Source organism: Pseudomonas sp. p106, from assembly GCF_003936645.1.
Lineage (GTDB): Bacteria > Pseudomonadota > Gammaproteobacteria > Pseudomonadales > Pseudomonadaceae > Aquipseudomonas > Aquipseudomonas putida_E.
Window position 1 is genome coordinate 1 of record NZ_RHQR01000007.1, and the last position, 222,826, is coordinate 222,826.

Genomic DNA, 222,826 nt, shown 5'->3' on the forward strand with positions numbered 1-222,826 from the left:
GAACTCAGTAGTGAAACGATGCATCGCCGATGGTAGTGTGGGGTTTCCCCATGTGAGAGTAGGTCATCGTCAAGATTCATTTCGCAAAACCCCTATCTGCGCAAGCAGGTAGGGGTTTTGTCTTTTCTGGCTGTTACAGATCCCGGACTCGGCGGCTAGCCGTGATATCGTTCCCCATCAGCCCGAACTGCCTTCCAGAGAACCATCAATGGCCAGCCCGACTTCACTCCATCCCGGCTTCATGATCGTGCACGGCAATCGCCTGGACGACTTGCGCAGCCTGGTGGTGAGCTGGATGCGGCGCTATCCGCTGGCCCCCCTGGAAAACGAAATCGCCCTGGTACAAAGCAATGGCATCGCCCAGTGGCTCAAGCTGGCCTTGGCCGAGGACCCGCTCGAAGATGACCAGGGTGGTTGTGGGATCGCTGCTGCCATCGAAGTGCAGTTGCCGGGCAGCTTCATGTGGCAGCTGTACAGAAAAGTCCTCGGGCGTGACGAGATTCCAGAGGTTTCCTTGCTCGACAAGGCCCCGCTGACCTGGCGACTCATGCGTTTGCTGCCAGCGCTGATCGAGCGCACGCATTTCGAACCGTTGCGACGCTTCCTCACCGACGACGGTGATCTACGCAAACGCTATCAGCTGGCAGAGCGCCTGGCTGACCTGTTCGACCAGTATCAGGTCTATCGTGCCGACTGGCTCAAGGACTGGGCTGCCGGCCAGCACGTCCTCAATACGGCCCGTGGCGAACGCAAACCCCTGGCACCTGGCAACCGCTGGCAGGCCGAGCTGTGGCGGGCCTTGCTCGAGGATGTAGGTGAACAAGGCATGGCCCAGAGCCGTGCAGGGGTGCACCAGCGATTCATCGAACGGATCAACAGCCTTGAGCAACCCCCTGCGGGTCTGCCTTCACGGGTAATCGTATTCGGTATCTCATCGCTGCCTGCCCAAGCGTTGGAGGCACTGGCAGGCCTTGCGCGTTTCAGCCAGGTATTGCTGTGTGTGCACAACCCTTGTCGCCATCACTGGGCGGACATCGTCGCCGACAAGGACCTGCTGCGCCACCAGTACAAGCGCCAGCAGCGCAAGCAGGGCATGCCCGTGCAGTTGGATGACGAGTCCTTGCACCAGCACGCCCACCCCTTGCTGGCCGCCTGGGGCAAACAGGGCCGCGACTACATCAACCTGCTCGACAGTTATGATGACCCAGGCAGCTACCAGGGCGCATTCAGCGATGGACGCATCGACCTGTTCAGCGAAAGCGAGCCGGCAACACTGCTCAAGCAGCTGCAGGACGATATCCTCGAACTGCGCCCGCTTGCCGAAACCCGTGAGCTGTGGCCTGAGGTCGATCTGGCGCAAGACCGCTCCGTGCGCTTCCACATCGCCCACAGCCCACAACGCGAAGTAGAGATCCTGCACGACCAATTGTTGGCCCGCTTCAGTGCCGACCCCACCCTGCGCCCACGTGACGTCATCGTGATGCTCCCGGCAATCGACAACTATGCACCGCATATCCGTGCCGTTTTCGGCCAGCTACAGCGCAACGACCCGCGTTACATACCCTTCACCCTGACCGATCAGGGCCAGCGCGGGCGTGATCCATTGTTGATTGCCCTGGAGCATCTGCTCAAGCTGCCAGACAGCCGTTTCGCCGTTAGCGAAGTGCTCGATCTGCTGGACGTACCGGCTGTACGAGCGCGTTTCGGGATCCGCGAAAGCGACCTGCCCACGCTGCACCGCTGGATCGAGGGCGCCGGTGTCCGTTGGGGGCTCAATGCCGAGCAGCGAGCGTCCCTGGGCCTGCCCGAAGGGCTGGAGCAGAACAGCTGGCGGTTCGGCCTGCGGCGTATGCTGTTGGGTTATGCCGTCGGTATGGGGGAGGGCTGTGACGGTATCGAACCTTACGACGAAATCGGCGGCTTGGATGCTGCGCTGATCGGCCCGTTGGTGGCCTTGCTCGACGCCCTCGATGTGGCCAACCATGCCCTCTCTCAGCCAGCCACTGCGGCCCAGTGGGGCGAGCGACTGAACGCGCTGTTGCAAGTGTTTTTCCTGGCAGAAGGCGAGCACGACGAATTCCTGCTCATGCAACTGCAGGAGCTGCGCGATAGCTGGCTACAGGTGTGCGAGACCGTAGGCTTGCAGGACTTGTTGCCCCTCACGGTCATACGCGAGGCGTGGTTGTCGGGCCTGGATCAGGGCAAGCTGTCCCAGCGTTTTCTTGCCGGTTCGGTAAACTTCTGCACCCTCATGCCGATGCGTGCCATCCCGTTTAGAGTGGTCTGCCTGCTTGGCATGAACGATGGCGATTACCCGCGCGCCCAGCAGCCGCTGGACTTCGACCTGATGGCCAGTGACTACCGCCCCGGCGATCGCTCGCGCCGCGAGGATGACCGTTACCTGCTGCTCGAAGCGTTGTTGTCCGCGCGCGATCAGCTGTACATCAGCTGGGTCGGCCGGAGCATCCGCGATAATAGCGAGCGCCCGGCATCCGTGCTCATAGGCCAACTGCGCGATCACCTGGCGGCAGGTTGGCGGCTGGCCGGTGGCAGCGACAGCCAGCAAGCGGGCGAGCAGTTGTTGCATGCGTTGACTCAAGAGCACCCGCTGCAGCCCTTCAGCCCGCGTTATTTCCAGAAAGGCAGCGCGTTGTTCAGTTATGCCCATGAATGGCAGCTGCTGCACCAAGTCTGCGATGAGGCTAAACAGGCGGATGTTGGCCTGCCGGCTTACAGCAGCGATGAAGCCCTGACCCTTACGCAACTGCAGGACTTTCTGCGTCATCCGGTGCGTCACTTCTTCAGCCAGCGCCTGAAAGTGTTCTTCGAGGCGCTGGAGGCGCCGACGCCGGATGAGGAGCCGTTTGTCCTCGATGCCTTGCAGCGCTATAGCGCCAGTGAAAGCCTGCTCGGCGCGGCGCTGGCCGAGCCGGAAAACGCCGAGCAGGCGCTGCAAGCCCAGGCGCGCCGGCTGCAGGCGTGCGGCATGCTGCCGTTGGCCGGGTTCGGCGAGCTTCTGCAGGCAGAGCTGATCCAGCCGCTGCCCGATCTGCTGCAACGCCATCGCCAATTGTTGCAGCGCTGGCCCAACGTGGTCGAGGGCGCACTGCCGATCCATTTCGAGCATGGCAGCCATCACCTGGAGGGTTGGCTTGGCCGGGTGTATCAGGCCGATGACCAAAGCCTGTTGAGCATCACCACGGTGCCCAACACCATCAGCGCCGGGCGTAACAGCCTCAAGTGGCACCGGCTGATCGCCAGTTGGGTCATGCACCTGGCGGCGTGCGCCGAAGGCTATCCGCTGCATAGCGCCCTGTTGGCCAGCGACATCACCCTGCTGCTCGCGCCACTGCCACAACACGAAGCTGCCGAGCAGCTCGGCCATCTGCTGGTGTCACGCCAGGCCGCAATGAATGCGCCGCTGCCGGTTGCCGCCAAGACAGCGTTCGCCTGGCTGGCCCAGGACGATCCTGACAAAGCCCTCGCCGCAGCTGCCCGTGCTTACGAAGGTGATGGCCGCACCAGTTTCGGTGAGCGCAGCGAAAGCCTGGCCCTGGCCCGACAGTTCCGTGACTTCGCCGCACTCAGTGCCGACGAAACTTTTGAAGGCTGGTGCGAAACCCTGTACCGCCCGTTATTCAGCGCAGCCTGGCAGACGCTGGGCAACCCGGAGAGTGGCGCATGACCCAGGTCCGTCCCCTGGCACTGAGTTTCCCCCTGCACGGCAGCCAACTGATCGAAGCCAGTGCCGGTACCGGCAAGACGTTCACGATTTCGGCGCTTTATCTGCGGCTGATCCTCGGCCATGGCGGCGAGTGCGCTTTTGGCCGCGAGTTGTTGCCACCGCAGATCCTCGTGGTGACCTTCACCGATGCGGCCACCAAGGAACTGCGCGAGCGTATTCGCGCGCGCCTGGCCGAAGCTGCACGCTTCTTTCGCGGCGAGTTGCAGGAAGCCGACCCGCTGCTGCACCAGCTACGTGACGATTACCCACCCGAGCACTGGCCGCGCTGCGCCAACCGCCTGGAGATCGCCGTGCAGTGGATGGACGAAGCGGCAGTCTCGACCATTCATGGCTGGTGCCAGCGCATGCTTCGCGAGCATGCCTTCGACAGCGGCAGCCTGTTCACCCAGAGCCTGGAAACCGACCACAGCGACCTGCTTGGCCAGGTCATGCGCGACTACTGGCGGCGGTTCTGCTACGGCATGCACGGCGAGGCCCTGGGCTGGGTGCGTAGCCATTGGGGCAGCCCCGATGCACTGTTGCCCAGGATCCGCCCCCTGTTTGGTCGCGTGCGTGCGCAGCAGGATGAGCAAGAACCGCAAGCGCTGATTGATGCAGCGCTGCTGCAGCGCGCCGATCAGTTGCACCAGCTTAAAGCCCCATGGGCGCAATGGGTCGAGCAGTTGCAACAGATCTGCCGGGACGCCGTCGCCGCCAAGCAGGCCGATGGCCGCAAGCTGCAGGCGCGCTTCTTCGAACCCTGGTTCGACAAGTTACGCGCCTGGGCTGCTGATGAGCAGATAGTGGAACTTGACCTTGGGACTGGCTTTACGCGCCTGACTCCAGCAGGCATGGCCGAAGCCTGGAAGGTCGGTGAGCCTCCAGATCACCCAGCGCTGCACGCCATGCAAGACCTGCCACAACAGCTGCAGGCTCTGGCAAGCCCCGATGCACGCCTGCTCGAACACGCCGCTGCCTGGGTTTCGGCGCGCTTCGAGGTGGAAAAGCGCCGCCGCGCCGAAATGGGCTTCGATGACATGCTGCTGCGCCTGCAACATGCGTTGGCCAGTGAAGCCGGCGAGAGATTGGCAGGCCTGATTCGCGAACAGTTCCCGGTAGCCCTGATCGACGAATTCCAGGATACCGACCCGGTTCAATACGGCATCTTCGAGCGCATCTACCGCATCAGCGAAAATCGTGAGGAAACCGGCCTGTTCATGATCGGCGACCCCAAGCAGGCCATCTATGCCTTCCGGGGCGCCGACATTTACACCTACCTGTCCGCGCGGCGCGCCACCGCCGGGCGGCTGCACAGCCTGGACACCAACTACCGTTCCAGCGAGGCCATGGTGGCCGCTGTCAACCGGGTGTTCCTGCAGGCTGAAGCCCGTGAGCAAGGGTGGGGCGCCTTCCTGTTCCGAGAAGACGATGACAACCCGTTGCCGTTCATCGAGGTGCGCGCCAAGGGGCGCAGCGAACGCCTGCTGATCGACGGCCAAGCCATCGCGGCCCTGCAGTGCTGGCAACTGGAAAGCGACGACCCCGTCTCCAGCACACTGTACCGGCAGCAACTGGCGGCCAGTTGCGCCAGCCACATCGTCGCCCTGCTCAACGGTGCCCAGCGCGGCCAGAGCGGTTTCAGCAAGGCTGACGGTGAGCTGCGCCCGTGCCTGCCCTCTGACATCGCCATCCTTGTACGCGACGGCCATGAAGCGCAGCTGGTGCGAGCCGAGCTTGCCGCCCGTGACGTTCGCAGCGTGTACCTGTCCGACAAGGACTCGGTCTTCGCCGCCCAGGAGGCGCATGACTTGCTGGCCTGGCTCAAGGCCTGCGCCGAGCCGGACTCCGAACGCCTGCTCAAGGCTGCCTTGGCCAGCCTGACCCTGGAGCTGTCGCTGGCCGAACTGGACCAGCTGAACCAGGACGAGCGGGTCTGGGAAGACTGGGTAATGCGTTTTCGCCGCTACCGCGACACCTGGCAGCGCCAGGGCGTACTGCCGATGTTGCGGCACCTGCTGCACGACTTCCAGTTGCCGCGTACGCTCATTGCCCGCAGCGATGGCGAGCGGGTGTTGACCAACCTGCTGCACTTGGCCGAGCTGCTGCAGCAAGCGGCGGGCGAACTGGACGGCGAACAAGCGCTGATCCGCCATCTGGCCGAGCACCTGGCCAATGCCGGGCAGGCCGGTGAGGACCAGATCCTTCGCCTGGAGAGTGATGAACAACTGGTCAAGGTCGTGACCATCCACAAGTCCAAGGGCCTGGAATACCCCTTGGTCTACCTGCCGTTCATCTGCACCAGCAAACCGGTCGACGGTAGCCGCCTGCCGCTGGCCTGGCACGACAGCCAGGGCAATGCGCAGATGACCCTGACCCCCGACCCGGTACAGATTGCCCTGGCCGATGATGAACGTCTCGCTGAAGACCTGCGCCTGCTCTACGTGGCCCTCACACGTGCCCAGCACGCATGCTGGCTGGGCGTCGCCGACCTCAAGCGCGGTAACCAGAAAAGCTCGCAGCTGCACCGTTCCGCGCTCGGCTATCTGCTTGGCGGCGGAGTGCCACTGCGGGGCTCGGAACAACTGGCGGACTGGCTGCAGAGCTTGCAGGCAGGCTGCCCGTACATTGCCTGCCCCGGCCTGCCGGAGGCTGACGAAGTGCGCTACTGCTCGCCCCATGCCGAACGCGAGCTGCTGCCTGCACGCAAGCCTCGTCGCGCAGCGGCGGAGCATTGGTGGATCGCGTCGTACAGCGCCTTGCGGGTGGGTGAACAGACACTGGGGGGCGACAGTTCCCAGGCCCAGCAGTTGCTCGACGATGAGGGGATCGATGCTCAACTGCCCCGAGAGGTGCCCGCCGACAGCGGCGACATTCACCGCTTCCCGCGCGGGCCGAACCCCGGCACCTTCCTCCATGGTTTGCTTGAGTGGGCCGGGCGCGAAGGCTTCGCCGAGGTCGCTGCCAACCCCAAACTGATCGAGCGCACCGTCGGCCAGCGCTGCAACCGGCGCGACTGGACCGGCTGGATCCCGACGCTCAGCCAATGGTTGCAGCAACTGCTGAACGAGCCACTGCCGGCCCGTGACATGAGCCTGACGTTGGCGCAGTTGCAGCACTATCAGATAGAAATGGAATTCTGGTTCGCCAGTCATCAGGTCGATGCCGAGCAACTGGACCGGTTGGTCGCCCGCCACACCCATCCAGGCGCAGCGCGCCCCGCTGCTCAGCCGACACTGCTCAACGGCATGTTCAAAGGCTTTATCGACCTGGCGTTCGAGCTCGATGGCCGCTACTACGTGGCCGATTACAAGTCCAACTGGCTTGGCCCGGATATCCAGGCCTATGACACGCTGGCCATGGAAAAGGCGATCCTTGAGCACCGCTACGACTTGCAATACGTGCTTTATCTGCTGGCCCTGCATCGCCAGCTGCGTGCACGGCTGCCCGATTACGATTACGACCGGCATGTGGGCGGTGCGCTGTTCATCTTCTTGCGCGGGGCCAGCAGCAGCGGCCACGGCGTGTACTTCGTCAAGCCGCCACGTGAGTTGATCGAGGCGCTCGATGCGCTGTTCCGTGGCGTTCACGCGCCTCAACAACAGGACCTGTTCGCCGGAGCTGCGCCATGAGCCGCACCCTTGATGACCTCTTGCCTACCCCATTGAACGCAGAGCACCTGCTGACGCTGGCGCCACAACGTAACAGCGCAGACCTGCTGCAACTGCTCGACCGCTGGGTTGAGCGCGGCTGGTTGCGGGCTTTGGACCGGGCATTCGTGTCCTTCCTGGAAGAGCGCGCACCCGGCAGCGATCCGCTGTTGCTGCTGGCCGCTGCGTTGGCCAGCCATCAACTGGGCCACGGGCATGTCTGCCTGGACCTGCAGCAAACCCTTGCCGAGCCGGATTTCGCCCTGTCGCTGCCGCCGGAGGGCGATGCTTTGGCAGGCCCGCTGCTGCTACCGTCGCAATTGCTCGCCAACCTCGACCTGAACACCTGGCGCGAGCGCATTGCCGCCAGCCCCCTGGTTGCAACTGGCAATACCCCTGGTCATAACGCCCGGCCATTGGTGATCAGCGGCGAGCGCCTCTACCTGCGCCGCTACTGGAGTTATGAGCGGCAGATAGACGAAACCCTGCGCCAGCGCCTGAGCCAGGACGAGGCCACGCCCGCGGACCTGCCTGCACGCCTGGCGCAGTTGTTCGACGAAGGCGCTCTGGCAGGCCAGGTCGATTGGCAGAAACTGGCCTGTGCCCTGGCCACCCGCGCCGGCTTCAGCATCATCACCGGGGGGCCCGGCACCGGCAAGACCACCACGGTTGTGCGCCTGCTGGCCTTGCTGCAGGCACCTGCGGTCGAGCAGGGCAGGCCTCTGCGCATTCGCCTCGCAGCGCCCACCGGCAAGGCTGCAGCACGCCTGACCGAATCCATTGGTCAGCAGGTCGAGCGCTTGCAGGTGAGTGCCGATGTCCGCGGGCAGATTCCTACCGATGTCAGCACCGTGCACCGGCTGCTCGGCAGCCGTCCGGGGTCGCGGCACTTCCGCCACCATGCAGGCAACCCGCTGCCGCTGGATGTGCTGGTGGTGGATGAAGCGTCGATGATCGACCTCGAAATGATGGCCAACCTGCTCAATGCCTTGCCCCCCAAAGCCCGGTTGATCCTGTTGGGGGACAAGGACCAGTTGGCCTCGGTCGAGGCGGGCGCGGTGCTGGGCGACCTGTGCCGGGATGCCGAAGAGGGCTGCTACTCACCCGCTACCCAGGCATGGCTGGAGCAGATTGGCGGTCAGTCGCTGGCCGACAGTGGCCTGAAGGCCGGCGACGCGCAACGCAACCCATTGGCCCAGCAGGTGGTGATGCTGCGTTTTTCCCGGCGCTTTGGCGAAGGCAGCGGCATCGGCCAGCTGGCGCGCCTGGTGAACCGCCAGCAAGCCCAGGCGGCCCGCGACCTGTTGACCATGCCCCCGACCGATGTATTCGGCCTGGCCCTGCGCGGCGAGCACGACCGCGCCTTTGATCGGCTGATACTGGACGGTCTGAACCGCGGCGCTGAGGGACCACAAGGCTATCGTAGCTATCTGCGCACCATTGGCCGCCATCGTCCAGCGCCTGGTAGTGCTTTCGACGACCCGCACTGGGAGCAGTGGGCTGGCAAGGTGCTGCGCAGCTTTGAGGACTTCCAGTTGTTGTGCGCGGTGCGCAAGGGTGCCTGGGGGGTTGAAGGCCTTAACGAGCGGGTGGCGCGGGTGCTGCACAGCGCCGGGCTGATCGACAGCCAGCAGCCTTGGTACGAAGGGCGCCCGGTACTGGTGACGCGCAACGACTACGGCCTGGGCCTGATGAACGGTGACATCGGCATCGCCCTGCGCTTGCCGGACGAGCAGGGCGAGCCTTTGCTGCGCGTGGCCTTCCCACGCAATGACGGCAGTGGCGGGGTGCGTTTCGTGCTGCCCAGCCGGCTCAACGAGGTGGAAACGGTGTTCGCCATGACCGTTCACAAGTCCCAGGGCTCTGAGTTCAGCCACACCGCGCTGGTAATGCCCGATGCGCTCAACCCCGTGCTGACCAAGGAGCTGGTATACACCGGTATAACCCGGGCCAAGCATTGCTTCAGCCTGGTCGAGCCACGCCAGGGCATCTTCGAAGAAGCGGTGGCACGCAAGGTACGGCGTATCTCCGGGCTGATGCTCGAACAGGTGTGATGCACTGCTGTAGGAACTGCCGTGTGCCGCGAAAGGGCGCTCTCACCGCAATGATGGCGTTGCGCTATCGTTGAGCCGCGGCCAACGAGGCCTTTGAGCTGATTGCCAGAACCTCAGAGCAGCGGGCGCAAAGTGTGGCCAAGGTGTGCTTCCACAACTACATCGAAGGCAGTGGAAAGCGTGGGGCCGGCTTGCCGGCGATGGGCTGCACAGCAGCCCCATCACTCCTGAGCGAAACGCATCTCACGCGTTTGCCCCATCAACAACGGCGCATTCGCCTCCGTCACCCCACGAATGTACTCCCACAGCAAGGTAATGCGCTTCAACTTGCGCAGATCCTCCCGGCAATACATCCAGAATTGCCGCGTCACCTCGATCTGCTCAGGCAGCACCGTGACCAATCGCGCATCCTGCGCCGCCAGGAAACACGGCAAGATCGCCAACCCTCGCCCCTGCAACGCCGCCGTGTACTGTGCAATCACGCTGGTACTGCGAAGGTGCGCGCTGGCGTTGGGAATCAGGTTGGCCAGGTACAGCAGCTCTGAGCTGAACGCCAGGTCATCCACATAGCTGATGAACGGATGGCCAACCAGGTCGCTGACCTGGTTGATCGGCGCATGGTTGTCCAGGTAATCCTGGGTCGCATACAGCCGCAGGCGATAGTCGCACAGCTTGCAGCACACATAAGGCCCATGCTCGGGCCGCTCCAGGGCGATGACGATGTCCGCCTCGCGTTTGGAGAGGCTTATGAAGTGCGGCAGCGGCAGGATATCCACCGATATCGCCGGGTAGGCATCGACGAAATGGCTCAGCTGCGGGGTAACGAAAAAGCTGCCGAAGCCTTCGGTACAGCCCATGCGCACATGGCCCGACAACGCCACACCTGAACCGGACACCTGCTCGCACGCCATGTGCAGCGTGCTTTCGATCGACTCCGCGTAGCCCAGCAAGCGTTGCCCCTCGGCGGTCAGGACAAAGCCGTTGGTCCGCGACTTTTCGAACAGCAACGTGCCCAGCGCCCCCTCCAGCGAGCTGATGCGCCGCGACACCGTGGTGTAGTCCACGCTCAGGCGTTTGGCGGCGCTGCTAGCCTTGCGGGTGCGGGCCACTTCGAGGAAAAACTTCAGGTCGTCCCAGTTGAGCGCGCTCAGGGAGGTGAGATCTTTTTGCATGTTGATCCGGTTTTTTTGTGCGTTCTTGTTGGATGTTTGCACATCTATACTCGAAAAAAGCCCCATGACGCCACCTCGCGTTTGCACGGCGCTGGCGATCTCGTCCTGACAATAATTCCAAGGAGAACGCAGATGAACGCACCCCAATCCCCCGACCAGACAAAGGTCGAGCAGGTTAAGCTGCTGATCGACGGCCAGTGGGTCGAGTCGAAAACCACCGAATGGCGCGACATCGTCAACCCGGCCACCCAGCAGGTGCTGGCGCGAGTGCCGTTCGCCACCGTCGAAGAAGTGGATGCCGCCGTGGCCGCTGCCGAGCGCGCCTTCAAGACCTGGCGCGACACCCCGATCGGCGCACGCATGCGCATCATGCTCAAGCTGCAGGCGTTGATCCGCGAACACAGCAAGCGCATCGCCCAGACCCTGAGCGCCGAGCAGGGCAAGACCATTGCCGATGCCGAAGGTGATATTTTCCGCGGCCTGGAAGTGGTCGAGCACGCCGCGTCCATCGGCACCTTGCAGATGGGCGAGTTCGCCGAAAACGTCGCCGGCGGTGTCGACACCTACACTCTGCGCCAACCCATCGGCGTGTGCGCCGGCATCACTCCGTTCAACTTCCCGGCGATGATCCCTCTGTGGATGTTCCCGATGGCCATCGTCTGCGGTAACACCTTCGTGCTCAAGCCGTCCGAGCAGGACCCGCTGTCGACCATGATGCTGGTGGAGCTGGCGCTGGAAGCCGGCGTGCCGGCCGGCGTGCTGAACGTGGTGCACGGCGGCAAGCAGGTAGTGGATGCGATCTGCACCCACAAGGACATCAAGGCGATTTCCTTCGTCGGTTCCACCGAAGTCGGCACACATGTGTATAACCTGGGCAGCCAGCACGGCAAGCGCGTGCAGTCGATGATGGGCGCGAAGAACCACGCTGTGGTCCTGCCCGATGCCAACCGCACCCAGACCATCAACGCCCTGGTCGGTGCCGCCTTCGGCGCCGCGGGTCAGCGCTGCATGGCCACCTCGGTGGCGGTGCTGGTGGGCAAGGCGCGTGAATGGCTGCCGGACATCAAGGACGCGGCCAGCAAGCTCAAGGTCAACGCCGGTAGTGAGCCGGGCACCGATGTCGGCCCGGTGGTCTCCAAGCGCGCCAAGGAGCGCGTGCTGGGCCTGATCGAGAGCGGTATCAAGGAGGGGGCCAAGCTCGAACTCGACGGCCGCGACGTGAAAGTGCCGGGCTACGAGCAAGGCAACTTTGTCGGCCCGACGCTGTTCTCCGGGGTGAAGACCGACATGCAGGTTTACACCCAGGAAATTTTCGGCCCGGTACTGGTGACCCTGGAAGTCGACACCCTCGACGAGGCCATCGCCCTGGTCAATGCCAACCCGTTCGGCAACGGTACCGGCCTGTTCACCCAGAGCGGCGCGGCGGCGCGCAAGTTCCAGAGCGAAATCGACATCGGTCAGGTCGGCATCAATATCCCGATCCCGGTACCGGTGCCGTTCTTCAGCTTCACCGGTTCGCGTGGCTCCAAGCTCGGTGACCTTGGCCCGTACGGCAAGCAGGTGGTGCAGTTCTACACTCAGACCAAGACCGTTACCGCCCGCTGGTTCGATGACGACAGCGTCAATGACGGTGTGAACACCACCATCAGCCTGCGCTAAGGAGATCGCCATGCGTATCGCATTCATCGGCCTGGGCAACATGGGCGCCCCCATGGCCCGCAACCTGATCAAGGCCGGGCACCAGCTGAACCTGTTCGACCTGAACAAGACCGTACTGGCCGAGCTCGCCGAACTGGGCGGGCAGGTCAGCGCCTCGCCCAAGGAAGCGGCAGCCAACAGCGAACTGGTGATCACCATGCTGCCGGCCGCAGCCCATGTGCGCAGTGTCTACCTGAACGACGACGGCGTGCTGGCGGGCGTGCGCCCGGGCACACCGACCGTGGACTGCAGCACCATCGATCCGCAGACTGCGCGCGAGGTGTCCAAGGCCGCTGCGGCCAAAGGCGTGGACATGGGCGATGCGCCGGTTTCTGGCGGCACCGGCGGCGCGGCGGCCGGCACACTGACCTTCATGGTCGGCGCCAGCACTGAACTGTTCGCCACGCTCAAGCCGGTGCTGGAACAGATGGGCCGCAACATCGTGCACTGTGGTGAGGTCGGCACCGGGCAGATCGCCAAGATCTGCAACAACCTGCTGCTGGGCATCTCGATGATCGGCGTGTCCGAGGCCATGGCGCTAGGCAATGCGCTGGGCATCGATACCAAGGTGCTGGCGGGCATCATCAACAGCTCGACAGGGCGTTGCTGGAGTTCCGACACCTACAACCCGTGGCCGGGCATCATCGAAACCGCCCCGGCATCACGCGGCTATACCGGCGGGTTTGGCGCCGAGTTGATGCTCAAGGACCTAGGGCTGGCTACCGAGGCTGCGCGCCAGGCGCATCAGCCAGTGATTCTCGGTGCTGTGGCCCAGCAGCTCTATCAGGCAATGAGCCTGCGGGGTGAGGGTGGCAAAGATTTCTCGGCGATTGTCGAGGGGTACCGCAAGAAGAATTAACGAGCGAGGTGGACTTCATCGCGGGCCGGGCGGCCTTCCCTTTGTAACTGCGCACCAGAGGGAAGGGCACTTGCTCCGCGATTTTTTTGTCTGTTGAGGCCCTTCGCCGGGGACAACAAACAACACGTTGGATCAGGCGAAAACGAAATACTTGCGTACCGTCTCAACCACTTCCCAAGTCCCTTTCATCCCCGGTTCGATCACGAACACATCACCCGCCTTCAGGTGCTTGGGCTCCTCACCTTCCGGAGTGATGATGCAATAGCCATCGAGGAAGTGGCAGAACTCCCACTTCTCGTAGTTGACCTCGAATTTGCCCGGTGTGCAGATCCAGGTGCCCATGATCTTGCTGCCGTCGGCCGACAGGTAGGCATTGAGGTTGACGGTGTGTGGATCGCCGCCGATGCGCTTCCACTTGGTGGCGTCCACGACCGGCGTCGGGCAGGTTTCGCGCAGGACGGTAATGAAATCGGACATGGCACAACTCCTGTGACTGGCTGAATGACTCGACACCATAGGGCCATTGGCCGAGCCGCAGTTGCCTGGGCTCGACGCTCAGGTGCCTGACTGCGCTATGCGCATGCGTGTGGGGATGAGCGTTCAGGCCTTTGCCAGCCGTTCGACCAACCCGGCCGCATAGCCCGGCAACGCCGCAAAATCCCGTGCGCACAGCCGCAAGCGGCGATTCGCCCAATCCTCGCGCAGCGCCACCCAGTGCAGCGGCAACAGGCCTTCCCAGCGCTTCACTGCCGCCAGCGGCACCACGCCAACCCCGGCGCCACCCGCAACCATGCGGATCACCCCGTCAAAGCCTTCGGCGCGCACCCGTACGCGCATGCGCCTACCTTCGCGCAGGGCCTGTTCCTCCAGATACAACGCCAGGGCGCTGTTCGCACCGAGCCCGACATGCCCGTGGGCAAGGCTGTCGATGAAGCTTGGGGCAGGCTCCGAGCTGAGGGGGTGAGCCCGCGGTGTGATCAGCGCTAGCGGGTCGTCTCGAAACGGTCGGGTTTGCAGGTGCGTGCTGGGCGCAGCGGTGGAGATGATGCCCAGGTCGGCCATGCCTTGGGTGATCGACTGCACGATCCTCAGGCTCGGCATTTCCTGCACGTCGACGCTCACGCCAGGGTTGTCGGCCAGATACCCGGCCAGCAGCTCCGGCAGGTATTCGGTCAGCGCCGCCGTGTTGCACAGCAGGCGTACCTGGCCCTGCTGCCCCTGAGCGTACTGGCCCAGGTCGAACTGCAGGCGTTCGACCTGCTGGCTGATCAACCGCGCATGCTGAAGCAGCGCCTGGCCAGCCGGGGTCGGTTGCACACCGCGGCGGTTGCGTTCCAGCAACGCAGTACCGAGTGAGGCTTCCATGGCGCGGATTCGCGCACTGGCAGCAGGCAGCGACAGGTGGCTGCTGCGGGCCCCGGCCGTGATGTTGCCGCACTCCAGGGTGTGCCGGAACAGCGTGAGATCAATCAGGTCGAAATGCATCAGCCTCTGTCCTGGCGAGAGTCAGGGTGAGTATATGGCAGATTTTCAGCCACTGCGGTGCACGCCATGATGGTGGTCATGAATAACCTGATCGCTTTCTATCAACATATCGGGCCGGCCTTGTCCCTGCTGGTAATCGTGACTTTCGTGCTGGCTGGCGCGGTAAAAGGCGTGATCGGCCTGGGCCTGCCGACCATTGCGATGGGGCTTTTGGGCCTGGCTATGCCTCCGGCGCAGGCTGCCGCCTTGCTGATCGTGCCATCGACCATCACCAATCTCTGGCAACTGGCGGCGGGCGGCCATCTGTCGGCGTTGCTGCGGCGTCTTGGGCCGATGCTCGCCATGATTTTCATCGGCACGCTGGTCGGCAGTGCCTGGTTGGGGATCAACAGTGGCCCATGGGCGGCACACGCGTTGGGCGCGGCGCTGCTGGTGTATGCGGTGTATGGCTTGATCGGGCCTGGCCTGCGGCTGGCGCCGGGCAGGGAAGGGTGGCTGGGACCAGTGTGCGGGGTGGTGACCGGCATCGTGACTGCCGCCACGGGTGTGTTCGTGATGCCCGCAGTGCCCTACCTGCAGAGCCTTGGCCTGAGCCGCGACGAAATGATCCAGGCATTGGGCCTGTCGTTCACCGTCTCGACCGTGGCGCTGGCCTTGGGGCTGGCCGGGCAAGACGCCCTGGGCAGCCAGGCACTGGGCGCTTCATTACTGATGCTGGCGCCCGCGCTGCTGGGCATGCTGGCTGGCCAGTGGCTGCGGCAGCGCATCAGCGCCGAGCTGTTCAAACGGTGCTTCTTCGTCGGCCTGGCCGCGCTGGGCGGCCATCTGCTGATCAACGGCTAGCGGAGGACGCACTGAGCATTTCGATCAGCTGGATATCGAAGTCGCGCTCCAGGTAATCCATACGTTTTTCGAAGAACTCGACCATATGCGGCAGGGCCGAATGCACGTCCAACGCTGCTTTGTTGGCCCACACCTCAAAGAATACGAACAGGCTCGGGTCTTCCTTGTCGCGCAGCATGTGGTATTCGATGCAGCCAGTCTCATTGCGGCTCGGTTCAACGTAAGCACGGAACAGGGTATCGAAGGCGTCGGCCATTTCCGGACGGGTCTTTGCCTTGAGAATGAAGGCGTATTGCTCGCTCATTGATCACAACTCGTTGGTGAAGGGTGAAGCGATTCTAAGGCAATAATAAGCTTCGTATTCGTGACTTATGATCAATTGTATTTTGCCCCGCTCACCCTGTATCCCGTGACCCTGAATCGCTAATCTGCCGGCCATTGATTCTTGACTTGAGGTCAGCATGAAAAAGATTCTCCTGCTCAATGGCGGTAAACAATTCGCCCATTCCGAAGGTCGCCTTAACCAGACTTTGCACGACGCCGCCCTCGCTCATCTCGACCGAGCCGGTTTCGACGTGCAGCAAACCTTCATCGACGCGGGCTACGACGTGCAGGCAGAGGTGGCGAAGTTCCTCTGGGCCGATGTGGTGATCTACCAGATGCCGGGCTGGTGGATGGGCGCACCCTGGACGGTGAAGAAATACATCGACGAAGTCTTCACAGCAGGCCACGGCAGCCTCTACGCCAACGACGGCCGGACTCGCTCGGATGCTTCGCAGAAGTACGGCAGCGGCGGTCTGGTGCAGGGCAAGCAGTACATGCTGTCGCTGACCTGGAACGCACCGCAGCAGGCCTTCGACGACCCGAGCGATTTCTTTGAGGGCAAAGGGGTGGATGCGGTGTACTTCCCGTTCCACAAGGCCAATGAGTTTCTTGGCATGACCGGCCTGCCGACCTATCTGGCAGTTGATGTGATGAAGCGCCCGGATGTGCCGGCTGCATTGGCAGCTTATGAGGCGCATCTGAATAAAGTGTTCGGCATGGCTCAGTAAGTGCCTTTCAATAGGGCCGCTTCGCGCCCCCTTGCATAGAGGCCGATCAGCCGCTATCAATCACGGCATATCATTGTCAGGCCAATCCTGTGAAAACCCGATCCGAAGAACTCCAGGTATTCGTCGCCGTTATCGACTGCGGTTCGATTTCCGCTGCCGCCGAGCAACTGGGGCAGACCCCTTCGGCGGTCAGCCGCACATTGTCGCGCCTGGAGGCAAAGCTGGGCACTACGCTGGTCAATCGCACCACCCGGCGCATGGATCTGACCGAAGAAGGGCGCTTCTTCCTGGAACGCTCACGGTTGGTGCTCGAGCAGATGAATGACATGGAAGAGCGCCTGTCGATGAACCGCCAGACGCCTTCCGGGCGCCTGCGCATCAACGCCGCAGCGCCGTTCATGCTGCACGCGATCTTGCCGTGGATCGGTGAATTTCGCAGCCAGTACCCCGACATCGAGTTGGAACTGAACACCGATGACCTGATCATCGACCTGCTGGAGCAGAGCACCGACGTGGCGATCCGCATCGGTGAGCTGGCCGACTCCAGCCTGCACGCGCGTTCGCTGGGCTGCAGCCCGGTGCAGGTACTGGCAAGTCCGGCGTACCTTGAGCGGCACGGTACACCGCAGCATGTAGAAGACCTGAACCATCACTGCCTGCTCGGTTTCAGCCAGCCCGAGTCACTCAACCAGTGGCCGCTGCGCCATGCCCAAGGGGACCGCTGGGCGATCCGCCCGGCGCTGATCGCCTCCAGCGGCGAGACCCTGCGCCAGTTGGCGCTGGCCGGGGAGGGTATCGTCAGCCTGTCGCACTTCATGACCCACGAGGACATCCGCACCGGCCGCCTGCAGGTCATTCTGAGCGAGGCCAACAACGGCTACCGCCAGCCGATCCACGCTGTTTACTACCGCAACACGCAACTGGCCCTGCGCATCCAGTGCTTTCTCGACTTCATCCAGCGCAAACTGGCGATGTACGCCTGCTGAGTTGCCTGAACGCGACAAATCCTGTCCAAGGGCGGCGAAACTTCCTACATGTGATTGCGCAGTCGAGACGCTTCGGCCTTACTGAGTGATCAACAAAAACAACACCAAGGAAGTGTCATGCGTATTGTCCTGTTCCAGTCCATGGCCCTCGGCGCCGCGATCTTGAGCTGTTCATCGGCCTATGCGGTAACCCTGGAGGGTGGCGCGGTGGCCGCGCCCGATCAATATGGCGCACAGGTAGCCGCCGACATCCTGAAAAAAGGTGGCAACGCGGTGGATGCAGCAGTGGCCACCGCCTTCACTCTGGCGGTGACCTACCCTGAGGCCGGCAACATCGGTGGCGGCGGTTTCATGACCCTGTTCGTCGACGGCAAGCCGTATTTCCTCGACTACCGGGAAGTGGCGCCCAAGGCCGCGACCCGCAACATGTACCTGGACGAAAAAGGCGAGGTGATCGAGAACCTCAGCCTGGTCGGCGTGCGCGCAGCCGGCGTGCCCGGCACGGTGATGGGCCTGTGGGAAGCGCACGAGAAATTCGGCAAGCTGCCCTGGAGCGAGCTGCTGACCCCCGCCATCGGCTATGCGAAAAACGGCTTCAAGGTTGCCGAAAAGCAGTACCAGTACCGCAATGACGCGCAGGGCCTGTTCAAGACCGCGACCAACTTCAACGACTATTTCGGCACCATGAAGGTGGGCGAGCTGTTCAAGCAGCCAGAGATGGCCCAGACCCTCGAACGTATTGCCGACAAGGGCGTGAGCGAGTTCTACCAGGGCAAGACCGCCGACCTGCTGGTGGCGCAGATGCAGGCTGACAAAGGCCTGATCACCAAAGAAGACCTCAAGGACTACAAGGCCGTCTGGCGTGAGCCCATGGCCCTGAGCTGGCGCGGCAACGTGGTCTACACCGCGCCACCGCCAAGCTCGGGCGGCGTTGCACTGGCCCAGTTGCTGGGCATCAAGGAAGACCGTGCGGCCGACTTCAAAGGCGTGGCGCACAATTCGGCGCAATACATTCACCTGCTGGCCGAGATCGAGAAGCGCGTGTTCGCCGACCGCGCCGACTACCTGGGCGACCCGGCCTTCACCAAGGTGCCGGTCGACCAGCTGATCGCCAAGGATTACCTGGCCAAGCGCGCCGCGCAGGTCAACCCGAAGGCCATTTCCGCGACCGACGATGTCAAACCGGGCCTGGAGCCGCACCAGACCACGCACTTCTCGATCGTCGACAAACAGGGTAACGCGGTCAGCAATACCTACACCCTCAACCTCGACTACGGCAGTGGTGTGGTGGTCAAGGGCGCGGGCTTTTTGCTCAACGACGAAATGGACGACTTCAGTGCCAAGCCGGGCGCAGCCAATGCCTTTGGTGTAGTGGGCGGTGATGCCAACGCCATCGAACCGGGCAAGCGCATGCTGTCGTCCATGAGCCCGAGCCTGATGACCCGCGATGGCAAGGTTGCACTGGTGATCGGTACGCCCGGCGGCTCGCGGATCTTCACTTCGATCTTCCAGGTAATGAACAACCTGTACGACTACGGCATGCCCCTGGACAAGGCCGTGGCGGCGCAGCGTGTGCACCACCAGTTGTTGCCCAAGGACACCATCTACTTCGACAGCTACGCACCGCTGAGCGGGCCGGTAGCCGACGACCTGAAGAAGATGGGTTACGTGCTGGAGGATCAGGGCTGGGAGATGGGGGATATCCAGGCGATCCGGGTGAACGGGGCGAAGCTTGAGACGGCTTCGGATCCGCGTGGGCGCGGGGTGGGGATGGTCGTTAAATAATCGGCTGTCAGCTCTACCATCATCACCGGCAAGCCGGCTCCTACTGGTATCGCGCAGCCTCGAGCCTTGCGTATCCCTGATGGAGCCGGCTTGCCGACAATGGGCCGCAAAGCGGCCCTAAAGCACGAGGTCAGACGCGGAACTGGCTGACCAGCGTCTGCAGGTGCCCACCCAGGCGCGCCAGCTCGACACTGGACGCCGCGGTCTCATCACTGGCCGCTGCGGTCTGCTCCGACACATCGCGCACATTCAGGATGCTGCGGCTGATCTCCTCAGCCACCGCGCTCTGCTGCTCGGCTGCCGCGGCAATCTGCTGGTTCATCGACTGGATGCTCGACACCGTGCTGGTGATGTTTTCCAGCGAAGTGCCGGCTTTGCGCGCCAGTTCGACACTGCTGTCGGTCAGGGTGCGGCTGCCTTGCATGGCGTTGGCCACTTGCTGGGTGCCATGTTGCAGGCCAGCCACCAATTCTTCGATCTCTTCGGTGGATTTCTGCGTACGCTGGGCCAAACCACGTACCTCGTCGGCGACCACGGCAAAGCCACGGCCAGCCTCACCGGCACGGGCGGCTTCGATGGCAGCGTTGAGCGCCAGCAGGTTGGTCTGTTCGGCTACCGACTTGATCACATCCATGACACTGCCGATTTTCTGGCTTTCTTGCTGCAGCAGGTTCATGGCTTCGGTGGAGCGGTGCACTTCCTCGGCCAGGCGTTCGATCTGGCTGATCGCTTCACCGACCACGCGATCACCCGCGCGTGCTTCGTCATCGGCGCCGGTCGCTGCGTGCGAAGCCTGCTCGGCATTGCGCGCCACTTCCTGAACGGTCGCGGCCATTTCGTGCATGGCGGTAGCGACCTGGTCGGTTTCGACCTTCTGGCTGTTTGCGCCAGCGCTGGTCTGCTCGGTGACCGCCGACAGTTCCTCAGCGGCGCTGGCGATCTGCGTGACACCGTCGCGGATGCCGGTGATGAGCTCGCGCAGGGTGGTGCCCATGCGGGCGATGCCCTGTTGCAGCACGCCGATTTCATCGCGACGGGTAACCCGCAGGTCGTGGGTGAGGTCGCCACCAGCGATGCGCTCCACCGCTTGCAGCGTGTCATGCAGCGGGCGGGTGATCTGGCGGGTGATCAGCACCGCCGCCAGTACACCGACCAGCAGGGCCAGCAACGTGGCGATGGTCTGCAGGCTGCGCGCCTGGGCGCTCTCGGCGTCGCGGCGGTCGATCTGGATCTTGTACAGCGCGTCGCTGCGCTTGACGATATCGCCGCCCTGCACGGTCATCTCTGCACGGGCGGTGGTGATGTCGGCGACTGCATCGCGGAACTGGCGCACGGCCTCGCGGTAGGCCTGTATCGATTGCTCCAACTGCTGCACGCGCGTGGCTTCGGCAGGCAGCTGACTCTTCAGGTTGTCGATCTCGGCAAGTGCCGACTCCAGCTGGCGCAGGGCGGCCTGTTCGTTGGCCGCAGAGTTGTCGGCAATATAACCGCGCACATCCACTCGCACTTGCAGCAGTTGCTGGCGCGCCTTGCTGATCAGTTGGTATTGCGCCAGGCGCACGCTATCGGCTTCGGGGCGGCCCATGACGTCCTGGCCAAGAACTTCCATGGCCTCGTCGGCTTTGGCGGCCGATACATTCATCGCGTCACGTGCAGCCAGCGAGCCTTTGTAGCCGGCACGCATCTTGTTCAGCGAGACTTCGTACTCGCTGATGGTCTGGCCCAGCTCTTTGAGCAGCTTGACGTTTTCCGGGCTCTTGAAAGTACTGACCAGGTATTGCTGCTGCTTGCTGAAGGCATCCAGCTTGGCCTGGGTGTTGGCTGCGGCAGCATCGTCGCCATTGGCGATCATGTATTGCAGGCGCGCCACGCGCAGGTCGGTCAGGTCTTTGTTGAGCTTGCCGATGTCGCCCATCCAGTTGCTGCGGTCGATGAGGCTGCCCAGGCTGTTCCAGCCGGTCAGGGCCAGCAGGCCGGTGAGGACCAGCACCAGGCCGAAGCCCAGGCCGAGTTTGAGGTTGACGCTGATGTTGGCAAACCAGCTGTTCATGCACGCTCTCCAGAAATGATTTCGCTCACTTGATCAATCGTCGATCGCGAGGCGTTGTTGTTCTGGATGCCCGCTGAATCGTGCAGGGGTTATCGGCAAATGGCGGGGAAGCTGAAACGCTTTTTCAGCTCAATTGCAACACCACGCGCGGCAGCAGGCTTGCCGCGCGCAGGGACCCCTTGAAATTTCAAAGGCTTCGCGCACTGAACGTGTCGCAGCTGTTCACATCGCCCTGGGCAAACCCGGCCTTGAACCAACGCACCCGCTGCGCCGAGGTGCCATGGGTAAAGGAGTCAGGTACCACGCGCCCCTGGCCCTTTTGCTGCAGTCGGTCATCACCGATGGCATTGGCAGCATTGAGCGCTTCCTCGACATCCCCTGGCTCCAGCCAGTTCAGGCGTTGCTGCGCCTGGTAAGCCCATACCCCGGCCAGGCAGTCGGCCTGCAATTCCTGGCGCACCAGCAAGCCATTGTCACCCTCCAGGCGCTGGCCTGCACGGCGCGCGGCATCGACCTTGGCCGACACGCCAAGCAAGGTTTGCACGTGGTGGCCGATCTCGTGGGCGATCACGTAGGCCTGGGCGAAGTCGCCTGCGGCGGCGAAGCGGGTTTCCATTTCACGGAAGAACGACATGTCCAGGTACACCCGCTGGTCGGCCGGGCAGTAGAACGGCCCCACCGCCGCTGAAGCGAAGCCGCAGGCGGAATTCACCTGGCCGCTGAACAGCACCAGCTTAGGGTCGCGATACTGCTTGCCAGCCTGCGAGAACAGAGCCTTCCAGGTGTCTTCGGTGTCGCCCAGGATCGAGGCGACGAACTGGGCCTGCTCGTCGTTGGCCGCTGGGGCCTTGTTGCCCGCACCGCTTGGGGCTTGCTGCTGCTCCATCTGGCCAGTGAGCTGGCCGAGGATCTGCAGCGGGTCCTGGCCAGTGAGCCAACCGATGCCGACGATCAGCAGGATGGCCCCGAGCCCCAGGCCCTTGCCGCCGCCAAAGCGCATGCCACCACCGCCGCCGCCTTGGCCACGGGCATCGACCACATTGTCGCTACGACGGCCTTTTCGCCATTCCATGAAGTGCACTCCAGAGCCTGAAACATGAAGACAAAGGTTAGTTCACGCCAGCCAAAGGTACTAATGCATAACCATTTGGTTAAGTAACGGTCGGCGGAATTCAATATTCATCTGGGGCGACCTATCCGAAACTGCAAGTCCGCCTGCGAACCACAGGCGCTTTGATAACTCCAAGAGAGGAAAACGGCATGCCCGCCCAGGACAACAGCCGCTTCGTGATCCGTGATCGCAACTGGCACCCCAAGGCCCTGACCCCCGACTACAAGACTTCCATTGCCCGCTCGCCGCGCCAGGCATTGGTCAGCATCCCGCAGTCGATCAGCGAAACCACCGGCCCGGACTTCACCCACCTGGGCTTCGGCGCCCACGACCATGACCTGCTGCTGAACTTCAACAACGGCGGCCTGCCGATTGGTGAGCGCATCATCGTTGCCGGCCGTGTCGTCGACCAGTACGGCAAGCCAGTGCCCAATACCTTGGTAGAGATCTGGCAGGCCAACGCCGGCGGCCGTTACCGCCACAAGAACGACCGTTATCTGGCGCCGCTGGACCCGAATTTCGGTGGTGTCGGCCGCTGCCTGACCGACAGTGAAGGCTACTACAGCTTCCGCACCATCAAGCCCGGCCCATACCCATGGCGCAACGGCCCGAACGACTGGCGCCCGGCGCACATCCACGTCGCCGTCAGCGGCCCGTCGATCGCCACCAAGCTGATCACCCAGCTGTACTTCGAGGGCGACCCGCTGATCCCGATGTGCCCGATCGTCAAGTCGATCGCCAACCCAGAAGCGGTGCAGCAACTGATCGCCAAGCTCGACATGAGCAACGCCAACCCCATGGATTGCCTGGCGTACCGCTTCGACATCGTGCTGCGCGGCCAGCGCAAAACCCACTTCGAAAACTGCTGAGGACCCCGCCATGCCAATCGAACTGCTGCCGGAAACCCCCTCGCAGACCGCCGGCCCCTACGTGCACATCGGCCTGGCCCTGGAAGCGGCCGGTAACCCTACCCGTGATCAGGAAATCTGGAACCGTCTGGCTAAGCCGCAGGCACCGGGCGAACACATCCTGCTGATCGGCCAGGTGTATGACGGCAACGGCCACCTGGTGCGCGATTCATTCCTGGAACTCTGGCAAGCCGATGCCAATGGCCAGTACCAGGATGACTACAACCTGGAAAACGCCTTCAACAGCTTCGGTCGTACTGCCACCACCTTCGATGCCGGTGAGTGGACCGTGCAGACCGTCAAGCCCGGTGTGGTGAACAACGCTGCCGGTGTACCGATGGCCCCGCACATCAACATCAGCCTGTTTGCTCGCGGCATCAATATCCACTTGCATACGCGGCTGTATTTCGATGATGAGGCCGAAGCGAACGCCAAGTGCCCGGTGCTCAACCTGATCGAGCAGCCGCAGCGCCGTGAAACCTTGATTGCCAAGCGTTGCGAGGTGGATGGCAAGACGGCGTATCGTTTCGATATCCGTGTTCAGGGGGAAGGGGAGACGGTCTTCTTCGACTTCTGAGTGTATTGGGGCCGCAACGCGGCCCCAATTTCCGTCAATCAGCGCCGAACCAGCAATACCCCACTTTCCATGTGGTGGGTATACGGGAACTGGTCAAACAACGCACAGCGCTCGATGCGGTGCGTGTCCTGCAACTGCTCGATGTTGGCCGCCAGCGTTTCTGGATTGCACGAGATATACAGAATCCGTTCAAAACGCCGTGTCAGCTCGCAAGTATCCGGGTCCATCCCCGCACGTGGTGGGTCGACGAACACGGTCCCGAACGCATAACTCTTCAGGTCGATCCCTTCCAGCCGTCGGAACGGACGAACCTCGTTCAGCGCCTGGGTCAGCTCTTCCGCTGACAGGCGCACCAAGCGCACGTTATCCACCGCGTTCTCTTCGAGGTTGCTCAGGGCGGCGTTGACCGAGGTCTTGCTGATCTCGGTGGCCAGCACTTGGCGTACGCGGGTGGCCAGCGGTAGGGTGAAATTGCCGTTGCCGCAGTACAGTTCCAGCAGGTCGTCATCGCGCTCGCCGATGGCGTCATACGCCCAGCTCAGCATCTTCTGGTTCACCGCGCCATTGGGCTGGGTGAATGCGCCTTCCGGCTGGCGATAGCTGAACACCCGGCCAGCCACGTCAAGTTTTTCCACGGCGTAATCACGGCCGATGACCAGCCGCTTGCCCTTGGAGCGGCCGATCAGGCTCACGCCCAGCTCTTCGGCCAACTGCCGTGCTGCCACTTCCCAGGCCTCGTCCAGCGGGCGGTGGTAGCACATCGTGACCATCGCATCGCCGGCAAGGGTGGTGAGGAACTCCACCTGGAACAGCCGATTGCTCAGTTCTTCACTGGCCTGCCAGGCAGCCTTGAGGCGCGGCATCAATGCGTTGATGCGCTCGCTGGCGATGGGGAAATCGTCGATCAGGATGGCCTTGTGCTTCTCGCCCGGAGCGAACATCGCATAGTGGCGCTGGCCATCCTCGCGCCACAGGCGGAACTCGGCACGCAAGCGGTAATGCTCGCGCGGTGAGTCGAACACAGCGGGCTGCGGCGCGCCGAAGGGGGCCAGCAGCTCGCGCAGGCGGGTAACCTTGGCCTGCAGTTGCGCGTCGTAGGCGCTAGGGTCGAAGGCAGCACTCATGCGTTGAACCAGCCCAGCTTGATGACGAACAGGATGGAAAGGATCACCAGTGCCGGGTTCAGGTCGCGGCGGCGGCCGGAAATCAGCTTGACGGCGGTCCAGCAGATGAAGCCGAAGGCGATGCCGTTGGCGATCGAGTAGGTCAGCGGCATGGCCAGGGCGGTGACCACCACCGGTGCGGCCTCGGTCACGTCGTCCCAGTTTATTTCCGCCAGGCCCGAAGCCATCAGCACGGCGACGAACAGCAGCGCCGGTGCGGTGGCAAAGGCCGGTACGCTACCGGCCAGCGGGGCGAAGAACAGCGCCAGCAGGAACAGCACGGCCACCACGATGGCGGTCAGGCCGGTGCGGCCACCGGCGCTCACGCCTGCCGCCGACTCGATGTAGCTGGTGGTGGTCGAGGTGCCCAGCAGCGAACCGGCCATGGCCGCAGTGCTGTCGGCGATCAGGGCACGGCCCATCTTCGGCATGTGGCCGTCCTTGCCCATCAGGCCGGCGCGCTTGGCCACGGCGATCAGGGTGCCGGAGTTGTCGAACAGGTCGACGAACAGGAAAGCGAAGATCACGCTGACCAGGCCTACGTCGAGTGCCCCGGCGATGTCCAGCTGCAGGAAGGTCGGTGCCAGCGAAGGGGGCATCGACACGATACCGCCGAACGGCGTGACGCCCATGGCGATCGCAGCGACCGTCACGGCGAGAATGCCGATCAGCACCGCGCCGCGCACCTTGAGCGCTTCAAGGCCCACGATCAGGAAGAAGCCCAGCGTGGCAAGGATCACCGACGGCTGCTTGAGGTCGCCCATGCCCACCAGGGTGGCCGGGTTATCGACGACGATGCCGGCGTTATGCAGGGCGATGAGCGCCAGAAACAGGCCAATGCCCGCGGCAATGGCCGAGCGCAGCGGCAGCGGGATGCTGTTTACGATCCACTCGCGGATGCGGAAGATCGACAGCAGGAAGAACATCACCGCCGAGAGGAACACCGCGCCCAACGCGACCTGCCAGGTGTGGCCCATGTGCAGGACCACGGTGTAGGTGAAGAACGCGTTCAAGCCCATGCCCGGCGCCAAGGCGATGGGGTAGTTGGCGATCAGGCCCATGGTCGCCGAGCCGATGGCGGCAGCCAGGCAGGTGGCGACGAAGATCGCGCCCTTGTCCATGCCGGTTTCGCCGAGAATGCTCGGGTTGACGAACAGGATGTAGGCCATGGCCAGGAAGGTGGTGACGCCCGCAAGAATCTCGGTGCGCACGTTGGTGTTGTGTGCTCTTAGTTGAAACAGCCTTTCCAGCATGCCCGCTCCCCGAGGCGCCCCCGGCGCCGTGAATGTATCGACCCCATCAGCAAAGCACAGACCGTAACGGCTGCCGTGGTTTTGCGTGGGGAGGAAAAAAGCCGCGCATCATACCAGCATGGCTGGCAGGGGCCTATGGCCGTTCAGGCCCCCGTCAACCATTGTGCAACCGATCCCGCGTGGCCAGTGTCGGGAACAACTTTATCCACACTCCGGTCACCACCAAGGTGCCGACGCCACCCAGCACCACCGCCGGCACCGTGCCGAACCAGTGCGCCGTGACCCCCGATTCGAATTCACCGAGCTGATTGGAGGCACCGATGAACAGGCCGTTGACCGCGCTTACCCGGCCACGCATCTCATCCGGTGTCTCCAGTTGCACGAACGCACCGCGTATCACCATGCTGATCATGTCTGCTGCACCCAGCACCACCAGTACCGCCAGCGAGAACCAGAATGAGGTCGACAGGCCAAAGGCGATGGTTGCCACGCCGAACACCCCGACTGCGGTGAACATGGTGCGGCCGACCTTGCGCTCCACCGGGAAGCGCGCCAGCCAGAACGACATCAACAGCGCGCCCACCGCTGGCGCCGACCGCAACAGGCCCAGGCCCCACGGGCCTGTGAGCAGGATGTCCTTGGCGAACACTGGCAGCAGCGCGGTGGCGCCTCCCAACAGCACGGCGAACAGGTCGAGGGAAATCGCCCCGAGAATGTCTGGCCGGCTACGGATGAAACGCACGCCTGCCAGTAGCGACTCCAGGCTGGCGCGACCGCGTTGCGGCACTTGCTGGCGCGAATCCAGGGTCAGCATAAGCAGGCAGGCAATGGCATACAGGGCCACGGTCGGGCCATACACCCAGGTACTGCCGAAGGCATACAGGAGCCCGCCCACGGCCGGGGCGACGATGGTCGCCGCCTGGGTGGCCGAGGCTGAGGCCGCTACGGCCCGAGGAAACAGCCCGGGCGGCACCACATTGGGCAGCAGCGCCTGGGTGGCGGGCATTTCGAACGAGCGGGTGGCTCCGAGCAGGAAGGCGAGGGCGAAGATCAGTTCGCGGCTGACGTTGTCGGTGGCGCTGCCCAAAGCCAGCACCAGGGCGATCAACCCCTGCAGCGTCTGGCACAGGGCCGCGACCTTGCGCCGGTCATAGCGGTCGGCGACGTGGCCGGTGTGCAGCATGAACAGCACCCGCGGCGCGAATTCGACGAGGCCTACCAGGCCCAGGTCGAGCACATTGCCGGTCAGTTGGTAGAGGTGCCAGCCAATGGCAACGGTAAGCATCTGAAAACCGCTGGCGGTGAACACCCGGGCCAGCCAGAAGGCAATGAAAGGGCGGTGATGGCGCAACAACTGCGGTGCGGAATCGGACATCGGAAACCTGTGGCCTCGGCGCAGTAGAGGGGGGCGGCAGATTATCATCTGTTTGTAACAAACGGTTACTGTTTGCCGTTGTCGACACGGTTTCTTCGGCTCTGGAAGGGGGTGGGGCAACCGGTCACGCGGCAAACAACCGCACCGCCTGCCGGGCCATTCGGGACTATGCTTGCTATCAATCGTTGATCTGGATCAATCGTTCCAGAAACAACGATTTGGCCAGTGGGCCGAAATCCCTGCGATCGAACAGAACAATTCCAACGTGCCGCACTCGACACTAACGCGGGGGCAGTGGGCGACGGGCCACGAGCCCGGAAGCCGGATTACCTGAAGAGGAAGCACCATGTTCGGAATAGAAGCCCTCGAGCTCGCCCGAATTCAGTTTGCCTTTACCGTGTCGTTCCACATCCTGTTCCCGGCCATCACCATTGGCCTTGCGAGTTACCTGGCGGTTCTCGAAGGCCTTTGGCTGAGGACCCATGAGCAGGTCTACCGTGACCTTTACCATTTCTGGTCGAAGATCTTCGCCGTCAACTTCGGTATGGGGGTGGTTTCCGGCCTGGTCATGGCCTACCAGTTCGGTACCAACTGGAGTCGTTTTTCCGACTTCGCCGGCGCTGTCACGGGCCCCCTGCTCACTTATGAGGTGCTGACCGCGTTCTTCCTCGAGGCGGGCTTCCTCGGCGTCATGCTGTTTGGCTGGAACCGCGTGGGCCGCGGCCTGCATTTCTTCTCCACCGTGATGGTGGCATTGGGTACGCTGGTGTCGACCTTCTGGATCCTGGCGTCCAACAGCTGGATGCAGACCCCGCAAGGCCACGAGATCATCGACGGTCGGGTCGTCCCGGTGGACTGGCTGGCGATCATCTTCAACCCGTCGTTCCCCTACCGCCTGATGCACATGGCCACCGCCGCGTTCGTTGCCACAGCCTTCTTCGTTGGTGCCTCGGCGGCCTGGCACCTGCTGCGCGGGCGCGATAACCCGGCAGTGCGCAAGATGCTGTCGATGGCCATGTGGATGGCGCTGATCGTCGCCCCCATCCAGGCTGTGATCGGTGATTTCCACGGGCTTAACACCCTCAAGCATCAGCCGGTGAAGATTGCCGCAATCGAAGGCCACTGGGAGAACGTTCCTGGCGAGCCGACCCCGCTGATCCTGTTCGGCATCCCGGACATGGAAGCCGAAACCACCCGCTTCAAGGTCGAAATCCCGGCGCTCGGTAGCCTGATCCTTACCCACAGCCTGGATAAGCAAGTGCCTGCGATGAAGGAGTTCCCGCCCGAGGACCGTCCCAATTCGACCATTGTCTTCTGGTCGTTCCGGGTCATGGTCGGGCTTGGCTTCCTGATGATCTTCGTTGGCCTGTGGAGCCTCTGGCTGCGCAAACGCGGCACCCTCTACACTTCACGCCCGTTCCTGTACCTGACACTGTGGATGGGCCCATCGGGCCTGATCGCCATTCTTGCCGGCTGGTTCACCACCGAGATCGGCCGCCAGCCGTGGGTGGTGTACGGCCTGATGCGTACCTCGGAGGGTGTCTCCAACCATAGCTACGCCCAGCTGGGCTTTACCCTGATTGCATTCGTGGTGGTGTACTTCGCGCTGTTCGGCACTGGCCTGGGCTACATGATGCGCCTTGTGCGCAAAGGGCCGAAAACGGGCGAGGGCGACGAGCACACCCCTGGCGGTCCCGGCCAGAAACGCACGCCGGCACGGCCGCTTTCCGCCGCCGATGAAGGCCGCAAGGCCACTGCCCCCAGCCTGAGCAAGGAGAACTGAGCCATGGGTATCGACCTTCCGCTGATCTGGGCCGTGATCATCATCTTCGGTGTCATGATGTACGTGGTGATGGACGGGTTCGATCTGGGCATCGGCATGCTCTTCCCCTTCGTCAAGGCTGAGCAGGACCGGGATGTGATGATGAACACCGTCGCCCCCGTATGGGACGGTAACGAAACCTGGCTGGTCCTGGGCGGCGCCGGTTTGTTCGGGGCCTTCCCGATGGCCTATTCGGTGGTGCTCGAAGCGCTTTATCTGCCGCTGATCCTCATGCTGATCGGCCTGATCTTCCGCGGAGTGGCCTTCGAGTTCCGTTTCAAGGCCAAGGACGACAAGCGCCACATCTGGGACAAGGCGTTCATCGGCGGTTCACTGGTGGCGACCTTCTTCCAAGGGGTCGCGCTGGGGGCATTCATCGAGGGCTTCAAGGTAGTGGACCGGCATTACGCCGGCGGCACGCTCGACTGGCTGACCCCGTTCAGCCTGTTCAGTGGCCTGGGCCTGATCGTCGCGTACACTTTGCTCGGGTGCACCTGGCTGATCATGAAGACCGAGGGGCCTCTGCAAGCGCAGATGCACAAGCTCGGCCGCCCGCTGGCCCTGGTGTTGCTGGTGGTGATCGGCATCGTCAGCCTGTGGACGCCGATCGCTTACCCACAGATTGCCGATCGCTGGTTCAGCATGCCCAACCTGATCTGGTTCATGCCGGTACCGCTTCTCGTGCTGGTAACGTTCTACGGTTTGTTCAAGGCAGTGGCGCGCAGTGCCAACTACACCCCGTTCCTGCTGACGTTGGTGCTGATCTTCCTTGGCTACAGCGGCCTGGGCATCAGCCTCTGGCCGTATATCATCCCGCCGTCGATCTCGATCTGGGATGCAGCTGCGCCGCCACAGAGCCAGGGCTTCATGCTGGTCGGCACATTGTTCATCCTGCCATTCATCCTGGGGTATACCTTCTGGAGCTATTACGTGTTCCGCGGCAAGGTCACCCACGAAGACGGCTATCACTAGGAGGGCCCATCATGGCTGGCAAACATGGCCTTGAAGAGAAGAAACCCCTGTGGCAACGCCTGGGCTGGTTGTTGCTGATCTGGGCTTTGAGCGTGGCCGCCCTGGGCGTGGCGGCCTATGTGATGCGGCTGTTCATGAGCGCGGCGGGGCTGACCACGCATTGAGGGCCGTGGGGCTGCACTGAGCAGCCCCCGCTTCACTTGCGGGCTTTGAGGATCACGAACTTCGGTGTCGCGGCCACCTGTTCAACTCCCCGGAACAGGCGCGCCAGCTTGCTGTGATAGCCCAAGTGGCGATTACCGACGATATACAACGCACCGCCGACCACCAATGCCTCACGCGCCTGCTGGAACATGCGCCAGGCAAGGAAGTCGCCCACCACCTGCTGTTGATGGAACGGCGGGTTGCACAGCACCACATCCAGCGATTGCTTTTCCACCCCCGCCAGGCCATCGCCTGCCACTACCGTCACCGCGCGATCGCCCAGCGCAGCCTGCCAGTTTTCCTGCGCCGACTGCACCGCCATGTACGATTCATCCACCAGTGTGTAGTGCGCCTGGGGGTTGGCCAGCGCGCTGGCGATGGCCAGCACGCCGTTGCCGCAACCCAGGTCGGCGACACGTGCATTGCCCAAGTCGTGTGGCAGGTGTGGGAGGAAGGCCCGCGTGCCGATGTCCAGGCCGTCGCGGCAGAATACGTTGGCATGGTTGAGCAGTTCGAGCGCAGGTGAGTCGAGGCGGTAGCGGGTCGGGTACGGGGAGCTGGCGGCAGGGCGCTGGGCGAAGGTGGCCGTCAGCAGGCGCGCTTTTTTTTGCGCCAGCGAAGCCTGTACCGGGCCGATGTACTTCTCCAGCAGATCACCCGCAGCCCGTGGCAAGTGTTTGATCATGGCCGCAGCGATGACCTGTGCGCCGGGCGCCAGGTGGCCTTGCAACCTGATCAGTTGCTCTTCGAGCAGTGCAAGTGTTTTCGGCACGCGCACCAGTACGCGATCGAAGTGCCCCTGCCAATGCTCGCTGGCGGGCACGAAAGGTACGCTGTCGAATGCCTTGCCGTTACGCGCGAGGTTTTTTTCCAGGGCCATGTGGGCCAGGTGCGAGTCACCGCTGCTGACCACCGGCACGTGGTCGACCAGGCTGGCGGCCAGCGCGCCGAAGCTGTCATTGAGTACCAGCACCCTGCTCCCGGCCGCCAGTTGCTGAGCGTGCAACTGCTCGAGCAGGTATTCATCGGCGGCGTCAAAGGCCTGCAACGGGTCGTTGGCCTGGTCCGGCTGGCGGATCAGGTCGAGTTCGGCGTAGGGTGTGATCAACAGGGGCATGGCATCAGGCTCGGGCACGGGTCGCCCGTCACAGATCGTCACGGGCTTCGGTACGCGATTCTACAGGGCTTTGCCTCTGGTCGCAGGCCGGGTTATTGATCGATCAGGCCTCGCATCACGGCAATGGCGACGGCGCCTGCCTTGTTGGAAGCATTGGTCTTGGTAATCACGCTGCGGATATGGAAGTTCACTGTGCTTTGCGACAGTGACAGAATGCAGGCGACGTCGGCGGCGGTCTTGCCGGCGGCCGACCATTTCAGCACCTCGAGTTCCCGATCGCTCATCTTCAGCGGCGAACTCAACTTGGCCAGGTGATGCTCACAAATGGTGTCGTGCAGCGTATGGCACAGCCATTGTACTTGGCCGGCCTTGTCGTACAGCTCGTGGGTGTCGATCTTGCCACAGGGCCGTGCCACGCTGACTTGGGTCTCGTTGTGCCTGAGGTCATGCAGCGATTGTGTCCAGCCGTGGCGCAGGCCATGTTTGCAGGCCTGCTCACGAAAATCCGGCGCTTCGCGATACAACTCATCGGTCCACAGTACCGGCCCGGTCGACGTGTGACTCAATGCTGCTGCCGAGTCCTGCTTGTAGAACTCGTCGCGTTGATAACGCTCGATCCAGGCAAGCGGGTAGTTACTGTACAGGTAGAGCCTGGGTGCCTGGGCTGCAAGCTGAATGCGAAGCTTGAGCCCCATGAACTCCATGCCCAGGTCCTGTGCCAGGTGAACCGCGAGGTCGAACACCTTTTGCGGGGTACTTTCGTTGACCAAGCGGTCTAAATGCTCGTGATTCCAGTGAGGCATCAACCCTCTCCCTTGCGTCCAGAGGACCCAATCCGTTTGCATACCGGTGGGATTGTAGGAAAAGACCGAGCGTTTTGTTGGGATTTTTTTGTTAAGAATGTCTCATCATTCCAGGACAGCAGCCAGGCCGTGGCCTGTGACCCTACAATCGAACGGTTTTTATCCTGGCCGCTTTGCGCGACACTGTGCGCACGCTATTCACGGAGCCCGTCATGACCGCCAGTGCCGAAAAGTTTACCCGCCAGACCTTGCTGGACGTCCAGCCACTGACGCCTGGCCTGTTCAGCCTGCGGGTGACTCGCGATCCGGGGTTTCGCTTTCGGGCCGGGCAATTCGCCCGGCTTGGCGTGACCAAGGCCGATGGCAGCGTGGTCTGGCGTGCTTACTCGATGGTCAGTGCGCCGCATGACGAGTATTTAGACTTCTTCTCCATCGTGGTCCCGGGCGGGGAGTTCACCAGCGAGCTCAGCCGCCTTGGCGAGGGTGATTCACTGCTGATCGACCGCCAGGCATTTGGCTACCTGACCCTTGATCGCTTCGTCGGTGGCCGTGACCTGTGGCTGTTGGCGACCGGTACCGGCATTGCGCCGTTCATGTCGATCCTGCAGGACTTCGAGGCCTGGGAGCGTTTCGACAACATCAAACTGGTGTATTCGGTACGCGAGGCCAAGGAGCTGGCCTATGTGGATGACATTGCCGGGCTTGAACAGCGTGATTACCTGGCAGAATTTGCAGGCAAGCTGCAATTCATTCCAGTGGTTACCCGTGAGCAGTATCCGGGTGCGCTGAATGCACGTATCACCACGCTGATCGAGAATGGCGAGCTGGAAAAGGCGGCGGGGCTGGAACTGTCGCCTGAGCACTCACGGATCATGCTTTGCGGCAACCCGCAAATGATCGATGAGACCCGCAAGGTGCTCAAGGCGCGTGACCTGCAGTTGAGCTTGAGCAAGCGGCCTGGGCAGGTGGCGGTGGAGAACTACTGGTAGCTGCAAGCTGCAAGCTACAAGTGCTGCCCTTGAGCGGCCTTACGCTTGCAGCTTGCCACTTTTCAAGGCAGGCGATTCTGGTTCTGCGACTTGAGCAGGTCACGAATCTCGGTCAGCAGCGTTTCCTGAGGGGTCGGGGTCGGCGGGGCGCTTGGCGCAACGGCCTCTTCGCGTTTCAGGCGGTTGATCGCCTTGACACCCATGAAGATGGCGAAGGCCACGATCACGAAGTCGATCACGGTCTGGATGAACTTGCCGTAGGCCAGCACCACGGCCGGTATATCGCCCTCAGCCGCCTTCAAGGTAATGGCCAGGTCACTGAAGTCCACGCCTCCGATCAATATCCCCAGTGGCGGCATGATGATATCGCCGACGAATGAGGAGACTATCTTGCCGAATGCAGCGCCGATAATGATACCGACTGCCATGTCGACGACATTGCCCTTGACCGCGAAGGCCTTGAACTCACTGATCATTCCCATGTTCGATTCCCTTGTGACAAATGGTGATGTTTACGCAGTGTAAGCCACTGCATCGCTTCATGCGTGCCGTTCACGGGTAGTGACTGCGCTTGGAACGAATAGTTTTGTCGCATGCCGACGCGCTCGAGACACGTCTGCGTCGGCTATCATGGCGATTTTTTCCAGGAGACCCTGCCCATGGCCAAGGCCAAGCGCTTGTATGGCTGCACCGAGTGCGGCGCTACCTTTCCCAAATGGGCCGGCCAGTGTGGCGAATGCGGGGCGTGGAACACCCTGGTCGAAACCATGATCGAGAGCGGCGGTGCGGCGGCACCCAGCGGTCGCGCCGGCTGGACCGGGCAACAGGCGCAGATCAAGACCCTGGGCGAAGTCAGCGTCGAGGAGATTCCGCGGTTCACCACCAGCAGCACCGAACTCGATCGTGTGCTGGGCGGCGGCCTGGTCGACGGTTCGGTGGTGTTGATCGGCGGTGACCCGGGCATCGGCAAATCGACCATTCTGCTGCAGACCTTGTGCAATATCGCCGTGGGCATGCCGGCGCTGTATGTCACCGGCGAAGAGTCGCAGCAGCAGGTGGCCATGCGCTCACGCCGCCTGGGGCTGCCCCAGGACCAGCTCAAAGTGATGACCGAGACCTGTATCGAAACGATCATTGCCACCGCGCGCCAGGAAAAGCCCCGGGTCATGGTCATCGATTCGATCCAGACCATCTTCACCGAGCAATTGCAATCAGCGCCCGGCGGTGTCGCCCAGGTGCGCGAAAGTGCGGCATTGCTGGTGCGCTATGCCAAGCAGAGTGGCACGGCGATCTTCCTGGTCGGCCATGTCACCAAGGAAGGCTCGCTGGCAGGCCCGCGGGTGCTGGAGCACATGGTCGACACCGTGTTGTATTTCGAGGGAGAGTCCGATGGCCGCTTGCGCTTGCTGCGCGCGGTGAAGAACCGCTTCGGTGCGGTCAATGAACTGGGGGTCTTCGGTATGACCGACCGTGGGCTCAAAGAGGTTTCCAACCCATCGGCGATCTTCCTCAACCGGGCTCAGGAAGAAGTACCGGGCAGCGTGGTCATGGCCACGTGGGAAGGTACCCGGCCGATGCTGGTAGAGGTACAGGCACTGGTCGATGACAGCCACCTGGCCAACCCGCGGCGTGTCACCCTGGGCCTGGACCAGAACCGGCTGGCCATGTTGCTGGCGGTGCTGCACCGCCATGGTGGTATTCCCACCCATGACCAGGACGTGTTTCTCAATGTCGTCGGCGGGGTGAAGGTCCTTGAAACCGCGTCGGACCTGGCCTTGTTGGCTGCGGTGATGTCCAGCCTGCGCAACCGGCCATTGGCCCACGGGCTGCTGGTATTTGGCGAGATTGGTTTGTCGGGCGAGGTGCGGCCAGTTCCCAGTGGCCAGGAGCGCCTCAAAGAAGCGGCAAAACATGGCTTCAAGCGGGCCATCGTGCCCAAGGGCAACGCACCGAAGGAATCACCGGCGGGGTTGCAGGTGATCGCCGTAACCCGGCTGGAACAGGCTCTGGACGCCTTGTTCGAATAAGCCGCTGGTTGTGCAGGCAATCGGCCGGTGCAGGCAAACAAAAAAGGGAGCCGACGATGCGCATCGGCTCCCTCTGGGTCACCGCTCAGTCAGCGGTCAGTGCTCGGCTACCGGCGTTCGCCTGGGCGCCGCATTGCCATGCTCGTCCAGCTCCAGCACCGGCACCTCATTGCCCTCTGCGTCGAACAGCTTGCCTTCCTTGAAGTAATCGCCATCACGCAGTGCAGAGATGTCCGAGTACTGGATGGTGCGCTCGTAGCCTGCCGCGAACACTGACTGCTGGTCCGAATTGCCTGCCGTGAAATGGTTGAAGATCAGGTTCAACACGATGGCCATGATCGCTGCCGAGCTGATGCCGGAGTGGAAGATGGTCTCGAACCAGTTCGGGAAGTGGTGGTAGAAGTTCGGCGCGGCAATCGGGATCATGCCAAAGCCCAGCGAGGCGGCGACGATGATCAGGTTGACGTTGTTCTTGTAGTTGACCTTGGACAGGGTGCGGATACCGCTGGCAGCCACAGTGCCGAACAGCACGATGCCTGCGCCGCCCAGTACCGGGGTTGGCACTGCTGCAATCACCCGGCCCATCACCGGCAGCAGGCCCAGCACTACCAGGATCACACCACCGGTGGCCACCACGTAGCGGCTCTTGACCCCGGTCACGGCCACCAGGCCTACGTTCTGCGCAAAGGCGCTCTGGGTGAAAGAGCCGAATACCGGTGCCAGGATGCTCGAAGCCATGTCGGCGCGCAGGCCATTGCCCAGGCGCTTGGAATCGACCTTGGTATCGATGATCTCACCCACGGCCAGTATGTCGGCCGAGGTTTCCACCAGGGTCACCATGATCACGATGCACATCGACAGGATCGCCGCGATGTGGAAGGTCGGCATACCGAAGTGGAACGGGGTGGGGAAGGCGAACATCGGGCCTTCGGCCACCTTGCTGAAGTCGGTCATGCCCAGCGCCCAGGCGATCAGGGTGCCGAAGACCATGGCCAGCAGGATCGACAGGCGCGAAATGGTCGCGCTGCCCAGTTTGCTCAGCAGCAGCACGATGGCGAACGTCAGCGCTGCCAGGCCGATGTTGGCCATGCTGCCGAATTCCGGCGAAGCACTGTTGCCGCCCATCACCCAGCGTGCGGCCACCGGCATCAAGGTCAGGCCGATGGTGGTGATGACGATACCGGTGACCAGTGGCGGGAAGAACTTGGTGATGCGCGAGAACACCGGGGTGATCAGAAAGCCGATCAGCGATGCCGCCATGACTGCGCCCAGCACGCCTGGCAAGCCGCCACCGTCCTGGCTGCTGAGAATCGCCCCCATGGTTGCCACGCCTGCGAACGACACGCCCTGCACCAACGGCAACTGGCATCCGAAGAAGGGCAGGCCGAGCGTTTGCAGCAGCGTGGCCAGGCCACCGGCAAACAGCGAGGCCGCGATCAGCATGCCGATCTCGGCACCATTGAGGCCCGCAGCCTGCCCCAGGATCAGGGGTACTGCGACGATCCCTCCATACATGGTCAGCACATGCTGAAGGCCATAGGCCAAGTTGGCTCCAAGGCCGAGGTTTTCGTCCTCGGGGCGCTTGGCGGGAGACGTGCTAGGGGACGTAGTCATTGAGCAGGCTCACTGTTTATTGTTGTGCCGCTACTGTAGACACTTCCTACAAATGATTGCTACAAGAATTGTATACAATATTTTGATTGGAGCGCGAACAAGCAGGCTTGCAGGGTGTGCAAGAACGCAATGCAGATCGCGTACCAACTCATTGAATACGGTGTTAGAGGGGTGTGTACAACGTTGCGATACCCAGGTTGAAAGCTGTCTGGGTAGACAAGAAACACAAGTTGGGAAAGCTATTAGCTAGCTAAGAGATCCCATTATTCGATGAGTTGTCGCAGCTCGCGCATCATTTCGGTGCTGTCGGCCACGTTCAACTCCACAAGACGGTGCAAATGGCTCATCGAATCGATGTCGATGTAGAGGCAGATGAACCCCAGCCGCTTCGCCTCTTCATGGCGTAGTTCCACCTGCATCTGCACATGGGTGTGCGGGTCCAGTTGGATGATCGCATCGAAATCCTGAGTGAGGTCGGCGTTCCACGGCTCAGGGCGCTCGATCAGCAGGCCCTTGAGCGACAGATCCAGGAGTTTGACCGGCCAGCGGCGATCGCCCTGGCGCAGTTCGGTGGGGGCGTCGAAGTCAATGCGCTGGAAGCGCCGGCGATCGTCGGAAGGAGTGGTCATGGCGGGCCCTCGTCAGTAGCACTGACTATAGACCAGCCACGGGCACTCCTGCCGGATGACAGGTGACACGGGGGACATATGGCCGAGTCACCCGGCGCCACCGTTAGCTGGTGACGAAATCGAGGTCGACCACCTGATAGAAGGCCTTGTCGGTCTCGGCTATTTCCCATACGCCCAGCAGTACGTGATAGCCCTGGCGTTCAGGTAGCTCCAAGGTATGCGTGGTGGGTTGTGCCGGCCACATCTGCTCGTCGGTGAAGCCCCAGTAAGGCTGAAGTTCATTGAGGAATGTGGCGAACGGCTGCGGTTCGAACTGGGCACGGGTCAGCGGCTCCCCGGCTTTCCAGTCGGCTTTGGTGATGAAGTAGTTGAAACGGCGATATTTGTGGCGCGCACTGAAGCTCCAGACAAAATCAAGGGATGCGCCGCTGGCAACGTCATGCTTGTCCCAGTCGACATCCGTTTTGTCCAGGTAGGCCGCGCCGGGCCGTTCGCCGCTGGCAATCTTGCCATCGGCCGGTGGTGCAATATTTTTAACGTCGTCCTTGGCGTAGGGGTCGGTCAGGCCACCGGTCGTCTCGGGGAAGAACTTGCCGCTTTCGATCCCGTTGTGAAGATTGCCTTCGATAAGGCCTTTTTCTTCAGCGAACGTGGCGCGGGACTTTGGGCTCGCAATCGAACCATGGGTGGGTGCGATGGGGGCTGAGCGTTGAGGGGTGCCGGCTTTTTCCGTGGTCATGATCGTTTCCTTTCTGCTGGCTTTTCAGATGATCGACGCACGATTTCAGCGTGTGCAGATTCGCCAATCGCGTGTCGTCCAAGGGCAATCGGATTGCCTGATCATTGAAAGCGCGTGCCCCTTTCATGCACAACTGGCAAAAATGACAGGCCCGCCAGGGCGCGTGTTGCTTCCCAGGCATGAGGTTGTACGGGTAGCGGCGTTCTAGAGCCTGTGCTCGCCACCGGCTGTATGCCAATTCGGGATGGTAAACCCTTCAAGCAAGCCCTAGACTCAAGGGGCTGTCTATTCCAACCACTTAGCTGGAAGCATGCCATGAACAACAATAACAGCCTGCTACGCCACATCCCGTGGCTGGCGCTGGCGGTCATAGGGGCTTGTGCGCTGGGTGTGGTCGCCCTGCGTCGAGGCGAGGCGATCAATGCCTTGTGGATCGTGGTCGCGGCAGTGGCCATCTACCTGGTCGCCTACCGTTACTACAGCCTGTTCATCGCCACCAAGGTGATGCAACTCGACCCTCGCCGAGCCACCCCTGCGGTGCTCAACAACGATGGCCTGGACTACGTCCCGACCAACAAACACATTCTTTTCGGTCACCACTTCGCCGCCATCGCTGGCGCCGGCCCCCTGGTCGGTCCCGTGCTTGCGGCGCAAATGGGCTACCTGCCTGGCACGCTCTGGCTGATCGCCGGCGTGGTGCTGGCCGGCGCGGTCCAGGACTTCATGGTCCTGTTCCTGTCTACCCGCCGCAACGGCCGCTCGCTGGGCGACATGGTGCGCGAGGAGATGGGGCGCATCCCTGGCACCATCGCCCTGTTCGGCTGCTTCCTGATCATGATCATCATCCTGGCGGTGCTGGCGCTGATCGTGGTCAAGGCCCTGGCTGAAAGCCCATGGGGCATGTTCACGGTGATGGCGACCATCCCGATCGCGATGTTCATGGGCATCTACATGCGCTACATCCGCCCGGGCCGTATCGGCGAGATCTCGGTCGTCGGCGTGGTACTGCTGCTGGCGTCGATCTGGCTGGGGGGCCAGATTGCCGCGGATCCGGTCTGGGGCCCGGCGTTCACCTTCACCGGCGTGCAGATCACCTGGATGCTGGTGGGTTATGGCTTCGTCGCTGCCGTGCTGCCAGTGTGGCTGGTGCTGGCGCCGCGTGACTACCTGTCGACCTTCCTCAAGATCGGCACCATCGTCGGCCTTGCCATCGGTATCCTGATCATCGCGCCAGAGCTGAAAATGCCTGCGCTGACCCAGTTCACCGACGGTACAGGCCCGGTGTGGAAGGGCACACTGTTCCCGTTCCTGTTCATCACCATCGCCTGTGGTGCGGTGTCCGGCTTCCACGCGCTGATTTCCTCGGGGACCACGCCGAAGCTGCTGGACAACGAAACCAACGCCCGCTACATCGGCTACGGCGGCATGCTGATGGAATCGTTCGTCGCCATCATGGCCATGGTCGCCGCCTCGGTCATCGAGCCAGGCGTTTATTTCGCCATGAACAGCCCGCCCGCAGTGGTCGGTGCCGACGTCGTGTCGGTGGCGCAGACGGTCAGCAGTTGGGGCTTCCTGATCACCCCCGAACAGCTTGAGGCCGTGGCCCGCGACATCGGCGAGCACACCATCCTGGCCCGTGCCGGTGGTGCGCCGACGCTGGCGGTGGGTATTGCGCAGATCCTGCACCAGGTACTGCCGGGTGAAAACACCATGGCCTTCTGGTACCACTTCGCGATCCTGTTCGAAGCGCTGTTCATCCTGACCGCAGTGGACGCCGGTACCCGTGCCGGCCGCTTCATGCTGCAGGACCTGCTGGGCAGCTTCGTGCCGGCGCTCAAGCGTACCGAGTCGTGGACGGCCAACCTGATCGGCACGGCCGGCTGCGTGGCCCTTTGGGGTTACCTGCTGTATCAGGGCGTGATCGACCCGCTGGGTGGCATCAACACCCTGTGGCCGCTGTTCGGCATCTCCAACCAGATGCTGGCCGGTATCGCCCTGATGCTGGGCACGGTGGTATTGATCAAGATGAAGCGCCAGCGCTACATGTGGGTCACCTTGCTGCCAGCGGTGTGGCTGCTGATTTGCACCACCACTGCCGGGCTGATCAAACTGTTCGACCCGAACCCTGCGGTTGGCTTCCTGGCCCTGGCCGAGAAGTACAGCACCGCCCTGGACGCCGGCCAGGTGCTGGCCCCGGCCAAGGATATCGGGCAGATGCAGCACGTGATCTACAACGCCTACACCAACGCCGGGCTCACCGTGTTGTTCCTGATTGTGGTGTTCAGCGTGTTGTTCTTTGCCGTCAAGGTCGGCTACGCCGCCCTCGGCCGCAAGGAACGCACCGACAAGGAAACCCCGTTCCAGGCACTGCCTGACGCTTGAGAGGAATGCTGCGATGTTCAACGACCTGGGTCGGCTGGGTAAATACCTGGGGCAGGCAGCCCGCCTGATGGTCGGCATGCCCGACTACGACAACTATGTCGAGCACATGCAGACCAAGCACCCGGACAAGCCGGTGATGAGCTACGAGGCGTTCTTCCGGGAACGCCAGGAAGCCCGCTACGGTGGCAAGTCCGGCCCCAAGTGCTGCTGATTCGGCACACTGCGTGAACCTGTGGGAGCCTGTGGGCTCCCACAGTCATTTTCAGCTTCAGGAGATTTCTGCGTGCAGACGCCAATTCCCGTAACCGTGCTCACCGGTTTTCTCGGTGCCGGCAAAACCACGTTGCTCAAGCACATGCTAAAAGCCGAGCACGGCCTGAAAATTGCCGTGATCGAGAACGAGTTCAGTGAGGCAGGCATCGACAGCCAGCTGTTGGGCGACGAGCCGGTGCAGGTCATGACCCTGGCCAACGGCTGTGTATGCTGCAGCATTCATGGCGACCTGACCCGTGCCCTGTTCCTGCTGCTCGAGCGCCTGGACGCCGGGGAGATCGCTTTCGATCGCCTGGTGATCGAATGCACCGGCCTGGCCGACCCCGCGCCGGTGGCGCAGACCTTCTTCGTCGAAGAGCAATTGCGCGACCGCTATATCCTCGATGGCATCATTACCCTGGTCGATGCGGCCCATGCCGAGCTGCATCTGGCCCAAACCATCGCGCAGGCCCAGGTGGGCTTTGCCGACCGCCTGTTGCTGAGCAAGACCGACCTGGTCGAGCCGGCGGCGGTGGACGCCTTGCGCGAGCGCCTGGCGCGTATCAATGGCCGTGCGGCGTTGCGCGTGGTCGAGCACGGCCGTATCGACCTGGCCGAACTGCTCGACGTGCGCGGGTTCAACCTCAACCCGGATCTGGGCGCCAACCTCAAGCCAACCCTGCGCCCGGCGTTCAAACCCGCCACACCTGATCGTATCTCGACCCTGGTGTTGCGTACCGAGGTCCCCCTGGACATCGACCGCCTCAGCGGCTTCATGAACGAATTGCTCGAGACTCACGGCAAGCAACTGCTGCGCTATAAAGGTGTGCTCAACATTGCCGGAGAAGACCGTCGCCTGGTGTTCCAGGGCGTGCTCAAGCTCTATGGTTTCGATTGGGACGCCGAGTGGGCCGAAGGCGAAACGCGCGAAAGCGTGATGGTGTTCATTGCCGATGAACTGCCTGAGGCGAAGATTCGGGCGGGTTTCGAAGCGTTGGCTGAGGGCTGAACCGGGCAGGCGTCTGCACGGCGAACCACTGCGGCCATGAACTGCGGTGACGCGTTTGTACCTCGATGCAGGGGATCAGCCGTTCGGTGAGCACGGCGGTCTGTTGCACGGCTTTGGCGGTGCGGTATTTGACGCTGTGGATGCACTCGCGGTCGCCGAACTCACAGCGGTTCAGCGCAGTACCGCCACAGGGGCCGTTGGCCAGGCCCTTGGGGCAGGTTTCGGGGCAGATGTACAAGGTGTCTTCCAGGCGGCACCGGCCACAGGTGTCGCAGCCCAGCAGCGGGCGCTTCACGCTGCGCTCCAGCCCGTGCAGCCAGCGGGCGCCGCTGTCGCTGGCCCACAGCGGCTGGCGCACGGCCCAGCCAAAGGTCTTGCTCAGCCAGTTGTTACGGCTGAACAACAGGGCGTGAAACCCATGCAGCAGGTGATAACGCAGTTTCTCCCTGGCGGTTGCGCTGACCCTCGACTGGCCTTGGCGCCAGTCTGCTTGTGGTGGGTGAAAGGTCACCGCCGGCAGGCCTGGCATCTGCCAGCTGCCGGCCCAGGCCGTTGTCCACTGTTCCTGTGAATGGACACGTGCTTGCCAGTCCTCGATGCGCGCCTCCAGGGCGAGCAGTTGCTTGAGTTCGTGAACACCTGAAAGGTGCACCCCGGCATACCCCATCAACTTTACGCCAATGATCTGCAGGGCCAGGCGATCAAGGCTGCGTGCCTGGGCATAGGCTTTGGATACGCCCGCTTCGGCCTCAAGCATGTCGCGCATCGACGGCGATACGGTAACGCCGGCGACATGCTCGAGCATCGCTGCACGGCCATGGCTCAGGCTCATCAGGCAGGCCAGTAGCGGCTTGGGTTCGGCCTGACGCCCCATCCACTGTATGGCCTCCTGATGCTTGCTGGCATCGAAGCCTAATTGCAGGGTGAGGAAATCGGCGCCCGCAGCGAGCTTCTTCTCTGCCTTGAAATACTGCGCACCGCCTTCTTCCTCGCGGTATTTGAATGGGTTGAGTGCAGCCCCCAGCAGCCAGTGGGGGCAGGCCTTGCGAGCAAGTTGCAGTGCGGCGACCGATTCCAGATAGCGCACCGGGCGCTCGCCTGGCTGGTGGCCTGGCAGGCGATCGCCGGTCAGTAGCAGCAATTGGTCGAGGCCGGCGGCGTCCATTCTTTTCAGCTGCGCGAGCAGATCATGGCGTTCACGGTCCTTGCCGGAAAAGTGGGGCAGGGCAGGGACGGGTTTACTGAAGCTGGACAGGGCGTCCAATGGTGAGAGGTCCAGCGGGCTGCCGACACGGTCGCCGATGGCTACGGTCATTGGCCAGCCGCACAAGTGCCCACGGGCCATGATCGCCTCCATCGCAGCGAAGCGTTCGGCCGACGGCTTGGGCACGAACTCCATGACGCAGACGAAGGTTTTTTCGCGCAGCGCCGATTTCAGCAGGCTCATGGCAATGGGGCACCTGGATTGTTCAGTGAGGCATTGTGCGACGCGTCTTGGGCGCAGGCTTGTCTGCGAGCGTACCAGGCTGCTCTGAACAAGACGTGCCCGGCCTATTCATCATGAAAGAATCTTGACTTCATCTCAAATTAAATGAGTTTGTCTCATCGTGCGGCGGGCCGGAAAATCCCCCTCATTATTTTTTTGCATTCTGAGGGACAAGAGATGGCACTGGCACATAACCTGGGTTTTCCGCGTATCGGCCGCGACCGCGAACTGAAAAAAGCCCAGGAGGCCTTCTGGAAAGGTGAGTTGGACGAAGCCGGCCTGCGCAAGGTTGGCCGCGACTTGCGCGCGGCGCACTGGCAAGCCCAGAAGGATGCAGGCATCGAGCTGTTGCCCGTCGGCGATTTTGCCTGGTACGACCAAGTACTGACGCACTCGCTGACCTTCGGCGTCATCCCCGAGCGTTTCCGAGGCCATGACGGTGCCAAGCCCACCCTGCAAACCCTGTTCGCCATGGCCCGTGGCGTGGCGACCGAGCGCAGTGCCAACTGCTGCGGCGGTGCCCACGCGCAGGAAATGACCAAGTGGTTCGACACCAACTACCACTACCTGGTACCTGAGTTTACCGTCGATCAGCATTTCGCCCTGAGCTGGGAGCAGTTGTTCGAGGAAGTTGACGAAGCCAAGGCCTTGGGGCATGCCGCCAAACCGGTGGTGATCGGCCCGCTGACCTACCTGTGGCTGGGCAAAACCAAAGGTGGCGATTTCGACAAGCTGGAGCTGCTCGACCGCTTGCTGCCGGTGTACGACGAAATCCTCAATCGCCTGGCTGGTCAGGGTGTGGAGTGGGTGCAGATCGACGAGCCGATCCTGGTACTCGATCTGCCGCAGGAATGGAAAAACGCCTATGAGCGTGTCTACAACATCCTCCAGCGCGCCCCTTTGAAAAAACTGGTGGCCACCTATTTCGGCGGCCTGGAAGAAAACCTCGGCCTTGCCGCCAACCTGCCCGTCGACGGCCTGCATATCGACCTGGTGCGGGCGCCGGAGCAGTACCCGACCATCCTCGACCGCCTGCCGGCCTACAAGATACTGTCGCTGGGCCTGGTCAACGGCCGCAATGTCTGGGCCTGCGACCTGGAAAAAGCCGTTGATGTACTGCGTCACGCTGCCGAGCGTCTGGGTGACCGCCTGTGGGTCGCACCATCCTGTTCGCTGTTGCACAGCCCGGTGGACCTGAGCCGTGAAGACCAGCTCGACACCGAGCTGAAAAGCTGGCTGGCCTTCGCCGTGCAGAAATGCCAGGAAGTCGCCGTGCTGGCCAAGACCGTCAATCAGCCGGACGCTGCCGAAGTTGCCGCCGCACTGGCGCGTAGCCGTGCCATCCAGGCTGGCCGCGCCAGCTCGCCGCGTATCCACAAGCCTGCCGTACAGGCGCGTGTCGACGCGATAAAGCCTGGCGACAGCCAGCGCCTGTCGGCGTTCGGCCAGCGCATTGCCAAGCAGCGAGCCGGGCTGAACCTGCCTGCCTATCCGACCACCACCATCGGCTCTTTCCCACAGACCCCTGCCGTACGCCTGGCACGCCAGGCGTTTAAACAGGGCAAGTTGACCGAAGCCGATTACGTCGAAGCCATGCACAGTGAAATCCGCCATGCCGTACAGATCCAGGAAAACCTGGGCCTGGACGTACTGGTGCACGGCGAGGCCGAGCGCAACGACATGGTGGAATACTTTGCCGAGCAACTCGACGGTTACTTGTTCACCCGTTTTGGCTGGGTACAGAGCTATGGTTCGCGGTGCGTGAAGCCGGCGGTGATCTACGGTGACCTGAGCCGGCCTGAGGCGATGACCGTGGCCTGGACCCGCTATGCACAAGGGCTGACCGGCAAAGTGATGAAGGGCATGCTGACCGGCCCGGTGACCATGCTGATGTGGTCGTTCCCGCGTGAGGATGTCAGCCGCGAAGCCCAGGCCCGTCAACTGGCGCTGGCGATTCGCGATGAAGTGCTCGACCTGGAGGCAGCTGATATCAAGATCGTGCAGATCGACGAGGCCGCCTTCCGCGAAGGCCTGCCGCTGCGCCGCAGTGCCTGGCCGGCTTACCTCGAGTGGGCCACCGAAGCCTTCCGCCTGTGCGCTTCGGGCGTTCGTGACGAAACACAGATCCACACCCACATGTGCTACAGCGAATTCAATGATGTGATCGAGTCGATCGCTGCGATGGACGCCGACGTCATCACCATCGAGACATCGCGTTCGGACATGGAATTGCTGGAGGCGTTCGAGAAGTTCGACTACCCCAACGAGATCGGCCCAGGTGTGTATGACATTCACTCGCCACGGGTACCGACCAGAGAGGAGATGGTCAAGTTGCTGCGCAAGGCGGCTTTGCGTATTCCGGCCGAGCGTCTGTGGGTCAACCCGGATTGCGGATTGAAAACCCGTGCCTGGCCTGAGACCGAGGCGGCGTTGGTGAACATGGTGGCGGCGGCTCGTGAGTTGCGCGCCACAGCCTGAGCATTTGCTGCTTGTACCGCCCTCATCGCCGGCTTGCCGGCGATGAGGGCGGTGCTGTCTGCCTTAAACCAGGATCAACGCTCGATCGCCAAAGCGACACCCTGGCCCCCGCCGATGCACAGCGTGGCCAACCCCTTCTTGGCGTCGCGCTTGATCATTTCGTGCAGCAAGGTCACCAGCACCCGGCACCCCGAAGCACCGATCGGGTGCCCAAGGGCAATTGCCCCGCCGTTGACGTTGACCCGCGCGGCATCCCACTCCAGCGCCTTGCCCACCGCCAGCGCCTGTGCGGCAAAGGCCTCGTTGGCCTCGATCAGGTCAAGCTCGGCCAATTGCCAGCCAGCCTTGTCCAGGCAACGCTGGGTGGCCGACACCGGGCCAATGCCCATGACTGCCGGGTCCACCCCCGCACTGGCGTAGCCGGCAATTTTGGCCAGTACCGGCAGGCCAAGGGCCTTGGCCTTGCCCGCACTCATCAGCAGCACCGCAGCGGCGCCGTCGTTGAGGCTGGAGGCGTTGCCAGCGGTGACGCTGCCGTCTTTCTTGAAGGCCGGGCGCAGCTTGGCCAAGGAATCAGCGGTGGTGTCCGGGCGTGGCTGCTCGTCACGGTCAAAGACCTTGGGGTCACCTTTTTTCTGCGGCATCACAATGGGCGTGATCTCGTCCTTGAAGCGGCCGGCATCGATGGCGGTCACGGCCTTGCGTTGCGATTGGGCAGCGAACGCATCCTGCTGTTCACGGCTGATGCTGTACTTCTCCACCAGGTTCTCGGCCGTAATGCCCATGTGGTAGTCGTTGAAGGCATCCCACAGGCCGTCGGTGATCATGCTGTCGACCAACTGGCCGTGGCCCATGCGCTGCCCGGTTCGCGCCGAAGGCATCACGTAGGGGGCCAGGCTCATGTTCTCCTGGCCTCCGGCGATCACCACCTCGGCATCACCGCAACGGATGGCCTGGGCCGCCAGGTGCAGGGCCTTGAGGCCAGAACCGCAGACTTTGTTCAGGGTCAGCGCCGGCACACTGTAGGGCAGGCCGGCCTTGATCGCGGCCTGGCGGGCAGGGTTCTGCCCGGCGCCGGCGGTGAGTACCTGGCCGAGAATCACCTCATCGACCTGTGCCGGGTCCAGCCCGGTCTGCTCCAGCAGGCGCTTGATCACGGCAGCGCCCAGGTCTACCGCAGGCACGTTGGCCAGGGCACCCTGGAAGCTGCCGATGGCGGTGCGGGTTGCGGCGACGATGACCACATCGTTCATCTTGTTGTTCTCCGTGTGCAGGTGGGCGCCCAGCGGGCGCAGTGCCACCAGCTTCGGCGGGTTTGGCTCATTTGTTAAGTTTGTTTTTCTTTGCCATTGATGTGAAAAACCAATCAATGGCTCCTGGGCTGGTGTCCGGTCTTTGCTCTTAACCACCGGATCTTGCCGGCGACAGAGTGTTCATCGGGGGGCGCATCGTTTTGCATCCCTTTGATCACCCCGTAATATGTGTCGGATAACCTGTGGGGGTAGTCTCACCCTCTGATCAATCGGAATCGCCCAAGGCGGCGCTTCCCTGCATAAACCTGACGAGGTACAGACATTGGCCATCATTCATCCTAAGGTTCGCGGTTTCATCTGCACCACGACTCACCCCAAGGGCTGCGAGCTGAACGTCCGTGACCAGATCGAAGCCACCCGCAAGCTGGGCGTGCGCGAGGATGGCCCGAAGAAGGTCCTGGTCATTGGTGCATCCAGCGGCTACGGCCTGGCGGCACGCATTACCGCAGCCTTCGGCTTCAAGGCCGATACCCTGGGCGTGTTCTTCGAAAAGCCAGGCACCGAGACCAAGGCTGGCACTGCCGGCTGGTACAACGCTGCTGCCTTCGACAAGTTCGCCAAGGCCGAGGGCCTGTACAGCAAGTCGATCAACGGTGACGCTTTCTCCGATGAAGCCCGTGCCAAGGTCATCGAGCTGATCAAGAACGAAATGGGCGGTCAGGTCGACCTGGTCATCTACTCCCTGGCCTCGCCGGTGCGCAAGCTGCCGCAGACCGGTGAAGTGATCCGTTCCGCGCTCAAGCCGATCGGCCAGCCGTACAAGTCGACCGCCATCGACACCAACAAGGACACCATCATCGAGGCCAGCATCGAGCCGGCCACCGAGCAGGAAATCGCTGACACCGTCACCGTCATGGGCGGCCAGGACTGGGAACTGTGGATCGACGCCCTGAACGCCGCTGGCGTGCTCGCGCCACAGGCTCGCACCGTGGCCTTCAGCTATATCGGTAGCGACATCACCTGGCCGATCTACTGGCACGGCGCCCTGGGCAAGGCCAAGCAGGACCTGGACGAAACCGCCCAGCGCCTGGCCGGCAAGGTCGGTGGCAGCGCCAACGTGGCCGTGCTCAAGTCGGTGGTCACCCAGGCCAGTTCGGCCATTCCGGTGATGCCGCTTTACCTGTCGATGGTCTTCAAGATCATGCAGGAGAAGGGCGTTCACGAAGGTACCCAGGACCAGCTGGACCGCATGTTCCGTGACCGCATGTACCGTGCTGACGGCGCCCCGGCGGAGCTGGACGAAAAGGGCCGCCTGCGCCTGGACGACTGGGAGCTGCGCGACGACGTGCAGGGCGCCTGCAAGGCCCTGTGGCCGCAAGTGACCACCGAGAACCTGTTCGAACTGACCGACTACAAAGGTTACAAGAAGCAGTTCCTCAACCTGTTCGGCTTCGAGCGCGCTGACGTCAACTACGACGAAGATGTGGCGACCGATGTGAAGTTCGACTGCGTCGAGCTGTAAGCCCTCTGGCTGTACCGGCCCCGCGAAAGGGCCGGTACAGCCCTCGCGTTTTTTGCTAGCGTTGGCGCACAACAACAGGAAGCGCGCCATGAGCAGCCTCACCCGACCGGCCACGCCTTTTCGCCAGACCACAGCCGACGGCTACAGCCTTGGTGGTTTCTACTGGCGCCACGCCCTGGCCAATCCCCAGCGCCCGCTGGTGATCATCAATGCCGCCACGTCCGTGCGCTGCCGTTACTACACCCGCTTTGCCGATTACCTGTTCGCCCAAGGCTGCGACGTGTTGACCTATGACTACCGCGGCATCGGCGAATCCCGGCCGCCTTCCTTGCGCGGTTTCCAGGCCTCCTGGAGCGACTGGGGCAGGCTGGATTTCGAAGCCATGCTGGCGTACGCGGCCCAGGCATTTCCCTGCCAGCCGGTGGATGTCGTTGGGCACAGCTTCGGCGGTTGCGCCGTAGGGCTGGCGCCGTCTGCCGAGCGGATCAGGCGGGTGGTGATGGTGGGTGCGCAGTTCGCCTACTGGCGTGACTACGCGGCCGATCAGCGTTGGCGACTGTTCGGTAAATGGCATGTGGCGATGCCGTTGCTGACCCGTGTGTTCGGTTACTTCCCCGGCAAGCGCCTGGGCTGGATGGAAGACACGCCTGCCGGTGTGGTGCAGGACTGGACTACCCGTACTGCGCGCTACGAGCAAAGGCCCAGCGGGCGCCAGTTGCAGTACTTGCCGTTTGCTCAGGTGCGGGCGGCAACGTTGGCGATCAGCCTGGCCGATGACCCGTTTGGCACGGTTGCCGCTACAGAGCGATTGCTAGGTTATCTGGAAGGCGCCGAGCGTCGGCATCTGCGGATCGCACCTGTGGATATCGCGGTCGAGGACATTGGCCACTTCGCGTTTTTCCATGACCGATTCCGCGAGAGCCTGTGGCCGATTGCGCTGGCGTGGTTGCAGCGCGGCGGGTTGCCGGCCGACGGGCCGGGGCAGATCATCAGCTGATGGGGCCTGCCCGGCCCGGCAGTATCAGGCGTTGCGCGAAAGCGGCTGGGCGGTGAACTTCACGCCTGCCAGGCCATGCGCGATCAGCGCACGGATGTTGCCATGGTCAGTGCCCTCGGGCGTGGCCATCACGTCGCGGTAGTGTTCACCGAAGGCCAGCAGCGCCTCCTGGTCGCTCAGGCCTTCCAGCAGGGCCAGGCCCAGCGTCTTGCACGAGCCTTCGTTCTGCCCGGCGGCGTTTTCCACGCCACCGTTGGTGAAGGCCTGTGGTTGGTAGCTGTAGTGGGCGGCGATGAACGCCAGGGTGTCGGCAAAGGCGTGTTCGCCACTGGCCAGGCTGGCGCGCAGGGTGTTCAGATCAGTCACGAGGTTTTCCTTTTTCAAACGCCGCTTGCTGGTCGGCGCTGGCTTCTTTCTGGTACTGGGTTTTCCATTCTGCGTAGGGCATGCCATACACCGCTTCGCGGGCGTCATCCAGGCTGATGTCGACCTGGCGTTCGTCGGCCGCGGCCTTGTACCACTTGGACAGGCAGTTACGGCAGAAGCCGGAGAGGTTCATCAGGTCGATGTTCTGCACATCGGTGCGGTTCTGCAGGTGTGCGACCAGGCGCCGGAAGGCGGCGGCCTCGAGTTCGAGTTGTTCTTGCGCAGTCATGGGCTTCTCTCAGGTCATGCGATTCTTCAGGTGGCGGCCACCGTTGATGACCACCTGGCTGCCGGTGCTGTATTGGCTGTCGAGCAGGTATTTGACCGTCTCGATCAGCGGGCCGGCGCCGGGTTCGAATTCCAGCAGGGCCTTTTTCAGGGTCTGCTGGCGATAGGCTTCGTCGCCCCCTTCCTTGAGGATCAGCAGCCCGGGCAGGATACCGTTGACGTGTACCTTGGGCGCATATTTTTCGGCGAACGACAGCACCATGTTCTGCAGCGCTGCCTTGGTGGCGGCATAGCCGATATGGCTCTTGCTGCCACGCGAGGAGGTTTCGTCGCAGATATGGATGATATCGGCCTTGTCGACCTTGTTCAGCAAATCACCCAGCGCCAGGTTCAGGTGGTAGGGCGCCTCGACGTGGAGGCGGAACATGGTCTGCAGGTTGTCCAGGCCATCGTCGAGCCACAAAGAGGCATTGTGGATGATCGCGCGCAGCCCATCGTAGTGCTGCTGCAGGTGGTCGATCAGCGCCTGGCGGTCGGCCGCCAGGCAAAGGTCGGCCTGGAACTGCACGATGTTGGGGTGCGCAGGCTGGGGCTGGACGCTGCGGCTGGCACTGACCACGGTATGGCCGGCCTCTGCCAGCTCAAGGGCCAAGGCCAGCCCGACGCGCTGGCTGGCTCCGGTAACGAGAATTGGGCTGTTCATGTGCGGGCGGTCAACTTGTCTTTCCTGTCGTTGCCGCCCAGCATACCCGAACTGTTTCCCTCGTGTATGGCCTGGCCTCAGCGGCTGCGCAGTGCGGCGCCTGAGGGCGGCGAGGCATGAAGCCAGCCGGCCAGCAGGCGGGTGGAGAGGGGAATGAACAGGTACACCATCAGCGGCGTCAGGGCCAGGGTGCTGAGCATCACGCGCGGCACCAGTTCAAATTCGGTCAGCCAGTGGCCGAACAGCACGTTGAACAGCAGCGAGACGGGGAAAAATGCCAGCCAGATCGCGATTGCCTGTTTCCAGCGCGGTGGTTTTTGCACTGTGTTGGTGCCGAACCAGTCATCAATGCCACTGACGCGCCTTTCTTTGGGGCGCTCGAACAGGCCGTTGCCGCGTTGCAGCCAGGCCCGGCGCGACGCGGAATGCTCCCAGGCGTGCAGGGTGGGTTCATCGCTGAAGCGGAAAATGATCTGGAATTCATCGCTGTCGCGGGGCGGTGCGAGGATGCCTGAACCGAGATAGCCGGGGAAGTCGGTAGCCAGCTGCTCGCCTTCGTGCAGCCAGGCCAGCAGGTCCTGGTAGCGGCCATGGGCGGCGCGGCGCGACACCATCAGGGTGACGGGTGGGGTAGACATCGTGTATCTCCTGGCGACGGGGCTGGCGGGTAGCCGGCCCCTTGGCTGCGTGGCCCGGGGTGGTGGGCGACGCAGGCTTGCATGCAAGAATCGGGCGCGGATTATCGCTTATTGGACTTCGTTGGCAACTGCTCCGCTGCAAAAGGGAGGCTAACGTGAGACGTTCCCGGTCGTAGTAGACTGTACCTCCAATTTTTTGCGCACAGGTCACTTAGTGCAGATGGACAAACAGGGACTTATCGCGCAAGTCGAAGCAGGCCTGCAGCATTCGGAGCTGTACCCGATTCGTGAAGTTTCCCGGCTCACCGGGGTCAATGCCGTGACCTTGCGTGCCTGGGAGCGGCGCTATGGGCTGATCCAGCCAACACGCACCGACAGTGGCCATAGGCTCTATTCGCTGGCAGACATCGACGAAATCCGGCGCATCCTCGGGTGGCTCGAACGCGGTGTGGCGGTCAGCAAGGTCGGCAGTATCCTGGCGCGTGATCAGGCGAACGTGCATGACGCGTTTGCAGCCGATTCCGCCATCCGCTGGCAGGCGCAATTGCGCGAGGCCGTGCAACGCTTTGATGCCGCGAGCCTTGACCGCTTGTTCGACCAGGTGTTTGCCTGCATCAGTCAGGACCAGGTTTTCGCTGATGTGTTCATGCCTGTCTGGCACGACCTGGCGGCGGGGCAGGGTGCGTTCGGCCAGGCCAGCGAGTGGCTGTTCCTCGATCAGTTCTTGCGTGCCCGGGTGTTCTCGCGCCTGCAGCTCACGCGTCGGCAGCGCAGCCGCTGCGTGCTACTGGCACCGTTGCCAGGGCAGTGCCTGGAACTGGAGCTGCTGGTCACCGGCCTGTTGTTGTGCAGCGATGATGTCGGGGTGACGGTGTTGACGCCTGGGCAGCCGCTGGATGAATTGGCGGTCGTCTCTGGAAAGCTCCGGCCCGATGCTTTGGTGCTGTTCTCCAACCACGCGCCGACCGCTGAGCTGAGCAAGCGCTTGAGCCGTCTGGCTGCCGGGCTTGAGTGCCCATTGCTACTGGCGGGGGAGGCTGCCGAAATGGCCCAGGAAAGCCTGGCCGGCAGCCCGGTGGCGTGCCTGGGTGCAGAGGTAAGCCTGATGCGGCGGCGCCTGCGGCAATACCTGGCCGGTCAGCTCGACAGCTGAGCGTGCAGCTCCGGGTGGGCCTGAAGGTGAGCCTGCAGAATGTATTCACGCAAGCGCTCGGTTTCTTGCGCCGGGCTGCGGCTGAGGTCGTAGGCAGCGAGATCCGAGCCAATACGCCGGCGTAGCCTGCCGTGCAGTGTGATGGCCGGGATGCCCCCTGGCGCGAAGCGCAGGTCGAAGCGCGAAGGCGCTTCGGGCAGGCCGCGAATTTCCAGCAGCGCCCCTTTGAACGAAATCTCGCGCACGAAGAGCCCGCTAACCTTCCCGTGCGCATCCAGCAGCGCAGTGGGCTGGTCCATCGACAGGCGCCAAGGGCGCAGCATCGGGCCGTCTTCGTAGATTTCCGGCGAGCCGATCTGCAAGTGCACGGCGTGGAACTCGTCTTCCACCAGGTGCAGGGGGAAGTTGATCTGCTGGTTGTTGAACTGTGCCTGCAGGGTGACTTGCTCGTTGGCCACCAGCCGAGCCAGCAACGACTGAATACGACGGTCGCCATTGACCAGCAGGCTCGACATCGGGTCGGTCTGGTTCAATTGCGGGGAATGCTGCATGTCCTGGATGAAATCCAGCTCGTCCTGGGTCAAAAGCGCATTGGCGTGCATGATCGAACTCGGAGTTGACGGCTTCTTCAACGGGATTGACTCTGCCTTAAGCGCTTGGTTCCTGGCGCTTGTCGAAATTCCGACGAACGTTCATCTCAGCCAGTTCACGTTCCAGCTCGACCTGGCGGCTGACATCCTTCTGGATGCCGATGAAATACGTGCGATGATCGGCATCGCATTTCACCGGCGTGATCGACAACTCGTTCCAGAAGGCGCTGCCGTCCTTGCGGTAGTTGCGCAGTACTTCGCGGCAGGGACGGCCTTCGGCCAGCGCCTTGCGAATGCGCGCTCGGGCAAGCTGGTCCCGGTCATCGCCCTGCAGGAAACGGCAATCCTGGTAAAGGATCTCGTCGCGGCTGTAGCCGGTCAGGCGCTCGAACGCCGGGTTGACGTAGATCAGAATGGTGTCATCGCCTTCCTGTTCGGCGACCACGATGCCGTCGTTGGACGCATCGACCATCGATTGCAGCAGTTGTGCGTTGATCATGTCCTGGCCAGTAGACAAAGGGGGCATAGGGATGGGCGGCCTTTTGCCACCGCCGGATGCTAGTATCCTACGTTTTCACTCAGTTTCGGAATCCATCTCTCGATGAAAATCGCCATTATTTCCGGCTCCGTGTACGGTACTGCCGAAGAAGTTGCCCGTCATGCCGAGTCGCTGCTCAAGGCTGCAGGCCATGATGCCTGGCACGCTGCCCGCGCCACCCAACAGGATCTCGAAGGTTTTGCGCCAGAAGCGTTGCTGGCAGTGACCTCCACCACCGGCATGGGTGAACTGCCGGACAACCTCATGGCGCTGTACAGCAGCATCCGTGACACCCTGCCCGCCGCCTGGCGTGGCTTGCCGGGGGCGGTCATTGCGTTGGGCGACTCCAGTTATGGCGATACTTACTGCGGCGGTGGCGAGCAGTTGCGTGAACTGTTTGCCGAATTGGGTGTGCGTGAACTGCAGCCGATGCTCAAGCTCGATGCCAGCGAGACAGTAACCCCGGAGACTGACGCCGAACCGTGGTTGGCAGCATTTGCCCAGGCCCTGACGGCCTGAGGTTGTAGTGGCGACCCGCGTGCGCAGTGACCGTTCGTGCCACTGACTCGCTCGGTCATCAAGCTGGCTGTCAACGCAAGTTTCACCGAGTGGGCGGCTGACTAGACTCAGCCTCGACATAGAGAGCACATGTATGTGCCGAGGTGAAATGCAATGACCGCAGCCTTGCCCTATAACCACAACCTTTGCATACCGGGACGAATCTGATGCCTTTGGCCGAGATACCATTGTGCGTCTGGCGTACCCGGAGTCAGAGTTTTTCATTCCGGGGCCAGAGCATCCGCTACTGGACCGCAGGGCAAGGAGAGCCCCTGCTGCTGTTGCATGGATTCCCGACGGCAAGTTGGGATTGGCATTACCTCTGGACGCCGCTGGCCCAGCGCTTTCGCCTCATCGCCTGCGACATGCTCGGCTTTGGCGATTCGGCCAAGCCGCTCAACCATGGCTACAGCCTGATCGAGCAAGCCGACCTGCAGCAGGCCTTGCTCGCCCACCTCAAGGTCGACCAGCCTGTGCACCTGCTGGCACACGATTACGGCGGCAGTGTGGCCCAGGAGTTGCTGGCGCGACACCATGAACAGCGTGCCGACATCGCCAGTTGCGTGTTCCTCAACAGCGGTCTGTTCCCTGAAAGCTGCCGGGTACTGTTGATACAGAAGCTGCTGCTCAGCCGCCTGGGTTGGCTGGTGGCGCGTTCGTTCGGGCGCGACGACCTGGTGCGCAACGTCAGCCAGGTCTATGGGCCGTGCACTCACCCCAGTGAAAGCGCGCTGGATGACTTCTGGAGCCTGATCGCTTCCAACGGCGGCACTCGCATCCTGCACAAGCTGGTCGGTTTCGTGACCGAGCGCAGGCTGCATCGCGAGCGCTGGGTGGGTGCGCTGCAGCGTGAGGGCGTGCCGCTGCGTTTTATCAACGGCGTGGTCGATCCGCTTAGCGGAGCGCAGATGGTCGAGCGTTACCAGCAACTGGTGCCCAACCCGGACATCGTGCAATTGCAAGGCATTGGCCATTACCCGCACACCGAAGCCCCTGCGCAGGTATTGCGTCACTATCTGGCCTTTCGCGAACAGCCGCTGAGCTACTTCCCGCAAAAAGTGGCCTGGTCCTGAGCCACTGACATCGTTGCGCGTTATCGCCTGGCATTCAGGCTGAGTGAGCTTGATTGTCCGCTGGCAGAGGCTGGTGGACACTCGAGGCCTTCAACCTGTCTGGAGCCAAGAGCATGAGCGAGCCGGTAAGTCTGCAAGACCGTGTGGTGATCGTCACGGGGGCCGGTGGTGGCCTGGGCCGCGCCCATGCACTGTTGTTCGCCGCACGTGGCGCCAAGGTGGTGGTCAACGATCTTGGGGGTTCCACCCATGGGGAAGGCGCCAGCGCTTCGGCGGCCGATCGGGTTGTCGAGCAGATCCGCGCCGCAGGTGGTACGGCTGTGGCCAACCACGACTCCGTCAGTGACGGCGCACGCATCGTCGAACAGGCGCTGGACAGCTTTGGTCGGGTCGATGTACTGGTCAACAATGCCGGCATCCTGCGTGACAAGACGTTCCACAAGATGGACGACAGTGATTGGGATCAGGTTTACCGGGTCCATGTCGAGGGCGCCTACAAGGTTACCCGCGCTGCCTGGCCCCATTTACGCGAGCAGAACTGGGGGCGGGTGATCTTCACTGCTTCGACCTCCGGTATCTATGGCAACTTCGGCCAGGCCAATTACGGCATGGCCAAGCTTGGGTTATATGGCTTGACCCGTACCCTGGCCATCGAAGGGCGCAAACACGGCGTACTGGTCAATGCCATCGCGCCCACCGGTGGCACGCGCATGACCGAAGGGCTGATCCCGGCACAGGTGTTCGAACGCCTCAAGCCTGAACTGGTCAGCCCCCTGGTGGTTTACCTGGGCAGCGAGCAGTGCCAGAGCAGCGGTGAGCTGTTCGAGGTGGGCGGGGGCTGGATTGGCAAGGTGCGCTGGGAGCGTAGCCTGGGTGTCGGCTTCGACCCGAGGGAAGGTTTTAGCCCTGAGCAGGTGGCTGACAGCTGGGCGCAGATTGGTGATTTCGCTGATGCGGTGCACCCGCAGGACAGCTTGCAGGCGTTGCAGCAGATGATGACGAACCTGCAGCAGTATCCGCTGCAGCGTCCTTGAAAACGAGCACCATCGCGGTCGCCGCTCGGTCTTCTGGCCGCCAGAGCACACCTCAAAAAAAAGGCCGCTGCAAGCGCAGCGGCCAATCGAGACGTCAGATCAAGGAGCTTCAAAATCAACGTCGGTGAACCTCGCAGGCCTGAAAGGCGGGGGGAGTGCCCTTCATGCCGGCCAGTGATTCAAGAATAAGCGCTTGATCCGGCAGGAAAAATAGCCGCTTGCGACATTCACCTTTACGTTTCAGGCAATAGTGCCACGGCCCTTCTCAGGCCTTCGGCGAGTGACCCATGCGCCAACTGGTATCGCGCGCTGCTGCCAGCAGGCGCTGCGCCGCCGGCCCATGTTCATCGGCGTGGAATATCGAGGTCGGCCCTACCACCGTCATCACCGCAGCGATCTGCCCCATGGCATTGAACACGGGGGCCGAGAGCGCATCCACGCCCGGCATCAGCAAGCCGTGCACATGGTGCAGCCCCCGTTCACGAATGCCTGCCAGCAGCCGGTCGTAATCGCTCGCGCTCTGCTGCAGCACGGCCAGTTCCTTGTCGCGCAGCTCCAGGGTTTCGCGCTCAGGCAAGTACGCGGCAAACACCAGCCCGGTAGAGGAACTGAGCAGCGGCAACACCGAGCCGATCTGGGTCACCACCGTGACTGCCCGTACAGCAGGCTCGATGCTGACCACCGTTGCTCCCTGATTGCCCCACACGGCGATGAAGCAGCTTTCGTTGAGCTCGTCGCGAAGCTGCGACAAGGGCAGCGCCGCCAGCTTCAGCACATCGATACTGCCCAGCGCTGCCAGCCCCACGCGCAATGCTTCTCGGCCCAGCCCGTAGTGGTTGGTGGCCGCATCCTGCTCGGCAAAGCCACTGGCAATGAGTGCTTGCAGGTAACGGTGCACTTTGCTCGCGGGCATCTGCACGTGCTCGGCCAACCGCGACAGGGAGGTGGACGGGGAGAGCTCGGCGAGGGCCTTGAGGATGTCGGTGCCGACTTCCGCCGAGCGGACCTTCTGCTTGCCGTTGTCGGTGGGGGAGCTGGCTTTGGCCATGGGTTGGGTTTTCCGGATTCGTCGAGTCGCGCCTTTATAGCTTGACGGGTTGCACGGAGCAAATTACGTTATTCGTAATCTGATTACGATAAAAACAAAATCCGGAGGCATCGATGAACCGCGACACGTCACCCGACCTTCAGTACCTGAGCGGCTTCGGCAATGAGTTCGCCAGTGAAGCCCTGCCCGGGGCCCTGCCCGTCGGGCAAAATTCTCCGCAGAAGGCCCCCTACGGCCTGTATGCCGAGCTACTGTCGGGTACGGCGTTCACCATGGCGCGCAGCGAACTGCGCCGGACCTGGCTGTATCGCATCCGCCCGTCCGCCTTGCACCCACGCTTTGAGCGGCTGGCGCGTCAGCCACTGAACGGGCCGCTGGGCGCCGTCACCCCCAATCGCCTGCGTTGGAACCCTCAACCGCTCCCCGCTGAACCAACTGACTTCATCGAAGGCTGGCTGCCAATGGTGGCCAATTCCGCTGCGGACAAACCGGCGGGGGTGAGTGTCTATATCTACTGCGCCAACCGCTCGATGGAACGGGTGTTCTTCAACGCTGACGGTGAACTGCTGATAGTGCCGCAGCAGGGCCGCCTGCGCATCGCCACTGAGTTGGGGCTGCTGGAGGTCGAGCCGCAGGAAATCGCAGTGGTCCCGCGCGGCATGAAGTTTCGCGTCGAACTGCCTGATGGCCAGGCCCGGGGCTACATTGCCGAGAACCACGGCGCGCCGTTGCGCCTGCCGGACCTGGGCCCGATCGGCAGCAATGGCCTGGCCAACCCCCGAGACTTCCTGGCCCCGGTAGCGCGCTACGAGGAGGCTGAAGGCCCGGTGCAGCTGGTGCAGAAGTTCCTGGGCGAACACTGGGCCTGTGAGCTGCAGCACTCACCACTGGATGTGGTCGCCTGGCACGGCAGCAACGTGCCCTACAAGTATGACCTGCGTCGTTTCAACACCCTCGGCACGGTCAGCTTCGATCACCCCGATCCGTCGATCTTCACCGTGTTGACGTCACCGACCAGCGTGCATGGTCTGGCCAACATGGACTTCGTGATCTTCCCGCCGCGCTGGATGGTGGCCGAGAACACCTTCCGTCCCCCGTGGTTCCACCGCAACCTGATGAACGAGTTCATGGGCCTGATCAGCGGTGCCTACGATGCCAAGGCCGAAGGTTTCCTGCCCGGTGGCGCTTCGCTGCACGGGGTGATGAGCGCCCACGGGCCCGATGCCGAAACCTGCGAAAAAGCCATTGCCGCCGACCTTGCGCCGCACAAGATCGACAACACCATGGCCTTCATGTTCGAGACCAGCCAAGTGCTGCGCCCGAGCCTGCAGGCGCTCGAGTGCCCGCAGTTGCAGGCCGACTACGATAGTTGCTGGGCCACCTTGCCGAGCACCTTCAACCCGAACCGGAGATAACCCATGAACCAGTCCGCCATTGCCCGTAGTTGGGTCGAGCACGCCAACGGGCACAGCGACTTCCCGCTGCAGAACCTGCCGCTGGGCATCTTCAGCCGCCCAGGTGAAACGCTGCGCTGCGGCGTTGCCATCGGTGATGCGATTCTTGACCTGGAGGCCGTGCTGGCTGCCGGGCTGTTCGAAGGCCAGGCCAAGGCCGCCGTGGAGGCTACCCGCGGTGGTGCGCTGAACGCCTTCTTCGCCTTGGGCCGAGAGGCCCGCGTGGCGTTGCGCGAGCGGTTGCTGGCGCTGTTGGGCGAACACAGCGAGCATCAGGCTGTGCTCAAGGGCGCGCTGCATCCTGCCGGCGATTGCCAGTTGCACCTGCCAGCCAAAGTCGGCGACTACACCGATTTCTACGTAGGCATCCAGCACGCTACCAACGTCGGCAAGCTGTTCCGCCCCGATAACCCACTGCTGCCCAACTACAAGTACGTGCCGATCGGCTACCACGGCCGCGCCTCGACGCTGCGCCCGTCAGGCACCGATGTACGCCGCCCCAAGGGCCAGACGCTGCCCGCCGGGCACACCGAACCGAGCTTCGGCCCGTGTGCGCGCCTGGATTACGAACTTGAGCTGGGTATCTGGATTGCCCGGGGTAACGAGATGGGGCAGGCGATTCCGATCGCTGAAGCCGATCAGCACCTGGCAGGCCTGTGCCTGCTCAACGATTGGTCGGCGCGTGATATCCAGGCCTGGGAATACCAGCCGCTGGGGCCGTTCCTGTCCAAGAGCTTCATCACCACGCTGTCGCCCTGGGTGGTCACCGCCGAGGCTCTGGAGCCTTTCCGCTGCGCCCAACCGGCGCGTGCGCAAGGTGATCCACAACCGTTGCCCTACCTGCTTGACCCGCGTGACCAGGCCAATGGCGCCTTCGACATCGAGCTGGAAGTGCTGCTGATCACCGAGCGCATGCGTGAGCAGGGCTTGCCGGCCCACCGCCTGGCGCTGAGCAACACCCTGAACATGTACTGGACCGTGGCACAGCTGATTGCCCATCACAGTGTCAACGGCTGCCAGTTGCAGCCAGGCGACCTGTTCGGTTCGGGCACGCTGTCCGGCGCTTCGCCCGACGCCTACGGCAGCCTGCTGGAGACCACCTTGGGTGGCAAGCAGCCGGTGGAGCTGGCCAGTGGCGAGCAGCGCAAGTTCCTCGAGGATGGCGATGAGATCATCCTGCGTGCCCGTTGCAAGCGTGATGGCGTGGCCAGCATCGGCTTTGGTGAGTGCCGCGGCAAGATCATCGCCGCCAACTGAGGGAGCAGGGCAATGGAGCTGTACACCTACTACCGTTCCACCTCTTCCTACCGGGTGCGCATTGCCCTGGCGCTCAAGGGCCTGGATTACCAGGCCCTGCCGGTCAATCTGCTCAAGGGCGAGCAGCGCGGTACCGAGTATGTAGCGGTGAATCCGCAGGGCCGGGTACCGGCTCTGCGCACCGACGATGCCCAGCTGCTGGTGCAGTCGCCGGCGATCATCGAGTACCTGGAAGAGGTTTATCCACAGCCTGCGCTGTTGCCCCGTGGCGCTGCAGCACGGGCCAGGGTGCGCGGTGTGGCGGCCATCATCGGTTGCGATATCCATCCGTTGCACAACGTCAGTGTGCTCAACCAGTTGCGCCAGTTGGGCCATGACGAGGCCCAGGTCAACCAGTGGATTGCCCACTGGATTGGCCAAGGCCTGGCGGCTGTAGAGCAGCTGATCGGCGATGATGGCTACTGCTTTGGTGAGGCGCCGGGGCTGGCAGACGTCTATCTGGTCCCGCAACTGTATGCCGCCGAGCGATTCAACATCGACCTTGGCAGCTATCCGCGTATCCGCCGGGTTGCGGCATTGGCCGCCAGGCATGCTGCATTCGCCAAGGCGCACCCGTCCTGCCAGCCGGATACACCGCCTCAGTGAATCGAACGGTTCGCCAGCGGTAGCTGGCCGATGCGTTCGGACAGCTTCAGGCGCTGGACCGGATCCTCGGTGAGCAGCAAGGCATGCTCCAGGTCGAAGCGTTCGGCCTGCGGGCAGTCGAGGTGTTGGTAGAGCGAGGCGCGGGTCATATAGTCGCTGACTTGCACCGGGCCCAGTTGCATGACCCGTTCGGCGTCGACCAGCGCGGCCAGGTGGTTGTCATTGCTGATATGCAGCTGGCGCAAATTACGCGAAAGGCGCTGCAGCATCTGGGCCGGGCTGGCCGTGCGCAAGTGCTCGGCTGTCAGCGGCACATGCGGGCCAAACTGGCGGGCCAGCAACTCGCGGCAATCATTGGGGTACAGGCGCCGGCCACCGCAAGGGTCGAGCAGGTGATCGGCACCGGGTACCCGCAGCAGAAAGTGCCCTGGGAATGCCACACCCTCCAGCGCTATGGACAGGCGCCGGGCCAGCTCCAGGGTAATGATGGCCAGCGCCAGCGGTTGGCCCCGGCGGCGCAGCAAAACCTTGTCCATCAGTGCTGCCTGCGGGCGCAGTGGGTGGAATTCATCCTGCTGGAAGCCCAGCGCATTGAGTTGGCGCAGCAGTGGCTGAGCCAGCTCGCACACCGGCAGCATCGGCAGGCTGGCGCTGATTTCGGCTTGCAGGTGGTGCAGGCTGGCAAGGCTGGCTGCGGGCTCGACCTTGCGATCGTGCTCGGCGGCAATCCACAAGGCAGCTTCCAGCAAGGCGACCGGTTCGCGTTCCAGGCAGGCCAGGCAGGCTTGGCGTGGGTTCATGGGGGCATCTCCGCATACCCTTGAGTAATAGCGCTGGCGTCGTGATTCGTCCAGTGGTCCGGTCGCAGCTTGGCGTGCATGTGGATGCCTATACTGCTAGGAGCACCTCCCAGGGGAGCCCGCCGATGTTCGCGCTGATGCAAAGCACCCGCACTCAGTCACTGCACCTGTTCACCGACCCGAAAACCGGCCTCAAGGCTGTGGTGGCCATTCATAACGAGATTAGAGGCCCGGCGCTGGGAGGTTGCCGCTACCTGCCCTACGCCGACGACGAGAGCGCCATGGCCGATGCCATCCGCCTGGCGCAAGGCATGAGCTACAAGGCGGCGCTGGCCGGGCTGGCGTTGGGGGGTGGCAAGGCGGTGGTCATGCGCAACCCGCACGTGGAAAACCGCGCGGCGCTGTTCGAGGCGCTGGGGCACTTCGTCGATACCCTGCAGGGGCGTTTCATCATCGCTGTGGACAGCGGCACCTCCACGCTGGACATGGATTGCATCGCCCAGAGTACGCCCCATGTGACCAGCACAACGGCCTCGGGTGATCCCTCGCCACATGCGGCCATGGGGGTATTCGCCGGTATCCGTGCAACCTGCCTGGCCCGCCTGGGCAGCAGCGACCTCAAAGGCTTGCGCATTGCGGTGCAAGGCCTGGGCAATGTGGGTTACGCATTGGCCGAGCAATTGTACGCAGCAGGTGCCGAGTTGCTGGTGAGTGACCTGGACCCCGGTCGGGTGCGGCTGGCGGTGGAGCAGTTCAACGCCCATCCGGTGACCAACGATGCCTTGATCAGTACGCCCTGCGATATTTTTGCGCCGTGTGGCGTGGGCCCGGTGCTCAATGGCCAGACGGTGATGCAATTACGCTGTGCTGCGGTGGCAGGGGCGGCGAACAACCAGCTGACCACTTTGCAGGTGGCTGACCAACTGGAGGCTCGCGGGATTCTTTATGCTCCGGACTACGTGATCAATGCCGGTGGTTTGATCTACGTGGCAATGAAGCACCGCGGCGAGGAGCTGGGCACCATCACCGCGCACCTGGCACGGATCCCGACGCGCCTGACCGAGGTGTTCGCTCACGCTCAGGCCGAGAAGCGTTCGCCCGCCCGTGTGGCGCAAATGCTGGCGGAGCGGTTGCTATACGGCTGAAGCCGCACGGCGGCCCGGCCGTCGACATCATTCTGCAGCGTCACCTTGCAACAACTCACCCAACGCGTCCGGCTGGCTCTTGAATGCCCGCGCGAACACGTCGCGGTTCTTCGCCATGTAAATGCCGGCTTCCTCGACCTGCTGCTCGGTCAGCGACGGCACCGCCTTGTGCAGCACCTCGGCCAGGCGCTCGGCCAGTTCGAGCATCTTGTCGTGACGATCTGCTTCGGCCTTATCCATGATTTATCTGACCTCAAAGTGCCTAGATAGCGGGGGGATGAGAGCTCCGCAGCCCCGCGTCCCGTCAGACCTGCGACGTAAGGTCTTGATTAGTCCAGTCAACTGGTTTACGTTAAAAATGTGCCAATGTAGCACCGTAGGTTGTTAGATAGTTGGCAGACGACGGAGTTATCCGCGGCCCAGCATCTGTACCTTTAAGACATAAACTAATGTCAAGGTGCGGATATATGGGCGGCAAAAATATATTTATACGTTTTTTGTTTGAAATTCTCACCGGTTATCAATTGCTGTCCGTGCTAGTTGATTATAAGTCAACTAGCTGTCTTAAGTTAAGATCAAACTACTCGATTGGGGATGGCTTATTAAAGTCGCTTTGGTCGCAGGCTGATAAAATTCATTCGAAGACAACTTCTGCAACTGATGCTGAAGGAGATGTCTCATGCCTGGACTAACTAGAAGAACTAAATCAGTTAGGACTGTAGGGTTAGAGTACAAGGTTCTTAAGTTTTCACATCAACACGTAGCTAGGTACCAGTTGGTGGCAGTAGAAACGTTTGTACCTTGTCTTAGCGCTAGTCTGTACGAAGTAGCGTATTCAATGGGTAATCGTCGCTATAAGGCGAGTATTCGTACAGTGCTCTACCACGTTGCCTTTTTATTCACATGGGGAAACATAACTGGGCTCGATATCGAGCGCATGCTGCTTGAGGGGAAAGGACTAGATTTTAGATGTGTAAGAAAATTTGCCAATTGGCTTGAGAAGATTATATCGCCGCCGGTTGATGGGACCCAGATAAACAAATATGTTTGTAAGATCTTACAAAGCTGCAGCACTTTCTCAATTTGGTTTGTTGAGAACTATACACCTTTGTTTGCTACCGGTATTGACGTCAATGTTAGCTATATTCGTTTAATTGAAAGCCATAAGAAAGTTTGGTCTAGTGTAATGGTGAGCGGCAGAAAAGAGCTAATCGCGCATGACCTGACGGACGATGAATTGAAAAAAATAGAGGGGTTTTTAGTAGGGCAGCTTTCAAGTGCGAACGTGACTCGCGGCTTGAATCTAAGAAACTACATCATGTGGCGCTTAGTTAGAAGGTTTGGATTAAGGCTAGGCGAGTTGTTAGCATTACGCCTAGTGGATATTGATCTGACTGGTTTATATCCTTTTTTGGAAATTATCCGCATAGAGGATAGAGGGGCAGATTATTCTGATCCGCGAGCTCCCAATAATCCACTTGTTAAAACTTTTGGTAGGCGGCTTTATTTTAGTCCTGGTGATGAGGGGATGATTAGAGCCATTGAGGAGTATGTAGATACATATAGAGTTAAAAGAAAAATAAAAGGAGGGTTTACAGCTTATCTAGACCACGAATTCCTGTTGATCTCTCACGGTAACGCCTCGCTGGGTAATCCACTATCCTGTTCAGCGGCAAATAAAGTCGCTTGCATGATTAGCAATGAGTGTGTCAAAGCTTTTCATTGGCATCTCGTACGCCACGCTGTGTTCAATAGGCTTTACGAAGCTGCAAGTTTGCTAGAGAACAATTCTACGGAAATAGATCACGTAGTTTACATGGGAGGATGGAGTAGTCCTGACTCATTAAAAGGTTATGCTCGGCGCGCGATTCGGGATAAGGCAAGAAGGGAGTTGATGAGGTTAAATTTTGAGGGGTAAGCAATGGGTATTGAAGTCAATGATTCTGGTGAATTTGAAGATGAAGTCGGGCGGCTATATGTAAGATGTAATGCTGATCCGAGTAGTCCATTTTTCATTGATGTGACGACAGATTATGTTGAAGCGGTGTGGAGAAGGGCTAGATATTCTATTGATCTAAGCAGATACCAGCTCCCAGTAGTAATTATTGAGGTGGTCAAAAAGTACCTAGTGCACAAGCTTGAGTCGGTTTGCCCTAGAATCCTGAGCTCAGTGCACGCGGGGATCTCTTGCTTGGAAAGGCACTGGCAACCTTCATGGAAGGACTTTTCAGATATGTCTCTCGGGAAATTGTTGAGCGTTATGACATCATCCCATGCGGAGGCGACCGAGTTTCGAAGGTTCTACATTTACGCTGCTTTTCAGGGGTTGGCAGGTGCGGACGAGATTCATGCATTGGAGTTAGAGGCTATAAGGCTTAAAAAGCCTCACCCAACTTTAAGGATACTGGAATGGCACGAGACGCGCGGGGCGCTAACAAGCTCCGAAATTGAAGTGGTTCGAAAAGCAATGATCATTTCTGCAGAGGGGGAATCCACGGCGGATTTCACCTCAAGGCTGTTTACTTGGATCTCGTTCGAAACATTAAAGAGACCTATCCAGTTGCATGAAATGTTCCGTGATGCATTGTGGGTACCCGATTCGATGGCAGAAGGGGGCCAATATTTCCTTAGAATGCCTAAGGCAAAATATCAAACAGGACAGGCGTCAGAGCTTTGGCCCATAACTACTCAACTTGCTAATGCCATTCTCGAGTACTCCTCATCTCCTAAGGTTAAGGCGTTACAGGAAAGGACTGGGAGGTTGTTAGTGAGTTCAAGGGAGGGAGAATCATCAAATTTTGGACGGGCGATAACTGGCTGGTGTAGCAGATTAAAGCTGATCAGTCCGCGTACGAATAGGCCTCTAATCTTGACACCCTATAGAATCCGACATAGCGGAGCTACACAGATGGCCGCCCAAGGCGCGTCTAGGGACGAGATACAATATGTACTTGAGCATGACTCCGTGCATGCAGCTGATGCTTACATTGACTGTTTGGCTTCTGAGTTTTGCCCGTTGTTGGAGCGAGCAAACAGAAAATTAGGTGGGATATTCTCAGAGTTAAATGGTTTATTTTTCGCCGGTCAGCTTGGGCATAAGAGTTCGGGGATGCCTATATTGATACCGGTCGTAAATCAGCCAGCTATAGTAGGGGAATGTGGCAAGTCCGGATCTTGTGGGCATCATCCATTTTTTAATTGTTACAATGGTTGTAGGTATTTCATTGCCTGGCGCAACGCAGACCATAAAAAATCTTTAGATTACCTAGAGTCTGAATTAGAAAGATGGGGTAGAGCTGAGGGTGGAAAGGAAAGGAGTAAGATACTGAAAGAGCTGGAGCGCGTATACCAAGCGGTTAACGATGTTATGGCTAGGATCAATAGTGGGGAATGACGAAGATGGATATTCACTCAAAGTTGCGTGGTCATGGCCTCCCAGAGCCTTTGATAAATTTGGCAGCATCACTTGTTGAGGGGTTAAAGCCTTCAGTCGATTTTTTTTGTGATGAATGGAATATTCTCGACTGGGTTGAACGCCCTGGAAATCTGTCGCAATACAATTTGAGATTTTGCCGTATTAGAAATGACGAGCTTAGATTAGTTGCTAAAGTGTATATAGCAGCAAAGCGAGTCCAAGCGGGTGTAACCGCTGATGGTGCATTCGCCTCCATCGAGGCATTAGTTAGGCTTGATTTGGAAATGGGTAGTAAAGAAATCTCACGATTGAATCTATTGGATTTTAAAGCGGTTGAAAGGACCTACGCAGAGCGCGGGGTGACCGGGAAGATTTCAACTTTAACAACACTTCAGGGCTTTGCTAAATGGATGCAGAAGCGAATTGGTTTAAGGGTAATCTATGATGCTCCAAAAGGCAGATGTAAGTATGGCCGGCATGGAAGTGAAGAGGGAAGAGAGCGAAAGTTCCTACCTACAGAGGTGATTAGAGATTTATTCGGATTGGCCACTCATCCAGAACTTTCTTTTCGGGATAGATTTTATATTAGTGCGCTAGTGATTAACGCAGCTGTGGGCGGTAGAATCAATGAGCTGGCATGTCTTCCTGTAGATTGCTTGATACAGCAAGAGGGGAAATGGGTTATAAAAATATTTCCCGAAAAGGGAGGGCGATTGTACTTCCGACCATTTCCGCAAGATTTATACCCAGCAGTACGCGCAGCGGTAGAATTTATCACTGAACATACTGCGGAAGGGCGTCGTATTGTTAAGAAAATGAGATTGAATCCAGGGGTGAATTGGAAGGAAGTAAAAAAAACGCCTATTAGTTTGAAATATTATGCGCGTAAGTTTGTCGCGAAATGGGTGAGCGAATTCGATTTGTATACGCCGCGAGGGGTTTATTATCAATCTACAGGGCAATTTGTAGATGTAATTCAGTTGGTTGGACGCCTCGGGCGTGTGTCTGAGGTCGCGGCATTTCTGGGTGCCTCTACACGAACAGTTGTCAAGTTGCTTCAATGTCAGAAAGCTATGAATTCTAAGATATTTATGTATGAGAAAGCTTGGAATGAATATTTGCCTTTGACTTCAAATGTATATAAGTGGCGAAGCAGGTTGAGGCGCCACCCTCATGCTATATCGTTGCAGCGTCTTGAGGCATTTTGTGAAGTTACCTTCAATCCATCATGGATGCGTGAGATTGTTGACGATATCCTTGATGAGGCTTTGTTGTGTCAGCTTGAGAATAAAACTTTTCCATTTCAGCCTGATTTTGAGTTCGAATTAAACTTTGCTCGAAAAATTCTGCCTACGATCCAAAAGAATGGTGTGGCAATTCTAGAGCCGGAAAATTCATTATTCATTATCCCGCGGAATTTGTTGACATTTTCTAATGCTAAGAGTGATAGGGAATTTAGGAAGGTTTCGGTTGGTATGTTTCAAGGGTGGCTTGATGGTACATCAAGAACTGAAGAGTCATTATTTAAGAAATTTAATGTCCTCGATCCTCGTACCGGTGAAGTGGCTGAGTTTTACTGGCATGATATTAGGCATTGGCTCAATACTGTCTATAAGCAGGGAGGTTTATCTGATGTTCAGGTGAACCTGATCCTAGGACGTTCAGACCTCACGCAGGCTCAGGTTTATGATCATACACCAGCTTTAAGCAGATCATTGATTCTGCAGGATATGATTGAAAGTGTTAGGCAAGATAGAGCTGTGGGGGTTATTCAAACAACTTTCAATAAACTTAGAATTGAAAATCGTCAAGCCGCAGAGGAATATCTTTCAGCAGCCATTCGTGTGGTTAATCCAATGCCACATGGAGCGTGCGCTCACAACCTTGCGTTGAAACCATGCCAGCACAGTCTGTCATGTTTGGCGAAGGGGACAAATGGCAAGCCTTGCGAGGATTTAATAGTGAACGTTCAAGATGATGCGCAGCGTCTGGAAATTGAAAGATTGAGCCGAGACGCTAACTTAATAAAGAATCATATCTTAACTGCTGGAGGGGAGTTGAGTCCGCAATACCAACATTTCAAAAATATTGAACTGTCGGCTGATTTTCTGTTGAATGAGATTTTTAAAAAGAATTAATATATCGGGGGGCTTATGCAGCTCAGAGGTGAGCGTCTAAAGGGGTATCTCAATTCTAAGATTTTGGAATTGATAAGTGTTCGCCAAAAAGAAATTGGAGGATATGTTTATAGCCAAAAAGAATTTTCTAAATACGCAGGAGTTTCTAGAGAGACAATCAGGAAATATCAATCTGAAATTGACGCTTGCTTGCGGTCTTGTCTAGTTTCAAAGATTAATCATGATGGCGATGCTAAATACAGGAATCTTCAAGAAAAGAATCATAAGCTTCAGCGTGAAGTTGTTATGGTGCGGACTATGTATGAAGCGATTCGAGTTCAATACATTGACCTTATCGAGGCAATGCTAAGTCACTCGATTGATATTAGTATCTTGATGGTAAAACCTGTTGGCCCCGGAGAGCTAGATCGTACTGGTGGGAATTGCGTTTTATGTGGTGGATCTCTAGATTCCACTGTCTGATTGGTAGTTTTCCAATCGGCAACCCAGAGCGATTTTTGCGATTAATGGCTGGATTGTTGGCTTTCGTTGCCCCGTTCCGCCACGACCGTCCTATCAGTACTCTGAGTGGATTGCGTATCACTAAATTTCTCGTGGTCTGGTCTCCTTGACTCCGGGTCAATGGGTGGTGCTTGTTGGTTTGACATGCTTATTGCGAAGATAAGTGCTGTTGGAATTAAAATTTAACTGTCAATGTAGTAGGCGCTGGATAATCAGTCGAGCTGTTTCCAAGGCTAGGCGGTTGGTCGCTTACCGCTTCTCAAGAACATAGCCCACGCCTCGGAGCGTGTGGATAAGCTTCGTCTCGAAAGGATCATCGATCTTGGCTCTGAGCCTTCGAATCGACACCTCTACAACGTTTGTATCGCAGTCAAAGTTCATGTCCCAAACCTGTGAGATGATCTGCGTACGGCTCAGTACCACCCCCGTGTTGCGCATCAGGTAGTGCAACAGTGCAAACTCTTTTGTAGTCAAATCGATGCGCTGGCCATCCCTGAAGGCTCTGTGACGGCTCTGGTCGAGTTCGAGGTCAGCTACACGAATTATCTCGACGGATGCAGGGTGGTCAGACCTGCGCATCAAGGCGCGGACCCGGGCCAGCAGTTCTGGGAACTCAAATGGCTTGATTAGGTAGTCATCTGCACCGTTCTCCAGGCCCCGAACCTTATCTGCTAGGCGACTTCTAGCCGTCAGCATCATGATACGAGAAGGGCAGTTTTTACGTCGCAACAGTTCAAGCACCTGCCACCCATCCATCTCCGGCAGATTGATATCAAGGATGATCAACTCATATTCGTGCTGCTTGGCCAGGAATAATCCATCTGAACCGGTATGGACGCAATCTACAACATAACCGCATTCAGTAAGGCCTTGACGCACATACTCCGCAGTTTTTACTTCATCCTCAATTACCAGAATTCGCATGGGATTTTGTCTCGACATCACTGAGCAATTAACCGCGCACGCGCGCCGGCGTTATTGAAATGAATGGTAAATCAAAAAGAGTTGTCTGGGGGCTAAATTACGGATTTGTAATTTCTAGGTAATATATTTGATAGTCTGGCGTTATATCTTGTCGCGGTTTGGGTTTGACAGATGCGAGCCCTCTCTCCAATAGGTGATTTGACCTTATGAAGTACTGGGTTATTCTATTCTTTGTTCTGGTTTCATTCCGTTCAGATGACGGCGAAGTTCCCCTCATTGAGGAGGCTGGACATTGGTGTAGCCATGAGCTGCATCGACATGCGATGCATGAACTCGAACAACTGCTCGAATTTTAGATAAAAAAAGGCGCCCAAAGGGCGCCAAATATTCACCTTTTACCAAAGGAGCACTTAAGCCACTCAAGGTGAATGCGTAATGCACGTTTTTCTGAGGGGCCAGTTCATGGAAAACTGATCCGATCAGAGAATTACAGAATAGAAAGCGGGTATTCAATGATCACGCGAGTTTCATCAAGGTCCGATTCGAAAGCAGTGGCACGCGTGGTAGCTTGGCGCAACCGGAAGGACAAGTCTTTAGCCGGGCCGGTTTGAACGACATATTTCACCTCGACGTCACGCTCCCAACGTTTTTGATCGGTGAGCGGATTGCCGTTGTCGTCGGTACGCATGTAGAACTGGTTGGCGTTCGAGTAGTCTGCGCCCGAACCCCTTGCGTAGCGGGTCATGAACGTCAGACCAGGAATACCGTAGCTGGTGAAGTTAAGGTCATAACGCATCATCCAGGAGCGTTCTTTCGGCGAGTTGAAGTCGCTGTACTGGATCGAGTTGTCTACGAAGATTGAGTCCGACTGACGCAGGTAATCAAAATCGTCATCGCCATTGTTGCGCTGGTGTGACAGGGCCAAGGTGTGGGCGCCGTAGCGAACACCGACCTTGGCACTCCAGATATTGTTGTCGAACTCGCCCAGTCGGCGTTTACCTTCATCCACGGCTTTGTAGTAGTTGAACCCACCAATCAGCGCGAGGTCATCGCTCAGTGGGTAGGCGAAGCTGGTACCGGCGTAGTACTGGTTCCAGACATCTTTCAACTGGCTGCCGTAGACACTCACGGTCCAATTGTCGTTGATCGAGTAGTCACCGCCGCCGTAGCCGATCCAAGGCGAGTTGACCGGGCCGCCATAGAAGGTAACGAAATTGTCGTTCAGGTTACTGGAAACCGGTTGGCTCATTGCATGCAGTCGACCACCTTGCAGGGTGAGGCCCTGGATGCTGCTGTTCTCAACGGTCACGCCGCGGAAGCTTTCTGGCAGGAGGCGCGAGTCGCCCGCTGCGACGACCGGCGTCGATGGGAATACATCACCCACTTTCACCACGGTATCGAACAAGCGGATTTTGGCCGCTCCGCCAACCTTGGTGTATTCATCACGCGCCTCACCCTTGTTATCAACGGGCAGCACGTCGAAGGAGCTACGGCCGCCGTTGCGACCGTCGCCGGTATCAAGCTTGAGGCCGATCATTGCAAAGGCATCAACACCAAAACCGACGGTACCCTGGGTAAAACCAGAGTTGAATTTGGAAATGAGCGCGTGCGCCCAGGCTTCGGAGTAGCCGTTGGTGTTGCCCTTACCACTGTTGTAAGTGGGAGCCGAACTGTCGCGATTATCACGATTGAAGTAGAAGTTGCGGTTGAGCACTGTAAGGCTGCTGCCCTCAATGAAACCTTCTGGTTTGTCTTCAGCTTGAGCAGAAATTGCATAGCTTCCAGACAGCGCAGAAACTGCCGCCAAATACAGTGGTACTTTGATTTTCATCTGATGCTCCTTTGATTTACGGCAGTTTTTATTATGTGTACCGACGCGGGTGTCTTTATATGTTCTGACCCGGCGGCGCGCCTATGAAGAGCGCCGAGCTCATATTTGCAGGCCGAAGATAACGGGAGGGTGATAGGATAATTACAATTTCGTCATCTACAGGTTATCCGGGTGCCTAGCACCGTGTGTTAGCCATCTCTCTCGGTTGTAATCAAATCCTGGGTTCGACTGAATTTCTCAGTGTTTACGGGCATTACCCACTTTTCTTACGAAATTGTAATTTTCTAGCCACCCCTCTGATAGCTACCGCTCTTTAGAGTGCCATCACCTAATCCAGTGGGGCTTGGCAGCTGTTTCGGCGTTCTCGCCAAGCTTTATCGAAGTTTGTGCACGAGGACCATTAAAGTGCCCCGGTATATCCGCAATGTCTTTCCTAAGACCTCAATCTCACCCTGGAAGATAGCCGCACTCTGTGCGGTCATCTCCGGGCTGATGGCACCTGCTGCATTTGCCCAAAGCATCAGCTTGCCTCAAGCGCTTTCGACGGCGATGGATGCCAACCCTGACATGGCCGCCGCCCGTCAGGAGATTGGGATCGCAGATGGGGCACGCAAGCAGGCAGGGCTTATCCCCAACCCAACAATCTCGTACGACGTAGAAGACACCCGTCGCAGCACTAGCCAGACAACTGTGACGCTCAGCCAGACCCTGGAGCTGGGCGGAAAGCGGGGCGCACGTGTTGACGTCGCCACCTATGGCCAGACTGCTGCACAGCTGGAGTTGGACCGTCGAGTGAACGCTCTGCGCGCCGAGGTCGTTCAAGCCTTCTACGCAGCATTGCGAGCGCAGACTGGCCTAGATCTAGCCAAGCAATCTCTGGAGCTGACTGAGCGTGGTCTGCGCATTGTCGACGGCCGCGTTCGCGCAGGTAAATCCTCCCCAGTAGAGGCTACTCGTGCTCAAGTACAGTTGGCCGAAGCCAAGCTGCAGGTCAGACGCGCCGAAACGGAGAAAGCGACCGCTTACCAGCAGCTAGCTCAAATTACGGGGAGCTCGGTCACAGTATTCGATCGCCTGGATTCGCCGACCCTCTCCCCAGGTTTGCCTCCGGACGCTGAAGAGCTGTTGTCGAGGCTCGATCAAACTGCGGAAATGCGTCAGGCCGTGGTGCAGATCGACAAAAGCGATGCGTCCCTCGGCTCAGAGAAAGCTCAGCGAATCCCAGACCTCACTGTAAGCGTGGGTAGCCAGTACGACCGCTCCGTACGTGAACGGGTCAACACTGTAGGACTGTCCATGCCATTGCCGCTGTTTGATCGTAATCAGGGCAACATTCTTTCCGCTTCTCGACGCGCAGATCAAGCCCGAGACCAGCGCAACGCAGTTGAGCTGAGGCTGCGTAGCGAAACCCAAACCGCAGTAAACCAGTGGGCGACCGCCATGCAGGAGGTCGAGTCCTACGACAAGACCATTCTGCCGTCCGCACAGCAGGCTGTGGAGACCGCAACTCGCGGTTTCGAGATGGGCAAATTCGGCTTCATCGAAGTGCTGGATGCCCAGCGCACCTTGATCGTCGCTCGTGGCCAATACCTCGATTCGTTGGCAACAGCGACCAATGCGCGTGCGCAGGTGGAAAGGGTTTATGGCGATGTCGGTTCGACTGCCGGCGTTCGTTGAACGGGCCAGAAATTTTCTTCGGCGCTCGGCATAACACGTCGGTGCCTATGATCAGCAGGAGTAGCAATGGATAACAAACGCAAGATCGCCCTCGCGGTCGCCGCTGTGGCAGCCCTTGGATTTGGCAGCCTTGCCTGGAACAACAGTTCCGGAGAGCAGGCCGCCAGTACCGTCGAGCACGGCGCTAACGATGGCCATGGCGATGAGAAGACGACCGCATCAGCCGCCAAAGAGGAGGGTGATGAGGGTCATGGTGCAGAAGGCCATAGCGAAGAGGGTGGTGAGGAAGAGGGCAAGCTGACCCTGAGCGCTGAACAGATCAAGGCAGCTGGGGTAGTCCTGGAGTCTGCGGCCCCCCGTGACCTCGGCACCGTTGTGACTTTCCCGGGGGAGATTCGTTTCGACGAAGACCGGACTGCACATGTTGTCCCTCGGGTCCCTGGCGTTGTTGAAAGTGTCCAGGCCGACTTGGGCGAAGCCGTTAAGAAAGGCCAAGTCCTCGCAGTGATTGCCAGCCAACAGATTTCTGACCTGCGCAGCGAACAACAAGCCGCACAGCGACGCGTAGAGCTGGCCCGCGTTACCTTCGACCGTGAGAAGCAACTGTGGCAGGACAAGATCTCCGCCGAGCAGGATTACCTGCAGGCACGCCAAGCGCTGCAAGAAGCAGAGATATCTCTGGCCAATGCCAAGCAGAAGGTCGGTGCCATCGGCGCTTCGGTCAATTCCGTAGGCGGCAATCGTTACGAGCTTCGGGCACCCTTTGACGCCGTGGTGGTAGAGAAGCACCTGACCATGGGTGAAGTCGTCAGCGAGGCGACTAACGCTTTCATCTTGTCCGACCTGAATCAGGTGTGGGCCACCTTCGCTGTCCCTCCCACTGAACTGGGCAAGGTGGTGACGGGCCGTGCGGTAAAAGTTTCATCGCCCGACATGAACGTCGAGGTCGACGGCAAGGTGGGTTATGTAGGCAGCCTGCTGGGTGAGCAAAACCGTGCAGCGACCGTTCGCGTTACCTTGACCAACCCTGACGGCGCCTGGCGTCCAGGTCTGTTCGTGAACATCGCCGTCACTTCTCAGACCGATCGAGTGGCTGTGGCCGTTCCTGAAGGCGCCGTGCAGACCGTTGAAGACAAACCCTCGGTATTTGTGCGCACCAGGGAAGGCTTTGACACTCGGCCGGTAAAAACGGGCCGCCGTGACAATGGATACGTGGAAATCATCGACGGCATCCAAGCCGGCGCCCAAGTAGCAGCCAGTGGCAGCTTTACACTCAAGTCTGAGCTCGGCAAAGCGTCTGCCGAACACGGTCACTGATGCGAACTGACAGGATGATTTCTCATGTTTGAACGTATCATCAGATTCGCCATTGAGCAGCGCATCGTTGTAATGATCGCTGTTCTGATCATGGCCGGCATCGGTATCTACAGCTATCAGAAGCTGCCCATCGATGCGGTACCCGACATCACTAACGTCCAGGTGCAGATCAACGCTGCTGCGCCTGGCTATTCGCCATTGGAAACTGAACAGCGGATCACGTTTCCAGTTGAAACGGCCATGGCCGGTCTCCCGGGCCTTCAACAGACCCGTTCCTTGTCTCGCTCTGGCCTGTCTCAGGTCACCGTGATCTTCAAGGATGGCACTGACATCTTCTTTGCCCGCCAGTTGATCAACGAGCGGCTGCAAGTTGCGAAGGAGCAGTTGCCAGAGGGCGTTGAGGCTGTCATGGGTCCGGTATCCACTGGGCTTGGTGAAATTTTCTTGTGGACCGTTGAAGCTGAGGATGGTGCGGTCAAGGAAGACGGTACACCGTACACCCCAACCGACCTGCGTGTGATCCAGGACTGGATCATCAAGCCGCAGCTGCGGAACGTCCCAGGTGTGGCCGAGATCAACACCATCGGTGGTTACGCCAAGCAGTTCCTGGTCGCGCCGGATCCGAAGCGCCTAGCTACATACAAACTGACCCTCAATGATCTGGTCGCAGCGTTGGAAAGCAACAACGCCAACGTCGGCGCCGGTTACATCGAGCGTAATGGTGAGCAGCTCCTCATCCGTGCGCCAGGGCAGGTCGGTAACATCGAAGACATCGCCAACATTGTGATCACCAGTGTCGATGGCGCACCGATTCGAATCAGCAACGTCGCTGACGTTAGCATTGGCAAAGAGCTCCGGACGGGGGCTGCCACCGAGAACGGTCGCGAAGTCGTACTCGGCACCGTGTTCATGCTGATCGGTGAAAATAGCCGTACCGTGTCTCAGGCTGTTGCCGCCAAACTGGCTGACATCAACCGTACCCTTCCAGAAGGTGTGGTTGCCGTGACGGTCTACGACCGCACCAACCTGGTTGAAAAAGCTATTGCAACTGTGAAGAAGAACTTGGTGGAAGGCGCGATTCTAGTAATCGCCATTTTGTTCCTGTTCCTCGGTAACATCCGTGCTGCACTCATCACCGCGATGGTGATCCCGTTGTCCATGCTGTTCACCTTCACCGGTATGTTCAACAACAAGGTCAGCGCCAACCTAATGAGCTTAGGCGCACTCGACTTCGGAATCATCGTCGACGGTGCCGTGGTAATTGTAGAAAACGCGATCCGTCGACTGGCTCATGCGCAACACAAGCATGGCCGTATGCTCACCAAAGCTGAGCGCTTCCATGAGGTCTTCGCTGCTGCGGGTGAAGCTCGCCGGCCACTGATCTTCGGTCAGTTGATCATCATGGTGGTGTACCTGCCGATCTTCGCCCTGACCGGCGTCGAGGGCAAAATGTTCCACCCCATGGCCTTCACCGTTGTGATGGCGCTGCTGGGTGCAATGATCCTCTCCGTCACCTTCGTTCCGGCAGCCATCGCCATGTTCGTCACTGGCAAGGTCAAGGAAGAGGAAGGCGTGGTGATGCGCACTGCGCGGCTGCGTTATGAGCCGATTTTGAAGTGGGTCCTTGGGCATCGGAACATCGCGTTCTCGGCCGCTGTAGTCCTGGTCGTGCTCAGTGGTGTGCTTGCAAGTCGTATGGGTAGCGAGTTCATTCCAAGCCTCAGTGAAGGTGACTTTGCGATGCAGGCCATGCGCGTGCCAGGTACGAGCCTGACCCAATCCGTAGAAATGCAGCAACGCCTTGAAAAGGCTGTGATTGAGCAGGTCCCGGAAGTAGAGCGGATGTTTGCGCGCTCGGGTACAGCCGAAATCGCATCCGACCCGATGCCGCCTAACGCCTCCGACGCCTACATCATGCTCAAGCCTCAGGATCAGTGGCCCGACCCTAAGAAGCCTCGCGATGAGCTGATTGCTGAAGTGCAGAAAGCCGCAGCCGGTGTCCCAGGCAGCAACTATGAGCTGTCCCAGCCCATCCAGTTGCGTTTCAACGAGCTGATCTCGGGCGTACGGAGTGACGTCGCAGTGAAGGTGTTCGGCGATGACATGGACGTGCTCAACAACACGGCCAACAAGATCGCTGCAGCGCTCAAAGCGGTACCGGGCTCTTCGGAGGTCAAGGTTGAACAGACCACCGGCCTGCCGGTGCTGACCATCAACATCGACCGCGAGAAAGCCGCACGCTACGGCCTGAACATCGCGGATGTACAGAACTCGATCGCCATCGCTGTCGGCGGTCGTACGGCCGGCACGTTGTATGAAGGCGACCGTCGCTTCGACATGGTGGTGCGCCTGCCTGAGACCGTACGTACCGACGTAGCAGGTATGTCCAGCCTTCTGATCCCTGTACCGGCCAATGCATCTCAAGGTGCCAATCAGATCGGCTTCATCCCGCTGTCGCAGGTCGCTAACCTGGACCTGCAGCTGGGTCCGAACCAGATCAGCCGCGAGAACGGCAAGCGTCTGGTGATCGTCAGCGCCAACGTCCGGGGCCGCGACCTGGGGTCGTTCGTTCAAGAGGCAACCGCTTCGCTGGATGCCAAGGTGCAGATTCCTGCTGGTTACTGGACCACCTGGGGTGGCCAGTTCGAGCAGCTCCAATCGGCGGCCAAGCGTCTGCAGATCGTGGTTCCGGTGGCCTTGCTGCTGGTCATGACCCTGCTGTTCCTGATGTTCAACAACCTGAAAGACGGCATGCTGGTGTTCACCGGTATTCCATTCGCACTCACCGGTGGCGTCGTGGCGCTGTGGCTGCGGGACATCCCGCTGTCGATCTCGGCTGGGGTTGGCTTCATTGCACTGTCCGGCGTCGCGGTACTGAACGGCCTGGTGATGATTGCCTTCATCCGCGGATTGCGAGAGGAGGGACGAACGCTTAGGCAGGCCGTCGACGAAGGCGCGTTGACCCGACTGCGACCTGTGCTGATGACAGCCCTGGTGGCGTCCCTGGGCTTCATCCCGATGGCCTTGGCAACCGGTACCGGTGCAGAGGTTCAGCGGCCACTGGCGACAGTGGTGATTGGCGGGATCCTGTCCTCCACCGCGCTGACTTTGTTGGTGCTCCCTGCCCTGTATCAATGGGCACACCGCAAGGATGAAGACGGTGATGAGGCCGAAGTGGTTAGCTGATAGCCACTAAAGAGAAGCCCACAACACACGTTGTGGGCTTTTTTGTTTTATATGAGCCAGATGCACTTACCTTTCAAAATTGTAAGTTTCTCGTCATGCCAGTGATGCCTATGCGTTGCTAAAGTTACGCCCGAGAAGATTTGAATTTGAGAGGTTATTATGAAAAAGCTAATTATTGCTGCTGCACTTGTTGTTTTCTCGATGGCTTCGCAGGCCAACACTTTCTCAGAAAGCAAGCAGCTGCAATATATCAACGACCACCAGACCGCTGTGGCGAAGTATGCCGAGAAAAATGGCAAGCCGATGCCGGAAATTCAAGATTACAAATACGGCATGAAAATCGATGTGGCGAAATTCGTGCGCCAATCTCAAGACCCCCGCACCTGCCAGGTCTACCCACGGTTGATGAGCTTCGAGGACTCCCAGGGTACGCTCAAAACGGTTCGCTACTCCATGTACTCGCAATGCATCAACAATAAGTAGTGAGCGCTTTGAATAGAATAATTAATGAATTCATAAATGCCAGGCAGAGCCTGGCATTTTTTATTTCCCCTGCGTGCCTTGTTAAGAGCGTCACTCTTAATGATCAGCCCTCGGGCAAGCCGTGAAATAGATTTCAGCTAATCAATAGCGATACCCCAGAAGGTACGAGTTATGAAAAGTTTGCTTGAACGCCCCGACGACCAAGCGGGGCACGAAGGCCACAGCCATGAGCATGGGGGCATCTTCGGCATGAACACCGAGTTGGTCTTCGCACTGATCTGTGGTGCGCTGCTCGGTGCCGGAGTTCTGGCCGGAAAGCTCGGGCTGATCGACAGGCTGCCGCTAGTTCTGTACGTATCTGCCTACGTGTTCGGTGGATGGTTCACCACCAAGGAGGCGATCAGCAATATCCGCCAGAAGCGCTTCGAAATCGACACGCTGATGCTGCTCGCCGCAGCGGGGGCCGCGAGCATTGGCGCCTGGGCAGAAGGTGCACTGCTGTTGTTCCTGTTCAGCCTGGGGCATTCACTGGAAAGCTATGCGATGGGCAGAGCCAAGAAAGCCATCGAGGCACTTTCCAAGCTCGCCCCTGCCACCGCCATCGTGCGGAGCACAAACGGCACGAAGGAGTTGCCTGTAGAACTCCTCGTGCCTGGCGACATTGTCATCGTACGCCCCAATGACCGTTTGCCGGCCGATGGCTTTGTGGTCGTAGGCTCTTCAAGCATCAACCAGGCTCCCGTGACTGGTGAGAGCGTCCCGGTGGACAAGCAACCAGTCGCTGATGCCGCTCTTGCCCGCAGCAAGCCGGATGCCGTGGATGCTGTGTCGAAAGTCTTCGCCGGCACCATCAATGGCGAAACCCTGATTGAGGTCGAAGTAACGCGTCGCTCCACGGAAAGCACCCTGGCGCGGGTCATCAAAATGGTCAGTGAAGCCGAGGTCAGAAAGTCGCCGACTCAACGCTTCACAGACCGTTTCCAAAGGGTGTTCGTCCCCTTGGTCCTGCTTCTGGTGGTAGGGCTGATGTGTGCTGGCATTTTCATCGATGAGCCATTCCGTGATTCGTTCTACCGTGCCATGGCGGTCTTGGTCGCAGCCAGCCCGTGTGCGCTTGCGATTGCTACACCCAGCGCCATTCTTTCCGGCATCGCCAGGGCTGCCAGAGGCGGGGTACTGATCAAGGGCGGTGCTCCGCTCGAAGAACTCGGTTCTTTGAATGCCATGGCCTTCGACAAAACCGGCACCCTGACCGAGGGGCGTCCCCGCATCACCGATGTGATACCGCTAGCCGGTACCCAGGTTCCGGACCTGCTGGCCGTCGCTATCGCAGTGGAGTCTATGAGCGACCACCCACTCGCCGCAGCTATCGTGCGCGACGGCGAGGAGATGATTGGTAGCAGGGGCAAATACCAGGCCAGGAACCTGAAAAACCTGGTTGGCCGCGGCGTACGCGCTGAGCTGGATGATCAGTTCGTCTGGATTGGCAAAGTCGAGATGTTCGGTGCCGACGCCATTCCGGCCCTTAGCAAAGCCGCCCTAGAGGCAGCAGAGCGCCTGCGCCAGTCGGGCCGCACTACCATGGTGGTGCGCCGTGCTGACAAGGATCTGGGGGTGATCGGCTTGTTGGACACCCCCCGAGAAGGAGCGAAAGAGGCACTCCAGAAACTCAGGGAAATGGGCATCGACCGCATGATCATGATTTCCGGGGACCACAACCGCGTCGCCGAAGCAGTGGGCAGGCAAGTCGGCCTGGACGAAGCGTGGGGAGATCTGATGCCAGACGACAAGGTACAGGCGATCAAGAACCTTCGCCTCAGCTCCCAAGTCGCCATGGTGGGCGACGGCGTGAATGATGCGCCTGCCATGGCCCATTCGAGCGTAGGCATCGCAATGGGGGCGGCAGGCTCCGATGTCGCCTTGGAAACGGCCGATATCGCGCTGATGGCAGACGACATCCGGCAGCTTCCCTTTGCGGTCGGCCTCAGTCGTCACACCCGCTCGATCATTCGCCAGAACCTGTTCGTCAGCCTCGGAATCGTGGCCATCCTGGTTCCCTCCACCATCATGGGCTTGAGCATCGGCGCTGCCGTTGCCATTCATGAGGGTTCCACGCTCCTTGTCGTGTTCAATGCCCTTCGCCTGTTGGCTTATCGTAAAGACGCCTGATCATTGAACGAAGCGCACAAAAAAGCCGGGAGTGCACTGAGCGCTCCCGGCTTTTTTGTGTCACCTGATTGGGGAATCAGAACACGTATTGTAGGCGAGTGATGAAGGCGTTGCCTTTGTCGTCGCCGACAGTGTTTTCGTTGTTGTCTGTGCGCACGTTGATGTAGTTGGCACTGACTTTCACCGCCTCGTTGACGTACCAGTTCACGCCGACCGTGTGGCTCTTGGCCTTGCGTTCATCGGATTGGTCCGCGGTGGCAACCAGATTGCCATCCTCGACCTTGATATCGTCGAAGCGGTAGAAAACTTCCCAGGCGCCCAGATCTTTGTTCTGTGGCTTGATGGTGTCGAATTTCGCGCCGTCGAGCTTATAAATTCGCGGTTCGCCGGTCAGCGTGTACGCCATCTGTGCGTAGTAACCCGAAGCCTTCATGTCATTGGCGGACTGATCAGCCTTCAGCTTGCGGCGAAGGTACTCAGCTTGAACGGAGAATGGACCCGTGGCCCAGGCGCCTTCAACGCCCCAGACCGAATCGTTGTCCCAAAGGCCTTCTTGCGCAGCAGCACCACCGAACAGCATGCGATTGCCGTTGGTTCCCGCATCGCCGCCGCCGTTGGTGTCTACACCGCGAACGCCCAGGCGCGAGCGTATACGGGTGTCGACGGCGCTGTCCTTGAGGTCGCGATAGGCATACTGGGCACCGACATGCAGGACATTACCGTCAGAGTGCAGCGGTGCGAAAACACCACGCACGTTGTAGCGCTTGGTGCTGTCACCGTCGGAGTCGTTGTTGGTTTCGCTGAAAACGCTACCCGACAGGTAGGCCATGTCAGCGATGGTGCTGGTCGCCTGAACACCCATGCCGGCGTTGTCGTTGATCCAGTCGGCTACGTCGTAGGAGAGGTTTCGCTCCATGGCAGTTGTCCACTTCGAGCTGGTTGCCTTCTCAAGACCGAAATCGGTGTAGAAGCGGCCGAAACGCAGCTGGACTGGGGCGAAGCCGGTGTACGTCAGGCTGGCCTCATCAAAGTAGCCATCGGAGTCGTTACCAGTGTTGCGGGACAGGTCATAGTTGACCTGGTATTTCCAGTCTCGGTACAGAGTGCCGCCGAACTCGATGTAGGCGCGACGGAAGTAGGCCGCATCTGCGGTATCGCCGTTCTTGGTGAAGACACCGTCGAATCGGCCATAGTCGGCCTGAACGCGACCGCCCAATTTGAAGCTGAATTCCTTGTCGGTGGTAGAAAGTTCAAGACCGCCCTTGGTTTTTAGAACTAGGTCAGCTCCGTCGGTAGTGACTGTTCCGGAAAATGCTTGCGAGGAAAATGTGCCTACTATTGCAGCGACCAACAGCTTTTCCCGCATGTTCGAAGAACGGATCATTGCTTGCCTCTCGTGTGTTAAGTGCTAGCAGCCGACAGATTGTTTCGCCCTGTGCCGGCCGTTATAGATCTTGAAGATAGGAGCAGGTCACGTTCGTCACCCGCTGTAACAAGATGCCTTTGTTCTAAGCACTCTGACTAGTTTGCAAGCAAAAATGACAGTTGTGTTGCTGGAGTGTTAAGGGGAGATTTTGTAACCTAACAAAATTGTCACCGAACAAGCCAATCCTTCTTATCAAAAAAGCTCTTTTTTATCAATCTGCGGATCTCCAATACCTGTGGGTTACGAATGCATGTCGATTTGATAACAAGATAGATATCTTTCTCCACTAGGTCATCCAGGAAACCCGGTATAGGAATGATGTTCCTTTCCATTTTTCTACTGTAGTCCGGCAGCACACCGATGCAAGCGCCTCCGACGACGAGGCCGCGTGACAAGTTATAGTTTTTTACCCGTGTTGTGCCTCCCTGATGCTCGGCCATTATCGAAGCCCATTTTTGTGAGTCTGCCAAGATCTCATCATCCCAAGGGACAACGAGCATGAAGTTATGCAGATCCACGTTCTCAACTGGCAGCGTGACGCTTCGTGAGTAGCGACTGGAAATAAACAGCGAATGCCCAATTCGACCAAGCCTTTCAAACCTATAGGTAGGGTTTCGATCGAGCTCGCCGTCATCATCCGGGGTGACGAAAATTATGCCTACATCAACTTCACACTCAGAGAGCATTCTCGCTGTGCACTCAGAGTGGATTTCTAGTTGCATTTCGGCATGATCCCGCACATATGCGACCAGATCGCGGTTCACGATGTCGCTGAGCACCGGCTCCGTGATCGCGATGGTAAGCCTGGGCACTTCCTTCTCGCCGGCCTTGCCGAGGCCGTCTGGGCCGAAGAGCTGGCTCAGGTAATGACTGACCCTTTCGCCTGTGCGCGTCAGAGCAAGCTTGTTGTGCTTATAGACAAATACTGGAGCACCGATGTGCTCCTCAAGCTTTTCTAGGCGTTTCCGCAAGCCTACCACCGGTACATTGAGCCCTCGGGCAGCCTGTTTGAAACTCGCACAACGTGCTGTTGCGAAAAATTCTAGCGCTAGCTGATCATCAATTGGCAGATCATCCAATATGTCAGGACTGTAAGAAACAGAGCCGCTTGTATATGTTTCATTTTGTGTAACCATTAGGTCCCCCTTGATGCGGGGAATTTATCTCAACGCCGCCCGGCATTCCTTATATTGTCAACATTGTAATGTGTAGGTCATGCGTGCGTTATTGGAGGCCCTTCATTGCCAAAGCGTAATTTTCAAGCAATCCTGCTGATATTATAGCCTGCTAGCCTAGCATCCCGTTTTTTTGTTCCTCGAAACATGTGTGTTTAGGTAGCGGTGCTTTTACATTTGATTCACCATTTTTTCACCTTTGCCTCCATAGGCTTCGGACATGGAAAATAAAAGCCCACCTCTTTATAGGTTACTGATTCGTTATCTAGGGATCGGATTCATAGCCACTGCAATCCATTATTTTGTGTTCCTGTTGCTGGTAGCTACAGAGATGTCTACGCCATTTCTAGCCAGTATTTTCGGCGGCCTGGTAGGCGCTATTGCAAGCTTCATAGGTAATAGGGCGTACTGTTTTAAGGCGGATGGCTTTCGGAAATTTCAGCCTCTTCGGTTTGCACTGGTCGCGCTAGCAACAAACATCGGCAACGGCGTGGGTATGTGGTTGCTCATCAAGTCGAATCTGTCACCGCTCATCTCCCAGGTCCTAGTGACTGTGACGCTCACTGCACTTGGATTCATTGCACACCGTTTCTGGACATTCAATCATGCAGACATTACATCGCTTTCCCGAGCGCCCTGATCCCTTATTAACCATAGTCGTTCCATGCTTTCAGGAAGAGGAGAGCATTCCAGAGTTCCATCAGCGCATCACCCGCGTCGTAAAGCGCCTACCTGTCTCTTGTGAGATTCTCTACATTGATGATGGAAGCAACGATCGAACTGCAAATTTGCTACGCGATTATCAGGATGGATCGGCTGTTCGTAGTCTGTTCCTCAGCCGCAACTTCGGCAAAGAGGCAGCACTGAGCGCCGGGATAGATCATGCCCGTGGCAGCGCATTAATCTTCATTGACGTCGACCTGCAGGACCCACCTGAGCTCATCCCGGCCATGGTGGATTTCTGGCAGCGTGGCTACGATGTAGTAAACATGCAGCGCAACCTTAGAACCGGTGATTCATGGTTCAAGCGTGTGAGTGCCCGGGCTTACTACTGGGTCATGCAGCGCCTGGTTGAAAAGGTTGATCTGCCCGCCGATGTCAGCGATTTCCGCCTGATCGGACCTGCTCCACTGGCGGCACTTCGAGCGCTGGATGAGCGTTCCAGAATACTCAAGGGGATGATCGGCTGGGTAGGTTTTCGCACCGTCGAGCTGCCTTACGATCGTACTGTGCGCCATGCCGGTAGCACCAAGTGGAACGCCGCTGGCCTCTTCAATTTGGCCATTGAGAGCATCGTCAGTTTCTCTCGCAAACCGCTACGCATATTCAGTCTAATCAGCTTCGGTCTATTCGTCTCCAGCATCTGCTACATGCTTGCATCGCTCGTAGCAGGCAGCTTCGACGTCCATCACCTGCTCGTCGGAATGGCTTCATTTCTGTGCATCGGAGTTGCCATGGTGGGGGAGTACCTAGGCGTGGCACTCGCAGAAGTCAAACGCCGGCCTCGCTATTTCCTGAAGAGCAACAGCAAGGCAGATCCCGTGTCGCTCCATGCTTCGGTGCCTTTGATCGAGGGTAAGAAATGCTGAATCTGAGAAAAGAGCGGCCCCTGTGGTGGATCCTGGGTTCAATTCTGGTATTGCGCTTGTTGGGTTTGGGCGTCTACCCACTGATGGACACATCGGAGGCACGCTATGCCGAAATGGCACGCAAGATGGTCGAGTTAAACGATTGGATCACGCCGATGTTCGACTACGGGGTACCGTTCTGGGGTAAGCCGCCGCTATCCTTCTGGACCCAGGCTGCGAGCATGACGGTTTTCGGGGTGAATGAGTTCGCTGCTCGATTCCCGGCCTGGCTGCTGCATCTGGGCAGCTGTTTCATCATCATCAAGCTCGGTACTCAGCAGATCTCGCGTAATGCTGGAATCTGGGCCGCCATCATCTTCTCTAGTACGACACTTGGCCTAGTCTCCAGCGGAGTCGTGCTGACTGACCCTGTTCTGTCGTTCTCGATTTTGCTCTCCAGCTATGGATTCTGGCGTTGGATGAAGTGCTCCAGCAACGCGGATGCCTACCTGATGTTCGCCGGGCTGGGCCTGGGCCTACTGGCTAAAGGTCCGCTCATTTTGGTGCTTATGGGCACGCCAGCATTCGTGTGGGTGGTTCTCTATAAAGAGTGGGGGCGAGTGCTGATACTTCCCTGGATCGGCGGCCTTGTCCTAATGCTCGGTATATCCTTGCCCTGGTATATCGCGGCCGAAATGAAAACGCCGGGGTTCATGCAATACTTTTTCGTTGGTGAACACTGGAGTCGTTACGTCGTCAGCAACTGGGCTGGAGACCTCTATGGCAGCGCTCATGCCAAGCCATACGGCACCATCTGGATTCAGCTCGGTTTGTCGCTATTGCCATGGGCTTTCTTTCTTCCTCTGCTGATTCGCAAGCGCGGATCAATGCAGCGATTCGAGGCCTACCTCTGGCTCTGGGCGCTGGCAACTCCCATATTCTTTACATTCGCCGGTAACATTCTGTGGACCTACCTGCTTCCATCTCTACCAGCCTGGGCCATGTTGTTGTCTGGACGGATCTGCGATGCAGGCCCGAAGACCACTTGGGCTGCCGCTACGAGCGCTGTAGTACTCCCAATCGTAGGTGCGGGGATCATCATTGCAGGGGTAATGGAGCAGCGACCTCAGAACCAGCGAGATGTGGTTGAAGCCTGGAGTGATTTGCAGTCAGCTCAGTCGGCTCCGCTGATCTACCCTGGCCGTCGCTCGTATTCGTCGGAGTTCTACAGCAGCGGGAAGTCAGAGAACATTCAGGATCCTGCTAAGTGGCCACGTGATAGCTCGTTCTACCTATCCAGGCGCCTGCGTGACAGCAACGCTGAACTGCCTGTCAACCTGAGCTGCGTCAAGATCACCGAAGTAAACGCCAGCCAGCTAATGCTGTGTCGTTGGAAGGACGCTCAGCAAAGTAACAACGGATTGGCTGGAGAAATTGATGCGGGAGCGTCTCGTACGGACGAAGGCTAAATTCCAGACACAAAAAAGCCAGGTTGTACCCTGGCTTTTTTGTAAATTGCTTTCGTCATTTAGAGTCCTGTTTAACCGCCGATTAATTATCGGCTTGTTCCTTACCATCCTTGCTTTCTTTCTTTTGCTCTTGAGCGACTTGCTGTTTGTTCTGATCCGAAGAGTCATCGCTCCATAGGCGAGCCTGTTCAGTTCGAAAGTTTTCATTGAACTGTTTCGCTCTCTCGTAGCCGCCTTCGGCATAAGCGACACCCGTGAGACCAAGCAGCAGGCTGCCAATAGCGATCGATTTGACAAATTTCATTGTGAGCCTCGGTTTTTACTAGGTCCGCCTGATTAGCGGCCTTTGTTGGTTTGTAGTTTAGGAACGCGAAGCTAACGACAAGGTGAGTCAATAATTACAATTCCGTAATTTTGGCGGCCGGGATGATGCGTTAAATCTGCAAATCTGGAAGGATCATGTCTATCTCGGCATTGCTGAGGGCGATGTTAAATTTTCCCTAAAATTACAATTTTGATATCTACTTAAATAATCAGTGCGGCTTTCGGCCGCTCTCGGAGATAGCCATGAATGACATAGAGCCCTGGGCGGTTGCGATCGGTGATTTTCGTCGAAGCACTGAAAAGTTCACTGTCCAAATTGATGAGCTGACCGCTCAGACACGTACCTGCAGCGCCGTGCTGGAGAAGTCGAACGACCTTGTGGAGCAGGTCGATACTGTCGGCCGGCAGATACAAGATGAGGTGCGGAAGGCCGAGAAAGCTTGGTCGAATGCCGAAGAGGTCGCTTTGCGAGCTGCGGCAGAGGCATATTCCGCCGCGTGTCGGGGAGTCGACACGGCCATTAAACCGCTAATCGCGGAGCTTTCTACAGCGACTAAGGCTGCCAATATCTCCATTCTGGAGCTCAAGCGTGCCCCGGTTTTGGCCAAACGTTATGTGATGGTCGTGGCAACAGCGTTCTTCATCCTGGGGTTGATCAGTGTCTACACGACGATGCGTTTTATAGACACTGCTGCCAGCGTAAGCGCTCAGGAAAGGGTGAACGCGCAGTATTTCACCCAACTGTGGAGGAATGCCAATCCAGAGGAGCAGAGGATCATAAAGTCGGTGATTTTGCGATCGCCCATGGAGCCTGTGGTCCTCAGGCACTGATGCTTGCACACAAAAAAGCCCGTCAATTGACGGGCTTATGCATGTCTGCGCTGGTTAAGCAGCAGCCATTACAGGTTCTTTAAACTGGGCTTCGGGAAAGTGAAGGTGGAACCACGTGAAGTTCTCTTCGGTTACTTCCACGCTCGCCGAGCCCTGATGCAAGCTCATAATCGACTGAACGATGGCTAAGCCTAGACCGGTACCGCCCTCACTCCGTGCTCGGCTCTTGTCCACTCGATAGAAACGTTCAAACAAATGCGCATGGTGTTCCCTCGCGATCCCCCGGCCCGGGTTGCCGACACTCAATGTCGTACCGCTCGTACCGTGTTGCACCTTCACGTAGACCGTGCGGCCGCGTGGGCAGTAGCGAATAGCATTTGACACCAGGTTCGAGACGGCCCGTTGAATCATGAGACGATTACCGCGCACTACGTCCTCATTGCCAGAGATTTGCAGCTGGATCTCGCCTTCTTCTGCCGAAATGCTGAAGAGATCGCATACACGCTCAACCTCGTCGACCAGCGACACGGGTTCAAACTCCACCATGGATGCTGGGTGACTGACCTGAGCCAGGAACAGCATGTCGGAAACCATCCGGCTCATGCGGTCCAGCTCTTCTGTGCACGATTCCAGCACTTCCCGGTACTCTTGAAGCGATCGTTCTCTGGTCAAGGCAACCTGGGCCTTACCCATCAGGTTGGAAAGCGGTGCACGCAACTCGTGAGCAAGATCGTCAGAGAATTGAGAAAGCTGCTGCACACCGTCATCTAGGCGAGCCAGCATGATGTTAATGCCGTCAGCGAGCTCTTTAAGCTCTGAGGGCATTCCATCCGTTGGCAGGCGATGGTCCAGGCTCTCGGTGGAGATTTTCGAGGCAACTTTCAAGAACTTGGTCAGAGGTAGCAGTCCGCGGCGCACGGTCCACCAAGCGATGGCCAAGATCAATGCGAGGATGACGGGCGACATCATCAGGGCCCAGGTCAGCAATGCATCGAGCAGGGCCTCACTGGATGACTGGTCCATGGTCATGTAGACGCTGACTTCGGTTCCATCGGCTAAGCGCATGATACGAGAAGCGCTCAACAGTGGGCGGTCCTGGGTATCACGCCATTCATGCTCTTTAGGCTGCGCAGCCGGCTGGAACTTGTGCACCTCCAGATTGACCTGCTTTGAGCCTATCGAGAGCAAAGGTACCTGCTTTGTTGATGTATCGAATATGCTCACGTACAGGTTGTTATGGCCCATGACCAAATCAACTAGCTGGTGCGCATCCGCGTTGACGCCGGAGATATCGTTGATAGTGGACAGGTTGTGAGCCATGCCTGCCATCTTCACTTCTAGGTCTGCTCTGGCATTTCTTTCCAGCGCTTGACCCACCATCAAGTAGCCAAAGGTCGCGAACAGAAGCAGTAATGCTGCGCTCATCAACCCGACTTTGAACCCTAGCTTTGCAGCCAGGCTGAACGGACTCATGCGCGTTCCTCGAAAACGTACCCAACGCCACGAAGCGTATGAATGAGCTTGGTTTCAAACGGGTCATCGATCTTTGAGCGCAATCGCCGGATCGCAACATCGATGACGTTGGTGTCGCAGTCAAAATTCATGTCCCAGACCAGAGAGATGATCTGGGAACGAGTCAGCGCTTCACCCGTCCTGCTCATGAGCAGGTGCAGGAGCGCAAATTCTTTTGTGGTGAGATCGATGCGTGTGCCACCACGGAAAACTCGATGGCGCACGGAGTCGAGTTCCAGATCGGCAATCTTCAGCGAGCTCTTCTCGACGAGTTCATCGCCACGTCTCTGGAGAGAACGGATGCGAGCAAGCAGCTCGGGAAACTCGAAGGGCTTCACCAAGTAGTCATCCGCGCCGCCATCCAATCCCTTGAGCTTGTCGTTGATGCGACCACGGGCTGTGAGCATGATGATGCGGACCCGGCTGGATTTCCTGATGGTTTCCAGCAGATCCCATCCGTCGATACCTGGGAGGTTCACATCGAGGAGAACCAACGAATAGACATTGACGTTGAATAGGTGAAGGGCATCAACACCGTTGTGCACAATGTCTACGACATACCCGCTTTCGGATAGGCCCTGCTGAAGATATTCCGCAGTTTTAATTTCGTCTTCGACAACTAGAACGCGCATGACTTATCTCAAGGTGTGAAGAAGGAATTGGCCAATCCGCCAAGAGGTTTGCAGGCTGTTTAAAGGTTCGGCTGAGTGCATGGCATGCGGTAGTCGCTACCTCTGTCCATACGCCGTGGTCACCTGAGGACGCTTGAATCTTAACGCGAAGAAGCTGGCCGTGGCGAAATCCTACAAATTTGTAATGTAGCCGTAAGATTGCTGACAGTCATACCGGCATACCCTTTGAGCTTAGCGGATTCAGCGGCCTTCAGCCGGTTGAGCACTCAGTAGCTGGCATGTGAATTCGGTCGTAAAAGGCGGCATTTCTGCCAAGCCGTTCTGTTTTGCCAGGAAAATTCCTTGGGGAGCTACCAAGAGCTCGTTGCCAACCACCGATCAGTGGCATCGCAGGATGCGCTGCGCTGCGCGCGGCTATGATTTCTTGATCCGTCGAAAGTGCAGATAATTACTTTACAATCTATTACATGTCCAAATTGTAATTTCACAATCATCTTGTCGTTAGCCGCCTTTGCTAGTTTTAGTACAGCACACAGGCAGCGCTGCTTTGGAGTCGTCTCATCCGGAGCAGCATGGCGGGAGTAACGAAACCCTGCTCACGCCAATGCATTCACCTTGGAACCATACGCTCCTTTGGTAAGGTGAATTTTAGCGCCCGCCGTGGGCGCTTTTTTATTAATGGACTTCTCATGAAAACCACTAGATCTGCAATTGCCGTATTCATGCTCTTCTCTGTGCTGTCGACAGATGCTCTAAGTAGCGTGCAGATCAATGAGGATCTTGAGCAGTCTGCTCGGCAGGCTACAGAGCGCTATGCACAGAGCGTGAAGAAGCCCATGCCAGAGCTTGAAGACTACACCTATGGCATGAATCTGGACGTTGGGAAGTTGGTGTACGTGTCGCCCAACGTGCGGTACTGCGGCAACGTGAAAAGCATGATGGCCTACGAGGACTCGAAGGGCGAATTGCACATGGTTCGCTACCTGGTGAAAGGCGAGTGCGTTAATAGTCGGTGAGCGGCCACCCACTTGCTGCCCCCGGCGCTTAGCTCACAGCAACTCGATGCCAAAACGACGTAGCAGCAGAGCAAAGCCCCCAAAACTTACCATGGTGATGATGATGCTGATGATAAGCGTCGGCCAAAAGTCCAGTTTGGGCAGCAGCACCGGAAAAGTGATAAACATTGGCAGGGTTGGAAGGACGTACCAGAACGTATACCAGGCATGATTAGCTATCTTTTCCATACTCTGGTTTTCCAAGTACAGCCAGATCAGCGTCATGACCGTGACCAGAGGCAGAGCGGCAACTAGGCCACCCAGCTTGTCGCTACGTTTTGCCAGCTCTGATACTAGAATCACTATTCCGGCAGTGACTAAGTACTTCGTGATGATCCAAGCCATTGCTGAACCTCCTACGGGCACTCGAGAGAGTCTGTCGGAATCTTCCCAAGGCGCTCACGAAGTGCTCCTGCCGTTTTGACGCCTATCATTCCCGATCTTTCCTTTACGACACCACTCTCTCTGTTTGAAGAGTGGTGCGTTGACCAGGTGGTTACCAACCGATCAGTGCGACGGTAACGGCATGCTCTGGTGGAAAGCTGCGCGCTCGATCTGAATGGTGCAGTGGTGGATTTCGAACGCATCGCTGACCGCTTCCACGACGCCCGCCAGCACGGCATCTCCATCTGCTGTGTCACCCACTACTACGTGCGAAGTCATCACGTTGCTGCCGCTACTGACGGCCCAAACGTGCAAATCGTGTACATCAGTGACGCCATCAACGTTGCGGATGGTGGTCTCGATTGCCGCGACGTCAAGCCCCCTTGGGACACCCTCCATGAGGATGCCCAGGCTCTCGCGAAGCAGCTGCCATGTCCGCGGCAGTACCCAGAGGCCGATTGCAACAGCGACAATCGTGTCGACCCAGGTCCAGCCAGTGAAGCGGATAATGAGAGCCGCGATGATTACGCCCAACGATCCGAGCATGTCGCTCCAAACTTCGAGGTAAGCCCCTTTGACATTGAGGCTCTCGTTGCTGGCAGATGCCAGAAGACGCATCGAAATAAGGTTGATGATCAGGCCAGCGATCGCGATCCACATCATCGCGCCAGTGGCGATCTCCGTCGGCATGAAGAAGCGTTGGTAGGCTTCGTACAAGATGTACATTGCCACCAGGAAGAGCAGGACTGCGTTGAGCGTGGAGGCCAGGATCTCCAACCGCGCATAGCCAAAGGTTCGTTTTTGATCCGCCGGCCGCTTGGCTATCTGGAGCGCAATCAGCGATATCGCCAAGGCGGCGGTGTCAGTGAACATGTGAGATGCATCCGACAGCAGCGCCAAGCTGCCGGTTATCCATGCACCGATTACTTCAGCAATCATAAAGCTGCCAGTCAGGGCCAATGCCATGACTAGCTTCTTCTGATGTCCCTCACGTACTGCTGCACTGCCATGATCATGATTCGATCCCACGTATTTCTCCTTGCGCAGGGGGGTGGTCGCGTTGGCTTACCAGGGTGGCCAGGCGCTAAGGCGTGGCTTGGCCGCACTGGCTGCAGAATTTCGCTCCTGACGTCAGCGAGGAGCCGCAGGCCTTGCAGCCACTCGATAGTGGTGTTCCGCAGTTTAGACAAAAGCGCGCAGATGGGGCGTTAGCGGTCCGGCACTGCCTGCAAGGCTGCAGATCAGTGATTGGGGCTTGGGATATTGCCCGCCCACTGTCAATTACCCGGTCATTGCCGTCGCAGCTCTGCTGCTGGTCATAGCGGTCATGCCGATCGCTCCCGTGCCCACCACTGTGGTGCTTACCACCGCCGTGGTTTCCCCGGCCGTGGTGGCCGCCCAAGATGTTCTTGAAAAAGCTCATGGTGTTCGTCCCTCATTGATAAGTGACATAAGCACGGGCAAAAGTTAAGGAAGTGTTCTGCTCGCGAGAAAGACTTCTAAATTGAAGTAAAAGTTCAAAATGAGCGTACGACAAAACAAGCCCATTTTGTTTATGAAATTTAATTTAATTCGCTGGGTGGCACTAACCACACAGCAGTCGAACGTGTCCGATTTTTTATCATAGCCTGGTCGATCACAATCAAAAAAGCCATTGCTGCGATTCTGACAGCATTGTAATCACGAGGTCATCGTGTCGTTATCGTGTTCCGGAAATAATGCGCCTAGCGAGAGTTTACTTCTCATTCAATTCTTTTGCCTCAAACATCCTAAGCGCCCTTAAGCCATAGGGCTCGGGGTCTCTGGCGCTCCGCACGCCCACCTTCGCACAGTATCTGTCGATGGTTTGCCTGGTAGCTACCGAGGATTCCATAGCCATGCGTCATGGATCAGCAGCCTCCTAGAGTTTGATAATGACACCTTCGAAATCCATTGTTCACACCCTGTTCAGTAGATTGATCTTTGCTATTCGCAGTACTCGACAAAAAGGCATCAGCACCAATCTGCTCATCGGGCTGGTAACTCTTTGGTTGTTGCTATTTACGAACGCTGAGCTTTGGCGTGTTCTTACGCGGCTGATTTTCAATGCCGATGAAGTTAATTGGCTGCTCGCGAGTAGCCTGCCAGTTGTTGTGTTTGCTTGGGTGTTTACCATACTCAGTCTGCTGTCATGGGCACGGCTCGCCAAACCGCTACTGTGCCTGATCCTGATCAGTGCGGCTTTCGCCAGCTACTTCATGAATGCTTACGGCATCGTCATTGATTACACCATGTTCACCAACGTCGTGGAGACCGACGTCAGTGAGGTCTCCGAGCTACTGAACTGGAAGCTCGGCCTCTGGGTGGCAATGGTAGGGGGATTGCCCGTTTACCTGATCAGTCAGGTGCCGCTCCGACGTAAGCCCTGGATCAAAGCGTTGGCCAGTAGACTCATTGTCCTTTCGCTTGCCCTAGTCACCCTTGCCGGCATTGTGCTGAGCCAATACCAGTCTTATGCGTCCTTGCTGCGCAACAACCGGGAGATTCGGCTCATTCTGGTTCCCACCAACCTGTTTGCGGCCAGTCATGGCTACCTGAAACGTCAGTTGGCCACGCCGAAAGAACTGACCACCATCGGTACCGATGCAGTAGTGAAAAGGCAGGGAGCAGCTCGCAAACCCAAGCTGCTGGTGCTGGCAGTGGGGGAGACAGCACGCTCTGCCAACTTCTCCCTCAATGGCTACTCCCGTGATACGAATCCGGAACTGAAAAAACGCAATGTCATAAGCTTCTCAAATGTGAGTTCCTGCGGCACCGCCACCGCGGTATCACTGCCGTGCATGTTCCTGGACGTCGGCAAGGATGAGTACAAGGACGGCTTGGCCAAGAGCCGAGAAGGGCTACTCGATGTGCTTCAGCGCGCAGGCATCAGCGTAATGTGGACTGACAACAATTCGGGCTGTAAAGGGGTCTGTGACCGGGTGCCTAACCACAAGGCTACCCAACATGCGGATGCTCAGCTGTGCACCAGCGACGAGTGCAAGGACGGGGTGCTGCTCTCGGAAATGGAGGACTTCATCAACCGTCAGGAAGGCGATGCTGTCCTGGTGCTCCACTACAAAGGCAGCCACGGCCCAGCCTACTACAAGCGATATCCCTCGCAGTTCAAGAAATTCGAGCCGGTCTGCGAGACCAATGAGCTCGACAAATGTAAGCAGCAGGAGGTGATCAATGCCTACGACAACTCGATCCTCTACACCGACTACGTAACGGCCGGGCTGATCGACATCCTGGCTGCGAACACCAAATTCGACACTGCGCTCATGTACGTCTCGGATCATGGGGAGTCACTGGGAGAGGGTGGCCTCTACCTACATGGGCTGCCCTATGCGATGGCCCCGGACGAGCAAACCAAGGTGCCAATGGTGCTCTGGATGTCTGACTCTATCGCGAAGAGCGAACGGCTGAATATGGGCTGCTTGAAAGCCCAGACAAACTCGCCATTGAGCCATGACAACCTGTTCCACACGGTGCTCGGGATGATGAGCGTCCAGACATCCTCGTATCGCTCAGCCCTAGACTTCACTGCCCCTTGCAAGCCCTTGGCCGGAAGCACGTACTCCGGCCTCTGAATGCTCGAAGTGCGATTGAAATACTCGCTCGTATCAGCTGCAATATTCAATTGGAGAGCAGAAAAGTCAGTTGAATCTGGTTGCCCAGGTTTTGCTCGCTGTGAATGTCGACCTTGCCACCGCAGTGTTCCACGATCCGTTTGTACCGCGAGCGATGCGCCTGCAGTGTACGTTCAAGCAATTCGGGCCAATCAAGCGCATTGACCAGTGTTGAGACCTAGGCTGGCATCTCGGTTGCTGCCGTTCTAGTCATGGGTAACCTGGGTCGCAGCAGGTGGCGACTGAGCGTAATCGACCTATGAAGCGGCCGGTCGACAACGACCGCTGTGGGTCGAAAGCTGCCTTAGGGCTGGGCGTCTGCATCACTAATTGGCTTTAGCACTATGCTCCCGCCTATCAGCTGTATGCTCAGGGAATCACCGATTTTGAGACCCATGCGTTCGAGGATATCGTCCGGGAGGTCAGTGATGACATCCCCAGTACCATCACCTGGTTCTTGGCATTTCAAGGTTGTCCGCACGGATTCATTCATAAGGGGCGGCTCCTTATGAGCTGATGGGGAAGCCTCCATCCTACGCCCACTTGCCCCCTACTGGCAGCATTCGACCCACTGCGAAGGCTGGATGTTGGAGCCAGCACCGGCAAGCTCTGCTTTCGCAAGTATGAAGGAGTTTAGTGATAATCCTGCTTCCGGCTGGCGGCGATGGCGCTGACAACTCAGCTTAGGGCCGTGTCTGCTTGAGGTCGCAAGCAGCCAGTCGCTAATGACCGCGCTATCGAACCACTGAGCACCATCCGAGACAGAGCTTTGTTTACCGCGGAGCGTGAGCCCGTTCGCTCGAATACCTTCCTAACAAAGGGGCTTCCCCTTAGGCATACGCTTGATGCGGTTCGAGTTAGATCCTGCGATAGACACAGCTAATCCTATGTCAGACGAGATGTAGACAGGTCCTCTGGCATGGAACCCAACGGCGTTAAGTGTAGACACCGTGTTCAATTCGTCCTAGGAGTGTCACAACTTGCTGGTAGCCCGATCGAGTCACCAAGGTGCTGCAAGGTGACTGATGCCTTAGCCCGATTGCTGGCTTGTACAGCCATTGCGCGGCAAGCACTCGACTGCCAAGCACCAGCGTTGCCAGATGCACGATTTCTTCGCACCTGCCCTTGAAGCTTCGGTGGTCGATGCTCCAGCACCCCTGCGGCGAGCATGGGCACAGCGCTAATATCTGAGGATCCTTCATTTGCAAACCTCAAAGGTGAAAGCCTATCTCTCAACCGGCAATTCGGCCAACAGGTTCCATTCCTTTGCCGGCATGTGCTGCTATGTCGAGAAACCTTCCTTGCGTCTGTACCCGCCTTCGCAAAAGCCTTCGGGCGTCGTCTTCATTTTCCGACTTTATACGCCACTTATCAGTCTTTACCTTCCGTCGGCCCTTCATTGCCTCTCCTCTTCCACGTAGGTAGCGCCCAAGATCAAACCAGCCGCAGGGTCAGATCGCGCAGACTTTGGTTGCATCCGATCGGACATCTCAGTCCATGCTGAAGGGGGACAGGCGCCCCTCCTCATCGGTCCGATGGCGTCACGCTTAGCTCCTCACGAACGCGCTCAATGATTGAATCCAGAGTGGCATCCTTGTCCATAAAAAGGTAGCACTGGGTCAAGATCGTCAAAGGATGAACATTCATGACAGAGGCGAGCCCATGCACCATTTCGAGGGTAGGGCCCTTTCCTCCGGCTTCCAGTTGACTAAGGTAGGTTTGGCTACTGTGGCCGCCGAACTCTTCTTGGCTGAGGCTACGAGATTTCCTCAGCAACCTCATGGCCTTACCAAATGCCTGTTTCAGCTCCATTTTTTCATTCCTACAAAAGGAATGATGAAGCCGTCTTGAACGCCATACATCCATTAACTATTGTTAATATTTTGAGGGTTTTTCGATGTTCAAGACCTATAGCCATGCCGAACTCAGCCCAGCCGGTATTTTCGGCGAGCCCGCCAGCCGTCACTGGAAATTTATTGAGCTGGAGCTGCACCACCCATGGTTTTACGTGGAGCTTGTGCGCGATTACGGTGACGACATCGTGGGCAGCATGCTGATGATCCCCACGGTACCGATCCTACAGCAGATGCTTTCGGAGCTTGATGACCGCTCATGGCTCGCGCAAGCACATCTGATGTCACCTGGTCACATGAGAGGCGGTAACGACTGGGTGATGGAACCGCTTCAGGAAGTGAGCATTGCTGAAGACGCGTCAGGAACAGAAGAGGGCTATATCTATAAGGTAGTAGGCGGGGCTTGTTACAGCATTCATCACTCAACTCAGCGAGATAACCTCAAGGTCACTGAAATTATTTTTTTGGCTGAGCGCGATCTACGCGTGAGTGGATGATTAAAGTAGCTTACGCATTTAATTTATCGTTACGGCTTTTAGAAGGCAAATAGACTATTCTAGAGTAATTATCTTGGTTTTTACTATTGAATTAGCTGCAATCAGTGCTATCTTTATGGAGGCGAGTTTCAGATGTTGTCATCCTAAACTGTTTAATCTCCTGCCAGTAAGCTTAGGACTTTCTCCACCCAGCGATCAACTGGTTGTCAGTGAGCCTAGGCTGGCCCAGGTGTATTTTGGGGAGAGGCTTGCGCTACCCAGTGCAGTATGAGCATAGGCCTTCAGGTTATGAATTTTTCAAGACTAACGAACGGCTCATCAACAGTAACTGGCTTCAATAGAAAATATTTTTAGTTACTCTGCGACGATTGATCCTATGGATTTTTTCAGGTGTACGAGGAGTCTTGTTAGGCCAAGTGACGGCTTCATGCTGTGGTGTCATCCGAATCACCGCCTCGTAGGTACCGACCCTACCACCGTTCTTCCGATAGACTGTCAATGCTTCTTTTGTCAGCAGAGCTTGCAGGGACCACCAGTGATCGGACGCCTTAATGTAATTAGTAATTTCGGGATCTATCCAGCCTGCTAGCCAAGATATTTGGTTTGCGAGCAAACGGAGGCTGTTTACCGTTTGGCGTGGCCGGCGAGGTATAAAGCCCAGATTGCCATAGGAGTCAAACTCCGGCGTTCTCCAGATCTGATCGTGATGGCCAATCCTATTTCGAACATCTCGTACTTGGCTAAGTAGGTTGGCCAGTCTATCGACAAACGCCGCATCATCGTATGGCGTCGTAGCAAGGTCAGGGGCGTTTGGAAATGCTATTGATAAAACGCTAGCCTGCATGCCAGCAGGGTGCGATTTATGCTTCAAGCCTTTGATAATCGTTTCCCAGAATCCAAAGGGGACCTTCGCGACAATGTCGTCAACAGTTGCATTCCCTTTTCCTTTCTTCTTTGCGATCTTCTCTACCGCGCCGAGTACATCCTCGTGGGTGTATCGTGTGGATCTGGGGTTGTTGCCCCTTGCTAGGTCATTATTGGCCAAGCCCTGACTGCATGGCCAGCTGATGCGCTTAACATCCGTTGTGCTTAGCCTGTAGGTGACTTCCATCCCCGCTCTGAGCAATGATGCGGAATGGTCGTAGACGAGAGGAAGAACATGGACGAAAGGATCTTGCAGCTAATCGGTGATGCTCAGTTCGAGCGTTGCCTTTATGAAGCTGCGATGTTTAATCTCGAAGACCGCAGGAACAGGCTTCGCTTTCATAACTTCGCCTTTGCTATGCGCGAGCTGGTGGGTCACACGCTGAAGCGCCTGGCTCCAGACGCCGAGGTGAAAAAGTGCATATGGTGGCAGCAGAAGGCAGAAGGCGTTGTCCCGGAGGTAACGCGAGTCGAGCGGTGTGTGTATGCAACGCAGGGCGGGCTTTCCAACCACTACGTGCGAACAAAGCTCCGGTTGGACTTCGCTCAGGAGTTTGAGGAGCTTCGAGATGCCGTAGTCCGTTTGAACGGGTACGTCCACATCACACCAGAAGTTTTCCTCATGGAGGAGGACGACATCGAGCACCTCGCAGTAGAAACAATCGAAGCCGTGGCCGGACTGATGGCCTGCATCCAAGAGTGCAGAGCCGCCGTCGGGGATCGTTTATCGCATGCGATCAATGATGCGACGGTCCAGCAGATTGTTGGGGAAAGTTTGGACGCTGTAGATGAGCTAGCCTCGCACTATTCCCTTGAAGAAATCTATGTGGAATCGCATGAGGTTACCAGTATTACCTCAGAGACTGTACACATCAGGGTAAGCGGTAGCATAGGGGTAACACTGCAGTGGGGATCTAACTCTGATCTCAGAAGAGGCGATGGAGCCGAATTGGATGAGTCGTTCGATTACACCTGCGAATTGACCTGCGAAGCGGCAAATCCAAATCCTGAGGCGCTAGAGTTCGTCGAAGACTCTTTGATGGTAGACACGGGCGACTGGCACGATCAAGAGGAGGATTGGATCGACTCTGCGGCGAGTACATCCGAAGACCATGAAACTCTCGATGCATCGGGCATTCGATCGGACTTCTAGGCTCAGTAGTTTAAGCACCGTCCCGTCCATAGCTATCCATTATCAAGGGCGATTATGGAGCCGAAAGCGGGACGTTCAAGCATGCTGATTCCGCCATGCATCAAATGGGTTGGCTATGTGTTGTGACACCATCTCAGTTGGCGCTATCGTCTTTCCCTGTCAACTGATCCAACGCATTAGCACCACTCTTAAACGCCGACGCAAAGATTGCTCTATTTTTCGCCATAAAAATGCTTGCGTCCTCCGCTTGTTTTTCGTCAAGACCTGGTACATTTTTAATGAGAACGGAAGTTAAAATTTCTGCCAATTCAAGCATTTGATCATGTGCATCGGCTAGTTTTCGATCCAAAAAAACCTTCTCCAAATCTCGAGTGCTTCGGTAAAGTACTTCTACTGCCATGATGGCCTCTCAAAAATTAAAGGGCTGCCTACCTGGGGCAATGCCCTGAAAAAAATTCTATCCGATGGATGTTATCTCTACGATCCGTGCTTGTCTTCATATGAACATTGATAACTAGGCATAGGTCCTTTCGAAAATCTATGCACCGCCTTCCTGTATCTGATTTGTCAGTTGGCGTCTAACGCGCTGATTTAAAACAATAAAACAAAGCATTTTGACACTAACTGGACAGGCATTAGGTGTAGAAAACGGCGAACAAGCGCTCCGGGTCGCGGCTGCTGCGGTACACCACTTCGACGGCCATTCATCACCTCTGTGCCTTTTTGCGGTTGGTTTATCGATCACTGTATGCGCATACAGTAATGGCAATCGCACCTCAGGTGCAACCCTTGCCGCAAAAAAGCGTAGCCCACAGGTGCCTTGCGGCAATCTGCCGCCTTCCAAAGCAGGGGCCTGGCCCTTTAACTGCATGGCACAAGCGTCACACGCGTGACGCATCATCCTTCATGTCGTATCGGGGAATCGCACATCGTGAACATCAAATGGGCAGAAAAGCTGCGCAAGGGCCTGCATGGCTCGGCCGACTCGCTGGGCAATCTGTGTGTAGAGGGGTTTCACTACCTTGCCCTGTTCGGCATCGGCGCCATTACCGCCTACGCGGCGGTGATGACGTTCCTGGACATGCTCGGCAAGGGCGGCATCAGCGTCGATGACATCCTGCTGCTGTTCATCTACCTGGAGCTTGGGGCGATGGTCGGGATCTATTTCAAGACCAACCACATGCCTATCCGCTTTCTGCTGTATGTGGCGATCACCGCGCTCACCCGCCTGCTGATCGGTGATGTGTCGCACCACAAGGCGCCGGATGAGGGCCTGCTGTACCTGTGCGGGGGCATCCTGCTGCTGGCGTTTTCGATCCTGGTGGTGCGCTACGCCTCTTACCGTTACCCCTCGACCAAGGTGCTGGACGCCAATGGCAAGGCAGTGGAAGAGGGCAAGTAGCCGTCAGTTGGCGATGGAGTGACCTGGCTGCTGGCGTGGGTCGCGGGTGAGGGCGGCCAGTACCTGCAAAGGGTTCTGCCCCAGTTCGATGGCCAAGCCCAGGCGAATGCTGTCGATGACCCGCTGCAGGCGCACCGGGTCGTTGCGCTGGGCCTGGGTTATCAGGCGCTTGGCGACCACCCCGGCATCATCGGACAGTGTCAGCATGATGCTGCCGTCCAGGCGCTCGATGCTCAGGTTTACGCGGTACTCGGGGGCGAAGGCGGCGCTGATCTGTTCGAATGGATTGTTCATGGTCTGGGCCCGCAATAGGTGATTGCAGGAATTGACCGGGTAGATGCCGGGTTGGTTCAGGGCATTTGATCGGTAGCCCTCGCGCCCCAGGGCAAGGCAATTAGCCACTAGTGTGACTACACTCCTGTGACCAAAGCCGCGATGGCTGGCCTCTGGCCTGCAAAGGAGTGCCCTTGGTTCCCTCTTCCGCTGCCCGGCAGCGTGGCGCGATCGGCCTGATGGCGGTTACCACACTGGCCCTGGCCTTGCTTTTCATGCTGGTAGTGGTCGACAGCGGCCGTCTTTACCTTGAGCAGCGCAAGTTGCAACGCATCGCCGACATGGCCGCGCTTGAAGCTGCAGGCCAGTCTGCCGTGTGCACGGGCAATGGCCCACAGGCCACGGCCATCGCCAGCGTAGCCGCCGCCCGCAACGGCCACACGCCTGGCAGCCCCTTGGTGGCCAGTTGCGGTTACCTGCAGACCGGTGCCAATAGCCTGCGCACGTTTACCAGCGACAATGCCCGTAACGAAGCGATACGGGTCGATGTCAGCAACACAGTCACCACCAGTTTTGCCGCCGGCATCTACATCCTGACCCAAGGTGGCGGGGCTCCCCTGACCACCACCCTGCAGGCCCATGCGGTGGCGTCCAAGGCATTGCCGCCACAGGCCATGCTGAGCATTCGCACTACGTTGGCTACGGTGGATTCGCAACAGTCGGTGTTGCTCGATGGCCTGCTCGGCGCCTTGGGAGGCAACGTGCAGCTTGGCCTCGCAGGCTGGAAAGGCATAGCCGCAACCGACCTCAACCTGCTCAACTACCTCGAGCAGTTGGCTGTCGACCTGCAATTGACCGTTGGCGACTACGAGCAACTGCTCAATGCCGACGCCACCGCCACACAATTGCTGGAAGCGGCGGTCAAGGTACTTGAGCAAAGCGGTGCCGCCGCCGATGTTGTCACCAACCTGGGCAAGGTCGCCCTGGGGGCCGGCAACAGCACGTTGCTGCAACTGGGCGACATTCTCGATATTCAGAACGGTACTGCCCAAGCGGGGCTGGACGCCAGCATCCAGCTGTTGCAACTGGTGCAGGGGGTGATCCAGCTGGCTGCGAGCGAAAGCGCAGCCACTGCCGACTTGCCGATTAGCGTGCTCGGCCTGATCAACGGCCGGGTGCGGCTGAAGGTGATCGAGCCGCAACAGGTCTCGGCGGTCGGCGATCCGCGTACGGATGAACTGAGGGTTCACACGGCTCAGGTACGGGCGATGATTTCGCTCGACCTGCCGCTGCTCAGCACGGTCTTCGGCTTGGTCAATGCGGTGCTCGACCTGGCCTCGCCACTGACCAACGTGCTCAACAACCTGCTCAGCCTGAACCTGGCTTCGACACTGGAGTCGGTGCTATGCCTGTTGGGTGTGCCGTGCACCGTGACCGATATCGTGCTCGTGCCTGACAAGCTTCAGCTGGACATTGGCCTTGAGGTCGCCGAAGCCACGGCACGCCTCGACCCGCAGTCTCCTGACACGTTCAGATGCTCGCCCAAGCGTTTGACCGTCCAGGCCCAGAGCGCTGCTGCCAAGCTGGCGGTGGGGCGCTTCGAATCCACTGACGCGTTCTTCACCACCGGCACTACCGCAGTCAAGGCGCTGCCATTGATCGATATCGGCACCAAACGCTGCACCAAGCTGCTGATACTCGGAACTTGCCAAAGCCGAATACCCTACGCCGGTGGCGGCCTTGGCCTGCGGGTCGACAGCAAGCTGCTGGGCAGTGCCCCGGTAGAGCACTCGCTGGTGTTCCAGGGCCCGGTTAGCGAACCGCCCAATATCGGGCAGCCCGCCGAGTACCTGAACATGCGCCCCGCCAATGACAACGTGGTCGGCAGCCTCAGCGACACCTTGCTGGGCGTCCAGCTCCAGGCCTTCAAACCCACCGCCAACAGTGGCCTCGGCGATGTGCTGGTGATCGCCGGCAATGTACTCGGTACGGTCAAAGGCATCATCGAACCCTTGATAAGAGGGTTGCTCAGCCCCCTGATCGACCCGTTGGTCAATGTGCTGCTGAAGGTTCTGGGAATCGATCTGGTCAATACCGACGTCGGCGCCAACCTCAGTTGCTCCACCGGCCGTGCTCAGTTGGTGTTGTAGATGGGCAGCAACACCTGGAAGCAGGCACCGTCAACGCCATTGAGCGCTTCGAGCCTGCCGCCCATGGCTTCGACGATGCCGAAGCTCACCGACAACCCCAGCCCGGTACCCACGCCCGCAGGCTTGGTGGTGAAGAACGGCTCGAAGATGCGCTCGATCAGGCGTGGGTCGATACCGCCGGCGTTATCTTCCACCTGCAGGCACAGTTGCCCTTGCTCGATACGCTGGCAGATGCCGATCCGTGGGCTGGCCACCTGGCGCTCGAGCAAAGCGTCCCGGGCGTTGACCATCAGGTTGATCAGCACCTGCTCGAGCTGGTCCTCATGCCCTTGCACCTCCGGGCAGAAATCCGGCTCTTCGACCTGCAACGCCACACCTTTGCCGCGCAGCCCTTCAGCCAGCAACGCCACTGCGCCATCCACCGCAGTCCAGGCTGCAAACACCTGGTGCTCAAGCGCGGAGCGCCGCCCATAGGTGCGCATGTGCTCCACCAGCCTGGCCACGCGCCCCACCTGTGCATCGATGCGCTGCAGCTTGCCTGTCAGGTACTCGACTTCGACCACCCCGCTTTCCACGCGCTTGAGTGTGTTGGCAATGGCCAGGCGCATCACGTTCAGCGGCTGGTTGATTTCATGCACCAGCCCTGTCGCCAACTCGCCGAGCGTGGCCATCTTGGCGCCCTGCATCAATTGTTGCTGGCTTTGCCTTACCTGCGTGTTGTCGCGCCCCACTGCCTGCACTTCCAGCAGCCGGCCTTGCTCATCGAACAGCCCACGCTCGGCCCACACCCACCAGGCATGCCTGTGCCCTGGCAGTTGCAGGCAGATCTCCGCGCTGCCCAGCGGCTGCTCCGGGGTAAGGTCGGCCAGGCGTTGCAGAAACGACAGGCGCTGGCTGTCGGACATCCATTGGCCCAGGTTCATCTCGCTCAGTTGCTCAGGTGCGCACTCCAGTTGTTCGGCGAGCGGCCGGTTGCCGAACAGCAGCTGCAGGTCCGGGGTGTAGCGGCAGATCATCGCGGGTGAATCCTCCACCAGCACCCGGTAGCGTTCCTCACTCTGGCGCACACGCTCGGCTGCCTCGGTCGCTTCGCTGACATCCAGCCACAGGCCGACCACCTCGACCGGCTGGCCAAGGTCGTCACGCAACAGCCGGGCTTCGTCCAGCACCCAGTGATAGCCACCCAAGTGGTCGCGCAGGCGATAGCGGCTGCGGACCTGGCCATCGCGCAACAGCGTACGTGTTCGCTCAAGCCATAGCGCCCGGTCGTGCGGGTGTACCGCCTGGCCTGGTTGGCGCGCCAGCTCGCTATCTTTGGGCCAGCCCAGCATCGGCGTCAGGCTGGCGCTGAAAAACTCACTGTGCAACGCGCCCTCGCAACAGCGCTGGATATAGATCACCGCAGGCGAACTGGCGATCAGGTTCTCCAGCCGGGCGCGCGCGGCGCTGGCCTGAAGCTCCTGGGCTTTCAGTGCGCTGATGTCGAGCACAAAGCCGTGCCCCTGCCCGCCGTGCAACTGCCCGACCCAGTGCAGCCAGCGAGGCGCCGCGCCACTGTCGGCTTCGAGCAGCCGCACGTTCAAGCTCAATGCCACACCGTTGCGCAACTGCTCCAGGGCCATTTGCGCAGCCTCCCGATCAGCCGGGTGCAGGCGCGCCAGCCATTGCTCGATACTCACCGCACTGGGCAGGCCAAGGCTGGCGGCCAAGGCCGGATCGAAATGCAGCGGCCCTTGCCCCGGCCATTGCCACCAGCCTGCGCCCAGTTGCTGTTGCAGCTCGTCCAGATGGCGCGAGCGCTGCTGCAACTGGTGTTGCCGCAGGCGCGCGAGCAGCGGCTCGAGCAAGGCTTGCAAGAGCGCCTTGGCCGCCTCTGGTGAAGGCACCGATGGCGCGCCCGCACACAGCAACCAGGCCTGTACCTCATGGCCGTGGCTGTATGGCACAAGGAACAGCGGCAACCCAGCGCACGTCGCCCGCCAGTGCGGCAAGTCAGGCGCGACCTGCTGAAAATGGGCGGGAAGTGCCTGCAGCCAAGGCTGCAGGCGTTGGTCATCGGGCCAAGGCCAGTCGCTTTCGCTGCAGGTATGCGCCCGCCAGCCCGATGGGTCCGCCAACATCAGGCGTACCGAGCCGGCATGCCAGTGCTCGGCCAGGCGCAGCAGTTGCTCGGCGGTCGTCTGCGTCAGCCAGTCTTCGCTGCAGTCACGCACGGCCTGGCCGACGTCTGCGGCCAGCTGGCGCAAGGTCAGGCACTGCTCCTGCTGAGCGCCTTGGCGCAGCAGGTCGCTGATATCGAACAGCTGCAGCATCCAGCCGACAGCCTGGTGTTGCAGCCAGCCACGGGTCTGCAGGGCCTGGCCGTGCACGGTGTGAAAATCCAGGTCCAGTGCTTGCCCTTGCCAATCGGCGGGCACACCTTCGAGAGCCAGCCAGCTGTGCCGATACAGGTAGTCGTGCACCCGCGCCTGCGCGTGGCTGGGTACGGCCAGCAGCGTGCGCAAGGGCCCGGCCAGGCGTAGCACATGCCCCTGATCGTCCAGCCACACCTGAAGGCCCACGGCATGCGGCATCTGCGCGGCGGGCTCTGCGCCATGGCTGCCCAGCCAGCGATCGAACAGGCCACTCACAGTTGCAGGCTCGCTTCGGCCTGCAAGCTCTCAGGCAAGCGGGGCACTTCGCCAATCAGCGGTATCACCAGCAGCGGCAGCACCTTGTGCAGTTTGCTTTTCGGATAATTGATCGTCACCTTCAGCAGCTTGTCATCATCCACGCTCACCTGTGCATCGGCCGGCTGGAAGTCGAGTGCCTCAGGCATCCAGGCCAACTGCTCGCGGATCACTGCATGGGCAAGCGCCTGTACATCGTCGTCATAGGTCTCGCTGCTCGGGTCCAGAGCCACGCAGCGGCGCACGGCCTCGCTGCTGGCCTGGTTGAACGATTGCAGCATCAGCATTGGCAGGGTGTAGCTGACCAGGCCGTAGAACACTGTGAAAAAGATCATGAAGACGGCGACGAACTCGATGGCTGCCGCGCCTTTTTGCCGTGCTACCGGGCCTGCTTGCATGATTGCGTCTACCCTGACGAGGAGTCCTGAGTTACAGCATAGAAGCCTTCGACGAACAGGGATGGCCAATTGCCAATATCCAGTATCGCCCTGCTGCTGTGGCTTGCCTTGTGCAGCCGGCAAGATGTCCGCGAACGGCAGATTTCCAACCTTCTGACCCTGGGCGTCGCAGCCTGTGCGCTGGTGTGGCTGGCGGTTACCGGGCACAGCTGGATCGGCGCCCGGGCCAGTGATGCCGGCTGGGCACTGGCGATTGTGTTGCTGCTCACGTTGCCCGGCTACGCGATGGGGCGTTTCGGTGCCGGCGACGTCAAATTGCTCGGCGCGCTGGGGCTGGCCACCAGCCAGGACTACGTGCTCGGTACGTTCATCGGCGCCGGCGGCACCTTGCTGGTCTGGGCGCTGTTGCGGCGGTGGGCGCGGCGCAGGGCAGGGCAGGGGGCTGAAAAGCAGCCTTTCGCGCCCTTTGTGCTGGTGGGTTTTTTGCTGACCAGCATGTGCCTGCAGTGAGAGCGCCAGGCCCGGTCAGTTGTTCGACTCAGTCATCTTGGTCCAGCGATAGAAATCCGGAATGGCGTACTTGTAGGTTTCCAGCCAGCGCTGCTTGGACAGATCACGCTCGCGTGCCGTCTGCACCTGCAGGCGCGTGGACGCCTGTTCGCCACTGGACTGCACCCGCAGCAGCGCTTCTGTTGCCGTCAGCGCAGGCGGTTGCTGGCGTGGGTAATCCTCTGCCCAGGCCGTGGTAATACCGGTGCAGCAGGCCAGCAGCATCACATACCTGATCATGACCTTCTCCTTTGCTCAGTTGACCATCACACCTGCGCCACTGGCCGAAGCTATCGGCCCGCGTCCTGTGGCTTTGATCTGGCTGGCGCGAGCCTGGGCCTGGGCAAACTGCGCCGGTTTGAGCCGCAGGCGGCCGACCAGGTCGGTGGCTTGCTGCCAGTTGTCCTGCAGCAGCGCCAAGGTCACCAGGTTGACGGCGGGCAGCGGGTTGTCATCCTTGAGCTCGATGGCGGTCAGGAATTCGAACCGTGCCTGTTCATACCGGCCCATGCTCATCAGCACCACACCCAGATCGTTGCGAACCCGCTCGTCGGTGGGGGCCAGACGCGCCGCACGCTGCAGGTTCTGCAAGGCCTGTACGTCATCGCCCCGGGCCGAGGCGAGCTGGCCCAGGCCATGCTCACCCTCGGCCGCGAGGCAGCCGCCGATCAGGCTGCGGTACAGCGGTTCTGCTTCGCTGCGCCCCAACAGGCGCGAGACCCTGGCCTTGCGCAGGCGTACCTGGTCGAGGGTGTTGGGCAACTGCTCCAGGTGCGCCAGGCTGGCATGCGGGCGGCCATCGTTGAGCATCTCGTCCGCCAGGTTCAGCGCCAGTTGCTGATCGGCGTTCGGCTTGCCGCAGCTCGAGGTGCCGAACAAGTGTCCGAACCCTTCAGGCTGCTGGCCGGCGCATCCTGTCAGCAAGAGCAGGCCGGTGAACAACAGGGTCGCTTTCATCCATTACTCCCTAGGGGCCCAAGGCCCGCGTCAAGGCGGAAAATCCCGGCCCGGCCAGGACGATGAGCAGTGCCGGGAAGAGGAATACCATCATCACCGCCGACATTTTTGCCGACATTTTCGATACCCGTTCCTGCATGCGTGTCAGGCGCCGGTCATCGAGCAGGTCCTTGAGTGCGAGCAGCGATTTCATCGCACCACTGCCCTGTACCAGCAACTGTTGAAGGATCACGCAGGTGTCGATGAACTCATCCACGGCCAGTACCTGGGCGCTCTTTTCCAGTTCCGGGCCGAGCGCCAGGCCCGAGTCCACCCGTTGCAGCACCTGGCGCAACTCTTCGCTGATTTCGGGGACCAGCGCCTGGCCTTCCTGGCTCAGCACGCGCAGTGCCTGCTCTACGGCCAGGCCGGTCTCGAAGAGAATGCGCAGCAGCGGAATCATCAGGCTGACTTCCTGGGCGATACGCTGCTGGCGCCGTCTGGCGGCAACCGCCAGCAAGCGCTTGGGCAACAGGTAGCTGGCACCCAAGGCGCATAACGGCCAGACCAACCAGTGCGTGCCTTCACCGCCTAGCACGCCTTGCTGCAGGATCAGTGTCAGCACGACCGCCAGCAGCGGCAGCCCCAGTTGCATGGCAGCGAACAGCGCCCGCTGGCGGCTGCGGCGCCAGCCGACACGGTCAAGCAAGGCTTGGGTTTCCCCGTCGAGTTTCTGCAGGCGCCGCCCCAGCGGGCTACTGCCCAGCCAGTGCAGCCAGTCCCCCAGGCGCTCCTCGCGCGCCAGCCGCCCCTGCAGCCTGCGAGCGACCAGGTAGCGGGCACGCAACTGCCGGGCGGCCTGCAAGCCAAGCAAGCCGGCGGCGATGAACAGGCACACGGCGCAGAGCAACAAGGCCATGGTCAGAGGCTCCTCATCATGCGCCACAGCACCAGGCAGCCGACCACCTGCAGGGCGAAGGCGAACAGCAGCATCATCTGGCCGCTGCTGTCTTGCCACATTGTCAGCAGGTAGTGCGGATTGGCCATCAGGAAGTAGCCGACCATGCACAGCGGCAAGGCACCCAGGATCATCGCTGTGATGCGGGTTTCGCCGGTCATGGCCTTGAGCTGACGGCTGCCTTGTTCGCGCTCGCGGATCAACTTGATCAGGTTCTCCATCAGCTCGCTGGTATTGCCGCCGTAGCGCTGGTTGATGCGCAGCCCCATGGCGAACAGACGCAGCTCGTCCTGGTTGTAAAGCTCGGCCAGTTCGTTGACCGCATCGTCCAGCGGCACGCCCAGCTGTACGTTGCGCCGTACCCGGGTCATGGTCGAGCGCAAGGGCTCGCGAGAGCCGTCGATACCACCAAGGACCGCATCATTGAGGGTGCGCCCGGCCTTGAGGCTGCGCACGCTGTAGTCCAGCAAAGCGGGCAGTTGTTCGACAAGCTGGTGCACGCGCCGTCGGCATAGCCAACTGAGGGTGAAATAGCCGAGCAGCGGCAGGCCGACCAGCACCATCAGCCCGGCCACCCAACCGGCCCCCAGCAGCGCCACCAGTGCCAGGCCGAGCCAGGCCAGCAGCCAGCGCTGCGGTTGCCAGTCGGTTGCGCCAAGCCCGGCACGTTGCAACAGCGGCTCGAGCCAGGCGCGCCGTGCATTGCCGCTGCGGACCAATTCAAAGGCGCGCCCCAGGCGCTGGAGAATGCGCTGTTCGCTGCGCTTGTACAGGCCCAGGCGAAACAGCATCAGGGAGACGCCCAGCAACAGGGGCGCCAGCGCCAGCAGCAGGGGGCCGGTCATTGCACACCTTCATGGCGCAGTTTGCTGCCCGCGGGGTTCGGCGCCTCACGCAGAAACACGTCGCCGCCGCGGCGGTCGAGGCGGAACAGGGTATTGGTCACATACACGTCGTCACGCACGCCGACCACTTCCAGGATTTCACTGACGCAGCGGCGACCGTCGGGCAGGCGGGTCAGCTGGATCACCACGTCCAGTGCCGCGCAGATCATCTGCCGCAAGGTCTTCTCGGCGATCTGCCGCCCGCTCAGGCCAACCAGGGTTTCCAGGCGCAGCAAGGCGTCCTGCGCGGTGTTGGCGTGCACCGTACTCATCGAGCCGTCGTGGCCAGTGTTCATCGCGGTGAGCACGTCCAGCACCTCGGTGCCGCGGATCTCGCCGAGGATGATACGGTCCGGGCGCATGCGCAGGGCATTGCGGATCAGCTCGCTGGCCTTGATCTCGCCGTGCCCCTCGGCATTTGGCGGGCGGGTTTCCAGGCGTACCACGTGGGGATGGTGCAGTTGCAGTTCGGCGACGTCTTCGATGGTCACCAGGCGCTCGCGCGGGGCGATCATCTGGCTGAGGATGTTCAGCAGGGTGGTCTTGCCGGTGCCGGTGCCGCCGCTGACCAGGATGTTGCAGCGCCGACCCACGGCGCGCTCGAGGAAGTCGAAAATGTGCTGGTCGATGGCACGGGTAGCGAGCAGGTCGGCACTTTTGAGCATGTCCTGGCGGAATTTGCGGATCGACAGGCACGGCCCGTCCAGGGCCACGGGTGGAATGATCGCATTGACCCGGCTGCCGTCGGGCAGGCGCGCGTCGACCATCGGCGACGATTCGTCCAGCCTGCGCCCGAGCGGTGCAAGGATGCGCTGCATGACGCGCTCGACGTGTTGGGCATCGATGAAACGCAGGTCGGTCTGTTGCAACTGCCCGGCCCGCTCGACGAACACCCTGTGCGGCCCGTTGACCAGAATCTCGGTGACACTGGCGTCCCGCAGCAGCACCTCCAGCGGCCCGAACCCGGTCAGCTCGTCGACCAGTTCTTCGGCCAGGCGCTCCATTTCGTAGCGTGACATTGCCAGGCGCAGGCGCGCCACGTAATCGCCCACCTGCTCCAGCACAAACTGCGTCAGTGCCGGGCGCGCGCCTTCGAGCAGGTTGCGGCCGCTGTCTTCGATGGCATCGATGGCAAAGCGGTGCAGTGCACGCTTGAGCGCATAAGGGTCGCCCGTGGCATGGTGGGGGCCGCCGAAGGGTTGGTCGCCGTTCATTTGCTGCCCCATAGCCGACGCAGCCAGGTAAAGGCCGGTGGCGCAAGGTTTTCCGAACGCTGCGCCAAGCGCTCACCCAGGCCGCGCAGGGCTTGTGTAAGGTTTTCGCGCGGGGCCAGTTCGAACAGGCTCAGGCCCTGGTTTTTCACGTTCAGCCGCACCTCGGGGCTGTCGGGCATGACCTTGAGCAGCGGCAGCGCATAGCGCTTGGCCAGGCTCTCGGCATCCGGGGCGACATTGCCCAGGTAGCGGTCGACCAAGAGGCTGGCATGCTCCAGCTTGATGCCATGATCGCGCCACAGCTCCAGCACTTCGAGGTTGCGCCGGCAGTCGAGGATGTTCTGGTCGGTATAGATGATGAGCTTGTCGCAGTGGCTGATGATGGTGCGCAGGGCTTCGCTGTCGGCATGCCCGGTCAGGTTCACGACGATGTGCTGGAAGTGCTGGCGCAGTGCGCTGAGCAGCATGTACAGCTCGGCGGCACTGGTCTGGCGCAGCGGGTCATCGTTTTCGGCAAAGGTCAGCAGGCGCAGGCCTTTCTTGTCGCGGGTGAAAGCACTGTCGATCAGGGTGGTGTCGAGCCGGCGCAGGTGGCGCAGGGCATCGCCGAAATAGAACGACGCCTCCAGCCCCAGCAGCGCCAGGCTGTCGCCACGTGGCATGCCCAGGTCCAGCAGCAGGGTCTGCTGGCCGCTTTCCTGTACCACCCGCGCCAGGTGCGTGGTCAGCAAAGCGCCGTCGGCACCGGTCTGCACGCCGTACAGCACGGTCAGGCCGCCCAGGCTTGGGTTGTTGGTGACGGTGGGCATGCGCTTGCCCAGCCGCCGGACCAGCCCGGCCACTTCACTGGCCCGTGAGCCGTAGGCGACGAAATCGCGGGCGCCGGCACGCATGGCGTGCAGCACCAGTTGATTGTCCATGCCATCGCCCAGAGCGACGATCGCCAATAGCGGCTTGGCTTCAAGCACCCCCTCGATCAGTGCGCACTGATTGACCAGTTGCTCACGGTCCAGGCCGATGAACACCAGGGTGCTGAAGGTCGCATTGATCAGCGCCAGCAGTTCGTCGAGGCTGCCGCCACTGGCGCCGATCACCTGGCCTTGGGGTGCCAGCGCGCTCTGCAGCCACTGCAGGTCTTCTTCATTGCGGGTGATGCCCAGAAAGGTCTGGTTGAGGCTCTCGTTCATCGTGATAACCCGCTTTGGCCATCGAAGTTGCCGTTTTCCATGAAGAACAGCCGGCCCCAGCTGGGGTCGTAGGTACGCAACCCTTCGCCGGGCAGTTCCGGCAGGCGGGCATTGGCCGCCAGCGGTTGAACCAGATGCGGGGTGACGATCATCAGCAGCTCGGTCTCCTCACGTATCAAGGCCGATTGCCGGAAGAACGCGCCAAGGATCGGCAGGTTGCCCAGCCCGGGGAGCTTGTCCACGGCGGAACGAGTGTTGTTGCCGACCAGGCCGCTGATGATGAAACTCTCGCCGTCGGCCAGGGAAATGCTGGTATCGGTGCGCCGTATGCTCAGCCCCGGTACGCTTGTGCCGCCAATGGTCACCGCGTTGGTGTAATCCAGCTCGCTGACTTCAGGTGCTACCTTCAGGGTAATGCGGTCGCGGCTGATCACGGTCGGCGTCAGTGCCAGGCGCACGCCGAACTCCTTGTACTCGATCGAGAAGTTGTCACTGCCGGCGCTGGGCACCGGGATCGGTATCTCGCCACCGGCCAGGAAGCTTGCAGTCAGGCCGCTGAGCACGGTGAGGCTGGGGCGCGCCAGGGTGTAGGCGAAACCGCTGTTTTCCAGGGCATTGATGGCCGCCAGGAAGCGGCTGCTGCCGCCGCCCCAGACGATGTTGAACACACCGTCGTTGAGCGGGATCTGCGGCGAGGTGACAGGCACGGCGCCCGGTGTCACCGAAGTGCCTGGCACGGTACCCGGCGATCCGATCAGGCTGTTGTTCGAGCCGCTGAAAAACAGCCGGGCGCCGGCTTCCTTGTACTTGGTGCGGCGCACCTCGACGAAGCGGATATCGGCCTGCACCTGGCTTGGCAACTCCGGATCCAGCGAGGGCGGCAGGCCCGTTTCGGCCATGGCGGCGCTGGCCTGGCCTTTGACGAACAGCATGGCCCGGTGTGGCGCCGGTGCGCAGGCTGTCCACAGCATGAGCGTGGTATTGCCTTGGCCCACGGCCGTCACCAGCACGGCGCGGTCACCGCTGGGTTGCACGTCGGCAACCTTGGGGTCGCCGACGGCGGCGCGGGTGATCGCCAGCGGCAAGCGCAATTCTTGCTGCAGGCCTTGGTCGATTTCGATCACTGAAGGCAGTTGGGCAAATGCTTCGCAGCCGTTGCTGGCGGCATGGGCCTTCGGCAGCAGCGCAACCATGAGCAGGGCAAGGCACGCGAGACTGAAGAACCGTTTTGAACTGCAACGCTCGGAACTACGCATACTGCATCCTTGCCTTGTCAGGGGGTCTTGTTGGCGTCCGCGGCCTGTGTGCCACGGATGATCTGCATGCTTGCAACGGCTGCAGCGGTTGAGGCGGTTTTGGCCAAAGGCGCCTGGGAAAGCTGGCTGAACCGATAGAGTTCCCGGTTGATGCTTTCTACCTGCGGTTGGCTATCCGCTTGGGCCCAATAGCGGGCCAGCCGCTGCTCGGCGGCACTGCGCACGGCCAGGCGCAGGGTACCGACCTGGGCTGCCAGCATCAGGCGGCTGGCCAAGGCTTCAGGGACTGCCAGCACCACGGTGCGGGTGCTTGCGAGGTTGCCTGGGGTCGCCTGCTCGCGTCGGGCCTTGAGCTCCTCGGCGGTCAGTGCCGGGCGGCCGTCATTGGTAACGCCCATCTGTTCCCCGACGCTCAGCACGCGCAGGGCCGGCAGCACGACCTGGGCAGAAGACTGCGGGTTGTTGGCCTCTTCGCGCAGGTACAGCAGCACGTCGACAAAATCACCCGGGTACAGTTGCCCGGCGGCGCCGACCACGTCGTCCACGCCTACCGCAACGGCCCGCTCGTGGGCACGGATCATCCGTGCCAGCGGTCCGCCGGGCTGGAAGCTCGACTCGTCCAGCCAGCTACCTGCGGCCAGTGGCCTGGCGCTGCTGCGTCCGATCACTTGGTCCACTTGCTGGAAGGCACCGGCAGGGACTACCTGCAAGCGCTCGAGCAGCACGTCGTCTGCGGTCAAGGGCGTATTGGCCGGCAGCGCCTTGCGCAGCACGACGATTGGGAAGCGCTGCGGCTCGGGCGGTTGCGGGGTGGGCGCTGCAACCACCGCAGGCGGCTGCTCGGCGACGGGGGCTACCGGCTGGGGTGGTGCAGGGGGGCGGCTGAGCACGACCCCCCAGTATCCCGCGAGCAGTGCGCCGAGCAGGAAAAGGGCAGCCAGAATCATGGTCAAGCGACTGCTCATGGCTGGCCTCCGTGCACGCGTCGGGTGGTGGCAAAAAGTCACTATTTCGCTATTGCACGGTAGCCCACCCATCGCCATTCGCCATTAGGCGCTCGGCTTTTTTTGTAGCCAGAACGTAAACCCAATTAAAACAGTCAGTTGTTGAGATAAAAGGATCTAATGCTTTTGGAATATCACCTGATGACTAATGCTTTTTTATATTTGCAGACGGCTCCAGCTTGGCAATCCTTTGATGGCAAACAGGCGTCACTTTGACACCATTGTCGCCGGCGAGTTCGCCGCAAGGAGCTGGTCATGTTGCTGAAACAGGTCATCCTTCACTGCAAGCAATTCCTGCATCGCAAGGACGGTGCCTCGGGTATCGAGTACGCGGTCATCGCGGCGATGGTGGCGGTGGTATTGGCCGGGTTCGTTCCCGGGATCTCCGGCAACATCAGTACCATGTTCACCGCAATCCAGACGGCCCTGAACTAGACCAATAACAGGCGATGTCTCGTCGGACCGGATCAACAGGAGCCGCACATGCAGAACTCTCCCTCGCGTCAGCAGATTCTTCTGGTCGATGACGAGGAAGAGCACCTGCTTGAGTTGGCCGAACTCCTCGACAACGAGGGGTACTACTGCCACACGGCAGGCTCGGTGAAAGCTGCCCTGCAACTGCTCACCCGTTATCCGGACGTTGCCTTGGTCATCACTGATCTACGCATGCCGGAAGAAAGCGGCATCGGTTTGATCCAGCGCCTGCGCGACCATACGGCCCGGCAGCATTTGCCGGTGATCGTCATGTCGGGGCACGCCGGTGCGCAAGACCTCAGCGACCTGCTGCGCCTGCAGGTGCTGGATTTCTTCCGCAAGCCCATCTATTACGCACGGTTGCTGGAGACACTGGACAACCTGTTCCCGCAACCACTGTTGCAGGTTGCCAAGTACTGACTCAACTGGACGAAGGTGAAAACGAAAACGCCCGGCACATGGCCGGGCGTTTTTGCTTACTGGCAAGGGTCAGGCGTCGGGATCGCTCAGTTCCAGTACGCCGCGCTTGCTGCGCAGCTTGCCGTAGAAATGATCCAGCGCATTGTTCAGCTTGCTGGCGGCTCCATCCACCGCCTGGTCCAGCGAAGCGGCGGTATGGGTCACGGAAATCGGTTGATGGCCTTTGGGGCGAGCCTCCATCTGGCAGCGTTTGTCATGCGGCCCGGGCTTGGCGCCGTTCTCGTCGCGCAGGTGCACCTCGATGCGGGTGAGGTCCTCCTCGTAACGTTCGAGTGTGGTTTGCAGCGTACTGCGGACCCACTCGTTGAGACGGATGTTGCCTTCGATATGGTTGCTGCTGTTGACCTGGATTTGCATGATTCAATCCTTATTCAGCTTGCTCGCATGGAGGCGTGCCTAGGCCCTTGAGGCCCTTGGAAATTCTTCGCCTCTTGACTCTAAGGTCAGGCAACCGAAGCCTGAATTCAAGCCCTTCGTGAAAATAAATTTTCTGTTGCAATTAACCCCGCAGAGGCTACCGGGCAGCCCTTTGACGACATAAAACCGGTAAAAACCCCAAGTCTTTCAGACTTTGCTTATGCGAATTGAAATCATTACTATTGCAACCCCCAGAGTTTCCCGGACCTCCGCCATGAAGCGCAATGCCGCCGGACTGCCCCTCAGCTACCGCCTGGCCGTGACCTCACGCTGCCTGGCAGCGGTGCTGGGTGGGTACCTGCTGGCGTCCATGGCCAGTGTCTGCATCACCTTGCTGGTGCCGTTGGCGCAAGTCGACGCGGCCATGACCGGCATGATGCTGTCGTTCGTTTTCTACCTGTTGGCCTTCATCTGGTGCTTTGCCTGCCGCAGCGCCTGGCATGCCTGGCTCGGCGTGTTGCTGCCGAGCCTGCTGCTGGGGCTGATCAACGGGCTGGCCTATTGGATGAAGAACCCATGAAGGACGGTTTCCGCCAGGCGATGGCCTGGCTGCACACCTGGACCGGGCTGATTTTCGGCTGGCTGCTTTTCGCAATTTTCCTGACCGGCACACTGTCGTATTTCAAAGAAGAGATCAGCCACTGGGCACAGCCCGAAGTCCGCCGCCACGCGCTCGACCCGGTGGCCAGCCTGGGCCTGGCCCAGCGCTACCTGGAGGCCAACGCGGCGCACTCGGGCAACTGGATGATCCGCTTGCCCAGCGAGCGCGAAGCCGCGTTGAGCGTCGGCTGGCGTGACCCTGCCGGCGGGCGCCGTGGCTTTGTCAGCAAGCAACTCGACGCCCAGACCGGGCAGCCAGTAGAGGCCCGTGACAGCCGCGGCGGCGAGTTCTTCTACCGCTTCCACTTCCAGCTGCAGATGCCCCACCCCTGGGGGCGCTGGCTGGCGACCTTCTGCGCGTTCATCATGTTGCTCGGCCTGGTCACCGGCATCATCACCCACAAGAAGATCTTCAAGGAGTTCTTCACCTTCCGCCCCGGCAAGGGCCAGCGCTCGTGGCTGGATGGGCACAACGCAATCGGTGTGCTGGTGTTGCCGTTCCATCTGATGATCAGTTACAGCAGCCTGGTGATCTTCATGTACATGGTGATGCCGGCCAGCATCATGGCCAGCTATGGCGGCACTACCAATGGCTACTTCAACGACCTGTTCGGCCCAGAGGAGGTGCCCAAGGTGGCCAACGTCGCTGCGCCACTGGTGCCGTTGGCCGGCTTGTACGCCAAGGTTCAGGCGCAGGTCCCCGGTGCCCGCATGGGTTACATCCAGGTGCACAACCCGGGCGACCGCAACGCTCGCGTGAGCTTCGCCCAGGCTTCGGCCGACAACATCGCCTACAAGCGCAGCGCCAACTGGATGTTCGACGGCAGCACGGGCGAGCTGCTGAGCCAGGGGGCACCGGAAAGCGCTGCGATGATGACTTCGTTCAGCTTCGTCGGCCTGCACATGGGCAACTTCGCCGGGCCCTGGTTGCGCTGGCTGTACTTCGTGTTCGGGGTGGCGGGTACTGCGGTCATCGGTACGGGCCTGGTGATGTGGCTTGGCAAGCGCCAGCTCAAGCATGCCAAGCGCGAACGCATGCCCGCTGAGTTGCGCCTGGTCGAGGTGCTCAACATCGCCAGCATGAGTGGCCTGCTGCTCGCGGTGGCCGGCTTTTTCTGGGCCAACCGCTTGCTGCCTGTGGCGCTGCAAGGGCGGGCGGACTGGGAGGTGAACACGTTCTTCGTGGCCTGGCTGTTGTCGCTGGTACATGCCGTGCTGCGCCCCGGGCGCCGAGCCTGGGGCGAGCAGCTTGGGTTGGGCGCGCTGGCCTTCGCGCTGCTGCCTTTGCTCAATGCACTGGCCACCGGCCAGGGGCTGAACCACAGCGTAGCCGCCGGCGACTGGGCGATGGCGGGCCTGGACCTCACGGCACTGGGCACCGGCCTGTTTTTGGCCTGGGCCGCAGGCAAGATGCTGCGTGCTCCGAAGGCTGTGGCCAAGCGTGAGCCCCGGGTGTCAAAGGCAGCGGCTGAAACGGTCGAGGTGAACGGATGCTGAGCGTCGCCCTGATCGGTTTTGCCGGGTTCGCCGCCTTGTGCCTGGCGATGGAAAAGCACTTCAGCGACCTGCTCGGGCGCAAGCCTGCTGTCGGCCAGTTGCGCAGGCTGCGTATGGCGGGTTGGTTGCTGCTGCTGGCATCGCTGTTGCTGTCGGTGCACCTGCGTGGGTGGGCCCATGGCTTGGTGGAGTGGGTCGCTGTGTTGATGGCCGGGGTGACCCTGTGGGTCTTCGCCTTGCCTTACCAGCCGCGCCTGTTGCTGGGGCTGGCGGCGATAAGCCTGATACTGGGCCCACTGCTGGTCATATCTGGCGGGTGATGCCTTGATCGAACCTGACAGCGACAGTACGCGCGCACGTTTCGTCCAGGTCTTCATGGCCCAGCGCGCACGCATGGAAGCCCTGGTCAGCCGTCGGGTAGGCTGCCGCGCCACTGCATCGGACCTGGTGCAGGAGCTGTTCTTGCGCTTCTGGCGGCGCCCCGAGGTCAAGGTCGAGGCGCTGGATACCTACCTGCTGCGCTGCGCCGGCAACCTGGCCATCGACCATCTGCGCAGCGAAGGCAGCCGCGAACGCATCGCCGAAGCTTCGCTGCAACTGGATGAGTGCTCGGCCCAGGCACCGGAGCAGGCCCTTGAGGTAGACCATGACCTGCAGCGCATCGAAGCGGCGCTGCGCGCCCTGCCCGAGCGCACCCGGCAGATCTTTTTGCTCAACCGCATACACGGCTGTAAGTACGGCGAAATCGCCAAGGCCATGCAGCTGTCCCAGAGCGCCGTGGAAAAGCATATGATGCGCGCCCTCCAAGCGTGCAAGGCCAGTGTTGCCGAACCCGCGACCCCGATGCGCAGGCCAGGGAGCGCCCGTCGATGAGCCATTCAGACTTGACCACCGCCGACCCGTCGCACGCTGCACTGCATTGGCTGGCCAGGATCAACGAGCAGCCTGAGGTAGCGCACAGTGCAGCGTTCAAGCGCTGGTTGCTGGCCGACCCCAGGCACCGTGAAGCCTATGCCCAGGCCCAGGCGCTGTGGCACAAGAGTGCGGCACCCGCGGCACGCCTGGCCGAGGAAGAACACGCAGACCTGCAACGATACCTGGATGCCATGGCCAAGGCGCCTGCCCCGCCTCGCTGGCGGCGCGCCCGCGCACTGGCCGTAGCGGCCTGCCTGGTGCTGGCCGTGGGCGTTGCCGGGGGCTGGCATCCGGGGTACTGGCTGCAGGACCTGCAGGCCGATTTCAGCAGCACAGACGCCATTCGCCAGGTGACGCTGGCTGACCAGTCGCAGGTGACGCTGGATGCGGGCAGTGCCATTGCTGTCGATTTCCAGCAGGGGCAGCGCCATGTGCGGCTGTTGCATGGTGCTGCATTCTTCAAGGTCACGCACACCGGTGACCCGTTTGTAGTAAAGGCGGCGGGGGGGCAGGTGCGGGTGCTGGGCACCGAGTTCGAAGTGCGCGAGCAGGCCGAGGGGGCACAGGTCACGGTGCGCAACGGTCGGGTGGCGGTCACGCCGGCTCAGGGGCAGGCCGCCCGTGAGCTGACGGCCAACCAGCAACTGGCCTATGCCAGAGGCCGGGCCGGTGAGACGGCGAGTGTGGACAGCGACAGCCGTCTGGCCTGGCGTCAGGGCTGGGTCAATTACTACCAGGTGCCATTGGCGCAGGTGGTCGAGGACCTGGGGCGCTATTACCCGGGGCGGATCGTGCTGCTCGACGGCGAGTTGGGGCAGCGCAAGGTCAGCGGCAGTTTCCCGGTGCGCGAGCCACTGGCGGCACTGGATTCGCTGGGCAAGGTGATGGGGTTCTCGCGGCAGACGGTTTTCGGCCGGTTGACCGTTATCCGTTAAGCGGCGGCACTGGAAAAATAATTTTCAAAAGCGGATGAGGTAACAGGACGTGACATCCGTGTAATGAGTGGAAGTGCGATTCATTCGCAGTCATCACCCTCTCACAGGTCAGCGTCCATGAAGTTCACCCACCGTTGCGTCCCTCTCTGGCTAGGTTTCTCTGCGCTTTCGGCCTTGGCTGCTGCCCCTTGTGTCCTTGCCGCCGAGCAGCTTGAACTGCACCGGTTCGCCCAGCCGAGCCAGCCCTTGCCCCAGGCGCTCAATGCTTTTAGCCGTGCCACCGGCCAGAGCGTGGTCTACACCTTGGAACTGCCTGCCGTGCAGGCACCGGCCCTGCAGGGTACGTTCAGTGCCGAACAGGCGCTGCAGCGATTGCTGGGCAACGCTGGCCTGACGTGGCGCCGGGTCGATGCCCGCACCCTGACGCTTGAACCGGTGGACACCTCCGGTGCGCTCAACCTGCAGGCCACCACGGTGACCTCGCAGATGGACACCTACAGCTACCAGCCGCCGGCCAGCGCCTCGATCATGCGTGGCCAAGGCCCGTCCCAGGACATCCCCCAAGCCATCAACGTGGTCCCTGCCCAGGTCATCCGCGACCAGGCCCCGCGCAATCTGGATGACGCCCTGGCCAATGTCAGCGGCATCACCCAGGGCAACAATTTCGGTGGCACCTCCGACACGGTGATGAAGCGCGGCTTCGGTGACAACCGCGACGGTTCGATCATGCGCGATGGCATGCCCGTCGTGCAGGGGCGCAGCCTCAATGCAAACACCGAGCGGGTCGAGGTGCTCAAGGGCCCGGCTTCGCTGCTGTATGGCATCCAGGACCCGGGCGGGGTGATCAACGTGGTCAGCAAGCGCCCGCAATTGCAGCAGTACAACGCCCTGACCGTGCGCGGCTCGACCTACGGCAGCGGCAAGAACGGCAGCGGCGGTGGGTTCGACAGCACCGGGGCACTGGGCGACAGCAACTTCGCCTACCGTTTGATCGTCGATCATGAGGACGAGGATTACTGGCGCAACTATGGCGTGCACCGCGAATCGCTGGTGGCGCCGTCGCTGGCCTGGCTGGGCGAGGACACCCAAGTGGTGCTGGCTTATGAGCACCGCGAGTTTCTCTACCCGTTCGACCGGGGCACTGCGTTCGGCAGCAACGGCCACCCGCTGGACATTCCGGCCACGCGCCGCCTGGATGAACCTTTCAACGACATGGAAGGCCGCTCCGACCTGTATCGCCTTGAGGTCGACCACCAGTTGGCCGACGATTGGAAGCTGCACGTTGGCTACAGCTTCAACCGCGAGACTTACGACGCAAGCCAAGTGCGCGTGACCGGCGTCAACGAAGCCAAGGGCACGCTCACGCGCAGCATCGATGGCACCCACAACGCCATGAGCCGCGACCAGTTCGCGACCCTCAGCCTCAATGGCAACGTCGAGCTGGCCGGAATGCAGCATGACCTGCTCATTGGCATTGATCACGAAGACCGCAAGGTATTTCGCGGCGACCTGATTCGCCAGACCGCTCAGTCCACCTTCAGTTATGTGAACCCGGTCTATGGCCAGGAAGTGGAGGGCAGTACGGTGCGCGCCAGCGACAGCGACCAGACCGACAAGCTGCGCACCGAGGCGCTGTTCCTGCAGGACGCACTGCACCTGGACCAGCACTGGATACTGGTGGCCGGCGCCCGCTTTCAGCAGTACGACCAGTACGCCGGCCGCGGCCGGCCGTTCAAGGCCAATACCAACACCAGCGGCCAGGCCTGGGTACCGCATGCCGGCATCGTCTACAAGGTCGATGAGCAGTTGTCGTTCTATGGCAGTTACAGCGAGTCGTTCAAGCCCAACTCCAGCATTGCCCCGCTGACCGGCGGTGTGGTGCTGGATTCGTCGATTGCGCCGGAAGAGGGCAAGTCGTGGGAGCTGGGTGCCAAGCTCGACATGCCTGGCAGCCTGACCGGCACCCTGGCGCTGTTCGACATCACCAAGCGCAACGTGCTGGTCTCCAACTTCGACAGCGGTACCGGCGAGACGGTCTACAGCAATGCGGGCGAGGTCAGTTCAAGGGGGGTGGAGCTTGACCTGACCGGACAGCTCAGTGAGCGTTGGAGCCTGATCGGCAGCTACGCCTTTACCGACGCCAAGGTGACCAAGGACCCGGACCTCGAGGGTAACCGCCTGCAGAACGTGGCCAGGCACAGTGGCTCATTGTCGGCGGTGTACGACTTCGGCAGCCTGTTCGGTGGCGACCGTTTGCGTTTCGGTGCCGGAGCCCGTCATGTCGGCGAGCGCCCGGGCAACTCGACCAACACCTTCGACTTGCCCAGCTACACCGTTGCCGATGCTTTCGCCACGTACGAGACCCGGCTCGACGAGCACAATGTGCGCCTGCAACTGAACGTGAAGAACCTGTTCGACAAGGTTTACTACAGCTCGGCGGTGAACCAGTACTTCGTTGCCATAGGTGATGCACGCCAGGTGAGCCTGTCGAGTACGTTCGAGTTCTAGTGGCTGAAGGCGGCGCGATAGTCGCCAGGTGTCGCGCCGACTGCCTGGCGAAAGCGGTTGCTGAAATGGCTGGCACTGGCAAACCCGCACAGCAATGCAATGTCTCCCAATGGCAGCTGGCCCAGGCGCAGCAGCTGGCAGGCCCGATGCAGCCGGCGGGCCAGCAGGTACTGGTGTGGCGGCAAGCCGAAGCTGGTGCGGAACATGCGTGCGAAGTGATACTCGGAGAGGTTGCAACGCACGGCCAACTCACCGAGGGTGATGGGCTGATCCAGGTGTGCCTCGATGTATTCCACCAGTTGCCGGCGCAGGTTCGGTGCCAACCCGCCTTTGAGGCGTAACCCCTGGCGCAGCCCTACCTGGCTGAGCACGGCGTGATCGACAATCTCGTGTGCCAGGCTGCTGGCCAGCAAGCGCTCGCCTGGCTCTTCCCAGGCCAGGCTGATCAACTGGCGAAAACGCCCCGACTGCCGTGGGTCGTCGAGAAATGTCGCTTCCTGCAGTTGCATCTCCCGCGGTTCCCGGTCGAGCAGGCGCACGCAGCCCAGGGCGAATTGCACCTCGCTGATGTACCGGTGCGCCAGGCGGATCTGCCCATTGACCACCCAGTTGGACTCGTGGCCGGCCGGCATGATGCACAATTTGTCCGGCGCCCCTTTGTCGGCTGGGCGCTGGCGGCGAAAGGTGCCGGTGCCGTGGGCGATGTAGCACGACAGCGTGTGGTGGCTGGGCGCCTGATAGTCGCGGGCATCGTCACGGTTGCTCCATAGCGCCGCCGCCAGCCCGTCGCCCAGGTGCGCGCTCAGTTCCAGCCTCGCGTGGGGCGAGGCATGCATGGCGTTGAACACGTGCAACTGGGTCAGTGGGGTCATGAGCGTTTCCTCTGTCGCCATCGTACTGCCGATGCGCCGAGGTGGCAGCTCCCTGAATGCTGAAAAGCGCAAGTTTGTGCAAGCGCACTTCACTGGCCGCAGAGAACACTGATGGCCCTGGCGAGGGCTGCGCCCTCGATCGCCGGCAAGCCAGCTCCCACAGGTTGGCCGCATGGTGCCCCCCCGCAATGCATGGTCGTATGCCTAAGGAACCCCCATGAACCTTTCCCTGTACCTGCTCACTGTCCTGATCTGGGGAACCACCTGGATCGCCCTGAAACTGCAATTGGGTGAAGTGGCCATCCCGGTTTCGATCGTCTACCGCTTTGCCTTGGCCGGCCTGATTCTGTTCGCCATCCTGCTGCTCACCCGCCGCCTGCAGCCGATGAATCGGCGCGGTCATCTGCTGTGCCTGGCGCAGGGCCTGTGCCTGTTCTGCGTCAATTTCATGTGTTTCCTCACCGCCAGCCAGTGGATCGCCAGTGGCTTGATCGCCGTGGTGTTTTCCACTGCAACACTGTGGAATGCGCTGAACGCGCGCCTCTTTTTTGGCCAGAGGGTTGCCAGCAACGTACTCGGTGGCGGCGCGCTTGGCCTTTTGGGGTTGGGGCTGCTGTTCTGGCCGGAGCTGTCGCACCATGCGGCAAGCCGCGAAACGCTCTATGGTCTCGGCCTGGCCTTGCTCGGTACGTTGTGCTTTTCGGCAGGCAACATGCTGTCGAGCATGCAGCAGAAAGCTGGCCTCAAGCCCATGACCACCAATGCCTGGGGCATGGTCTATGGCGCCGCGATGCTGGCCGTGTATTGCCTGATCAGCGGTATTCCATTTGCGATGGAGTGGAACACGCGCTATGTCGGCTCGCTGCTGTACCTGGTGATACCGGGTTCAGTGATCGGCTTCACCGCGTACCTGACGTTGGTCGGACGCATGGGCCCGGAGCGGGCTGCGTATTGCACGGTGCTGTTCCCGCTGGTGGCGCTGAACGTGTCGGCGTTTGCCGAGGGCTATCAATGGACAGCCCCCGCTTTGCTCGGGCTGGTCGCTGTCATGGCGGGTAATGTGTTGGTGTTTCGCAAGCCCAAAACCACGCTGGCAGGTGCGGTTGCACGTTGAGCGCTGCGCAGCAACTGACATAAATGCCAGGTGTTGGCACGCAGTGGCCTGTTTAGACTTGCCCGGGAGCCATTAGCCCGGAAACGTCAATGTCACCATTGCTCCCCTGGAACAAGCGACTGTCGCATCGTCAGGTGCAGCTGCTCTGCCTGTTGGCCTTGGCGGTGCATCTATTGCCGCTGGTGCTTGCCGATTACGCCTATATCGATGATGTGTGGCGCGCCCAGAACGCTGGCCTCACGCCTACCGGCAATGAATCCTGGACAGGGCAGGGGCGCTTCCTGCTCTACCTGATGCATCGCATGCTGGGCTTCTCTGTCGGGGCTGTGAATCTGTTCCCTTTGCCTATTCTGCTGGCTGCCAGCGTGACTGCACTGGCGCTCGCCCGGCTGGTGTCACATTACTTCCCGGCCCCCACGGCGACCTCTGTGCTGGTGGTATTGCCCTTATGGTACAACCCCTTCTTTCTGCAAAACCTGTCGTACCAATACGACGCACCCGGTATGGCGTTGGCGCTGGCTGCATGCGTCTGGGCCATCACGCTGAGTGCCGAGCGCTGGCAGCAGTGCCTGCTGGGCGGCGTGCTGGTGGCATGTGCCGCGAGTTTCTACCAGGTCAGCATCAACGTCTTCGCTGGCTTGTGTTGCCTCGAAATCATGCGTCAGGTGCTCGGCCATGCCGGGTTGCGTCAGGTCTGCCGTCATCTTTTCGGCCGGCTGACACAACTGCTCGGCGGGTGCCTGCTGTACTCGCTCACGGCCCATCAGTTCATAGATGTCCCCCGCACCGCGTTGCTGCCTCTGGATGCCCAGTGGTGGCCTGAGGTGTTGCGGCGCCTGGAAGTTATCTTGGGGCACGTGGCGTTGTTGATCACGCCAGGAACGGCGTGGGTGTTCATCGGCCTTTCGGGGCTGGCGCTTGTGGCGCTGCTGATCGCCTTGCGTGAGGTATTGGTTGATCCACGCCCTGTATGGGAACGGGGGGTGTTGACGGCTGCGCTGCTGCTGCCCATCCCGGCTGTGGCGTTGCTGGTATACGGCCTGATGATGGTGTTCGCGCATTTTGACGGTGGCGCACGCCTGTTGATGGGGTTCGGCGTGGTCTTGATGATGCTGGCACTGCTGGCCCATCGGCTACTGTCAGGGCTTGGCGGTCGGCTGAGGTGGCTGCTGGCTATTCCTGTGTTGTTCATGTTGTCATTTTCGTTTGCTTACGGCCGAACGCTGATCGTGCAGAAGGAACTGCAACGCATGGTGACGTCTTCGCTCGCCAATGCCATCCAAAGCCGGCCGCAGTTGTACGAGACCAAGCGATTCTATGTTTTCGACATCGGTAGCAGCGCACGTTGGTTGCCTGCAGCCAGCGCCAGTTATGAACAGATGCCAGCGTTGCGTTATGTCCTGAACATCGATTTTCTGCTGTTGCCTGAGATGATGCCGCGCCTCGGGCTGGTCAACTTCACTACAGATCCCCCGCTCGATCGTGAGCAGGTACTTGCGCGCAGCCATGCAGCGGTGGTGAAGAGCACGTTTTTCGACATCCATCTGGTCGACGGTAACGGCTATGTGCTGATGAAAGCACCTGCCCAGAGCGAGGCCTACCGATGGTAACGACCCTGCGTTTCTACCGTTATGGCCTCATCGGTGTTGGAAATACGCTGTTGCACTGGGCGGTTTTCTTCCTGCTGCACCAGGCTGCCGGGCTGAGCCAGGCATCGAGCAACTTGCTGGCATTCACAGTGGCTGTCAGTGCGTCCTATTACCTCAATGCTCGCTTCACGTTCGCCACCGCGCCGAGCAAGCTGCGTTACCTGGCGTTCGTATCGGGCATGGGTTGCCTGAGCCTGAGCATGGGGGCGCTATCGGACCGGGCTGGTTTGTCACCCTGGCTGACCTTGGTAGCTTTTTCAGCCGTCAGCCTGATCATCGGCTACGGCTACTCGCGGACAGTGGTGTTCAAGCGGAGGCAGCCATGAACATTACCTTGGTCGTGCCCCTGTACAACGAGCAGGACACCCTCGAACGGTTCTATCACACGGTGCGTAACGAGCCGTCTTTACAGGGCGTGGTGGTCGAGATCCTGCTGGTCAATGACGGCAGCAATGATGCCAGCGAGGCCATCTGCGCCGAGTTGGCGGCACGGGATGAATGGGTAACCGTCGTCAATTTCTCGCGTAACTTTGGCAAGGAGTCGGCGTTGTTCGCCGGCCTTGAGTACGCCGAGGGCGACGCCGTGGTGCCGATCGATGTCGACTTGCAGGACCCGGTCGAGCTTATCGCGCAGATGATCGATGTGTGGCAGCAAGGGGCGGAGGTCGTTCTGGCAAAGCGCCGTAGCCGTGCCGCTGACACACGGTTCAAACGGTGGAGCGCACGCTTGTACTACCGCCTGCACAACCGCATTGCCTCGACCCGGATCGAGGAGAACGTCGGTGATTTTCGCCTGCTGGACCGCAAAGTGGTAGCCGCCATCCGCCAGTTGCCGGAGCAGCAGTTGTTCATGAAAGGTGTGTTGTCCTGGGTAGGCTTTCGTACCGCCATCGTCGAATACGACCGGCCCGAACGTACGGCGGGCAACAGCAAGTTCAGCTTCTGGCGGCTGTGGAACCTGGCCCTGGATGGCATCACCTCGTTCAGCACTGTGCCTTTGCGGCTATGGAGTTACGTGGGCGGAGGTGTATCGCTGTCGGCTTTTGCCTTTGCGGTGTACATGGTGATCGACAAACTGCTGTTCGGAAACGATGTGCCGGGCTATCCGTCGTTGATGACGGCTGTGCTGTTCCTTGGCGGTGTGCAGTTGATCGGTATCGGAATACTGGGGGAGTACGTAGGGCGGATCTACCAGGAGACCAAACAGCGGCCCCGGTACGTGGTGCGCAAGGTGCTGAGGCGGCGCAGACAACCCACGTGAAGGTTGTCTGCGCAGGCCCCTTGGTGGGACAAACGCGTTATCAGCCCTTCCACACCTGCGGATTCACCAGGTCCTGCGGCCGCTCGCCCAGCAACGCCGCACGCAGGTTGTCCATTGCCCGGTTGGCCATGGCCTCACGGGTTTCGGCGGTGGCCGAGCCGATGTGCGGCAGCGTCAGGGCATTGGGCAATTTGAACAGCGGCGATTCGCTCAGCGGCTCTTTCTCGTAGACATCCAGACCAGCGCCACGAATGGTGCCGTTGTGCAGGGCCTCGACCAGTGCTGCCTCGTCTACCACAGGGCCACGGGCAATGTTGATCAGGAAGGCGCTCGGCTTCATCAGCTTCAGCTCGCGAGCACCGATCAGCTTGCGGGTGGCGTCGGACAGCGGCACCACGATGCAGACGAAATCGGACTCTGCCAGCAGTTGTTCGAGGCTGCGGTATTGCGCCCCCAGTTCCTGCTCCAGCGCCGGTTTGCGGCTGTTGCCGGCATACAGCACCGACATGTTGAAGCCGAAGCGGCCACGGCGGGCGACGGCCGCGCCGATGTTGCCCAGGCCGACGATACCCAGTGTCTTGCCGTACACATCGCTGCCGAAGTGCGCCGGGCCGACGGTGGCCTGCCATTGGCCGGCCTTGGTCCAGGCGTCCAGTTCGGCCGTGCGCCGTGCGCAGCCCATGATCAGCGAGAAGCCCAGGTCGGCGGTGCTTTCGGTGAGCACATCGGGGGTATTGGTCAGGGCGATGCCGCGCTCGTTGAAGTAGTCGACGTCGTAGTTGTCGTAGCCCACCGATACGCTGGACACCACTTCCAGTTTGGCTGCCCCCTCGAGCTGCGCGCGGCCGAGCTTGCGACCGGCGCCGATCAGGCCGTGGGCTTGGGGCAAAGCTTCATTGAACTGGGCACTGATGTCGCCGAGCTTGGGGTTCGGCACGATCACGTTGAAATCTTGCTGCAGGCGCTCGGCCATGGCCGGGGTGATACGGCTGAAGGCCAGGACGGTCTTTTTCATCGGGCTACTTCCAACGCAAAAGCTACAAGCTACAAGCTACAAGCTTCAAGCCGCAAGAAAAAGCAGCGCGTGCACCAATCTGCTTTTTCTTGCCGCTTGCAGCTGCTTTCAGTTCGCGATCAGCAACTCGTGGGTTTTCAGGTCCGCTTCATGGGCTGCGAGAATCTCTGGCAACGAGTTGCGCAGGTACTCGACCCAGGTCTTGATCTTCGCATCCAGGTACTGGCGCGACGGGTAGATCGCATACAGGTTCAGTTCCTGCAGCCGGTAGTCCGGCATCACCCGCACCAGGCTGCCATCACGCAAACCATCGATGGCCGAGTAGATCGGCAGCACGCCCATGCCCATGCCGCTGCGAATCGCGGTTTTCATCGCGTCGGCCGAGTTGACCTGGAACGGCGAGCTGGTGATGTTGACCAGTTCCTGGCCTTCCGGGCCGTCGAACAACCACTTTTCCAGCGGGATCACCGGGCTGACCATGCGCAGGCAGGCATGCTGCAGCAGGTCGACCGGCTTGTGCGCGAAGCCGTGCCTGGCCACGTACTCGGGCGAGGCGCAGACGATGCTGTAGGTGATGCCCAGGCGCTGCGACACGAAACCTGAGTCCGGCAGCTCGGTGGCCAGCACGATGGACACGTCATAGCCTTCGTCGAGCAGGTCGGGGACGCGGTTGGCCATGGTCAGGTCGAAGGTCACGTCCGGGTGCGACTCGCGGTAGCGGGCGATGGCATCGACCACGAAGTGCTGGCCGACCCCGGTCATCGAATGCACCTTCAATTGCCCGGCAGGCCGGGCATGCGCGTCGCTTGCCTCGGCTTCGGCTTCTTCGACATAGGTGAGGATCTGTTCACAGCGCATCAGGTAACGCTTGCCCGCCTCGGTCAGGGCGATGCGCCGGGTGGTGCGGTTGAGCAGCCGGGTTTGCAGATGGGCTTCCAGATTGGAGACCGCCCGCGACACGTTCGCGGTAGTCGTATCCAGTTGCGCCGCAGCGGCAGTGAAACTGCCAAGCTGGGCTACGCAACTGAAAGCACGCATGTTTTGCAGGGTGTCCATGGGTCACTCTCAAGGTAGAGGGCAAATTGTGTCACGAAGTTAGTTGCATGTGCCTTCGACCAAAGCCGGATTATCGCTGTTTTGGTAACAAAGATTCGCAGGAATCTGCGCTTATCGCCAGTGCGGCCGCCCCCTAGAATTGCCCAGCCCTCCACCTCTTCCTCGGGAAATCGCAGCTGTGCCGCGTCGCATCATCAGAACGCTTCAGGCGTTCAGTGCCTGTGCCCTTAGCCTCACCTTGAGCGGCTGTATCGGAACCTGGGGCATTGCCCCACAAAGCAAGACCCTCCAAGCCAATACCCTGACCACCGATGCGGCCATCCGCGAAGCCGCCAGCGATGCCCACTGGCCCGACCAGCAGTGGTGGCACGCCTACCGTGATCCACAGCTCGATCGTTGGCTCGACCTGGCTATGGCCGGTAGCCCGACCCTGGCCATGGCCGCAGCGCGGGTGCGCGCAGCCAAGGCCATGGCCGGTGTGGTCGAGTCGGCAGAAAAGCTGCAGGCCAACGGCCAGGCGTCGCTCAAACGCCACAACTGGCCTGAAGACCAGTTCTATGGCCCTGGCGCACTGTCGGGTGCCAACACCTGGGACAACAACGCCGCCATCGGCTTCAGCTATGCCCTGGACCTCTGGGGGCGCGAGCGCAATGCCAGCGAACAGGCCGTGGACCAGGCACACATGAGCGTGGCCGAGGCCCGCCAGGCGCAACTGGAACTGCAGAACAATGTGGTGCGTGCCTACATTCAGCTCAGCCTGCACTTCGCCCAGCGCGACATCGTCAAGGCCCAGCTGGAGCAGCAGGAGCAGATCCTGGCTTTGGCCAAGCGCCGCCTGGACGGCGGTATCGGTACCCATTTTGAGGTCAGCCAGGCCGAAGCACCGTTGCCCGAAACCCACCGCCAGCTGGATAGCCTGGACGAAGAAATCGCCCTTACCCGCAACCAGCTGGCCGCGCTGGCGGGCAAGGGGCCGGGTGAGGGCGCGCAGATCCAGCGCCCCAGCCTGGCCCTCGCCGCCCCTTTGAAACTGCCGTCGGCCCTGCCGGCCGAGCTGGTCGGCCAGCGCCCCGACGTGGTCGCCAGCCGCTGGCAGGTGGCCGCGCAGGCGCGTGGTATCGACGTCGCCCACGCCGGCTTCTTCCCCAACGTCGACCTGGTCGGCAGCCTGGGCTTCATGGCCACCGGTGGCGGGCCGCTGGAATTCCTTACCGGGCGCAAGTTCAACTACAACGTCGGGCCGGCCATCAGCCTGCCGGTCTTCGACGGTGGCCGCTTGCGCTCGCAGCTGGGTGTGGCCTCGGCGGGCTATGACGTGGCCGTGGCGCACTACAACCAGACGGTCATCGGCGCGCTGAAGAACATTTCCGACCAGTTGATCCGCCGTGAGTCGATGAAGGAGCAGGCCCACTTCGCCGCCGAATCCGTGGCCGCTGCACAGAAAACCTACGATATTGCCATGGTCGCCTTCCAGCGCGGCCTGACCGACTACCTCAACGTGCTCAATGCCCAGACCTTGCTGCTGCGTCAGCAGCAGGTGCAGCAGCAGGTGCAGGCCGCGCGCCTGATCGCCCATGCCGAGCTGGTGACCGCGCTGGGCGGTGGCCTGCAGGCCGGCAAGGACGTGCCTGAGCAGGAGCGCCAGGCGGCGCCGAAAACCCCGGCCACCCTGGCTGTTTTCGAACGCAAACCGGACCACGCCGAATGAGTACATCGAGCTTGCCCCTGCGCTGGCTGCACAGCCTGGAGTGGCGCCGTGGCTTCTTTGCCTGGGCGCGTACCGACGGGGTGACCTGGGTCTACATCTTCAAGGTGCTCGCCGCTGCGTTCATCACCTTGTGGCTGGCCATGCGCCTGGAGCTGCCGCAGCCGCGCACGGCGATGATCACCGTGTTCATCGTCATGCAGCCGCAGAGCGGCCATGTCTTCGCCAAGAGCTTCTACCGGGTGCTCGGCACCCTGGCCGGCTCGGCGATGATGGTGGCGCTGATCGCCCTGTTCCCGCAGAACACTGAGCTGTTCCTGCCCAGCCTGGCGCTGTGGGTGGGCCTGTGTTCGGCGGGCGCCATGCGCTACCGCACCTTGCGCGCCTATGGCTTCGTGCTGGCCGGTTACACCGCAGCCATGATCGGCCTGCCGGTGCTGGAGCACCCTGACCAGGCGTTCATGGCAGCGGTGTGGCGCGTGCTGGAGATTGCCCTGGGCATTCTCGTCTCGACCTTCGTCAGCGCCGCGATCCTGCCGCAATCGGCCAGCGCCGCCATGCGCAATGCGTTGTACCAGCGTTTTGGTGTGTTCGCCGGGGTGGTGGTCGAGGCCTTGCGCGGTGACAGCCAGCGTGACCGTTTCGAAACCAGCAACGTGCGTTTCGTCGCCGAGGCGGTCGGCCTGGAAAGCCTGCGCAACGTCACCGCCTTCGAAGACCCGCACATGCGCAGGCGCTCTGGCCGGCTGGTGCGCATGAACAGCGAGTTCATGGCCATCACCACGCGCTTCAACGCCCTGCACCGGTTGCTTGAGCGCCTGCGCGCCCGCGGCCCGCTGCAGATCGTCGGGGCCATCGAGCCGGGCCTGAACACCTTGGTCGAGCTGCTTGAGCCCTATGTAGGGCGTGCGCTGACCGATGCCGATGCACTGCGCCTGACGCTGGAACTGGCGGCCTACAAAGAGGGCCTGCAGGCTCAGGTACGCGGCCTGCGCGCCGAGTACCTGCTGACCGAGCCCAGCGAGTCCGACCTGCTGGATTTCCATACCGCTTTCGAACTGCTCTATCGCTTCGTCGACGAGATGTACAGCTACGCCGAAACCCATGCCTCCCTGGCCGCGCACACGCACGCGCGCGAGCAGTGGGACGAGCCTTACGTGGCCCGGACCAGCTGGCTGGTGTCGCTGGCCGCTGGCGTGCGCGCCTCGGCGGTGCTGTTGCTGCTGGGTAGCTACTGGCTGCTCAGCGACTGGCCCAGCGGGGCCATGATGACCTTGATCGCCACCGTCACCGTGGGCCTGTCGGCGGCTTCGCCGAACCCCAAGCGCATGTCGTTCCAAATGGCCTGCGGCACGGCGATCGGCGCGTTCGTCGGCTTCTTCGAAACCTTCTTCGTGTTCCCCTGGATCGATGGTTTCCCGCTGCTGTGCATGGTCCTGGCGCCGGTGTTCGTGCTCGGCGCGTTCCTGTCTTCGCGGCCGGCTTACGCAGGTTACGGCATAGGCCTGCTGGTGTTCTTCGCCATCGGTTCGGTGCCCAACAACCTGACCGTGTACGACCCTTACACCTTCATCAACGACTACATCGGCATGGTCATCGGCATGTTCGTCTGCGCTGCGGCCGGGGCGATCATCCTGCCGCCCAACAGCCGCTGGTTGTGGAGCCGCCTGGAGCAGGAGCTGCGCGAGCAGGTGCTGTTCGCCATCAGCGGTCGCCTGCGCGGTCTGGGCTCGGCTTTCGAAAGCCGCACCCGTGACCTGTTGCACCAGGCCTATGGCCTGGCTGCCGGCAAGCCGCAGGTCCAAAGCCAGCTGATGGGCTGGATGTTCACCGTGCTGGAAATCGGCCACGCGGTCATCGAGCTGCGCAAGGAGCAGGCCCGCGCACCAATCCACCCGGCGTATGCCGAGTCGCAGCCGTGGCGCCAGGCCATCCGTGTCATGGGCCGCGCCTTGGCACGACTGTTCCTGCAGCCCAGCGCCAGCAACCACGAGCGCGCGCTGGTGGCGGTGGACCACGCCATCAGCCGCGTGCAGGCCACTGACGAACCCTTCGCCCGGCACTTCGACACCTCGGTGTTACGCCGCGCGCAGAGCTACCTGCACTTCATCCGTTCCTCCCTGCTCGACCCACAGTCGCCGTTGGCTACGACGAAAGGATTGCACGATGTTCCGTGAAATCATGCCCCGTGAGATCGCTTTTCATGGCGTGTACATGCCCACCATGACCTTGATGTTCCTGTTCGCCCTGGGCCTGGCCTGGGGCCTGGACCGCTTCATTGCCAGCCATGATGGCTACCGCTTCTTCTGGCACCCGGCGCTGTTGCGCCTGAGCCTGTTCGTCTGCCTGTTCGGCGCCCTGGCGCTGTCGCTCTACTGGTGAGAATCCTTCGATGAAAAAGTTCTTCAGCCTGATCGCTACCTTGCTGGTGCTGACCGCTGCCGTGGTGATCGGTCGCCAGTTGTGGCTGCACTACATGACCACGCCCTGGACCCGTGACGGCCGCGTGCGGGCCGACATCATCAATGTCGCCGCCGACGTGCCCGGTTATGTAGTGGACGTACCGGTCAAGGATAACCAGCGGGTGAAGAAGGGCGACCTGCTGATCCGCATCGACCCCGAGCACTACCAGCTGGCTGTCGACCAGGCCAAGGCGCTGGTCGCCTCGCGCAAGGCCACCTGGGAGATGCGCAAGGTCAACGCCCGGCGCCGTGCCGACATGGACAACCTAGTGATCTCCAAGGAAAACCGCGACGACGCCAGCAACATCGCCAACGCCGCCCTGGCCGACTATCAACAGGCCCAGGCAGCACTGGCAGCGGCCGAGCTGAACCTCAAGCGCACCCGGATCGTTGCCACGGTCGATGGTTACGTGACCAACCTGAATATCCACAAAGGTGACTATGCGCGGACCGGTGAGGCGGTGATGGCAGTGGTCGATGAAAACTCGTTCTGGGTTTACGGCTTCTTTGAGGAAACCAAGCTGCCGCACGTGAAGGTGGGTGACCAGGCTGAGCTGCAGATGATGAGCGGCGAACGGCTCAAGGGCCACGTGCAGAGCATCGCCCGCGGTATCTACGACCGCGACAACCCGCAGAGCCGCGAGCTGATTGCCGATGTGAACCCGACCTTCAACTGGGTGCGCCTGGCCCAGCGCGTACCGGTGCGGATTCACATTGATGAAGTGCCGGACGGGTTTCTGCTGGCGGCGGGGACGACGTGTACGGTGGTGGTGAAGAGGGAGGAATGAAACTGTTATCGCGGGATGCCGTAAGAACGTTAGTTTTGAGCTCAGGGAGGGATTGGGAAATATCCTACTTGATTTAGGGAGAAATCGCCTGCTGGAGCTCTTGGCGGTGCTTTTCCATCGGAGCAGCCTGGGTTGTCACGAAAGCAACCCATCGATTGTTCGAGGAACTCTGATCCCATGCCCGAAAAAACGCTATCCCTGATCGACACCCCTCAGGGCTACAGCGCTTGGCTAGCTGACCTGAAAGGTCGTATTCAAAAAGCCCAGCAAAGGGCCAGCCTTGCCGTGAATCGGGAGCTGGTGGGTCTTTATTGGCATCTTGGGCGAGATATTGTCGAACGCCAAGCGGCTCAAGGTTGGGGAGCGAAAGTCATAGAGCGGCTGGCTCATGACCTCAAAACTGCGTTCCCCGCGATGAAGGGGTTCTCACGAGCCAATCTGATGTATATGCGAGCATTTGCTGAGGCTTGGCCAGAGGAAGCAATTGTCCAACAGGCTGTTGGACAATTGCCATGGGGCCATAATCTGGTGTTGCTGACCAAGTTAAAAAAGCCACAAGAGCGGCTTGCTTATGCAGTGCGGGCATCGGAGTGCGGTTGGTCACGGTCGACCTTGCAGATGCATATCGAGTCCAGGTTGCTGGAGCGCGAGGGTAATGGTGTTTCAAATTTTTCGGCGCTCTTGCAACCGCCAGGGACTGACCTGGCTCGCCAGTTTCTAAAGGATCCTTATCTTTTCGACTTCCTGAATGTAACCCAAGAGGCGAGTGAACGAGAGATCGAGGCAGCGTTGGTGGAGCACATCACCCAATTTCTGCTTGAGCTAGGGGCAGGTTTTGCCTTCGTCGGCCGCCAAGTGCATATGGAAGTCGGAGGTGATGACTTCTATATCGATCTTCTGTTTTACCACCTGAAGCTGCGTTGTTATGTAGTCATTGAGTTGAAGGCAGAAAAGTTCAAGCCGGAGCATCTGGGTCAGCTGAGCTTCTACCTCACTGCAGTTGATTTACAGATGAAGCTAGAGCAAGACAACCCCACGATTGGCTTGCTGCTGTGCAAAGGCAAGAACAAGGTGGTGGCCGAGTACGCGTTACGCGGCAAGTCTCAACCCATTGGTGTCGCTGAATTTCAGTTGATCAATACCTTGCCGGAAGAGCTGCAGGCAAGCTTGCCCACTGTCGAGCAGATCGAGCGGGAGCTGGCTATTCGTCAAGAGTGAGCCATGGCTTTTGAAAATGTCCCCTCAAGCCGCTCCCACCAGCACTGGCACCTCAACCCGATCGATCACTTTAGTGCTGATCGACGGATCCAGCATCCGCCCCAGCCGCGACAGGTGCCGGTGGCCCATGATGATCAGCTCGCATTGCAGTTCCCGTGCCTTGGCGACAATGGCCTCGACCGGTTGCCCGGCGACCATGCAGCCGTGGCTGGTGAAGCCGGCCTGCTTTAGCCATGCAACAGCCTCGGCCACGGCGCGGTCGCCGAGGCGTTGTTCCTCACAGGCGGCAGGGTATTGCTCCAGTTCCTCGGCGGTGTAGGGCGCAGGCTTGTTGTGCACCGCGAAAGTCGAGTCGATGGCCAGCAGTACATGCAGTTCGTGTTCGTCGGGCCGGCAGTAGCGGCGGGCGAGGGTGAGCAGGGCGGTCGAGGCAGGGGACGCGTCGATGGCGATCAGGACGGGGCTGGGCATGGAGGTTCCTTGCTGAAAAACTGGCTGGTCGGTTGCCTGTACCGCCCCATCGCCGGCAAGCCGGCCCACAAGTAATGCACCGATCGCAGGGCAGTGGGGCACCTGTAGGAGCCGGCTTGCCGGCGATAGGGCCGGTACAGCCACAGCATTATTAATGGCTCATCTCGCCCTCGAGATAAATGCCCCTCCACGCACGAACGCATTGCGTCTGGTGCAATCATGCGACCTGTTAACATCGCGTTCCCACAACTGCCACGGAAATCGGCCATGCCACTCCCGGACATGAACCTGCTCGTCGCCCTTGACGCCCTGCTTGATGAAGGCAGTGTGGTCGGTGCGGCGCAGCGCATGAACCTCAGCCCGGCGGCGATGAGCCGGACCCTCGGGCGTATCCGCGATGCCTTGGGCGACCCGATCCTGGTACGCGCGGGTCGTGGCCTGGTACCGACACCTCGGGCGCTGGCCCTGCGCGAGCAGGTGGCGGCGCTGGTGGAGCAGGCCGGTGAGGTGTTCCGCAGTGCTGCAGAGGTGGATTTGCCCAAGCTCGACCGAGCCTTCAACATCCGCACCAATGACCTGTTCATTGCCCTGTATGGCGCCATGCTGTTGCGCCGCATGCATGAGCAGGCCCCGCGCACGGTCCTGCGCTTCGTGCCCGAGAGCCCCGGCGGTGATGACGATAGCGTGCTGCGCGACGGGCGCACCGACCTGATCATCAGCTCGACCGTCGACCTGGGCCCGGAGATCAAGGTGCAGAGCCTGTTCCAGACCTACTACGTGGGTTTGGCGCGGCGCGACCATCCCATATTCGACCAGCCGATCACACCGCAGAGCTTTGCCAGTTATCCACAGATCAGCGTATCCAGGCGTGGCCGCGCCAATGGGCCGATTGACGTCGAACTGGCCAACTTCAAGGTGCAGCGGCGCGTGGCGCTGATCACGCCGAGCTTCCACTCGGCGTTGTTCTCGCTGCCGGATTCGGACCTGATCCTGCCGATGCCCGCCAATATCCTCAACAGTGTGCACAAGCTCGGCTTACCGTTGCGCTCGTTCGAGATTCCGGTGCCGCTGGAGCGGGTAACCGTGCTGCAGGCCTGGCACCCGCGTTATCACAACGATCCGGCCCACCGCTGGTTGCGGCAGATCCTGAAAACCTGCTGCAGTGTCGATCCATAAACCCGCTTCGCCCTACGGCGGCTGGGGCGGATTGCGTCAAACGCAATATAAAGCTGCCGATAAGTCAGTTTTCGTAAGCATTCGACTTTCTTAGACTTGCCCCAGCCATAAAATTGTTGCTGGAGTTGTCTACCCATGAGTTCCCTGTCCGCCCCTGCCACCGCGATCGCCGCCGCCCCCGCGCCGGCTGCGCCCGTGCAGTCGGCGTTCGGCCTGCGCGTGGTGGTCGGGCTGTTCGGCGTGTTGCTGGCCGTGCTGTGCGCCGGCCTCAACGAGTCGGTGACCAAGATTTCCCTGGCCGATATCCGCGGGGGCATGGGCATCGGCGCCGACGAGGGCGCCTGGCTGCTGGCGGTGTACAGCGCCGCGTCGGTTTCGGCCATGGCCTTCGCGCCGTGGCTGGCCACTACCTTCTCCTTGCGCCGCTTCACCATGAGCGCGGTCGGGCTGTTTGCGCTGCTGGGGTTGCTGCAGCCGTTGGCCCCCAACCTGCACAGCCTCATGCTGCTGCGCATCCTTCAGGGTTTTGCAGCGGGCGCCTTGCCACCGATGCTCATGAGCGTGGCGCTGCGTTTTCTGCCGCCGGGCATCAAGGTCTACGGCCTGGCCTGCTATGCCCTGACGGCCACCTTCGGGCCCAACCTCGGCACGCCGCTGGCCGGGTTGTGGACCGAATACGTCGGTTGGCAGTGGGCGTTCTGGCAGATCATCCTGCCCTCGGCCCTGGCCATGTGCTGTGTCGGCTGGGGCTTGCCGCAGGACCCGCTGCGCCTGGAGCGCTTCAAGCAGTTCGACTGGCGCGGCGTGTTGCTGGGCCTGCCGGCCATCAGCTGCATTGTCCTGGGCCTGTCGCTAGGGGACCGCTGGGGCTGGTTCGATTCGCCGCTGATCTGCTGGCTGCTGGGCGGGGGCGTGCTGTTGCTGGTGCTGTTCCTGTACAACGAATGGTCCGAGCCGCTGCCGTTCTTCCAGTTGCGCATGCTGTCGCGCCGCAACCTGAGCTTCGCGCTGGTCACCCTGGCCGGCGTGTTGGTGGTGCTTTCCGGTGTGGGCAGCATTCCCTCTGCCTATCTTGCGCAAATCCAAGGGTATCGCCCGGCGCAAACCAGCCCGCTGATGATGCTGGTGGCCATGCCGCAACTGATTGCCCTGCCGTTGACGGCGGCACTGTGCAACCTGCGTGCGGTGGACTGCCGCTGGGTGCTGGCCACGGGGCTGGCGATGCTGGCGCTGTCGTGCATCGGCAGCAGCCTGCTGACCTCCGAGTGGATCCGTGGTGATTTCTACCCTTTCTACCTGCTTCAGGTGTTCGGCCAACCGATGGCGGTACTGCCGCTGCTGATGCTCTCCACCAATGGCATGAGCCCGCAGGAAGGCCCATTCGCCTCCAGCTGGTTCAACACCGTCAAGGGGCTCGCCGCAGTGATCGCCGGTGGCCTGCTGGATGCCCTCAGCACGCTGCGCCGACACTTTCATTCCAACCACCTGGTGGACAGCCTGGGCAACGCCCCGCTGATCGATGACAACGCTGCGGGCCTTGCCAAGCGTATCCATGACCAGGCGCTGGTGCTGACTTCGGCTGACCTTTACCTGGTCATGGCCGGTATCGCCGTGGCGCTGATCTGCCTGATTCCTTTCGTGCCTACCCGGGTCTACCCACCGCGCGCGGTGGCCTGAGCCCGGATGAATTCGAGACCGCTGAAAATGACCAACAAGCGCAAGACAATCGTGATCGGCTCGGTACTCGCCGTGGCCGTGCTGGCGGGTATCGTCGGCCCCTGGCTGCTCGGCAGTGACCACCGGCAAAGCACCAACGACGCCTACGTGATCGCCGATTACACCGTAGTGGCGCCCAAGGTGGCCGGCTTCGTCAAGCAAGTGCTAGTCGAAGACAACCAGCAGGTGCAGGCCGGCCAGTTGCTGGCGACCATCGATGCGCGTGACTACCAGGCCGCCCTGGATGCCGCGCAGGCCCAGTTGCTGGTGGCCAAGGCGCAAAGCGCCGATGCCCGTGCCACCCTGGAACGCCAGGCGGCATTGATTGCCCAGGCCGAGGCGGCGGTGAAGGCAGCGCAGGCCGAAGCATCGTTCGCCGACCATGAGGTCAACCGCTACAGCCGCCTCGCCCAGCAGGGGGCCGGCACCGTGCAGAATGCCCAGCAGGCGCGCAGCCGGGTCGACCAGGCCCGCGCACGGCTGGCCAATACCCAGGCTGCATTGGTTGCCGCGCGCAAGCAGGTGGACATCCTCAGCGCTCAGGTCGCCAGCGCCGATGGGCAGTTCAAGCGTGCCGAAGCGGGCGTTGAAAAAGCTCAGCTGGACCTGTCCTACACGCGCATTACTGCCCCGGTGGATGGCATGGTCGGTGAGCGTGCCCTGCGCGTTGGCGCCTTCGTCAACCCGGGCGCACGCCTGCTGTCGGTGGTGCCCTTGCAGCATGCCTATGTGGTCGGCAATTTCCAGGAAACCCAGCTGACCCATGTGCAGCCGGGGCAGCCTGTCAGTATCAGCGTCGATACCTTTTCCGGTGAAACCCTCAAGGGCCATGTCCAAAGCATTGCGCCTGCAACTGGCGTGACCTTCGCGGCAGTAAAACCCGACAACGCCACCGGCAACTTCACCAAGGTCGTGCAGCGCATCCCGGTGAAAATCGTTTTCGATGACGGCCAGCCGTTGCTTGCGCGCCTGCGTGTGGGCATGTCGGTGGAAGCGACCATCGACACCCGTGGTGACACGTTCAGTGGCAAAGAGGTGAGTGCACGATGAAACCGGCAGTACGCTTGAGCCCCTTGCTGCTGGCCGTGCTGATGGCCGGCTGCACCCTGGGCCCCGACTTCAAACGCCCGGACAGCCAGGCCCCGCAGCAATGGGCACCGCTGCAGGGCCAGGCGGCACCCAGCCAGCCGCAAGCAGAACCGCTTGAACTGCGTTGGTGGGAGACCTTCCACGATGCGCGCCTGAGTGCGCTGATCCAGCAGGTGGCCGAGCGTAACCTCGACCTGCAGATCGCCAGTGCGCGGCTGCTGCAAAGCCGCGCCTTGCGCAGCACGGTGGCTGCCGACCAGGCGCCGTCGGTCGATGTGGATGGCGGCTACAGCCGCGCCCGTAACAGTGCCGAAGGCCTCAGCGACCCGTCTGGCAAAGCAGGCAAGTCGGCGTTCAACCTGTGGCAGGGCGACCTGGTCGCCGGTTGGGAGCTGGACCTCTGGGGCCGGGTGCGCCGGCAGGTGGAGGCTGCCGACGCCACGGTGGAAGTGGCCGAGAATGACCGGCGCGGTGTGCTCTTGGCGCTGTTGTCGGAAACCGCAGGCAACTACATCCAGTTGCGTGCCGTGCAGCACACGCTCGATGTCACGCGCGACAACCTGAAGGTCGCCCGGCACAGCCTGAAGCTGTCCCAGGATCGCCAGGCCGAGGGTGTCGCCACCCGGCTCGACGTGGCCCAGGCCAGTGCCCAGGTTGCCTCGATCGAGGCTCGTCTACCGAGCCTGGAGGCCCGGCGCGACGACCTGATCAACGCGCTCAGCCTGCTGGCGGCCGAGCCGCCACGCAGTTTGCAGGCACAGTTGCTTGAGGGCGGGGAGTTGCCCGCGCCGCAGCAGCAATTTGCGATCGGCTTGCCGTCCGAGCTGGCCGAGCGCCGTCCGGACATCCGCCAGGCCGAGGCGCGGCTGCATGCGGCCACTGCCAGCATTGGCGTGGCCAAGGCGGATTTCTACCCCAGCATCCGGCTGTCCGGCAGCGTCGGCTTCCAGTCCATGCAACTGTCGGATTTCGGCGCCTGGGACTCGCGCCGCTTTGCCTTCGGCCCACAGCTGTCGTTGCCGATCTTCGAGGGTGGCCGGCTCAAGGGCACCCTGGCGCTGCGTGAGGCGCAGCAGCAGGAGGCGGCGCTCAACTACCGCAAGGTGGTGCTCGGTGCCTGGCACGAGATCGACGATGTGTTGCGCCTTTACAACGCCAGCCAGCTGCGCCGTGATCATTTGGCCGAAGCGGTGCGGCAGAACCGCATCGCCCTGGAAACCGCCCAGCGTCAGTACGTGGAAGGGGCAGTGGACTTTCTCAACGTGCTGACCGTACAGAGTGCGTTGCTGGCCAGCGAAGAGCAGTGGATCGACAGTTCGGCGGCGGTATCGCAGGCATTGGTCGGGCTGTACAAGGCTTTGGGTGGTGGCTGGCAGGCGTTCGACGGGCAGCCGACGACAAAGGTGTGATCAAGCGGAGGCAGCCATGCACCTCTCCCTCAATGGAAAGCGCGCACTCATCAGTGGCTCGATGGCAGGGCAGGGCCTGTCTACCGCCATAGACCTTGCCGCCGCCGGCGCCGAGGTCGTGCTCAACGACCGCACCCAGGCGTTGGTCGACGCTGCGCTGAAAGCGATACGTGAGCGCTTGCCCAAGGCACGGATCATTGGCGTTGCCGCTGACCTGGGCACCGAACAGGGCGTACAGGCGTTGCTGGAGCAGGTGCCGCATACCGATATCCTGGTCAACAACGGCACGCGGGACGTTGCCCGGCGCCTGCAGCGTCATTACGCCCGCGGCATGGCCGAGCGCAAATGGGGGCAGGTGATCCACCTGGGCGGTGAATCAGAGCGGTCGCAGCAGCCCGAAGCGTTTGCGCAGTACCCAGGCCAGTAACCGGCGTGGCAGCCAGCGTGCCAGTAGCGGCAACGCCGTACTGCCATTGCCCAGCCGCACCACCGCTGGCACAGGCGATTTGCGCGTGGCCGCCAGCAGCCCTTGGGCAAATTGCGCCGCGGATGTGGGCCGGTCTTGCGAGGCGCGGGCCCGCGCCTGGATATGCTCGCGCAGCGGCCACCACGGCGACTGCGCCGCTACCACCTGATCGGCCTGGCGCTGGGCATTGCTGGCGAATTGCGAGGCGATCGCCCCCGGTTGCACTTCCATCACCTGAATGCCGAAAGGCGCAAGCTCCAGGCGCAGGGCGTCGCTCAGTGCGTGCACGGCAGCCTTGGAGGCGCAGTAGGCGCCGGCGAACGGCGTGACCAGTACGCCCGATACACTGCCGATGTTGACCACCAGCCCACGCGCACGGCGCAGCAGCGGGAACAGTGCACCGGTTACACCGATCACGGCGAACACATTGGTTTCGAACTGTTGGCGCAGGGCGTCCACGCCGCCATCGAGCAGGGGGCCCATGGCACCGTAACCTGCGTTGTTGACCAGGATGTCGAGCGGGCCGTGGCGTGCTTCCAGCTCCTCGGCCAGGTGCTTCAGGCCCTCGGCGTCGTTGACGTCAAGCTGCCGGGCGGTGAAACCGGCGCCGGCCAGGTGTTCGACGTCTTCGGCTTTACGGGCGGTGGCCCAAACGTCGTGGCCGGCATCGCGAAAAGCCTCGGCCAGGGCGCGGCCGATGCCGCTGGAACAACCGGTGATCAGGACGGTGGGCATTGGGCAGGCCTGTGCTCAAAGTAAGTTATGTATAGGCTGGGCTGGCCCTATCGCCGGCAAGGCAGCTCCCAGAAGTACCCCGAACCTGCGGGCAGCGGTGAACCTGTGGCAGCCGGCTTGCCGGCGATAGGGCCAGAGCAGGCACCGTATCAGTTGGCGAATGTACCCTGTAGATGCTCGGCACGAAACTCCAGTGTCTGCGGCCGGTAGCCGGCGCGCAGTGGCGGCAGTGGCAGGCAATCGGTCCATTCTGCCCCAGGCTGCAGTTCGCCCGGCCCACGATAGCGCGGTGCGCTGTAGGTGTTTTCGGCCAGGTTGATGGTATCGCCCGGGGCATAGGCACCGACCCGCCAGCGCAGTTCTGTCAGCGGAGCCTTGTTGCCGTTTTTCATGTGTACCTTCAAGGCACGGTCGGCGGGGCATTGATCCGGGGCATAGGTCAGGCGCAGGTCAAGCCGCGCCAGTTGCGAAGCTTCGCGTGTGTCCTGCCAGACGACGAACAGCGCGACCAGCCCGAGGCCGCAGACAGCGGCCAGCGAGATCGGCAGGGCCTTGGCCGGGTAACGCAGCAGCAGTACCAGCCAGGTGAGGATGAGGAAGGCGCCGATGATCATGTGGTCCGATTCCCGTTCGAGTCTTCGGACATCTTGGAGCGGCCAGCTGCAAGCTGCAAGCGGCAAGCTGCAAGAGAAAAGCGGGTCGGCGGTGGCCCCACATCTGTAGGTACACCGCCGACCCGCTGTGCTTGTAGCTTGCAGCTCGTAGCTTACTGCGCGATGGTCTTCACCGATACGCCACGTTCGACGGGAGTGGACGTGCGCCCATACACATCCTCGAAGCGCTCGATATCATCCTCGCCCAGGTAGCTGCCGGACTGCACTTCGATGATCTCCAGCGGGATCTTGCCCGGGTTGCGCAGGCGGTGGACCGAGGCGATCGGGATATAGGTCGACTGGTTTTCGGTGAGCAGGAACACGTTTTCATCGCACGTCACCTCGGCGGTGCCCGATACCACGATCCAGTGCTCGGCCCGGTGGTGGTGCATCTGCAGCGACAGGCTGGCGCCCGGCTTGACGGTGATGTGCTTGACCTGGAAGCGGCCGCCCATGTCCACCGAATCGTAAGAGCCCCACGGGCGGTACACCTCAAGGTGGTTCTGGGTTTCGCTGCGGCCTTGCTCGTCGAGGGTCTTGACCATCTGCTTGACGCCCTGGACCTTGTCCTTGTGGGCGATCATCATCGCGTCCTTGGTCTCGACTACAACGATGTTTTCCAGGCCGATCACCGACACCAGCTTGCCATTGCCATGGATCATGCAGTTGCGGCTGTCCTGCACCACCACATCACCCTTGGTGACGTTGCCATTGGCGTCCTTGTCATGCACTTCCCACAGCGACGACCAGCAGCCGACGTCGCTCCAGCCAGCCGACATCGGCACTACGCAGGCGCGCTGGGTCTTTTCCATCACCGCGTAGTCGATGGAGTTGTCCGGGCAGCAGGCGAAGGTCGCTTCGTCGATGCTCAGCACATCATCTGTTTCGTCGCTGCGCTCCAGGGCCAGCACGCAAGTGTCATAGATGTCGGGCTCGTGCTTTTTCAGCTCTTCAAGGAAGCGGCTGGCGCGGAACAGGAACATGCCGCTGTTCCAGAAGTAGCCACCGGCCTGGACGAATTCGGCGGCGCGTTTTTCGTCGGGTTTTTCGACGAACTGCGCCACCCGGGCCACACCTTCGGGCAGCAGGGCGTCCTGGCTGGAGCGGATGTAGCCATAGCCGGTCTCGGGCTTGGTCGCCGGGACGCCGAACAGCACCATCTCGCCACGCTCGGCGGCCACGGTGGCCAGGGCCAGGGCACGTTGCAGGGCCTTCTGGTCGTCGATCACGTGGTCGGCCGGCAGCACCAGCATCAAGTCATCGCGCCCCTCGTTGACCAGCTTCATGGCGGCCATGGCCACCGCAGGGGCCGTGTTGCGGCCGAAGGGTTCCATCAGGATGCCCTGGGTTTGCAGTTTCAGCGCCGCGAGCTGTTCCTGGACGATGAACTTGTGGTCCTTGTTGCAGACCACGATCGGGGCGTCCATGCCTTCGAACACCAGGCGCTCGAGGGTTTGCTGGAACAGCGTGTGCTCACCGGTCAGGGCGAGGAACTGCTTGGGGAACTGCTTGCGCGACAAAGGCCACAGACGCGAACCGCTACCACCAGAAAGAATTACCGGGATCATGTTGTTTCTCCAATAAGGTCGTTAAAGAGGCAGAGGATCAGTTGGTGGACACTGGGCGGGTGACCCATACCGGCGACAGGCTGCTGCCCGAGCCGGTGACGTACAGCACGGCGGCTTCGCCGCGCTCCAGGGCGACGGGTTTGACGTCGCTGACTTTCTTGTCTCCTGCAAACAGGGCCAGGTTCACCTTGACCGGGTTGATCTCACGCTCGCCACGGCCTTTGGCAGCCACCGGAGTAACCACCTCGGTCTTGCCGTCAGCGGTCTTCAGGGCCAGCGCCTGATCGCTCAGGTTCTGTACACGCACCAGGGCTTTCTGCTTGTTCTTGAAAGGCGGTTCTTCGATCAGCTGCGGGTTGCCGCTGCCGTTGTTGACCAGGGTGTAGTACTTGTCTGCGGCGAGCTTGACCGGGACACTCTTGCCGGCGACCTGCGCGGTGTAGTCACCGCCCGGGAGGAAGCTGAAGTCGCTGCTGGCCTGGGCGCCGACCTGTTTGATCTGGGTGTTGCCGACGCTGGCGGCAGCCGGTGCAGGGGAGGCGTTGTACAGGCGCACGAAGGTCGAGCCTTTCGGTGCGGTCGGGCCATACAGGGCAGCGTCGGCGCCGGCGAATGCCTGCATCGAAGCCAACGACAGGCCTGCTGCGAGGGTGAGGGCTTTGGCAATGGAAGTCTTGGTAGTCATGTGCGTGTTCCTCTCTATCTATCAGTGGTCCGTCCGGTTGGACGACAGGGCCAGGTTTTCTTCGGATTTGCGGGTGTTCTTCAGTTGCGCGATCCACTGTGGATCGAAGCTGCTGAGGTCGTTTTTCATTGGCAGATAACGTTCGGGGAATTCCCACACCACAACCTGTGGCGCGGCGTTCTTGAAAGCATCGCTTTGCAGGTACTTGAGCATTGGCAGCAGGGGGCCGTGGCCGTCTTCGGCATAGTTGGCGACGTCGCTGCGCAGGGCCTGCTGCAGCGCGCCGAGGAAGTTCCAGTGCGGGTTGGCGCTGTAGCTGGTGCCGACCAGGGCGACCGGGATCTGGCTGTCGGCGAACAGGGCATCGCCCGCATCACCTTCGGCCTCGACCGGGCGCGTGCTGCGTTGCTGCAGGGTGTCCGGGCTGGGCAAGAGGTTGCTGAACAGCGGGTCCAGTGGCAGGAAGTTGGTCAGGTCGCCCTTGTACGGGGCGGTGTTGCCGGCCTCGGTGATGAACGTCTGGGGGTCGCCGTTGAGCAGGCTCTGGCGCCCGACCGCCTCGGCCACAGCCTGTGCGGCGACTTCAGCGCCCATCGGCGTCCAGTGGGTATCGGTGCGCAGGAAGACCTGGCCGCGGGCCTTGGCCTGTTCCATCGGGGCCATCAGGTCAGGGGCGAACACGTTGGCCTGACGGACCTGGGCATGGAACTGGTTGTACAGGTCGTCATGCAGGCTGGCTGGCGCCTCCTTGCCCACATACTCCGAGTAGACCCGCGCCTTGGCCGGCACGATCGCCAGCACCAGCTGGCTGCCGTGCTGTTGCAGGGTGTCGCGCACACCGCGGATCAGCGCCAGGTTTTCCTGCATGAGCTGGTCGGCACCGGCAGTCGGTTTGAACTCTTCGTCGCTGAACAGCCACTGGTCACGGCCCAGCACTACGCCCGGGCGGCCTTCGTTGAACAGCTTGTAATCCAGCGCGGCCCAGAGGTTGGTGCCCAGGCGCTTGATCGGGAACTCGTCGTCGTAGTGCGTCTCGGCGGCCTTGGCCAGCTTGCCGTTGAGCACGGTCATCTGTTCGGTGCGCTGGAAGCTTTGCAGGCCACCGGTGGACCAGGCGCCCATGCCTACCAGCAGGCCGATGAACGACAGGGAATAGGTGATGCGTAATGTCCGGGTCATGGTCATCAACCTCAGAACTGGAAGTAAAGGAACGGCGAGTAGCTCTGCGCCGAAAGCTTGAGGATCGAGGCCACGAACAGCAGCAGGATCAGGGCGCGGGTCATCACCCGGGTCCAGTCCAGGCCAAGCGAGCCGTCGGCATTGACCTGCGCCGGGGTGCGCATGGCTGCCGGCGGGGTGGCATTGCGGTAGAAGTCACGCAGGCCGAAGAACGCCAGGGTGATGTAGGCGATGACCAGCGTCGCCACCTGAAGCCCGGTGAGCTGGGCGCGGTTGAGTTCGGACAGCTGCCACTCGCCGAAGCTGAACATGGCGCCGTACATGCGGCCGGCCACCTCCAGGTTTTCGGCGCGGAAGATCACCCAGCCGACCACCACCAGCAGGAAGGTGAACGCCCACTTGACCGGGTTGAAGCGCTGCGGGTTGGTGTCCAGGCCCAGTGCGCGCTCGATTGCCAGCCACATGCCGTGCCAGGCGCCCCAGATGATGTAGGTGAAGTTGGCGCCGTGCCACAGCCCGCCCAGCAGCATGGTCAGGAACAGGTTGCGGTAGGTGTTGAAGGTGCCTTTGCGGTTGCCGCCCAGGGTGATGTACAGGTAGTCGCGCAGCCAGGTCGACAGGCTGATGTGCCAGCGGCGCCAGAACTCGGTGATCGACTGGCTGATGTAAGGCTGCTTGAAGTTCTCCATGAAGCGGAAGCCCATCATCAGCCCCAGGCCGATGGCCATGTCGCTGTAGCCGGAGAAGTCGAAGTACAGCTGCGCGGTGTAGGCCAGCGCACCGAGCCAGGCGTCACCGGTGGTCGGGTTCTGCAGGGCGAAGCAATGGTCGGCGACCACCGCCAGGGTGTCGGCGATGAACACTTTCTTGATGAAGCCCTGCATGAAGCGGGTGCAGCCTTCGGAGAACTTGTCCAGGGTGTGGGTGCGGTTGTTGAACTGGTCGACCAGGTCCTTGAAACGCAGCACCGGGCCGGCGATCAGGTGCGGGAAGATCGCCACGAACGCTGCGAAGTCGATCAGGTTGCGGGTGGCCGGGGTGTCGCCGCGGTACACATCGATGATGTAGCTGATCGACTCGAAGATGTAGAACGAGATACCGATCGGCAACAGCACGTGGGTGAGGATGAAGGGCTCAAGGCCGAACGAGCTGATGATCGCGTTGAGGCTGTCGACGCCGAAATTGGCGTACTTGAAGTAGCCGAGGATCGCCAGGTCCACGCCTACGCCCAGCAGCAGCCAGCGTTGGGCAGGCTTGGTACGCACGCCGGCGGCGCCGACTTTCAGGCCGATCCAGTAGTTCCACAGGGTGACACCGGCGAACAGGGCGAGGAAGTCCACCCGCCACCAGGCGTAGAAGATGTAGCTGGCGACCAGCAGCAGCAGGTTGCGATAGCGTTGCCCGCTCAGGTAGTACAGGCCGAGGAATATCGGCAAGAACAGGAACAGGAACACGTTGGACGAGAAGACCATCCCGGTTCTCCTAAATTGTTCACAGCATCCAGGGCAAAGCGCCCCCCAAACCCCCCAGTGAGAAACTGGAGGAAACCTTTGTTGCTTCAATACCGCTGGCGAGGGCTTGGCCCTCGTTCCGCGACGCGAGGCCGCTCCTACAGATTCAGCGCCGTCCTTGCAGGAGCGGCCTTGCGTCGCGATGGGCCGCAAAGCGGCCCCCATTCAGGCAACGCTCATTTCTTGGATTGCGCGCTCGGGTCATAGACCCGGGTCAGGTTGCCGCCCAGGCGGAAGCTGTCGAACGGCTGCATCCGGTGTTTGCGCTCAAGCGTGTCGCCCACGCACTGGTACAGCGCGCACCAAGGCTCGAGCCAGGCGTACTTGCCGTCGACCTTGAGGTCCTTCATGTCCTGTTTTTCACCCGCGCGCTCGGCGAAGTGGCGCGGGTCGCGGGCGCCGTACAGCACGCCTTCACCCAGGCGCTGCAGGGCAAAGTTGTTTTCGCTGCGCAGGTCCACGCCATTGGCCTTGGCAAAGCTTGCGATCATCGCCAGTGGCGGCAGGGCGTAGTTGTGGTAGGCCAGGGCACGCTGCTTGCGCTTGATTTCGTTGGGCAGGAAGCCTTGGTCGTCGATCTGGTTGGCGCCGACCTTGTATTCCTTCACCGCCCAGTCGAACAGGTCACGGCGGTCGGTGGCCACGGCGGTGGCCATCACCGACCAGGCCGCCCAGTAGCTGTGGTTGTTGATCTTCTCCAGCGGCAGGTTGCTCCAGTCGCGCACGGTCTGCTCGGCGAGGCGGGCGAACCACTTCTCGATCAGCTCGGCCTCGGCCTGGTGTGCTGCCAGTGGCTGCGAATTGGAGAACTTCAGGCGCAGCCACGAGCCGCTCATGCTGCCCAGCGCCCATTTGCGCATGGACTTGCCGGTGTGGTTGTAGTTGGTGGACATCAGCGCATCGGCGCGCGCCCAGGTGCCCAGCCAGGTCAGGGTGCAGTCCAGTTGTGCCGGGCGGCCGTCACGCATGTACTGGTTGACCATCTTGGCGACACCACGCTCAAGGGTGGTGATGTCTTTGGTGGAGTCGCGGAAGGCTTGTTCCGAGTCCCGGTTCAGGGTCGCCCGAGCCTTGTCCGAGCCTTCGTACTTGCTGCGAAATTGCAGCGCGCCCGTGAAAGGTTTGGGCGCAGATTCGCAGCGGAAGTTGCCGTCGCTGGTCTTGATCTTTTCAATCCCCTCGTAATAACCCTGGGGCGGTACCAGCGCGGCATGCGCGGCACCTCCGTACAGGGCCAGAACGAGCAGGGCCGGGCTGAAGATTCGCTTGAATGCAGTCATGATCGCCTCACTGGCCGGCTTGCGCGGTTTGCGCGGGCACGGCGTAGTTGTTGCGTTTGCAGAGCTTGGCCTCGACCTTCTGGGTGCCGCTTTCTGGCCCCTGGACTTCCAGGGCCAGCAGGTTCTGGCTGGCCCAGTCCTCGTCTTCACGCATCTGGAAGACGAAGCGGCCATTGGTGTCGGAGGTTTCCGGCTTCTCGATCTTGATGTCCTCGTGGCGCCCGTTGAGGTACCAGAGGGTGGCTTGCAGCACCTTGACCGAAGGGTCTTCGAACTTGATGTCCATCTGCAGGTTGCGGTTGACCAGGTCCTTGATCACGCCGCCCTTGCCGTTGACCATCAGCTCGTTCTTGCCGGGCTTGAGGGTGCTGCTGGCGCTCATCAGTGCCGGGCGCGCGTCACAGCCATCGTCGAGCAGAGCGAGGATCTGCCGCCAGATGGTTTCCTGGTCCAGGCGATACAGCGGCGAGAATTCCCAGATGAGGATCTTCGGTGGATTGTTCTGGAATTCCTCGCTGCCCAGGTACTCGATCATCGAGCCTTCCAGGCCGCCGCCAGGGAAGGCGACGTTGAGCACGTCGGCGCCGATGTACTGCTCGAGGAAGCCCGAGAAGTTGTAGTTCTTGCCGCTGTGGCTGGTGCCGACCAGGGTGATCTGGGCGTTACCGCTGTCGCCGAACAGATCGTCGCCGCCGCTGGCGCCTTTCGGTTCGGTGGCGAACTGGTCCATGTACTGCACGGCGTAGCTGGTGCCGCACAGCTGCCCGGCAACGTTGTGCAGGGTGCCGGTCTTGCCCATGCGCCCGGACTTGTGGGTCTCGAATTCCTTGCGCGGGATACCTTCGAAGGCCGGCATCTTGTGTACGGTGTCGGCCACGATCCTGGCTGCACGTTCGGCGCCGTAAGGCGTCCAGTGCTGGTCACCACGGAAGTAGAAGTCCTTGCCCTGCTCGGCGGCCGCCAACTGTTCGTTGGTCAGCGGCGACAGGTCCGGCACGTTGTAGCCCATGCCGGCGAAGCGCTTGAGCATGGCCTGGTAGTTGCCCAGGGCCTTCTGGTAATCGAAGGCGGCTTTCTCGGCCGGGTTGAGCATGTTGCGATTCACCAGGCCTCGGGTGGGCTGGTACACCACCACCAGTTCCACACCACGCTTCTTGAACGCGTCGTGCACTTGCTGCAGGCGCTTGTAGCCTGCAGGTGTGGTGCTGAACTCGGTACGCAGGTCTTCGCGGGTACGGAACAGCCAGTCGCCCTTGGCTTGTACCAGCGTGGTGAAGTTCTGCTGGTAGCGTGTGGTGTAGCGGCTGGCGTCGTGTGCCTCGGGGCACAGCTGGCAGCAAGGCTCGGCAGTAAAGGTCGGCGCCTTGACCTCGTCGGCGCGCACGCCCTGGCTGATGGCCAGGAGGGCGGCGGACAGGCCCAGCAGTTTCATCAAATGTGGGGTCATGGTCTGGGCTTCCTTAATCGATCATTTCGGTCTGGCGTTCGACCGGGTCGATCAGCACGGCCTTCTGCTGGCGCACCAGCAGGTCGAGGATTTCGTCCTGGCGCTCGCCCAGGATGCCGTTGAGGCTGATGCCGTTGGATTTGCGCGGGGCGAGCATGGAGACTTTGTAGAGCTCCACCGACAGCGGCGAATCGATCGAAAGAGGCCCCGAGCCGTTGGCCGCCAGCTCACCGCCGACCACGATCAGCGAGACCTTGGTGTCGAACGGGTCGAGGGCGATGTCACGGTCGGTGTCGGACAGGTCCTTGATGTGCCCGTACACGCCAACCAGGCCATTGGCCATGGCGACGTTCTCGTACAGGCGGATGTTGACGCTGTTGCGCACGCGGATGCCGTGGCGACGGTTGTTGATCAGCTTGTTGCCCCAGATCAGGTTGTCACCGCTTTCGTACAAAGTGATGCCGTCGGTGTGGTTACGGTAGATTTCGTTGTAGGCGATCAGGTTGTTGACGCTGTTACGGTCGATCACCACGCCCGACAGCTTGTTGTCGTAGCTCTTGTTGTTGATGATCCAGCTGTCGTTGACCTCACGCGAGACGATGATCCCGTGCTTTTTCTTGGTGCCATACACCGTGTTGCCGGCGATGATCAGGCGGTGCGAACGGTCGTGCGGGTCGATGCCGTAGACGATGTTGTCGCGGTAGGTGCTGTCCTTGACCACGAAGTCCTGGGTCTCGTAGCAGTAGAACCCGTACCACATGTCGCTGAATTCCGAGCCGATGATCCAGCCGGTGGGCTCCGGGCGGCCCATGCGCTTGGCCATGTTCGGGGTGTACTGCGAGATGCTCACACCGTACGACTTGGACTTGGCATAGCCAAAACTGGCCATCTTGGTGTTGACGATGTACGTCTCGGTGCCGCCCCACGACAGCAGGAACGGGCGGAATTCATTGGGCGAGCGGAAGGTCGCCGGGCCGTTGTCCTTCTCGCGCCAGCCAGTGACCTGGGTGTCGCTGACGAACAGTTTGCCGTCATTGACCAGGAACGCGCCGCCCTCCTGGGACAGGCGCAGTTGCTTGACCTTGCCGTCGATCTCGAGGATGCCCTTGTGCCCGACCACGATCGGCAGGCGCGCCAGGTAAACACCTGGCTCGACTTCGCTGAGGTACTGCTTGGGCACCTTCTTGCTCAGTTCGACCAGGTCGACATGGCCGTCATCGACGAAGATCGCCTGGGGGATGCCGTGCTGGCGTTGTACCCACTCGGCAGCCTTGTTGTCGCCGCCGATGAATTCCTTGAGCGATTCTTCCTGCAGCATGCGGCGCACGCTGACCTTGCCCTTGTGGCTGCGGTCGATCTTTTTCTGCACAGCGGCGGCGGTGTAACCGCTCAGATCGGGAAGCTTGGGCGGGTCCATGTGCAACGGCTCGGTCGGTGCGCTGGACACGGTGTAGGTCTTGGCATGCTGCAGCTCCTTGGCGATCACCGCAGGTTCTGCGGCGACGGCCAGGCCTGAGGCCAGCAGCAGAGCGCTGGCCAGAAGGCTGTGACGTAAGTGCGGGTGAAGGTTCATTGCAGGTCCTCTACCGGCCTTAGAAGCGCCAGATCACGTCGACGAAGGCGCGGTGCATGTAGGAGTCCGCTTCCTTGCCATAGGCATCGCCGGGCTTGAACACACCGGCGCGCAGGCGCACCAGCGCGGACGGCTCGTCGATCGCCTGGCTCATCGAAGCAGGCAGCAGGCCCTGCTTGAAGTACTTGGTGACGACCACGTCCATTTCCTGGCCCAGGTCTTTCTCGCCGTTGACCAGCGGGCGGCTCACGCCGTTGTCGTTGACCGCGGCGTTGATGCCGCTGGAGCCGATGTTCTGCGAACCGTCGACACGCCAGAACTTGTGGTAGATGAAGCTGGCGTCGTAGTCCTCGCGCAGTTGCCAGGAGGCGAACAGGGTGGCCGCCTGCAGGTTGCCCAGCTCGCCGCGGAAGGCCTCGCCGAAGCGGTGCACGCGCGAACGGGTACCGGTGAAGTTGGAGCGGTTGCTCTCAAGGCCGGTCTGCTCGAAGTTGCTCGAACCGTCGTCGCCACCACCGCCGCTGCCGCGGGCATAGGCCGCGCCAACCTGCCAGTTCGGGTCCAGGCGCAGGCGGATGCCCAGGTCGGTGGCCCAGGCGTTGACGTCGCCGCTCTGCTTGCCGACGACGACCTGGTCGTCACCGACCAGCTGGCTGTTGAGCTTGTCGCGATCACCGGTCAGCCAGGTCAGGCTGCCCCAGTAGTTGACGGTGTGGTCGTTGCGCCAGTTGTAGGCGTCGCTGTTGGCTTCCAGGCCCAGCCAGGTGAGGTCGCCGGTGCGAGTCTTGTCCAGTGCGTCGATGGTTTCGCCCGGGCTTTTCAGGCTGCCGCTGTCATGGGTGTGGTGGGCGCGCAGGCCGACCCAGTGGCCGGGTGTCCACTGCGTGGCGACGTTACCGTAGATGTGCGTACGGTCTTCGTCTTCCGGGGCCAGCTCGGTCAGGTCGGTGCGGTATTCGCTGAAGCGTTGGGCCACACCCAGGTCAGCCTTGAGCAAGGTGGTGTCGAAGGTCCAGTTCAACGCTTCGATGTTGGTGTCGCGCCACATGCCGTCGTCGCTGCGCAGGCGTTGGCGACCAAGGCGCAGCTGCTCGCCCGGGTAAGCCGTGAGGCCGCTGTAGCCGACCCAGAACTCGCGCATGGCCAGGTAGCTTTTGTCGGGTTGGCGGCTGTCGTCACCGGTGTCGGTGGTGGTGCCGTCATCGTTCTGGCGCAGGGTGTCGGTTTCGATGGTGTCTGTGGCAGCAACGGCCTGGCCCATGGCGAAGGCACTCCAGTTGCCGCGCTCGCCGTATACCCAAGGGCGCAGGTCAAGGCCCAGGCCGTTGACGTCACCGCCGGAGCGGGTGCCCAGGTCGCGATCGTCTTCCGACTGGCCGGTGATCTTCACATCCAGGCCGAAGTTTTTCTGGGCGGTCATGTCGGCCAGGGTCGGGCAGGACCACAGCAGGGCGAAGCTCAGGCCGATGCCGGCTTTCACGAAGGGATTGAGCGTCATAGCGAGTCCTCACCGTCTACTTCTTTTTCGTCGTCTTGCAGGGCCTCGAGGGCCAGGGTGCCGCCTTGGGCCATGCTGCCGCGAGCCTGCTTTTCCTGCGTCAGCAGGCTTTGTGCCTGGCTGCGCTGGTCAGGCGTGAGCTGCTGGTCGAGTTGCTGCAGCAGCTCGGTGGACTGCGGCGTCGGGTTGGCCTGCGAAAGCTGGGCGAATACCCAGGCGTTGCCAGGTTGTGGGCGAATGCCATGGCCTTCGCTGAACAGCTGGGCAAGGGCATAGTCGGCACTGTTCTGGCCGCCGCGGGCTGCGCTGAGCAGGTGATCGACGGCCTTTTGCGGCTCGACGTTGCCCAGGTAGCCACGGCGATACAGCTGGCCAAGGTAGTAGTGGGCGCTGACTTCGCCGGCCTCGGCAGCTGCCTGCAGGTGGTGTTCGGCCTTTTCGGCATCGGCGGGCAAGGTCTTGCCTTCGTAGTACAGGCGGCCCAGCAACAGTTCGGCACGCGGCTGTTCGGCTTCGCGGCCCTTGTCGATGTAGGCCATCAGCTGGTCGGTGTCGCCCAGTTCCGGGAAGTCGTAGACCAGTTGCGCCAGGCTCACCCAGGAAGCCGGATTGGCCGGGGCGACCTGTTCCAGCAGCGCTTTGGCGGTTTTTTCGTCAGTCTGGCCCAAGCTACGGTCGGCCAGTACACGGGCAACGCTGTCGACCCGAGTGGCAGGCACCGCACCGCGGGCATAGGCGGACTTGAGCTGGCCGAGCAGGGCGGCTTGCTGGTCGGCCTGGCCGCGCTTCTGGTACACGGTGGCCAGCTCGACATAGCAGATGTCGCTGGTGTTCAGCGCAGCCTTGCAGATCTTCTCGACTTCACCCAGGTGCTGGTCGTAGGTGCCCTGGGTGCGATACAGCAGCACCTGGGCCAGGCCCGCTTCCGGGTTGCCGGCAGCGCGCCACTGGTCGATCTGCTGCTGGGCATTGATGTTGGGGAAACTCTGCGGGTAGGTCAGGTAGAGCATCGCCAGCGGGATCAGGGTATTGCCTTGGCCCTGCTTGGCGGCGAGCTTGAGCAGGGCCTGGGCTTCTTCGCGTTCGGCCTGGGTGCTGTCGGGCTTGGCCACCAGCAGGCGGCCGAGGCGTGCCTGGGCGCGTGGCGAGGTTGCCGCCGCAGCGCGATAAGTGGCCTCAGCTTCCTTGAGCTGCGAAGGGTCGCGGGTAGCGACTTTGATATCGGCCAGGCCTACTTGTGCGTCGCTGTAGCCCAGGTCAGCCAGGGCCTTGTAGTTGCGCTCGGCCAGCGCGGTGTCACCGCGCTTGAGGGCTTCGTTGGCCAGGCGCTGGTCAGGCAGGCCCGCACAGCCTGCCAGGGCGATCGCCGCGGCCAGGGCACAGAGGCCCAGGCTTGCGCTTTTCTTGTGGGGAATCATCGTTTGATCCTCTTACAGCCCACGGGCCACAGCTTTGTCGATCAGCCAGTTGAGCGAAGGGCCACGGTCGCTGCTGACCGATGCCGGGCGCCCGGCCAGCTCGGCAGGCAGGCCGCCGTCTGGTTTGATCTGCACGCGGATGTCGGAGGCCAGGTTTTCGCTGTCGAGGCTGGCGCTGCTGACGATCTGGCCGGTGCGCACTTCGGTTTCGCCCGCCACCTGGAAGTTGACGCGGGTACCTGGCTTGACTTCGTCGAACTGGCGGTAGCTGAAGCGTGCCTCGACCATCGGGTTGCTGGTACGCGGGATCAGCTGGAAGATCGGCTGGCCCTTGGCGGCGTACTGGCCATCGTCCACCAGCTGGCGGGCAACTACGCAATCGCAGGGGCTGGTGAGGGTGCCGGAGAGTTGCTTGCCGAACAGTTCCTCGACCTTGGCCGGCTCCAGCTGCGAGTCGTCCAGGTGGCCTTTGAGCATGTCCAGCATGCTGGTGCTGAAGCTTGCCAGCGGCGCGCCCTTGACCACCATGCCACCAGGCTCGACCAGGCTGTTGACGGTGCCGTCACGCGGCATGGTGATATTGGTGGTCGGCACCGCGACCACGCCGGCTTCGGCGTGGCTGACGAAGTACATGCCGTACAGCGATTTGGCGACGAAGCCGAAGGCGGCTACACCAACGACGAACACCCCGAGGGTCACGGTCACTGCCTTGAGGCGGCCGAAAGCGGACAGGCCAGAGCCGCCGTCCTTCTGTTTGCGCGCCTTGGTGAAGTTGTCGCGCTGCAGGGTGCTGAGCACGTCGCCGACGCTGATCAGTTCACCCGAAAGGTGGCTGGTGATGATGTGGCGCAGGGTGGCGATGTCGCGGGGTTCGAGGTTCTGGAACTGCGCACCGGTGCGGCCATCGCTCGGGTTGCAGGAGCGCACCTGAAACTCGATGTCCATCGACAGGCCCAGGTTGTCGACCACGAACTGCAAGCGCCCGCGCAGTACCTGGCCGACCTGCAGCGGCTGCTTGGCGTAAAAACTCAAGCCGCCAGCGGACAGGTCTTCGACCTTCACCTCATGGGTCTGGCGTTCGCCATCCAGGTAGCGCAGCTTGGCCGGGATGCGCACCCGGGCGTGCTGGCGCTGGGCTTCGGACTCATGCACGACATTGACGTTCACGGCGGTATTCATGGTGGTTTGTTCCTGTTAGTTCCGATCCGGGTTGGGCTCACACGACCATGAACAGCACAGCGACGAAGATGCTGGCAGCCGAGAAGGTCATGGTCCGCGAGGACCAGGTGTTGAACCATTGTTGAAAACTGGCGAGGTCGCGTTTCAGGGCAGTCGGTTGACGGGTCCAGGACTGCTTGTCGAGGCGGAAGAACACGTAGATCTTCATCAGTGCGCCGACGATCTGGTTGTAATAGAGGATCAGCGGATAGGCCGGGCCGACGTTGTGCCCCGAGCACAGCAGCATGATGGTGAGGATCAGGCGGGTGATGCCGATCCACAGCAGGTACACCAGCAGGAAGCCGAGGCCGAACTTGAGGCTGGCGATCACGGCCACGGTCAGGCCCAAAAGGCTGGTCCACATCGACACGCGCTGATCGAACAGCACGATGCTGGTGAACAGCCCCAGGCGGCGCATGCCCAAGCCCAGCGCGCGGGAGTTCTGCCGCAGGTTGTTGCCGTACCAGCGGTACATCAGCTTGCGGCTGGCCTTGAGGAAGCTCTTCTCCGGCGGGTGCTCGACCGTGTTGATGGCGGCGTCCGGCACGTAGAAGGTGTCGTAGCCAAGGCGCATCAGGCTGAACCAGCTGGACTTGTCGTCCCCGGTGAGGAACTTGAAGCGGCCCAGGCGCCAGTGCATCAGCGAGTCGCTTTCGACGTCGGCGATGAACTCGGGGTTGGTCACCACGCTGGCACGGAACATCGACATGCGCCCGGTCATGGTCAGCACGCGCTTGCTCAGGGCCATCGAGCACATGTTGATGTGGCGCTGGGCGAAGCGCAGCTTGTGCCACTCGCTCATGATGTAGCCACCGCGCACTTCGCAGAACTCGTTGGTGGTCAGGCCACCGACGTTCGGGTACAGCTTGAACCACGGTACGGTCTTGCGAACCACGCCTTCGGCCAGCACGGTGTCGCCGTCGATCACCGCGACAACGGCGTTCTCATCCGGCAGCATCCGCGAGATGGCGCGAAAGCCGTACGCCAGGCCATCACGCTTGCCGGTCCCGGCGATGCGCACGATGTCCAGCTTCACGTGGGCGGGCGGGTTGTATTTGGCCCACAGGCTCTTTACCAGCAGTTCATCGGACATTTCCACCAGCGAACAGACCACGGTGGTGGGGAAGCCGCAATCGATCGCTTCACGGATCACCGAGCTGTACACCTGGGCAGTGGTCAACGCTTCGATGCGAAAGCTGGTGACCATCAGGTACACGTGCGACGGGTCGGCCGCGCTGCCCATCTTCTGCACCTTGCGGCGCAGGTAGGGGTACACGCCGTATAGGAAGATCATGCCGCGAATGAAATGGGTGGCGCCCATGGAGTAGCGCCAGATGCCGACTGCGCCGACCAGGAAGATGAAGTGCTTGGACTGTGAGTCGAAGATTTCGGCCGGCAAGGCCAGGGCGATCAACATGAGCAGGCTCATGTAGAGCAGCCAACCGGCGCACTGCAGCAGCACTGTCTGTAGCCTTTGCATGTTCAGCATCCGTCGAGAATTCTGGGAAAAGGGCAGCGCAGGAGGCCTGCGCTGCCTGGCTGCTGGCTTACCAGCAGATGCCTTCGGTACGGCTGGTGTTGCAGGTCGGTTTGTTCATGAAACCGACCAGGTCGATCACTTGCTTGCCTTCTGGCGCTTGTTCGGCCAGGGCGCGGAACTGCTCGTCACGGTTGCCCAGGACGATGATGTCGGCGTTGTCGATGACCTTCTGGAAGTTGGCGTTGAGCAGCGACGAGACGTGCGGGATCTTCGACTCGATGTACTCTTTGTTCGCGCCGTGAACACGGGCGTACTCGACGTTCTCGTCGTAGATGTCCAGTTGGTAGCCTTTGCCGATCAGGCGCTCGGCCAACTCCACCAGCGGGCTTTCACGCAGGTCGTCGGTACCGGCCTTGAAGCTCAGGCCCAGCAAGGCGACCTTGCGCTTGTCGTGGGCTTCGATCAGTTCGAAGGCGTTCTGCACCTGCGATTCGTTGCTGCGCATCAGCGAGTCGAGCAGTGGCGCCCGTACGTCGAGGCTGGCGGCACGGTAGGTGAGGGCGCGCACGTCCTTGGGCAGGCACGAGCCGCCGAAGGCGAAGCCAGGGCGCATGTAGTACTGCGACAGGTTCAGCACCTTGTCCTGGCAGACCACGTCCATCACGTCGCGGCCATCGACGCCGACCGCCTTGGCGATGTTGCCGATTTCGTTGGCGAAGGTGACCTTGGTGGCGTGCCAGACGTTGCAGGTGTACTTGATCATCTCGGCGACTTCGATCGGCTTGCGGATGACCGGTGCATCGAGTTCTTCGTACAGGCTTTGCAGGACGTCGCCGCTGGCGCTGTCCAGTTCGCCGATGACAGTCATCGGTGGGTGGTCATAATCCTTGATCGCGGTGCTTTCACGCAGGAACTCGGGGTTGACCGCGACGCCGAAGTCGACGCCGGCTTTCTTGCCCGAGCAGTCTTCGAGAATCGGGATGACCACGTTCTTGACCGTGCCTGGCAGCACGGTGCTGCGCACCACGATGGTGTGGCGGCGAGTGGTGTCACGCAGGACGTAGCCGATTTCGCGGCAGACCGACTCGATGTATTCCAGGCCCAGGTCGCCATTTTTCTTGCTTGGGGTACCGACGCAGATCATCGACACGTCGCTGGCGCGGATGGCCTCGGCGAAGTCGGTGGTGCCACGCAGGCGGCCGTTGGCGATGCCCTGCTGCAGCAGTGCTTCCAGGCCAGGTTCGACGATGGGCGACTTGCCCTGGTTGATCAGGTCGATCTTGGTGCTGGACACGTCCACACCAATCACGTCATGGCCTCGCGCCGTCAGGCAGCCTGCACAGACCGCACCCACATAACCCAAACCAAAGATGCTGATACGCATCGCTATCACCTCATGTGTTTATCACGCCAGCTCTTCCGGGAAGAGCCGGACCGGGTTGATTAACAACAGTTTTAGGGCGCACGGATCCCATGGCGAATGCACACTTCACCGAGCGCAGGCATGAATAAATCCGGAGCGCACAACGTTGTGCACTCAAAGTTGGCAGTCAAAGGCCAGTAATTAATAGGCGTGCCCTGAAATGCAGCCGTCTTTATTGCAAAGCGCTACTTGGCGCGTTGCTGTGCTTGTTCTTTCAAGTGGAAAAATCCTTTGAAATCAACCACTAGGACGATTCTTTAGGGGCGCGTCTCTCCTGCTGGGCAGGGCCTACGGGAGTACCCGTGGCATCTGTTAAAAGTTTCGGAGCCGCTATTGGTTCGCGGCTGCTTGTCATCTGTAAGTCATCTCTCACACCGCACAGGCATGAAATTCGTTACGGCACTATGAGCGATGCGTCACAGAAGAAGTTCCTGGGTGGGTTTCGCCTCGATGAAAGATTTCTAAATAATTCTTCAGTGGCGAATACTTTCAAACTGATAGCACGCCTCAGGCGCACCCCTGTATATAAAGGGCGAAATCCGGGTGAGATATTTTTGTGCCAGCACCGAAAAATTTTTTTCAAAATTCGTCAAAAAACTACGAATGGGCTTATGACGGTTTGCGATAACGGCTCGTATGCCGATTTTTTGGCGCTGGTTTGTTGGCATGGTGGCTGCGTGATCCCTGCTTCAGTGTGGTGCGGGTTCACATTCAGAAATATTCAAAGCCATGCGAAAGCTAAGGTTTTTCCGGGGCTGGTCGTTAACACCCTTGGACGCCCCTATTCGGAGCTGTCCATGAACGACGGAGCGTCTTGGGCAGCCTGAGGCCACTGGCCATCAGGGGCGTCTCATCCTTAATCACATGGAAGAGACGAGATCACGCTAATGAAAAAGACATCGCAGATTGTGCTTGCCACCGTATCGCTGCTTGCTGCCGGCCTGGCGCAGGCGGGGCCGCCGGTTGAGGTGACCATCAAAAATCTCGGCGCTCAGCCCGCAGTCATGAAACTGGTGACCTCAAATGAGACCAGTAGCTATCAGATCGCCAACCCTAAACCCTCCAATACGATTCCAGCCTCATCTTCCACCTTCATGCGCGTGCAGCGGTTGGTAAGCCCGGACGTAAATGGTGCGATGGTGCGCTACACCATTGGCAGCAAGACGTGTGCTTTTGGCACCACATTTCAGATGCGTATGTTACCGGGGGGAATCAAGCAGCCCCAGTGGACCAAAACTGCAACGCCAAGTGGCGGGGCAACGTGCACGGCGACTATTACGAGTACATCCGCTGACTTCGCATGGAAAGTTGAATTCACGATGAGGTGAGTGGCGTTTCAGTCTGCTTCTCAACGTCTGCACTTTGCCGGTATGCGCCGGCGAAGTGTAATTGAAGTATTTGTGCGAAAGGTGGGTGCTGCATCAGCAGCAGGAGTTATGTATATGGATGGAGTCAATGGTCGTGGGGTATATAAAAGCCAGGTTGGCACGGCTCTAACTGTCAGGCGTGTAGAGGAGTCTGACCTTGTAGACGCGCAGAAAATAGACAGCAAAACGGGGAATGGCGAAGAAAAAATTTCGAGCCTGGCTAAACAGTTGAGCGCTGCTGCCGAGCGTGCGGCGTTGCGTGATAGCCAGCTCTCCCGTAGTGAGCTGGCAGACCTTGCAGCCAGCATTCTTGACCGGTTGGGAGGGCTTTCATATTCCTTGGCGAAAGACTTTTATGATTCACAGCTACCGGATACGGATAATGCCGAGTTGCTGGCGCGTGCGCGCCAAGCCAATGATTTTGCAAGTGGCAAAGGTAGCAACCCATTCAAGGGTTTTAGTCGCGAGCAGCTAAGCCTGATCATTTACGATGAAAGCGGGGCTTTCACGGTGAGTGAGCGGCGTGCTGCAATGTTCGAAAAAACAGACCAGCATAACCAGTGGGCACAATCAATAAGCGGCAAGATGAATGCTGAATATCAGCGAACGGGCCGAATTGATGAAGGGTTGCATGAGATTCTGGACTTTTATAATGCTCTACCGCCCATTGAAGTTGCCGAATATGGGAACTATGAGGCCGATATCATGATGCAGTTGTCGCAGCATGAAGTGCCGCAGCCGGAGTTTGATACTTCGTTGATCGACATGCTGGCAAAGGAGTGGAAATCGGCACGAAGCGATCAAGCGAAAGCACTCGACTCGCAGAGCGACGCTGCATTTCAGGGTGAGAATGGGGGGGGCAAGGCATGAACCCGATAGTCTGCGTGAACGGTATCGCGCGCATTCTGGGCTGCCAGCCAGTCCTGCGAGATGTCTCTTTGTCCATCCCCTGCGGCCAGACCTGCGCCATCATCGGCCCTTCCGGCTCGGGCAAAAGTACCTTGCTCAACCTGATCGGCCTGCTCGACCAGCCTTGCCGTGGCCAGATAGTGCTGGCTGGCCGGGACATGACCGCCGCCACCGCCGACCAGCGCGCAATCATGCGTAATCGCCTGCTGGGTTTCATCTTCCAGAGCTTCAACCTGCTGCCGCGCCTGACTGCGCTGGACAACGTCGCTTTGCCGTTGAGTTACCGAGGCATCGGGCGGGTAGCGGCACGCCAGGCGGCACAGCAGCAACTGGAGGCGGTCGGGCTAGGTCAGTGGGCGCAGCACCTGCCTGCCGACTTGTCCGGTGGCCAGCGGCAACGGGTCGCCATCGCCCGGGCGCTGGTCACGGAGCCTGCGTTGCTGCTGGCCGATGAGCCGACCGGTAATCTCGATGGCGCCACGGCCGAGGGTATCGCAGCGCTGTTACTGGCGCTCAATCGTGAGCGGGGCGTGACCTTGCTGATGGTCACCCACGACCCTGCCATGGCGCGGCGCATGGACCGTTGCATCGAGGTGCGCAACGGTGGGGCCTTTGATGCCTGAGGCCTATGGCCCTTCGTGGCCGCAGCGCTTGAGCGAGGCGTTGGCCAGCTTGCGTCAGGCAGGCCCCCGCGCCTGGCTGGCGCTGATCGGCATCGCTGTGGGGTGCGCTGCGCTGGTGGCCTTGCTCAATATCGGCCACAGCGCCACGCAGCATGCTCGGCAGCTGTATCGAGGCATGGGCAGTGAACTGCTGGTCGCCAATCTGCAACGCCCCGCTGAAGTTGCAGCACCCGTGGCACTTGACCTGTCAGTACTGCCAGCGTCCGTTCGCGCCGCTGCGCCATTGCTGGTTTCTGTAGCCACAGTGCAATTGGCAAGCAAGCGCCATGAGACCCTGGTCGGCGCAAGCACGCTGCAACTGGCGCAAGTGCTGGACCTGCAAGCCAGCCAGGGCCGCTTGTTGTCCGCCTACGACGATGACACCACGCATGTATTGCTGGGGGCTACGCTGGCCCGGCAACTGGGTGCGCGTGCGGGCGATCGTCTGCAGTCGGGCCGCTACCTGTTCGAGGTGGTTGGCGTGCTTGCGCAGCGGGGTTACAACCCGATGCTGCCAATACAGGTCGACGATGTTCTGCTGATGCCCTTGCCGGGTATGCGCCGCCTGGGCGCTGCGCCCGAGGTGGGGACGGTGCTTGCACGCGGGCATGATGTCGCGGTGTTGACGGGCACGGCGCAGGCGCTGACTAACTACCTGGCTGCACGATTGCCAGGTTACGAGGTCGACGTGCAACTGCCACAGCAGCTGCTGGAAGGGATGGCCAACCAGTCACGGATGTTCACGTGGGTGCTCGCCGGGTTCGCCGGTATCGCATTGCTGTTGGGTGGGGTCGGGGTGATGAATGTGATGCTGATGAGCGTAGCGCAGCGCCGTCGCGAGATCGGCGTGCGCTTGGCGCTGGGCGCACGCACCCGCGATATTGCCTGGTTGTTCCTGCTCGAAGCGCTGTTGCTGGCGGTTGGCGGAGCGTTGCTCGGAACACTGGTGGGGCTAGCGGCGAGCTGGGGCTTTGCCCTGGTGTCAGGCTGGCGCTATGCGCTGGATGCGTCATCGATAGCGCTGGGCATGGGCAGCGCGTTGGCGCTCGGCCTTTTCTTCGGCTTGCAACCGGCACTGGCGGCGGCGCACCTGCAACCTGTATTGGCGTTGCGCGATGACTAGATGGCTCGTTTTTCTGTGCTTGGCGCTGCTGGGCGGTGCCGTACTGGCTGCTGATCCGCTGCAGCTGCCGCGTTCGGACCACGGCTTTGCGGTGTCGGCCACTGCCTGGGCGGCCAGCGGGGGCGCCGAGGTATCGCTGGAGCTGGCCGATGCCGTTGCCTTGGCCCTGCGCGACAACCGCGCCGTCCGCAGTGCTTATCTTGAGCGCATCGCGCAGAAATTCGACCTGCGCGTGGCGCGTGATCACTATGCCCCGCAGCTGTCACTCAAGGCACGCTACCTTGGCAATCGCAACAGTGATGACCACTACCGCGAAGTCCAGCTCGCTCCGGCGGCGAGCCTGCTCACGCCCTACGGTACACGGCTGAGCCTGGACTGGGCGTACGGCCAGACACGCGCCGACAGGGCTGGCGTACATTACCGTGATGGCGCCAACCTGATGGTGATACAGCCGCTGCTGCGCGGTGCCGGGCGCGAGGTGGCCAGTGCACCGCTACGCCAGGCGCTGCTGGCCGAGCAACTAAACCGGCTGGTGCTCAAAGACCGCGTGGCTGAAGTGATCACGCGTACCATCCTGCACTATCGCGAACTGCTTCACGCCCAGGAGCAGTTGCACATTGCCCAGCAGGCGCTGGCCCGGGCGCAGCAGTTGGTAGAGGTGAACCAGGCGCTGATCGCTGCCGGGCGCATGGCCGCATTCGACAAGGTTCAGGCCGAAGCCGAGGTGGCTGGGCAGGAGTTGGCGCTCGAAAGCAGCCGTAATCAGCTCCACGCAAGCCGGCTGGCGTTGGCCCAGGTGTTGGCAGTGGACCTGGCCACCCCTTTGCGAGCAGTGGAAAAGGTCCACGTCCAGCGCTTGCAGGTCGATACTGCGCAGGCACTGACCCAAGCCGAAGCGCTGCAGCCTGCGTATCTGATGCAGGTGATCACGGGTGAGCAGGCGTTGATTGAGCTGCAGGTGGCACGCAATGAGCAATGGTGGGACGTGTCGCTGGTCGGCGGGGCCAGCCAGACGCGCCAGCGCCCTGGCAACCAGGCCGGCTGGGAGCACTATGTAGGGCTGGAGCTGGAAATACCGCTTGGAGACCTGAGCCGGCGTCAGGCCGAGGTACGTGCCCGCGTGGCGGTCGAAAGGCAGCAGGTCAGCCTGGCCGAGGCGCGCCAGCAACTCCAGCGCGATGTGTTGACTGCAGTGCGCGATTCCCAGGTGCGTTGGCGCCAGCTGGAAATTGCCGCACGGGCGCTGGCGCTATCGCGGCGCAAGCTGGAGATAGAACAGGAAAAACTTGCCGTCGGACGCTCGAGCAATTTCCAGGTGCTCAGCTTCGAGAGCGATTTGCGCCATGCACAGAGCGTCGAACTGGATGCCAGAATTGCCTACCTCAATGGCCAGGCTGAACTCGACCGGACACTGGGTACCACGCTGGAAAGCTGGGCTGTGGCGCTCAATGATTAGATGGCGGTTGCTGTTGTGGCTGCTGGCGTGGCCGGCAGCGTGGCTCCTGTGGCAAGCCTGGCCTGCTAGCCAGGGGCAGGATGTCGCGGCGCGCTGGTTGTGGGTTGAGCCGCAGCGGCTGGAAAGCCGGGTGGGCCTGGTCGGCAGGGTCCAGGCGGTCCGCCAGCAGATCCAGGCTGCGCCATTCGACGGGGTGGTCGCCGAAGTGGAGGTGGAGCCAGGGCAGCGGGTGGCGCCAGGCCAGCCACTGTTCAGGCTCGATACCGCACAACTGGATGTGCAGATACGCCAGGCCGAGGCCGAGTGGCTCAAGGCGCGGACAAGCGTGCGCCTGCTGCAGGGTTGGCAAACCGGGCCGCAGGTGGCCCGTGCGCGCCGCGCGATGTTCGGCGCCCGGGGGGCTTTGGCAGCCAGCGAGGGCGCGCTGGCAGACACACGACGCCTGTTCGAGCGGGGGATCGTCGCCCGCATCGAGGTCGACAGCCTGGCGCAGCAGGTAGTCGCTCAGCGCGAGGCACTGCAAGATGCCGAACAGGAGCTGAGCCTGGTGCGCGAACGCGGGCGAGGCGATGAGCTGCGCATTGCACAGATGGCGCTGGCTAATACCCACGCCCGCTGGCAGGCGATGCTGGCCCAGCGTGAGCGCAGGGTGGTCAGGGCGCCTTTTGCGGCCTTGGTGGTGCGTGCCGACAACGCTGGGGGCGGTGCCTCACGGCACCTGCAAGCGGGCCAGCAGGTGAGCCAGGGTGCGCCATTGCTGACGCTGGTCGACCTGAGCCAGCTGCAGGTGCTTGCCGCAGTCCAGGAGCATGATCTGGACAGGCTGCGCGAAGGGCTGGAGGTCGAGGTCATCATCGCCGGTCAGCCACTTGCCGGCCAGGTGCAACGCGTTGCCCTTCAGGCCAGGAACGATGAAGGGCAGGGGGCCTGGTACGACGTACGGGTGGCCTTGGAGATGCCGAGGGAGCCGTCGACACCGTTGTTGCGCCTTGGGATGACGGCGCAGTTGACAGTGATCGCGCACAGAACGGAGCAGGGCATTGCGGTACCGGCAGAGGCGCTGCAGGTGGATGAGGCGGGGCAGGCTTACGTGGTCTACCGGGCTACGGGCGATCGACAGGGGCGCAAGGTACCGGTCACGGCAGGTGTCGCGGTAGCGCAGGGGGTCGAGGTGGTGGGGCTATCGGCGGGTTATGTACGAATTCCGTAAGGGGCCGCTGTGCGGCCCGGTCGGTTGTCACAGATCCAGGGACCAGGGCTTGGCGGTGGTGCAGGCACTCACTCGGCCGGATGATCGCGCAAGAACACCAGGTGATCAGGCTTGGACTGTTCGGCGCTGTAGTAGTAGCCCTGTACATCGAACTGCTTGAGCTGCTGCGGGTCATTGACCCGTTCCTGGATCACGAAGCGGCTCATCATGCCGCGGGCTTTCTTGGCGTAGAAACTGATGATCTTGTACTGGCCGTTCTTCAGGTCCTTGAAGTCGACGTTGATTACCCGGCCTTTCAGGGCGCTGCGTTTCACCGCGCTGAAATACTCGTTGCTGGCCAGGTTCAACAGCAGGTCATCGCCCTGCTCGGTCAGCGCCTGGTTCAGCCATTGGCTGATACGCGTGCCCCAGAAGGCATACAGGTCCTTGCCACGGGCATTGGCCAGCTTGGTACCCATTTCCAGGCGGTAGGGCTGCATCAGGTCGAGCGGGCGCAGCAGGCCGTACAGGCCGGAAAGCATGCGCAGGTGCTGCTGGGCGTAGGTGAAGTCGTCTTCGCTCAGGGTTTCGGCGTCCAGCCCGGTATACACGTCACCCTTGAAGGCCAGCAGGGCCTGCTTGGCGTTTGCCGGCGTGAAGTCTGGCGTCCAGCTGCCAAAGCGGGCGGCGTTGAGGCCGGCGAGTTTGTCCGACAGGTGCATCAGCTCGCTGATCTGCGCCGGTGAAAGCTCACGCAGTTGCACGATCAGCTCCTGGGAGTCGTCCAGGTACTGGGGCAGGGTAAAACGCTCGGTCACCGGAGGGGTGTCGTAATCGAGGGTCTTGGCGGGGGAAATCACCGTCAGCATCGGGTCGGCTCCTGGAATCGTTGCCGGGGATTCTACGGACTGAAGGGGGGAACGCCAAACTATGGCGACAATAGTCACAGACCATCGGATGAGCAGGCGCTATAGTGCGCGTTTCGCTGTGACGGAGAGACCGATCGTGCGCATTGCCGGTGTCTTGCTGGCCTCACTCCTGAGCCTGGCCGCCCAAGCCGCCCCTATCCCCCCCGCCAGCCTGGACCGCAGCCTGTGGCCCGAACAGTTGGACAGCCCTGCATTGTTCGATGTCGCCTCGCGCGCAGAGATCCTGTCGTTTGCCCAGGTACTGCACGAAAGTGAGCTGCTCGACGATGGGGCGCTGGCTGCGCGCCTGGGCTTGCGGCAGATCAACCTGCAGAAGGTCCGGGCGCTGCGGGCGCGCATGTGGCAGCGTTTGTGGCAGGGCTACCAGCAGGCCCAGCGCAGCTGCGAGCAGGATGCCTCGTTCTGCTACGTGGTGGAGTCCATGGCCGATTTGCGCACAAGGGCTGCGACGTTCGCTACCGATGTCGGCACCTTCTATACCGGCTGGGTCGAACCAAGCCACCAGTTCAATGTGCGCTACCTGGATGAGCAACTGCGCAAGGCGGCGCTGTTGCCGCAGATCACCAGCGAGGTCGAACGCCTGTCCAATCGTGAGCGCAGCGGCGATGAGCTGAATGACCGCATGTTCCTGCTGACCTTCGTGGGCGGCCCCGGCCCCCAGGGCAGCACGACCGACACGCTGACCGCTTACCTGCGCAAACAGAAGATGCAGGGCACCTTCTTTGTACTGGGCAACCGCTTGCAGCAGCGCCGTGACGCTGGAGCGGCCGGTGCGCTGGGGCAGCTCTATGATGGCCAGTGCGTGGGGCTTCAGGGGTGGGAGTATCGCTCGCATGCGCAGTGGAATGGCTGGCAGGATTCGCTCAGGCGCAGCCAGGCGCGGATCCAGGCCGACCTGCCTGAGCAGTATGTGCCGTTGTTCCGCCCGCCCTATGGCCAGCGCCGGGCCGATGGCGAGGCATTCATGGCCAGCCAGCAGCTGCGGGTGTCGCTGTGGGATATCGACGCACAGGATGACGGCCCGTTGACAGCCCAAGCCTCAGCCCAGCGGGTGGTGACCTTGATGCTGCTGTGGCGCAAGGGCGTGATCCAGTTCCATGACAGCCTGCCCAAGGCGCAGCCAGCGGTGCAATGGTTGCTGGAGCATACCGCGCAAAGCGGCATTGGCTGGGAGGATTGCCGTGAATACGGCTATCAGGAATAACGGGTCTGACTTCTGACTGTAGTCCCGTCTGGGTCCATCGCCAAGTCCTGTTCGTCAATCGGAAAAATAAACTTCACCAACACGTAAAAATGCTTTTTTTAGTCATGCTTTTTACGGTATGAAGAAACCAGACAGCCGATTCCTGCAGCACAGGTGGCGTCATCCGAGCCCACCTTGCCAGGTTCACTTCCGGCCCGTAGCAACGCGGATACGGGGAGAACGGCAGTCACTCTGCGGCGCAGCAGACCGCGCCGTGTGGCTTCGACATAAGGTGACCGAGTATGGATGACCAAGGACGCCACCCTTCCTCCAGCAAGCCAATCCTCTATGTGCTCGATACCAACGTCCTGATTCACGACCCCAACGCACTTCTCAACTTCGAGGAGCACCACGTCGCCCTTCCGATGACGGTGCTGGAGGAACTCGACAAGCTCAAGACCGGTAAACAGTCCATCGCCGCCGAATGTCGCCAGGCCATCCGCCTGATCGACCAGACCCTCGGTGACGCCTCGCCCAGCGATGTCGAGCAGGGCGTACCCATACAGCGTGGCAAGAGTGGGCCCAAGGGCTTCCTTTCGATCCTGATGAGCCCACGCAACGAACCCAACCGGCTGCTGCCGGAGAACCTCAACGACAACATCATCATCAACCAGTTGCTGGAACTTCGGGCCAAACGTGCCGACCTGGACGTGGTGCTGGTAACCAAAGACATCAACATGCGCCTTAAGGCGCGGGCCTGCGGTATCGCGGCCGAAGATTACAGCACCGACCAGCTGGTCGATGACGTCTCGCTGCTTTCCAAGGGCTACCACTCGGTCACCGGTTCGTTCTGGGACCGTGTCAGCAAGGTCGATACCCGTCAGGAGCGGGGCCGAACCTGGCACCGGGTGCAACTGATCGACAACCTGCCGGCAGTGCATGTCAACGAGTTCATCATCGATGAGCAAGGGTTCGTCGGCTGGATCAAGGGCATCCGCGAAGATGAACTGCTGCTGCTCGACCTGCACCAGGAGCCACTGCTGCACCAGGAGGCCTGGGGCCTCAAACCGCGGGATATCCATCAAAGCCTGGCGCTGTTCGCGTTGCTCGACCCGGATATCCACCTGGTCAACCTGACCGGCGCCGCCGGCTCCGGCAAGACTATCCTGGCGCTGGCAGCGGCTATCGAGCAGACCATGGTCAGCAAGCGTTACCGCCGTATCATCGCCACCCGCAGCGTGCAGGGGCTGGACCAGGAAATCGGTTTCCTGCCGGGGACCGAAGCCGAGAAAATGGAACCCTGGTTGGGTGCGATCACCGACAACCTCGAAGCGTTGCACATGGATGACGAGAGCACCCACGGCAGTGTCGAGTACATCCTCGAGCGGGTCCCGCTGCAGTTCAAATCGCTGAACTACATCCGGGGCCGCAGCTTCCAGCAGAGCCTGATCCTGATCGACGAGTGCCAGAACCTGACGCCGCACCAGATGAAAACCATCATCACCCGTGCTGGCTCTGGTTCCAAGGTGGTCTGCCTGGGCAACTTGGCGCAGATCGACACCCCCTACCTGTCCGCGACCAGTTCGGGCCTGACCTACCTGACCGAACGCTTCAAGGACTTCCCCCACGGCGTGCACATCACCTTGCAAGGTGTACCGCGCTCGGTGCTGGCCGAGTACGCCGAGTCGCACCTGTAACCTCTCGAACCGGGCGGTGCGCCGCCCGGTTTTTTCCACTGCTCAAACCTGACCCACAGGTTTACACTCTGTGTTCCCTTCACAGGAGCAGAGCAGTGCTGACACATCTTGATTCCCAGGGGCGGGCCAACATGGTCGACGTCACTGAAAAGGCCGTGACCGAGCGCGAGGCCACCGCTGAGGCGCGCGTGCGGATGTTGCCGCAGACCTTGCAGATGATCGTCGAGGGTGAGCACCCCAAGGGCGATGTGTTCGCCGTGGCGCGTATCGCCGGCATTCAGGCGGCGAAGAAGACCAGCGACCTGATCCCGTTGTGCCACCCTTTGATGCTCACCAGCGTCAAGGTCGAACTCAGCGCAGAAGGCACGGATGCGGTGCGCATCGTCGCGCGCTGCAAGCTGGCCGGACAGACCGGTGTGGAGATGGAAGCATTGACCGCTGCCAGCGTCGCGGCGCTGACGATCTATGACATGTGCAAGGCCGTGGACAAGGGTATGGTCATCGAGCAGGTGCGCCTGCTGGAAAAGCTCGGTGGCAAAAGCGGCCACTACAAGGTGGATGCGTGATGAACGTGAAAGTGATGTATTTCGCCCGTTACCGTGAGTTGCTTGGTGTGGATGCCGAGCGCCTGGAGGGCGACTTCAAGGTGCTTGACGATGTACGCCAGGCCCTGGTGGCCAAGGGTGGGCAGTACCAGGTGCTGGCCGAGCAGAACCTGATGTGCGCGCGCAACGAAGAGCTGTGCAGGCTCGATGAGCCGCTGGAAGCGGGCGATGAGGTGGCGTTCTTCCCACCGGTGACCGGAGGCTGAGCATGGCAGTGCGAGTGCAGGATAGCGCGTTCGACCCCGGGGTCGAGGTCAATGCCATGCATGCCGCCAATGTTGGCGTGGGCGCGGTGGTCGGGTTCGTTGGTTACGTGCGCGATTTCAATGATGGCCGGGACGTGGCCGGGATGTTCCTGGAGCATTACCCTGGCATGACCGAGAAGGCTTTGGCGAAGATCGTGGTCGAGGCCGAGCAGCGCTGGCCGTTGCTGAAGGTTGAAGTGCTGCATCGCATTGGTGCGCTGGAGCCTGGGGAGCCGATCGTGTTCGTCGGTGTGGCCAGTGCCCATCGGCAGGCGGCTTTCGATGCCTGCAATTTCATCATGGATTACCTGAAAACTCGTGCGCCGTTCTGGAAGAAGGAAAATACCCAGGAGGGCCCGCGCTGGGTCGAAGGCAGGCAGAGTGATCAGGATGCGGCGGGGCGCTGGTAAGGTCTGATCGATTGGCCGGGGCTTTGCCCCGGATCGCCGGCAAGCCGGCTCCGCAGGCACCCCGCTGCTCTCCAACTCAGCGCAAACTCAGTGACTGCAACGCAGCCCGGTATCAATGGTGTTTGCGCGGCACCGGCGTGAGCAGCTCATCCGGTGGCATCTCGCACTTGATCTTGCGCCCCAGCAACTCTTCGATCGCCGGCAACTGGTAGGAGTCATCCTCGCCGGCAAAGCTGATCGACACGCCACTGGTGCCGGCACGGCCCGTGCGGCCGATGCGGTGCACGTAGTCATCCGGGTCTTCCGGCAGGGTGAAGTTGATCACATGGCTGATGCCGTCGATGTGAATGCCTCGCCCCGCCACGTCGGTGGCCACCAGCACGGTAATCCGGCCCTCGCGGAAGCTTTCCAGGGTACGTATGCGCTTGTGCTGCGGCACATCGCCCGACAGCTGGGCGGCATTGATACCGTCGCGCACCAGTTTTTCCTCGATACGCCGCACTTCGTCCTTGCGGTTGGCGAACACCATCACCCGTTCCCACTTGTTCTGGGTCACCAGGTTGTACAGCAGCTTGTACTTGTCGCTGCCCGCCACTGCGAACACGTGCTGTTCGACGGTTTCGCTGGCGACATTCTCCGGCTCGATCTCGACGATCGCAGGGTCGGTGGTCCACTGCTTGGCCAGGTTCATCACGTCGTCGGTGAAGGTGGCAGAGAACAGCAGGGTCTGGCGCTCGCTCTTGGGCGGGGTCTGGCGGATGATCTGCCGTACCTGCGGGATGAAGCCCATGTCCAGCATGCGGTCGGCTTCGTCCAGCACCATCACCTCGACCATGTCCAGGTGCACATCGCCGCGCTGGTTGAAGTCCAGCAGGCGGCCAGGGGTAGCCACCAGGATGTCACAATGGCGCGCTTCGAGCGCCTTGAGCTGCTTGTCGAAGTCCATGCCGCCGACGAAGGTCATGACGTTCAGGCCGGTGTATTTGGTCAGGGCGGCGGCGTCCTTGGCGATCTGTACCACCAGCTCGCGGGTTGGCGCGATGATCAGTGCACGCGGCTCGCCCATGTAGCGCTCTTTGGGCGGCGGCGTCTGCTGCAACTGAGAGATGATCGAGATGAGGAACGCGGCGGTCTTGCCGGTGCCGGTCTGCGCGCGCCCGATGGCGTCCTGGCCACGCAGGGTGTGGCCCAGCACCTGGGCCTGAATCGGCGTGCAGTACGGGAAGCCCAGGTCATGGATGGCGTGCATCAGCTCGTTGGAGAGCTTGAAGTCGTGGAAGCGGGTCTTGCCTTCCTGCGGTTCGACCACGAAGTCTTCCGGCTTCCACAGGCTGGCCTGGGGTTTGGGCTTGCGTTCGCGGCGCGGCTTGTCCATGGCCGGTTGCTCGGCAACGGGCGCGGCGGCAGGCATCTGGGCCTTGGCGGCGGGTTTGGTGCGCGGCGTGGAGGGCTGCGGCTCGGGCTGAGCCATGGGGGCCGCAGGCGGGGTGATGCTGGCAGCAGGAGCGGCGGCCTGAGGTGCCGGGTCTCCCTTGCCGAATATTTTCTTGAGTGCCTTGAGCACGATCGTCTCATCAACTGATTTAGGAATGTACGCCGGGCAGTGTAATGCAAGATCTGGGCGCGGCGTAGCGGAATGCGCCCACAACTACAAGAGAGCCTGCCTATTGCAGTTGCTTGCTCAGCCAGTCGTGGATATCGCTCAGCTCTGCCACCACTACCTCGTGTTCCATTGGGTATTCCTGCCACCGCGCGGCCACGCCCCAGGTGTTCAGGTACTCGAAGGCGGTGCGGCCCATGGAGGGGATCACCACCGGGTCGTGCACGCCGTGCAGGCACAGGGCCGGGGTACGTTGCTGGCAGGCGCTCAACTGATGGCCGTCGTTGAAGGTTGGTGCATAGGTAGACAGTGCGATCACGCCGCCCAGTGCTTCTTGCCACTTTATATAAGCAGTGTGCAGCACCACGGCGCCGCCCTGGGAGAACCCGGCCAGGATGATCCGTGCCAGGTCGATGCCTTTGGCCCGCTCGGCCTCGATCAGGGCAATGATCTGGTCAGCCGATTCTTCCAGCTGCGCTTCGTCGATGGCGCGGGCCGGGGTCATGGCCTTGATGTCGTACCAACTGGGCATTGCATAGCCGCCGTTGATGGTGACAGGCCGGGTCGGCGCCTGGGGCATGACGAACCGCGTGCTGAGCAGACGCTCCTGCATGAATTCGGCAACCGGTAGGAAGTCGTAACGGTCGGCGCCCAGGCCGTGCAACCAGATCACACAGGCGTCTGCGGTTTTCTGGGGTTCGAGAATCAACGGGTGGGTCATGACTGCTCCGAAAGTGTGCGAATCGTATGAAGGCATGCGCAAAAAGAAGGCGCTGGAAATGATTGTCGGAAAAAGAATGTCGCAACGATACAACTTTCCCTACTTGACGAGCGCTTAAACGCTTTAGCCGCCAACTGTGGTACGCCCCTTGCTATGAAACCTTCGATGCAAGGGTCGGGCCGGTACGGTAACACCCTTGTCACGCGAAGGCTGTCATAGAACAGCCCATTGCGCCATTGACCCAATAACAAGCCAACAAGGGTCGGATGCGCCTCATAAGGGTGCGGTGCAATTCCGGCTCGTACAACAAGAGCGATTTGGAGGTTGTGAATGAAGATGTTGAAAACCACCCTGGCAGTCCTCACCGCTGCCGCCGCGCTGGGCGCCGTGAGCAATGCCCAGGCCGGCGCCACCCTCGATGCGGTCAAGAAGAAGGGCTTCGTCCAGTGTGGCGTGAGCGACGGTCTTCCAGGCTTCTCGGTACCTGATGCGCAGGGCAAGATCGTCGGTATCGACGCTGATGTCTGCCGCGCCGTGGCCGCCGCCGTGTTCGGCGATGCCACCAAGGTCAAGTTCAGCCAGCTCAACGCCAAGGAACGCTTCACTGCGCTGCAGTCCGGCGAAGTCGACGTGCTGTCGCGCAACACCACCTGGACCAGCTCGCGCGATGCCGGCATGGGCCTGGTGTTCGCAGGCGTCACTTACTATGACGGCGTCGGCTTCCTGGTCAACAAGAAGCTGGGTGTTTCCAGTGCCAAGGAACTCGATGGCGCGACCATCTGCATCCAGGCAGGCACCACCACCGAGCTGAACGTGTCCGACTACTTCCGCGCCAACGGCCTGAAGTACACCCCGATCACCTTCGATACCTCCGACGAGAGCGCCAAATCGCTGGAGTCGGGCCGTTGCGACGTGCTGACCTCGGACAAGTCGCAGCTGTTCGCCCAGCGTTCCAAGCTGGCCGGGCCAACCGACTACGTGGTGCTGCCGGAAACCATCTCCAAGGAACCGCTGGGCCCGGTGGTACGCAAGGGCGACGAGGAGTGGTTCAGCATCGTCAAGTGGACCCTGTTCGCCATGCTCAATGCCGAAGAGGCGGGCGTCACTTCGAAGAACGTCGAAGCCGAGGCCAAGTCCACCAAGAACCCGGACACCGCCCGCCTGCTCGGCGCTGACGGTGAGTACGGCAAGGACCTGAAGCTGCCCAAGGACTGGGTAGTGCAGATCGTCAAGCAAGTGGGTAACTATGGCGAGGTGTTCGAGAAGAACCTGGGCCAGAGCACTGACCTGAAGATCGACCGTGGCATGAACGCCCTGTGGAACAACGGCGGCATCCAGTACGCGCCACCTGTGCGCTGATGGCTGCACCCTGCGGCGGCATTCCGCCGCCGCAGGCTGTTCGAATCCCTACTGTCCGGGGCACTTCATGCAAAATCGAATCGGCGCACAAAAGGGGCTGACCCTGAGCGATCCACGTGTGCGCGCGTGGTTGTTCCAGATTCTCACGATCATCTTCGTGGTGGGTCTGGGCTGGTACCTGTTCCACAATACTCAAACCAACCTGCAACACCGGGGCATTACGTCCGGCTTCGACTTCCTCGACCGCAGTGCCGGCTTCGGCATCGCCCAGCATCTGATTCCCTATGTGGAGTCCGACAGCTATGCGCGGGTGTTCGTGATCGGCTTGCTCAATACCCTGCTGGTCACCTTCATCGGCGTTATCCTGGCAACGATCCTGGGGTTCATCATCGGTGTGGCTCGCCTGTCACCGAACTGGATGATCAACAAGCTGGCGACCGTGTATGTCGAGACGTTCCGCAACATCCCGCCGCTGCTGCAGATCCTCTTCTGGTATTTCGCCGTGTTCCTGACCCTACCGGGGCCACGGGGCAGCATCAGCTTCGACGATGCCTTCTTCATCAGCAATCGTGGCCTGAACATGCCCGGCGCCCTGATGGCCGACGGCTTCTGGCCGTTCGTCGCTGCCGTAGCCCTGGCGATCGTAGCCATCATGGCGATGGTGCGTTACGCCAACAAGCGCTTCAACGAAACCGGCGAGCCGTTCCATAAGTTCTGGGCAGGGCTTGCCCTGTTGGTGGTGATTCCAGGCCTCTGTGCATTGCTGTTCGGCAGCCCTGTGCAGTGGGAAGTCCCGCAGCTCAAAGGTTTCAACTTCGTTGGCGGCTGGGTACTGATCCCGGAACTGCTGGCGCTGACCTTGGCGCTGACCATCTACACCGCCGCGTTCATCGCCGAAATCGTGCGTTCGGGCATCCGTTCGGTCAGCCATGGCCAGACCGAAGCCGCCCGTTCGCTCGGGCTGCGCGAAGGCCCGACGCTGCGCAAGGTGATCATCCCCCAGGCACTGCGGGTGATCATTCCGCCACTGACCAGCCAGTACCTGAACCTGGCGAAGAACTCGTCGCTGGCGGCCGGTATCGGCTACCCGGAGATGGTCTCGCTGTTCGCCGGTACCGTACTCAATCAGACCGGCCAGGCCATCGAGGTGATCGCCATCACCATGAGTGTCTATCTCGCCATCAGCATCAGCATTTCGCTGCTGATGAACTGGTACAACAAGCGCATTGCGCTGATCGAGCGGTGAGGATACGCCCGTGAATGCTCATGTTTTCAAACCTGACATGCCGCCACCGGTCAAGACCGTCGGCGTGCTCGCATGGATGCGGGCAAACCTGTTCTCCAGCTGGCTCAACACCCTGTTGACCCTGTTCGCCGTGTACCTGGTATGGCTGATCGTGCCGCCGCTGCTGCAGTGGGCGTTGATCGACGCCAACTGGGTCGGCACCACGCGCGCCGACTGCACCAAGGAGGGTGCCTGCTGGGTGTTCATCCAGCAGCGCTTTGGCCAGTTCATGTACGGCTATTACCCGGCTGAGTTGCGCTGGCGCGTGGACCTGACCGTATGGCTTGCCGTGCTTGGCGCTGCGCCGCTGTTCATCAAGCGCTTCGCGCGCAAGGCCGTTTACGGCCTGGGCTTTCTGGTGGTGTACCCGTTCCTGGCCTACACGCTGCTGCATGGCGGCTACCTGGGCCTGGAAAGCGTGCCGACCAGCCAGTGGGGCGGGCTGATGCTGACCTTGGTGATCGCCACGGTGGGTATCGTCGGCGCCTTGCCGCTGGGCATCTTGCTGGCCCTGGGGCGGCGTTCAAACATGCCTGCGGTGAAGGTGGTCTGCGTGACCTTCATCGAGTTCTGGCGTGGCGTGCCGTTGATCACCGTGCTGTTCATGTCGTCGGTGATGCTGCCGTTGTTCCTGCCCGAAGGCATGAGCTTCGACAAGCTGCTGCGGGCCATGATCGGCGTGATCCTGTTCCAGTCGGCGTACATCGCCGAGGTGGTGCGCGGCGGCCTGCAGGCCATCCCCAAGGGGCAATATGAAGCCGCTGCGGCGATGGGCCTGGGCTACTGGCGCTCGATGGGCCTGGTGATCCTGCCGCAGGCCTTGAAGCTGGTGATCCCTGGCATCGTCAATACCTTCATCGCCCTGTTCAAGGACACCAGCCTGGTCATCATCATCGGCCTGTTCGACCTGCTCAACAGCGTCAAGCAGGCTGCCGCCGACCCGGCCTGGCTGGGCATGGCCACCGAGGGCTATGTGTTCGCAGCCCTGGTGTTCTGGATCTTCTGTTTCGGTATGTCCCGCTACTCCATGCACCTGGAGCGCAAGCTGGACACTGGCCACAAGCGTTAGGAGTTTCGAAATGAGTGAAGCGATCAAGCAGCCTGCCGGCCCCGAAGGCATCATCCAGATGCAGGGCGTCAACAAGTGGTACGGCCAGTTCCATGTACTGAAGGACATCAACCTGAACGTGCGCCAGGGTGAGCGTATCGTGCTGTGCGGGCCTTCCGGTTCGGGCAAGTCCACCACCATCCGCTGCCTCAACCGCCTGGAAGAACACCAGCAGGGGCGCATCGTGGTCGATGGTGTGGAGTTGACCAACGATCTCAAGCAGATCGAGGCGATCCGTCGTGAGGTGGGTATGGTGTTCCAGCACTTCAACCTGTTCCCGCACCTGACCATCCTTGAAAACTGCACCCTGGCGCCCATGTGGGTACGCAAGATGCCGCGGCGCAAGGCCGAGGAAATCGCCATGCACTATCTGGAGCGGGTACGTATCCCGGAGCAGGCGCACAAGTACCCGGGGCAGTTGTCCGGTGGCCAGCAGCAGCGCGTGGCGATTGCCCGGGCGCTGTGCATGAAGCCGAAAATCATGCTGTTCGACGAGCCGACGTCGGCGCTCGACCCGGAAATGGTCAAGGAAGTGCTCGACACCATGGTTGGCCTGGCCGAGGACGGCATGACCATGCTCTGCGTGACCCACGAAATGGGCTTTGCCCGAACCGTGGCGAACCGGGTGATCTTCATGGATAAGGGGGAGATCGTGGAGCAGGCTGCGCCGGATGACTTCTTCGACCGGCCACGCAGTGACCGGACAAAGCTGTTCCTAAGCCAGATCCTGCACTGATGCTGTAGGGGCGCAAGGCCGCTCCTGCAGGGGTGCGCGTTTTACCTGCAGGAGCGGCCTTGTGTCGCGAAAGGGCTGCAAAGCAGCCCCGGATCTTGAATCCTTACTTCTCTTCCTGAGCCGCAGCTGGCGCAGGCGGCGGCCGTAGCCCCACTTCGGCGATCAGCTTCAACTGCTGCCCGTTGCGCATCACCTCGATGGTGATCTTCTCGTTGGGCTTGATCCGCGCCACCTGGTTCATCGACTTGCGCCCGTCACCGGCCGGCTCGCCATTGATGCTCAGGATCACGTCACCCAGTTGCAACCCGGCCTTCTGCGCCGGGCCATCGCGGAAAATGCCCGCTACAACGATGCCTGGGCGCCCTTGCATGCCGAACGATTCGGCCAGTTCCTGGCTCAGCGGCTGAACTTCGATACCCAGCCAGCCACGAATCACCTGGCCATGCTCGACGATCGACTTCATCACTTCCAGCGCCAGTTTGACCGGTATGGCGAAGCCGATGCCCTGCGAGCCGCCAGATTTGGAGAAGATCGCCGTATTGATGCCGACCAGGTTGCCGTTGGCATCGACCAGCGCGCCGCCGGAGTTGCCCGGGTTGATTGCGGCGTCGGTCTGGATGAAGTCTTCGTAGTTGTTCAGGCCCAGCTGGTTGCGGCCAGTGGCGCTGATGATGCCCATGGTAACGGTCTGGCCGACGCCGAAGGGGTTGCCGATGGCCAGGGTGACGTCACCGATGTGGATGGTGTCGGAGCGGCCGATGGTGATGGCCGGCAGGTTCTTGAGGTCGATCTTCAATACCGCCAGATCGGTTTCGGGGTCGCTGCCGATCACCCGTGCCAGGGTTTCGCGGCCGTCTTTGAGCGCCACGACGATCTGGTCGGCGCCGCTGGTGACGTGGTTGTTGGTCAGCAGATAGCCCTCGGGGCTCATGATCACCGCCGAGCCCAGGCTCGACTCCCAGCGCCGTTGCTTGGGCAGGTTGTCGCCGAAGAAGCGGCGGAACTGCGGGTCTTCGAACAGCGGGTGGGCGCTCTTGTTCACCACCTTGGTGGTGTACAGGTTGACCACGGCAGGGGCGGCGAGCGTGACGGCATCGGCATAGGACACCGGGCCTTGCATGATCTGCGTGGTCTGTGGCGCTTGTTGCAGGTTTACATCCTGGCTGGGCAGGCCGACCCACTGCGGGAAGCGCTGGATGATCAGCATGGCGATCAGTATGCCGGTAAGCAGGGGCCAGCCAAAATAACGCAAAGCCTTGAACATGAACGAATCCTGGGAGTGGGCGAGGGCCATGGTGGCGCGGCGGGGCGCGAACGCGCGCGATCATACACCGGTTTCCCCAACGCCGGCGACGGCCCATAATGGCGGCCATTATACGGGCGTTGTTCCCGTTGAACGTGCAGATTTCGAGGAGATTTTCCATGGCCGTCGCCCTTGACACCCTGGTTGAAGAAGCCGAGCGTTACCTGGGTAGCGCGAAAATCCAGGATTACTGCCCCAACGGCCTGCAGGTCGAAGGCCGCCCGCAGGTCAGCCGCATCGTCAGCGGCGTCACCGCCAGCCAGGCATTGCTGGATGCGGCGGTCGAGGCACAGGCCGACCTAGTGCTGGTACACCACGGTTATTTCTGGAAGGGCGAGAACCCGTGCATTACCGGGATCAAGCAGCGGCGCTTGAAAACCCTGCTCAAGCACGACATCAGCCTGCTGGCCTTCCACTTGCCGCTGGATGTGCACCCTGAGGTCGGCAACAACGTGCAACTGGCCCGCCAGCTGGACATCACCGTCGAAGGGCCGCTGGACCCGAACAACCCCAAGGTGGTCGGGCTGGTCGGCTCCTTGGCCGAGCCTGTGACGGCGCGCGATTTCGCCCGCCGTGTTCAGGAGGTCATGGGGCGTGAACCCCTGCTGGTCGAAGGTGACCAGGTGATCCGTCGCGTCGGCTGGTGTACGGGCGGTGGGCAGGGCTATATCGACACGGCGATTGCTGCCGGGGTGGACTTGTTCATCAGTGGTGAGGCGTCCGAACAGACCTACCACAGTGCCCGCGAGAATGGCGTGAGCTTCATTGCCGCCGGGCATCATGCCACCGAGCGCTATGGTGTGCAGGCGCTGGGCGACTACCTGGCGCGGCGCTTTGCTCTGGAGCACCTGTTCATCGACTGCCCGAACCCTATCTGAGGCCGCAGAGCGGCCCTTTGATAGCCAAACCCCCAGTCATATCGTTAGACCTTTTCGATCTAGTCCGGCGCCTAAATAGAATCAGCCGCTGTGATAAAGTGGCTCGCTCGAACACGGCCCGAAGGCCGTCCATAAGATCGTTTTACGTGAGTAGCCATGGTCGACAAACTGACGCACTTGAAACAGCTGGAGGCGGAAAGCATCCACATCATCCGCGAGGTGGCCGCCGAGTTCGACAACCCGGTGATGCTGTACTCGATCGGCAAGGATTCCGCCGTGATGCTGCACCTGGCGCGCAAAGCCTTCTTCCCAGGCAAGCTGCCGTTCCCGGTGATGCACGTCGACACCCAGTGGAAATTCCAGGAGATGTACCGCTTCCGCGACAAGATGGTCGAGGAAATGGGCCTGGAGCTGATCACCCACGTCAACCCCGAAGGTGTGGCGCAGGGCATCAACCCGTTCACCCATGGCAGCTCCAAGCACACCGACATCATGAAAACCCAGGGCCTCAAGCAGGCACTGGACAAGCATGGTTTCGACGCCGCTTTCGGTGGTGCCCGCCGCGATGAAGAGAAGTCACGTGCCAAAGAGCGCGTCTACTCGTTCCGTGACAGCAAGCACCGCTGGGACCCGAAGAACCAGCGCCCGGAACTGTGGAACGTCTATAACGGCAAGGTCAACAAGGGCGAGTCGATCCGCGTGTTCCCCCTGTCGAACTGGACCGAGCTGGACATCTGGCAGTACATCTACCTTGAAGGCATCCCGATCGTGCCGTTGTACTTCGCCGCCGAGCGTGAAGTCATCGAGAAGAACGGCACCCTGATCATGATCGACGACGAGCGCATCCTCGAGCACCTCTCCGAGGAAGAGAAAGCGCGCATCGTCAAGAAGAAGGTGCGTTTCCGTACCCTGGGCTGCTACCCGTTGACGGGTGCTGTCGAGTCGGAAGCCGAGACCCTGACGGACATCATTCAGGAAATGCTCCTGACCCGAACGTCCGAACGCCAGGGCCGTGTCATCGACCACGATGGCGCCGGTTCCATGGAAGACAAGAAACGCCAAGGCTACTTCTAATTTCAGGGTTACTCCATGTCGCACCAATCTGATCTGATCAGCGAGGACATCCTCGCCTACCTGGCCCAGCACGAGCGCAAGGAACTGCTGCGTTTCCTGACCTGCGGCAACGTCGACGACGGCAAGAGCACCCTGATCGGGCGCCTGCTGCACGACTCCAAGATGATCTACGAGGACCACCTCGAGGCCATCACCCGTGATTCGAAGAAGTCCGGCACCACCGGTGAGGAAGTCGACCTGGCGCTGCTGGTCGATGGCCTGCAGGCCGAGCGTGAGCAGGGCATCACCATCGATGTCGCCTACCGCTACTTCTCCACCGCCAAGCGCAAGTTCATCATTGCCGATACCCCGGGCCACGAGCAGTACACCCGTAACATGGCCACCGGCGCGTCCACCTGTGACCTGGCGATCATTCTGGTCGATGCCCGCTACGGCGTGCAGACCCAGACCCGCCGCCACAGCTACATCGCTTCGTTGCTGGGCATCAAGCACATCGTCGTCGCGGTCAACAAGATGGACCTCAAAGGCTTCGATGAAGGCGTCTTCGAGGAAATCAAGGCCGACTACCTGAAGTTCGCCGATGCCATCAACCTGACCCCGAGCAGCCTGCACTTCGTGCCGATGTCGGCGCTCAAGGGCGACAACGTGGTGAACCGCAGCGAGCGTTCGCCGTGGTACACCGGCCCTGCGCTGATGGAAATCCTCGAAACCGTCGAGGTCGCGGCCGACCGCAACTTCACCGACCTGCGTTTCCCGGTGCAGTACGTCAACCGCCCGAACCTGAACTTCCGCGGCTTCGCCGGTACCCTTGCCAGCGGCGTTGTGCACAAAGGTGACGAAATCGTCGTACTGCCCTCGGGCAAGAGCAGCCGGGTCAAGTCCATCGTCACCTACGAAGGTGAGCTGGAGAACGCCGGCCCGGGCCAGGCCGTGACCCTGACCATGGAAGACGAGATCGACATCTCCCGTGGCGACCTGCTGGTGCATGCCGACAACGTCCCGCCAGTGACCGACCAGTTCGACGCCATGCTGGTATGGATGGCCGAAGAACCGATGCTGCCGGGCAAGAAATACGACATCAAGCGCGCCACCAGCTACGTGCCGGGCTCGATTGCCAGCATCACCCACAAGGTCGATGTGAACACCCTCGAAAAAGATGCAGCCAGCGCGCTGCAGCTGAACGAAATCGGTCGCGTCAAGGTGTCGCTGGACAGCGCCATCGCCCTGGACGGCTATGACAGCAACCGCACCACCGGTGCGTTCATCGTCATCGACCGCCTGACCAACGGCACCGTCGGCGCCGGCATGATCATCGCTCCGCCTGTTCTGCCGCACGGCAGCACCGGCCAGCATGGCAAGCAGGCCCACGTGTCCACCGAAGAGCGCGCCCTGCGCTTCGGCCAGCAGCCAGCCACCGTGCTGTTCAGCGGCCTGTCCGGCGCTGGCAAGAGCACCTTGGCCTACGCGGTCGAGCGCAAGCTGTTCGACATGGGCCGTGCAGTTTACGTGCTCGACGGCCAGAACCTGCGCCATGACCTGAACAAGGGCCTGCCGCAAGACCGCGCTGGCCGCACCGAGAACTGGCGCCGCGCCGCTCATGTGGCGCGCCAGTTCAACGAAGCCGGCCTGCTGACCCTGGCCGCGTTCGTGGCCCCGGATGCCGAAGGCCGCGAGCAGGCCAAGGCGCTGATTGGCAAGGAGCGCCTGGTGACCGTTTACGTCCAGGCCTCGCCATTGGCCTGCCGTGAGCGCGACCCGCAAGGCCTGTACGCGGCTGGTGGTGACAACATCCCGGGTGAAAGCTTCCCGTTCGATGTGCCGCTGGATGCTGACCTTGTGATCGACACCCAGGCCACTAGCGTGGACGAAGGTGTGAAACAGGTGCTGGACGTGCTGCGTCAGCGCGGCGCGATCTAAGCGCTGGTCTGCAAGGAAAACCCCGCTTCGGCGGGGTTTTTTGTTCTTGAAGGGCGCATGGTCACCCGCTACAACCTGTGGCTGATATTGACAGGTGGACATGTTGACAAGTTGACATGTTTTTCGGCTAGGTCTAGCCTGTGCATAGAGGGACGATTCAGGCCCTGAGGAGGCACCATGACAATTGCTGCACACGAAGCAGTCCACCCTGCAATCGCTCGCCTCGAGGCCGCCAAAGCGGCCTTGCGTGAGCGATTTGAAGAGCACCTTGCCCGCGCATCGGCAGCGGTAGTGCTGAAAGCTGTGGCCCTTGCGGACGAAAAAGCGTTTGCAGCACTTGCCAAGGTGGACGTGGAGTCGAAGCGAAGTGTCGTAACGCGTAATCAGGAAGCCATGGCTAGGATGAAAGCGCGTGCGTTCGAGCGTGTCGCCAGCCGTTGCGAGTTGCTGGACGCCAAGGCAGCGCACGAGATATTGGGCATTACCAAACAGGCACTGAGCCAGAAGACCAAGGCTGGAAACCTACTGGCCTACACCAATATCGGTAACCGCAGAAAATTTTACCCGGCGTTCCAGTTTGCCGAGAACAAGCCAAGGGTGGTTATTGCGAAGCTGATCAAGGCGCTCGCTGTCGACCCGGCAGATACCGAGGCCATGAATTTTCTGGTTCAGCATCTGGTCGGCCAGATGGAGTTTTCCGAGCCTGGAGAACCGAGCAATGAAGTGCCGCGTTTCGAGTTGCTGGACGATAGTGATGCGTTGGCAATCATCAAGCGTGACTATGTAAATGCCATGGAAGCCGGGCAGTGAGTCGCGGCCCTATCAAAGGTCGAGTACTTGAGCCCTTACTCCAGGGCAACGCCTAGGCTGTCCAGAAACTCGATGGCTGTTTCACCATTCGAGAATACTGCCTCCATCACACGCCGATGACTCATCGCTTCCACTTGGGGTGTGCGCCCTTCGAACAAAACAAGATTGCAGCCATTCATGGAGCCGGTCACGGTGTACACCGCTGACTGGTAAAGCAGCCCATCAATCTCAGCTAGCTGCATGCACGCCTGGCTGAATTTCTGGGGAAGGGCGTAACCCTGCCTGCCTTGGCCCTTGGCTTGCACGATATCTCGCACTTTGTGATGAGTGGCCCTGTTCGCCAGGGCAGCCACGTCCACGACACTCAGGTTGCGAGCCGCCTTGAGCTGGTGCAGTGACGTCTGCTCGAGCTGTGAGAGGCGTACCTGCTGATCATCAACGCCCTGGCCAGGCTGAAAGGACTCGGCCACGGCAACTTCTTCGGAGAAACCCAGGTAATAGACGCCGACTTGTTTGGCGGGGTCAGCGTAGCGGGTATCGGAGTTAGCGCGATAGTTTATGGGGTTGGCGTCGTAGCGAGAAGGTTGAACACGATGTAGAAGCGTATGTACAGGAATTTGTCGCACCAATTCCGGGTATCTGTTAAGCGCTTGCAGTACTTGCTCAGCGATATCCTTATCGTGCTGCCGTATTTGAGTGCCCATGAAATCCCTCCGACCGATTGCGTAGGTGATGAAACCGCTAAGAAGGCTCGGGCCAGCTAGTTTTACTTGCCTTCGACGGTTTTAAAGTGCCGGTCGTAGTCGCTTTGTCTTTCGCACCCTTGCTTGTAAGGGGCCATGTCACGGCCGAATTTCAGGTCCTGCTAATCCGGCAACAGAAAGAATTTACCATCGACGCAGCCGGACAAAAGCAGTATCAACACAAGCGCAGGTTTTCTCATTTCGCATCCTTTAGCACGGTAAGCCCTTTGATCTTCGCCAGGCCATGATACGTGCGATCACCTGCTCGGCGCTGCATTCGTGCTCGGAATTGGGGTGGTAGATAAGGTCCGAGCCATTGGGGTTGGGAGGGTCAGATCTCTTTGAACCCAGGTTTGCCGTTAGCTGCGCGCCATTGTTTGACAATGCTCAGTACTGATTCGAGCTCACCTTGATCGTTATTCTCGGGCCAGTAAATCAGGTCTGTTCCGCTAGGGTGCTCGGTTATTGCAGAGAAGTGTTCCAGCAATGGATCCAAGATCTCATCCGGTTCTTCGGCGTTGGCGCGATAAATTTCCTTCAGAAATTCAATGAATTCCAACTCCGTATAATCGTTGTAGTGGGGCTTGAGGCTCATGGTTTCTCTCCATAATGGATCTGCTGATGAGCTGCTGGTGGCCTTTTTCTACTGATACGTAGGTTTATTCGACAGCCACGAAGTGGAAAAGGCAAAGACCCCGAGTTCTCAGGGTCTCTGGGTAGTACCTATTAGGACGGCTTAAAGCCATCTTTGTCATTAGCTAGGCGCCATTCTTTAATGATTCTAAGTATTTCCTCTGGCTCACCCTCTTTGCTGGAAGCAGGCTTGTACAAGAGATTAATACCAGAGGGGTGCTCAATAATTTTTCTGAAATGTAGTAGCAGGGGGGCTAGCACAGCGTCAGGCGCGTCGTCATTTGCTCTGTCGATTTCTTTCAAGAAATTCAAAAACTCTTCTTCTGTATAGTCGCTTAGTTTTTCTTTGAAAATCATTGGTTGTCTCCATAATGAATTTTATTATGAGCTGCCGGGGTTACGATCTTGATGTTGTCCATGTCGTAGACCCCGCCGCCCTCACTTATCGGCGTGGTGTGGTGGAGTACGTACGTTAATTGGCTCATGTATATGTCGCTGTCATCTACAGCTGGAGCATTCCCATTTTTTCTCATCCGGCGCAAGCTTCTTTCGTCGAACTGCTTTGAAAGCTCTGAGTCATTCGCGATGGCCTTCCAGAACTTTCTTCGGAATCCATCGAAATTTCTGTACTCCGCACCTCTGAGAAGGTCAGCAATATGGGCAGGGATTGGCGCGCCGTTTTCCCGAGTGCCGTCTGCAAGCCAAGGTCCTGTTACCTGAATGCCGATCCCTGTAGCAGTCCCTGGCTCATAGCGAGGGCTTTTGAACACCACCAGAATAGGCGGCAATCCCGAGTCGATCGGGAACGTGATGATCAGACGTTCCTGATCCAGCAAATCCAGCGCTGGGTAGCTTTCCGTCTCGTTACTTACAGGGCTCAGGCTGCTGCCGGTGTAGATGATAGTACCCGGTGGCGCTGGAGGGAGGCTTGTCGAGCTTCCGCTCTCACCGCCTGGCGCGCGGATGGGCGTCCATGTCAGGATTCGCTGCGGATTGTCCAGCACCAGGCTGTAAACCTGCCGCGCGCTGTCGAACGTCGCCGCTCTTACCCCAATAGGCTTGCCGCCGGGTACTACGTACAGCCTCACCTCATCATCATCTTCATTGCCAGCAAGCAAATAGGGCACATCAACGCTGGCAGATGACATGGCCAGTGCTGTCAGGTCAGGCCCGGCTGGCGGTGACAGGCTGGAGAGTGGGGTGCTGACAAGGTAGCGCCGATCAGCGTTACCGAGTGTTGATGGCCAAGCTGCTGCCAGAGTGGTGACGATGAACTGAGGAGCAGCCGCAACGGCCACCGTCCCCATGCGAGCTACTGCTGCTTTGATAGCCTCCAGCATTGCAGTGGACGCACTTTCCGCTAGTGCGAACGTTGCCGCGCCGATCGGAGTGATGGTGGGTACTGAGGATGCGGTTCGGGCATCGCTGATGTAGCTGATGCGTTGGCGTGCCGCTTCTTGGCGCTGACGTTCAGCGTGTGCTGCCGCGTGCCTGGCTTGAAGTTGCTCCACCTCAATGGCGCGCTGAGCCAGGTTGCCCATCGCAGCGCTGAACCCTTGCATGTAGCGAATGGATTCGGTCAGCGCGAGTGCGCGATGGTAGTCCGCCCACAGTTGTCCGGCTCGACGTGTGGCCTGCTCATCGACCAAATGTTGCAAGGCTTCGGTTTGCGGCTTGGACAGTGGCCCGATGATGTTCGGGTTGGATTCGCTGAATGCCGGTACTTGCGCCTTCTTGGCCTCAATCAGACCGTTGGCGGTATTCAAGTATGCCGACAGCCGCTGGGGCAGGGTATCGGTATCCTGAATGGACGTGGCCTGAACCACCTGATGCTGTACGAAGTTAGGCAGACAGTCGAAACAGATCTGCTGCTCCAATTGTATCTGCCGGATCCTGCGCTCGATTGCCTTTGGCAGATCCACATGGGGCTGTTCCAGTTCCGCCTTGTCCAGTTGCCGAGCCAGATCGGGAAGATCGGCTGCCAGTGCACGGTACTTTTCTGCTAAGAGGTGGAGCCGATAGGCTGCATTTACGGAGGCATCAAAGGTTACCCAGATCTTTCTGCCCCATTCCTCGGGTGTGGTACTGAAGTCGAATGCCCCATCGTCACCAAGGCGGGAGGCAAATGAGTCGTAACGTTTAAAAAAGGGAATTGCGCCATAGAATCCAACGGCTGCCGGCACGATTTGCAGGTAGTCGCTGCGCCAACGTTGCAAATTGGCCATTGTCAGTTGCTGCTTCAGCTCGATTAACTGAGTGGGGCTGGTTGCCGTAGTGCTTGCTTGTTGTTGAATGGCTGCGCGTTCTGCTTCGATTTGCGCGGGAAGCTGTTGCATAGCCGGCGCGTATTGCAAGGCGTAGCCGTTGTTGACGGCCTTGTGCTCCTCGCCGAAAACCGTTCGCCAGCCTTTTTCACGGGCAAACCGGCTAGGCCCTCCGGTACCTCGTGGTCGCCCTGCATCGAGCCCCCATCCGCCATAGCCGGGGCCTCCACCGCCAGCAACAGATGTGAACGGTGTTCTGTGAGGTTCGTTGGGGCTGATCCATGTGGCTTCGAGGTATACCGGCGCGCGAACGTGCGTGTTTTCTGAATGGACAGTTTGTTTTTGAGCCATGTAGACATCCTCCTGGTCGCTACATGGTCAGCGTGCTCCAGGCGGTTTTCCCCGTATGTCAGGCACGGCCTGTCAACCAGTAGGAGCCTTCCTACCGGCTTGAAAGATCTCATTCAGATATGCGTTTCCGACACGGGGATCACGCGTTTTTCCTTAACTGCCTTGTAGGAAAAACTCGAATAGATCTCCTTCACCCCGGGCAAGCGCTGCAGCACTTCGCGGGTAAATTCGCCGAACGACTCCAGGTCCCGTGCGAGGATTTCCAGCAGGAAGTCATAGCGCCCGGAGATGTTGTGGCAGGCGACGATCTCGGGGATTTCCATCAGCCGCTGCTCGAACGCCAGCGCCATTTCCTTGGTGTGCGAGTCCATCATGATGCTGACGAAGGCAGTCACCCCAAACCCCAGCGATTTGGGCGACAGAATGGCCTGGTAGCCGGTGATGTAGCCGTTGTCTTCCAGCAGCTTGACCCGTCGCCAGCAGGGCGAGGTGGTCAGGGCTACCTGGTCGGCGAGTTCGGCGACGGTGAGGCGGGCGTTGTCCTGTAAGGCGGCGAGTAGGGCGCGGTCGGTGCGGTCGAGGCTTGAAGGCATGTTTTGCCCTCCTGGTCCGTTAATTGTTGTTTTTGTTCCAGCAAGCACGCAGATGCGTGGGCTATTTTGGAAAAAATCAGGCAGCTCGGTGGCATAAGCTTATAACAAACCACAAGAGGCTGTTGCGATGCGCGACTCCCATAACAACACCGGTTTTTCCACACGGGCCATTCACCATGGCTACGACCCGCTTTCCCACGGTGGTGCCCTGGTGCCACCGGTGTACCAGACCGCTACCTATGCCTTCCCGACTGTCGAATACGGTGCTGCCTGCTTCGCCGGGGAGGAGGCGGGGCACTTCTACAGCCGCATCTCCAACCCCACCCTGGCCTTGCTTGAGCAGCGCATGGCCTCGCTGGAGGGCGGTGAGGCGGGATTGGCGCTGGCGTCGGGGATGGGCGCCATCACTTCGACCATCTGGACCCTGCTGCGGCCTGGTGATGAGTTGATCGTCGGGCGCACCTTGTATGGCTGCACCTTCGCGTTCCTGCACCATGGCATCGGCGAGTTCGGGGTCAAGATTCGCCATGTCGACCTTAACGATGCCAAGGCCCTGAAAGCGGCGATCAACGGCAAAACGCGGATGATCTACTTCGAAACGCCGGCCAACCCCAACATGCAATTGGTGGATATAGCGGCCGTCGTCGAGGCAGTGCAAGGCAGTGATGTGCTTGTGGTGGTCGATAACACCTACTGCACGCCTTATCTGCAGCGGCCGCTGGAGCTTGGGGCGGACTTGGTGGTGCATTCGGCGACCAAGTACCTTAGTGGCCATGGCGATATTACCGCCGGCCTGGTGGTGGGGCGCAAGGCGCTGGTCGACCGCATTCGCCTGGAAGGGCTGAAAGACATGACCGGGGCTGTGCTTTCGCCGCATGACGCTTCGCTATTGATGCGCGGTATCAAGACCCTTGCACTGCGCATGGACCGGCACTGCGCCAATGCACTGCAGGTGGCGCAGTTCCTGGCTCGGCAGCCGCAGGTGGAGCTGATTCACTACCCGGGGTTGCCGTCGTTTGCCCAGTACGAACTGGCACAGCGGCAGATGCGTTTGCCGGGCGGGATGATTGCCTTTGAGCTTAAGGGCGGGATCGAGGCCGGGCGGCGCTTCATGAATGCGCTGCAGCTGTTTGCCCGTGCGGTAAGCCTGGGGGATGCCGAGTCGCTGGCGCAGCACCCGGCGAGCATGACCCATTCCAGCTACACACCTCAGGAGAGGGCGCATCACGGGATATCGGAGGGGCTGGTGAGGTTATCGGTGGGGCTGGAGGATGTGCAAGACCTGCTGGCGGACATCGAGCAGGCGCTGGGGCATCTGTAGGAGCGGCCTTGTGCCGCGAAAGGGGCGCGCAGCGGCCCCCGGATTTCAGCCATCCTGCAAGATTGCCGGGGCTGCTTTGCAGCCCGTTCGCGGCGCGAGGCCGCTCCTACACTGGGTCGTGCACGGGCAGGAAAACGGCATCCACAAAAAAGGCCTCTTACGAGGCCTTTTACGTGTTCAGCAGATCAACGCTTGAGCCCGTAGCTCTCGTCAAGCATGCCCGGCGAGTTCGGCGCTTTTGGCGCATAGTCGCGCGGTACTTCGGCGGTGTCCTTCGGCGGCGTCAGGCGGTCACGTGGTGCCTGGGCCGACTCGGAGTGCAGTGCAGCCAGCAGGCGCTGGCGAGTGACTTCATCAAGGGCCAGGCTATTGGCGCCTTCGGCCAGGTGATCCTGGACATCCTGGTAGCTCTGGGTCAGTTTCTTGACCAGCATTGCGGTGCTGTTGAAGTGGGTGACCACTTCGTTCTGGTAGCTGTCGAAGCGCTTCTGGATGTCGTCCAGTTGGCGCTGGGTGTTGGTCGGCGCAGCATTGGGCAGCAGGCGGGCCACGATGAAACCGACCGCCACACCGATGACCAGGGCCAGGGTTGGCAACAACCAAACAAGGAGCGAGAGTTCCACGAGTCCTTCCTCTATAAACGGCTTTGCTTTACGTTAACGGCTCAGACCTGCGCTGTATACCGCGAGCGATCGCAAATCAGAACAGAATTCCTACCCTAGACGAATCGACCCCCTTCGAGGTCACGGAGTGAGTGCCTTGCTTGTCCGCGAAACCCCCTTGTTCATCGATGGCCCCGTCGGCCAGCTGGAAGCCTTGTACCTGGACGTGGCCGACGCCCGTGGCGCGGTGCTGATCTGCCACCCCAATCCGGTTCAGGGTGGCACCATGCTCAACAAGGTGGTCTCTACCCTGCAGCGCACGGCACGCGACGCTGGCTACGTGACATTGCGTTTCAATTACCGCGGTGTTGGCCAGAGCGCGGGTAGCCATGACATGGGCGCTGGTGAAGTGGCCGACGCACAAGCTGCCGCAGCCTGGTTGCGCGAAAAACACCCGCACCTGCCGCTGGTGTTGATGGGCTTCTCGTTCGGCGGCTTTGTCGCCACCAGCCTGGCCGGGCGCCTTGAGAGCGCCGACGTCACGCTGCAGCACCTGTTCATGATTGCCCCGGCCGTGATGCGCCTGACTGCAGAGTTCCCCTTGCCGCAGCGCTGCCCGATCACCGTGGTGCAGCCAGATGCCGACGAAGTCGTTGCACCGCAGCTCGTTTACGAATGGTCTGACGCGCTGTCGCGCCCCCATGAGCTGCTGAAAGTGGCAGAATGCGGACACTTCTTCCATGGCAAGCTGACCGATCTGAAGGATCTGCTGCTGCCGCGCCTTTCGAATTGAGCCAAGCCTGAATAAGCGAACACCCATGACCACGCGCATTCTCACTGGTATCACCACCACCGGTACCCCACACCTGGGCAACTACGCCGGTGCCATTCGCCCGGCGATCGTCGCCAGCCAGCAGCCGGGGGCCGACTCGTTCTACTTTTTGGCCGACTACCACGCCCTGATCAAGTGCGATGACCCGCTGCGCATTCAGCGCTCGCGTCTGGAAATCGCTGCTACCTGGCTGGCCGGCGGCCTCGACCCGGACAAAGTGACCTTCTACCGTCAGTCCGATATTCCCGAGATTCCCGAGCTGACCTGGCTGCTCACCTGCGTCGCGGCCAAGGGCCTGCTCAACCGTGCGCACGCCTACAAGGCTTCGGTGGACAAGAACCTCGAAAATGGCGAAGACCCGGACGCCGGCGTGACCATGGGCCTTTACAGCTACCCGGTGCTGATGGCGGCGGACATCCTGATGTTCAACGCGCACAAGGTGCCGGTCGGTCGCGACCAGATCCAGCACGTGGAAATGGCCCGTGACATCGGCCAGCGCTTCAACCACCTGTTCGGCCAAGGCAAGGACTTCTTCGCCTTGCCAGAGGCGGTTATCGAAGAAAGTGTGGCGACGTTGCCTGGCCTGGACGGGCGCAAGATGTCCAAGAGCTATGACAACACCATCCCGCTTTTCTCCAGCGCCAAGGACATGAAGGACGCCATTTCGCGCATCGTCACCGACTCGCGTGCACCTGGCGAAGCGAAAGACCCGGACAACGCGCACCTGTTCACCCTGTTCCAGGCCTTCTCGACGCCGGTGCAATGCGCCGAGTTTCGCGAAGAACTGCTGCAGGGCCTGGGCTGGGGCGAGGCCAAGCAGCGCCTGTTCCAGCTGCTTGACGGGCAACTGGCCGAGAAGCGTGAGCACTATCACCAACTGATTTCCCGCCCGTCGGACCTGGAAGACATCCTGCTGGCCGGCGCTGCCAAGGCCCGCAAGACCGCCACGCCGTTCCTCGAGCAACTGCGCGAGGCCGTTGGCCTGCGCTCGTTCCGTAGCAGCGTGCAGGCCACTACAGAGGTGAAGAAGAAGGCCGTCAAGAGCGCACGCTTCGTCAGCTTCCGTGACGAGGACGGCAGCTTCCGCTTCCGCCTGTTGGCCGCTGATGGCGAGCAACTGCTGTTGTCTCGCAGCTTCGCCGACGGCAAGAGCGCGGGTGCGGTGAGCAAGCAGTTGCAGCAGGGCGGCGACGCCGATGTGCGTGTCGAAGGCCTGGGCTTCAGCTTGTGGCTGAACGGCGAGCAGGTTGCCGACGGGCCGCAGTTTGCCAGTGCCCAGGCCCGTGACATGGCCGTTCAAAGCCTGCGTGAGGCCCTGGCGCCGCAGCAGGACTGAGACAGTTTGACGCAAGTCTGATTGCCATTAGGCGGGCCGGTCGCTACAGTGACGGCCCGTTTTTTGTTGCCTCGCTAACGAAATCATGACGCCCCTAGAACGATATCAAGCAGATCTGAAACGTCCCGACTTCTTCCATGATGCGGCGCAGGAAACTGCGGTGCGTCACTTGCAGCGCCTGTACGACGACCTGGTGCACGCGCAGAACAACAAGCCGGGCATGTTCGGCAAGCTGTTCGGCAAGAAGGAGCAGACGCCGGTCAAAGGCCTGTATTTCTGGGGCGGGGTAGGCCGGGGCAAGACCTACTTGGTCGATACCTTCTATGAAGCGCTGCCGTTCAAGCAGAAGATGCGTACGCACTTCCACCGCTTCATGAAGCGGGTGCACGAGGAGATGAAAACCCTCAAGGGCGAGAAGAACCCGCTGACCCTGATCGCCAAGCGCTTCAGCGATGAAGCCAAGGTGATCTGTTTCGACGAATTCTTCGTCTCCGACATCACCGATGCCATGATCCTCGGCACCCTGATGGAAGAGCTGTTCAAGAACGGCGTATCGCTGGTGGCGACCTCCAACATCGTCCCCGACGGCCTGTACAAGGATGGCCTGCAGCGTGCGCGCTTCCTGCCGGCCATCGCCATGATCAAGCAGTATACGGACGTGGTGAACGTCGACAGCGGGGTCGACTACCGCCTGCGTCACCTGGAGCAGGCCGAACTGTTCCACTTCCCGCTCGACGAGGCTGCCGAGCAGAGCATGCGTGCGAGCTTCAAGGCGCTGACACCCGAGTGCACCCAGGCCGTCGACAATGACGTGCTGATGATCGAGAACCGCCCGATCCATGCGCTGCGTACCTGTGACGATGTCGCCTGGTTCGACTTCCGCGCCCTGTGCGACGGGCCGCGCAGCCAGAACGACTACATTGAACTGGGCAAGATTTTCCATGCCGTGCTGTTGAGCAACGTCGAGCAGATGGGCGTCACCACCGACGACATCGCCCGGCGCTTCATCAACATGGTGGACGAGTTCTACGACCGCAACGTCAAGCTGATCATTTCGGCCGAGGTAGAGCTGAAGGATTTGTACACCGGTGGGCGCCTGAGCTTCGAGTTCCAGCGCACCTTGAGCCGGTTGCTGGAGATGCAGTCGCACGAATTCCTGGCCCGCGCGCACAAGCCCTGAGGTCCTTGCGCTGTAGGAGCACCTTGCCGGGGCGCCGGACCGGTCGGAAAGGGTCGCGCAGCGGCCCCGATGTTTTTTGTTGCGCCACAGAACCTGGGGCCGCTGCGCGCCCCTTTCCGACCGGTCCGGCGCCCCGGCAAGGCCGCTCCTACAGATGGTCGCTTGGGCTGAATTCAGGCTTCCTGCATAAACTGCTGCCGATACTGGTTCGGCGACAACTCCGTGTGCTGGCGGAACAGCCGCGCAAAGAAACTCGCATCGTCATAGCCGACTTCATAGCTGATGGTCTTGATGCTCTTGCGTGTGCTCGACAGCAACCCTTTGGCTGTTTCTATCCGTAGCCGCTGCAGGTAGTGCAGCGGCTTGTCGCCGGTCGCGCCCTGGAAGCGCCGCATGAAGTTGCGGATGCTCATGCCATGGTTGCGGGCCACATCCTCGAAGCGGAACTTGTCGGCGAAGTGCTCCTCGAGCCAGTGTTGAATCTGCAGGATGATCAGGTCCTGGTGCAGCTTCTGCCCACCGAAACCCATGCGCCCAGGGGTGTAGTTGCGCTGCACTTCGTAGAGGATGTCACGGGCCACGGCGCGGGCCACGTTGGCCCCGCAGAAGCGTTCGATCAGGTAGATGTACAGGTCGCAGGCCGAGGTGGTGCCGCCGGCGCAGTAAAGGTTGTCGGCGTCGGTCAGGTGCTTGTCCTGGTTCAGCCGGATCTTCGGGTAGCGCTCGGCGAAGCTGGTGAAGAAGCGCCAGTAGGTGGTCGCCTCCTTGCCGTCGAGCAGGCCGGACTCGGCCAGCCAGAATACCCCGCTGGCTTCAGCGCAGAGTACGGCGCCGCGGGCATGTTGCTCGCGCAACCAAGGCAGCACTTGCGGATAACGTTGCAGCAGGTTGTCGAAGTCTTCCCAGAAGGCTGGGAGGATGATCACATCGGCGTCGTCCAGGCCGCCATCGACCGGCAACTGCACATTGCTGAAACTGTCCACCGGCTGGCCGTCGGGGCTCACCAGGCAGATCTCGAACATGGGCTGCAGGCCCAGGCCCAGCTGTTTGCTGTAGCGCAGGCTGGCGAGGTGGAAAAAGTCCTTGGCTTGCATCAAGGTCGAAGCGAACACCTTGTCAATGGCCAGGATGCTGACGCGCCGCAATGACGCGGAGGGTTGGGTAAACATCATTGTCATTGTTCTTATAGGGTAGAGTGGTCAATCACCGGCTGGATCGTCTTATGTTTTTTGTCGAGCTGCAAGCGGCAAGAAAAAAGCAGAGGCTGCGACACCGCTCTGCTTTTTCTTGCAGCTTTGTTCAAGGTGCCGGGTTGGGCTGCTCCTGATGAACGGCCTCGATCGCCGCCAGCAGCTCATCACTCAGGTTCAGCTCCAGGCTTTTGAGGTTGCTCTGAAGTTGTACCAGGTCAGTGGCACCGATGATGTTGCTGGTCACGAAGGGCTGGCGGGTGACGAATGCCAGGGCCATTTGTGCCGGGTCCAGCCCGTGTGCCTGGGCCAGTTGCACATAGCGGCTGCAGGCCGCCACGGTCTGCGGGTTGGAGTAGCGGGCGAAGCGGCTGAACAGGGTCAGGCGGCCTTTTTCCGGCCGGGCGCCGTTCTCGTATTTGCCCGACAGCATGCCGAAGGCCAGCGGCGAGTAGGCCAGCAGGCCACACTGCTCGCGGATGGCCACTTCCGCCAGGCCCACCTCGAAGCTGCGGTTGAGCAGGTTGTACGGGTTCTGGATCGACACCGCCCGGGGCCAGCCGCGGGTTTCGGCCAGGTGCAGGAACTTCATGGTGCCCCACGGCGTTTCGTTGGAAAGGCCAATGTGGCGGATCTTGCCTGCCCGCACCTGCTCGTCGAGCACCTCGAGGGTTTCTTCCAGGGGGGTGAACAGGTCATGCGGCAGGTGCTGGTAACCCAGCTTGCCGAAGAAGTTGGTGCTGCGCTCCGGCCAGTGCAGCTGATACAGGTCGATACGGTCGGTTTGCAGGCGCTCAAGGCTCGCATCCAGCGCCGCCACGATGTGCTGGCGGTTGTGCTTGAGCTGGCCGTCGCGGATGTGGCTGATACCGTTGCCGGGGCCGGCGACCTTGCTGGCGAGAATCCAGTCATCGCGGTCGCCGTGCTGGCGGAACCAGTTGCCGATGATGCGCTCGGTGGCGGCATAGGTCTCGGGGCGGGGCGGCACCGGATACATTTCGGCGGTGTCGATAAAATTGACCCCGCTGGTTTTGGCCAGTTTGATCTGGGCGAAGGCCTCGGCCTCGTCGTTCTGCTCGCCCCAGGTCATGGTGCCCAGGCACAGGGCGCTGACATCGAGATCGGTACGGCCGAGCTTGCGGTATTCCATCGGGAAAACACTCCTTGGCAAAGACACCCATAAAAGCAGGTTGAAATTTTTCGCGCAATCTGGATAATTCGGCCCCTCTCCGTGTGGCGGAAGTGATGCACCACCACGCAGGAAGAACCCCGTCGAACATTGGCGTGCCCGACCCGAGCCCCCAAAAGCGTCTGTGTTCGGCTGCGCGCTTGCCCTTGGCAAGCTGTGCACTATCCAGTAAGATTCGCCGTCTATTTTTCGCTGGGCGGCCTCTGAGGCTTTAGAGAATGAAAACTTTTACTGCTAAACCGGAAACAGTAAAGCGCGAGTGGTTCGTAGTCGACGCCGCTGGCCAGACCCTGGGTCGTCTGGCTACCGAAATCGCTAGCCGTCTGCGTGGCAAGCACAAACCAGAATACACTCCTCACGTTGACACCGGCGACTACATCGTCGTCATCAACGCCGAGCAAATCCGTGTAACTGGCGCCAAGTCTTCCGACAAGATGTACTACTCCCACTCCGGCTTCCCGGGCGGTATCAAGGAAATCAACTTCGAGAAGTTGATCGCCAAGGCCCCTGAGCGTGTTATCGAAACCGCGGTCAAAGGCATGCTGCCGAAGAACCCGCTGGGTCGCGACATGTACCGTAAGCTGAAAGTGTACGCGGGTGCTGCTCACCCACACACTGCTCAGCAGCCTCAAGAACTGAAGATCTAACGGGATAGTTCATTATGTCGGCGACTCAAAATTACGGCACTGGCCGTCGCAAGACCGCAACCGCTCGCGTTTTCCTGCGTCCGGGTACTGGTAACATCTCCATCAACAACCGTCCTCTGGACACCTTCTTCGGCCGCGAAACCGCTCGTATGGTTGTTCGCCAGCCGCTGGAGCTGACCGAGACCACCGCGAAGTTCGACATCTACGTCACCGTTGCCGGTGGTGGTGTCAGCGGTCAAGCCGGTGCGATCCGTCACGGTATCACCCGCGCTCTGATGGAATACGACGAAACCCTGCGTGGCGCCCTGCGTCGTGCTGGCTACGTCACCCGCGACGCTCGTGAAGTCGAGCGTAAGAAAGTGGGTCTGCGTAAAGCGCGTAAGCGTCCTCAGTACTCCAAGCGTTAATACCGCTTCGGCAGTCGAAAAAAGCCCGGTTCTTTGGAACCGGGCTTTTTTTATGGCTTGAACTAACCTGTCAGCATGTCCGTGGTGTCCTGTCGCATAGACGCAGATCAAGCAAAGCGAGGGTTGTAGCCCATACCTGGGTTAATCACCTTGTCACTGTGTGGATTTGTTTCTTACCATGGCGGCCAATTTGGGGTGCCACAGACATTACCTAAGTACAGGCCTGATCCAACAGGCCAAGCAAGCTGATGGGAGAGGACTGAATGAGCAATGACGGCGTCAACGCAGGCCGGCGCCGCTTCCTCGTAGCCGCGACATCCGTGGTCGGGGCAGCGGGGGCAGTGGGGGCTGCGGTACCGTTCGTGGGGTCATGGTTTCCCAGCGCCAAGGCGAAGGCGGCCGGGGCACCGGTGAAGGTCAACATCGCCAAGGTTGAGCCTGGGCAGCAGATGGTTGCGGAATGGCGTGGCCAGCCTGTGTTCATCGTGCGGCGAACGGATGAGATCCTCGGTAACCTGAAAAAAGTCACTGCCGAGCTCGCCGACCCTGAATCGAAGGCCTCCGTACAGCCGGAGTACGTCGACCCCCAGGTACGCTCGATCAAGCCGGAAATCCTCATTCTCGTGGGCCTGTGCACTCACCTTGGGTGCTCACCGACCTTCCGCCCGGAAGTCGCGCCCGCCGATCTGGGGCCCAAGTGGGTGGGCGGCTATTTCTGCCCCTGCCATGGTTCCCACTACGACCTGGCGGGGCGTGTCTACAAATCGCAGCCAGCGCCTCTCAACCTGCCAGTGCCGCCGCACTCTTACGAGTCGGATGACATCGTCGTCATCGGCGTCGACCAGGAGAAAGCATGATGAGCAAGTTCATGGACTGGATTGATGCTCGCTTCCCCGCCACCAAGATGTGGGAAGAGCACCTGAGCAAGTATTACGCGCCCAAGAACTTCAACTTCCTGTATTTCTTCGGCTCGCTGGCCCTGCTGGTGCTGGTCAACCAGATTGTCACCGGTGTATGGCTGACCATGAGTTTCACGCCCTCGGCGGAGGAGGCCTTCGCTTCGGTCGAGTACATCATGCGTGACGTGGAGTACGGCTGGATCCTGCGCTACCTGCACTCCACCGGTGCTTCGGCGTTCTTTGTCGTGGTCTACCTGCACATGTTCCGCGGCCTGCTCTATGGCTCCTATCAGAAGCCACGTGAACTGGTCTGGCTGTTCGGCATGCTGATCTACCTGGCGCTGATGGCCGAGGCCTTCATGGGCTATCTGCTGCCGTGGGGTCAGATGTCTTACTGGGGGGCGCAGGTGATCATCTCGCTGTTCGGTGCCATTCCGGTGATCGGCGACGATCTCACCCAATGGATTCGTGGTGACTACCTGATTTCCGGCATTACCCTGAACCGCTTCTTCGCGCTGCACGTCGTGGCCCTGCCGATCGTCATTCTCGGGCTGGTCGTGTTGCACATCCTGGCCCTGCACGAGGTGGGTTCGAACAACCCGGACGGGGTCGATATCAAGAAGAAAAAGGACGAAAACGGCATCCCGCTGGATGGTATTCCGTTCCACCCTTACTACACCGTCAAGGACATTGTCGGCGTGGTGGTGTTCCTGTTCGTGTTCTGTGCGGTAGTGTTCTTCTTCCCGGAAATGGGCGGTTACTTCCTGGAAAAACCCAACTTCGAACAGGCCAATGCGTTCAAGACGCCTGAGCATATTGCGCCGGTCTGGTACTTCACGCCCTTCTACGCGATTCTGCGTGCGGTGCCCGACAAGCTTATGGGCGTAATCGCCATGGGGGCGGCGATCGCCGTGCTGTTCGTATTGCCTTGGCTCGATCGAAGCCCGGTACGCTCCATGCGCTACAAGGGCTGGATCAGCAAGGTCTTCCTGCTGGTGTTCTGCATTTCCTTCGTCATCCTCGGCATTTTGGGGGTGCTGGCACCTACGCCAGGTCGCACGCTGCTGTCGCAGGTGTGCACCGTGCTGTACTTCGCCTACTTCCTGCTGATGCCGTTCTACACAAGGCTTGAGAAGACCAAACCGGTTCCGGAAAGGGTGACTGGCTGATGAAAAAGTTGATTGCAGTATTTTTGCTGGCAGTGATGCCTGCCTTTTCCTTTGCTGCCGGACCGGGGCTGGAGCTGGACAAAGTCGATATCGACCTGACGGACAAGGCTGCGATGCAGGATGGCGCACGGACTTTCGCCAACTATTGCATGGGTTGCCACAGTGCCAAGTTCCAGCGTTACGAGCGCGTAGCCGATGACTTGGGAATACCCCATGAGTTGATGCTGGAGAAGCTGGTGTTCACGGGTGCCAAGATCGGCGACCACATGAACATCGGCATGAAGCCCGATGACGCCAAGACCTGGTTCGGTGCTGCGCCACCGGACCTTACCCTGGTTGCCCGGGTGCGTGGTACCGACTGGCTGTACACCTACCTGCGCAGCTTCTATGAGGACAAGTCGCGACCTTACGGGGTTAACAACAAGGTGTTCCCGAATGTCGGTATGCCCAATGTGCTGGTCGGGCTGCAGGGCAATCAGGTGATCGGGTGCAAGCAGGTGCAGATGGTGGTCGATGGCAAGAAGCAATTCGACCCCTTGACCGGCAGCCCTTTGACCCATGAAGCGTGTGACCAGCTGACCATCACGCCGAATTCCGGTACCCTGACGCCTGAGCAGTTCGACGAGAAGGTCAAGAACCTGGTGACCTTCCTGGCCTATTCGGCCAACCCGGTCAAACTGGAAAGCCAGCGCATCGGCACGTATGTGTTGCTGTACCTGGCCTTCTTCTTCGTGTTCGCCTACTTGCTCAAGCGCGAATACTGGAAGGACGTGCACTGATCACGCAGTAGTTTCTGGTAGTTGAACGCGCCCTGGGCGCTCCCTCGTGTATGCGAAGGGGCCTCCAGGGCGCGTTTGCATTTGCAGTTTCACAAGCATCCCCATGCGAGGAGGCGCTACATGGGCGCGACCATCAGGTTAGCCTGCTATTCCGACCCCGCTGACCATTATTCTCATCGGGTACGCCTGGTTCTCGCCGAGAAAGGTGTCAGCGTGCAGATCATCGACGTCGATCCCGGTCGTCTGCCACCCAAGCTGGGTGAAGTGAACCCTTACGGCAGCGTGCCGACCCTGGTCGACCGCGATCTTGCGTTGTATGAATCGACCGTGGTGATGGAATACCTCGAGGAGCGTTATCCGCATCCGCCCCTGATGCCGGTGTATCCGGTGGCGCGTGGTAACAGCCGCTTGTTGATGCATCGCATTCAGCGTGACTGGTGCGCGCTGGCCGATACCGTGCTCGATTCGCGCAGCAGTGATGCCGCTCGTGCCGAGGCGCGCAAGGCACTGCGTGAGAGCCTGACGGGCGTCTCGCCATTGTTCAACGAGTTCGCTTGTTTCATGAGCGATGAGCAAAGCCTGGTCGATTGTTGTCTATTGCCCATACTCTGGCGTTTGCCGGTACTGGGTATCGAATTGCCGCGGCAAGCAAAGCCGCTGCTGGATTATATGGAGCGGCAGTTCGCCCGTGAGCCTTTCCTGGCGAGCCTGTCCTCCGTTGAACGTGAAATGCGCAAGCTTTAAGGAGCCGTTGATGAACTCCAGTCGCCCCTATCTGGTTCGAGCACTGTACGAGTGGATCGTCGACAACGATTGCACGCCCCATATGCTGGTCAATGCCGAATATCCGGCAGTCCAGGTGCCGCAAGGTTTCGCCAGTGACGGCCAGATCGTCCTGAACATTTCCCCAAGTGCCGTGCGCAGCCTGCACATGGACAACGACGCGGTGAGCTTCGAGGGGCGCTTCGGTGGCGTTGCCCACTCGTTGTTCGTGCCGGTCGGCGCGATTCTGGGCATTTATGCCCGGGAGAACGGCCAAGGCATGGTCTTCGAGCTGGAGCCTCCGTTGATGGAGGGTGAAGAGCTGGAAGACGAGGGTGTCGAGCCGGATGATGATGGCCCGCCGGAAGGTGGGGGGCAGCCGCCGCGCCCGAGTGGTCGGCCGAGCCTGAAGGTGGTCAAGTAACAAAAAAGGCGATCCGGTTGGGTCGCCTTTTTCTTTGCAGCACGGTGGTGGTTACAGGTCGCTGATGGTGCGAATCTGGTCACGGTTAACGCGGGTCTGTTTACCGTCGAGCTGCTGGAACTCGTAGAAGCCGGAGTCCTGATCAAACTGTGGTTCGTCAACGGTCTGGAATTCGCGACCGTCGTTCAGGGTGATCAGGCTAGGGGTGGAGCAGCCGGCCAGGGTGGCGAAGGCGCCGATCAACAGGGCGGGCAGCAGAAGCTTTTTCATGCGGTGTTTCCTGAAGTTCTGAAGGTGGAGCCATTAGGATGCCTGTACCGGTATGCGAGGGCCGGTGCAGGCAAGCGTATCAGTCGATGTACTCGAACAGCTTGACGATCTTTTGCACGCCCGACACGCCCTGTACCACGGCAGTGGCGGAGTTGGCTTCCTGCCGGGTAACCAGGCCTAGCAGGTAGACGATACCGTTCTCGGTGATGACCTTGATGCGTGAGCTGGGCACGGCATTGTCGGTGAGCATCTGGGTCTTGATCTTGGTGGTCAGCCAGGCGTCGTTATTGCGCGCAAGGATGGAGGAGGGTTGCATCACCTGCAGCTCGTTATGCACCCGCTTGACCCGCTGCACCTGGCTGGCAGTCTGCTCGGCCAGGCTCTTCAGGTCGGCGCGCGGGGTTTGGCCGGCGAGCAGGACAATGCCGTTGTAGCTGCTGACGACAATGTGCGAACCCTTGTCCAGATCAGGGTTGGCCTTGGAGATGTTTACAGCGGCCTTGGTTTCGATCAACGAGTCGTCGATCTTGCTGCCGATGGTGCGAGTGCCGCGATCATCCTCGATCGGCGAATTGCGGGTCGAGGTCAGTACCGAGCTGCAGCCGGTGACGCTCAGGCACAGGGTCAGGGCCATCAGGCCGAGGCGCTTGGGGATCATTCTTCACTCCCGAACAGTTGGCTGTCGATCAGATCACACAGGCAGTGGATCGCCAGCAGGTGGACTTCCTGGATGCGTGCAGTGACCGTCGAGGGTACGCGGATCTCCACGTCCTCGGGCAACAGCAGCGAAGCCATGCCGCCACCGTCACGCCCGGTCAATGCTACGACAATCATTTCGCGATCATGTGCCGCCTGGATCGCTTGAATCACGTTTGCCGAGTTGCCGCTGGTCGAAATCGCCAGCAGGACGTCGCCGGGCTGGCCCAAGGCGCGAATCTGCTTGGAAAAGATTTCGTTGTAGCTGTAGTCGTTGGCAATCGAGGTCAGTGTCGAGCTGTCGGTGGTCAAAGCGATTGCCGGCAGGCTCGGACGCTCGCGCTCAAAGCGGTTGAGCAGCTCCGAAGAGAAATGCTGGGCGTCGCCGGCCGAGCCGCCGTTGCCGCAGGCGAGCATCTTGCCCTCGTTGAGCAGCGCATTGACCATGACCAGGCTGGCCTGCTCGATGTGCGGTGCCAGGATGTCCATTGCCTGTTGCTTGGTATCGATGCTGGCCTGGAACAGCCGGCGAATTCGGGATTGCATGTCCATCTGGTGACCTTAAGTGGGGCGGTGGCCTTTGCTACGCGCAACAGGGACCAGCCCGCGAAACATAGAGCAAAAATAGGGGAGTGGGTTCAGCATTCGAAGGCGTTTTTCAGCCATTGAAGCGGCCTGCCTGCATGGTGGCTACCCTGCAAGGCGACAACATCGAAGCGGCAAGGGTGGTTGGCCCAGCAAGACTCCTTCAGCAGAAAAAGGCTGGCGGCATGCACCAGTCGCTTCTGCTTGCGCCCGTCGATACTGCCCAGGGCGCCACCGAAGCCCGCGTGCAACCGATAGCGGACTTCGACGAATACTACTGTATCGGTGTCGAGCATGACCAGATCAAGCTCGCCGCCTTTGCATCGCCAATTGCGCGTCAGCAGTTGCAGGCCTTGCCCTTGAAGAAACTCAAGGGCCTGGTTTTCTGCGGCCTGGCCGGCGCTGGTTGGCGATGCTTGGGGCATCAGCGGATGGTATCGGGCAGGCGCTTGACCTGGCCGCCAGAGAATTCAGCCCATGGCAGCTGGCGCTCGATGCGCTGGCTGGCGCTCATGCTCAGGCTGCCGGAAAGGCCTTGTACACGGTTGTCCGGCAGTGCTTTGAGCTGGCCCAGGCGTGGCGCCAGGCTATAGGCGTCTACACCCATTGCATACAGGCGGCCGAGGCTGCCAGCGGCTTGTGGCCACTGCTGAACCACCTGCTGGCGCAGGCTGTTGGTGGTGTCGAGCAGCCACGGGGTTTCGCAGAAGCGAATGCCGTTCATGTCTTTGTACTGGTTGACGTCACCGCTGGCGCTGTAAAGATTCGAGGTGGCGTAGACCGGAACGTCGCCAGCGTACTGGAAGTTCAGGGTCGGTTTGATCTGCTGCGCCTGTTGCGGGGTCGAGGCCAGGAAGATGAAGTCGATGTCCTGGCGGCGCGATGGCTGCGCGGCAATGGTGCCGCCCACGGTGCTTTGCAGGCTCTGTGCGCGGCCTTCGCTCTGGCGCAGCTGGAACAGGTTGGCGATCTGCTGGGCCAGGGCGACCGGCTGGGCGATGCGCTCGGCGGCGATGATGGTGCCGCCATTGCCTTCCCAGTCCTGGCGGAACGCGGCAAGCACGCGTTCGCCCCATTCACCGCTCGGCACCAGGGCCACTGCGCGAACCATGCCGTCGGCGCGGGCGCGGCGCGAGACTTCGCGGGCTTCGTCTTCAGCCGCCAGGCCGAACTGGAACAGTTGTGGTGGGGCGTTCTGGCCGGCGTCGGCGTAATTCAGGGCGAGGGTCGTGATGGGCAGCTGCGCATTGGCGGCCAGTTTCTTTACCAGCGCTTTTTCCAGGGGGCCGACTACCAGTTGCACGCCATCGGCCTGGGCCAGACGATAGAACTCGTCCAGCGAGCCGATGCGTGAGCTGTCGTACACCTGTACGGCCGGCGCTTGCTGGCCAGCTTGCTGGGCCTGGAAGTGCGCGGCCATGAAGCCGTCACGCAGGGCGCGGGCGACACCGGCAAGCGGGCCTTCCTGGGGCAGCAGCAGACCGATCTTGGTCAGCGGCTGGCTTGCCAGTTCCTTGAGCTTGACCAGAGCCGATGGCAGCTGCTGTGCCGCGGGGTGGTCGGGGTGCTGCTTGCGCCAGGTTTCGATGGCGGCCTGTTGCTGCTCCAGGGTGCCGGCGCTTTTCACGGCCAGGGCCAGGCTGGTCCAGCCGGCCAGGGTCTGGTCGCCGGCGGGCTGCTGCAGTTGCTCTGCCGGCAGCGAGGCGACCAGGGCCCAGATCGCGTCATTGTTGGCGCTGGCAGCCTGGCCGCTGAGCAGTGGGGCCAGCATTACGCGCTGTTGTGCAGCGGCCAGGGCCTGGCCGTCGGCTTCAAGGGCGGCGGCGTGGACGCCATAGGTGCGCACCTGCTGCTCTGCCGGCAGTTGGGCGAGGTGCTGCAGGCTGCTGTGCGAGAGGGCGCTGAGGGCGGCTTTGGGCTGGTTGCGGCTCATGGCCAGTTCGGCGCCAAGTGTGGCGGCGAAGATTTGTTGGGCGGGCTTGAGCGTATCCATGGGGACCTGCTCGAGGATGCGTGCGGCGCGCGGGTAATCCTTCTGCTTGTAAGCCAGGTCGGCAGCGCTCAGGCGCAGCAGGGCGGCATCTTCGGCAGACGTGCTGGCCGCCGCTTTTTCGAGCAGTTGCTCGATGCTGGCGTCCGGCGTGCGTGGCAGCTCTCCGAGGCTGGATGAGGGCGAGCTGGCGCAGGCTGCCAGCAGGGCAGCGAGGCAGAGGGCTGTGAGCAGCCGCAGGCAAGCGATCATGTAAAGGTCCTGTTACTCGATCAAGTTGGCCGGCAATTGTACCCAAGCGTTGGCCGGGGCGCGATGTTGCTGAACGGGAACCTTCACTATAGGTGTACTTGACGTGGCCGCAGGTGAAGTTCTTTGCGCCCTGTTACCGGCGCTCGGGCTACAATGGCGCCTTTGATCCGAAAGGCAGGTGTGCGCAGTGACTGATGTGGCAGGGGCTTCGAAATCCACCGTGGGGACGCTGTATGTGGTCGCAACCCCCATTGGCAACCTCGACGACATGAGCGCCAGGGCATTGAAGGTGCTGGCCAACGTCGCCTTGATCGCTGCCGAGGACACCCGGCACTCGATCCGCCTGCTGCAGCATTTCGGCATCGATACGCCGCTGGCAGCCTGTCACGAGCACAATGAGCGGGACGAAGGCGGGCGATTCATCACCAAGCTGTTGGCCGGTGAGGATGTGGCGTTGGTTTCCGATGCCGGTACACCGTTGATTTCCGATCCTGGCTACCACCTGGTGCGTCAGGCGCGAGCCGCAGGCGTCGATGTGGTGCCTGTGCCTGGCGCCTGCGCGCTGATCGCCGCGCTTTCGGCGGCCGGGCTGCCCTCCGATCGGTTCATTTTCGAAGGTTTCCTCCCCGCCAAAAGCGCCGGTCGCCGTGGCCGGCTCGAACAGGTGAAGGAGGAGCCGCGCACGTTGATTTTCTACGAAGCGCCTCATCGTATTCTTGAGTGTCTGGAGGATATGAAGCTGGTGTTCGGTGCCGAGCGCCCGGCGTTGCTCGCACGTGAGCTGACCAAAACCTTCGAGACCCTCAAAGGGTTGCCGCTCGCAGAGTTGTGCGAGTTCGTGGCGGGTGACAGTAACCAGCAGCGCGGCGAGTGCGTGGTGTTGGTCGGTGGCTGGAGTGCGCCGGAAGGTGAGGCGGCGATCAGTGTTCAAGCGCAGCGTGTGCTGGACCTGCTGCTGGCCGAGTTGCCGCTCAAGCGTGCGGCGGCCTTGGCGGCCGAGATCACCGGTGTGCGCAAGAACCTGTTGTATCAGGCGGCACTGGAAAAGCAGAAACCGCAGTAGTGGCAATTTGATATAGTTGCGGTATTGCTTGTTCTTGAGCGCAGCTGCCGTTAACCTTGGCGCCGGAGAGTCGATCGGACAGTCGCTGCCTGCTTTTGTTCCGCAACTTTTGTTGCGTAACGGCGGGGGGAGGAAAGTCCGGGCTCCATAGGGCAGAGTGCCAGGTAACGCCTGGGAGGCGCGAGCCTACGGAAAGTGCCACAGAAAATAACCGCCTAAGCACTTCGGTGCCGGTAAGGGTGAAAAGGTGCGGTAAGAGCGCACCGCACGTCTGGCAACAGTTCGTGGCTAGGTAAACCCCACTCGGAGCAAGACCAAATAGGGTTCCATCAGGCGTGGCCCGCGTCGGAACCGGGTAGGTTGCTAGAGGCGTCCAGTGATGGCCGTCGTAGAGGAATGACTGTCCTCGACAAAACCCGGCTTACAGATCGACTCTCCACCTCTCCTCCCTTCTGCTCGATCGATAGCAGAGCGCGTTTGTAATACCGAAAAGATCTTACTCTTAATAAATCACTTTAAGTTCAAACGGTATCCGTTTGAGCGGGTTTGATTTTTCACGATTTTTTTTGCCCCCAGTACTCCTTCCTTTTTCCTTTATCGAGCTAAATCTCGGTCCTGTAAGGGTTTTCCCTATGAACGCGCCTTGACGGTGCAGCGGACGGATTCCTATAGTGTGCGCAAGTGGCAGAAAGTGGGATGAAGTGGGTTTTCTGGCACAAAAAAGCTACCATTGTGGGGAATCGCAGCCGTGTTCCGCGGAGCCAACGCCGTCAGCCTCGATGCAAAGGGCCGTCTCGCCATGCCGAGCCGGTACCGTGACGAGCTCGATTCGCGTTGCAATGGTCAGCTGATCGTGACCATCGACGCCGTCGACACCTGCTTGTGTGTTTATCCCCTCGATGAGTGGGAGCAGATTGAAGCCAAGTTGCGTGCCTTGCCGTCGTTGCGTGAGGAAAACCGCCGCCTGCAGCGTTTGCTGATCGGTAATGCGGTGGACCTGGAGCTCGACGGCAGTGGCCGTTTCCTGGTACCGCCCCGCCTGCGGGAGTACGCCAAGCTGGACAAGAAGGCGATGCTGGTGGGGCAGTTGAACAAATTCCAGCTGTGGGATGAGGATGCCTGGAACGCAGTTTCGGCAGCCGACCTTGCAGCTATCCAACAACCGGGCGCCATGCCCGACGATTTACGTGACCTGATCCTGTGACCATAGATAGCGGCTTCAACCACATCACCGTCCTGCTCGACGAAGCTGTCGAGGCATTGGCCCTGCGCGCCGACGGTTGCTATCTCGACGGCACCTTCGGCCGCGGCGGGCACAGCCGTCTGATCCTCAGCAAGCTCGGGCCGCAAGGGCGGCTGCTGGGCTTCGACAAAGATCCTCAAGCGATTGCCACGGGGCAAGCGCTGGCGGCCGAAGACGGCCGCTTTGTCATTGTGCAGCGCAGTTTTGCCGAACTGGGCGCGGAAGTGGCCGAGCGCGGGCTGGCTGGCAAGGTCAGCGGTATCCTGCTTGATCTGGGCGTGTCCTCGCCCCAGCTGGACGACCCCGAGCGCGGTTTCAGTTTCCTCAATGACGGCCCGCTGGACATGCGCATGAACCCCGACCAGGGCATCAGTGCTGCCGAGTTCATCGCCACCGCGCCGGTTGAGGAAATTGCCCGCGTTTTCAAAGAGTACGGCGAGGAGCGTTTTGCCGGGCGCATGGCGCGTGCCGTGGTAGAGCGCCGCGAAAAGCAGCCGTTCACGCGTACTGCGGACTTGGCCGAAGTGCTCAAGGTCGCCAACCCTGCCTGGGAAAAAGGTAAAAATCCGGCTACCCGTGCCTTCCAGGGCCTGCGCATTCACGTCAACAACGAGCTGGGCGATCTTGAGGCCGGCCTTGAGGCCGCGCTCGATGCGCTGGAAGTTGGCGGCCGTCTGGCGGTGATCAGCTTCCATTCCCTGGAAGACCGCATCGTCAAGCTGTTCATGCGCAAACTGGTCAAGGGTGAAGCGGACAACCTGCCGCGCAACCTGCCGGTTCAGCACAAGGTCTTCGAGCCGAAAATCCGTCTGATCGGCAAGGCCCAGTTTGCTTCCGAAGCCGAGCTCAAGGCCAACCCGCGGTCGCGCAGCGCCGTGATGCGGGTGGCGGAGAAGCTTCGGTGAGCCGGCTATTCGCCAAACCTTTGCCAGGCGGAAGCTTCCTGATGCTTCTGCTGTTCGTTGGCGTGCTTGTTTCGGCCATTGCCGTATCGTACAGCGCCCACTGGAATCGCCAGTTGCTCAACACCCTGTACGGCGAGTTGAATGAGCGCGACAAGGCCCAGGCCGAGTGGGGCCGGCTGATCCTTGAACAAAGCACCTGGACCGCTGCCAGCCGCATCGAGAACCTGGCTTCCGAGCAGCTGAAGATGCACGTGCCTGCCGCCGACGAAGTACGGATGGTGGCGCCATGATGAAGCTCGAAGGCGCGCTCTACCCCTGGCGCTTCCGCGTGGTGATCGGCTTGCTGGCGTTGATGGTCGGTGCCATCTGCTGGCGCATCATCGACCTGCAGGTGGTCGACCGTGACTTCCTCAAGGGCCAGGGTGATGCCCGCAGCCTGCGTCATATCCCTATTCCGGCACACCGTGGTCTGATTACCGATCGCAATGGTGAGCCTCTGGCCGTCAGTACGCCTGTCACCACCTTGTGGGCCAACCCCAAGGAAATGCAAGCCTCCAAGGAGCGCTGGCCGCAACTGGCCGCAGCACTGGGGCAAAACGCCCAACAGCTGAGCGAGCGCCTGACCCAGCAGGCCAGCAAAGAATTCATCTACCTGGTCCGCGGCCTGACCCCGGAGCAGGGGCAGCATGTGCTCGACCTGAAAGTGCCGGGTGTATACGGCCTTGAAGAATTCCGCCGCTTCTATCCCGCCGGTGATGTCACCGCGCACATGGTCGGTTTCACCGACCTGGATGACCATGGCCGCGAAGGGGTGGAACTGGCCTACGATGAATGGCTGGCCGGGGTGCCCGGCAAGCGGCAAGTGATCAAGGACCGGCGCGGCCGCTTGATCAAGGACATTCAGGTAACCAAGAACGCCAAGGCCGGCAAGACCTTGGCGTTGTCCATCGACCTGCGCCTGCAATACCTGGCCACTCGCGAACTGCGTAACGCAATCGCCGAACAGGACGCCAAGGCCGGCAGCCTGGTGATCATGGACGTCAAGACCGGTGAGGTCCTGGCGATGGTCAACCAGCCGACCTACAACCCGAACAACCGTCGCACCATGTTCCCGGCGGCGATGCGTAACCGGGCGATCATCGACGTGTTCGAGCCAGGCTCCACGGTCAAACCGATCTCCATGAGCGCCGCATTGGAGAGTGGGCGCTGGAAGCCCACCGACAAGGTCGAGGTGTACCCGGGCAGCTTGCAGATCGGCCGCTACACCATCAAGGACGTGTCCAGGAGCGAGGGGCCGATCCTCGACCTGACAGGCATCCTGATCAACTCCAGTAACGTCGGCATGAGCAAGATCGCCTTCGATATCGGCGGCGAAGCCATCTACCGGGTCATGTCCCAGGTCGGCCTTGGCCAGTACACCGGCCTTGGGTTCCCGGGTGAGCGCGTTGGCAACCTGCCCAATCATCGCGAGTGGCGCAAGGCCGAAACCGCGACCTTGTCCTATGGCTACGGCGTCTCGGTTACCGCCCTGCAGCTGGTGCATGCCTACGCGGCGCTGGCCAACGACGGCAAGATGGTGCCGCTGTCGATCCTCAAGGTCGACAAGGCGCCCGAGGCAGTCCAGGCCATTCCAAAGGACACCGCCGAGACCGTGCAAGGCATGTTGCAGCAAGTGATCGAGGCGCCGCGCGGGGTATTCCGTGCCCAGGTGCCGTTCTATCACGTGGCCGGCAAGTCCGGTACCGCACGTAAAGCCACAGTTGGCGCCAAGGGCTACACCGAAAACGCCTACCGCTCGCTGTTCGCCGGCTTCGGCCCGATGAGCGACCCGCGTTACGCCATTGTCGTGGTCATCGACGAGCCGAGGAAAGGCGGTTATTTCGGTGGTCTGGTATCGGCGCCGGTGTTCAGCAACGTCATGTCGGGCACCCTGCGGCTGATGAATGTGCCGCCAGATAACCTGCCACCGCCTGCCGACCCGCAACAAGTCAATGCAGTACCCGCCAAGGGAGGGCGTGGATGATGACAATGCCATTGAGCAAGCTTTTCGCCCACGCCAGTCGCGACCCGCTGATCCGTGAGCTGACCCTGGACAGCCGTGCTGTGCGCGCAGGTGACCTGTTCCTGGCCGTGCCGGGGGCCAAGGTCGATGGCCGTGACCATATCAGCGACGCGCTGGCCCGTGGTGCCGCCGCAGTCGCTTACGAACAGCAGGGCACCCATGTGCTGCCGATCACCGATGTGCCGCTGATCCCGGTCAAAGGCCTGATCGCCCAGCTGTCGGATATTGCCGGCCGCTTCTATGGCGAGCCGAGCCGTCAGCTGAACCTGGTCGGGGTTACCGGCACCAACGGCAAGACCAGCGTCACTCAGCTGGTGGCCCAGGCGCTCGATGCACTTGGCCAGCGGTGCGGCCTGATCGGCACCCTGGGTACCGGGTTTCATGGTGAGTTGCAGAGCGGTCGGTTGACCACGCCAGACCCGATTGCGGTGCAGTCGACCCTTTATGATCTGAAAAAGGCTGGCGCCAAGGCTGTGGCGATGGAAGTATCCTCGCACGCCCTGGAACAGGGTCGTGTTGCTGCGCTGGAATTCGATATCGCGGTGATGACCAACCTGTCCCGTGATCATCTGGACTATCACGGCAGCATGGAGGCCTATGAGGCCGCGAAGGCCAAGCTTTTCGCCTGGCCTGGCCTGCGTTGCCAGGTGGTCAACCTGGATGACGGATTCGGGCGTCGCCTGGCGGCTGATTTTGCCCGTCGTCCGAGTGTCGATCATATCGAGACCCGTTTGCTCAGCTATAGCCTGGAAAACTCCGACGCTTCCTTGTATTGCCGTGAAGCCAAATTCGACGACGATGGCGTACGCGCCATCATCGTCACTGCCCAGGGTGAGCGCACCTTGCGCAGCCAGCTGCTGGGCCGCTTCAACTTGAGCAACATGCTCGCGGCCGTGGCCACTCTGATGGCTCTGGATTATTCGCTGGATGAAATCCTCAAGGTCACCCCGCAATTGCAGGGCCCGGTGGGCCGCATGCAGCGCCTTGGCGGTGGTGAGAAGCCGCTGGTGGTGGTCGACTACGCGCACACTCCTGACGCCCTGGAAAAAGTACTCCAGGCCCTGCGCCCGCACGCCCACGGCCAATTGCTGTGCCTGTTCGGTTGTGGCGGCGATCGCGATCGTGGCAAGCGTCCGCTGATGGCCGAGGTGGCCGAGCGCCTGGCTGACCGTGTACTGGTCACTGACGATAACCCACGTACCGAAGACCCGCAGGCCATCTTCAACAACATTCGCCCTGGTTTTGCCCGGCCCGCCGAGGTCGAGTTCATCGCTGGCCGTGGCGAGGCCATTGCACACCTGATCGCTTCTGCTGCCGCCTCGGACGTCATCGTCCTGGCCGGCAAGGGGCACGAGGATTACCAGGAAATCAATGGCCAGCGCCATGACTTCTCCGACTTGGTCGAAGCCGAAAAGGCACTTGCAGCCTGGGAGGCTCCACATGCTTAAGCCCATGACACTCAGCCAGCTGACCGCAGCACTGAGCGCTCGCCTGGTCGGCGCAGACGCCAGCTTCAGCGGTGTCAGCATCGACAGCCGCAGCGTCGGCGCCGGGCAGTTGTTCGTCGCCCTGGCGGGGCCGCGTTTCGATGGCCACGACTACCTGGCCGATGTGCAGGCCAAGGGGGCTGTGGCAGCGCTGGTGGAGCGTGAAGTGGCCGATGTCGACCTGCCGCAACTGGTGGTTGCCGACAGTCGTCTGGCCCTCGGCCAGCTTGGTGCGCTGAACCGTGCCGGCTACGACAAACCTGTGGTAGCGATCACCGGCTCCAGCGGCAAGACCACGGTCAAAGAGATGCTTGCCTGCATCCTGCGTACCCGTGGCCCTGTTCATGCCACCCGTGGCAACCTGAACAACGACCTGGGTGCACCGCTGACCCTGCTGGAAATTGCCCCGCAGCACAGCGCCGCCGTCATTGAGCTGGGCGCTTCGCGCATTGGCGAGATCCGCTACACCGTGGGCCTCACCCAGCCACAGGTGGTCATCATCAACAACGCAGGTACTGCCCACGTCGGCGAGTTCGGCGGGCCAGAGAAGATCGTTGAAGCCAAGGGCGAGATTCTCGAAGGGCTGGGCGAGGGTGGCACGGCCATCCTCAACCTGGACGACAAGGCCTTTGCCATCTGGAAGGCGCGTGCGGGTGCGCACAAGGTCATCAGCTTTGCCCGCAGCGACGCCCGCGCCGACTTCCATGCCACCGACATCGGGCGCGACGCGCGGGGTTGCCCGTCGTTCACACTGCATGGCGCCGGCGCATCGGTGGCCGTGCAGCTCAGTGTGCTCGGTGAGCATAACGTCAGCAACGCCTTGGCCGCCGCCGCCGCCGCCCATGCCGTTGGTCTGAGCCTGAGCGGCATTGCCGCCGGCCTGAACGCCATGCAGCCGGTCAAGGGCCGTACCGTGGCGCAAATCGCCCCGAATGGCGTGCGCGTGATCGATGACAGTTACAACGCAAATCCCACCTCGATGTGCGCGGCCATTGATATACTCGCCGGCTTTTCCGGTCGCACCGTTCTGGTGCTGGGGGATATCGGCGAGCTGGGGCAGTGGGCCGAAGAAGGCCACCGTCAGGTGGGCGATTACGCGCGCGGTAAGGTCGATGCCCTGTATGCAGTGGGTACCAACATGACACATGCGGTCAAGGCGTTCGGCGCCAATGGCCGTCATTTCGCAACTCAAGCTGAGCTGATCGAGGCCGTTCGTGCCGAAACTGCCAGCAACACCACTATCTTGATCAAGGGCTCGCGCAGCGCTGCGATGGAAAACGTCGTGGCTGCATTGTGCGGTGCCAGCGGGGAGAAACATTAATGCTGCTGCTGTTGGCTGAGTATCTGCAACAGTTCCACAAAGGCTTCGCGGTCTTCCAGTACCTGTCCCTGCGCGGGATCCTTGGCGTACTGACCGCGTTGTCGCTGGCGCTGTGGCTGGGCCCGTGGATGATCCGTACCCTGCAGATCCGCCAGATCGGTCAGGCCGTCCGTAATGACGGCCCGCAATCGCACTTGTCCAAATCCGGCACGCCAACCATGGGTGGTGCCTTGATCCTGTCCGCCATCGGCATCAGCACCCTGCTGTGGGCCGACCTGTCGAACCGCTATGTGTGGACGGTACTGATCGTCACGCTGCTGTTCGGCGCCATCGGATGGGTCGACGACTACCGCAAGGTGATCGAAAAGAACTCGCGCGGCCTGCCTAGCCGCTGGAAGTACTTCTGGCAGTCGGTGTTCGGCCTGACGGCGGCGATCTTCCTGTACCAGACGGCCCCGACCACAGTCGAAACCACCCTGATCGTGCCGTTCCTCAAGGACGTTACCATCCCGCTGGGCATCGGCTTCGTCGTCCTCACCTACTTCGTCATCGTCGGCTCGAGCAATGCGGTCAACCTGACCGATGGCCTCGATGGCCTGGCGATCATGCCGACGGTGATGGTTGGCGGTGCGCTGGGCATCTTCTGCTACCTGTCGGGTAACGTGAAGTTCGCTGAGTACTTGCTCATTCCTTATGTGCCGGGTTCAGGTGAGCTCATCGTGTTCTGCGGCGCGCTGATCGGCGCCGGCCTGGGCTTTTTGTGGTTCAACACCTATCCGGCCCAGGTGTTCATGGGTGACGTCGGCGCGCTGGCGCTGGGCGCTGCACTGGGCACCATCGCCGTGATCGTGCGCCAGGAAATCGTGCTGTTCATCATGGGCGGCATCTTCGTGATGGAAACCCTGTCGGTGGTGATCCAGGTGGCTTCCTTCAAGCTGACCGGCAAGCGCGTGTTCCGCATGGCACCGATCCACCACCACTTTGAACTCAAGGGTTGGCCTGAACCACGGGTGATTGTCCGTTTCTGGATCATCACCGTGATTCTGGTGCTGATCGGCCTTGCAACCCTGAAACTGAGGTAGACGAGCGTGTCACTGATCGCTTCCGACCAATTCCGCATCGTTGTCGGCCTCGGCAAGAGCGGCATGTCCCTGGTTCGCTTCCTGGCGAACCAGGGCATTGCCTTTGCGGTCGCCGACACCCGCGAGCAACCGCCGGAACTGGACACCCTGCGCCGTGATTACCCGCAGGTGGAAGTACGCTGTGGTGAACTGGACGTGGACTTCCTGTGCCGCGCCAACGAGTTGTACGTGAGCCCAGGCCTGGCACTGGCCACGCCGGCCCTGCAGCAGGCGGCTGCGCGTGGCGTGAAGCTGTCCGGTGACATCGAACTGTTCGCCCGCCATGCCAAGGCGCCGATCGTGGCGATCAGTGGCTCCAATGCGAAAAGCACGGTAACCACCCTGGTCGGCGAGATGGCCGCCAAGGCCGGCAAGCGCGTGGCCGTCGGCGGCAACCTGGGTACACCGGCCCTGGACCTGCTCAGTGATGATGTCGAGTTGTATGTCATGGAGCTGTCGAGCTTCCAGCTGGAAACCACCGACCAGCTCAATGCCGAAGTTGCCACCGTGCTGAACATCAGCGAAGACCACATGGACCGCTACAGCGGCCTGCCGGCCTATCACCTGGCCAAGCACCGGATATTCCGTGGCGCCCGCCAAGTGGTGGTGAACCGCCAGGATGCCCTGAGCCGGCCGTTGCCGGTCGAAAATCGCCCGTGCTGGAGCTTTGGCCTGAATCAGCCGGACTTCAAGGCCTTCGGCTTGCGTGAAGTCGAGGGCGAGAAGTACCTGGCTTTCGAGTTCCAGGCACTGATGCCGGTCCGTGACCTGAAAATTCGGGGTGCCCACAACCAGAGCAACGCCCTGGCGGCCCTGGCCCTCGGGCATGCCGCCGGTCTGCCGTTCGAGCCGATGCTCGAAGCCCTGCGCGAATTCGGCGGCCTGGCCCATCGTTGCCAATGGGTGCGTGCGCGCAACGGTGTGAGCTGGTACGACGATTCCAAGGCGACCAACGTCGGTGCTGCCCTGGCCGCCATCGAAGGCCTGGGCGCGGATATCGACGGCAAGCTGGTGCTGATCGCCGGCGGCGACGGCAAGGGTGCCGATTTTGCCGCCCTGCGTGAGCCGGTGGCACGTTTTTGCCGCGCCGTTGTGTTGCTCGGCCGTGATGCCGAACGCCTGGCCGAGGTGCTAGGTGATGCCGTGCCGCTGGTGCGGGTCAAGACGCTGGACGAGGCCGTGCAGCAATGCGCCGAGCTGGCTCTGCCGGGTGACGCCGTGTTGCTGTCGCCGGCGTGCGCCAGCCTCGACATGTTCAAGAACTTTGAAGAACGCGGGCGGCTGTTCGCCCAGGCGGCGGGAGGGCTGGCATGATCTTCGGCATCCTCAAGCCGTACCCGTCGCCGCTTATCAGCGGCCGTGGCATCGACCTCGACTTCGCCTTCCTGGCCGGCTGCCTGGCGCTACTCGGCCTGGGCCTGGTGATGATCACCTCGGCGTCGTCGGAGGTGGCCGCAGTACAGTCAGGCAACCCGCTGTACCACATGTTCCGCCATCTGGTTTACGTGGCCATTGGCCTGGTCGCCTGTGGTGCGACCCTGCTGGTGCCGATCGCCACGTGGCAGCGCATGGGCTTCATGATGCTGGTTGGCGCCTTTGGCCTGCTGGTACTGGTGCTGGTGCCTGGCATCGGTCGGGAAGTGAACGGCTCGATGCGCTGGATCGGCTTCAGCTTCTTCAACGTCCAGCCTTCGGAGATCGCCAAGGTCTTCGTGGTCATTTATCTCGCCGGCTACCTGGTACGTCGGCAGACCGAAGTGCGCGAAAGCTGGATGGGCTTTTTCAAACCGTTCATCGTGCTGCTGCCGATGGCCGGCCTGCTGCTGATGGAGCCGGACTTCGGTGCCACCGTGGTCATGATGGGCGCTGCCGCAGCCATGCTGTTCCTCGGCGGCGTAGGGTTGTTCCGCTTCAGCCTGATGGTGGTGCTGGCGGTGGTCGCAGTGTTCGTGCTGGTGCAGGCGCAGCCCTACCGGATGGCGCGCCTGATCACTTTTACCGACCCCTGGTCCGACCAGTTCGGCTCTGGTTACCAGTTGACCCAGGCATTGATCGCCTTCGGCCGCGGCGAGTGGCTGGGCGTAGGGCTGGGCAACAGTGTGCAAAAGCAGTTCTACCTGCCTGAAGCGCACACCGACTTCGTGTTCTCGGTACTCGCCGAGGAGTTGGGCGTGGTCGGTTCGCTGGTGACCATCGCGCTGTTCGTATTCGTGACCGTGCGCGCCCTCTACATCGGACTGTGGGCCGAGAAGGCCAAGCAGTACTTTGCCGCCTACATGGCATTTGGCCTGGCGTTCCTGTGGATTGGCCAGTTCCTGATCAACATTGGCGTGAACGTCGGCTTGCTGCCGACCAAGGGCCTGACCTTGCCCTTCCTCAGTTACGGGGGCAGCTCCCTGGTGATCTGCTGTGCCTGCGTCGGCTTGTTGCTGCGTATCGAATGGGAAAGCCGCACGCACCTGGGCAGCGAGGAACACGAATTCAGCGAAAGCGATTTTGCCGAGGAGACCAGTCATGGCCGCTGACGGCAAAAACGTACTGATCATGGCGGGCGGCACCGGAGGCCATGTGTTCCCGGCCCTGGCCTGCGCACGTGAGTTCCAGGCGCGCGGCTATACCGTGCACTGGCTGGGCACCCCCCGTGGCATCGAGAATGAGCTGGTCCCCCAGGCCGGCCTGGCGCTGCACCTGATCCAGGTCAGCGGCTTGCGTGGCAAGGGCAAGCTGTCGCTGCTCAAGGCACCGTTCACCCTGGTCAAGGCCGTGCTCCAGGCGCGGCGTATCATTGGCCAGCTCAAGCCGGTCTGCGTGATCGGCTTCGGTGGCTATGTGACCGGCCCTGGCGGCGTCGCCGCGCGTCTGTGCGGTGTGCCGCTGGTGATTCACGAACAGAACGCCCGCGCCGGTACCGCCAATCGCCTGCTGGTGCCGTTGTCGGCGCGTGTCTGCGAGGCTTTCCCAGGCACGTTTGAAGCTGGCGAAAAGCTGCGTACCACCGGCAATCCGGTGCGCCCTGAGCTGTTCATGGACGCGCAGCGAGCGCCCCTGGGCGAGCGCCGTGCCCGCCTGTTGGTCATGGGTGGCAGCCTGGGTGCGGAACCATTGAACAAATTGTTGCCTAAGGCCCTGTCCGAGGTGCCCGCTGACCTGCGGCCCGAGGTGTTCCATCAGGCCGGCAAGCACCACGCGCCGATCACCGCCGAGCGTTATCAAGAGGCGGGTGTCGAGGCTCAGGTAGAGCCGTTCATCAAGGACATGGCCCACGCCTACAGCTGGGCCGACCTGGTGGTGTGCCGGGCCGGTGCCCTGACCGTCAGCGAGCTCGCGGCGGCCGGCCTGCCTTCGATGCTGGTGCCTTTGCCCCATGCCATCGACGACCACCAGACCCATAACGCCCAATATCTGGCTCGGGAAGGCGCCGCCTTCCTCATGCCACAAGCGACAACTGGCGCAGCGCAACTCGCTGAACGCCTGAACGAGGTGCTGATGCAACCCGAGAAACTCAACACCATGGCACGCACCGCACGGGGCCTTGCCAAACCTTCCGCAACCAGCACCGTGGTCGATATCTGCCTGGAGGTGGCCCATGGTTGAAAGCCAGAAAGCCATGCCCCAGCCGAAGATGGGCCGTATTCATCGTATCCACTTCGTCGGTATCGGCGGCGTGGGCATGTGCGGTATTGCCGAAGTGCTGCTGAACCTGGGCTATGAAGTGTCCGGCTCCGACCTCAAGGTGTCGCCGGTTACCCAGCGCCTGGAGTCGTTCGGTGCCGAGATCTTCGTTGGCCACCGTGCCGAAAACGCCGCCAATGCCGATGTACTGGTGGTGTCCAGCGCCATCAACCCGGCCAACCCGGAAGTCGCCACTGCGCTTGAACGGCGCATTCCCGTGGTGCCGCGTGCCGAAATGCTCGCTGAGCTGATGCGCTACCGCCATGGTGTGGCGGTTGCCGGTACCCATGGCAAAACCACCACCACCAGCCTGCTGGCCTCGGTATTTGCCGCCGGTGGCCTGGACCCGACGTTCGTCATCGGTGGCCGCCTGACCGCTGCCGGCACCAATGCGCAGTTGGGTACCAGCCGTTACCTGATCGCCGAAGCCGACGAAAGCGACGCCAGCTTCCTGCACCTGCAGCCGATGGTTGCTGTGGTCACCAACATCGACGCCGACCACATGGCCACCTACGAGGGTGACTTCAACAAGCTGAAGAAAACCTTCGTCGAGTTCCTGCACAACCTGCCGTTCTACGGCCTGGCCGTGATGTGCCTGGATGACCCGGTGGTGCGTGAGATCCTGTCACAGGTCAAGCGCCCGACCGTGACCTACGGTTTCAGCGAAGAGGCCGACATCCGCGCGATCAACGTCAGCCAGAAGGGCATGCAGACCCACTTCACCGTACTGCGCCGTGATCGTGAGCCGCTGGAAGTGTCGGTCAACATGCCGGGTAACCACAACGTGCTCAATGCCCTGGCCACCATCGCCATCGCCACCGACGAAGGCATCAGCGACGAAGCCATCGTGCAGGGGCTTTCGGGCTTCCAGGGTGTCGGTCGACGCTTCCAGGTGTACGGCGAACTGCCGGTTGAAGGCGGCAGCGTGATGCTGGTCGACGACTACGGCCACCACCCGACCGAAGTGGCGGCGGTGATCAAGGCTGTGCGCGGTGGCTGGCCAAGCCGTCGCCTGGTCATCGTCTACCAGCCACACCGTTACAGCCGCACTCGTGACCTGTACGACGATTTCGTGCAGGTGCTGGGCGATGCCAACGTGCTGCTGCTGATGGAGGTGTACCCGGCCGGTGAAGAGCCGATACCCGGTGCCGACAGCCGTCAGCTGTGTCACAGCATCCGCCAGCGCGGCAAGCTGGACCCGATCTACATCGAACGCGGCGCCGAGCTGGCACCGCTGGTCAAGCCGCTGCTGCGTGCCGGTGACATCCTGCTGTGCCAAGGTGCCGGCGATGTCGGTGGCCTGGCCCCGCAATTGATGAAAAGCCCGCTGTTCGCTGGCGCCAAGCAGGAGAAGTCGAAATGACCAGCGCCTACGAGAAACTGCATTCGACCCTGGACGTCAACGCGTTCGGTCGTGTCGCTGTACTGTACGGCGGCAAGAGCGCCGAGCGTGAAGTCTCGCTCAAGTCGGGCGCTGCCGTGATCGAGGCGCTGCGCAGCGCCGGTGTCGACGTGGTCGCCATCGACGTGGGCGACGACCTGCTGGCCCGCCTGCAAAGCGAGAAGATCGACCGTGCCTTCATCATCCTGCACGGCCGCGGCGGTGAGGATGGCAGCATGCAAGGCCTGCTGGAGTGCCTGGGCATTCCCTACACCGGCAGTGGCATTCTCGCCTCGGCCCTGGCCATGGACAAGCTGCGGACCAAGCAGGTATGGCAAAGCCTGGGCATTCCGACCCCGCGTCATGCTGTGCTGGCCAGCGAAGAAGATTGTGTTGTAGCCGGTACGGAACTGGGCTTCCCGCTGATCGTCAAACCTGCCCATGAAGGCTCTAGCATCGGCATGGCCAAGGTGAACAGCGAGCAGGAACTGGTCGCTGCCTGGCAAGACGCCGCCAAATACGATTCTCAGGTGCTGGTCGAGCAATGGATTCACGGCCCGGAGTTCACCATTGCCGTTCTGCGTGGCCAGGTGCTGCCGCCGATCGCCCTGGGCACTCCGCACGTGTTCTACGACTACGACGCCAAGTACATCGCCAATGACACCCAGTACCGCATTCCGTGCGGGCTGGACAGTGCCAAGGAGCAGGAGCTTATCGACCTGACCGCGCGCGCCTGCGATGCCATCGGCATTGAAGGCTGGGGCCGTCTGGACGTGATGCAGGACGAGCAGGGCCGGTTCTGGCTGCTCGAAGTAAACACCGCACCGGGCATGACTGATCATAGCCTGGTGCCCATGGCGGCCCGCGCGGCCGGTCTGGACTTCCAGCAACTGGTGCTGGCGATCCTGGCCGACAGCGTAGCGACGCGAGGTTAACAAACCATGCAAGGCGCAATGATACGTCAGCAGCAACCCGTTACCGGCCGTAGCAAGCCGGTGCCGCGTGGTGCCAGCCGACTGGTGGCCGACGAGCCCGTATCGGCGCGCCTGCCGCGGCCCAGCCTGGGCGGCCTCAAGCGCCTGCTGTGGCCGGTGTTGCTGGTGGCCGCAGGCTTTGGCGCCTACGAGGGCGCCATTCGCCTGATGCCGTACGCCGACCGGCCGATCACCAAGATCGACGTGCAGGGCGACCTCAGTTACATCAGTCAGCAGTCGGTGCAGCAGCGGATCGCGCCATACGTGGCAGCGAGTTTCTTCAGCGTCGACCTCACGGCGATGCGAGCCGAGCTCGAACAGATGCCATGGATCGCCCACGCCGAAGTACGCCGGGTTTGGCCGGACGAGGTGGTGATTCGCCTGGAAGAACAGTTGCCGGTGGCACGCTGGGGTGAGGAAGCCTTGCTCAACAACCAGGGCCAGGCCTTCACCCCGCGCGAGCTGGCCAACTACGAGCATCTGCCGCAGTTGGCCGGGCCGCAGCGTGCCCAGCAGCAAGTCATGCAGCAGTATCAGGTTTTGAGCCAGATGCTGCGCCCCTTGGGCTTTTCCATCGCTCGCCTGGAGCTGCGCGAGCGTGGCAGCTGGTTCCTGACCACCGGTGCGGGCAGCACCGGGCAGGGCGTCGAGCTGCTGCTGGGGCGCGATCATCTGGTGGAGAAGATGCGCCGTTTCATTGCCATTTACGACAAGACACTCAAAGAGCAGATCACCAACATCGCCCGCATTGATCTGCGTTATTCCAACGGACTTGCCGTTGGTTGGCGGGAACCGAACGCACCGACGACGGCCCAACCCGCCGTTGCGAAGAATTAGAGAGAGGCAGGACCATGGCAAACGCGCATAGCGGCAAAATGATCGTCGGGCTGGACATTGGCACCTCCAAGGTGGTGGCGCTGGTGGGTGAAGTAGGCGAAGACGGTACCCTGGAGATCGTCGGGATCGGTACTCACCCTTCCCGCGGCCTGAAGAAGGGCGTGGTGGTGAACATCGAGTCCACCGTGCAGTCGATCCAGCGCGCAGTGGAAGAAGCGCAGCTGATGGCTGGCTGCCGCATCCACTCGGCGTTCGTCGGCGTGGCCGGCAACCATATCCGCAGCCTGAACTCCCACGGCATCGTCGCCATTCGCGACCGCGAGGTCAGCCTTGCCGACCTCGAGCGTGTGCTTGACGCTGCCCAGGCCGTGGCCATTCCGGCTGACCAGCGCGTGCTGCACACCCTGCCGCAGGATTACGTGATCGATAACCAGGAAGGTGTGCGCGAGCCGCTGGGCATGTCTGGCGTGCGCCTGGAAGCCAAGGTTCACGTGGTCACTTGCGCGGTCAACGCGGCGCAGAACATCGAGAAGTGCGTGCGCCGTTGTGGCCTGGAAATCGACGACATCATCCTCGAGCAACTGGCCTCGGCCTACTCGGTGCTGACCGACGATGAGAAAGAGCTCGGTGTGTGCCTGGTGGACATCGGCGGCGGCACCACCGACATCGCCATCTTCACCGAAGGCGCGATCCGTCACACTGCGGTCATCCCGATTGCCGGCGACCAGGTCACCAACGACATCGCCATGGCCCTGCGTACACCCACCCAGTACGCCGAGGAAATCAAGATCCGTTACGCCTGCGCCTTGGCCAAACTGGCCGGCGCCGGCGAGACCATCAAGGTGCCGAGCGTGGGCGACCGCCCACCGCGCGAACTGTCGCGCCAGGCCCTGGCCGAGGTGGTAGAGCCCCGTTACGACGAGCTTTTCACGCTGATCCAGGCCGAGCTGCGCCGCAGCGGTTACGAGGACCTGGTGCCGGCCGGCATCGTCCTCACCGGCGGCACCGCGAAGATGGAAGGCGCCGTGGAACTGGCCGAAGAAATCTTCCACATGCCGGTACGCCTGGGCGTACCGCACAGCGTTCGGGGGCTGAGCGACGTGGTGCGCAACCCGATCTATTCCACCGGCGTGGGCTTGCTCGCTTACGGCCTGCAGAAGCAGTCCGAAGACTTGCCCCTGACCGGTAACAGCAGCAGCAACAGCTATGGCGATGAACCGAAGGCCCCAGTGCTTGAGCGCTTCAAGCGGTGGGTTCAGGGCAACTTCTAAGTTTCAAAGCAGTAGTGGTAGGCGCGACAACTAGAGAACTGAAAGGAGAGGGAAAATGTTCGAGCTCGTAGACAACGTCCCGCAAAGCCCGGTCATCAAGGTGATCGGTGTCGGCGGTGGCGGCGGCAACGCCGTCAACCACATGGTGAAAAGCAGCATCGAAGGCGTCGAGTTCATCTGCGCCAACACCGATGCTCAGGCGCTGAAAAACATCGGCGCGCGCACCATCCTGCAACTGGGTACCGGGGTCACCAAAGGCCTTGGTGCCGGTGCCAATCCGGAAGTCGGCCGTCAGGCTGCTCTGGAAGACCGTGAGCGCATCGCCGAGGTGCTGCAGGGCACCAACATGGTGTTCATCACCACCGGCATGGGCGGCGGTACCGGTACCGGTGCAGCGCCGATCATCGCCGAAGTGGCGAAGGAAATGGGCATTCTCACGGTTGCCGTGGTGACCCGTCCGTTCCCGTTCGAAGGTCGCAAACGTATGCAGATCGCCGATGAAGGCATCCGCATGCTGGCCGAGAGCGTCGACTCGCTGATCACCATT

General features: G+C 60.9%; 208 protein-coding genes and 1 other RNA gene (1 of these 209 cut by a window edge). 120 read left to right on the forward strand and 89 right to left on the reverse strand.

Annotated elements, in window-relative coordinates:
• The first annotated feature begins 208 nt into the window (after positions 1 to 208).
• The 3 genes from recC to recD are packed head-to-tail and all read left to right on the forward strand — an operon-like array spanning position 209 to position 9,425.
• Entirely contained in the window at positions 209 to 3,685 is a 3,477-nt protein-coding gene (gene recC, locus EGJ09_RS10695) for an exodeoxyribonuclease V subunit gamma (protein WP_125923823.1), read from the forward strand.
• Positions 3,682 to 7,353 (forward strand): exodeoxyribonuclease V subunit beta, encoded by a 3,672-nt coding sequence (gene recB, locus EGJ09_RS10700; protein ID WP_125923824.1) that lies wholly within the window; start codon positions 3,682 to 3,684, stop codon positions 7,351 to 7,353. The genes recC and recB overlap by 4 nt, the downstream gene beginning before the upstream one ends.
• Complete coding sequence (recD, locus tag EGJ09_RS10705; protein ID WP_125923825.1) at positions 7,350 to 9,425, forward strand: exodeoxyribonuclease V subunit alpha; 2,076 nt, start codon at positions 7,350 to 7,352, stop codon at positions 9,423 to 9,425. Before recB ends, recD begins: the two co-directional genes overlap by 4 nt.
• Positions 9,426 to 9,646: 221 nt before the next feature.
• On the opposite strand, the gene EGJ09_RS10710 is transcribed toward recD, so the two are convergent.
• Positions 9,647 to 10,597, reverse strand: coding sequence for a LysR family transcriptional regulator (locus tag EGJ09_RS10710; RefSeq protein ID WP_119688266.1), 951 nt, complete (start codon positions 10,595 to 10,597; stop codon positions 9,647 to 9,649).
• A gap of 132 nt (positions 10,598 to 10,729) precedes the next feature.
• On the opposite strand from EGJ09_RS10710, the gene EGJ09_RS10715 reads away from it, so the two are divergent.
• Both EGJ09_RS10715 and mmsB read left to right on the forward strand, forming a co-directional pair.
• The gene (locus EGJ09_RS10715) at positions 10,730 to 12,256 is read left to right on the forward strand and encodes a CoA-acylating methylmalonate-semialdehyde dehydrogenase (RefSeq protein WP_115273564.1); all 1,527 of its coding nucleotides are present in this window, start codon (positions 10,730 to 10,732) and stop codon (positions 12,254 to 12,256) included.
• A 10-nt stretch (positions 12,257 to 12,266) separates the two neighbouring features.
• Positions 12,267 to 13,154: a 3-hydroxyisobutyrate dehydrogenase gene (gene mmsB / locus EGJ09_RS10720; RefSeq protein WP_046784696.1), complete on the forward strand. Its 888-nt coding sequence runs from the start codon at positions 12,267 to 12,269 to the stop codon at positions 13,152 to 13,154.
• A 132-nt stretch (positions 13,155 to 13,286) separates the two neighbouring features.
• Here mmsB and EGJ09_RS10725 read toward each other — a convergent pair whose 3' ends face one another.
• Both EGJ09_RS10725 and EGJ09_RS10730 read right to left on the reverse strand, forming a co-directional pair.
• Positions 13,287 to 13,631 carry a cupin domain-containing protein gene (locus EGJ09_RS10725; protein WP_003258412.1) on the reverse strand — a complete coding sequence of 115 codons (345 nt, stop codon included), beginning with the start codon at positions 13,629 to 13,631 and terminating at the stop codon, positions 13,287 to 13,289.
• A gap of 123 nt (positions 13,632 to 13,754) precedes the next feature.
• Positions 13,755 to 14,639 carry a LysR family transcriptional regulator gene (locus EGJ09_RS10730; protein WP_125923826.1) on the reverse strand — a complete coding sequence of 295 codons (885 nt, stop codon included), beginning with the start codon at positions 14,637 to 14,639 and terminating at the stop codon, positions 13,755 to 13,757.
• A 78-nt stretch (positions 14,640 to 14,717) separates the two neighbouring features.
• On the opposite strand from EGJ09_RS10730, the gene EGJ09_RS10735 reads away from it, so the two are divergent.
• Positions 14,718 to 15,482, forward strand: a complete 765-nt coding sequence (locus EGJ09_RS10735; protein ID WP_125923827.1) for a sulfite exporter TauE/SafE family protein — start codon at positions 14,718 to 14,720, stop codon at positions 15,480 to 15,482.
• Here EGJ09_RS10735 and EGJ09_RS10740 read toward each other — a convergent pair.
• Positions 15,472 to 15,786 carry a putative quinol monooxygenase gene (locus EGJ09_RS10740; protein WP_125923828.1) on the reverse strand — a complete coding sequence of 105 codons (315 nt, stop codon included), beginning with the start codon at positions 15,784 to 15,786 and terminating at the stop codon, positions 15,472 to 15,474. The two genes, EGJ09_RS10735 and EGJ09_RS10740, sit on opposite strands and share 11 nt — an antisense overlap.
• A 157-nt stretch (positions 15,787 to 15,943) precedes the next feature.
• Between EGJ09_RS10740 and EGJ09_RS10745 the strand changes: the two genes are divergently transcribed.
• The 3 genes from EGJ09_RS10745 to ggt all read left to right on the forward strand — a co-directional run bounded on the left by EGJ09_RS10745 (position 15,944) and on the right by ggt (position 19,305).
• Entirely contained in the window at positions 15,944 to 16,534 is a 591-nt protein-coding gene (locus EGJ09_RS10745; protein ID WP_046784703.1) for an NAD(P)H-dependent oxidoreductase, read from the forward strand.
• An 89-nt stretch (positions 16,535 to 16,623) separates the two neighbouring features.
• Complete coding sequence (locus tag EGJ09_RS10750) at positions 16,624 to 17,520, forward strand: LysR family transcriptional regulator (RefSeq protein WP_125923829.1); 897 nt, start codon at positions 16,624 to 16,626, stop codon at positions 17,518 to 17,520.
• Positions 17,521 to 17,637: 117 nt separating this feature from the next.
• Positions 17,638 to 19,305, forward strand: a complete 1,668-nt coding sequence (ggt, locus tag EGJ09_RS10755; protein WP_046784705.1) for a gamma-glutamyltransferase — start codon at positions 17,638 to 17,640, stop codon at positions 19,303 to 19,305.
• Positions 19,306 to 19,435: 130 nt separating this feature from the next.
• Here ggt and EGJ09_RS10760 read toward each other — a convergent pair whose 3' ends face one another.
• Positions 19,436 to 21,355: a methyl-accepting chemotaxis protein gene (locus EGJ09_RS10760; RefSeq protein ID WP_125923830.1), complete on the reverse strand. Its 1,920-nt coding sequence runs from the start codon at positions 21,353 to 21,355 to the stop codon at positions 19,436 to 19,438.
• 187 nt (positions 21,356 to 21,542) lie between these two features.
• Positions 21,543 to 22,427 (reverse strand): neutral zinc metallopeptidase, encoded by an 885-nt coding sequence (locus EGJ09_RS10765; protein ID WP_046784707.1) that lies wholly within the window; start codon positions 22,425 to 22,427, stop codon positions 21,543 to 21,545.
• Positions 22,428 to 22,615: 188 nt separating this feature from the next.
• On the opposite strand from EGJ09_RS10765, the gene pcaH reads away from it, so the two are divergent.
• On the forward strand, positions 22,616 to 23,335 hold the full coding sequence (gene pcaH, locus EGJ09_RS10770; RefSeq protein ID WP_046784708.1) for a protocatechuate 3,4-dioxygenase subunit beta: 720 nt from the start codon (positions 22,616 to 22,618) through the stop codon (positions 23,333 to 23,335).
• A 10-nt stretch (positions 23,336 to 23,345) separates the two neighbouring features.
• The gene (pcaG, locus tag EGJ09_RS10775; RefSeq protein WP_046784709.1) at positions 23,346 to 23,951 is read left to right on the forward strand and encodes a protocatechuate 3,4-dioxygenase subunit alpha; all 606 of its coding nucleotides are present in this window, start codon (positions 23,346 to 23,348) and stop codon (positions 23,949 to 23,951) included.
• Positions 23,952 to 23,989: 38 nt separating this feature from the next.
• On the opposite strand, the gene trmA is transcribed toward pcaG, so the two are convergent.
• The 3 genes from trmA to EGJ09_RS10790 form a co-directional block, all read right to left on the reverse strand.
• Positions 23,990 to 25,075: a tRNA (uridine(54)-C5)-methyltransferase TrmA gene (gene trmA, locus EGJ09_RS10780; protein ID WP_125923831.1), complete on the reverse strand. Its 1,086-nt coding sequence runs from the start codon at positions 25,073 to 25,075 to the stop codon at positions 23,990 to 23,992.
• On the reverse strand, positions 25,072 to 26,367 hold the full coding sequence (locus EGJ09_RS10785; protein WP_046784711.1) for an NCS2 family permease: 1,296 nt from the start codon (positions 26,365 to 26,367) through the stop codon (positions 25,072 to 25,074). The genes trmA and EGJ09_RS10785 overlap by 4 nt, the downstream gene beginning before the upstream one ends.
• A 154-nt stretch (positions 26,368 to 26,521) precedes the next feature.
• Positions 26,522 to 27,742, reverse strand: a complete 1,221-nt coding sequence (locus EGJ09_RS10790; protein ID WP_125923832.1) for an MFS transporter — start codon at positions 27,740 to 27,742, stop codon at positions 26,522 to 26,524.
• Between the two features lie 346 nt (positions 27,743 to 28,088).
• Between EGJ09_RS10790 and EGJ09_RS10795 the strand changes: the two genes are divergently transcribed.
• The 3 genes from EGJ09_RS10795 to EGJ09_RS10805 are packed head-to-tail and all read left to right on the forward strand — an operon-like array spanning position 28,089 to position 30,700.
• Positions 28,089 to 29,525 (forward strand): cytochrome ubiquinol oxidase subunit I, encoded by a 1,437-nt coding sequence (locus EGJ09_RS10795; protein WP_046784713.1) that lies wholly within the window; start codon positions 28,089 to 28,091, stop codon positions 29,523 to 29,525.
• A gap of 3 nt (positions 29,526 to 29,528) precedes the next feature.
• Positions 29,529 to 30,536, forward strand: a complete 1,008-nt coding sequence (gene cydB / locus EGJ09_RS10800) for a cytochrome d ubiquinol oxidase subunit II (protein WP_012312717.1) — start codon at positions 29,529 to 29,531, stop codon at positions 30,534 to 30,536.
• A gap of 8 nt (positions 30,537 to 30,544) precedes the next feature.
• A complete protein-coding gene (locus EGJ09_RS10805) occupies positions 30,545 to 30,700 on the forward strand; it encodes a DUF2474 domain-containing protein (protein WP_080765861.1) in 156 nt (51 codons plus the stop codon).
• 32 nt (positions 30,701 to 30,732) lie between these two features.
• On the opposite strand, the gene EGJ09_RS10810 is transcribed toward EGJ09_RS10805, so the two are convergent.
• Positions 30,733 to 31,857, reverse strand: a complete 1,125-nt coding sequence (locus EGJ09_RS10810; protein WP_046784714.1) for a methyltransferase — start codon at positions 31,855 to 31,857, stop codon at positions 30,733 to 30,735.
• Positions 31,858 to 31,949: 92 nt separating this feature from the next.
• Positions 31,950 to 32,660, reverse strand: coding sequence for an autoinducer binding domain-containing protein (locus tag EGJ09_RS10815; protein ID WP_046784715.1), 711 nt, complete (start codon positions 32,658 to 32,660; stop codon positions 31,950 to 31,952).
• A gap of 212 nt (positions 32,661 to 32,872) precedes the next feature.
• On the opposite strand from EGJ09_RS10815, the gene EGJ09_RS10820 reads away from it, so the two are divergent.
• Entirely contained in the window at positions 32,873 to 33,649 is a 777-nt protein-coding gene (locus EGJ09_RS10820) for a ferredoxin--NADP reductase (protein ID WP_046784716.1), read from the forward strand.
• Between the two features lie 62 nt (positions 33,650 to 33,711).
• Here the strand turns inward: EGJ09_RS10820 and mscL are convergent, their stop codons facing one another.
• Complete coding sequence (gene mscL / locus EGJ09_RS10825) at positions 33,712 to 34,131, reverse strand: large-conductance mechanosensitive channel protein MscL (RefSeq protein ID WP_012312722.1); 420 nt, start codon at positions 34,129 to 34,131, stop codon at positions 33,712 to 33,714.
• Positions 34,132 to 34,308: 177 nt separating this feature from the next.
• On the opposite strand from mscL, the gene radA reads away from it, so the two are divergent.
• The gene (gene radA / locus EGJ09_RS10830; protein WP_125923833.1) at positions 34,309 to 35,676 is read left to right on the forward strand and encodes a DNA repair protein RadA; all 1,368 of its coding nucleotides are present in this window, start codon (positions 34,309 to 34,311) and stop codon (positions 35,674 to 35,676) included.
• 96 nt (positions 35,677 to 35,772) lie between these two features.
• Here radA and EGJ09_RS10835 read toward each other — a convergent pair whose 3' ends face one another.
• The 3 genes from EGJ09_RS10835 to EGJ09_RS10845 form a co-directional block, all read right to left on the reverse strand.
• Positions 35,773 to 37,290, reverse strand: a complete 1,518-nt coding sequence (locus EGJ09_RS10835) for a nucleobase:cation symporter-2 family protein (protein WP_046784717.1) — start codon at positions 37,288 to 37,290, stop codon at positions 35,773 to 35,775.
• 263 nt (positions 37,291 to 37,553) lie between these two features.
• Entirely contained in the window at positions 37,554 to 37,919 is a 366-nt protein-coding gene (locus EGJ09_RS10840) for a PilZ domain-containing protein (protein WP_046784718.1), read from the reverse strand.
• Positions 37,920 to 38,022: 103 nt separating this feature from the next.
• A complete protein-coding gene (locus EGJ09_RS10845) occupies positions 38,023 to 38,658 on the reverse strand; it encodes a lytic polysaccharide monooxygenase auxiliary activity family 9 protein (RefSeq protein WP_119688273.1) in 636 nt (211 codons plus the stop codon).
• A gap of 315 nt (positions 38,659 to 38,973) precedes the next feature.
• Here EGJ09_RS10845 and EGJ09_RS10850 point away from each other — a divergent pair, with 315 nt between their 5' ends.
• From EGJ09_RS10850 to yjiA, 3 genes are all read left to right on the forward strand, one after another.
• Positions 38,974 to 41,040 carry a carbon starvation CstA family protein gene (locus EGJ09_RS10850; protein ID WP_046784720.1) on the forward strand — a complete coding sequence of 689 codons (2,067 nt, stop codon included), beginning with the start codon at positions 38,974 to 38,976 and terminating at the stop codon, positions 41,038 to 41,040.
• A gap of 13 nt (positions 41,041 to 41,053) precedes the next feature.
• On the forward strand, positions 41,054 to 41,251 hold the full coding sequence (locus tag EGJ09_RS10855) for a YbdD/YjiX family protein (RefSeq protein ID WP_008094130.1): 198 nt from the start codon (positions 41,054 to 41,056) through the stop codon (positions 41,249 to 41,251).
• A gap of 72 nt (positions 41,252 to 41,323) precedes the next feature.
• Entirely contained in the window at positions 41,324 to 42,301 is a 978-nt protein-coding gene (gene yjiA / locus EGJ09_RS10860) for a GTPase (protein ID WP_125923834.1), read from the forward strand.
• On the opposite strand, the gene EGJ09_RS10865 is transcribed toward yjiA, so the two are convergent.
• Positions 42,237 to 43,748, reverse strand: a complete 1,512-nt coding sequence (locus tag EGJ09_RS10865) for a methylenetetrahydrofolate reductase C-terminal domain-containing protein (protein WP_125923835.1) — start codon at positions 43,746 to 43,748, stop codon at positions 42,237 to 42,239. The two genes, yjiA and EGJ09_RS10865, sit on opposite strands and share 65 nt — an antisense overlap.
• 216 nt (positions 43,749 to 43,964) lie before the next feature.
• Between EGJ09_RS10865 and metE the strand changes: the two genes are divergently transcribed.
• Entirely contained in the window at positions 43,965 to 46,265 is a 2,301-nt protein-coding gene (metE, locus tag EGJ09_RS10870) for a 5-methyltetrahydropteroyltriglutamate--homocysteine S-methyltransferase (protein ID WP_125923836.1), read from the forward strand.
• 74 nt (positions 46,266 to 46,339) lie between these two features.
• On the opposite strand, the gene EGJ09_RS10875 is transcribed toward metE, so the two are convergent.
• Positions 46,340 to 47,518: an acetyl-CoA C-acetyltransferase gene (locus tag EGJ09_RS10875; RefSeq protein ID WP_125923837.1), complete on the reverse strand. Its 1,179-nt coding sequence runs from the start codon at positions 47,516 to 47,518 to the stop codon at positions 46,340 to 46,342.
• A 322-nt stretch (positions 47,519 to 47,840) separates the two neighbouring features.
• Here EGJ09_RS10875 and fabV point away from each other — a divergent pair, with 322 nt between their 5' ends.
• Together fabV and EGJ09_RS10885 are read left to right on the forward strand one after the other, a co-directional pair.
• Positions 47,841 to 49,040, forward strand: coding sequence for an enoyl-ACP reductase FabV (gene fabV / locus EGJ09_RS10880; RefSeq protein WP_115273577.1), 1,200 nt, complete (start codon positions 47,841 to 47,843; stop codon positions 49,038 to 49,040).
• Between the two features lie 88 nt (positions 49,041 to 49,128).
• Positions 49,129 to 50,037, forward strand: a complete 909-nt coding sequence (locus tag EGJ09_RS10885) for an alpha/beta fold hydrolase (RefSeq protein WP_119688278.1) — start codon at positions 49,129 to 49,131, stop codon at positions 50,035 to 50,037.
• Positions 50,038 to 50,061: 24 nt separating this feature from the next.
• Here EGJ09_RS10885 and EGJ09_RS10890 read toward each other — a convergent pair whose 3' ends face one another.
• From EGJ09_RS10890 to EGJ09_RS10905, 4 genes are all read right to left on the reverse strand, one after another.
• Positions 50,062 to 50,403: a HopJ type III effector protein gene (locus EGJ09_RS10890; protein ID WP_046784726.1), complete on the reverse strand. Its 342-nt coding sequence runs from the start codon at positions 50,401 to 50,403 to the stop codon at positions 50,062 to 50,064.
• The gene (locus EGJ09_RS10895; RefSeq protein WP_012312735.1) at positions 50,396 to 50,692 is read right to left on the reverse strand and encodes a DUF1244 domain-containing protein; all 297 of its coding nucleotides are present in this window, start codon (positions 50,690 to 50,692) and stop codon (positions 50,396 to 50,398) included. Before EGJ09_RS10895 ends, EGJ09_RS10890 begins: the two co-directional genes overlap by 8 nt.
• Before the next feature lie 9 nt (positions 50,693 to 50,701).
• The gene (folM, locus tag EGJ09_RS10900; protein ID WP_115273580.1) at positions 50,702 to 51,394 is read right to left on the reverse strand and encodes a dihydromonapterin reductase; all 693 of its coding nucleotides are present in this window, start codon (positions 51,392 to 51,394) and stop codon (positions 50,702 to 50,704) included.
• A 77-nt stretch (positions 51,395 to 51,471) separates the two neighbouring features.
• On the reverse strand, positions 51,472 to 52,032 hold the full coding sequence (locus tag EGJ09_RS10905) for an antibiotic biosynthesis monooxygenase (protein ID WP_046784728.1): 561 nt from the start codon (positions 52,030 to 52,032) through the stop codon (positions 51,472 to 51,474).
• A gap of 220 nt (positions 52,033 to 52,252) precedes the next feature.
• On the opposite strand from EGJ09_RS10905, the gene EGJ09_RS10910 reads away from it, so the two are divergent.
• On the forward strand, positions 52,253 to 53,185 hold the full coding sequence (locus EGJ09_RS10910; RefSeq protein ID WP_119688280.1) for a MerR family transcriptional regulator: 933 nt from the start codon (positions 52,253 to 52,255) through the stop codon (positions 53,183 to 53,185).
• Here EGJ09_RS10910 and EGJ09_RS10915 read toward each other — a convergent pair.
• Entirely contained in the window at positions 53,170 to 53,787 is a 618-nt protein-coding gene (locus EGJ09_RS10915) for a hypothetical protein (RefSeq protein ID WP_046784730.1), read from the reverse strand. The two genes, EGJ09_RS10910 and EGJ09_RS10915, sit on opposite strands and share 16 nt — an antisense overlap.
• 46 nt (positions 53,788 to 53,833) lie before the next feature.
• Positions 53,834 to 54,274 carry a PAS domain S-box protein gene (locus EGJ09_RS10920; protein ID WP_115273582.1) on the reverse strand — a complete coding sequence of 147 codons (441 nt, stop codon included), beginning with the start codon at positions 54,272 to 54,274 and terminating at the stop codon, positions 53,834 to 53,836.
• Positions 54,275 to 54,376: 102 nt separating this feature from the next.
• Here EGJ09_RS10920 and EGJ09_RS10925 point away from each other — a divergent pair, with 102 nt between their 5' ends.
• The 3 genes from EGJ09_RS10925 (at position 54,377) to EGJ09_RS10935 (ending at position 56,978) form a co-directional block, all read left to right on the forward strand.
• Positions 54,377 to 54,832, forward strand: coding sequence for a flavodoxin (locus EGJ09_RS10925; protein ID WP_046784732.1), 456 nt, complete (start codon positions 54,377 to 54,379; stop codon positions 54,830 to 54,832).
• A 206-nt stretch (positions 54,833 to 55,038) separates the two neighbouring features.
• Positions 55,039 to 55,944 carry an alpha/beta fold hydrolase gene (locus EGJ09_RS10930; RefSeq protein ID WP_115273583.1) on the forward strand — a complete coding sequence of 302 codons (906 nt, stop codon included), beginning with the start codon at positions 55,039 to 55,041 and terminating at the stop codon, positions 55,942 to 55,944.
• A 113-nt stretch (positions 55,945 to 56,057) separates the two neighbouring features.
• On the forward strand, positions 56,058 to 56,978 hold the full coding sequence (locus EGJ09_RS10935) for an SDR family oxidoreductase (protein WP_115273584.1): 921 nt from the start codon (positions 56,058 to 56,060) through the stop codon (positions 56,976 to 56,978).
• A 265-nt stretch (positions 56,979 to 57,243) separates the two neighbouring features.
• Here the strand turns inward: EGJ09_RS10935 and EGJ09_RS10940 are convergent, their stop codons facing one another.
• Positions 57,244 to 58,026: an IclR family transcriptional regulator gene (locus EGJ09_RS10940; protein WP_046784734.1), complete on the reverse strand. Its 783-nt coding sequence runs from the start codon at positions 58,024 to 58,026 to the stop codon at positions 57,244 to 57,246.
• Positions 58,027 to 58,139: 113 nt separating this feature from the next.
• Here EGJ09_RS10940 and hmgA point away from each other — a divergent pair, with 113 nt between their 5' ends.
• From hmgA to maiA, 3 genes are read left to right on the forward strand one after another with little or no spacing between them, the layout of a single operon-like run.
• The gene (gene hmgA / locus EGJ09_RS10945) at positions 58,140 to 59,441 is read left to right on the forward strand and encodes a homogentisate 1,2-dioxygenase (RefSeq protein WP_046784735.1); all 1,302 of its coding nucleotides are present in this window, start codon (positions 58,140 to 58,142) and stop codon (positions 59,439 to 59,441) included.
• 3 nt (positions 59,442 to 59,444) lie between these two features.
• Positions 59,445 to 60,737: a fumarylacetoacetase gene (gene fahA / locus EGJ09_RS10950; protein ID WP_046784736.1), complete on the forward strand. Its 1,293-nt coding sequence runs from the start codon at positions 59,445 to 59,447 to the stop codon at positions 60,735 to 60,737.
• 12 nt (positions 60,738 to 60,749) lie between these two features.
• Complete coding sequence (gene maiA / locus EGJ09_RS10955) at positions 60,750 to 61,382, forward strand: maleylacetoacetate isomerase (protein ID WP_125923838.1); 633 nt, start codon at positions 60,750 to 60,752, stop codon at positions 61,380 to 61,382.
• On the opposite strand, the gene EGJ09_RS10960 is transcribed toward maiA, so the two are convergent.
• Positions 61,376 to 62,182, reverse strand: coding sequence for a SirB1 family protein (locus EGJ09_RS10960; protein ID WP_046784738.1), 807 nt, complete (start codon positions 62,180 to 62,182; stop codon positions 61,376 to 61,378). The two genes, maiA and EGJ09_RS10960, sit on opposite strands and share 7 nt — an antisense overlap.
• A gap of 125 nt (positions 62,183 to 62,307) precedes the next feature.
• On the opposite strand from EGJ09_RS10960, the gene EGJ09_RS10965 reads away from it, so the two are divergent.
• Positions 62,308 to 63,327, forward strand: a complete 1,020-nt coding sequence (locus EGJ09_RS10965; RefSeq protein ID WP_046784739.1) for a Glu/Leu/Phe/Val dehydrogenase dimerization domain-containing protein — start codon at positions 62,308 to 62,310, stop codon at positions 63,325 to 63,327.
• A gap of 27 nt (positions 63,328 to 63,354) precedes the next feature.
• Here the strand turns inward: EGJ09_RS10965 and EGJ09_RS10970 are convergent, their stop codons facing one another.
• Positions 63,355 to 63,567 (reverse strand): YebG family protein, encoded by a 213-nt coding sequence (locus tag EGJ09_RS10970; protein ID WP_125923839.1) that lies wholly within the window; start codon positions 63,565 to 63,567, stop codon positions 63,355 to 63,357.
• A 439-nt stretch (positions 63,568 to 64,006) separates the two neighbouring features.
• Between EGJ09_RS10970 and EGJ09_RS10975 the strand changes: the two genes are divergently transcribed.
• From EGJ09_RS10975 to EGJ09_RS10990, 4 genes are read left to right on the forward strand one after another with little or no spacing between them, the layout of a single operon-like run.
• Positions 64,007 to 65,245, forward strand: a complete 1,239-nt coding sequence (locus tag EGJ09_RS10975; RefSeq protein WP_069553525.1) for a site-specific integrase — start codon at positions 64,007 to 64,009, stop codon at positions 65,243 to 65,245.
• Between the two features lie 3 nt (positions 65,246 to 65,248).
• Positions 65,249 to 66,721: a site-specific integrase gene (locus EGJ09_RS10980; protein ID WP_080761392.1), complete on the forward strand. Its 1,473-nt coding sequence runs from the start codon at positions 65,249 to 65,251 to the stop codon at positions 66,719 to 66,721.
• Positions 66,718 to 68,880, forward strand: a complete 2,163-nt coding sequence (locus tag EGJ09_RS10985) for a hypothetical protein (RefSeq protein ID WP_115147434.1) — start codon at positions 66,718 to 66,720, stop codon at positions 68,878 to 68,880. Before EGJ09_RS10980 ends, EGJ09_RS10985 begins: the two co-directional genes overlap by 4 nt.
• A 15-nt stretch (positions 68,881 to 68,895) precedes the next feature.
• The gene (locus tag EGJ09_RS10990) at positions 68,896 to 69,342 is read left to right on the forward strand and encodes a hypothetical protein (protein ID WP_125923840.1); all 447 of its coding nucleotides are present in this window, start codon (positions 68,896 to 68,898) and stop codon (positions 69,340 to 69,342) included.
• A gap of 288 nt (positions 69,343 to 69,630) precedes the next feature.
• On the opposite strand, the gene EGJ09_RS10995 is transcribed toward EGJ09_RS10990, so the two are convergent.
• Both EGJ09_RS10995 and EGJ09_RS11000 read right to left on the reverse strand, forming a co-directional pair.
• Positions 69,631 to 70,305, reverse strand: a complete 675-nt coding sequence (locus tag EGJ09_RS10995; RefSeq protein ID WP_034137066.1) for a heavy metal response regulator transcription factor — start codon at positions 70,303 to 70,305, stop codon at positions 69,631 to 69,633.
• A gap of 487 nt (positions 70,306 to 70,792) precedes the next feature.
• Positions 70,793 to 72,136 carry an OprD family porin gene (locus tag EGJ09_RS11000; RefSeq protein WP_034137067.1) on the reverse strand — a complete coding sequence of 448 codons (1,344 nt, stop codon included), beginning with the start codon at positions 72,134 to 72,136 and terminating at the stop codon, positions 70,793 to 70,795.
• A gap of 405 nt (positions 72,137 to 72,541) precedes the next feature.
• Between EGJ09_RS11000 and EGJ09_RS11005 the strand changes: the two genes are divergently transcribed.
• From EGJ09_RS11005 to EGJ09_RS11025, 5 genes are all read left to right on the forward strand, one after another.
• Positions 72,542 to 73,813 carry a TolC family protein gene (locus EGJ09_RS11005; protein ID WP_139273552.1) on the forward strand — a complete coding sequence of 424 codons (1,272 nt, stop codon included), beginning with the start codon at positions 72,542 to 72,544 and terminating at the stop codon, positions 73,811 to 73,813.
• A 66-nt stretch (positions 73,814 to 73,879) separates the two neighbouring features.
• Complete coding sequence (locus EGJ09_RS11010; RefSeq protein WP_034137069.1) at positions 73,880 to 75,130, forward strand: efflux RND transporter periplasmic adaptor subunit; 1,251 nt, start codon at positions 73,880 to 73,882, stop codon at positions 75,128 to 75,130.
• 24 nt (positions 75,131 to 75,154) lie between these two features.
• Positions 75,155 to 78,316: a CusA/CzcA family heavy metal efflux RND transporter gene (locus EGJ09_RS11015; protein WP_034137070.1), complete on the forward strand. Its 3,162-nt coding sequence runs from the start codon at positions 75,155 to 75,157 to the stop codon at positions 78,314 to 78,316.
• A gap of 159 nt (positions 78,317 to 78,475) precedes the next feature.
• A complete protein-coding gene (locus EGJ09_RS11020; protein ID WP_034137071.1) occupies positions 78,476 to 78,799 on the forward strand; it encodes a DUF2790 domain-containing protein in 324 nt (107 codons plus the stop codon).
• Positions 78,800 to 78,970: 171 nt separating this feature from the next.
• Positions 78,971 to 80,968, forward strand: coding sequence for a heavy metal translocating P-type ATPase (locus EGJ09_RS11025; protein ID WP_034137072.1), 1,998 nt, complete (start codon positions 78,971 to 78,973; stop codon positions 80,966 to 80,968).
• A gap of 76 nt (positions 80,969 to 81,044) precedes the next feature.
• Here the strand turns inward: EGJ09_RS11025 and EGJ09_RS11030 are convergent, their stop codons facing one another.
• Together EGJ09_RS11030 and EGJ09_RS11035 are read right to left on the reverse strand one after the other, a co-directional pair.
• Complete coding sequence (locus EGJ09_RS11030; protein WP_034137073.1) at positions 81,045 to 82,352, reverse strand: OprO/OprP family phosphate-selective porin; 1,308 nt, start codon at positions 82,350 to 82,352, stop codon at positions 81,045 to 81,047.
• A 209-nt stretch (positions 82,353 to 82,561) separates the two neighbouring features.
• Positions 82,562 to 83,530 (reverse strand): LysR family transcriptional regulator, encoded by a 969-nt coding sequence (locus tag EGJ09_RS11035; protein ID WP_103438541.1) that lies wholly within the window; start codon positions 83,528 to 83,530, stop codon positions 82,562 to 82,564.
• A 259-nt stretch (positions 83,531 to 83,789) separates the two neighbouring features.
• On the opposite strand from EGJ09_RS11035, the gene EGJ09_RS11040 reads away from it, so the two are divergent.
• From EGJ09_RS11040 to EGJ09_RS11050, 3 genes are read left to right on the forward strand one after another with little or no spacing between them, the layout of a single operon-like run.
• Complete coding sequence (locus EGJ09_RS11040) at positions 83,790 to 84,209, forward strand: GtrA family protein (RefSeq protein ID WP_080889212.1); 420 nt, start codon at positions 83,790 to 83,792, stop codon at positions 84,207 to 84,209.
• Complete coding sequence (locus tag EGJ09_RS11045; protein WP_059395180.1) at positions 84,175 to 85,158, forward strand: glycosyltransferase family 2 protein; 984 nt, start codon at positions 84,175 to 84,177, stop codon at positions 85,156 to 85,158. Before EGJ09_RS11040 ends, EGJ09_RS11045 begins: the two co-directional genes overlap by 35 nt.
• The gene (locus EGJ09_RS11050) at positions 85,152 to 86,606 is read left to right on the forward strand and encodes a glycosyltransferase family 39 protein (RefSeq protein ID WP_059395179.1); all 1,455 of its coding nucleotides are present in this window, start codon (positions 85,152 to 85,154) and stop codon (positions 86,604 to 86,606) included. Before EGJ09_RS11045 ends, EGJ09_RS11050 begins: the two co-directional genes overlap by 7 nt.
• A gap of 82 nt (positions 86,607 to 86,688) precedes the next feature.
• On the opposite strand, the gene EGJ09_RS11055 is transcribed toward EGJ09_RS11050, so the two are convergent.
• Positions 86,689 to 86,910, reverse strand: a complete 222-nt coding sequence (locus tag EGJ09_RS11055) for a hypothetical protein (protein ID WP_059395178.1) — start codon at positions 86,908 to 86,910, stop codon at positions 86,689 to 86,691.
• Positions 86,911 to 87,173: 263 nt separating this feature from the next.
• Here EGJ09_RS11055 and EGJ09_RS11060 point away from each other — a divergent pair, with 263 nt between their 5' ends.
• On the forward strand, positions 87,174 to 87,761 hold the full coding sequence (locus EGJ09_RS11060) for a hypothetical protein (RefSeq protein ID WP_125923841.1): 588 nt from the start codon (positions 87,174 to 87,176) through the stop codon (positions 87,759 to 87,761).
• A gap of 54 nt (positions 87,762 to 87,815) precedes the next feature.
• Here EGJ09_RS11060 and EGJ09_RS11065 read toward each other — a convergent pair whose 3' ends face one another.
• The gene (locus EGJ09_RS11065) at positions 87,816 to 89,234 is read right to left on the reverse strand and encodes a heavy metal sensor histidine kinase (RefSeq protein WP_034138162.1); all 1,419 of its coding nucleotides are present in this window, start codon (positions 89,232 to 89,234) and stop codon (positions 87,816 to 87,818) included.
• The gene (locus EGJ09_RS11070) at positions 89,231 to 89,905 is read right to left on the reverse strand and encodes a heavy metal response regulator transcription factor (RefSeq protein WP_034138161.1); all 675 of its coding nucleotides are present in this window, start codon (positions 89,903 to 89,905) and stop codon (positions 89,231 to 89,233) included. Before EGJ09_RS11070 ends, EGJ09_RS11065 begins: the two co-directional genes overlap by 4 nt.
• 689 nt (positions 89,906 to 90,594) lie before the next feature.
• Here EGJ09_RS11070 and EGJ09_RS11075 point away from each other — a divergent pair.
• Entirely contained in the window at positions 90,595 to 90,921 is a 327-nt protein-coding gene (locus EGJ09_RS11075) for a DUF2790 domain-containing protein (protein ID WP_034138160.1), read from the forward strand.
• A 33-nt stretch (positions 90,922 to 90,954) separates the two neighbouring features.
• Here the strand turns inward: EGJ09_RS11075 and EGJ09_RS11080 are convergent, their stop codons facing one another.
• From EGJ09_RS11080 to EGJ09_RS11090, 3 genes are all read right to left on the reverse strand, one after another.
• On the reverse strand, positions 90,955 to 91,305 hold the full coding sequence (locus EGJ09_RS11080; RefSeq protein WP_034138159.1) for a DUF3147 family protein: 351 nt from the start codon (positions 91,303 to 91,305) through the stop codon (positions 90,955 to 90,957).
• A gap of 162 nt (positions 91,306 to 91,467) precedes the next feature.
• Positions 91,468 to 92,373, reverse strand: a complete 906-nt coding sequence (locus EGJ09_RS11085; protein WP_034138158.1) for a cation diffusion facilitator family transporter — start codon at positions 92,371 to 92,373, stop codon at positions 91,468 to 91,470.
• A 55-nt stretch (positions 92,374 to 92,428) separates the two neighbouring features.
• The gene (locus EGJ09_RS11090) at positions 92,429 to 92,767 is read right to left on the reverse strand and encodes a zinc ribbon domain-containing protein (RefSeq protein ID WP_080761431.1); all 339 of its coding nucleotides are present in this window, start codon (positions 92,765 to 92,767) and stop codon (positions 92,429 to 92,431) included.
• A gap of 490 nt (positions 92,768 to 93,257) precedes the next feature.
• Here EGJ09_RS11090 and EGJ09_RS11095 point away from each other — a divergent pair, with 490 nt between their 5' ends.
• Positions 93,258 to 94,955 carry a phosphoethanolamine transferase gene (locus tag EGJ09_RS11095; protein WP_034138157.1) on the forward strand — a complete coding sequence of 566 codons (1,698 nt, stop codon included), beginning with the start codon at positions 93,258 to 93,260 and terminating at the stop codon, positions 94,953 to 94,955.
• A 343-nt stretch (positions 94,956 to 95,298) separates the two neighbouring features.
• Here EGJ09_RS11095 and EGJ09_RS27010 read toward each other — a convergent pair whose 3' ends face one another.
• From EGJ09_RS27010 to EGJ09_RS11110, 3 genes are all read right to left on the reverse strand, one after another.
• The gene (locus EGJ09_RS27010) at positions 95,299 to 95,526 is read right to left on the reverse strand and encodes an AbrB/MazE/SpoVT family DNA-binding domain-containing protein (protein ID WP_371928076.1); all 228 of its coding nucleotides are present in this window, start codon (positions 95,524 to 95,526) and stop codon (positions 95,299 to 95,301) included.
• A 403-nt stretch (positions 95,527 to 95,929) separates the two neighbouring features.
• Entirely contained in the window at positions 95,930 to 96,196 is a 267-nt protein-coding gene (locus EGJ09_RS27015; RefSeq protein WP_080761430.1) for an antitoxin Xre/MbcA/ParS toxin-binding domain-containing protein, read from the reverse strand.
• A 322-nt stretch (positions 96,197 to 96,518) separates the two neighbouring features.
• Complete coding sequence (locus EGJ09_RS11110) at positions 96,519 to 96,806, reverse strand: helix-turn-helix domain-containing protein (protein ID WP_059395176.1); 288 nt, start codon at positions 96,804 to 96,806, stop codon at positions 96,519 to 96,521.
• Positions 96,807 to 96,891: 85 nt separating this feature from the next.
• Between EGJ09_RS11110 and EGJ09_RS11115 the strand changes: the two genes are divergently transcribed.
• Entirely contained in the window at positions 96,892 to 97,344 is a 453-nt protein-coding gene (locus EGJ09_RS11115) for a hypothetical protein (protein ID WP_059395175.1), read from the forward strand.
• A gap of 334 nt (positions 97,345 to 97,678) precedes the next feature.
• Here EGJ09_RS11115 and EGJ09_RS11120 read toward each other — a convergent pair whose 3' ends face one another.
• Positions 97,679 to 98,455, reverse strand: coding sequence for a hypothetical protein (locus EGJ09_RS11120; protein ID WP_125923842.1), 777 nt, complete (start codon positions 98,453 to 98,455; stop codon positions 97,679 to 97,681).
• Between the two features lie 48 nt (positions 98,456 to 98,503).
• Between EGJ09_RS11120 and EGJ09_RS11125 the strand changes: the two genes are divergently transcribed.
• Positions 98,504 to 99,421: a hypothetical protein gene (locus EGJ09_RS11125; protein WP_034137099.1), complete on the forward strand. Its 918-nt coding sequence runs from the start codon at positions 98,504 to 98,506 to the stop codon at positions 99,419 to 99,421.
• A gap of 133 nt (positions 99,422 to 99,554) precedes the next feature.
• Here EGJ09_RS11125 and EGJ09_RS11130 read toward each other — a convergent pair whose 3' ends face one another.
• Positions 99,555 to 99,821: a YebG family protein gene (locus tag EGJ09_RS11130; RefSeq protein WP_034137100.1), complete on the reverse strand. Its 267-nt coding sequence runs from the start codon at positions 99,819 to 99,821 to the stop codon at positions 99,555 to 99,557.
• 531 nt (positions 99,822 to 100,352) lie between these two features.
• On the opposite strand from EGJ09_RS11130, the gene EGJ09_RS11135 reads away from it, so the two are divergent.
• A complete protein-coding gene (locus tag EGJ09_RS11135) occupies positions 100,353 to 100,823 on the forward strand; it encodes a phosphate-starvation-inducible protein PsiE (RefSeq protein ID WP_115273586.1) in 471 nt (156 codons plus the stop codon).
• Between the two features lie 3 nt (positions 100,824 to 100,826).
• Here the strand turns inward: EGJ09_RS11135 and EGJ09_RS11140 are convergent, their stop codons facing one another.
• Complete coding sequence (locus tag EGJ09_RS11140; RefSeq protein WP_046784955.1) at positions 100,827 to 101,117, reverse strand: DUF3509 domain-containing protein; 291 nt, start codon at positions 101,115 to 101,117, stop codon at positions 100,827 to 100,829.
• Between the two features lie 167 nt (positions 101,118 to 101,284).
• Between EGJ09_RS11140 and EGJ09_RS11145 the strand changes: the two genes are divergently transcribed.
• On the forward strand, positions 101,285 to 103,246 hold the full coding sequence (locus tag EGJ09_RS11145) for a pilus assembly protein TadG-related protein (RefSeq protein ID WP_256658430.1): 1,962 nt from the start codon (positions 101,285 to 101,287) through the stop codon (positions 103,244 to 103,246).
• Here the strand turns inward: EGJ09_RS11145 and EGJ09_RS11150 are convergent.
• Together EGJ09_RS11150 and EGJ09_RS11155 are read right to left on the reverse strand one after the other, a co-directional pair.
• The gene (locus EGJ09_RS11150; protein WP_371928077.1) at positions 103,231 to 105,819 is read right to left on the reverse strand and encodes an ATP-binding protein; all 2,589 of its coding nucleotides are present in this window, start codon (positions 105,817 to 105,819) and stop codon (positions 103,231 to 103,233) included. The two genes, EGJ09_RS11145 and EGJ09_RS11150, sit on opposite strands and share 16 nt — an antisense overlap.
• Positions 105,820 to 105,872: 53 nt before the next feature.
• Positions 105,873 to 106,313: a TadE/TadG family type IV pilus assembly protein gene (locus EGJ09_RS11155; protein WP_039603864.1), complete on the reverse strand. Its 441-nt coding sequence runs from the start codon at positions 106,311 to 106,313 to the stop codon at positions 105,873 to 105,875.
• A gap of 75 nt (positions 106,314 to 106,388) precedes the next feature.
• On the opposite strand from EGJ09_RS11155, the gene EGJ09_RS11160 reads away from it, so the two are divergent.
• The gene (locus EGJ09_RS11160) at positions 106,389 to 106,823 is read left to right on the forward strand and encodes a prepilin peptidase (RefSeq protein ID WP_125923901.1); all 435 of its coding nucleotides are present in this window, start codon (positions 106,389 to 106,391) and stop codon (positions 106,821 to 106,823) included.
• 15 nt (positions 106,824 to 106,838) lie between these two features.
• On the opposite strand, the gene EGJ09_RS11165 is transcribed toward EGJ09_RS11160, so the two are convergent.
• Genes EGJ09_RS11165 through cpaB form a run of 8 tightly spaced genes read right to left on the reverse strand, consistent with a single transcriptional unit; the run spans position 106,839 to position 114,262 of the window.
• Positions 106,839 to 107,102, reverse strand: a complete 264-nt coding sequence (locus tag EGJ09_RS11165; RefSeq protein ID WP_012312770.1) for a DUF3613 domain-containing protein — start codon at positions 107,100 to 107,102, stop codon at positions 106,839 to 106,841.
• A 15-nt stretch (positions 107,103 to 107,117) separates the two neighbouring features.
• On the reverse strand, positions 107,118 to 107,819 hold the full coding sequence (locus EGJ09_RS11170) for a tetratricopeptide repeat protein (RefSeq protein WP_125923844.1): 702 nt from the start codon (positions 107,817 to 107,819) through the stop codon (positions 107,118 to 107,120).
• 10 nt (positions 107,820 to 107,829) lie between these two features.
• The gene (locus tag EGJ09_RS11175) at positions 107,830 to 108,717 is read right to left on the reverse strand and encodes a type II secretion system F family protein (protein ID WP_125923845.1); all 888 of its coding nucleotides are present in this window, start codon (positions 108,715 to 108,717) and stop codon (positions 107,830 to 107,832) included.
• A gap of 2 nt (positions 108,718 to 108,719) precedes the next feature.
• Complete coding sequence (locus tag EGJ09_RS11180) at positions 108,720 to 109,601, reverse strand: type II secretion system F family protein (protein WP_046784781.1); 882 nt, start codon at positions 109,599 to 109,601, stop codon at positions 108,720 to 108,722.
• Complete coding sequence (locus EGJ09_RS11185; RefSeq protein WP_115273591.1) at positions 109,598 to 110,854, reverse strand: CpaF family protein; 1,257 nt, start codon at positions 110,852 to 110,854, stop codon at positions 109,598 to 109,600. Before EGJ09_RS11185 ends, EGJ09_RS11180 begins: the two co-directional genes overlap by 4 nt.
• Complete coding sequence (locus tag EGJ09_RS11190; RefSeq protein ID WP_046784783.1) at positions 110,851 to 112,041, reverse strand: pilus assembly protein; 1,191 nt, start codon at positions 112,039 to 112,041, stop codon at positions 110,851 to 110,853. The genes EGJ09_RS11185 and EGJ09_RS11190 overlap by 4 nt, the downstream gene beginning before the upstream one ends.
• Positions 112,038 to 113,297 carry a type II and III secretion system protein family protein gene (locus EGJ09_RS11195; protein ID WP_046784784.1) on the reverse strand — a complete coding sequence of 420 codons (1,260 nt, stop codon included), beginning with the start codon at positions 113,295 to 113,297 and terminating at the stop codon, positions 112,038 to 112,040. Before EGJ09_RS11195 ends, EGJ09_RS11190 begins: the two co-directional genes overlap by 4 nt.
• Before the next feature lie 17 nt (positions 113,298 to 113,314).
• Positions 113,315 to 114,262, reverse strand: coding sequence for a Flp pilus assembly protein CpaB (gene cpaB / locus EGJ09_RS11200; RefSeq protein ID WP_125923846.1), 948 nt, complete (start codon positions 114,260 to 114,262; stop codon positions 113,315 to 113,317).
• Positions 114,263 to 114,556: 294 nt separating this feature from the next.
• On the opposite strand from cpaB, the gene EGJ09_RS11205 reads away from it, so the two are divergent.
• Together EGJ09_RS11205 and EGJ09_RS11210 are read left to right on the forward strand one after the other, a co-directional pair.
• Positions 114,557 to 114,736, forward strand: a complete 180-nt coding sequence (locus tag EGJ09_RS11205; protein WP_046784786.1) for a Flp family type IVb pilin — start codon at positions 114,557 to 114,559, stop codon at positions 114,734 to 114,736.
• A 48-nt stretch (positions 114,737 to 114,784) separates the two neighbouring features.
• The gene (locus EGJ09_RS11210) at positions 114,785 to 115,195 is read left to right on the forward strand and encodes a response regulator (RefSeq protein WP_115273593.1); all 411 of its coding nucleotides are present in this window, start codon (positions 114,785 to 114,787) and stop codon (positions 115,193 to 115,195) included.
• Positions 115,196 to 115,264: 69 nt separating this feature from the next.
• Here the strand turns inward: EGJ09_RS11210 and EGJ09_RS11215 are convergent, their stop codons facing one another.
• The gene (locus tag EGJ09_RS11215) at positions 115,265 to 115,612 is read right to left on the reverse strand and encodes an HPF/RaiA family ribosome-associated protein (protein WP_012312780.1); all 348 of its coding nucleotides are present in this window, start codon (positions 115,610 to 115,612) and stop codon (positions 115,265 to 115,267) included.
• Between the two features lie 274 nt (positions 115,613 to 115,886).
• Between EGJ09_RS11215 and EGJ09_RS11220 the strand changes: the two genes are divergently transcribed.
• The 6 genes from EGJ09_RS11220 to EGJ09_RS11245 all read left to right on the forward strand — a co-directional run bounded on the left by EGJ09_RS11220 (position 115,887) and on the right by EGJ09_RS11245 (position 122,127).
• Complete coding sequence (locus EGJ09_RS11220) at positions 115,887 to 116,192, forward strand: DUF3649 domain-containing protein (protein WP_046784788.1); 306 nt, start codon at positions 115,887 to 115,889, stop codon at positions 116,190 to 116,192.
• Positions 116,189 to 117,769, forward strand: a complete 1,581-nt coding sequence (locus tag EGJ09_RS11225) for a PepSY domain-containing protein (protein WP_125923847.1) — start codon at positions 116,189 to 116,191, stop codon at positions 117,767 to 117,769. The genes EGJ09_RS11220 and EGJ09_RS11225 overlap by 4 nt, the downstream gene beginning before the upstream one ends.
• Positions 117,763 to 118,089 (forward strand): DUF3325 domain-containing protein, encoded by a 327-nt coding sequence (locus EGJ09_RS11230; RefSeq protein ID WP_125923848.1) that lies wholly within the window; start codon positions 117,763 to 117,765, stop codon positions 118,087 to 118,089. Before EGJ09_RS11225 ends, EGJ09_RS11230 begins: the two co-directional genes overlap by 7 nt.
• Before the next feature lie 55 nt (positions 118,090 to 118,144).
• Entirely contained in the window at positions 118,145 to 118,642 is a 498-nt protein-coding gene (locus EGJ09_RS11235) for an RNA polymerase sigma factor (protein ID WP_223255085.1), read from the forward strand.
• Positions 118,639 to 119,619, forward strand: a complete 981-nt coding sequence (locus tag EGJ09_RS11240) for a FecR domain-containing protein (RefSeq protein WP_125923849.1) — start codon at positions 118,639 to 118,641, stop codon at positions 119,617 to 119,619. Before EGJ09_RS11235 ends, EGJ09_RS11240 begins: the two co-directional genes overlap by 4 nt.
• Positions 119,620 to 119,736: 117 nt before the next feature.
• Positions 119,737 to 122,127 (forward strand): TonB-dependent receptor, encoded by a 2,391-nt coding sequence (locus EGJ09_RS11245; protein WP_125923850.1) that lies wholly within the window; start codon positions 119,737 to 119,739, stop codon positions 122,125 to 122,127.
• On the opposite strand, the gene EGJ09_RS11250 is transcribed toward EGJ09_RS11245, so the two are convergent.
• Positions 122,124 to 122,999 carry a helix-turn-helix domain-containing protein gene (locus EGJ09_RS11250; protein ID WP_125923851.1) on the reverse strand — a complete coding sequence of 292 codons (876 nt, stop codon included), beginning with the start codon at positions 122,997 to 122,999 and terminating at the stop codon, positions 122,124 to 122,126. The genes EGJ09_RS11245 and EGJ09_RS11250 overlap by 4 nt on opposite strands.
• 217 nt (positions 123,000 to 123,216) lie before the next feature.
• Here EGJ09_RS11250 and EGJ09_RS11255 point away from each other — a divergent pair, with 217 nt between their 5' ends.
• The 4 genes from EGJ09_RS11255 (at position 123,217) to EGJ09_RS11270 (ending at position 127,023) form a co-directional block, all read left to right on the forward strand.
• Positions 123,217 to 124,113: a DMT family transporter gene (locus tag EGJ09_RS11255; protein WP_125923852.1), complete on the forward strand. Its 897-nt coding sequence runs from the start codon at positions 123,217 to 123,219 to the stop codon at positions 124,111 to 124,113.
• An 89-nt stretch (positions 124,114 to 124,202) separates the two neighbouring features.
• A complete protein-coding gene (locus EGJ09_RS11260; RefSeq protein ID WP_125923853.1) occupies positions 124,203 to 125,723 on the forward strand; it encodes a glucosyltransferase domain-containing protein in 1,521 nt (506 codons plus the stop codon).
• Complete coding sequence (locus EGJ09_RS11265) at positions 125,717 to 126,088, forward strand: GtrA family protein (protein WP_125923854.1); 372 nt, start codon at positions 125,717 to 125,719, stop codon at positions 126,086 to 126,088. Before EGJ09_RS11260 ends, EGJ09_RS11265 begins: the two co-directional genes overlap by 7 nt.
• Positions 126,085 to 127,023, forward strand: coding sequence for a glycosyltransferase family 2 protein (locus tag EGJ09_RS11270; RefSeq protein ID WP_119688297.1), 939 nt, complete (start codon positions 126,085 to 126,087; stop codon positions 127,021 to 127,023). Before EGJ09_RS11265 ends, EGJ09_RS11270 begins: the two co-directional genes overlap by 4 nt.
• A 40-nt stretch (positions 127,024 to 127,063) precedes the next feature.
• Here the strand turns inward: EGJ09_RS11270 and EGJ09_RS11275 are convergent, their stop codons facing one another.
• Positions 127,064 to 128,038 (reverse strand): D-glycerate dehydrogenase, encoded by a 975-nt coding sequence (locus EGJ09_RS11275; protein WP_046784799.1) that lies wholly within the window; start codon positions 128,036 to 128,038, stop codon positions 127,064 to 127,066.
• A gap of 108 nt (positions 128,039 to 128,146) precedes the next feature.
• Complete coding sequence (locus EGJ09_RS11280; protein WP_046784800.1) at positions 128,147 to 129,094, reverse strand: LysR family transcriptional regulator; 948 nt, start codon at positions 129,092 to 129,094, stop codon at positions 128,147 to 128,149.
• Positions 129,095 to 129,272: 178 nt separating this feature from the next.
• Between EGJ09_RS11280 and EGJ09_RS11285 the strand changes: the two genes are divergently transcribed.
• The 5 genes from EGJ09_RS11285 to EGJ09_RS11305 all read left to right on the forward strand — a co-directional run bounded on the left by EGJ09_RS11285 (position 129,273) and on the right by EGJ09_RS11305 (position 135,267).
• Complete coding sequence (locus EGJ09_RS11285) at positions 129,273 to 130,802, forward strand: efflux transporter outer membrane subunit (protein ID WP_115273602.1); 1,530 nt, start codon at positions 129,273 to 129,275, stop codon at positions 130,800 to 130,802.
• Positions 130,799 to 132,976: an FUSC family protein gene (locus EGJ09_RS11290; RefSeq protein WP_046784802.1), complete on the forward strand. Its 2,178-nt coding sequence runs from the start codon at positions 130,799 to 130,801 to the stop codon at positions 132,974 to 132,976. The genes EGJ09_RS11285 and EGJ09_RS11290 overlap by 4 nt, the downstream gene beginning before the upstream one ends.
• Positions 132,977 to 132,980: 4 nt before the next feature.
• Positions 132,981 to 133,181: a DUF1656 domain-containing protein gene (locus EGJ09_RS11295; RefSeq protein ID WP_008097766.1), complete on the forward strand. Its 201-nt coding sequence runs from the start codon at positions 132,981 to 132,983 to the stop codon at positions 133,179 to 133,181.
• Between the two features lie 10 nt (positions 133,182 to 133,191).
• A complete protein-coding gene (locus EGJ09_RS11300; protein ID WP_115273604.1) occupies positions 133,192 to 134,049 on the forward strand; it encodes an HlyD family secretion protein in 858 nt (285 codons plus the stop codon).
• A gap of 177 nt (positions 134,050 to 134,226) precedes the next feature.
• Entirely contained in the window at positions 134,227 to 135,267 is a 1,041-nt protein-coding gene (locus EGJ09_RS11305; RefSeq protein WP_115273605.1) for a YhcG family protein, read from the forward strand.
• Between the two features lie 24 nt (positions 135,268 to 135,291).
• Here the strand turns inward: EGJ09_RS11305 and EGJ09_RS11310 are convergent, their stop codons facing one another.
• Entirely contained in the window at positions 135,292 to 135,738 is a 447-nt protein-coding gene (locus tag EGJ09_RS11310) for a universal stress protein (protein WP_119688301.1), read from the reverse strand.
• Between the two features lie 267 nt (positions 135,739 to 136,005).
• Between EGJ09_RS11310 and EGJ09_RS11315 the strand changes: the two genes are divergently transcribed.
• The 5 genes from EGJ09_RS11315 (at position 136,006) to EGJ09_RS11335 (ending at position 141,555) form a co-directional block, all read left to right on the forward strand.
• A complete protein-coding gene (locus EGJ09_RS11315) occupies positions 136,006 to 136,914 on the forward strand; it encodes a LysR family transcriptional regulator (RefSeq protein ID WP_115273607.1) in 909 nt (302 codons plus the stop codon).
• Positions 136,915 to 137,049: 135 nt separating this feature from the next.
• On the forward strand, positions 137,050 to 138,591 hold the full coding sequence (locus tag EGJ09_RS11320; protein WP_125923855.1) for an MFS transporter: 1,542 nt from the start codon (positions 137,050 to 137,052) through the stop codon (positions 138,589 to 138,591).
• Between the two features lie 27 nt (positions 138,592 to 138,618).
• Complete coding sequence (locus EGJ09_RS11325) at positions 138,619 to 139,680, forward strand: HlyD family secretion protein (protein ID WP_115273609.1); 1,062 nt, start codon at positions 138,619 to 138,621, stop codon at positions 139,678 to 139,680.
• Complete coding sequence (locus EGJ09_RS11330) at positions 139,677 to 141,128, forward strand: efflux transporter outer membrane subunit (RefSeq protein WP_125923856.1); 1,452 nt, start codon at positions 139,677 to 139,679, stop codon at positions 141,126 to 141,128. Before EGJ09_RS11325 ends, EGJ09_RS11330 begins: the two co-directional genes overlap by 4 nt.
• Before the next feature lie 16 nt (positions 141,129 to 141,144).
• Complete coding sequence (locus EGJ09_RS11335) at positions 141,145 to 141,555, forward strand: SDR family NAD(P)-dependent oxidoreductase (RefSeq protein ID WP_125923857.1); 411 nt, start codon at positions 141,145 to 141,147, stop codon at positions 141,553 to 141,555.
• On the opposite strand, the gene EGJ09_RS11340 is transcribed toward EGJ09_RS11335, so the two are convergent.
• From EGJ09_RS11340 to EGJ09_RS11415, 14 genes are all read right to left on the reverse strand, one after another.
• A complete protein-coding gene (locus tag EGJ09_RS11340; RefSeq protein ID WP_125923858.1) occupies positions 141,505 to 142,329 on the reverse strand; it encodes an SDR family oxidoreductase in 825 nt (274 codons plus the stop codon). The two genes, EGJ09_RS11335 and EGJ09_RS11340, sit on opposite strands and share 51 nt — an antisense overlap.
• Before the next feature lie 149 nt (positions 142,330 to 142,478).
• Positions 142,479 to 142,943 carry a hypothetical protein gene (locus EGJ09_RS11350; protein ID WP_046784810.1) on the reverse strand — a complete coding sequence of 155 codons (465 nt, stop codon included), beginning with the start codon at positions 142,941 to 142,943 and terminating at the stop codon, positions 142,479 to 142,481.
• Positions 142,944 to 143,095: 152 nt separating this feature from the next.
• A complete protein-coding gene (locus EGJ09_RS11355) occupies positions 143,096 to 144,550 on the reverse strand; it encodes a mannose-1-phosphate guanylyltransferase/mannose-6-phosphate isomerase (protein WP_125923859.1) in 1,455 nt (484 codons plus the stop codon).
• Positions 144,551 to 144,587: 37 nt separating this feature from the next.
• Positions 144,588 to 145,235: an alginate O-acetyltransferase AlgF gene (locus tag EGJ09_RS11360; RefSeq protein ID WP_115273612.1), complete on the reverse strand. Its 648-nt coding sequence runs from the start codon at positions 145,233 to 145,235 to the stop codon at positions 144,588 to 144,590.
• A gap of 21 nt (positions 145,236 to 145,256) precedes the next feature.
• A complete protein-coding gene (locus EGJ09_RS11365) occupies positions 145,257 to 146,414 on the reverse strand; it encodes an alginate O-acetyltransferase (protein WP_046784812.1) in 1,158 nt (385 codons plus the stop codon).
• 11 nt (positions 146,415 to 146,425) lie between these two features.
• Positions 146,426 to 147,886 (reverse strand): MBOAT family protein, encoded by a 1,461-nt coding sequence (locus EGJ09_RS11370; RefSeq protein ID WP_012312809.1) that lies wholly within the window; start codon positions 147,884 to 147,886, stop codon positions 146,426 to 146,428.
• A gap of 215 nt (positions 147,887 to 148,101) precedes the next feature.
• On the reverse strand, positions 148,102 to 149,205 hold the full coding sequence (locus tag EGJ09_RS11375) for a mannuronate-specific alginate lyase (RefSeq protein ID WP_012312810.1): 1,104 nt from the start codon (positions 149,203 to 149,205) through the stop codon (positions 148,102 to 148,104).
• A 7-nt stretch (positions 149,206 to 149,212) separates the two neighbouring features.
• Positions 149,213 to 150,652, reverse strand: coding sequence for an alginate O-acetyltransferase (locus EGJ09_RS11380; protein WP_115273613.1), 1,440 nt, complete (start codon positions 150,650 to 150,652; stop codon positions 149,213 to 149,215).
• A 13-nt stretch (positions 150,653 to 150,665) separates the two neighbouring features.
• Positions 150,666 to 152,225, reverse strand: coding sequence for a mannuronan 5-epimerase AlgG (gene algG, locus EGJ09_RS11385; RefSeq protein ID WP_115273614.1), 1,560 nt, complete (start codon positions 152,223 to 152,225; stop codon positions 150,666 to 150,668).
• A 19-nt stretch (positions 152,226 to 152,244) separates the two neighbouring features.
• The gene (locus EGJ09_RS11390; RefSeq protein WP_115273615.1) at positions 152,245 to 153,723 is read right to left on the reverse strand and encodes an alginate export family protein; all 1,479 of its coding nucleotides are present in this window, start codon (positions 153,721 to 153,723) and stop codon (positions 152,245 to 152,247) included.
• On the reverse strand, positions 153,720 to 155,141 hold the full coding sequence (algK, locus tag EGJ09_RS11395) for an alginate biosynthesis TPR repeat lipoprotein AlgK (protein WP_119688304.1): 1,422 nt from the start codon (positions 155,139 to 155,141) through the stop codon (positions 153,720 to 153,722). The genes EGJ09_RS11390 and algK overlap by 4 nt, the downstream gene beginning before the upstream one ends.
• 12 nt (positions 155,142 to 155,153) lie before the next feature.
• A complete protein-coding gene (locus EGJ09_RS11400; RefSeq protein WP_046784818.1) occupies positions 155,154 to 156,320 on the reverse strand; it encodes a PilZ domain-containing protein in 1,167 nt (388 codons plus the stop codon).
• 37 nt (positions 156,321 to 156,357) lie between these two features.
• Positions 156,358 to 157,839 (reverse strand): mannuronan synthase, encoded by a 1,482-nt coding sequence (gene alg8 / locus EGJ09_RS11410; RefSeq protein ID WP_174142263.1) that lies wholly within the window; start codon positions 157,837 to 157,839, stop codon positions 156,358 to 156,360.
• A 67-nt stretch (positions 157,840 to 157,906) separates the two neighbouring features.
• A complete protein-coding gene (locus EGJ09_RS11415) occupies positions 157,907 to 159,223 on the reverse strand; it encodes a nucleotide sugar dehydrogenase (RefSeq protein WP_125923860.1) in 1,317 nt (438 codons plus the stop codon).
• A 341-nt stretch (positions 159,224 to 159,564) separates the two neighbouring features.
• Here EGJ09_RS11415 and EGJ09_RS11420 point away from each other — a divergent pair, with 341 nt between their 5' ends.
• From EGJ09_RS11420 to EGJ09_RS11450, 7 genes are all read left to right on the forward strand, one after another.
• Positions 159,565 to 160,089, forward strand: coding sequence for a hypothetical protein (locus tag EGJ09_RS11420; protein ID WP_125923861.1), 525 nt, complete (start codon positions 159,565 to 159,567; stop codon positions 160,087 to 160,089).
• 60 nt (positions 160,090 to 160,149) lie between these two features.
• Positions 160,150 to 160,590, forward strand: a complete 441-nt coding sequence (locus EGJ09_RS11425; protein ID WP_115273619.1) for a hypothetical protein — start codon at positions 160,150 to 160,152, stop codon at positions 160,588 to 160,590.
• A gap of 114 nt (positions 160,591 to 160,704) precedes the next feature.
• Positions 160,705 to 161,499 (forward strand): hypothetical protein, encoded by a 795-nt coding sequence (locus EGJ09_RS11430; RefSeq protein ID WP_052750401.1) that lies wholly within the window; start codon positions 160,705 to 160,707, stop codon positions 161,497 to 161,499.
• Positions 161,496 to 162,161 (forward strand): ABC transporter ATP-binding protein, encoded by a 666-nt coding sequence (locus EGJ09_RS11435; protein WP_125923862.1) that lies wholly within the window; start codon positions 161,496 to 161,498, stop codon positions 162,159 to 162,161. The genes EGJ09_RS11430 and EGJ09_RS11435 overlap by 4 nt, the downstream gene beginning before the upstream one ends.
• Positions 162,154 to 163,323 carry an ABC transporter permease gene (locus EGJ09_RS11440; protein ID WP_125923863.1) on the forward strand — a complete coding sequence of 390 codons (1,170 nt, stop codon included), beginning with the start codon at positions 162,154 to 162,156 and terminating at the stop codon, positions 163,321 to 163,323. Before EGJ09_RS11435 ends, EGJ09_RS11440 begins: the two co-directional genes overlap by 8 nt.
• On the forward strand, positions 163,316 to 164,779 hold the full coding sequence (locus EGJ09_RS11445; RefSeq protein WP_125923864.1) for a TolC family protein: 1,464 nt from the start codon (positions 163,316 to 163,318) through the stop codon (positions 164,777 to 164,779). Before EGJ09_RS11440 ends, EGJ09_RS11445 begins: the two co-directional genes overlap by 8 nt.
• Positions 164,772 to 165,989, forward strand: coding sequence for an efflux RND transporter periplasmic adaptor subunit (locus tag EGJ09_RS11450; RefSeq protein ID WP_158621132.1), 1,218 nt, complete (start codon positions 164,772 to 164,774; stop codon positions 165,987 to 165,989). Before EGJ09_RS11445 ends, EGJ09_RS11450 begins: the two co-directional genes overlap by 8 nt.
• A gap of 68 nt (positions 165,990 to 166,057) precedes the next feature.
• Here the strand turns inward: EGJ09_RS11450 and yaaA are convergent, their stop codons facing one another.
• A complete protein-coding gene (gene yaaA, locus EGJ09_RS11455; RefSeq protein ID WP_012312824.1) occupies positions 166,058 to 166,837 on the reverse strand; it encodes a peroxide stress protein YaaA in 780 nt (259 codons plus the stop codon).
• A gap of 136 nt (positions 166,838 to 166,973) precedes the next feature.
• Here yaaA and EGJ09_RS11460 point away from each other — a divergent pair, with 136 nt between their 5' ends.
• The 5 genes from EGJ09_RS11460 to moaE all read left to right on the forward strand — a co-directional run bounded on the left by EGJ09_RS11460 (position 166,974) and on the right by moaE (position 171,037).
• Positions 166,974 to 168,101: a polysaccharide deacetylase family protein gene (locus EGJ09_RS11460; RefSeq protein WP_125923865.1), complete on the forward strand. Its 1,128-nt coding sequence runs from the start codon at positions 166,974 to 166,976 to the stop codon at positions 168,099 to 168,101.
• A 281-nt stretch (positions 168,102 to 168,382) separates the two neighbouring features.
• Positions 168,383 to 169,777, forward strand: a complete 1,395-nt coding sequence (locus tag EGJ09_RS11465; protein WP_125923866.1) for a PhoH family protein — start codon at positions 168,383 to 168,385, stop codon at positions 169,775 to 169,777.
• A gap of 95 nt (positions 169,778 to 169,872) precedes the next feature.
• On the forward strand, positions 169,873 to 170,343 hold the full coding sequence (moaC, locus tag EGJ09_RS11470) for a cyclic pyranopterin monophosphate synthase MoaC (protein WP_012312827.1): 471 nt from the start codon (positions 169,873 to 169,875) through the stop codon (positions 170,341 to 170,343).
• Positions 170,343 to 170,588 (forward strand): molybdopterin converting factor subunit 1, encoded by a 246-nt coding sequence (gene moaD / locus EGJ09_RS11475; protein ID WP_012312828.1) that lies wholly within the window; start codon positions 170,343 to 170,345, stop codon positions 170,586 to 170,588. Before moaC ends, moaD begins: the two co-directional genes overlap by 1 nt.
• Positions 170,589 to 170,590: 2 nt before the next feature.
• Positions 170,591 to 171,037 (forward strand): molybdopterin synthase catalytic subunit MoaE, encoded by a 447-nt coding sequence (moaE, locus tag EGJ09_RS11480; RefSeq protein WP_125923867.1) that lies wholly within the window; start codon positions 170,591 to 170,593, stop codon positions 171,035 to 171,037.
• Between the two features lie 112 nt (positions 171,038 to 171,149).
• Here moaE and rhlB read toward each other — a convergent pair whose 3' ends face one another.
• Together rhlB and EGJ09_RS11490 are read right to left on the reverse strand one after the other, a co-directional pair.
• Entirely contained in the window at positions 171,150 to 172,601 is a 1,452-nt protein-coding gene (rhlB, locus tag EGJ09_RS11485; RefSeq protein WP_125923868.1) for an ATP-dependent RNA helicase RhlB, read from the reverse strand.
• A 100-nt stretch (positions 172,602 to 172,701) separates the two neighbouring features.
• Positions 172,702 to 173,358 carry an alpha/beta hydrolase gene (locus EGJ09_RS11490; RefSeq protein WP_046784828.1) on the reverse strand — a complete coding sequence of 219 codons (657 nt, stop codon included), beginning with the start codon at positions 173,356 to 173,358 and terminating at the stop codon, positions 172,702 to 172,704.
• Positions 173,359 to 173,688: 330 nt separating this feature from the next.
• On the opposite strand from EGJ09_RS11490, the gene EGJ09_RS11495 reads away from it, so the two are divergent.
• The 4 genes from EGJ09_RS11495 (at position 173,689) to EGJ09_RS11510 (ending at position 177,846) form a co-directional block, all read left to right on the forward strand.
• Positions 173,689 to 174,717 (forward strand): amino acid ABC transporter substrate-binding protein, encoded by a 1,029-nt coding sequence (locus tag EGJ09_RS11495; protein ID WP_046784829.1) that lies wholly within the window; start codon positions 173,689 to 173,691, stop codon positions 174,715 to 174,717.
• A 67-nt stretch (positions 174,718 to 174,784) separates the two neighbouring features.
• Positions 174,785 to 175,963, forward strand: coding sequence for an amino acid ABC transporter permease (locus EGJ09_RS11500; RefSeq protein ID WP_119688313.1), 1,179 nt, complete (start codon positions 174,785 to 174,787; stop codon positions 175,961 to 175,963).
• Between the two features lie 10 nt (positions 175,964 to 175,973).
• Entirely contained in the window at positions 175,974 to 177,071 is a 1,098-nt protein-coding gene (locus tag EGJ09_RS11505) for an amino acid ABC transporter permease (RefSeq protein ID WP_125923869.1), read from the forward strand.
• A gap of 10 nt (positions 177,072 to 177,081) precedes the next feature.
• A complete protein-coding gene (locus EGJ09_RS11510) occupies positions 177,082 to 177,846 on the forward strand; it encodes an amino acid ABC transporter ATP-binding protein (RefSeq protein WP_012312835.1) in 765 nt (254 codons plus the stop codon).
• 103 nt (positions 177,847 to 177,949) lie between these two features.
• Here the strand turns inward: EGJ09_RS11510 and algW are convergent, their stop codons facing one another.
• A complete protein-coding gene (algW, locus tag EGJ09_RS11515; RefSeq protein WP_115273626.1) occupies positions 177,950 to 179,110 on the reverse strand; it encodes a Do family serine endopeptidase AlgW in 1,161 nt (386 codons plus the stop codon).
• A 158-nt stretch (positions 179,111 to 179,268) separates the two neighbouring features.
• Here algW and EGJ09_RS11520 point away from each other — a divergent pair, with 158 nt between their 5' ends.
• From EGJ09_RS11520 to EGJ09_RS11535, 4 genes are all read left to right on the forward strand, one after another.
• Positions 179,269 to 180,027, forward strand: a complete 759-nt coding sequence (locus EGJ09_RS11520; protein ID WP_115273627.1) for a Nif3-like dinuclear metal center hexameric protein — start codon at positions 179,269 to 179,271, stop codon at positions 180,025 to 180,027.
• A gap of 156 nt (positions 180,028 to 180,183) precedes the next feature.
• Positions 180,184 to 181,101 (forward strand): sulfate adenylyltransferase subunit CysD, encoded by a 918-nt coding sequence (gene cysD / locus EGJ09_RS11525; protein WP_009684445.1) that lies wholly within the window; start codon positions 180,184 to 180,186, stop codon positions 181,099 to 181,101.
• A 15-nt stretch (positions 181,102 to 181,116) separates the two neighbouring features.
• Positions 181,117 to 183,018 (forward strand): sulfate adenylyltransferase subunit CysN, encoded by a 1,902-nt coding sequence (cysN, locus tag EGJ09_RS11530; RefSeq protein ID WP_046784834.1) that lies wholly within the window; start codon positions 181,117 to 181,119, stop codon positions 183,016 to 183,018.
• Between the two features lie 177 nt (positions 183,019 to 183,195).
• Entirely contained in the window at positions 183,196 to 183,828 is a 633-nt protein-coding gene (locus tag EGJ09_RS11535; protein ID WP_177433153.1) for a hypothetical protein, read from the forward strand.
• 35 nt (positions 183,829 to 183,863) lie between these two features.
• Here the strand turns inward: EGJ09_RS11535 and EGJ09_RS11540 are convergent, their stop codons facing one another.
• From EGJ09_RS11540 to EGJ09_RS11565, 6 genes are all read right to left on the reverse strand, one after another.
• Positions 183,864 to 184,532, reverse strand: a complete 669-nt coding sequence (locus EGJ09_RS11540) for an RES family NAD+ phosphorylase (protein ID WP_125923870.1) — start codon at positions 184,530 to 184,532, stop codon at positions 183,864 to 183,866.
• A gap of 249 nt (positions 184,533 to 184,781) precedes the next feature.
• Positions 184,782 to 184,955 carry a bacteriocin immunity protein gene (locus EGJ09_RS11545; RefSeq protein WP_125923871.1) on the reverse strand — a complete coding sequence of 58 codons (174 nt, stop codon included), beginning with the start codon at positions 184,953 to 184,955 and terminating at the stop codon, positions 184,782 to 184,784.
• Positions 184,903 to 185,166 (reverse strand): bacteriocin immunity protein, encoded by a 264-nt coding sequence (locus tag EGJ09_RS11550; protein ID WP_125923872.1) that lies wholly within the window; start codon positions 185,164 to 185,166, stop codon positions 184,903 to 184,905. Before EGJ09_RS11550 ends, EGJ09_RS11545 begins: the two co-directional genes overlap by 53 nt.
• Before the next feature lie 131 nt (positions 185,167 to 185,297).
• Positions 185,298 to 185,561: a bacteriocin immunity protein gene (locus tag EGJ09_RS11555; RefSeq protein WP_125923873.1), complete on the reverse strand. Its 264-nt coding sequence runs from the start codon at positions 185,559 to 185,561 to the stop codon at positions 185,298 to 185,300.
• Complete coding sequence (locus tag EGJ09_RS11560) at positions 185,558 to 187,819, reverse strand: S-type pyocin domain-containing protein (protein WP_125923874.1); 2,262 nt, start codon at positions 187,817 to 187,819, stop codon at positions 185,558 to 185,560. The genes EGJ09_RS11555 and EGJ09_RS11560 overlap by 4 nt, the downstream gene beginning before the upstream one ends.
• 113 nt (positions 187,820 to 187,932) lie before the next feature.
• A complete protein-coding gene (locus tag EGJ09_RS11565; RefSeq protein ID WP_039604488.1) occupies positions 187,933 to 188,412 on the reverse strand; it encodes an Lrp/AsnC family transcriptional regulator in 480 nt (159 codons plus the stop codon).
• Between the two features lie 127 nt (positions 188,413 to 188,539).
• Here EGJ09_RS11565 and EGJ09_RS11570 point away from each other — a divergent pair, with 127 nt between their 5' ends.
• On the forward strand, positions 188,540 to 189,733 hold the full coding sequence (locus EGJ09_RS11570) for a methionine gamma-lyase (protein ID WP_125923875.1): 1,194 nt from the start codon (positions 188,540 to 188,542) through the stop codon (positions 189,731 to 189,733).
• Positions 189,734 to 189,918: 185 nt separating this feature from the next.
• On the opposite strand, the gene EGJ09_RS11575 is transcribed toward EGJ09_RS11570, so the two are convergent.
• Positions 189,919 to 190,356 carry a YhcB family protein gene (locus tag EGJ09_RS11575; RefSeq protein WP_012312843.1) on the reverse strand — a complete coding sequence of 146 codons (438 nt, stop codon included), beginning with the start codon at positions 190,354 to 190,356 and terminating at the stop codon, positions 189,919 to 189,921.
• A gap of 136 nt (positions 190,357 to 190,492) precedes the next feature.
• On the opposite strand from EGJ09_RS11575, the gene EGJ09_RS11580 reads away from it, so the two are divergent.
• From EGJ09_RS11580 to zapE, 3 genes are all read left to right on the forward strand, one after another.
• The gene (locus tag EGJ09_RS11580; protein ID WP_125923903.1) at positions 190,493 to 191,128 is read left to right on the forward strand and encodes an alpha/beta hydrolase; all 636 of its coding nucleotides are present in this window, start codon (positions 190,493 to 190,495) and stop codon (positions 191,126 to 191,128) included.
• A 25-nt stretch (positions 191,129 to 191,153) separates the two neighbouring features.
• Positions 191,154 to 192,503 carry a tryptophan--tRNA ligase gene (locus tag EGJ09_RS11585; protein WP_046784839.1) on the forward strand — a complete coding sequence of 450 codons (1,350 nt, stop codon included), beginning with the start codon at positions 191,154 to 191,156 and terminating at the stop codon, positions 192,501 to 192,503.
• A gap of 85 nt (positions 192,504 to 192,588) precedes the next feature.
• Entirely contained in the window at positions 192,589 to 193,683 is a 1,095-nt protein-coding gene (zapE, locus tag EGJ09_RS11590) for a cell division protein ZapE (RefSeq protein WP_039603943.1), read from the forward strand.
• Between the two features lie 173 nt (positions 193,684 to 193,856).
• On the opposite strand, the gene EGJ09_RS11595 is transcribed toward zapE, so the two are convergent.
• Positions 193,857 to 194,777, reverse strand: a complete 921-nt coding sequence (locus EGJ09_RS11595; protein WP_172655354.1) for a GlxA family transcriptional regulator — start codon at positions 194,775 to 194,777, stop codon at positions 193,857 to 193,859.
• Positions 194,778 to 194,982: 205 nt separating this feature from the next.
• Positions 194,983 to 196,023 (reverse strand): NADP(H)-dependent aldo-keto reductase, encoded by a 1,041-nt coding sequence (locus tag EGJ09_RS11600; protein ID WP_119688319.1) that lies wholly within the window; start codon positions 196,021 to 196,023, stop codon positions 194,983 to 194,985.
• A gap of 257 nt (positions 196,024 to 196,280) precedes the next feature.
• On the opposite strand from EGJ09_RS11600, the gene rplM reads away from it, so the two are divergent.
• The 7 genes from rplM to EGJ09_RS11635 all read left to right on the forward strand — a co-directional run bounded on the left by rplM (position 196,281) and on the right by EGJ09_RS11635 (position 201,149).
• Complete coding sequence (rplM, locus tag EGJ09_RS11605; protein WP_008097538.1) at positions 196,281 to 196,709, forward strand: 50S ribosomal protein L13; 429 nt, start codon at positions 196,281 to 196,283, stop codon at positions 196,707 to 196,709.
• 14 nt (positions 196,710 to 196,723) lie between these two features.
• Positions 196,724 to 197,116, forward strand: coding sequence for a 30S ribosomal protein S9 (gene rpsI / locus EGJ09_RS11610; protein ID WP_046784841.1), 393 nt, complete (start codon positions 196,724 to 196,726; stop codon positions 197,114 to 197,116).
• A 263-nt stretch (positions 197,117 to 197,379) separates the two neighbouring features.
• Complete coding sequence (gene petA, locus EGJ09_RS11615; RefSeq protein ID WP_039604011.1) at positions 197,380 to 197,973, forward strand: ubiquinol-cytochrome c reductase iron-sulfur subunit; 594 nt, start codon at positions 197,380 to 197,382, stop codon at positions 197,971 to 197,973.
• A complete protein-coding gene (locus tag EGJ09_RS11620; RefSeq protein WP_042111179.1) occupies positions 197,973 to 199,184 on the forward strand; it encodes a cytochrome bc complex cytochrome b subunit in 1,212 nt (403 codons plus the stop codon). The genes petA and EGJ09_RS11620 overlap by 1 nt, the downstream gene beginning before the upstream one ends.
• Positions 199,184 to 199,963, forward strand: a complete 780-nt coding sequence (locus EGJ09_RS11625) for a cytochrome c1 (RefSeq protein WP_012312852.1) — start codon at positions 199,184 to 199,186, stop codon at positions 199,961 to 199,963. Before EGJ09_RS11620 ends, EGJ09_RS11625 begins: the two co-directional genes overlap by 1 nt.
• Before the next feature lie 120 nt (positions 199,964 to 200,083).
• Positions 200,084 to 200,707, forward strand: a complete 624-nt coding sequence (locus EGJ09_RS11630; RefSeq protein WP_046784843.1) for a glutathione S-transferase N-terminal domain-containing protein — start codon at positions 200,084 to 200,086, stop codon at positions 200,705 to 200,707.
• Between the two features lie 10 nt (positions 200,708 to 200,717).
• The gene (locus EGJ09_RS11635) at positions 200,718 to 201,149 is read left to right on the forward strand and encodes a ClpXP protease specificity-enhancing factor (protein WP_046784844.1); all 432 of its coding nucleotides are present in this window, start codon (positions 200,718 to 200,720) and stop codon (positions 201,147 to 201,149) included.
• A 51-nt stretch (positions 201,150 to 201,200) separates the two neighbouring features.
• On the opposite strand, the gene EGJ09_RS11640 is transcribed toward EGJ09_RS11635, so the two are convergent.
• The 5 genes from EGJ09_RS11640 to EGJ09_RS11660 all read right to left on the reverse strand — a co-directional run bounded on the left by EGJ09_RS11640 (position 201,201) and on the right by EGJ09_RS11660 (position 204,942).
• Complete coding sequence (locus EGJ09_RS11640) at positions 201,201 to 201,419, reverse strand: YgdI/YgdR family lipoprotein (RefSeq protein WP_046784845.1); 219 nt, start codon at positions 201,417 to 201,419, stop codon at positions 201,201 to 201,203.
• A gap of 79 nt (positions 201,420 to 201,498) precedes the next feature.
• Entirely contained in the window at positions 201,499 to 202,077 is a 579-nt protein-coding gene (locus EGJ09_RS11645; RefSeq protein WP_115273637.1) for a BON domain-containing protein, read from the reverse strand.
• Positions 202,074 to 202,667 (reverse strand): phosphoheptose isomerase, encoded by a 594-nt coding sequence (locus EGJ09_RS11650; RefSeq protein WP_008097558.1) that lies wholly within the window; start codon positions 202,665 to 202,667, stop codon positions 202,074 to 202,076. Before EGJ09_RS11650 ends, EGJ09_RS11645 begins: the two co-directional genes overlap by 4 nt.
• Before the next feature lie 86 nt (positions 202,668 to 202,753).
• Positions 202,754 to 203,125, reverse strand: a complete 372-nt coding sequence (locus EGJ09_RS11655) for a YraN family protein (protein WP_046784846.1) — start codon at positions 203,123 to 203,125, stop codon at positions 202,754 to 202,756.
• Entirely contained in the window at positions 203,125 to 204,942 is a 1,818-nt protein-coding gene (locus tag EGJ09_RS11660) for a penicillin-binding protein activator (protein WP_125923876.1), read from the reverse strand. Before EGJ09_RS11660 ends, EGJ09_RS11655 begins: the two co-directional genes overlap by 1 nt.
• A 187-nt stretch (positions 204,943 to 205,129) precedes the next feature.
• Here EGJ09_RS11660 and rsmI point away from each other — a divergent pair, with 187 nt between their 5' ends.
• The 17 genes from rsmI to ftsZ all read left to right on the forward strand — a co-directional run.
• The gene (gene rsmI / locus EGJ09_RS11665; protein ID WP_046784848.1) at positions 205,130 to 206,005 is read left to right on the forward strand and encodes a 16S rRNA (cytidine(1402)-2'-O)-methyltransferase; all 876 of its coding nucleotides are present in this window, start codon (positions 205,130 to 205,132) and stop codon (positions 206,003 to 206,005) included.
• A gap of 66 nt (positions 206,006 to 206,071) precedes the next feature.
• Positions 206,072 to 206,445: RNase P RNA component class A (rnpB, locus tag EGJ09_RS11670), an RNA gene on the forward strand.
• 308 nt (positions 206,446 to 206,753) lie between these two features.
• Entirely contained in the window at positions 206,754 to 207,209 is a 456-nt protein-coding gene (mraZ, locus tag EGJ09_RS11675; protein WP_125923877.1) for a division/cell wall cluster transcriptional repressor MraZ, read from the forward strand.
• Positions 207,206 to 208,153, forward strand: coding sequence for a 16S rRNA (cytosine(1402)-N(4))-methyltransferase RsmH (gene rsmH, locus EGJ09_RS11680; RefSeq protein ID WP_012312860.1), 948 nt, complete (start codon positions 207,206 to 207,208; stop codon positions 208,151 to 208,153). Before mraZ ends, rsmH begins: the two co-directional genes overlap by 4 nt.
• Positions 208,150 to 208,443: a cell division protein FtsL gene (gene ftsL / locus EGJ09_RS11685; RefSeq protein WP_012312861.1), complete on the forward strand. Its 294-nt coding sequence runs from the start codon at positions 208,150 to 208,152 to the stop codon at positions 208,441 to 208,443. The genes rsmH and ftsL overlap by 4 nt, the downstream gene beginning before the upstream one ends.
• Positions 208,443 to 210,176, forward strand: a complete 1,734-nt coding sequence (locus EGJ09_RS11690) for a penicillin-binding protein 2 (protein WP_161872110.1) — start codon at positions 208,443 to 208,445, stop codon at positions 210,174 to 210,176. Before ftsL ends, EGJ09_RS11690 begins: the two co-directional genes overlap by 1 nt.
• On the forward strand, positions 210,173 to 211,663 hold the full coding sequence (locus tag EGJ09_RS11695; RefSeq protein ID WP_177433154.1) for a UDP-N-acetylmuramoyl-L-alanyl-D-glutamate--2,6-diaminopimelate ligase: 1,491 nt from the start codon (positions 210,173 to 210,175) through the stop codon (positions 211,661 to 211,663). The genes EGJ09_RS11690 and EGJ09_RS11695 overlap by 4 nt, the downstream gene beginning before the upstream one ends.
• The gene (gene murF / locus EGJ09_RS11700) at positions 211,656 to 213,023 is read left to right on the forward strand and encodes a UDP-N-acetylmuramoyl-tripeptide--D-alanyl-D-alanine ligase (RefSeq protein WP_125923878.1); all 1,368 of its coding nucleotides are present in this window, start codon (positions 211,656 to 211,658) and stop codon (positions 213,021 to 213,023) included. The genes EGJ09_RS11695 and murF overlap by 8 nt, the downstream gene beginning before the upstream one ends.
• Positions 213,023 to 214,105: a phospho-N-acetylmuramoyl-pentapeptide-transferase gene (gene mraY, locus EGJ09_RS11705; RefSeq protein ID WP_012312865.1), complete on the forward strand. Its 1,083-nt coding sequence runs from the start codon at positions 213,023 to 213,025 to the stop codon at positions 214,103 to 214,105. The genes murF and mraY overlap by 1 nt, the downstream gene beginning before the upstream one ends.
• A 6-nt stretch (positions 214,106 to 214,111) precedes the next feature.
• Positions 214,112 to 215,458, forward strand: coding sequence for a UDP-N-acetylmuramoyl-L-alanine--D-glutamate ligase (gene murD / locus EGJ09_RS11710; protein ID WP_046784851.1), 1,347 nt, complete (start codon positions 214,112 to 214,114; stop codon positions 215,456 to 215,458).
• The gene (ftsW, locus tag EGJ09_RS11715) at positions 215,455 to 216,669 is read left to right on the forward strand and encodes a putative lipid II flippase FtsW (protein ID WP_046784852.1); all 1,215 of its coding nucleotides are present in this window, start codon (positions 215,455 to 215,457) and stop codon (positions 216,667 to 216,669) included. Before murD ends, ftsW begins: the two co-directional genes overlap by 4 nt.
• Positions 216,659 to 217,738: an undecaprenyldiphospho-muramoylpentapeptide beta-N-acetylglucosaminyltransferase gene (murG, locus tag EGJ09_RS11720; RefSeq protein ID WP_115273641.1), complete on the forward strand. Its 1,080-nt coding sequence runs from the start codon at positions 216,659 to 216,661 to the stop codon at positions 217,736 to 217,738. Before ftsW ends, murG begins: the two co-directional genes overlap by 11 nt.
• Positions 217,731 to 219,179, forward strand: a complete 1,449-nt coding sequence (murC, locus tag EGJ09_RS11725; protein WP_125923879.1) for a UDP-N-acetylmuramate--L-alanine ligase — start codon at positions 217,731 to 217,733, stop codon at positions 219,177 to 219,179. The genes murG and murC overlap by 8 nt, the downstream gene beginning before the upstream one ends.
• A complete protein-coding gene (locus tag EGJ09_RS11730; protein WP_046784855.1) occupies positions 219,176 to 220,132 on the forward strand; it encodes a D-alanine--D-alanine ligase in 957 nt (318 codons plus the stop codon). Before murC ends, EGJ09_RS11730 begins: the two co-directional genes overlap by 4 nt.
• A gap of 6 nt (positions 220,133 to 220,138) precedes the next feature.
• A complete protein-coding gene (locus EGJ09_RS11735; RefSeq protein WP_012312871.1) occupies positions 220,139 to 221,008 on the forward strand; it encodes a cell division protein FtsQ/DivIB in 870 nt (289 codons plus the stop codon).
• A 14-nt stretch (positions 221,009 to 221,022) separates the two neighbouring features.
• Positions 221,023 to 222,279 carry a cell division protein FtsA gene (gene ftsA / locus EGJ09_RS11740; RefSeq protein WP_012312872.1) on the forward strand — a complete coding sequence of 419 codons (1,257 nt, stop codon included), beginning with the start codon at positions 221,023 to 221,025 and terminating at the stop codon, positions 222,277 to 222,279.
• A gap of 55 nt (positions 222,280 to 222,334) precedes the next feature.
• A protein-coding gene (gene ftsZ, locus EGJ09_RS11745) for a cell division protein FtsZ (protein ID WP_003251871.1) crosses the window boundary here: on the forward strand, positions 222,335 to 222,826 show its start. It continues 705 nt past the right edge of the window; the window shows 492 of its 1,197 coding nt (coding positions 1-492); it begins with the start codon at positions 222,335 to 222,337; its stop codon lies beyond the right edge, outside the window.

What these genes read in the sequence shown, in the direction of transcription:
- cydB (WP_012312717.1), top strand. Translation starts at nt 29,529, where the DNA reads ATGGGTATCGACCTTCCGCTGATCTGGGCCGTGATCATCATCTTCGGT.
- murG (WP_115273641.1), top strand. Translation starts at nt 216,659, where the DNA reads ATGGCCGCTGACGGCAAAAACGTACTGATCATGGCGGGCGGCACCGGA.
- EGJ09_RS11375 (WP_012312810.1), bottom strand. Translation starts at nt 149,205, where the DNA reads ATGACTGCATTCAAGCGAATCTTCAGCCCGGCCCTGCTCGTTCTGGCC.
- EGJ09_RS11635 (WP_046784844.1), top strand. Translation starts at nt 200,718, where the DNA reads ATGAACTCCAGTCGCCCCTATCTGGTTCGAGCACTGTACGAGTGGATC.
- EGJ09_RS10735 (WP_125923827.1), top strand. Translation starts at nt 14,718, where the DNA reads ATGAATAACCTGATCGCTTTCTATCAACATATCGGGCCGGCCTTGTCC.
- EGJ09_RS11295 (WP_008097766.1), top strand. Translation starts at nt 132,981, where the DNA reads ATGCCCCGTGAGATCGCTTTTCATGGCGTGTACATGCCCACCATGACC.
- EGJ09_RS11270 (WP_119688297.1), top strand. Translation starts at nt 126,085, where the DNA reads ATGAACATTACCTTGGTCGTGCCCCTGTACAACGAGCAGGACACCCTC.
- EGJ09_RS11225 (WP_125923847.1), top strand. Translation starts at nt 116,189, where the DNA reads ATGAAGGACGGTTTCCGCCAGGCGATGGCCTGGCTGCACACCTGGACC.
- EGJ09_RS10745 (WP_046784703.1), top strand. Translation starts at nt 15,944, where the DNA reads ATGAAAAAGATTCTCCTGCTCAATGGCGGTAAACAATTCGCCCATTCC.
- EGJ09_RS10865 (WP_125923835.1), bottom strand. Translation starts at nt 43,748, where the DNA reads ATGAGCCTGCTGAAATCGGCGCTGCGCGAAAAAACCTTCGTCTGCGTC.
- EGJ09_RS10850 (WP_046784720.1), top strand. Translation starts at nt 38,974, where the DNA reads ATGAACAACAATAACAGCCTGCTACGCCACATCCCGTGGCTGGCGCTG.
- EGJ09_RS10960 (WP_046784738.1), bottom strand. Translation starts at nt 62,182, where the DNA reads ATGAACCCACGCCAAGCCTGCCTGGCCTGCCTGGAACGCGAACCGGTC.
- EGJ09_RS11230 (WP_125923848.1), top strand. Translation starts at nt 117,763, where the DNA reads ATGCTGAGCGTCGCCCTGATCGGTTTTGCCGGGTTCGCCGCCTTGTGC.
- EGJ09_RS11300 (WP_115273604.1), top strand. Translation starts at nt 133,192, where the DNA reads ATGAAAAAGTTCTTCAGCCTGATCGCTACCTTGCTGGTGCTGACCGCT.
- hmgA (WP_046784735.1), top strand. Translation starts at nt 58,140, where the DNA reads ATGAACCGCGACACGTCACCCGACCTTCAGTACCTGAGCGGCTTCGGC.
- EGJ09_RS11735 (WP_012312871.1), top strand. Translation starts at nt 220,139, where the DNA reads ATGCAAGGCGCAATGATACGTCAGCAGCAACCCGTTACCGGCCGTAGC.
- EGJ09_RS11640 (WP_046784845.1), bottom strand. Translation starts at nt 201,419, where the DNA reads ATGAAAAAGCTTCTGCTGCCCGCCCTGTTGATCGGCGCCTTCGCCACC.
- EGJ09_RS11185 (WP_115273591.1), bottom strand. Translation starts at nt 110,854, where the DNA reads ATGAACGGCGACCAACCCTTCGGCGGCCCCCACCATGCCACGGGCGAC.
- EGJ09_RS11440 (WP_125923863.1), top strand. Translation starts at nt 162,154, where the DNA reads ATGCCTGAGGCCTATGGCCCTTCGTGGCCGCAGCGCTTGAGCGAGGCG.
- EGJ09_RS11150 (WP_371928077.1), bottom strand. Translation starts at nt 105,819, where the DNA reads ATGCCGCATGCCGTGGGCCTTCAGGTGTGGCTGGACGATCAGGGGCAT.
- EGJ09_RS10810 (WP_046784714.1), bottom strand. Translation starts at nt 31,857, where the DNA reads ATGCCCCTGTTGATCACACCCTACGCCGAACTCGACCTGATCCGCCAG.
- recC (WP_125923823.1), top strand. Translation starts at nt 209, where the DNA reads ATGGCCAGCCCGACTTCACTCCATCCCGGCTTCATGATCGTGCACGGC.
- EGJ09_RS11415 (WP_125923860.1), bottom strand. Translation starts at nt 159,223, where the DNA reads ATGCGTATCAGCATCTTTGGTTTGGGTTATGTGGGTGCGGTCTGTGCA.
- pcaG (WP_046784709.1), top strand. Translation starts at nt 23,346, where the DNA reads ATGCCAATCGAACTGCTGCCGGAAACCCCCTCGCAGACCGCCGGCCCC.
- EGJ09_RS11240 (WP_125923849.1), top strand. Translation starts at nt 118,639, where the DNA reads ATGAGCCATTCAGACTTGACCACCGCCGACCCGTCGCACGCTGCACTG.
- EGJ09_RS11075 (WP_034138160.1), top strand. Translation starts at nt 90,595, where the DNA reads ATGAAAACCACTAGATCTGCAATTGCCGTATTCATGCTCTTCTCTGTG.
- EGJ09_RS11175 (WP_125923845.1), bottom strand. Translation starts at nt 108,717, where the DNA reads ATGGCCTTGTTGCTCTGCGCCGTGTGCCTGTTCATCGCCGCCGGCTTG.
- ftsA (WP_012312872.1), top strand. Translation starts at nt 221,023, where the DNA reads ATGGCAAACGCGCATAGCGGCAAAATGATCGTCGGGCTGGACATTGGC.
- cysD (WP_009684445.1), top strand. Translation starts at nt 180,184, where the DNA reads ATGGTCGACAAACTGACGCACTTGAAACAGCTGGAGGCGGAAAGCATC.
- EGJ09_RS11245 (WP_125923850.1), top strand. Translation starts at nt 119,737, where the DNA reads ATGAAGTTCACCCACCGTTGCGTCCCTCTCTGGCTAGGTTTCTCTGCG.
- EGJ09_RS11400 (WP_046784818.1), bottom strand. Translation starts at nt 156,320, where the DNA reads ATGAATACCGCCGTGAACGTCAATGTCGTGCATGAGTCCGAAGCCCAG.
- EGJ09_RS11510 (WP_012312835.1), top strand. Translation starts at nt 177,082, where the DNA reads ATGAGTGAAGCGATCAAGCAGCCTGCCGGCCCCGAAGGCATCATCCAG.
- zapE (WP_039603943.1), top strand. Translation starts at nt 192,589, where the DNA reads ATGACGCCCCTAGAACGATATCAAGCAGATCTGAAACGTCCCGACTTC.
- EGJ09_RS10795 (WP_046784713.1), top strand. Translation starts at nt 28,089, where the DNA reads ATGTTCGGAATAGAAGCCCTCGAGCTCGCCCGAATTCAGTTTGCCTTT.
- EGJ09_RS10980 (WP_080761392.1), top strand. Translation starts at nt 65,249, where the DNA reads ATGGGTATTGAAGTCAATGATTCTGGTGAATTTGAAGATGAAGTCGGG.
- EGJ09_RS11595 (WP_172655354.1), bottom strand. Translation starts at nt 194,777, where the DNA reads ATGCAAGCCAAGGACTTTTTCCACCTCGCCAGCCTGCGCTACAGCAAA.
- EGJ09_RS11570 (WP_125923875.1), top strand. Translation starts at nt 188,540, where the DNA reads ATGCGCGACTCCCATAACAACACCGGTTTTTCCACACGGGCCATTCAC.
- EGJ09_RS11035 (WP_103438541.1), bottom strand. Translation starts at nt 83,530, where the DNA reads ATGGTTACACAAAATGAAACATATACAAGCGGCTCTGTTTCTTACAGT.
- EGJ09_RS10855 (WP_008094130.1), top strand. Translation starts at nt 41,054, where the DNA reads ATGTTCAACGACCTGGGTCGGCTGGGTAAATACCTGGGGCAGGCAGCC.
- EGJ09_RS10935 (WP_115273584.1), top strand. Translation starts at nt 56,058, where the DNA reads ATGAGCGAGCCGGTAAGTCTGCAAGACCGTGTGGTGATCGTCACGGGG.
- fahA (WP_046784736.1), top strand. Translation starts at nt 59,445, where the DNA reads ATGAACCAGTCCGCCATTGCCCGTAGTTGGGTCGAGCACGCCAACGGG.
- EGJ09_RS11390 (WP_115273615.1), bottom strand. Translation starts at nt 153,723, where the DNA reads ATGACGCTCAATCCCTTCGTGAAAGCCGGCATCGGCCTGAGCTTCGCC.
- EGJ09_RS10940 (WP_046784734.1), bottom strand. Translation starts at nt 58,026, where the DNA reads ATGGCCAAAGCCAGCTCCCCCACCGACAACGGCAAGCAGAAGGTCCGC.
- EGJ09_RS10815 (WP_046784715.1), bottom strand. Translation starts at nt 32,660, where the DNA reads ATGCCTCACTGGAATCACGAGCATTTAGACCGCTTGGTCAACGAAAGT.
- EGJ09_RS11305 (WP_115273605.1), top strand. Translation starts at nt 134,227, where the DNA reads ATGCCCGAAAAAACGCTATCCCTGATCGACACCCCTCAGGGCTACAGC.
- EGJ09_RS11040 (WP_080889212.1), top strand. Translation starts at nt 83,790, where the DNA reads ATGGAAAATAAAAGCCCACCTCTTTATAGGTTACTGATTCGTTATCTA.
- EGJ09_RS11050 (WP_059395179.1), top strand. Translation starts at nt 85,152, where the DNA reads ATGCTGAATCTGAGAAAAGAGCGGCCCCTGTGGTGGATCCTGGGTTCA.
- EGJ09_RS11315 (WP_115273607.1), top strand. Translation starts at nt 136,006, where the DNA reads ATGCCACTCCCGGACATGAACCTGCTCGTCGCCCTTGACGCCCTGCTT.
- EGJ09_RS11695 (WP_177433154.1), top strand. Translation starts at nt 210,173, where the DNA reads ATGATGACAATGCCATTGAGCAAGCTTTTCGCCCACGCCAGTCGCGAC.
- EGJ09_RS10725 (WP_003258412.1), bottom strand. Translation starts at nt 13,631, where the DNA reads ATGTCCGATTTCATTACCGTCCTGCGCGAAACCTGCCCGACGCCGGTC.
- EGJ09_RS11290 (WP_046784802.1), top strand. Translation starts at nt 130,799, where the DNA reads ATGAGTACATCGAGCTTGCCCCTGCGCTGGCTGCACAGCCTGGAGTGG.
- EGJ09_RS11070 (WP_034138161.1), bottom strand. Translation starts at nt 89,905, where the DNA reads ATGCGCGTTCTAGTTGTCGAAGACGAAATTAAAACTGCGGAATATCTT.
- EGJ09_RS10930 (WP_115273583.1), top strand. Translation starts at nt 55,039, where the DNA reads ATGCCTTTGGCCGAGATACCATTGTGCGTCTGGCGTACCCGGAGTCAG.
- EGJ09_RS10915 (WP_046784730.1), bottom strand. Translation starts at nt 53,787, where the DNA reads ATGCACGCCAATGCGCTTTTGACCCAGGACGAGCTGGATTTCATCCAG.
- EGJ09_RS10760 (WP_125923830.1), bottom strand. Translation starts at nt 21,355, where the DNA reads ATGAACAGCTGGTTTGCCAACATCAGCGTCAACCTCAAACTCGGCCTG.
- maiA (WP_125923838.1), top strand. Translation starts at nt 60,750, where the DNA reads ATGGAGCTGTACACCTACTACCGTTCCACCTCTTCCTACCGGGTGCGC.
- EGJ09_RS11330 (WP_125923856.1), top strand. Translation starts at nt 139,677, where the DNA reads ATGAAACCGGCAGTACGCTTGAGCCCCTTGCTGCTGGCCGTGCTGATG.
- EGJ09_RS10715 (WP_115273564.1), top strand. Translation starts at nt 10,730, where the DNA reads ATGAACGCACCCCAATCCCCCGACCAGACAAAGGTCGAGCAGGTTAAG.
- EGJ09_RS11045 (WP_059395180.1), top strand. Translation starts at nt 84,175, where the DNA reads ATGCAGACATTACATCGCTTTCCCGAGCGCCCTGATCCCTTATTAACC.
- EGJ09_RS11500 (WP_119688313.1), top strand. Translation starts at nt 174,785, where the DNA reads ATGCAAAATCGAATCGGCGCACAAAAGGGGCTGACCCTGAGCGATCCA.
- EGJ09_RS10845 (WP_119688273.1), bottom strand. Translation starts at nt 38,658, where the DNA reads ATGACCACGGAAAAAGCCGGCACCCCTCAACGCTCAGCCCCCATCGCA.
- EGJ09_RS11190 (WP_046784783.1), bottom strand. Translation starts at nt 112,041, where the DNA reads ATGAACGAGAGCCTCAACCAGACCTTTCTGGGCATCACCCGCAATGAA.
- rpsI (WP_046784841.1), top strand. Translation starts at nt 196,724, where the DNA reads ATGTCGGCGACTCAAAATTACGGCACTGGCCGTCGCAAGACCGCAACC.
- EGJ09_RS11320 (WP_125923855.1), top strand. Translation starts at nt 137,050, where the DNA reads ATGAGTTCCCTGTCCGCCCCTGCCACCGCGATCGCCGCCGCCCCCGCG.
- EGJ09_RS11115 (WP_059395175.1), top strand. Translation starts at nt 96,892, where the DNA reads ATGTTCAAGACCTATAGCCATGCCGAACTCAGCCCAGCCGGTATTTTC.
- EGJ09_RS11015 (WP_034137070.1), top strand. Translation starts at nt 75,155, where the DNA reads ATGTTTGAACGTATCATCAGATTCGCCATTGAGCAGCGCATCGTTGTA.
- murC (WP_125923879.1), top strand. Translation starts at nt 217,731, where the DNA reads ATGGTTGAAAGCCAGAAAGCCATGCCCCAGCCGAAGATGGGCCGTATT.
- mmsB (WP_046784696.1), top strand. Translation starts at nt 12,267, where the DNA reads ATGCGTATCGCATTCATCGGCCTGGGCAACATGGGCGCCCCCATGGCC.
- EGJ09_RS10885 (WP_119688278.1), top strand. Translation starts at nt 49,129, where the DNA reads ATGAGCAGCCTCACCCGACCGGCCACGCCTTTTCGCCAGACCACAGCC.
- EGJ09_RS11310 (WP_119688301.1), bottom strand. Translation starts at nt 135,738, where the DNA reads ATGCCCAGCCCCGTCCTGATCGCCATCGACGCGTCCCCTGCCTCGACC.
- EGJ09_RS10905 (WP_046784728.1), bottom strand. Translation starts at nt 52,032, where the DNA reads ATGTCTACCCCACCCGTCACCCTGATGGTGTCGCGCCGCGCCGCCCAT.
- EGJ09_RS11250 (WP_125923851.1), bottom strand. Translation starts at nt 122,999, where the DNA reads ATGACCCCACTGACCCAGTTGCACGTGTTCAACGCCATGCATGCCTCG.
- EGJ09_RS10985 (WP_115147434.1), top strand. Translation starts at nt 66,718, where the DNA reads ATGACGAAGATGGATATTCACTCAAAGTTGCGTGGTCATGGCCTCCCA.
- trmA (WP_125923831.1), bottom strand. Translation starts at nt 25,075, where the DNA reads ATGAGTGCTGCCTTCGACCCTAGCGCCTACGACGCGCAACTGCAGGCC.
- murF (WP_125923878.1), top strand. Translation starts at nt 211,656, where the DNA reads ATGCTTAAGCCCATGACACTCAGCCAGCTGACCGCAGCACTGAGCGCT.
- EGJ09_RS10920 (WP_115273582.1), bottom strand. Translation starts at nt 54,274, where the DNA reads ATGATCAACGCACAACTGCTGCAATCGATGGTCGATGCGTCCAACGAC.
- EGJ09_RS27010 (WP_371928076.1), bottom strand. Translation starts at nt 95,526, where the DNA reads ATGGAGGCTTCCCCATCAGCTCATAAGGAGCCGCCCCTTATGAATGAA.
- EGJ09_RS11495 (WP_046784829.1), top strand. Translation starts at nt 173,689, where the DNA reads ATGAAGATGTTGAAAACCACCCTGGCAGTCCTCACCGCTGCCGCCGCG.
- recD (WP_125923825.1), top strand. Translation starts at nt 7,350, where the DNA reads ATGAGCCGCACCCTTGATGACCTCTTGCCTACCCCATTGAACGCAGAG.
- EGJ09_RS11620 (WP_042111179.1), top strand. Translation starts at nt 197,973, where the DNA reads ATGAGCAAGTTCATGGACTGGATTGATGCTCGCTTCCCCGCCACCAAG.
- EGJ09_RS11555 (WP_125923873.1), bottom strand. Translation starts at nt 185,561, where the DNA reads ATGATTTTCAAAGAAAAACTAAGCGACTATACAGAAGAAGAGTTTTTG.
- EGJ09_RS10965 (WP_046784739.1), top strand. Translation starts at nt 62,308, where the DNA reads ATGTTCGCGCTGATGCAAAGCACCCGCACTCAGTCACTGCACCTGTTC.
- EGJ09_RS10820 (WP_046784716.1), top strand. Translation starts at nt 32,873, where the DNA reads ATGACCGCCAGTGCCGAAAAGTTTACCCGCCAGACCTTGCTGGACGTC.
- moaD (WP_012312828.1), top strand. Translation starts at nt 170,343, where the DNA reads ATGAACGTGAAAGTGATGTATTTCGCCCGTTACCGTGAGTTGCTTGGT.
- EGJ09_RS11625 (WP_012312852.1), top strand. Translation starts at nt 199,184, where the DNA reads ATGAAAAAGTTGATTGCAGTATTTTTGCTGGCAGTGATGCCTGCCTTT.
- EGJ09_RS11060 (WP_125923841.1), top strand. Translation starts at nt 87,174, where the DNA reads ATGAATGACATAGAGCCCTGGGCGGTTGCGATCGGTGATTTTCGTCGA.
- EGJ09_RS11535 (WP_177433153.1), top strand. Translation starts at nt 183,196, where the DNA reads ATGACAATTGCTGCACACGAAGCAGTCCACCCTGCAATCGCTCGCCTC.
- ggt (WP_046784705.1), top strand. Translation starts at nt 17,638, where the DNA reads ATGCGTATTGTCCTGTTCCAGTCCATGGCCCTCGGCGCCGCGATCTTG.
- EGJ09_RS11360 (WP_115273612.1), bottom strand. Translation starts at nt 145,235, where the DNA reads ATGACTACCAAGACTTCCATTGCCAAAGCCCTCACCCTCGCAGCAGGC.
- EGJ09_RS11025 (WP_034137072.1), top strand. Translation starts at nt 78,971, where the DNA reads ATGAAAAGTTTGCTTGAACGCCCCGACGACCAAGCGGGGCACGAAGGC.
- EGJ09_RS11210 (WP_115273593.1), top strand. Translation starts at nt 114,785, where the DNA reads ATGCAGAACTCTCCCTCGCGTCAGCAGATTCTTCTGGTCGATGACGAG.
- mraY (WP_012312865.1), top strand. Translation starts at nt 213,023, where the DNA reads ATGCTGCTGCTGTTGGCTGAGTATCTGCAACAGTTCCACAAAGGCTTC.
- recB (WP_125923824.1), top strand. Translation starts at nt 3,682, where the DNA reads ATGACCCAGGTCCGTCCCCTGGCACTGAGTTTCCCCCTGCACGGCAGC.
- cpaB (WP_125923846.1), bottom strand. Translation starts at nt 114,262, where the DNA reads ATGAGCAGTCGCTTGACCATGATTCTGGCTGCCCTTTTCCTGCTCGGC.
- EGJ09_RS11585 (WP_046784839.1), top strand. Translation starts at nt 191,154, where the DNA reads ATGACCACGCGCATTCTCACTGGTATCACCACCACCGGTACCCCACAC.
- EGJ09_RS11655 (WP_046784846.1), bottom strand. Translation starts at nt 203,125, where the DNA reads ATGCCCCAAGCATCGCCAACCAGCGCCGGCCAGGCCGCAGAAAACCAG.
- EGJ09_RS11090 (WP_080761431.1), bottom strand. Translation starts at nt 92,767, where the DNA reads ATGAGCTTTTTCAAGAACATCTTGGGCGGCCACCACGGCCGGGGAAAC.
- EGJ09_RS11560 (WP_125923874.1), bottom strand. Translation starts at nt 187,819, where the DNA reads ATGGCTCAAAAACAAACTGTCCATTCAGAAAACACGCACGTTCGCGCG.
- alg8 (WP_174142263.1), bottom strand. Translation starts at nt 157,839, where the DNA reads ATGCAAAGGCTACAGACAGTGCTGCTGCAGTGCGCCGGTTGGCTGCTC.
- EGJ09_RS11600 (WP_119688319.1), bottom strand. Translation starts at nt 196,023, where the DNA reads ATGGAATACCGCAAGCTCGGCCGTACCGATCTCGATGTCAGCGCCCTG.
- EGJ09_RS11660 (WP_125923876.1), bottom strand. Translation starts at nt 204,942, where the DNA reads ATGATCGCTTGCCTGCGGCTGCTCACAGCCCTCTGCCTCGCTGCCCTG.
- EGJ09_RS11365 (WP_046784812.1), bottom strand. Translation starts at nt 146,414, where the DNA reads ATGACCCGGACATTACGCATCACCTATTCCCTGTCGTTCATCGGCCTG.
- cysN (WP_046784834.1), top strand. Translation starts at nt 181,117, where the DNA reads ATGTCGCACCAATCTGATCTGATCAGCGAGGACATCCTCGCCTACCTG.
- EGJ09_RS11650 (WP_008097558.1), bottom strand. Translation starts at nt 202,667, where the DNA reads ATGGACATGCAATCCCGAATTCGCCGGCTGTTCCAGGCCAGCATCGAT.
- EGJ09_RS10990 (WP_125923840.1), top strand. Translation starts at nt 68,896, where the DNA reads ATGCAGCTCAGAGGTGAGCGTCTAAAGGGGTATCTCAATTCTAAGATT.
- EGJ09_RS11010 (WP_034137069.1), top strand. Translation starts at nt 73,880, where the DNA reads ATGGATAACAAACGCAAGATCGCCCTCGCGGTCGCCGCTGTGGCAGCC.
- EGJ09_RS11265 (WP_125923854.1), top strand. Translation starts at nt 125,717, where the DNA reads ATGGTAACGACCCTGCGTTTCTACCGTTATGGCCTCATCGGTGTTGGA.
- EGJ09_RS11205 (WP_046784786.1), top strand. Translation starts at nt 114,557, where the DNA reads ATGTTGCTGAAACAGGTCATCCTTCACTGCAAGCAATTCCTGCATCGC.
- EGJ09_RS11055 (WP_059395178.1), bottom strand. Translation starts at nt 86,910, where the DNA reads ATGAAATTTGTCAAATCGATCGCTATTGGCAGCCTGCTGCTTGGTCTC.
- EGJ09_RS11120 (WP_125923842.1), bottom strand. Translation starts at nt 98,455, where the DNA reads ATGGAAGTCACCTACAGGCTAAGCACAACGGATGTTAAGCGCATCAGC.
- EGJ09_RS11110 (WP_059395176.1), bottom strand. Translation starts at nt 96,806, where the DNA reads ATGGAGCTGAAACAGGCATTTGGTAAGGCCATGAGGTTGCTGAGGAAA.
- EGJ09_RS11490 (WP_046784828.1), bottom strand. Translation starts at nt 173,358, where the DNA reads ATGACCCACCCGTTGATTCTCGAACCCCAGAAAACCGCAGACGCCTGT.
- EGJ09_RS11435 (WP_125923862.1), top strand. Translation starts at nt 161,496, where the DNA reads ATGAACCCGATAGTCTGCGTGAACGGTATCGCGCGCATTCTGGGCTGC.
- EGJ09_RS11465 (WP_125923866.1), top strand. Translation starts at nt 168,383, where the DNA reads ATGGATGACCAAGGACGCCACCCTTCCTCCAGCAAGCCAATCCTCTAT.
- EGJ09_RS11170 (WP_125923844.1), bottom strand. Translation starts at nt 107,819, where the DNA reads ATGAAAGCGACCCTGTTGTTCACCGGCCTGCTCTTGCTGACAGGATGC.
- EGJ09_RS11370 (WP_012312809.1), bottom strand. Translation starts at nt 147,886, where the DNA reads ATGGTCTTCTCGTCCAACGTGTTCCTGTTCCTGTTCTTGCCGATATTC.
- EGJ09_RS11080 (WP_034138159.1), bottom strand. Translation starts at nt 91,305, where the DNA reads ATGGCTTGGATCATCACGAAGTACTTAGTCACTGCCGGAATAGTGATT.
- EGJ09_RS11550 (WP_125923872.1), bottom strand. Translation starts at nt 185,166, where the DNA reads ATGAGCCTCAAGCCCCACTACAACGATTATACGGAGTTGGAATTCATT.
- petA (WP_039604011.1), top strand. Translation starts at nt 197,380, where the DNA reads ATGAGCAATGACGGCGTCAACGCAGGCCGGCGCCGCTTCCTCGTAGCC.
- EGJ09_RS11425 (WP_115273619.1), top strand. Translation starts at nt 160,150, where the DNA reads ATGAAAAAGACATCGCAGATTGTGCTTGCCACCGTATCGCTGCTTGCT.
- EGJ09_RS10840 (WP_046784718.1), bottom strand. Translation starts at nt 37,919, where the DNA reads ATGACCACTCCTTCCGACGATCGCCGGCGCTTCCAGCGCATTGACTTC.
- pcaH (WP_046784708.1), top strand. Translation starts at nt 22,616, where the DNA reads ATGCCCGCCCAGGACAACAGCCGCTTCGTGATCCGTGATCGCAACTGG.
- EGJ09_RS11630 (WP_046784843.1), top strand. Translation starts at nt 200,084, where the DNA reads ATGGGCGCGACCATCAGGTTAGCCTGCTATTCCGACCCCGCTGACCAT.
- EGJ09_RS11235 (WP_223255085.1), top strand. Translation starts at nt 118,145, where the DNA reads ATGGCCCAGCGCGCACGCATGGAAGCCCTGGTCAGCCGTCGGGTAGGC.
- EGJ09_RS11520 (WP_115273627.1), top strand. Translation starts at nt 179,269, where the DNA reads ATGGCCGTCGCCCTTGACACCCTGGTTGAAGAAGCCGAGCGTTACCTG.
- EGJ09_RS11335 (WP_125923857.1), top strand. Translation starts at nt 141,145, where the DNA reads ATGCACCTCTCCCTCAATGGAAAGCGCGCACTCATCAGTGGCTCGATG.
- EGJ09_RS10925 (WP_046784732.1), top strand. Translation starts at nt 54,377, where the DNA reads ATGAAAATCGCCATTATTTCCGGCTCCGTGTACGGTACTGCCGAAGAA.
- EGJ09_RS10875 (WP_125923837.1), bottom strand. Translation starts at nt 47,518, where the DNA reads ATGAACGATGTGGTCATCGTCGCCGCAACCCGCACCGCCATCGGCAGC.
- EGJ09_RS11130 (WP_034137100.1), bottom strand. Translation starts at nt 99,821, where the DNA reads ATGGCAGTAGAAGTACTTTACCGAAGCACTCGAGATTTGGAGAAGGTT.
- EGJ09_RS11565 (WP_039604488.1), bottom strand. Translation starts at nt 188,412, where the DNA reads ATGCCTTCAAGCCTCGACCGCACCGACCGCGCCCTACTCGCCGCCTTA.
- EGJ09_RS11340 (WP_125923858.1), bottom strand. Translation starts at nt 142,329, where the DNA reads ATGCCCACCGTCCTGATCACCGGTTGTTCCAGCGGCATCGGCCGCGCC.
- EGJ09_RS11165 (WP_012312770.1), bottom strand. Translation starts at nt 107,102, where the DNA reads ATGATCAGGTATGTGATGCTGCTGGCCTGCTGCACCGGTATTACCACG.
- EGJ09_RS11280 (WP_046784800.1), bottom strand. Translation starts at nt 129,094, where the DNA reads ATGGACACCCTGCAAAACATGCGTGCTTTCAGTTGCGTAGCCCAGCTT.
- EGJ09_RS11260 (WP_125923853.1), top strand. Translation starts at nt 124,203, where the DNA reads ATGTCACCATTGCTCCCCTGGAACAAGCGACTGTCGCATCGTCAGGTG.
- EGJ09_RS10910 (WP_119688280.1), top strand. Translation starts at nt 52,253, where the DNA reads ATGGACAAACAGGGACTTATCGCGCAAGTCGAAGCAGGCCTGCAGCAT.
- EGJ09_RS11065 (WP_034138162.1), bottom strand. Translation starts at nt 89,234, where the DNA reads ATGAGTCCGTTCAGCCTGGCTGCAAAGCTAGGGTTCAAAGTCGGGTTG.
- EGJ09_RS11645 (WP_115273637.1), bottom strand. Translation starts at nt 202,077, where the DNA reads ATGATCCCCAAGCGCCTCGGCCTGATGGCCCTGACCCTGTGCCTGAGC.
- EGJ09_RS10895 (WP_012312735.1), bottom strand. Translation starts at nt 50,692, where the DNA reads ATGACTGCGCAAGAACAACTCGAACTCGAGGCCGCCGCCTTCCGGCGC.
- EGJ09_RS11255 (WP_125923852.1), top strand. Translation starts at nt 123,217, where the DNA reads ATGAACCTTTCCCTGTACCTGCTCACTGTCCTGATCTGGGGAACCACC.
- EGJ09_RS10740 (WP_125923828.1), bottom strand. Translation starts at nt 15,786, where the DNA reads ATGAGCGAGCAATACGCCTTCATTCTCAAGGCAAAGACCCGTCCGGAA.
- algG (WP_115273614.1), bottom strand. Translation starts at nt 152,225, where the DNA reads ATGAACCTTCACCCGCACTTACGTCACAGCCTTCTGGCCAGCGCTCTG.
- EGJ09_RS11355 (WP_125923859.1), bottom strand. Translation starts at nt 144,550, where the DNA reads ATGATCCCGGTAATTCTTTCTGGTGGTAGCGGTTCGCGTCTGTGGCCT.
- EGJ09_RS10730 (WP_125923826.1), bottom strand. Translation starts at nt 14,639, where the DNA reads ATGCATTTCGACCTGATTGATCTCACGCTGTTCCGGCACACCCTGGAG.
- moaE (WP_125923867.1), top strand. Translation starts at nt 170,591, where the DNA reads ATGGCAGTGCGAGTGCAGGATAGCGCGTTCGACCCCGGGGTCGAGGTC.
- EGJ09_RS11140 (WP_046784955.1), bottom strand. Translation starts at nt 101,117, where the DNA reads ATGAACAATCCATTCGAACAGATCAGCGCCGCCTTCGCCCCCGAGTAC.
- EGJ09_RS10790 (WP_125923832.1), bottom strand. Translation starts at nt 27,742, where the DNA reads ATGTCCGATTCCGCACCGCAGTTGTTGCGCCATCACCGCCCTTTCATT.
- EGJ09_RS10995 (WP_034137066.1), bottom strand. Translation starts at nt 70,305, where the DNA reads ATGCGAATTCTGGTAATTGAGGATGAAGTAAAAACTGCGGAGTATGTG.
- EGJ09_RS10785 (WP_046784711.1), bottom strand. Translation starts at nt 26,367, where the DNA reads ATGCTGGAAAGGCTGTTTCAACTAAGAGCACACAACACCAACGTGCGC.
- EGJ09_RS11180 (WP_046784781.1), bottom strand. Translation starts at nt 109,601, where the DNA reads ATGACCGGCCCCCTGCTGCTGGCGCTGGCGCCCCTGTTGCTGGGCGTC.
- EGJ09_RS11690 (WP_161872110.1), top strand. Translation starts at nt 208,443, where the DNA reads ATGAAGCTCGAAGGCGCGCTCTACCCCTGGCGCTTCCGCGTGGTGATC.
- folM (WP_115273580.1), bottom strand. Translation starts at nt 51,394, where the DNA reads ATGAACAGCCCAATTCTCGTTACCGGAGCCAGCCAGCGCGTCGGGCTG.
- EGJ09_RS10970 (WP_125923839.1), bottom strand. Translation starts at nt 63,567, where the DNA reads ATGGATAAGGCCGAAGCAGATCGTCACGACAAGATGCTCGAACTGGCC.
- EGJ09_RS11030 (WP_034137073.1), bottom strand. Translation starts at nt 82,352, where the DNA reads ATGATCCGTTCTTCGAACATGCGGGAAAAGCTGTTGGTCGCTGCAATA.
- EGJ09_RS11220 (WP_046784788.1), top strand. Translation starts at nt 115,887, where the DNA reads ATGAAGCGCAATGCCGCCGGACTGCCCCTCAGCTACCGCCTGGCCGTG.
- EGJ09_RS11020 (WP_034137071.1), top strand. Translation starts at nt 78,476, where the DNA reads ATGAAAAAGCTAATTATTGCTGCTGCACTTGTTGTTTTCTCGATGGCT.
- EGJ09_RS11195 (WP_046784784.1), bottom strand. Translation starts at nt 113,297, where the DNA reads ATGCGTAGTTCCGAGCGTTGCAGTTCAAAACGGTTCTTCAGTCTCGCG.
- EGJ09_RS11445 (WP_125923864.1), top strand. Translation starts at nt 163,316, where the DNA reads ATGACTAGATGGCTCGTTTTTCTGTGCTTGGCGCTGCTGGGCGGTGCC.
- EGJ09_RS10710 (WP_119688266.1), bottom strand. Translation starts at nt 10,597, where the DNA reads ATGCAAAAAGATCTCACCTCCCTGAGCGCGCTCAACTGGGACGACCTG.
- EGJ09_RS11430 (WP_052750401.1), top strand. Translation starts at nt 160,705, where the DNA reads ATGGATGGAGTCAATGGTCGTGGGGTATATAAAAGCCAGGTTGGCACG.
- algW (WP_115273626.1), bottom strand. Translation starts at nt 179,110, where the DNA reads ATGTTCAAGGCTTTGCGTTATTTTGGCTGGCCCCTGCTTACCGGCATA.
- mscL (WP_012312722.1), bottom strand. Translation starts at nt 34,131, where the DNA reads ATGGGAATGATCAGTGAGTTCAAGGCCTTCGCGGTCAAGGGCAATGTC.
- EGJ09_RS11215 (WP_012312780.1), bottom strand. Translation starts at nt 115,612, where the DNA reads ATGCAAATCCAGGTCAACAGCAGCAACCATATCGAAGGCAACATCCGT.
- ftsW (WP_046784852.1), top strand. Translation starts at nt 215,455, where the DNA reads ATGATCTTCGGCATCCTCAAGCCGTACCCGTCGCCGCTTATCAGCGGC.
- EGJ09_RS10835 (WP_046784717.1), bottom strand. Translation starts at nt 37,290, where the DNA reads ATGACTACGTCCCCTAGCACGTCTCCCGCCAAGCGCCCCGAGGACGAA.
- EGJ09_RS11000 (WP_034137067.1), bottom strand. Translation starts at nt 72,136, where the DNA reads ATGAAAATCAAAGTACCACTGTATTTGGCGGCAGTTTCTGCGCTGTCT.
- EGJ09_RS11095 (WP_034138157.1), top strand. Translation starts at nt 93,258, where the DNA reads ATGACACCTTCGAAATCCATTGTTCACACCCTGTTCAGTAGATTGATC.
- EGJ09_RS11155 (WP_039603864.1), bottom strand. Translation starts at nt 106,313, where the DNA reads ATGCAAGCAGGCCCGGTAGCACGGCAAAAAGGCGCGGCAGCCATCGAG.
- rplM (WP_008097538.1), top strand. Translation starts at nt 196,281, where the DNA reads ATGAAAACTTTTACTGCTAAACCGGAAACAGTAAAGCGCGAGTGGTTC.
- EGJ09_RS11450 (WP_158621132.1), top strand. Translation starts at nt 164,772, where the DNA reads ATGATTAGATGGCGGTTGCTGTTGTGGCTGCTGGCGTGGCCGGCAGCG.
- EGJ09_RS11350 (WP_046784810.1), bottom strand. Translation starts at nt 142,943, where the DNA reads ATGATCATCGGCGCCTTCCTCATCCTCACCTGGCTGGTACTGCTGCTG.
- EGJ09_RS11730 (WP_046784855.1), top strand. Translation starts at nt 219,176, where the DNA reads ATGACCAGCGCCTACGAGAAACTGCATTCGACCCTGGACGTCAACGCG.
- EGJ09_RS10975 (WP_069553525.1), top strand. Translation starts at nt 64,007, where the DNA reads ATGCCTGGACTAACTAGAAGAACTAAATCAGTTAGGACTGTAGGGTTA.
- EGJ09_RS11125 (WP_034137099.1), top strand. Translation starts at nt 98,504, where the DNA reads ATGGACGAAAGGATCTTGCAGCTAATCGGTGATGCTCAGTTCGAGCGT.
- EGJ09_RS11275 (WP_046784799.1), bottom strand. Translation starts at nt 128,038, where the DNA reads ATGAAAAAGACCGTCCTGGCCTTCAGCCGTATCACCCCGGCCATGGCC.
- EGJ09_RS11325 (WP_115273609.1), top strand. Translation starts at nt 138,619, where the DNA reads ATGACCAACAAGCGCAAGACAATCGTGATCGGCTCGGTACTCGCCGTG.
- yaaA (WP_012312824.1), bottom strand. Translation starts at nt 166,837, where the DNA reads ATGCTGACGGTGATTTCCCCCGCCAAGACCCTCGATTACGACACCCCT.
- metE (WP_125923836.1), top strand. Translation starts at nt 43,965, where the DNA reads ATGGCACTGGCACATAACCTGGGTTTTCCGCGTATCGGCCGCGACCGC.
- EGJ09_RS27015 (WP_080761430.1), bottom strand. Translation starts at nt 96,196, where the DNA reads ATGAAGGATCCTCAGATATTAGCGCTGTGCCCATGCTCGCCGCAGGGG.
- EGJ09_RS10765 (WP_046784707.1), bottom strand. Translation starts at nt 22,427, where the DNA reads ATGGAATGGCGAAAAGGCCGTCGTAGCGACAATGTGGTCGATGCCCGT.
- EGJ09_RS11380 (WP_115273613.1), bottom strand. Translation starts at nt 150,652, where the DNA reads ATGACCCCACATTTGATGAAACTGCTGGGCCTGTCCGCCGCCCTCCTG.
- EGJ09_RS11540 (WP_125923870.1), bottom strand. Translation starts at nt 184,532, where the DNA reads ATGGGCACTCAAATACGGCAGCACGATAAGGATATCGCTGAGCAAGTA.
- radA (WP_125923833.1), top strand. Translation starts at nt 34,309, where the DNA reads ATGGCCAAGGCCAAGCGCTTGTATGGCTGCACCGAGTGCGGCGCTACC.
- algK (WP_119688304.1), bottom strand. Translation starts at nt 155,141, where the DNA reads ATGATTCCCCACAAGAAAAGCGCAAGCCTGGGCCTCTGTGCCCTGGCC.